206 protein-coding genes, 2 pseudogenes, 1 riboswitch and 1 other annotated feature (2 of these 210 cut by a window edge) are annotated in these 230,686 nt (G+C 45.4%); of the genes and pseudogenes, 120 read left to right on the forward strand and 88 right to left on the reverse strand.

Annotated features, from left to right (window positions below; genetic code table 11):
* The 8 genes from sctU to vscN all read right to left on the reverse strand — a co-directional run.
* Positions 1-581, reverse strand: partial view of a type III secretion system export apparatus subunit SctU gene (sctU, locus tag J4N44_RS05590; RefSeq protein ID WP_005450246.1) — the 5' portion only. Its footprint begins 472 nt before the window's first position; 581 of the gene's 1,053 nt are visible here — the first part of the coding sequence; it begins with the start codon at positions 579-581; the stop codon falls past the left edge of the window.
* Between the two features lie 122 nt (positions 582-703).
* Entirely contained in the window at positions 704-1,486 is a 783-nt protein-coding gene (sctT, locus tag J4N44_RS05595) for a type III secretion system export apparatus subunit SctT (protein ID WP_045488063.1), read from the reverse strand.
* Entirely contained in the window at positions 1,483-1,749 is a 267-nt protein-coding gene (gene vscS, locus J4N44_RS05600; protein WP_005441784.1) for a SctS family type III secretion system export apparatus subunit VscS, read from the reverse strand. Before vscS ends, sctT begins: the two co-directional genes overlap by 4 nt.
* A gap of 13 nt (positions 1,750-1,762) precedes the next feature.
* Positions 1,763-2,413 carry a SctR family type III secretion system export apparatus subunit VscR gene (gene vscR, locus J4N44_RS05605; protein WP_005426130.1) on the reverse strand — a complete coding sequence of 217 codons (651 nt, stop codon included), beginning with the start codon at positions 2,411-2,413 and terminating at the stop codon, positions 1,763-1,765.
* Positions 2,410-3,375: a type III secretion system cytoplasmic ring protein SctQ gene (gene sctQ / locus J4N44_RS05610; RefSeq protein ID WP_252044931.1), complete on the reverse strand. Its 966-nt coding sequence runs from the start codon at positions 3,373-3,375 to the stop codon at positions 2,410-2,412. Before sctQ ends, vscR begins: the two co-directional genes overlap by 4 nt.
* Positions 3,372-4,847 carry a type III secretion system needle length determinant gene (locus J4N44_RS05615; protein WP_252044932.1) on the reverse strand — a complete coding sequence of 492 codons (1,476 nt, stop codon included), beginning with the start codon at positions 4,845-4,847 and terminating at the stop codon, positions 3,372-3,374. The genes sctQ and J4N44_RS05615 overlap by 4 nt, the downstream gene beginning before the upstream one ends.
* Before the next feature lie 9 nt (positions 4,848-4,856).
* Positions 4,857-5,318: a type III secretion protein gene (locus J4N44_RS05620; RefSeq protein ID WP_005441793.1), complete on the reverse strand. Its 462-nt coding sequence runs from the start codon at positions 5,316-5,318 to the stop codon at positions 4,857-4,859.
* Complete coding sequence (gene vscN / locus J4N44_RS05625; RefSeq protein ID WP_017188262.1) at positions 5,315-6,637, reverse strand: SctN family type III secretion system ATPase VscN; 1,323 nt, start codon at positions 6,635-6,637, stop codon at positions 5,315-5,317. Before vscN ends, J4N44_RS05620 begins: the two co-directional genes overlap by 4 nt.
* Before the next feature lie 187 nt (positions 6,638-6,824).
* On the opposite strand from vscN, the gene sctW reads away from it, so the two are divergent.
* The 12 genes from sctW to vopD are packed head-to-tail and all read left to right on the forward strand — an operon-like array spanning position 6,825 to position 16,767.
* Positions 6,825-7,718: a type III secretion system gatekeeper subunit SctW gene (gene sctW / locus J4N44_RS05630; RefSeq protein WP_005441804.1), complete on the forward strand. Its 894-nt coding sequence runs from the start codon at positions 6,825-6,827 to the stop codon at positions 7,716-7,718.
* Positions 7,699-7,983 carry a TyeA family type III secretion system gatekeeper subunit gene (locus J4N44_RS05635; RefSeq protein WP_005441806.1) on the forward strand — a complete coding sequence of 95 codons (285 nt, stop codon included), beginning with the start codon at positions 7,699-7,701 and terminating at the stop codon, positions 7,981-7,983. Before sctW ends, J4N44_RS05635 begins: the two co-directional genes overlap by 20 nt.
* Complete coding sequence (gene sycN / locus J4N44_RS05640) at positions 7,970-8,344, forward strand: type III secretion chaperone SycN (RefSeq protein WP_005441809.1); 375 nt, start codon at positions 7,970-7,972, stop codon at positions 8,342-8,344. Before J4N44_RS05635 ends, sycN begins: the two co-directional genes overlap by 14 nt.
* Positions 8,341-8,718, forward strand: a complete 378-nt coding sequence (vscX, locus tag J4N44_RS05645) for a type III secretion system protein VscX (RefSeq protein ID WP_005441811.1) — start codon at positions 8,341-8,343, stop codon at positions 8,716-8,718. Before sycN ends, vscX begins: the two co-directional genes overlap by 4 nt.
* Positions 8,719-8,723: 5 nt before the next feature.
* The gene (gene vscY, locus J4N44_RS05650; RefSeq protein WP_005441813.1) at positions 8,724-9,062 is read left to right on the forward strand and encodes a type III secretion system chaperone VscY; all 339 of its coding nucleotides are present in this window, start codon (positions 8,724-8,726) and stop codon (positions 9,060-9,062) included.
* A complete protein-coding gene (gene vcrD, locus J4N44_RS05655) occupies positions 9,046-11,172 on the forward strand; it encodes a SctV family type III secretion system export apparatus subunit VcrD (RefSeq protein WP_102970155.1) in 2,127 nt (708 codons plus the stop codon). Before vscY ends, vcrD begins: the two co-directional genes overlap by 17 nt.
* Positions 11,172-11,585, forward strand: coding sequence for an LcrR family type III secretion system chaperone (locus J4N44_RS05660; RefSeq protein ID WP_005441817.1), 414 nt, complete (start codon positions 11,172-11,174; stop codon positions 11,583-11,585). The genes vcrD and J4N44_RS05660 overlap by 1 nt, the downstream gene beginning before the upstream one ends.
* Positions 11,586-11,645: 60 nt before the next feature.
* Positions 11,646-11,936, forward strand: a complete 291-nt coding sequence (locus tag J4N44_RS05665) for an LcrG family type III secretion system chaperone (RefSeq protein WP_005441819.1) — start codon at positions 11,646-11,648, stop codon at positions 11,934-11,936.
* A 10-nt stretch (positions 11,937-11,946) separates the two neighbouring features.
* A complete protein-coding gene (locus tag J4N44_RS05670; protein ID WP_252044933.1) occupies positions 11,947-14,037 on the forward strand; it encodes a virulence-associated V antigen in 2,091 nt (696 codons plus the stop codon).
* A gap of 12 nt (positions 14,038-14,049) precedes the next feature.
* A complete protein-coding gene (gene vcrH / locus J4N44_RS05675; RefSeq protein ID WP_005450229.1) occupies positions 14,050-14,541 on the forward strand; it encodes a SycD/LcrH family type III secretion system chaperone VcrH in 492 nt (163 codons plus the stop codon).
* Between the two features lie 3 nt (positions 14,542-14,544).
* On the forward strand, positions 14,545-15,744 hold the full coding sequence (gene vopB, locus J4N44_RS05680) for a type III secretion system translocon subunit VopB (RefSeq protein ID WP_009698249.1): 1,200 nt from the start codon (positions 14,545-14,547) through the stop codon (positions 15,742-15,744).
* A 9-nt stretch (positions 15,745-15,753) separates the two neighbouring features.
* A complete protein-coding gene (vopD, locus tag J4N44_RS05685) occupies positions 15,754-16,767 on the forward strand; it encodes a type III secretion system translocon subunit VopD (RefSeq protein WP_005450225.1) in 1,014 nt (337 codons plus the stop codon).
* Positions 16,768-16,861: 94 nt separating this feature from the next.
* Here vopD and J4N44_RS05690 read toward each other — a convergent pair whose 3' ends face one another.
* Positions 16,862-17,038: a hypothetical protein gene (locus J4N44_RS05690; RefSeq protein WP_192875297.1), complete on the reverse strand. Its 177-nt coding sequence runs from the start codon at positions 17,036-17,038 to the stop codon at positions 16,862-16,864.
* 312 nt (positions 17,039-17,350) lie between these two features.
* Between J4N44_RS05690 and J4N44_RS05695 the strand changes: the two genes are divergently transcribed.
* From J4N44_RS05695 to J4N44_RS05705, 3 genes are all read left to right on the forward strand, one after another.
* Positions 17,351-17,707: a MerR family transcriptional regulator gene (locus J4N44_RS05695; RefSeq protein WP_038898134.1), complete on the forward strand. Its 357-nt coding sequence runs from the start codon at positions 17,351-17,353 to the stop codon at positions 17,705-17,707.
* Positions 17,708-17,765: 58 nt separating this feature from the next.
* The gene (locus J4N44_RS05700; protein ID WP_009698247.1) at positions 17,766-18,149 is read left to right on the forward strand and encodes a carboxymuconolactone decarboxylase family protein; all 384 of its coding nucleotides are present in this window, start codon (positions 17,766-17,768) and stop codon (positions 18,147-18,149) included.
* A gap of 455 nt (positions 18,150-18,604) precedes the next feature.
* Positions 18,605-19,978: a carbohydrate porin gene (locus J4N44_RS05705; protein ID WP_050940956.1), complete on the forward strand. Its 1,374-nt coding sequence runs from the start codon at positions 18,605-18,607 to the stop codon at positions 19,976-19,978.
* A gap of 63 nt (positions 19,979-20,041) precedes the next feature.
* Here J4N44_RS05705 and J4N44_RS05710 read toward each other — a convergent pair whose 3' ends face one another.
* Positions 20,042-21,028 carry a LacI family DNA-binding transcriptional regulator gene (locus J4N44_RS05710; RefSeq protein WP_074050282.1) on the reverse strand — a complete coding sequence of 329 codons (987 nt, stop codon included), beginning with the start codon at positions 21,026-21,028 and terminating at the stop codon, positions 20,042-20,044.
* Between the two features lie 235 nt (positions 21,029-21,263).
* On the opposite strand from J4N44_RS05710, the gene J4N44_RS05715 reads away from it, so the two are divergent.
* The 4 genes from J4N44_RS05715 (at position 21,264) to J4N44_RS05730 (ending at position 25,767) form a co-directional block, all read left to right on the forward strand.
* Positions 21,264-22,703: a sucrose-specific PTS transporter subunit IIBC gene (locus J4N44_RS05715; RefSeq protein ID WP_252044934.1), complete on the forward strand. Its 1,440-nt coding sequence runs from the start codon at positions 21,264-21,266 to the stop codon at positions 22,701-22,703.
* 165 nt (positions 22,704-22,868) lie between these two features.
* Positions 22,869-23,792 carry a fructokinase gene (cscK, locus tag J4N44_RS05720; RefSeq protein WP_252044935.1) on the forward strand — a complete coding sequence of 308 codons (924 nt, stop codon included), beginning with the start codon at positions 22,869-22,871 and terminating at the stop codon, positions 23,790-23,792.
* A gap of 31 nt (positions 23,793-23,823) precedes the next feature.
* Positions 23,824-25,278, forward strand: a complete 1,455-nt coding sequence (locus J4N44_RS05725) for a sucrose-6-phosphate hydrolase (protein WP_252044936.1) — start codon at positions 23,824-23,826, stop codon at positions 25,276-25,278.
* 153 nt (positions 25,279-25,431) lie between these two features.
* A complete protein-coding gene (locus tag J4N44_RS05730; RefSeq protein WP_005450215.1) occupies positions 25,432-25,767 on the forward strand; it encodes a zinc ribbon domain-containing protein YjdM in 336 nt (111 codons plus the stop codon).
* Positions 25,768-25,847: 80 nt separating this feature from the next.
* Here J4N44_RS05730 and J4N44_RS05735 read toward each other — a convergent pair whose 3' ends face one another.
* From J4N44_RS05735 to J4N44_RS05745, 3 genes are all read right to left on the reverse strand, one after another.
* Complete coding sequence (locus J4N44_RS05735) at positions 25,848-26,684, reverse strand: heme/hemin ABC transporter substrate-binding protein (RefSeq protein WP_045488092.1); 837 nt, start codon at positions 26,682-26,684, stop codon at positions 25,848-25,850.
* 93 nt (positions 26,685-26,777) lie between these two features.
* Positions 26,778-29,033, reverse strand: coding sequence for a TonB-dependent hemoglobin/transferrin/lactoferrin family receptor (locus J4N44_RS05740; protein WP_252044937.1), 2,256 nt, complete (start codon positions 29,031-29,033; stop codon positions 26,778-26,780).
* 201 nt (positions 29,034-29,234) lie between these two features.
* Positions 29,235-29,915, reverse strand: a complete 681-nt coding sequence (locus J4N44_RS05745) for a Crp/Fnr family transcriptional regulator (protein WP_252044938.1) — start codon at positions 29,913-29,915, stop codon at positions 29,235-29,237.
* Between the two features lie 212 nt (positions 29,916-30,127).
* Between J4N44_RS05745 and J4N44_RS05750 the strand changes: the two genes are divergently transcribed.
* On the forward strand, positions 30,128-30,934 hold the full coding sequence (locus J4N44_RS05750; RefSeq protein ID WP_017819102.1) for a class I SAM-dependent methyltransferase: 807 nt from the start codon (positions 30,128-30,130) through the stop codon (positions 30,932-30,934).
* A 3-nt stretch (positions 30,935-30,937) separates the two neighbouring features.
* Positions 30,938-31,261 (forward strand): cupin domain-containing protein, encoded by a 324-nt coding sequence (locus J4N44_RS05755; RefSeq protein WP_009698239.1) that lies wholly within the window; start codon positions 30,938-30,940, stop codon positions 31,259-31,261.
* 80 nt (positions 31,262-31,341) lie between these two features.
* Here J4N44_RS05755 and J4N44_RS05760 read toward each other — a convergent pair whose 3' ends face one another.
* Complete coding sequence (locus tag J4N44_RS05760) at positions 31,342-32,211, reverse strand: nickel/cobalt transporter (RefSeq protein WP_252044939.1); 870 nt, start codon at positions 32,209-32,211, stop codon at positions 31,342-31,344.
* On the reverse strand, positions 32,211-32,768 hold the full coding sequence (locus tag J4N44_RS05765; protein WP_252044940.1) for a DUF1007 family protein: 558 nt from the start codon (positions 32,766-32,768) through the stop codon (positions 32,211-32,213). Before J4N44_RS05765 ends, J4N44_RS05760 begins: the two co-directional genes overlap by 1 nt.
* Before the next feature lie 414 nt (positions 32,769-33,182).
* On the opposite strand from J4N44_RS05765, the gene J4N44_RS05770 reads away from it, so the two are divergent.
* The 6 genes from J4N44_RS05770 to J4N44_RS05795 all read left to right on the forward strand — a co-directional run bounded on the left by J4N44_RS05770 (position 33,183) and on the right by J4N44_RS05795 (position 40,463).
* Positions 33,183-34,487, forward strand: coding sequence for an MATE family efflux transporter (locus J4N44_RS05770; protein ID WP_110415581.1), 1,305 nt, complete (start codon positions 33,183-33,185; stop codon positions 34,485-34,487).
* 429 nt (positions 34,488-34,916) lie between these two features.
* On the forward strand, positions 34,917-35,678 hold the full coding sequence (locus J4N44_RS05775; RefSeq protein ID WP_252044941.1) for an ATP-binding cassette domain-containing protein: 762 nt from the start codon (positions 34,917-34,919) through the stop codon (positions 35,676-35,678).
* A 20-nt stretch (positions 35,679-35,698) separates the two neighbouring features.
* The gene (locus J4N44_RS05780) at positions 35,699-36,547 is read left to right on the forward strand and encodes an ABC transporter ATP-binding protein (protein WP_252044942.1); all 849 of its coding nucleotides are present in this window, start codon (positions 35,699-35,701) and stop codon (positions 36,545-36,547) included.
* The gene (locus J4N44_RS05785; RefSeq protein WP_252044943.1) at positions 36,537-38,051 is read left to right on the forward strand and encodes an ABC transporter substrate-binding protein; all 1,515 of its coding nucleotides are present in this window, start codon (positions 36,537-36,539) and stop codon (positions 38,049-38,051) included. The genes J4N44_RS05780 and J4N44_RS05785 overlap by 11 nt, the downstream gene beginning before the upstream one ends.
* A 4-nt stretch (positions 38,052-38,055) precedes the next feature.
* Positions 38,056-39,807, forward strand: a complete 1,752-nt coding sequence (locus J4N44_RS05790; RefSeq protein ID WP_394610905.1) for an ABC transporter permease subunit — start codon at positions 38,056-38,058, stop codon at positions 39,805-39,807.
* Between the two features lie 164 nt (positions 39,808-39,971).
* Entirely contained in the window at positions 39,972-40,463 is a 492-nt protein-coding gene (locus tag J4N44_RS05795) for a hypothetical protein (RefSeq protein ID WP_252044945.1), read from the forward strand.
* A 45-nt stretch (positions 40,464-40,508) separates the two neighbouring features.
* Here J4N44_RS05795 and J4N44_RS05800 read toward each other — a convergent pair whose 3' ends face one another.
* The 5 genes from J4N44_RS05800 to J4N44_RS05820 form a co-directional block, all read right to left on the reverse strand.
* Positions 40,509-43,259, reverse strand: a complete 2,751-nt coding sequence (locus tag J4N44_RS05800; RefSeq protein WP_252044946.1) for a cation-translocating P-type ATPase — start codon at positions 43,257-43,259, stop codon at positions 40,509-40,511.
* Positions 43,260-43,327: 68 nt separating this feature from the next.
* Positions 43,328-44,158, reverse strand: a complete 831-nt coding sequence (locus J4N44_RS05805; protein WP_252044947.1) for a magnesium transporter — start codon at positions 44,156-44,158, stop codon at positions 43,328-43,330.
* Positions 44,159-44,168: 10 nt separating this feature from the next.
* Positions 44,169-44,498, reverse strand: a complete 330-nt coding sequence (locus J4N44_RS05810; protein WP_005437032.1) for an SMR family transporter — start codon at positions 44,496-44,498, stop codon at positions 44,169-44,171.
* Positions 44,499-44,516: 18 nt separating this feature from the next.
* Positions 44,517-44,891: an SMR family transporter gene (locus J4N44_RS05815; RefSeq protein ID WP_009707055.1), complete on the reverse strand. Its 375-nt coding sequence runs from the start codon at positions 44,889-44,891 to the stop codon at positions 44,517-44,519.
* A 330-nt stretch (positions 44,892-45,221) separates the two neighbouring features.
* Positions 45,222-45,884, reverse strand: a complete 663-nt coding sequence (locus J4N44_RS05820; protein ID WP_252044948.1) for a Crp/Fnr family transcriptional regulator — start codon at positions 45,882-45,884, stop codon at positions 45,222-45,224.
* A gap of 219 nt (positions 45,885-46,103) precedes the next feature.
* On the opposite strand from J4N44_RS05820, the gene J4N44_RS05825 reads away from it, so the two are divergent.
* The 3 genes from J4N44_RS05825 to J4N44_RS05835 all read left to right on the forward strand — a co-directional run bounded on the left by J4N44_RS05825 (position 46,104) and on the right by J4N44_RS05835 (position 49,637).
* The gene (locus J4N44_RS05825) at positions 46,104-47,189 is read left to right on the forward strand and encodes a baeRF10 domain-containing protein (RefSeq protein WP_252044949.1); all 1,086 of its coding nucleotides are present in this window, start codon (positions 46,104-46,106) and stop codon (positions 47,187-47,189) included.
* A 132-nt stretch (positions 47,190-47,321) separates the two neighbouring features.
* Complete coding sequence (locus tag J4N44_RS05830; RefSeq protein ID WP_252044950.1) at positions 47,322-47,732, forward strand: hypothetical protein; 411 nt, start codon at positions 47,322-47,324, stop codon at positions 47,730-47,732.
* A 267-nt stretch (positions 47,733-47,999) separates the two neighbouring features.
* Positions 48,000-49,637, forward strand: coding sequence for a methyl-accepting chemotaxis protein (locus tag J4N44_RS05835; protein ID WP_252044951.1), 1,638 nt, complete (start codon positions 48,000-48,002; stop codon positions 49,635-49,637).
* A 406-nt stretch (positions 49,638-50,043) separates the two neighbouring features.
* Here the strand turns inward: J4N44_RS05835 and J4N44_RS05840 are convergent, their stop codons facing one another.
* Both J4N44_RS05840 and J4N44_RS05845 read right to left on the reverse strand, forming a co-directional pair.
* Positions 50,044-50,466 carry a hypothetical protein gene (locus tag J4N44_RS05840; RefSeq protein WP_252044952.1) on the reverse strand — a complete coding sequence of 141 codons (423 nt, stop codon included), beginning with the start codon at positions 50,464-50,466 and terminating at the stop codon, positions 50,044-50,046.
* Positions 50,420-51,046, reverse strand: coding sequence for a winged helix-turn-helix domain-containing protein (locus J4N44_RS05845; RefSeq protein ID WP_252044953.1), 627 nt, complete (start codon positions 51,044-51,046; stop codon positions 50,420-50,422). The genes J4N44_RS05840 and J4N44_RS05845 overlap by 47 nt, the downstream gene beginning before the upstream one ends.
* A 498-nt stretch (positions 51,047-51,544) precedes the next feature.
* Here J4N44_RS05845 and J4N44_RS05850 point away from each other — a divergent pair, with 498 nt between their 5' ends.
* The 3 genes from J4N44_RS05850 (at position 51,545) to J4N44_RS05860 (ending at position 57,146) form a co-directional block, all read left to right on the forward strand.
* Positions 51,545-52,681: an efflux RND transporter periplasmic adaptor subunit gene (locus J4N44_RS05850; RefSeq protein ID WP_252044954.1), complete on the forward strand. Its 1,137-nt coding sequence runs from the start codon at positions 51,545-51,547 to the stop codon at positions 52,679-52,681.
* Positions 52,682-52,683: 2 nt separating this feature from the next.
* Positions 52,684-55,845, forward strand: coding sequence for an efflux RND transporter permease subunit (locus tag J4N44_RS05855; protein ID WP_114321762.1), 3,162 nt, complete (start codon positions 52,684-52,686; stop codon positions 55,843-55,845).
* 848 nt (positions 55,846-56,693) lie between these two features.
* Positions 56,694-57,146 carry a MarR family winged helix-turn-helix transcriptional regulator gene (locus J4N44_RS05860; RefSeq protein ID WP_005446725.1) on the forward strand — a complete coding sequence of 151 codons (453 nt, stop codon included), beginning with the start codon at positions 56,694-56,696 and terminating at the stop codon, positions 57,144-57,146.
* A 28-nt stretch (positions 57,147-57,174) separates the two neighbouring features.
* Here J4N44_RS05860 and J4N44_RS05865 read toward each other — a convergent pair whose 3' ends face one another.
* Positions 57,175-57,921 (reverse strand): FadR/GntR family transcriptional regulator, encoded by a 747-nt coding sequence (locus J4N44_RS05865; protein WP_009700450.1) that lies wholly within the window; start codon positions 57,919-57,921, stop codon positions 57,175-57,177.
* Positions 57,922-58,438: 517 nt separating this feature from the next.
* Between J4N44_RS05865 and J4N44_RS05870 the strand changes: the two genes are divergently transcribed.
* The 3 genes from J4N44_RS05870 to J4N44_RS05880 all read left to right on the forward strand — a co-directional run bounded on the left by J4N44_RS05870 (position 58,439) and on the right by J4N44_RS05880 (position 61,935).
* Positions 58,439-59,686 (forward strand): allantoate amidohydrolase, encoded by a 1,248-nt coding sequence (locus tag J4N44_RS05870; RefSeq protein ID WP_038875687.1) that lies wholly within the window; start codon positions 58,439-58,441, stop codon positions 59,684-59,686.
* Positions 59,687-59,819: 133 nt separating this feature from the next.
* Entirely contained in the window at positions 59,820-61,211 is a 1,392-nt protein-coding gene (locus tag J4N44_RS05875; protein ID WP_252044955.1) for a YfcC family protein, read from the forward strand.
* A 22-nt stretch (positions 61,212-61,233) separates the two neighbouring features.
* Positions 61,234-61,935, forward strand: a complete 702-nt coding sequence (locus J4N44_RS05880; RefSeq protein WP_252044956.1) for a DUF1028 domain-containing protein — start codon at positions 61,234-61,236, stop codon at positions 61,933-61,935.
* A gap of 64 nt (positions 61,936-61,999) precedes the next feature.
* Here J4N44_RS05880 and J4N44_RS05885 read toward each other — a convergent pair whose 3' ends face one another.
* The 5 genes from J4N44_RS05885 to J4N44_RS05905 form a co-directional block, all read right to left on the reverse strand.
* Entirely contained in the window at positions 62,000-62,809 is an 810-nt protein-coding gene (locus tag J4N44_RS05885; RefSeq protein ID WP_050923204.1) for a fumarylacetoacetate hydrolase family protein, read from the reverse strand.
* Between the two features lie 87 nt (positions 62,810-62,896).
* On the reverse strand, positions 62,897-63,853 hold the full coding sequence (locus J4N44_RS05890; protein ID WP_009698219.1) for an AEC family transporter: 957 nt from the start codon (positions 63,851-63,853) through the stop codon (positions 62,897-62,899).
* A 179-nt stretch (positions 63,854-64,032) separates the two neighbouring features.
* Positions 64,033-65,649, reverse strand: coding sequence for a polysaccharide lyase 6 family protein (locus tag J4N44_RS05895; protein WP_252044957.1), 1,617 nt, complete (start codon positions 65,647-65,649; stop codon positions 64,033-64,035).
* A gap of 58 nt (positions 65,650-65,707) precedes the next feature.
* A complete protein-coding gene (locus tag J4N44_RS05900; protein ID WP_009698217.1) occupies positions 65,708-67,495 on the reverse strand; it encodes a sodium:solute symporter family transporter in 1,788 nt (595 codons plus the stop codon).
* Positions 67,496-67,909: 414 nt separating this feature from the next.
* A complete protein-coding gene (locus tag J4N44_RS05905) occupies positions 67,910-69,691 on the reverse strand; it encodes a sodium:solute symporter family transporter (protein WP_009698216.1) in 1,782 nt (593 codons plus the stop codon).
* 1,413 nt (positions 69,692-71,104) lie between these two features.
* On the opposite strand from J4N44_RS05905, the gene J4N44_RS05910 reads away from it, so the two are divergent.
* Positions 71,105-72,364, forward strand: a complete 1,260-nt coding sequence (locus tag J4N44_RS05910) for an alginate lyase family protein (RefSeq protein WP_187992378.1) — start codon at positions 71,105-71,107, stop codon at positions 72,362-72,364.
* A 69-nt stretch (positions 72,365-72,433) separates the two neighbouring features.
* The gene (locus J4N44_RS05915) at positions 72,434-73,150 is read left to right on the forward strand and encodes an oligogalacturonate-specific porin KdgM family protein (RefSeq protein WP_029789095.1); all 717 of its coding nucleotides are present in this window, start codon (positions 72,434-72,436) and stop codon (positions 73,148-73,150) included.
* A gap of 185 nt (positions 73,151-73,335) precedes the next feature.
* On the opposite strand, the pseudogene J4N44_RS05920 reads toward J4N44_RS05915, so the two are convergent.
* The 4 genes and pseudogenes from J4N44_RS05920 to J4N44_RS05935 form a co-directional block, all read right to left on the reverse strand.
* A pseudogene (locus tag J4N44_RS05920) lies at positions 73,336-73,446 on the reverse strand (DMT family transporter); the annotation flags it as partial.
* An 18-nt stretch (positions 73,447-73,464) separates the two neighbouring features.
* Entirely contained in the window at positions 73,465-74,181 is a 717-nt protein-coding gene (locus J4N44_RS05925) for a 3'-5' exonuclease (RefSeq protein WP_047513402.1), read from the reverse strand.
* Positions 74,181-76,043: a putative nucleotidyltransferase substrate binding domain-containing protein gene (locus tag J4N44_RS05930; protein WP_005450858.1), complete on the reverse strand. Its 1,863-nt coding sequence runs from the start codon at positions 76,041-76,043 to the stop codon at positions 74,181-74,183. The genes J4N44_RS05925 and J4N44_RS05930 overlap by 1 nt, the downstream gene beginning before the upstream one ends.
* Before the next feature lie 177 nt (positions 76,044-76,220).
* Positions 76,221-76,940: a FadR/GntR family transcriptional regulator gene (locus tag J4N44_RS05935; RefSeq protein WP_005450857.1), complete on the reverse strand. Its 720-nt coding sequence runs from the start codon at positions 76,938-76,940 to the stop codon at positions 76,221-76,223.
* A gap of 368 nt (positions 76,941-77,308) precedes the next feature.
* Between J4N44_RS05935 and J4N44_RS05940 the strand changes: the two genes are divergently transcribed.
* From J4N44_RS05940 to J4N44_RS05950, 3 genes are all read left to right on the forward strand, one after another.
* Positions 77,309-78,085 carry an SDR family NAD(P)-dependent oxidoreductase gene (locus J4N44_RS05940; protein ID WP_005450856.1) on the forward strand — a complete coding sequence of 259 codons (777 nt, stop codon included), beginning with the start codon at positions 77,309-77,311 and terminating at the stop codon, positions 78,083-78,085.
* Positions 78,086-78,204: 119 nt separating this feature from the next.
* On the forward strand, positions 78,205-78,921 hold the full coding sequence (locus J4N44_RS05945) for a FadR/GntR family transcriptional regulator (protein ID WP_005450855.1): 717 nt from the start codon (positions 78,205-78,207) through the stop codon (positions 78,919-78,921).
* A gap of 187 nt (positions 78,922-79,108) precedes the next feature.
* Positions 79,109-80,398 (forward strand): MATE family efflux transporter, encoded by a 1,290-nt coding sequence (locus J4N44_RS05950; RefSeq protein WP_017188222.1) that lies wholly within the window; start codon positions 79,109-79,111, stop codon positions 80,396-80,398.
* Between the two features lie 475 nt (positions 80,399-80,873).
* Here the strand turns inward: J4N44_RS05950 and J4N44_RS05955 are convergent, their stop codons facing one another.
* Together J4N44_RS05955 and J4N44_RS05960 are read right to left on the reverse strand one after the other, a co-directional pair.
* Positions 80,874-83,039: a heparinase II/III domain-containing protein gene (locus J4N44_RS05955; RefSeq protein WP_047513413.1), complete on the reverse strand. Its 2,166-nt coding sequence runs from the start codon at positions 83,037-83,039 to the stop codon at positions 80,874-80,876.
* Between the two features lie 2 nt (positions 83,040-83,041).
* Positions 83,042-85,207, reverse strand: a complete 2,166-nt coding sequence (locus tag J4N44_RS05960; protein WP_252044958.1) for a heparinase II/III domain-containing protein — start codon at positions 85,205-85,207, stop codon at positions 83,042-83,044.
* Positions 85,208-85,628: 421 nt separating this feature from the next.
* Here J4N44_RS05960 and J4N44_RS05965 point away from each other — a divergent pair, with 421 nt between their 5' ends.
* The 4 genes from J4N44_RS05965 (at position 85,629) to J4N44_RS05980 (ending at position 90,008) form a co-directional block, all read left to right on the forward strand.
* Positions 85,629-85,964: a cupin domain-containing protein gene (locus J4N44_RS05965; RefSeq protein ID WP_005450851.1), complete on the forward strand. Its 336-nt coding sequence runs from the start codon at positions 85,629-85,631 to the stop codon at positions 85,962-85,964.
* 34 nt (positions 85,965-85,998) lie between these two features.
* Positions 85,999-86,931, forward strand: coding sequence for a 2-dehydro-3-deoxygluconokinase (gene kdgK, locus J4N44_RS05970; RefSeq protein WP_252044959.1), 933 nt, complete (start codon positions 85,999-86,001; stop codon positions 86,929-86,931).
* A 78-nt stretch (positions 86,932-87,009) separates the two neighbouring features.
* Positions 87,010-87,633, forward strand: a complete 624-nt coding sequence (locus J4N44_RS05975) for a bifunctional 4-hydroxy-2-oxoglutarate aldolase/2-dehydro-3-deoxy-phosphogluconate aldolase (RefSeq protein ID WP_005388506.1) — start codon at positions 87,010-87,012, stop codon at positions 87,631-87,633.
* 617 nt (positions 87,634-88,250) lie between these two features.
* Positions 88,251-90,008, forward strand: coding sequence for a sodium:solute symporter family transporter (locus tag J4N44_RS05980; RefSeq protein ID WP_005450846.1), 1,758 nt, complete (start codon positions 88,251-88,253; stop codon positions 90,006-90,008).
* 177 nt (positions 90,009-90,185) lie between these two features.
* Here the strand turns inward: J4N44_RS05980 and J4N44_RS05985 are convergent.
* From J4N44_RS05985 to katG, 3 genes and pseudogenes are all read right to left on the reverse strand, one after another.
* Positions 90,186-90,340: pseudogene (locus J4N44_RS05985) on the reverse strand (alpha/beta hydrolase); the annotation flags it as partial.
* 610 nt (positions 90,341-90,950) lie between these two features.
* Complete coding sequence (locus J4N44_RS05990) at positions 90,951-91,829, reverse strand: NAD(P)-dependent oxidoreductase (protein WP_017819133.1); 879 nt, start codon at positions 91,827-91,829, stop codon at positions 90,951-90,953.
* 428 nt (positions 91,830-92,257) lie between these two features.
* Positions 92,258-94,438, reverse strand: coding sequence for a catalase/peroxidase HPI (gene katG / locus J4N44_RS05995; protein ID WP_252044960.1), 2,181 nt, complete (start codon positions 94,436-94,438; stop codon positions 92,258-92,260).
* A 796-nt stretch (positions 94,439-95,234) separates the two neighbouring features.
* Here katG and trpS point away from each other — a divergent pair.
* Together trpS and J4N44_RS06005 are read left to right on the forward strand one after the other, a co-directional pair.
* On the forward strand, positions 95,235-96,257 hold the full coding sequence (gene trpS, locus J4N44_RS06000) for a tryptophan--tRNA ligase (protein WP_252044961.1): 1,023 nt from the start codon (positions 95,235-95,237) through the stop codon (positions 96,255-96,257).
* Between the two features lie 194 nt (positions 96,258-96,451).
* Complete coding sequence (locus tag J4N44_RS06005; RefSeq protein ID WP_009699822.1) at positions 96,452-97,006, forward strand: hypothetical protein; 555 nt, start codon at positions 96,452-96,454, stop codon at positions 97,004-97,006.
* A gap of 185 nt (positions 97,007-97,191) precedes the next feature.
* Here the strand turns inward: J4N44_RS06005 and J4N44_RS06010 are convergent, their stop codons facing one another.
* Positions 97,192-98,151 carry a chromosome partitioning protein ParA gene (locus tag J4N44_RS06010; protein WP_252044962.1) on the reverse strand — a complete coding sequence of 320 codons (960 nt, stop codon included), beginning with the start codon at positions 98,149-98,151 and terminating at the stop codon, positions 97,192-97,194.
* Positions 98,148-99,476, reverse strand: coding sequence for a sphingomyelin phosphodiesterase (locus J4N44_RS06015; RefSeq protein ID WP_005450833.1), 1,329 nt, complete (start codon positions 99,474-99,476; stop codon positions 98,148-98,150). Before J4N44_RS06015 ends, J4N44_RS06010 begins: the two co-directional genes overlap by 4 nt.
* A 508-nt stretch (positions 99,477-99,984) precedes the next feature.
* On the opposite strand from J4N44_RS06015, the gene J4N44_RS06020 reads away from it, so the two are divergent.
* The 4 genes from J4N44_RS06020 (at position 99,985) to J4N44_RS06035 (ending at position 106,441) form a co-directional block, all read left to right on the forward strand.
* Complete coding sequence (locus tag J4N44_RS06020; protein ID WP_252044963.1) at positions 99,985-101,625, forward strand: methyl-accepting chemotaxis protein; 1,641 nt, start codon at positions 99,985-99,987, stop codon at positions 101,623-101,625.
* Between the two features lie 209 nt (positions 101,626-101,834).
* The gene (locus J4N44_RS06025; protein WP_252044964.1) at positions 101,835-104,273 is read left to right on the forward strand and encodes a M9 family metallopeptidase; all 2,439 of its coding nucleotides are present in this window, start codon (positions 101,835-101,837) and stop codon (positions 104,271-104,273) included.
* 443 nt (positions 104,274-104,716) lie between these two features.
* Entirely contained in the window at positions 104,717-104,968 is a 252-nt protein-coding gene (locus J4N44_RS06030) for a hypothetical protein (protein WP_005450822.1), read from the forward strand.
* Between the two features lie 444 nt (positions 104,969-105,412).
* Positions 105,413-106,441 (forward strand): metal-dependent hydrolase, encoded by a 1,029-nt coding sequence (locus J4N44_RS06035; protein WP_252044965.1) that lies wholly within the window; start codon positions 105,413-105,415, stop codon positions 106,439-106,441.
* 213 nt (positions 106,442-106,654) lie between these two features.
* Here the strand turns inward: J4N44_RS06035 and miaE are convergent, their stop codons facing one another.
* Positions 106,655-107,434 carry a tRNA isopentenyl-2-thiomethyl-A-37 hydroxylase MiaE gene (gene miaE / locus J4N44_RS06040; RefSeq protein WP_252045086.1) on the reverse strand — a complete coding sequence of 260 codons (780 nt, stop codon included), beginning with the start codon at positions 107,432-107,434 and terminating at the stop codon, positions 106,655-106,657.
* Between the two features lie 126 nt (positions 107,435-107,560).
* Positions 107,561-108,325, reverse strand: coding sequence for a hypothetical protein (locus J4N44_RS06045; protein ID WP_005450816.1), 765 nt, complete (start codon positions 108,323-108,325; stop codon positions 107,561-107,563).
* Positions 108,326-108,664: 339 nt separating this feature from the next.
* On the opposite strand from J4N44_RS06045, the gene cysB reads away from it, so the two are divergent.
* On the forward strand, positions 108,665-109,639 hold the full coding sequence (gene cysB, locus J4N44_RS06050) for an HTH-type transcriptional regulator CysB (RefSeq protein ID WP_252044966.1): 975 nt from the start codon (positions 108,665-108,667) through the stop codon (positions 109,637-109,639).
* A 53-nt stretch (positions 109,640-109,692) separates the two neighbouring features.
* The gene (locus J4N44_RS06055; protein ID WP_047513481.1) at positions 109,693-110,889 is read left to right on the forward strand and encodes a methyltransferase; all 1,197 of its coding nucleotides are present in this window, start codon (positions 109,693-109,695) and stop codon (positions 110,887-110,889) included.
* Between the two features lie 93 nt (positions 110,890-110,982).
* Here the strand turns inward: J4N44_RS06055 and ald are convergent, their stop codons facing one another.
* Positions 110,983-112,107, reverse strand: a complete 1,125-nt coding sequence (gene ald, locus J4N44_RS06060; RefSeq protein ID WP_005450810.1) for an alanine dehydrogenase — start codon at positions 112,105-112,107, stop codon at positions 110,983-110,985.
* A gap of 156 nt (positions 112,108-112,263) precedes the next feature.
* On the opposite strand from ald, the gene lrp reads away from it, so the two are divergent.
* The 8 genes from lrp to J4N44_RS06100 all read left to right on the forward strand — a co-directional run bounded on the left by lrp (position 112,264) and on the right by J4N44_RS06100 (position 121,406).
* Positions 112,264-112,758, forward strand: a complete 495-nt coding sequence (gene lrp, locus J4N44_RS06065) for a leucine-responsive transcriptional regulator Lrp (RefSeq protein WP_005437169.1) — start codon at positions 112,264-112,266, stop codon at positions 112,756-112,758.
* A 152-nt stretch (positions 112,759-112,910) separates the two neighbouring features.
* Positions 112,911-116,186 carry a DNA translocase FtsK gene (locus J4N44_RS06070; protein WP_050939567.1) on the forward strand — a complete coding sequence of 1,092 codons (3,276 nt, stop codon included), beginning with the start codon at positions 112,911-112,913 and terminating at the stop codon, positions 116,184-116,186.
* Between the two features lie 61 nt (positions 116,187-116,247).
* On the forward strand, positions 116,248-116,874 hold the full coding sequence (gene lolA / locus J4N44_RS06075; RefSeq protein ID WP_009699192.1) for an outer membrane lipoprotein periplasmic chaperone LolA: 627 nt from the start codon (positions 116,248-116,250) through the stop codon (positions 116,872-116,874).
* Positions 116,875-118,230: a replication-associated recombination protein A gene (locus J4N44_RS06080; RefSeq protein WP_029789115.1), complete on the forward strand. Its 1,356-nt coding sequence runs from the start codon at positions 116,875-116,877 to the stop codon at positions 118,228-118,230.
* 92 nt (positions 118,231-118,322) lie between these two features.
* A complete protein-coding gene (gene serS, locus J4N44_RS06085; RefSeq protein ID WP_005450806.1) occupies positions 118,323-119,630 on the forward strand; it encodes a serine--tRNA ligase in 1,308 nt (435 codons plus the stop codon).
* A 364-nt stretch (positions 119,631-119,994) separates the two neighbouring features.
* Positions 119,995-120,567 carry an ATPase gene (locus tag J4N44_RS06090; protein WP_252044967.1) on the forward strand — a complete coding sequence of 191 codons (573 nt, stop codon included), beginning with the start codon at positions 119,995-119,997 and terminating at the stop codon, positions 120,565-120,567.
* Entirely contained in the window at positions 120,561-121,001 is a 441-nt protein-coding gene (locus J4N44_RS06095) for a hypothetical protein (RefSeq protein ID WP_047513490.1), read from the forward strand. Before J4N44_RS06090 ends, J4N44_RS06095 begins: the two co-directional genes overlap by 7 nt.
* A 138-nt stretch (positions 121,002-121,139) precedes the next feature.
* Positions 121,140-121,406, forward strand: a complete 267-nt coding sequence (locus tag J4N44_RS06100; RefSeq protein WP_005450802.1) for a DksA/TraR family C4-type zinc finger protein — start codon at positions 121,140-121,142, stop codon at positions 121,404-121,406.
* Positions 121,407-121,504: 98 nt separating this feature from the next.
* On the opposite strand, the gene bioA is transcribed toward J4N44_RS06100, so the two are convergent.
* Positions 121,505-122,782, reverse strand: coding sequence for an adenosylmethionine--8-amino-7-oxononanoate transaminase (bioA, locus tag J4N44_RS06105; RefSeq protein WP_252044968.1), 1,278 nt, complete (start codon positions 122,780-122,782; stop codon positions 121,505-121,507).
* Positions 122,783-122,912: 130 nt separating this feature from the next.
* On the opposite strand from bioA, the gene bioB reads away from it, so the two are divergent.
* From bioB to bioD, 4 genes are read left to right on the forward strand one after another with little or no spacing between them, the layout of a single operon-like run.
* Positions 122,913-123,965, forward strand: a complete 1,053-nt coding sequence (gene bioB / locus J4N44_RS06110; RefSeq protein ID WP_005450797.1) for a biotin synthase BioB — start codon at positions 122,913-122,915, stop codon at positions 123,963-123,965.
* Positions 123,952-125,103, forward strand: coding sequence for an 8-amino-7-oxononanoate synthase (bioF, locus tag J4N44_RS06115; RefSeq protein WP_193222905.1), 1,152 nt, complete (start codon positions 123,952-123,954; stop codon positions 125,101-125,103). The genes bioB and bioF overlap by 14 nt, the downstream gene beginning before the upstream one ends.
* Positions 125,103-125,924 carry a malonyl-ACP O-methyltransferase BioC gene (bioC, locus tag J4N44_RS06120; protein ID WP_152163534.1) on the forward strand — a complete coding sequence of 274 codons (822 nt, stop codon included), beginning with the start codon at positions 125,103-125,105 and terminating at the stop codon, positions 125,922-125,924. The genes bioF and bioC overlap by 1 nt, the downstream gene beginning before the upstream one ends.
* A complete protein-coding gene (bioD, locus tag J4N44_RS06125; protein ID WP_045488185.1) occupies positions 125,921-126,604 on the forward strand; it encodes a dethiobiotin synthase in 684 nt (227 codons plus the stop codon). Before bioC ends, bioD begins: the two co-directional genes overlap by 4 nt.
* 94 nt (positions 126,605-126,698) lie before the next feature.
* On the opposite strand, the gene J4N44_RS06130 is transcribed toward bioD, so the two are convergent.
* Complete coding sequence (locus J4N44_RS06130; protein WP_005450789.1) at positions 126,699-126,866, reverse strand: hypothetical protein; 168 nt, start codon at positions 126,864-126,866, stop codon at positions 126,699-126,701.
* A 637-nt stretch (positions 126,867-127,503) separates the two neighbouring features.
* Between J4N44_RS06130 and htpX the strand changes: the two genes are divergently transcribed.
* The 9 genes from htpX (at position 127,504) to J4N44_RS06175 (ending at position 134,744) form a co-directional block, all read left to right on the forward strand.
* Positions 127,504-128,373 (forward strand): protease HtpX, encoded by an 870-nt coding sequence (htpX, locus tag J4N44_RS06135; RefSeq protein WP_252044969.1) that lies wholly within the window; start codon positions 127,504-127,506, stop codon positions 128,371-128,373.
* A 228-nt stretch (positions 128,374-128,601) separates the two neighbouring features.
* Positions 128,602-129,021, forward strand: coding sequence for a nuclear transport factor 2 family protein (locus J4N44_RS06140; RefSeq protein WP_005450787.1), 420 nt, complete (start codon positions 128,602-128,604; stop codon positions 129,019-129,021).
* Positions 129,018-129,743 carry an SDR family oxidoreductase gene (locus J4N44_RS06145; protein WP_017819149.1) on the forward strand — a complete coding sequence of 242 codons (726 nt, stop codon included), beginning with the start codon at positions 129,018-129,020 and terminating at the stop codon, positions 129,741-129,743. Before J4N44_RS06140 ends, J4N44_RS06145 begins: the two co-directional genes overlap by 4 nt.
* 12 nt (positions 129,744-129,755) lie before the next feature.
* The gene (locus J4N44_RS06150) at positions 129,756-131,066 is read left to right on the forward strand and encodes an NAD(P)/FAD-dependent oxidoreductase (RefSeq protein WP_152163533.1); all 1,311 of its coding nucleotides are present in this window, start codon (positions 129,756-129,758) and stop codon (positions 131,064-131,066) included.
* Between the two features lies 1 nt (position 131,067).
* Positions 131,068-131,889 (forward strand): DUF1365 domain-containing protein, encoded by an 822-nt coding sequence (locus J4N44_RS06155; RefSeq protein ID WP_252044970.1) that lies wholly within the window; start codon positions 131,068-131,070, stop codon positions 131,887-131,889.
* On the forward strand, positions 131,883-133,139 hold the full coding sequence (locus J4N44_RS06160) for an SAM-dependent methyltransferase (RefSeq protein ID WP_038897435.1): 1,257 nt from the start codon (positions 131,883-131,885) through the stop codon (positions 133,137-133,139). Before J4N44_RS06155 ends, J4N44_RS06160 begins: the two co-directional genes overlap by 7 nt.
* Positions 133,140-133,145: 6 nt before the next feature.
* Positions 133,146-133,658, forward strand: coding sequence for a DUF2878 domain-containing protein (locus tag J4N44_RS06165; RefSeq protein WP_050903429.1), 513 nt, complete (start codon positions 133,146-133,148; stop codon positions 133,656-133,658).
* Positions 133,618-134,211, forward strand: a complete 594-nt coding sequence (locus J4N44_RS06170; protein WP_252044971.1) for a chalcone isomerase family protein — start codon at positions 133,618-133,620, stop codon at positions 134,209-134,211. The genes J4N44_RS06165 and J4N44_RS06170 overlap by 41 nt, the downstream gene beginning before the upstream one ends.
* Before the next feature lie 14 nt (positions 134,212-134,225).
* Positions 134,226-134,744 (forward strand): DUF3833 domain-containing protein, encoded by a 519-nt coding sequence (locus J4N44_RS06175; RefSeq protein WP_252045087.1) that lies wholly within the window; start codon positions 134,226-134,228, stop codon positions 134,742-134,744.
* Between the two features lie 186 nt (positions 134,745-134,930).
* On the opposite strand, the gene purB is transcribed toward J4N44_RS06175, so the two are convergent.
* The 3 genes from purB to mnmA form a co-directional block, all read right to left on the reverse strand.
* The gene (gene purB, locus J4N44_RS06180; RefSeq protein ID WP_152163532.1) at positions 134,931-136,301 is read right to left on the reverse strand and encodes an adenylosuccinate lyase; all 1,371 of its coding nucleotides are present in this window, start codon (positions 136,299-136,301) and stop codon (positions 134,931-134,933) included.
* 153 nt (positions 136,302-136,454) lie between these two features.
* Positions 136,455-137,072, reverse strand: a complete 618-nt coding sequence (gene hflD, locus J4N44_RS06185; protein ID WP_017819156.1) for a high frequency lysogenization protein HflD — start codon at positions 137,070-137,072, stop codon at positions 136,455-136,457.
* Between the two features lie 10 nt (positions 137,073-137,082).
* Entirely contained in the window at positions 137,083-138,207 is a 1,125-nt protein-coding gene (gene mnmA, locus J4N44_RS06190) for a tRNA 2-thiouridine(34) synthase MnmA (protein WP_049536224.1), read from the reverse strand.
* Positions 138,208-138,397: 190 nt separating this feature from the next.
* Between mnmA and J4N44_RS06195 the strand changes: the two genes are divergently transcribed.
* Both J4N44_RS06195 and J4N44_RS06200 read left to right on the forward strand, forming a co-directional pair.
* The gene (locus tag J4N44_RS06195; RefSeq protein WP_005450775.1) at positions 138,398-138,667 is read left to right on the forward strand and encodes a hypothetical protein; all 270 of its coding nucleotides are present in this window, start codon (positions 138,398-138,400) and stop codon (positions 138,665-138,667) included.
* Between the two features lie 117 nt (positions 138,668-138,784).
* Positions 138,785-140,089, forward strand: a complete 1,305-nt coding sequence (locus J4N44_RS06200; protein WP_005450773.1) for an inosine/guanosine kinase — start codon at positions 138,785-138,787, stop codon at positions 140,087-140,089.
* A gap of 136 nt (positions 140,090-140,225) precedes the next feature.
* On the opposite strand, the gene J4N44_RS06205 is transcribed toward J4N44_RS06200, so the two are convergent.
* Positions 140,226-140,633 (reverse strand): H-NS family histone-like protein, encoded by a 408-nt coding sequence (locus tag J4N44_RS06205; protein ID WP_005450770.1) that lies wholly within the window; start codon positions 140,631-140,633, stop codon positions 140,226-140,228.
* 600 nt (positions 140,634-141,233) lie between these two features.
* Positions 141,234-141,415, forward strand: a riboswitch (Lysine riboswitch).
* A 109-nt stretch (positions 141,416-141,524) separates the two neighbouring features.
* Here J4N44_RS06205 and tet(35) point away from each other — a divergent pair.
* The gene (gene tet(35) / locus J4N44_RS06210; protein WP_047513512.1) at positions 141,525-143,126 is read left to right on the forward strand and encodes a tetracycline efflux Na+/H+ antiporter family transporter Tet(35); all 1,602 of its coding nucleotides are present in this window, start codon (positions 141,525-141,527) and stop codon (positions 143,124-143,126) included.
* Between the two features lie 279 nt (positions 143,127-143,405).
* On the opposite strand, the gene J4N44_RS06215 is transcribed toward tet(35), so the two are convergent.
* On the reverse strand, positions 143,406-144,362 hold the full coding sequence (locus J4N44_RS06215; protein WP_252045088.1) for a sigma-54 interaction domain-containing protein: 957 nt from the start codon (positions 144,360-144,362) through the stop codon (positions 143,406-143,408).
* 363 nt (positions 144,363-144,725) lie between these two features.
* Positions 144,726-144,864, forward strand: a sequence feature (His leader region).
* Between the two features lie 53 nt (positions 144,865-144,917).
* On the opposite strand from J4N44_RS06215, the gene hisG reads away from it, so the two are divergent.
* The 8 genes from hisG to hisIE all read left to right on the forward strand — a co-directional run bounded on the left by hisG (position 144,918) and on the right by hisIE (position 152,088).
* Positions 144,918-145,814, forward strand: coding sequence for an ATP phosphoribosyltransferase (gene hisG / locus J4N44_RS06220; RefSeq protein WP_005450765.1), 897 nt, complete (start codon positions 144,918-144,920; stop codon positions 145,812-145,814).
* A gap of 5 nt (positions 145,815-145,819) precedes the next feature.
* Positions 145,820-147,112, forward strand: coding sequence for a histidinol dehydrogenase (gene hisD / locus J4N44_RS06225; protein ID WP_009699819.1), 1,293 nt, complete (start codon positions 145,820-145,822; stop codon positions 147,110-147,112).
* Between the two features lie 12 nt (positions 147,113-147,124).
* Positions 147,125-148,165, forward strand: coding sequence for a histidinol-phosphate transaminase (gene hisC / locus J4N44_RS06230; protein WP_017188198.1), 1,041 nt, complete (start codon positions 147,125-147,127; stop codon positions 148,163-148,165).
* 71 nt (positions 148,166-148,236) lie between these two features.
* The gene (gene hisB / locus J4N44_RS06235) at positions 148,237-149,310 is read left to right on the forward strand and encodes a bifunctional histidinol-phosphatase/imidazoleglycerol-phosphate dehydratase HisB (protein ID WP_252044972.1); all 1,074 of its coding nucleotides are present in this window, start codon (positions 148,237-148,239) and stop codon (positions 149,308-149,310) included.
* A 26-nt stretch (positions 149,311-149,336) separates the two neighbouring features.
* Complete coding sequence (gene hisH, locus J4N44_RS06240; RefSeq protein ID WP_017819522.1) at positions 149,337-149,951, forward strand: imidazole glycerol phosphate synthase subunit HisH; 615 nt, start codon at positions 149,337-149,339, stop codon at positions 149,949-149,951.
* A gap of 12 nt (positions 149,952-149,963) precedes the next feature.
* Positions 149,964-150,701, forward strand: a complete 738-nt coding sequence (gene hisA / locus J4N44_RS06245; protein ID WP_009698177.1) for a 1-(5-phosphoribosyl)-5-[(5-phosphoribosylamino)methylideneamino]imidazole-4-carboxamide isomerase — start codon at positions 149,964-149,966, stop codon at positions 150,699-150,701.
* Positions 150,683-151,456, forward strand: a complete 774-nt coding sequence (gene hisF / locus J4N44_RS06250) for an imidazole glycerol phosphate synthase subunit HisF (RefSeq protein ID WP_029789477.1) — start codon at positions 150,683-150,685, stop codon at positions 151,454-151,456. Before hisA ends, hisF begins: the two co-directional genes overlap by 19 nt.
* Positions 151,453-152,088, forward strand: a complete 636-nt coding sequence (gene hisIE, locus J4N44_RS06255) for a bifunctional phosphoribosyl-AMP cyclohydrolase/phosphoribosyl-ATP diphosphatase HisIE (protein WP_005450749.1) — start codon at positions 151,453-151,455, stop codon at positions 152,086-152,088. Before hisF ends, hisIE begins: the two co-directional genes overlap by 4 nt.
* A 280-nt stretch (positions 152,089-152,368) precedes the next feature.
* On the opposite strand, the gene J4N44_RS06260 is transcribed toward hisIE, so the two are convergent.
* The 4 genes from J4N44_RS06260 to J4N44_RS06275 form a co-directional block, all read right to left on the reverse strand.
* Positions 152,369-152,881 (reverse strand): YchJ family protein, encoded by a 513-nt coding sequence (locus J4N44_RS06260; protein WP_252044973.1) that lies wholly within the window; start codon positions 152,879-152,881, stop codon positions 152,369-152,371.
* A 137-nt stretch (positions 152,882-153,018) separates the two neighbouring features.
* Positions 153,019-154,233 carry an EAL and HDOD domain-containing protein gene (locus J4N44_RS06265; protein ID WP_009698175.1) on the reverse strand — a complete coding sequence of 405 codons (1,215 nt, stop codon included), beginning with the start codon at positions 154,231-154,233 and terminating at the stop codon, positions 153,019-153,021.
* Positions 154,234-154,332: 99 nt separating this feature from the next.
* Positions 154,333-155,070 carry a UDP-2,3-diacylglucosamine diphosphatase gene (gene lpxH, locus J4N44_RS06270; RefSeq protein ID WP_026000110.1) on the reverse strand — a complete coding sequence of 246 codons (738 nt, stop codon included), beginning with the start codon at positions 155,068-155,070 and terminating at the stop codon, positions 154,333-154,335.
* 60 nt (positions 155,071-155,130) lie between these two features.
* Complete coding sequence (locus tag J4N44_RS06275; protein WP_005437228.1) at positions 155,131-155,625, reverse strand: peptidylprolyl isomerase; 495 nt, start codon at positions 155,623-155,625, stop codon at positions 155,131-155,133.
* 204 nt (positions 155,626-155,829) lie between these two features.
* Here J4N44_RS06275 and cysS point away from each other — a divergent pair, with 204 nt between their 5' ends.
* The gene (gene cysS / locus J4N44_RS06280) at positions 155,830-157,212 is read left to right on the forward strand and encodes a cysteine--tRNA ligase (RefSeq protein WP_005437232.1); all 1,383 of its coding nucleotides are present in this window, start codon (positions 155,830-155,832) and stop codon (positions 157,210-157,212) included.
* An 84-nt stretch (positions 157,213-157,296) separates the two neighbouring features.
* Positions 157,297-157,875 carry a thymidine kinase gene (locus J4N44_RS06285; protein WP_005450744.1) on the forward strand — a complete coding sequence of 193 codons (579 nt, stop codon included), beginning with the start codon at positions 157,297-157,299 and terminating at the stop codon, positions 157,873-157,875.
* Between the two features lie 85 nt (positions 157,876-157,960).
* Here J4N44_RS06285 and J4N44_RS06290 read toward each other — a convergent pair whose 3' ends face one another.
* Genes J4N44_RS06290 through J4N44_RS06300 form a run of 3 tightly spaced genes read right to left on the reverse strand, consistent with a single transcriptional unit; the run spans position 157,961 to position 160,325 of the window.
* Positions 157,961-158,599, reverse strand: coding sequence for a YdcF family protein (locus J4N44_RS06290; protein ID WP_053051021.1), 639 nt, complete (start codon positions 158,597-158,599; stop codon positions 157,961-157,963).
* The gene (locus J4N44_RS06295) at positions 158,596-159,423 is read right to left on the reverse strand and encodes an NAD(P)H-binding protein (protein ID WP_053051022.1); all 828 of its coding nucleotides are present in this window, start codon (positions 159,421-159,423) and stop codon (positions 158,596-158,598) included. The genes J4N44_RS06290 and J4N44_RS06295 overlap by 4 nt, the downstream gene beginning before the upstream one ends.
* 29 nt (positions 159,424-159,452) lie before the next feature.
* Positions 159,453-160,325 carry a LysR family transcriptional regulator gene (locus J4N44_RS06300; protein ID WP_005450739.1) on the reverse strand — a complete coding sequence of 291 codons (873 nt, stop codon included), beginning with the start codon at positions 160,323-160,325 and terminating at the stop codon, positions 159,453-159,455.
* Positions 160,326-160,414: 89 nt separating this feature from the next.
* Here J4N44_RS06300 and J4N44_RS06305 point away from each other — a divergent pair, with 89 nt between their 5' ends.
* Positions 160,415-160,837 carry a PACE efflux transporter gene (locus tag J4N44_RS06305; RefSeq protein ID WP_005450737.1) on the forward strand — a complete coding sequence of 141 codons (423 nt, stop codon included), beginning with the start codon at positions 160,415-160,417 and terminating at the stop codon, positions 160,835-160,837.
* Positions 160,838-160,924: 87 nt separating this feature from the next.
* On the opposite strand, the gene J4N44_RS06310 is transcribed toward J4N44_RS06305, so the two are convergent.
* Positions 160,925-161,161, reverse strand: a complete 237-nt coding sequence (locus J4N44_RS06310) for a TIGR02647 family protein (protein ID WP_005430269.1) — start codon at positions 161,159-161,161, stop codon at positions 160,925-160,927.
* A gap of 299 nt (positions 161,162-161,460) precedes the next feature.
* Here J4N44_RS06310 and focA point away from each other — a divergent pair, with 299 nt between their 5' ends.
* Entirely contained in the window at positions 161,461-162,321 is an 861-nt protein-coding gene (gene focA / locus J4N44_RS06315; protein ID WP_005450735.1) for a formate transporter FocA, read from the forward strand.
* Positions 162,322-162,384: 63 nt separating this feature from the next.
* Here focA and J4N44_RS06320 read toward each other — a convergent pair whose 3' ends face one another.
* Positions 162,385-162,522, reverse strand: a complete 138-nt coding sequence (locus J4N44_RS06320) for a hypothetical protein (RefSeq protein ID WP_005450732.1) — start codon at positions 162,520-162,522, stop codon at positions 162,385-162,387.
* A 249-nt stretch (positions 162,523-162,771) separates the two neighbouring features.
* Positions 162,772-163,572, reverse strand: a complete 801-nt coding sequence (locus J4N44_RS06325; protein ID WP_005450730.1) for an ABC transporter permease — start codon at positions 163,570-163,572, stop codon at positions 162,772-162,774.
* A gap of 464 nt (positions 163,573-164,036) precedes the next feature.
* On the opposite strand from J4N44_RS06325, the gene torE reads away from it, so the two are divergent.
* The 10 genes from torE (at position 164,037) to J4N44_RS06375 (ending at position 175,488) form a co-directional block, all read left to right on the forward strand.
* Entirely contained in the window at positions 164,037-164,216 is a 180-nt protein-coding gene (torE, locus tag J4N44_RS06330) for a trimethylamine N-oxide reductase system protein TorE (RefSeq protein WP_005450728.1), read from the forward strand.
* Positions 164,217-164,266: 50 nt separating this feature from the next.
* Positions 164,267-165,451, forward strand: coding sequence for a pentaheme c-type cytochrome TorC (gene torC / locus J4N44_RS06335; RefSeq protein ID WP_005450726.1), 1,185 nt, complete (start codon positions 164,267-164,269; stop codon positions 165,449-165,451).
* Positions 165,452-165,476: 25 nt separating this feature from the next.
* Positions 165,477-167,939 (forward strand): trimethylamine-N-oxide reductase TorA, encoded by a 2,463-nt coding sequence (torA, locus tag J4N44_RS06340; RefSeq protein WP_005450724.1) that lies wholly within the window; start codon positions 165,477-165,479, stop codon positions 167,937-167,939.
* A gap of 198 nt (positions 167,940-168,137) precedes the next feature.
* Positions 168,138-169,880 (forward strand): glycoside hydrolase family 36 protein, encoded by a 1,743-nt coding sequence (locus tag J4N44_RS06345; RefSeq protein WP_252044974.1) that lies wholly within the window; start codon positions 168,138-168,140, stop codon positions 169,878-169,880.
* A 148-nt stretch (positions 169,881-170,028) separates the two neighbouring features.
* Positions 170,029-170,937 (forward strand): metal ABC transporter substrate-binding protein, encoded by a 909-nt coding sequence (locus tag J4N44_RS06350; RefSeq protein WP_005450720.1) that lies wholly within the window; start codon positions 170,029-170,031, stop codon positions 170,935-170,937.
* Positions 170,937-171,791, forward strand: a complete 855-nt coding sequence (locus J4N44_RS06355; RefSeq protein ID WP_005450718.1) for a manganese/iron ABC transporter ATP-binding protein — start codon at positions 170,937-170,939, stop codon at positions 171,789-171,791. Before J4N44_RS06350 ends, J4N44_RS06355 begins: the two co-directional genes overlap by 1 nt.
* 13 nt (positions 171,792-171,804) lie before the next feature.
* Entirely contained in the window at positions 171,805-172,713 is a 909-nt protein-coding gene (locus J4N44_RS06360) for a metal ABC transporter permease (RefSeq protein ID WP_239923820.1), read from the forward strand.
* Positions 172,706-173,560, forward strand: a complete 855-nt coding sequence (locus J4N44_RS06365; RefSeq protein WP_005450714.1) for a metal ABC transporter permease — start codon at positions 172,706-172,708, stop codon at positions 173,558-173,560. Before J4N44_RS06360 ends, J4N44_RS06365 begins: the two co-directional genes overlap by 8 nt.
* Before the next feature lie 557 nt (positions 173,561-174,117).
* Positions 174,118-175,023: a manganese-dependent inorganic pyrophosphatase gene (locus J4N44_RS06370; protein WP_005450712.1), complete on the forward strand. Its 906-nt coding sequence runs from the start codon at positions 174,118-174,120 to the stop codon at positions 175,021-175,023.
* Between the two features lie 75 nt (positions 175,024-175,098).
* The gene (locus J4N44_RS06375) at positions 175,099-175,488 is read left to right on the forward strand and encodes a DUF2750 domain-containing protein (protein WP_005437260.1); all 390 of its coding nucleotides are present in this window, start codon (positions 175,099-175,101) and stop codon (positions 175,486-175,488) included.
* A 103-nt stretch (positions 175,489-175,591) separates the two neighbouring features.
* On the opposite strand, the gene J4N44_RS06380 is transcribed toward J4N44_RS06375, so the two are convergent.
* From J4N44_RS06380 to pspF, 6 genes are all read right to left on the reverse strand, one after another.
* On the reverse strand, positions 175,592-176,374 hold the full coding sequence (locus tag J4N44_RS06380) for a peptide ABC transporter ATP-binding protein (protein WP_005450710.1): 783 nt from the start codon (positions 176,372-176,374) through the stop codon (positions 175,592-175,594).
* Positions 176,371-177,366 (reverse strand): peptide ABC transporter ATP-binding protein, encoded by a 996-nt coding sequence (locus J4N44_RS06385; RefSeq protein WP_005450708.1) that lies wholly within the window; start codon positions 177,364-177,366, stop codon positions 176,371-176,373. The genes J4N44_RS06380 and J4N44_RS06385 overlap by 4 nt, the downstream gene beginning before the upstream one ends.
* Positions 177,366-178,253, reverse strand: a complete 888-nt coding sequence (locus tag J4N44_RS06390; protein WP_005450707.1) for an ABC transporter permease subunit — start codon at positions 178,251-178,253, stop codon at positions 177,366-177,368. The genes J4N44_RS06385 and J4N44_RS06390 overlap by 1 nt, the downstream gene beginning before the upstream one ends.
* Complete coding sequence (locus J4N44_RS06395; protein ID WP_005450705.1) at positions 178,240-179,202, reverse strand: ABC transporter permease; 963 nt, start codon at positions 179,200-179,202, stop codon at positions 178,240-178,242. The genes J4N44_RS06390 and J4N44_RS06395 overlap by 14 nt, the downstream gene beginning before the upstream one ends.
* Positions 179,202-180,821, reverse strand: coding sequence for an ABC transporter substrate-binding protein SapA (gene sapA, locus J4N44_RS06400; RefSeq protein WP_252044975.1), 1,620 nt, complete (start codon positions 180,819-180,821; stop codon positions 179,202-179,204). Before sapA ends, J4N44_RS06395 begins: the two co-directional genes overlap by 1 nt.
* 477 nt (positions 180,822-181,298) lie before the next feature.
* Positions 181,299-182,309, reverse strand: coding sequence for a phage shock protein operon transcriptional activator (pspF, locus tag J4N44_RS06405; RefSeq protein ID WP_009698165.1), 1,011 nt, complete (start codon positions 182,307-182,309; stop codon positions 181,299-181,301).
* A gap of 233 nt (positions 182,310-182,542) precedes the next feature.
* Between pspF and pspA the strand changes: the two genes are divergently transcribed.
* The 7 genes from pspA to J4N44_RS06440 all read left to right on the forward strand — a co-directional run bounded on the left by pspA (position 182,543) and on the right by J4N44_RS06440 (position 189,853).
* On the forward strand, positions 182,543-183,214 hold the full coding sequence (gene pspA / locus J4N44_RS06410; protein ID WP_005450697.1) for a phage shock protein PspA: 672 nt from the start codon (positions 182,543-182,545) through the stop codon (positions 183,212-183,214).
* Between the two features lie 14 nt (positions 183,215-183,228).
* Positions 183,229-183,462: an envelope stress response membrane protein PspB gene (gene pspB / locus J4N44_RS06415; RefSeq protein ID WP_005450695.1), complete on the forward strand. Its 234-nt coding sequence runs from the start codon at positions 183,229-183,231 to the stop codon at positions 183,460-183,462.
* A complete protein-coding gene (gene pspC, locus J4N44_RS06420) occupies positions 183,455-183,844 on the forward strand; it encodes an envelope stress response membrane protein PspC (protein WP_005450693.1) in 390 nt (129 codons plus the stop codon). Before pspB ends, pspC begins: the two co-directional genes overlap by 8 nt.
* Before the next feature lie 156 nt (positions 183,845-184,000).
* Entirely contained in the window at positions 184,001-185,032 is a 1,032-nt protein-coding gene (locus J4N44_RS06425) for an efflux RND transporter periplasmic adaptor subunit (protein WP_005450692.1), read from the forward strand.
* A 1-nt stretch (position 185,033) separates the two neighbouring features.
* Positions 185,034-186,119 (forward strand): efflux RND transporter periplasmic adaptor subunit, encoded by a 1,086-nt coding sequence (locus tag J4N44_RS06430; RefSeq protein ID WP_252044976.1) that lies wholly within the window; start codon positions 185,034-185,036, stop codon positions 186,117-186,119.
* On the forward strand, positions 186,116-189,223 hold the full coding sequence (vmeI, locus tag J4N44_RS06435; protein WP_252044977.1) for an efflux RND transporter permease subunit VmeI: 3,108 nt from the start codon (positions 186,116-186,118) through the stop codon (positions 189,221-189,223). The genes J4N44_RS06430 and vmeI overlap by 4 nt, the downstream gene beginning before the upstream one ends.
* A 69-nt stretch (positions 189,224-189,292) precedes the next feature.
* Entirely contained in the window at positions 189,293-189,853 is a 561-nt protein-coding gene (locus tag J4N44_RS06440; protein WP_005450686.1) for a DNA-3-methyladenine glycosylase I, read from the forward strand.
* Here the strand turns inward: J4N44_RS06440 and J4N44_RS06445 are convergent.
* From J4N44_RS06445 to cls, 4 genes are all read right to left on the reverse strand, one after another.
* Positions 189,850-190,710, reverse strand: a complete 861-nt coding sequence (locus J4N44_RS06445) for a lipase secretion chaperone (protein ID WP_252044978.1) — start codon at positions 190,708-190,710, stop codon at positions 189,850-189,852. The genes J4N44_RS06440 and J4N44_RS06445 overlap by 4 nt on opposite strands.
* 13 nt (positions 190,711-190,723) lie before the next feature.
* Positions 190,724-191,626: an esterase/lipase family protein gene (locus J4N44_RS06450; RefSeq protein ID WP_009698161.1), complete on the reverse strand. Its 903-nt coding sequence runs from the start codon at positions 191,624-191,626 to the stop codon at positions 190,724-190,726.
* 280 nt (positions 191,627-191,906) lie between these two features.
* Positions 191,907-193,112, reverse strand: a complete 1,206-nt coding sequence (locus tag J4N44_RS06455; RefSeq protein ID WP_005450676.1) for a cystathionine beta-lyase — start codon at positions 193,110-193,112, stop codon at positions 191,907-191,909.
* Positions 193,113-193,569: 457 nt separating this feature from the next.
* Positions 193,570-195,027 carry a cardiolipin synthase gene (gene cls, locus J4N44_RS06460; protein ID WP_005450675.1) on the reverse strand — a complete coding sequence of 486 codons (1,458 nt, stop codon included), beginning with the start codon at positions 195,025-195,027 and terminating at the stop codon, positions 193,570-193,572.
* A 372-nt stretch (positions 195,028-195,399) separates the two neighbouring features.
* Here cls and J4N44_RS06465 point away from each other — a divergent pair, with 372 nt between their 5' ends.
* From J4N44_RS06465 to J4N44_RS06480, 4 genes are all read left to right on the forward strand, one after another.
* Positions 195,400-196,827 carry a sodium-dependent transporter gene (locus tag J4N44_RS06465; protein WP_005450673.1) on the forward strand — a complete coding sequence of 476 codons (1,428 nt, stop codon included), beginning with the start codon at positions 195,400-195,402 and terminating at the stop codon, positions 196,825-196,827.
* 261 nt (positions 196,828-197,088) lie between these two features.
* Positions 197,089-198,702 carry a methyl-accepting chemotaxis protein gene (locus J4N44_RS06470; RefSeq protein ID WP_026000108.1) on the forward strand — a complete coding sequence of 538 codons (1,614 nt, stop codon included), beginning with the start codon at positions 197,089-197,091 and terminating at the stop codon, positions 198,700-198,702.
* A 49-nt stretch (positions 198,703-198,751) separates the two neighbouring features.
* Positions 198,752-199,444 carry a TIGR01621 family pseudouridine synthase gene (locus J4N44_RS06475; RefSeq protein ID WP_252044979.1) on the forward strand — a complete coding sequence of 231 codons (693 nt, stop codon included), beginning with the start codon at positions 198,752-198,754 and terminating at the stop codon, positions 199,442-199,444.
* Positions 199,445-199,475: 31 nt separating this feature from the next.
* Positions 199,476-200,408, forward strand: coding sequence for a class I SAM-dependent methyltransferase (locus J4N44_RS06480; protein ID WP_005450667.1), 933 nt, complete (start codon positions 199,476-199,478; stop codon positions 200,406-200,408).
* Between the two features lie 140 nt (positions 200,409-200,548).
* Here the strand turns inward: J4N44_RS06480 and J4N44_RS06485 are convergent, their stop codons facing one another.
* From J4N44_RS06485 to norR, 3 genes are all read right to left on the reverse strand, one after another.
* Positions 200,549-201,592, reverse strand: coding sequence for an FAD-binding oxidoreductase (locus J4N44_RS06485; protein ID WP_252044980.1), 1,044 nt, complete (start codon positions 201,590-201,592; stop codon positions 200,549-200,551).
* Positions 201,593-201,668: 76 nt separating this feature from the next.
* On the reverse strand, positions 201,669-203,330 hold the full coding sequence (gene hcp, locus J4N44_RS06490; protein ID WP_252044981.1) for a hydroxylamine reductase: 1,662 nt from the start codon (positions 203,328-203,330) through the stop codon (positions 201,669-201,671).
* Positions 203,331-203,892: 562 nt separating this feature from the next.
* Positions 203,893-205,422: a nitric oxide reductase transcriptional regulator NorR gene (gene norR / locus J4N44_RS06495; protein ID WP_005450661.1), complete on the reverse strand. Its 1,530-nt coding sequence runs from the start codon at positions 205,420-205,422 to the stop codon at positions 203,893-203,895.
* Positions 205,423-205,692: 270 nt separating this feature from the next.
* On the opposite strand from norR, the gene J4N44_RS06500 reads away from it, so the two are divergent.
* Complete coding sequence (locus J4N44_RS06500; protein WP_017188183.1) at positions 205,693-205,845, forward strand: hypothetical protein; 153 nt, start codon at positions 205,693-205,695, stop codon at positions 205,843-205,845.
* A 69-nt stretch (positions 205,846-205,914) separates the two neighbouring features.
* Here J4N44_RS06500 and J4N44_RS06505 read toward each other — a convergent pair whose 3' ends face one another.
* The 8 genes from J4N44_RS06505 to J4N44_RS06540 all read right to left on the reverse strand — a co-directional run bounded on the left by J4N44_RS06505 (position 205,915) and on the right by J4N44_RS06540 (position 214,643).
* Complete coding sequence (locus J4N44_RS06505; protein WP_005450653.1) at positions 205,915-206,523, reverse strand: CDP-alcohol phosphatidyltransferase family protein; 609 nt, start codon at positions 206,521-206,523, stop codon at positions 205,915-205,917.
* Positions 206,516-207,163: an ATP-binding cassette domain-containing protein gene (locus J4N44_RS06510; RefSeq protein ID WP_005450651.1), complete on the reverse strand. Its 648-nt coding sequence runs from the start codon at positions 207,161-207,163 to the stop codon at positions 206,516-206,518. The genes J4N44_RS06505 and J4N44_RS06510 overlap by 8 nt, the downstream gene beginning before the upstream one ends.
* Complete coding sequence (locus J4N44_RS06515) at positions 207,129-208,838, reverse strand: ABC transporter permease (RefSeq protein ID WP_252044982.1); 1,710 nt, start codon at positions 208,836-208,838, stop codon at positions 207,129-207,131. Before J4N44_RS06515 ends, J4N44_RS06510 begins: the two co-directional genes overlap by 35 nt.
* Before the next feature lie 9 nt (positions 208,839-208,847).
* Positions 208,848-210,005, reverse strand: coding sequence for an ABC transporter substrate-binding protein (locus J4N44_RS06520; RefSeq protein WP_252044983.1), 1,158 nt, complete (start codon positions 210,003-210,005; stop codon positions 208,848-208,850).
* A gap of 336 nt (positions 210,006-210,341) precedes the next feature.
* Positions 210,342-211,019 (reverse strand): TVP38/TMEM64 family protein, encoded by a 678-nt coding sequence (locus J4N44_RS06525; RefSeq protein WP_005450645.1) that lies wholly within the window; start codon positions 211,017-211,019, stop codon positions 210,342-210,344.
* 55 nt (positions 211,020-211,074) lie between these two features.
* The gene (locus tag J4N44_RS06530) at positions 211,075-211,845 is read right to left on the reverse strand and encodes a heterodisulfide reductase-related iron-sulfur binding cluster (RefSeq protein ID WP_252044984.1); all 771 of its coding nucleotides are present in this window, start codon (positions 211,843-211,845) and stop codon (positions 211,075-211,077) included.
* Entirely contained in the window at positions 211,842-213,638 is a 1,797-nt protein-coding gene (locus J4N44_RS06535) for an FAD-dependent oxidoreductase (RefSeq protein WP_005450642.1), read from the reverse strand. Before J4N44_RS06535 ends, J4N44_RS06530 begins: the two co-directional genes overlap by 4 nt.
* A 21-nt stretch (positions 213,639-213,659) precedes the next feature.
* A complete protein-coding gene (locus tag J4N44_RS06540; RefSeq protein WP_045388404.1) occupies positions 213,660-214,643 on the reverse strand; it encodes a sulfurtransferase in 984 nt (327 codons plus the stop codon).
* A 301-nt stretch (positions 214,644-214,944) separates the two neighbouring features.
* On the opposite strand from J4N44_RS06540, the gene J4N44_RS06545 reads away from it, so the two are divergent.
* The 4 genes from J4N44_RS06545 (at position 214,945) to J4N44_RS06560 (ending at position 219,970) form a co-directional block, all read left to right on the forward strand.
* Complete coding sequence (locus J4N44_RS06545) at positions 214,945-216,750, forward strand: sensor histidine kinase (protein WP_252044985.1); 1,806 nt, start codon at positions 214,945-214,947, stop codon at positions 216,748-216,750.
* Positions 216,740-217,336 (forward strand): response regulator transcription factor, encoded by a 597-nt coding sequence (locus tag J4N44_RS06550; protein WP_009698147.1) that lies wholly within the window; start codon positions 216,740-216,742, stop codon positions 217,334-217,336. Before J4N44_RS06545 ends, J4N44_RS06550 begins: the two co-directional genes overlap by 11 nt.
* Positions 217,337-217,488: 152 nt before the next feature.
* A complete protein-coding gene (locus tag J4N44_RS06555) occupies positions 217,489-218,157 on the forward strand; it encodes a hypothetical protein (protein WP_252044986.1) in 669 nt (222 codons plus the stop codon).
* Positions 218,158-218,479: 322 nt separating this feature from the next.
* Positions 218,480-219,970 (forward strand): SulP family inorganic anion transporter, encoded by a 1,491-nt coding sequence (locus J4N44_RS06560; protein ID WP_252044987.1) that lies wholly within the window; start codon positions 218,480-218,482, stop codon positions 219,968-219,970.
* A gap of 77 nt (positions 219,971-220,047) precedes the next feature.
* Here the strand turns inward: J4N44_RS06560 and J4N44_RS06565 are convergent, their stop codons facing one another.
* A complete protein-coding gene (locus tag J4N44_RS06565; protein WP_005450631.1) occupies positions 220,048-220,491 on the reverse strand; it encodes an META domain-containing protein in 444 nt (147 codons plus the stop codon).
* Between the two features lie 220 nt (positions 220,492-220,711).
* Between J4N44_RS06565 and J4N44_RS06570 the strand changes: the two genes are divergently transcribed.
* Positions 220,712-220,960: a DUF1289 domain-containing protein gene (locus J4N44_RS06570; RefSeq protein ID WP_005450629.1), complete on the forward strand. Its 249-nt coding sequence runs from the start codon at positions 220,712-220,714 to the stop codon at positions 220,958-220,960.
* A gap of 117 nt (positions 220,961-221,077) precedes the next feature.
* On the opposite strand, the gene J4N44_RS06575 is transcribed toward J4N44_RS06570, so the two are convergent.
* Both J4N44_RS06575 and ushA read right to left on the reverse strand, forming a co-directional pair.
* Positions 221,078-221,299 carry a hypothetical protein gene (locus J4N44_RS06575; RefSeq protein ID WP_005450627.1) on the reverse strand — a complete coding sequence of 74 codons (222 nt, stop codon included), beginning with the start codon at positions 221,297-221,299 and terminating at the stop codon, positions 221,078-221,080.
* Positions 221,300-221,744: 445 nt separating this feature from the next.
* Positions 221,745-223,460: a bifunctional UDP-sugar hydrolase/5'-nucleotidase UshA gene (ushA, locus tag J4N44_RS06580; protein WP_222325598.1), complete on the reverse strand. Its 1,716-nt coding sequence runs from the start codon at positions 223,458-223,460 to the stop codon at positions 221,745-221,747.
* Between the two features lie 349 nt (positions 223,461-223,809).
* Between ushA and J4N44_RS06585 the strand changes: the two genes are divergently transcribed.
* Positions 223,810-224,514, forward strand: coding sequence for a GNAT family N-acetyltransferase (locus J4N44_RS06585; protein WP_009698143.1), 705 nt, complete (start codon positions 223,810-223,812; stop codon positions 224,512-224,514).
* Between the two features lie 15 nt (positions 224,515-224,529).
* On the forward strand, positions 224,530-225,045 hold the full coding sequence (locus J4N44_RS06590; RefSeq protein ID WP_005450623.1) for a GNAT family N-acetyltransferase: 516 nt from the start codon (positions 224,530-224,532) through the stop codon (positions 225,043-225,045).
* 224 nt (positions 225,046-225,269) lie between these two features.
* On the opposite strand, the gene rplY is transcribed toward J4N44_RS06590, so the two are convergent.
* A complete protein-coding gene (rplY, locus tag J4N44_RS06595) occupies positions 225,270-225,548 on the reverse strand; it encodes a 50S ribosomal protein L25 (protein WP_005450622.1) in 279 nt (92 codons plus the stop codon).
* A 422-nt stretch (positions 225,549-225,970) separates the two neighbouring features.
* On the opposite strand from rplY, the gene J4N44_RS06600 reads away from it, so the two are divergent.
* Together J4N44_RS06600 and J4N44_RS06605 are read left to right on the forward strand one after the other, a co-directional pair.
* Positions 225,971-226,705, forward strand: a complete 735-nt coding sequence (locus J4N44_RS06600) for a glycosyltransferase family 2 protein (protein ID WP_005450620.1) — start codon at positions 225,971-225,973, stop codon at positions 226,703-226,705.
* 14 nt (positions 226,706-226,719) lie between these two features.
* Positions 226,720-228,015 carry an LssY C-terminal domain-containing protein gene (locus tag J4N44_RS06605; RefSeq protein WP_009698140.1) on the forward strand — a complete coding sequence of 432 codons (1,296 nt, stop codon included), beginning with the start codon at positions 226,720-226,722 and terminating at the stop codon, positions 228,013-228,015.
* A 109-nt stretch (positions 228,016-228,124) separates the two neighbouring features.
* Here the strand turns inward: J4N44_RS06605 and J4N44_RS06610 are convergent, their stop codons facing one another.
* The 4 genes from J4N44_RS06610 to radD all read right to left on the reverse strand — a co-directional run.
* Positions 228,125-229,474, reverse strand: a complete 1,350-nt coding sequence (locus tag J4N44_RS06610) for an ATP-binding protein (RefSeq protein ID WP_017819499.1) — start codon at positions 229,472-229,474, stop codon at positions 228,125-228,127.
* Positions 229,464-230,123, reverse strand: a complete 660-nt coding sequence (locus tag J4N44_RS06615) for a response regulator transcription factor (RefSeq protein ID WP_005442273.1) — start codon at positions 230,121-230,123, stop codon at positions 229,464-229,466. Before J4N44_RS06615 ends, J4N44_RS06610 begins: the two co-directional genes overlap by 11 nt.
* Before the next feature lie 31 nt (positions 230,124-230,154).
* Positions 230,155-230,574 carry a PepSY domain-containing protein gene (locus tag J4N44_RS06620; protein ID WP_005450617.1) on the reverse strand — a complete coding sequence of 140 codons (420 nt, stop codon included), beginning with the start codon at positions 230,572-230,574 and terminating at the stop codon, positions 230,155-230,157.
* A gap of 77 nt (positions 230,575-230,651) precedes the next feature.
* Positions 230,652-230,686, reverse strand: the 3' end of a protein-coding gene (gene radD, locus J4N44_RS06625) for a DNA repair helicase RadD (RefSeq protein ID WP_009698138.1). 1,717 nt of this gene lie beyond the right edge of the window; 35 of the gene's 1,752 nt are visible here — the last part of the coding sequence; the start codon falls outside the window, past its right edge; it ends in the stop codon at positions 230,652-230,654.

A 230,686-nucleotide genomic window follows, 5' to 3' on the forward strand; every position in this document is an offset into this window, starting at 1 on the left:
CCAACTGCCGAAATGATCATTAATTGTTTGATTAGCACGCCAGTGATGGTCGGTACACACTCTAATCCACAGGTAGGAATTTGCAGTAAAGTGTTTAAGTTACCTTTTAACGTTACCCAAATAATGCATGAAAGCAGCGAAACTTTAAGGATCGACTTAATAAACTCAATAATGCTCTTTAACGAGAAAATTCGCTTAGCCCCTTCGACAGGGTTGATCTTCTTGATATCTGGTTTGACAGATTCGCCACTAAACAGAAAGCCGAACTGACCCATGTTCGCCATGATGGCAATGAGAGCGGCGACTAAGATGATCGGCGCGAGCAGATAAACCATTTCTTTGGCAATGGCGATTGCTACATCGAGAAGAGCATCTTGAAAGCCCTGATACGCCAGCTCACTTGGCAATAAAAGCAGGGCGGAGATATGCGACATATAGTAATCGGCAAACGCAAATAGCACGGTGATCAAAGCCAGAATCAACGCCGATGAAACGATTTCCTGACTCTTTGCAACTTGCCCTTTTTGACGGGCATCCCGGAGTTTTTTCGGGGTGGGGAGTTCTGTTTTTTCTCCGCTCATTACTGGGCCTGTTTATCTTTCGTAGTTAAATTTAGTTCAATCTAAAAGCGTTTTAATCATCGGAGAGACGGAAGCTAGTGAACAGTCACCTATTCGCCTCTCTCCACTGTGTTCTTATGCGATCACCAAATGGTATTGAGCTGCTCTCTGAACAGTACAATTTCAGAGAAAAGTGCTTGAAAGTGATTCATCATCAACGCCAGGTACACAATCAACAACACACTGGCGATGGCACTTTTGATTGGCATTGCCAAGAAGAAAACGTTCAGCTGTGGTGCAAAACGGCTGATCAATGCCAGACCAAATTCGGCAAGGAACATCGCCAATACTAAAGGCGCAGACATCAATACCCCAAGCCACATTAATTGTTCGAACTGGGCATAGAAAAAGTGTACCCACTCTTCCGTTACGGACGGGAAAAAGCTGATGACGGGCCATGAAGCGTAGCTGTTAAATAGCGCGTAAATAAAAGCGACAAAGCCACCGCCCGAGAAGAACAAGGTGATTAGAGTTTGAGTCAACAGTACTGCGGTTGGCGTCGATTGTGAGCCGAGGGTAGGGTTGAACATACTCGCCATTGCTGCGCCTCGTTGGTTATCCACGAGAAAGCCTGCCGCCTCGATTGCCCAAAAAGGGATCGCCGCAACAAAGCCAATCAGCAGACCTAACAGTACCTCTTTGCCCAAGATGATCATCAACCAGATCCCATCCGTTTCTGTGGGCAAATCCTGCTGGTTAATCATCGGAAAAATAAACAACGCAAGGGAGCACAAGACACCATTTCTCACCATGGTGCCGCCAAGAGTTTGCTTGTTTAAGATGGGCAGAAATATAAAGCAAGCCATTAACCTAGGAAGCGTTAAGCTGTATAGGAACAACGCTTGGTGCAAATCATCGTAACTCATCGTATTTGCGGGATTTTATCCAAAGCTAATGTTGCAAAGGCATGCAGTTCTGCGCCTAGCCACTGTGTGGTGACGAACAAGGTAATGATGACGGCGATCAGTTTAACGACAAAACCCAACGTCTGTTCCTGTACTTGAGTTAACGCCTGAATGAGCGAGACCAAAGTACCAACCAGCGCCGCAACGACAATCGGTGGCAACGACAAGAACAGAACAAGCGTCAAAGCTTGAGTGGTAAAGTGGATTATTTCAGCCGGATTCATGCTTCTCTCCTTACTATCCGTAACTGAGTACTAAGCCATGAGTCAGCTTGGTCCAACCGTCTAGCAATACAAACAGCAGCAGTTTGAACGGTAGCGAGATCGTCATCGGCGATACCATCATCATGCCCATTGCCAATAGGATGTTGGACACGATCAGGTCGATTGCGATGAAAGGTAGGTACAACAAGAAACCAATCTCAAACGCCCTAGTCAACTCGCTTACCGTAAAGGCGGGGAGCAACAACAATAAGCTGTCTGATTCCAAACGATCGACGTACTTTTGTGGCCACAATGTTCTTGCCGCATCGGTGAAAAATACCGATTCGGTTTCACGAATGTGCTTCTTCAAAAACTCGCGATACGGTTGCAATCCGCTCTCAATCAGTCCTTCGATACTCTCGGAATCTTCTAGGGATATTTCATGCTGCGTCACGTAGTCATAGGTTTCAAAACCCACTGGTGCCATGATGAAGATCGACAGAATGATCGCCAATCCATAGAGCGCCATGTTAGGTGGTATTTGTTGTACACCCAGTGCGTTTCGCAATAGGGAAAACACCACAGCCAACTTAACGAAAGAAGTCGCCATCATTGCAATGAAAGGAATCAAAGCAAGTAGGGCGAGTGTAACGATGAGGTTCAGTTCATCAGGTAACTGGATCATGCTGGCTCCTGACTACCGCCAAACAGTTCAAGTACACGCACACCTAGGCGTTCATTGATGTTCACCAATTCGCACTCACCAATGATTTTGCCATTTGCTCGCATTGTCACTGGGTTAGAAATTGGTTGGTTAAGTTCAAAGGTAAAACCAGGTTGCAGAGTGTTAAGTTGCTCTAAAGTAATGGTCTGCTGACCAACATCAAACGTGAGTTCAATTGGCAGTTGCTGGTGATCGGTAAGTGCTTCAGATCTATTGATATCGTTCATATTGGTTTCTTTTTCTAGGATATGGAGTGTGGTTTCGTCGAGTTGGCATCGCCAAAGGTTTTGATTGGATACCTGAAAGAGCACTTGATGTTGTGCGATGTAGCAATCATCGAAGAACACCACATCGCCCAGTTCCAATTGTTCAAATTGACCGAGTGCTAAACGTGTTTTGCCAAAGCTCAGCCAGAACGGCAGCGCAATGTTTTGGCTTAGGTAAGACGGTGCTTGTGGCAAGGCGTCAATCAGCACATCTCGACCTTCATTTACCCATAGGCTAAGAGAGGCTTCATCACGGTTGATGGTAAGCATCAACACATTCTCTTGCTGAGCTTGCTGTTCATGAGCTTGCAATTTACTCAACACTGGCAGTTGCCCAAACAGACGCTTAATGACATCGGTGTAGGGCTCAATCTGACTGCTGAGTAGCGCCATTTGCAATGAGTTTGGCAGCGATTCAAATGCCGTTGAGTCAAGCATGCCATGTAGCCACTGTTGTAGCTGCGCACCACAAAAATCGATTTGAATCGTTTGTCCGCCAATGAGTAGCGTTAAACGGTAGCCCGAAAATTCAGGCTTTTGTCCAAGCGTGACCGACAGGCTGTTGCTCTGGCTATCTTGAAAGTGACATTGCTTCGCACACAGTTGGTTGCTTAGTGCGATGCTCGATGCGTCGACCTTGGGAAAATCAAGTATCATCGTTCGTCCTCAGGTTTCCATTCATCATAAATACTGCGTTGTTGTCGCGAGCGTTGTTGATCTTGTTGTTGGTTCATTTGTTCGCTGACCGAGATTCGAATTGGTTGGTCGATACCCAAGCGTTGCAAGCGCTCAACCAATTCTTGTTTAGCGTTTTGATTGATCAGTGACAGGGCATGCTCTTGCTTGATCAGGACGCTGTAACCAGAACTGTCATGTTTAATCGAGATCTCGCCACCTTTTAACTGACCTTCATTGAGAAGCAGTCGGACTTCCTTCTCGTTCGCACTTGGCAAAGACACATAGATCTTGTCAACCAACTTGCTGATCAGCTCGTTCACATCTCTTGCCGAACTTTGTGGTGCTTGTGCCTCCATACTCTTGAGGATCACATCACCTTGGGTGGTCGGCTGGCTTATATTCGACGCCGAGAACAGTTTGGTGTCGGCTTCAGGCGTCGAATGATGTAAATCAATGTGCTTCGAGTGTTTTAGCTTCTCTTCAAACGCTGACAACGCAGCTTTCGCTTCTGCATTAGTTTGCGCGTTACTTAAAGTGCCTGCTTCTTTTGTTGTCGTATCTGGCTTTTGTCGCTGACCATTTAATACGTTTTGCACGGCGGTAGCAGCTTTGCCATCAAGCTGGATTGGCGTTGGTTGACTATTCAAGTCTTTTTGGAAACTGCCAATAATGGCTTTAGGATCGTGATACAGACCATCAAGAGATGCGGTTGAGCCTGCTGAATCAGCTTGGTTATCACGAGTCGTTTTTTCTTTTGTTGCTGAGGAACCGACGGATTGGTTTTTCACAATGATTTCCTCTTGCTGCTGTGCATGTTTACCTGCCATATTACTCAGAGGCGCTTTTTCAGATAGAGATTGAGCAGCGTCTTTATCGTTGTTTTCGGCAGGAGATTTGTCCTTACTTGGGCGCTCTGTTATCCCTGTATTGTGCAAGCTGTTCTCATGCTTTATGCGTTCTTTATCGCCAATAGCTTGCTCGACTAACGAGTTAGGCTTAACGGGTTTTGTGATATCTGATTCCGCTTCTGTCGCGGTCTTTGGCTGTTCTACAGCATCGCTGTTCGAAGCGTTTTTTGAAGCTTGATGATTTGTGCCTAGCGTAGAGTCTTTTTCTAACGGAGAAAGATTGGCTTTAGCAGCATGTTTCGCACTGTCTGAACTGTCAGCACCGTTTGTATTGCCAGCTTTGTCCGTTTTTTCAGAAGAAGCTTGGTCTTTGGCTCTTTCTTGCTCAGGCTGAGCTTTAGGCTTCAGGGGCTCGAACTTATCTAAACTCAATGCCGCTTTGTACAAACGAGTTGTCTCTTGACTATGCTCCGCTTCTGACGGCATTGGCTTAAGAGCGTTGTTAAAGCGAGACTCAAGTTCTTCAGAGATGTTGCTTGCTGGACTCTGTTGACCTTGTTGTGAGAATTCTGTTGTGTTTGGGTGATCGTGTTTGACTCGCATCTTTACCTTCTATGAAACAACGACGCTACGAAACTCTTCCTGTTCGAGCTCTTCTTGGTACTGCACTTGACGCATTTGTTCAGCAATTTCTTGTTCGTTTAGCTGAATGAATTTTTCTTTTGTTTTATGAGCGGCAAGGGCTTCTTGTTTTCTTTCTTTAAGCCGTTGGTTTTCTTGTTCTAATGCTTTTTTTGCCTCTGCGGCACGTTGTTTTAAATCTGCTTCTCTCTCCCTTAATAGCGCGATTTCTTGGCGTAATATTTCAAGCTCTTTTAGTACCACCGTTTTCTGCTTCGCTTTGGCAAACCGTCGCTCTTCTTCCTCTTTTCGCCATTGGTGATAATCGACCACGGACTGCTCGGCTTTTCGCAATAAAGAAAGCGCACTATTGACTCGATACTCTTGCTGCTGAACGGCACTGTCTGCTCGATCAGCTCGAATCTTTTTTATCTCTAGTAACTGCTCGATCATAAGCCCGCCAGTCCTCGTAACTGAGTCACGGTTTCGTCGAGTTCACTTGGTTCGTGTGTGCCTTGGCGCAAAAATGCTCGGATATCATCACCTTGTGCAATCGCCATATCCGCGCGGCTGTCAGCACCATGTTGGTATTCACCAATTTTGATCAGCAGTTCCACTTCTTCATATTTCGCCAACATTTCACGCATATGAGCTGCCGACGCTTGATGAGTTTTGTCCACGATTTGGTTCATCACACGGCTCGCGGAGCGAAGTACATCGATAGCTGGGTAGTGGTTCATCGCTGCCAGTTTGCGAGAAAGAATGATGTGACCATCCAGTATCGAGCGGGTCTCATCGGCAACTGGCTCTGTCATATCGTCACCTTCTACAAGTACGGTATACAGCGCGGTAATGGAACCTTTGTCTGATTGACCCGCACGTTCCATCAGTTTTGGTAGTGCAGCGAAAACAGAAGGTGGATAGCCTCGTCGTGTTGGTGGTTCACCAGCAGCCAAGCCAATCTCACGCTGAGCTCGGGCAAAGCGCGTCACTGAATCCATAAGCAGCAAGACACGTTTACCTTGGTCTCGGAAGTACTCCGCGATAGAGGTCGCGACAAACGCTGCTTTGGCACGTTCCATTGCTGGTCTGTCGGAGGTCGCAACAACCAATACTGACCTTGCCATGCCTTCTTCACCAAGGTCGTGCTCGATAAATTCTCTTACCTCACGCCCCCTCTCACCGATAAGGGCGAGGACCGTTACATCAACATCGGCAGAACGAATAAGTTTTGCGAGTAGGGTACTTTTACCACCGCCCGCTGCCGCAAAAATACCCATCCTTTGCCCTTCGCCACAGGTGAGCAATCCGTCTATCGAACGAACCCCCATGGAAATAGGTTTCTCGATCAGTTTTCTCTGCATCGGCGGCGGCGCGTCTCTGTAAACCGGATACCAAGCACTCGGCTCTTTGCTTTGGGTGCCATCAAACGGACGACCCAGACCATCCAGAATCTTCCCTAACAGGTGATCGCCAACACCCACTTCGTGCATCTTCCCAAGCGGGCTTACTTCGGTATTGGAGGAAATACCAAACATGTTGCCAAGTGGGGTGAGTAACGCGTGATGTTGTTGAAAGCCAACCACTTCCGCTAGTAGTGACAAGGTTTGATCCGGATTACGCAACTCACAAAGTTCACCGACACGTACACCTGGCACCACGGCTTTGATGATGGTGCCGGTAACTTGAGTAACTCGACCGCGGATTTGGATCAAACGTGTCTGTTTGATTGCAGATTGTTGGGTTTCGGTGATGTATGAGAAGTCGTTCAATTTAGGAAAACATGCGCAATAACTGATGCTGAGAGAATAAAAAGGATGGTGCAGTATTTATAGTGACTATTGGTCGGGAGTTTTTAGAAAACTTAAAACGCCCTAAAAAAACACGTCTGATTTTGACAGCCCGTTGCAAATGCAATTCTTATAATTCGCTCATATTGTACGAAAGGAGTGCAAGTGAATGAGTATTATCAATAATCAAATTACAACGGGTAACAAGTTTGACACGCCAATTCGAAGCGGTCTTGAGTCTTCACGTTCTGGGGAGTCAATTGGTGGCAACTATCGAGGCGAAACTGTCCGTGTACACAATGCTACTCAATCACTGTTTGACGCGATGGAAGAGCTGACGTCATTAGGCTCAGAAAAAGCGGAAAAAGATCTGACCAAACGCAAAGTGAAAGATGGCGGTATTCGCGTTAATGAAGCCCACGAGTTGGTTTCTGATTACCTAAGAAAAGTGCCTGATCTTGAGAAGAACCAAAAGATCAAAGACCTTGCTGCCAAAATGGCAAGTGGCAACTTATCAACAATTGCCCAGTTACAAGCGTACCTTAATGGTTTTTCTGAAGAGAAAAGCCACCAGTACCTTGCATTAAAAGCGGTCAAAAAGTTTCTTGGCGCTAACCCAGAAAGTAAGAACCTACTGGCGCTGATCGACCAAGCCCTTCTGAACTTTGAACAAAACCCAGATTCGTGGTCTCAAATTGATACTGAAATTCGCGTATCCAGTTTTGCTGACGAATACAGCCAAGAACAAGGCTTCAGCAGTTTGCACCAACTGCGTGGTTTCTATCGCGACACCGTACATAGCTACCAAGGTTTAGGCTCAGCATACAAGGATGTGGTTGAGCGCTTTGGTGAAAAAGAGGTGTCTACGGCGGTCGACTTTATGTTGCAAGGCATGAGTGCTGATTTAAGCGTTCAAGGTAGCAATATCGACTCAGTTAAGTTGCAGCTTTTGATGTCAGATATGCAAAAGCTTAAAACGCTGAACACCCTTCAAGACCAAGTTGGCAATCTCTATCAGATGTTTAAACCTCAGCAGGCAAGCCATGGCTTATCAAGTTACTGATTTGATGTCAGATGTCATTGCTTTGGTTGAGCAGCGCTGGGTGGGCAGTGAAGAGATCTGGAACTTAGCGAATGCCATGGAATTGGAATCCACCGAGCGAAAAATTAGCTTTTTCAGAGAGCTGCATAAACTGGTTCGGCATATCCCAATTGATGTGTTTAACGATGAAGAACAGCGACAAAACCTAATACAAGCCGTGCAAAAAGCGCTTGATGAAGCGATTGATTTAGAAGAAGAGGAAATGTGGGACGATGAATTGGATTGATGCGTCAGTGGATGATTTTTGCCGAGGAATGGGGCTTGACGCTGTGGATTTCTCGTCAGCAGGACGTGTTCAGTTGAGCTTTGAACAGAGCGGTACTTTGCACCTTGAGAAGCATCAGGACTGTTTGTTTCTTATGTTGGCGAAAGCGCTGCCGTGGCATCAATCTAATGAGCCGATCAAGAAGGCACTGAGCTTTTGCCATGCAGGGCAAGGTTGGCCATTTACCATTAAAACTGGCTTGCTCGATGAACAGACGCTGGTTTTCTCTGCGCAAATTGAAGGTGATGAAGTGACATTGCCAACCATCGAACAAGCATTCGCGCTCTTGGTTCGCTTACACAATGATGTGGCGAATTCATGAGTAGAATTAGTACGTTAAACGTTGGTATTGAAGGCTTTACTCATGTCTCTCTTGAGCAAGTTGAAAACGATTTCCCACAACGCTTTCAACTGTTGCCTGATGGTCAAGCCATCGCGACGCACTTAGAGAAACTGTATGAGCTTCGCCCATCTGAGCAGTACTTGATGTCGCTCGCCAAGCCAAAGCTTACCCATTCAGAGCTACTTCGCCCAGACAAGTATCGTCAGCAGTTTGATACGACTCAGCAGCGACTTCAGGAATTGGCACAGCAAAACGGTTCCCATGCGCTTTCCCAAGCGGTGGAAACGCTGCAAAACACGCAATTAGACCAACGTTATCTCACCATGGCGTTGAATCTACTGATTCAGGTTTAAGCCCCATGTTGCAAACAAAAGATGTGGAGCTATTGCTTATCCACGCAGCACTCCAAGTTCAATATCAAAAGCCCGAACAGGCGATCACGTTGCTGGATGCGTTGTTGGAAATCGAACCAGAGCATCAAGAAGCTCGCCAAACACTGGCGGTGGCATGCCTGAATTCTGGTCGTTACACACGTTCAATCGAGCTGTGCGAAAGCTTATTGGAAGCAAACAACTCAAATAAAGCGGGCTTATGGTTTTGTCTCAGCCAAGCGCGCTGGAAACAAAATGATGTTGAGGGGGCACGCCGTGCTCATCGACGTTATCTGAAATCTCTAAATAGTGAATCAAATGAATAAGTTGATCGATATTCTAAACAAAGTTGGACAACGCAAAGACATCATGCTCGCCGTGATGCTATTGGCGATCGTCTTTATGATGATTTTGCCTTTACCGACGGCATTGGTGGATGTACTAATCGGTACCAACATGAGTATAGCGGTCGTCCTTTTGATGCTTGCTATCTACATTACCTCACCGCTGGAATTCTCTGCATTCCCGGCGGTTCTTTTGATTACAACGCTGTTTCGCTTGTCACTTTCTATTACGACAACGCGACTTATCCTTCTGCAAGGCGACGCCGGTCAGATCGTTTATACCTTCGGTAACTTCGTAGTTGGCGGTAACTTGGTCGTGGGTATCGTGGTGTTCCTGATCATCACCATCGTTCAGTTTATGGTGATCACCAAAGGTTCTGAAAGGGTTGCGGAAGTCAGTGCTCGATTCTCCCTTGATGCGATGCCGGGTAAGCAAATGAGTATCGACGGCGATATGCGTGCTGGGGTGATCGACGTTCATGAGGCGCGTCATCGTCGTTCATTGATCGAAAAAGAAAGCCAAATGTACGGTTCGATGGACGGTGCAATGAAGTTCGTAAAAGGGGACTCCATTGCCGGTCTGGTGATCATCGTGGTGAACATTCTGGGCGGTGTGACCATTGGTGTGACTCAAAAGGGCATGTCAGCGTCTGAAGCGCTTGAACTGTTTGCTATTTTGACCGTCGGTGATGGCCTGGTATCGCAGATTCCGGCTCTGTTTATCGCTATTACGGCCGGTATTATCGTTACACGTGTTTCAAATGAAGATTCCTCTGACCTAGGTTCAGATATCGGTGGTCAGGTTACCGCGCAACCAAGAGCTTTATTGATTGGTGGTGTCCTATTGGTGCTGTTTGCACTCATTCCAGGCTTCCCGAAAATCACTTTCCTTGTGCTTGCCGTTGTTGTAGGCGGTGGTGGTTTCTTCTTGTTCTATCAACAGAGAAAGCAAAGCGAATCTGACAGTTCTGACCTACCTAGTTTTGTCGCTCAAGGGGCGGGCTCGCCAGCTGCCAAACCGAATAAACCAACCCCTTCTCGCAACAGCAAAGGCAAATTGGGTGAACAAGAAGAGTTTGCGATGACAGTACCGCTGCTCATCGACTTGGATTCTCGCTTACAAGAGAGCCTAGAAGCTGTGGCATTAAATGATGAACTCGCACGAGTCAGACGCGCGCTGTACCTCGATCTAGGTGTGCCATTCCCGGGCATTCACTTGCGATTTAATGAAGGGATGAGCAATGGTGAATACCTGATTCAATTGCAAGAAGTACCAGTTGCTCGCGGTCGAATTGAAAGCGAAAAATTGCTGGTGACAGAGGGCAATGAGCAGATCGATTTACTGGGTGTGCCTTACGAAAGCGATGACGACTTTCTGCCGGGCATTTCGAGTATTTGGGTTGACCACAGTCACCGAGAAAAACTGCAAAACAGCCATGTGGGCTTTTTGACTCCCGACCGCATTCTGACTTACCACCTGTCTCACGTACTGAAAGAGTACGCGCAAGACTTTATCGGTATTCAAGAGACCCGTTACTTGCTTGAACAAATGGAAGGCAGCTACTCCGAATTAGTGAAAGAAGCGCAACGTATTGTGCCTCTACAAAAGATGACGGAAATCCTGCAACGCCTCGTTTCTGAAGATATTTCTATTCGTAACTTACGTGTGATCTTAGAAGCAATGGTTGAGTGGGGACAAAAAGAGAAAGACGTGGTTCAACTGACGGAATACATCCGTTCCAGCTTGAAACGCTACATCTGTTACAAGTATGCCAGCGGTCAAAACATGCTGCCTGCGTATCTGTTGGATCAGAGCTTGGAAGATACGATCCGTAACGGTATTCGCCAGACTTCAGCGGGCAGCTACTTAGCGCTTGACCCTTCTGTGACTCAACAGTTTGTCAGCGACGTTAAGCAAACCATCGGTGATTTGAGCCGCATGCCAAATAAACCTGTGCTGGTGGTGTCGATGGATGTGCGTCGTTACGTACGTAAATTGATTGAATCTGAATACTACGAACTGCCAGTGTTGTCGTTCCAAGAACTGACGCAGCAAATCAATATTCAACCGCTGGGAAGGGTAGGAATGTAATGGCGTGTGAACTCGCTCAGTCTTTAATGGCGTCAGGAATCGAAGTGACGCCTTACTTTTGGCAGAAAAGCACCATCTTGCTCGGGCAACGATACGAGTGCGACGGTATGGAACTGGTATTCCGAGTAGAAGAAGGTGAAATCATCATCGTACTGCTGCGAAGAATAAGCCCTAATCAAGGTTTGAGCAATCCTTTCTCTGCACTGTTTTTGCTCGCAGAACACGCGATCCGGTTGTACCCACTTGATTGGAGCATTCGCGGCAACGTTGACGTATTGCGAGGCAGCAATATGAGTAGCCAAAGATTAGCGCAGTTCTATTTAAGAGCTTGTGGGGCGAGCCACGATGAACAAGAAGATTGGTACTTCTTGCGCCTCAGTGATTACCGCCCACTTAAAAAGAGAAAAAAGTAAAAACTCTCGACTGTTACTGACAGCATCCAAGAGATGCTTCGCTTTAAGATAGGTATCAAGATGAAGCAACCCTTTACCGAAACCATTGAAAAATCAGAACTTGCTATCCGTAATGCGGAAGATAGAACTGATGTCTTCAATGAATTACTTGAAGGATTAGGCGTTGGTCCAGTAGCAGGCAATATTCTGCTCGATGGGTTAAATGCTTCGCCCCAATTGATGAAACAAGCAGAGCATGAACTGCTTGAAGAAGTACAACGCCGCAGACAACAACAGCATCAAGTGCAAGCCACGAGTACCAAAGGCTCTAGGCGCAAGCGACCAACAATGATGCGTGGCATGGTGATCTAGAGGTTTCTAAATGACGGATATGACAACCATGAACTCTGTATCTGGAGTTCTAAATACAGCAACGAATCGTGACTCTCAAGCCTCTTTCCAGCAGCGTTTGGTAGAGACCCTTTCTCCAATTCTAGGCGATTCCGATGCAGCTCAATTAGAGTCTTTGATTCGCCAATTACCAATGGTAGTTGGGCGCACCGAACAAGAAAGTTTGGACCTATATGCAGATTCATTACGCACGCTGCTAGAAAAGCAAGCCGCCTTTACGGGGACTGCTGCCGCTGAGACTGCTGCGCATTGGATGCAGTCACTGCAACACCAAGCGGTGAATGGTCAGATTGCGCCTCAAGACGTAGTGACTGGCGTAAACAACACGCTCGCGCATCAATTCCAGTCTTGGTTCGATAAGCAATTAAAAGATACGGTCGACAGCTCGCTTCCAACAGATTTTATCAATGAGTTTCGTTTAGGCAGCCAAAGCACCCAAGCGCAGCAAATTGCAGCCCTAGATGCGAGCGCGCTTACAGCCGCGACAGCAGAGATCAGCAAATTTGTAGACGCTCTTGCGCAGCAAATGAGCTCTAGCGAAGTCCGTGATAGTGCGATTTCATTTTTGCGCAATGCCTTTCGTAATCTAGGCTCGGTAGATATCAACGGGCTCAAGAACTCGGACTACTTGCTAACGCAAGAAAGCTTTAGTGCAGCGGTTACAGCTCAACTGGTTACTTCTTTGGACAGCGTAGGCATCACGTTAAGTAACAGTGATGCTAAGGCTTTGGCAGATAAGATTGCTTGGATTCCAGGTATGTCCAAGCAAGAGCTTACCGGTGCATTAAATGACCTAGCAAAACAAGTGAAAGGTCAGTACGAAAACGAATACGGGGCAGGACAGGTTGGTCAACTGCAAAACGTGCTTAATGCCGTGGTAGCAAACCTCAAGAACTCCCCAAATGCGATAACACTTTCGAGTTTGTTTTCTAGCATTGCGGTAAGCCTTGTGAACAAGCAAGTCGATACTTTTTACGGTAACCTCCATAAGGTACAGAAATACCAAGCGACGCAAGATCAGGTTGATCTAATCAAACAAAATACTGCACGAGACATAAACCTGCTATTTGAGAAGATTGTTGCCAGAAAAGACATTGGTACTGATTTCATTACGCGTCATCAAAAAATGATGGAGAACCTTAGCAAGTTAAATACGCGCTTGAGCAAAATCTCAGAAGAAGAAAAGAAGATAACCACAGGAGCTGACGGGAAAGAGCACGCTGATGTTAAAGCGGAACACTCTCTGACTGCTCGCGATTTACTGTCTGTGATTGAATCCAGCATTGGTGATCGCTTTGATGAGCGTGTGCTGTTTGCCTTAAACGAGCGTCGCGTTAACCGACTTGAAAAACGAGATCAGCAAAAAGAGGAACTTCAGTCTTATACAGCAAGGCTAAAAATCTTTGGTGAAGTACAGTCTCAGATACATATCAAGCAAAGTGGAAGCGGTACTTACGGTGAAGGTTATAACCCTGAAAGTTATAAATTTGACCACACCAGTTTTAACTACAGTACTCCAGAGGAATTTCAGAAGTCACCTGAGTTTAAACATCTAAGTGACGTTTTTCGTAGCAGTAGAGGTTTGGAGCAACCTGGACCAGGCAAGGATGTGTTTTTAGATCGACGATATATCGATTTTGATGCAATAAGCAGAGACAACGTTGATCTGAATAGTGTCGTCAAGTTTCAATTTGGATCAATTTCTCAATTTGTTTTTACTAAAGAAAATGTTGAGAAATACATCAAACCAGAATTCCGAGACCCTTCCGGTGGAATTAAACCTTCAACTGAAGACGTACTATCGGTTACGCACCGTATGTTTTTGAAGTATGAGGGAATTGATGCAAAAGATGAGAATTATCAAAATGGCGAGAAATCCAAAAAATTGTCTGATTTCTCTAGTTCTGTCAGTGATAAATCCAAGTTGCTTAACGATGAAGTGCAAATCAAAACCACTGAGCTGAACGACACCAGTTCTCAATACAACTCTACCGTTGAAGCTATGAACAAGTTTGTTCAGAAGTACCACAGTATTTTACAAGAAATCCTACGAGCGATTTAAGGATAAACAACCATGACTACACAAAACGCGGCAACTGACCCATCTCAAATGCAAGCAGAGGAACTACTTTCGTTTCTAGAGGATGGGGGTACGTTAAAAATGCTGCACGACGTATCGGCAGATACTATCGAGCACATTTATGCGGTTGGATACAACTTTTTCCAATCAGGCAAGGTAGAGCAAGCCGCTAAGGTTTTCCAACTACTTAGCATGCTTGATCATTACCAAGCGCGCTTTTTCATTGGTTTGGGAGCCGCTCGTCAGGAACTGGGTGAGTACCTGCAGGCGATTGATGCCTACAGCTACGCTGCGCTTGTGGATATTAATGATCCACGCCCACCTTTCCACTCTGCAGAATGTCACCTTAAGCTTGAGCAATTGACAGAAGCAGAGAGTGGGTTTTACAGCGCGAAGGAGATGTCTGCCGGGAAATCAGAGTATGCAGACTTGCATCAACGAGCAGACATCATGTTAGAAGCGGTGAGAAACAAAAGGAGTAACTAGAATATGAATTCTATTGCACTTGACCGCACTCAGAGTCAGGTATACACACCTGATTCTGGCCAAACTACGTTAGACAAGGTAACGAAGACCGCATCTCATGCGTCACCTTCTGTAACCGTTGAAAACGTAAAAGGTAAAGATGCTGAAGCATTGAACACTGGTAAAGTTAAAGTTCAGCTTGATGCACCTAATGCCGCAGTAAGCGATAAGGTTAATGAACTTACGCTGAAAGCCATGGCTCAGCTACAAAAAATCGTAGACTCGATTGCCAAGGTTTTGCATGCGGTTGCCGACAATACGGGCTCGCTAGCAGTGAGAATCATCGCAGGTTCTGCGGATGATTTTGAAGTAGAGCTGGCTGCAATCACAGACAAACTGAAGAGCGCTCAAAACGAGCTTAAAATTCAGGAAGTGAAAGTAGCGAAAGCGAAGCACGAGCAAGAAATGGCAGAAAACCAAGAGAAGATCAAAGAGTCTGAAGCTGCGGCAAAAGAAGCTCAGAAGTCAGGCTTAGCCTCTAAGATCTTCGGTTGGATCAGTGCTGTTGTCTCTATTGTCGTTGGTGCCATCATGGTGGCTACTGGTGTTGGTGCGGCAGCAGGCGCATTAATGATTGCCGGCGGCGTGATGGGCGCGGTTAGCATGGTTCTACAAGAGCCAGCTGTACAAGACGCGATGAAAGAGGCTGGCATTAATGTCGATGCTCTCAACAAGGTCGTGATGGCTCTAGAGATTGCCGTAGCAGTTATCGGGGCAATCGTCACCTTTGGCGGCGCCGCTGCAGGTGGTATCGCGAAATTGGCGGCGAAGAGTGCAGGTAAGATTGCACAGAAAGTCACTGATATTGCGACCAAAGCAGCAGCGAACATGGCGAAGATCGCAGATATGGGCTCTAAAGCTGCGACTACGACTGCGAAAGCAATCCGTTTTGGTGCAGAAACCGTCGACCTTGCTGTCAATGTTGGTAAGGGGACCACTGATGCGGTTCATGCGTCTAATAACGCGAAAGTTACTAATATCCAATCGGATATCACTGACTTGCGAGCGAAGATGACCCTTAGCCAAGCGGTTATCGACAAGCTTAAAGAAGAGATCGCTAAGCTGATGGAAGACTTCCAAGAGCTGATGAGTGTCATCATGCAGATGATTCAGGCGAAAGGCGAAACGATGCAAGCGGTGATGAGCCGTCCAGCGACGGTTTAAGGAGCGTTTATGTTAGATAAAATTGGCAATACTGGACGTGCAGATCTTTACGGTTTGGGCGAGCTAGGTAAAACCACTAAGGCTGAAAAAGCGCCTGAGACAAAAACGGAAGCTGCGGCAATCCGTGGTAACAGCGAGGCAGCAGTATCAGGTCCTAAACATTACCAATTGGATGGTCCAAAAGCACCTGCAATCGGCGATCAAGCTCGAGTAGTTGAAAAGCTGATGAGCGCATTGGCGCCAACTGTGAATCTGCTGATGCAGACAACAGAAAAAGCCCTAAACGGTGAGCAGGTCATTAAATCTCCATCGGACGCAATTTCACAATCACTGTCTCTGCTTACGCTGCTTTATCAAGTGTCTAAGCTAAGCCGTGAGCAGCAAGTACTGCAACGTGAAATTGCTGTTGAAGCAAACGTAGCAAGCCTTAAGAGCCAAGCACAAGAGCTTAACAACTCAGCCAAAGCGATGATCGCAATGGCGGTTATCTCTGGTGTTATGGCGGGTGTTACTGCAATCATGGGCGCAGTTGGCTCAATGAAAGCAGGTAAGAAGATCAAACAAGAAGCCGCTGGTAACAAAGCATTTAAGGGACAACAAGCGAACTTAGATGCCAAAATGGCTGAGATCAAAAACACCAAAGGTTTTGAAGGCGCGAAAGCAAAACGTGGGGAAATGCACCGCGAAGCAAATATGATTCGTACCGATATGGATCATATCAAAGCGGATACCACGGCTTACGGACGTAAGTTTGATAAGCAAATGGGCAACAACCAAGCGACGAACTCAGTCATTCAAGCTCTGACTCAAATGGCAAACTCTGCGTCAAACGTAGAGCAAACCAAAGCTCAGGCTCGTAGTAAAGAAGACGAAGTTCTAGCGACACGCGCACAAGCATCTAAACAGAAAGCAGACGAAAACGTCGGCTTCCAAGAAGGGTTGCTAAAAGAGTTGCGTGAACTGTTCCGCTCAATTGCTGATAGCCAAAACCAAGCATGGCGTGCATCTATCCCAACGGTTTAAACCATAACGGATAAGATCACATAAAGAGTTAAGGCGCTGTATATACAGCGCCTTTTTTGTGTGGATCGCAATGGTATAAGCCGTAAAAGCCAGACTATTCTTTTGGTTTTGAAACGCTTTGCTTCCAGTAGTAGCTGAACGCAATGACGCTCTCTACGGTTAAGATTGAAAACAGCTTCATGTTGTCCGATAGCGGTAGAAGTAGAATACAGACCAGTGCGGTAACGCTAGCGGTCAAACAAATTGATAGCCGATGCTTTTGACGTTCCATGTCGAGTCCTACGGTATGGTTTTCAATGTCTTGTTACTTGGCGTTTTCATCAAGAAGGTTGAGTTTAGGCTACCTAATTTGTTGGATCATCGCTTCTTTCTATATGATTAAAGCTATTGAAAATTTGAGTGCCTTTATAGCACAGGTGCTTTGAAGGGCGAGTTGTCTTGGTTCGTATGCTTCGTTAACGATTTTTGATTTAGAACCACTAGATCTTCAAATTGTTGCCTCGCCTTTAAACCAAGTCATTCTTGCTGAACCTAGCACCTTGAGATTACTTGGGTATACAGCAATTTAAGTAGGGAAATGAGCATGAACATGAGTGAGTTTTCGAAGCGTGTTGAACTGTCGCCTCATACACTCAGATATTATGAAAAAATTGGTTTATTGAAGAATATTCAAAGATCCCCCAGTGGACATAGGATGTATACCGCCAAAGACTTGTCTTGGATCGAGTTCGTCAAACGTTTGAAAGACACCGCGATGCCGCTTGAAGAGATCCTTAAGTACGCAGATTTACGTGAAGTAGGCGAGAGCACGATTGAAGAGCGTCAGGTATTGCTAGAGAAACATCAAGAAAAACTGACTGAATACCTAGAGTTACAGAAGCAACACCTTGCAGCGCTAGAAGCAAAAATAGATTTGTATAAGCAAGGAAAAGTTCGTTGACTTAGAGTTAACTCTAACTTGTAGAGTGTTCCTAGATTCATACAAAAGGAGCATCAACATGTCATCGTCACGCTTTGATCAAGGATTAAAACTGCTTTCAGACATCGATGGTGAGGCAGGGCATAACGTTATTGATAGTCTGCAAGATATCTGTCCGGACTTAGCCAAGTTCACCATTGAATACCCGTTCGGAGATATTTACTCGCGACCTGCACTGGATATCAAATCGCGTGAAATCGCGACGGTTGCGGCATTAACAGCATTGGGGCACTGTCAGCCGCAGTTAAAAGTACACTTAAATGCAGCATTGAATGTTGGGTGTACAGCAGAAGAGATAAAAGAAGTCTTACTGCAAATGTCGGTTTATGCAGGTTTTCCTGCGGCATTAAACGGAATGTTTGCGTTTAAGGAGGTCCTCGCTGAACGGAGTGATCTGAATTAATAGGGAGCACGCAGGTCGTAGCATCAAACCGCACTCAAGGTCTTGAAAAGGTAATACAACAAAGCCAGAGCGTCGACTCTGGCTTTTTCTTAACTCATCTCTAATCTACTAAGAAGGCGAGGACAACATGGGATGATCTTCTTATCTCTGCTTGGTCACCGCTATACCAATTCTTCGTTTATATAGCTTCAATCAATGGAATGTGCGCTGGTTAATGATTTTTATGTAAATAATGCCCCTGGACGTGATACAGCTAACAAAATCATTTTTGTTCGGTAACGTTCCCGAAAAGTTTGTATATTATCGCCCCATTGATACAAGTGGTAGAGACGCTCTGAGTCTGAGCGCTCTGAAATTCAGACTTTAGATGGGTATTTAAAGTCACCATAAGTTTGCAATTTTACTTGGGAACGTTTGCAAATAACCTAAGTATAAATTTACGTGAGACTATGGAAATGAAACTACACACTTTGACGATGGCAGTAGCGCTTGGGCTGGTTACAGCACCTGCATTCGCAACAACAGATGTTGACGCTCTTGAAAAGCGAATTAATGAATTAGAACAGAGACTTGAACAGACAGAAAAAGTATCCACAGAAGCAAATGAGAAAGCCTCAAGCTTTGAGTTTCATGGCTACGCTCGTTCCGGGCTGCTCATTAATGATGATCTGAATGGTGCAGTGGGTACTGGTCCTTACATGACGGCAGCTGGTGCTATTGGCGCGCCAATTGGACGATTAGGGGTTGAGGATGATCATTATGTGGAAGCAAACCTTATTCACAAACGCTTTGCAGATGATGGCTCCAGCGCATTGTTCCGAATTATGTTGGCAGATAGTACGGAAACCAATAACGAATGGACAGCGAGTGAGAGTCAATTAAACGTTCGTCAGGTATATGCTGAGCTAAACAAGTTGAGCATGTTCTCTGAATCAAGTGCGTTTGCTGACGCAACGTTTTGGGCAGGTAAACGATTTGACCGTGATAACTTTGACATTCACTTCTTTGACTCGGATATCGTTTTCCTATCTGGTACTGGTGCTGGCGTGTATGACGTCCAAATGAGCGATTCGTGGAAAGCAAACTTCTCGATCTATGGTCGTGATTTTGGTGAGATTGATAGCTCGTCAACTGATGTTGAAAACTATATCGCGACAATGAACAACCGTTTTGGTAATTGGCAATTGATGCTGAGCGGCATGACGTCTGCTGATAACAATGATCGCGTAGAAGGTGCAGCAGACAAAGGTTTACATGCGATGTTTGCCTACCATGGCGATAACTTCTTTGGCATGAGTGAAGGCTTCTCTAAAACTGGTATTTTGATGGGTGATGGACTGGGTGCAGAACTTAAAGGCATTGGTTCAAACGGTGATTTGCTAGAAGACGCAAAAGCCGTACGTTTGTTCAGTTATGGTGTAACACGCATCGGCGACAACTGGCGTGTAGCACCTGCGTTGCTAGCAGAACATAGCCAAGATCGCTTTGCTAAAAGTGATGAATTTACTTGGGCATCGTTCAACATCCGCTTAGCACAAGAGTTTACACAAAACTTTGAGATGGTTTATGAAGGCTCATACCAATACATGGACCTAGACAATGCGATTGATAAAGCAAGTGGCAGTTTTTACAAAGCGACAATTGCACCAACGCTTAAGATGTCTACCGCAGCAGGTTTCTTTGACCGTCCGGAGCTACGTTTTGCTGTTAGCTACGTTGATTGGAGCGAAGACTTGAATGGCTACTCGATTAGCCAGGATGCGGGCGCTGCAACGATGGGTGATGGTGGTGAAGTTCTGTTTGCACTGCAAATGGAAACTTGGTTCTAAAGGGATCTAACCGACAAAGAGTAATAAGAAAAGCACCAACTGATTTCAGTTGGTGCTTTTTCATTAACAGGACTGACGCTCAATTGTTTTGAAGGTTAGTACCATCTTACTCATTTCAAAACTTCTGTTGGCAATTCTATCTAGTAACAGTTTCGCACCATTTTCCCCTGCTTTATCAAATGCATAGTTAAATGTTGATAAGCTTGGGGTGCACACTGATGCGAGCTCATCATCACCAACTCCTAGCACTAAAACGTCTTTACCCGGTGTTAACCCGAGCTCTTGAATCGCTCTCATCGCACCGATAGCAATACGGTCTGTTGCACAGAACAAGCCATCTAGCTTAGGGTTCTTTGTTAAGTGTTGTTTTGCCAATGAATAGCCAGAATCGATTGTAAAGTCACCACGAGCATGGAAGGCGAGCTCAAAACCATGGTGTTGTAGTGCTTGAACAAACCCTTCAGAGCGTTGCTTATCTACCGCGATATCGTCACCTTGCACACCAATAAAACCCATGGTTTGGCAACCTTTTGCAACCAGTCTATTTCCCGCTTCAAACCCTACTCGTGCGTCATCATGAATGATGCTTGGAATATTAAACATGGAACCATCTTGACCGACGAGCACAACTGGGACAGCTGAGTTTTGAATTGCTTTTACCAGCTTGGAATCGAGGTGGGTGGCGTAAAGAATGATCCCTTCAACCCGTTTTTGGTTAAAGATCTGAATGTATTCCAGTTCTTTTTCGTGGGCTTGGTGAGTGCTAGCAAGTAAGACGTGTTTCCCAGCTTTTTCAAGGACATCGGTTAATCCATCGACACCTTGGGATGTGGCATGAGAGGAAACCCGAGGAACAATGACACCAACCAGATTGGTCTTTTGAGATTTTAGATCTTTAGCGACTTGGTTCGGCACATAGCCACACTCCGCTACTGCTTGGCGGACCTTCTGTTTTGTCGCTTCTTTTACGCCATACTCATCGTTTATAACCCGTGACACTGTTGATTTTGATACGCCAGCCAGACGGGCGACATCATGCAGACTCGCCATTGTTCCTATCCATTCTGTTTTTCGTTTTTGGGATTGTTTGCAAAGAGAAGATGAAAAGCTCTTTGATAAGTAGCGATTCTAACCTCCTATACTGCTCTTAGGGAGAGAATTTGACGATCATTCTCACATTCTCTCTGCTTTATCTTTGATCATTTGGTCTTATTGAGCAAAAATCCGTTTTGCAAACGTTCCCGAAAATTTCGCAAGCTCAGATAATAATCCAATGGGGTATGAAATGAATTATCCGGCAGTAGCAAAAGAGTTGTTAACTCTATTAGGTGGTAAAAGCAACATCACCGCACTTGCGCATTGTGCGACACGCTTACGCCTTGCCGTTGCAGATGAGCAAAAAATAGATGAACAAGCGATTGATAGCCTTGAAGGGGTAAAAGGGCAGTTCAAAGTTGCGGGTCAGTACCAAATCATTTTTGGATCAGGCATCGTAAACCAAGTTTATGCAGAAATGGCGAAGTTGACGGGGATGAGTGAAATGTCCACCAACGACGTTGCGTCTGCTGGCGCAGAGAAACAAAACATCGTTCAGCGCGCGGTGAAAGGGTTGTCTGATATTTTCGTTCCAATCATTCCCGCAATCGTCGCTGGCGGTTTGTTGATGGGTATCTATAACCTATTGACTGCCCAAGGCTTGTTTATTGATGGCAAATCTTTGATTGATGCCAACCCAGGACTGACAGACTTGGCGAACATGATCAACACGTTTGCGAACGCTCCGTTTGTTTACCTACCTATTCTGCTGGCATTTTCAGCCAGTAAGAAGTTTGGCGGCAACCCTTATTTAGGGGCGGCGCTAGGTATGTTGATGGTCCACCCAGAATTACTTAACGGGTGGGGCTTCGGGGGGGCTGCGGTATCTGGCAACATTCCGGTTTGGAATATTCTTGGCTTTGAAATTCAAAAAGTGGGCTACCAAGGTTCGGTGTTACCGGTTTTGGTATCGGCATTCATTCTTGCGAAGGTTGAGTTAGGTCTGCGCAAGGTCATTCCTTCTGTTTTAGATAACCTCTTAACGCCGCTACTTGCGATTTTCATTACGGGCTTATTGACGTTTACTGTCGTCGGTCCATTCACGCGTGATATCGGTTTCCTATTGGGTGATGGTCTGAACTGGCTATACAACACAGCTGGCTTTGTTGGTGGTGCGGTATTTGGTCTTATCTATGCTCCGTTTGTTATTACCGGTATGCATCACAGCTTTATTGCGATTGAAACGCAACTTCTTGCGGACATTGCAACGACTGGCGGCACCTTTATCTTTCCTATTGCGGCAATGTCTAACGTTTCTCAAGGTGCTGCAGCGTTGGCGGTGGGCGTGATGAGTAAAGATAAGAAGATGAAAGGTATTGCGATTCCATCGGGTGTCACGGGTTTGCTGGGTATTACAGAACCAGCCATGTTTGGTGTTAACTTAAAACTACGTTACCCATTTATTGCGGCAGTTTGCGCTGCGGCGTTATCAAGTGCGTTCATCACAATGTTCAATGTGAAAGCTCAGGCATTGGGGGCGGCTGGTCTTCCAGGCATCATTTCCATCACGCCGGATAAGATTGGTTACTACATCGCGGGTATGGTGAGCGCGTTCTTGACCGCATTTGTTCTCACCATTGTTCTTGGTATGCGTGACCGCGCTAAAGTCAGTAAAAAAGCAACGGCTTAATCTGAACTCCTTAAGGGTGGAGTCCCCCAAAATCCACTTCTTTTCCTAAATGTTTGGGGTGCTAGCCAAGCACTAATGGCTTGGCTAGCCTTTTTCAATTTTTACTTGGTAGTGAAGGTGTTCAACACGTTGGACTATCAGGGCTTTAATTTTAAGGTAAGCAAGATGAATCAAGTGTGGGTAACTGGTGATGCTGTTGTCGATCTAATACCGGAATCTGAGACTTCTTTACTCAAATGTCCCGGTGGTGCACCAGCGAATGTCGCCGTAGCAATTGCTCGTCTATCTGGTAAGAGTGCGTTTTTTGGACGTGTGGGTGATGACCCATTTGGTCGCTTTATGAAATCAACTCTGGATCAAGAGGGCGTGTGCACGGAGTTTCTCGTTAAAGATCCTGAGCAAAGAACATCAACAGTGGTGGTGGATTTAGACGATCAAGGTGAGCGCAGCTTTACGTTTATGGTAAAACCGAGCGCTGATCAGTTTATGTCTGTTGAAGACATCCCAAACTTTAAGCAAGGTGACTGGCTGCATGTTTGCTCGATTTCACTGGCAAATGAGCCAAGTCGAAGCAGCACATTTGAGGCGATTAAAAGAGCAAAAGCCGCTGGTGGTTTCATTAGCTTTGACCCTAACTTGCGTGATGAAGTGTGGCAAGATCAATCAGAAATCCAAGCTGTCGTGATGAAGGCTGTAGCGATGGCTGATGTGGTTAAGTTCTCTGAAGAGGAGCTTTTGTTCTTAACTGACTCAACATCGATGGCACAAGGTTTACAACAAATAGCCGCTTTGAATATTGCTTTGGTCTTAGTGACACAAGGTGCGAAAGGTGTTTGGCGCGTCTTTGAAAGTCAGAGTGAACTGATCGCAGGTCAAGTCGTTAGTCCGATTGATACCACAGGTGCGGGTGATGCTTTTGTCGGAGGGCTACTGGCATGTCTGTCTCAACATGAGGATTGGAAAAATCATCCTGTTGTTAGCTCTGCGATTCAATGGGCAAATGGCTGTGGTGCATTAGCGACGACGCAAAAAGGCGCAATGACCGCGCTTCCAACCCAGACAGAATTGCTGCAATTTATTGGGCAATGATCTTCAGATCCAATTTCAGTTGAGAAAAATTATGAGCTTAGACAACCGTTGGACTGTAGAGCAAAGATATCGCCGACTTGAGCAAATCCCTCAGTGTGATATCGAAGAAATGACACTTTTACGTCAGCAAGATAAAGGCTTTCCTAGTTTTCATATCGCCCCTAGATTTGGGCTGTTAAATGACCCAAATGGGTTGTGCTATTTCAATGGTGAGCACCACATCTTTTACCAGTGGACGCCTGTGGGACCAGTCCATGGAATGAAGTATTGGTACCACCTTTCTACTAAAGACTTCATCCATTTTAAAGATCATGGCGTGGGTCTTCATCCTGACCAAGACTACGATTCACATGGTGTCTATTCGGGCGGTGCTTTGGTGGAAAACAACAAGGCTTTGCTGTTTTTTACTGGCAACAAGCGTGACCAAAACTGGAATCGAATCCCAACACAGTGTTTTGCCACCATGGATTCAGACGGCAACATTGAAAAGCACGGTGTGGTCATTGAGAACGAACATTACACGGAGCACTTTCGTGATCCAAAAGTTTGGAAGAAAGGCGACGACTATTTGATGGTGGTGGGTGCTCAAACCAAAACTGAACATGGTTCAATGGTGCTCTATCAAAGCAAAGATTTGAAAACGTGGCAGCATAAAGGTTCTATCAAGACCAAGTTTTCTGACCTTGGGTACATGTGGGAGTGCCCTGATTTCTTTGAGATTAATGGTCAATCGGTGATGCTGTTTTCTCCACAGGGCGTGAGCAGTAGTAATCCTTATGATTTTAAAAACATCTATTCTGTCGCGTATATCGTGGGTGATCAGTTGAACCTAGAGTCGATGACTTTAGAAAACCACCAAGATATTTTGCAGCCAGATTATGGGTTTGATTTCTACGCCCCACAAACCTATTTAGATGAGAATGGGCGTCGCATTCTTATTGCATGGATAGGGTTGCCAGAAATCGACACACCATCGGTCACATACCAGTGGGCAGGAATGTTGTCTCTTCCTAGAGAACTAGCGTTGACAGATGGTTTTCTTGTTCAAACTCCGCTCCCTGAGCTGAAAAGTTTAAGAAAAGAAGAGGTGGTCTTTGCACAATCCCATACACTTGAAAGCACCAGTTGTTTGATCCAATTAGACCTTGAGGGTGATGGCTTTGAACTTGAGCTGAGTAACCTCAAGGGTGACAACATCGTCTTTAGTGCGACAGAGCATGAGTTTATGCTGGACCGTCGTCACATGTCGCAATTGTACGCAGAAGAATTTGGTGGCATTCGAAAAGCACCAAGATTGGACGCTAAGCAGACGATTGAGATGTATATCGACCATTCTGTCATCGAGATTTTCATTAATGGTGGCAAACACACGATGACCAGTCGTTTCTTTATTGATGACCTCAATACGGTAACGTTGAGAGGGTTGGAGCAAGCAAGGCTTTTCCCTTTGAAATGTATTACAGGCTTGTTTGAATCGTCTATATAGTTCGGCGCATCGAACGGCGTTGTCCTCGGGTAAGAGATGACGCCGTTTTCAATCAGCTTTGTTTTTCGATATATACGATAGTTTGCAAATAGGCTCGATAAGGTGAGCAATTACCATTACCATATTGGCAAATTCATTAGCTCGTGATTATTTATGTCTTTACCTCCTTGCCCAAACTGTAACTCAGAATACGTTTATCCAGATCAAGACCACTTAGTTTGCCCTGAATGTGCACACGAGTGGAACCCGACTCAGGCAGCAGAAGAAGACGCCGTAAACGTGAAAGATGCCAACGGCACTTTGCTGCAGGAAGGTGATAAGGTCACGTTAGCCAAAGATCTAAAAGTAAAAGGCAGCTCATTGGTGCTGAAGATCGGCACCAAAGCTGTGATTCGTCGTATTAAAGACGGCAAAGATCATCAACTAGATTGTAAAGTCGATGGCGCTGGCGAGATGATGGTGACGGCGCAGTTTGTGAAGAAGGCGTAATACCTGCACTTAGATATCGCTTTCAGAAGCAACAAAAACAGCTCATTAGGAGCTGTTTTTTGTTTTTAAGCAAAGCTTGATTATTGAGGGCAAAACGTTTGATTGAGCTCTTTTGCTACCTCGATACTTGCTAGCCCAAATCCACCCAATAATGCGCCACTTGGTACGACAAGGATATTTTTGTTGATGCCGGCTGGCGTTGATTTTAGAACCGGCAACTTGTCCAGAATCTTATCCGCACTCTGATACATATCCCACGCTCTTTGACTCACTAAAATGTAGTCGGGTTGCATCTCTAACATCGCTTCCATACTGGTTGAGCGATAGCCTTTAAAGTGTGCTTGTGCAGGATTAATCGCCCCTGCGAGAGTAATGATGGTGTCGATTGCCGTATCAGCGCCACCGACGCGTGTTGCACCAGAGCGGTCAAGCATAAAGAAAATAGCTTTTGGCTTGGTTTGGCATTGTTTGTGTTCTAGTTTCTCAATTTCTGATGTCACGCTTTGTTTTAGCTGCTTGGCTTCAGTAGGATGCCCCATGACTGCTGCCAGAGTGTCTATCCGAGACAGCAGTTGAGGAACGTGTTGCCCTGAAGGGATTGTCACCACTTCGACACCACTTTTGGCAATTTGTTTGATGGCAGTTTGTGGTCCCATTTCATCAGTGCCGATCAAGTGGGTAGGGTGCATTGCCATTACTCCCTCAGCAGAGAGACGAACATGTAAGCCTAGCTGCGCGATGTCTTCATCGCCTTCAATCAAATGTCTACTGGTAAAATCTGCACCGACTAGCTTATCTTGCGCGCCTAATGCATAAATGATTTCTGTCACCCCAAAGCCTGCGCTGATCATGCGATCTTCAGCATGCAAGGGCATTGTGACCAAAGAAGCGAGTGCCAAACATAAGAGTTTTTTCATGTATTTCACCTTACATACCATGAACAAATACGGGTATGTTTGATAAATCAAAGCCCCTCCGTAGATGAAGGGGCTAAATAATATAAATGTGCTTTAGAAAACGTATTTCGCGTTCACGCCGAAGTTGATACCTGGCGAAGTTAACGAGTCTGAATTTGCAACGGACGTTGGTGTTAACCCTTTCACACGGCTGTAGCTCCAGTATTTCTTATCAAATACGTTAAATACACCACCTCGAATGGTTAGGTTCTTGATTGGTTGCGCATAGGCGGTAACATCAACGATGCCGTAGCCTGGTGCTGACAAGTTATCTTTATTGCTCCAATCGCTGCCATCTTTGCTAGCAACGGCCGTTAAGGTGGTTTCCCAGCCGTACAGTGCATTGGCTTGGTCGAAGCCAAGACCCAATACCCCGCTCAGTGGTGCGACACTGTCTATGGCTTTTCCTGAGTCTTTATCCTCACCTTCGGACCATGCACCACTGACACGTAAGTAAGTGCCATTTGGTACAGGCATTAATGCTCCGAGCTGCAGGGCACTTGAGAATTCCACACCGTAGATTTTCGCGTTGTCGATGTTCTCGTTTTTGCTGTACATGTATCGAGTACCTTGGTGCACTTCAGTCCAAGATGTTGAGTTAATGAAGTCACTGTAATCGTTGTAGTACGCTGCTAATTCCCAGTTCAACGCTTGGTAGTTCTGGCGAACACCCAGTTCAATAGAATCACTGGATTCGGGCTTCAAATCAGGGTTTGCAAGCACTACAACATGCATTCCAGGGACGGGATTACGCTCAAAGCTGTAGTAAAGCTCTTCTGGTGTTGGTGCTTTAAAACCACGCGCGTATTTAGCGAAGGCGCTGGTGGTATCGGTAAAGTGGAACACGCCCCCCAATTGTCCCGTGATTGCATCTGTATCGAGATCTTTGTATTCACCTAGGTTGCCGTTGATATTGCGATGATCTTTGGTTGGTCGGTATTGGAACATGTCGTAGCGAAGACCAGTGGTTACAATCAAGCGGTCATTCATAAGATACATTTGATCTTGCGCGAAAAGCCCAGCTTTGCGTACGTCAGTTTTTGGTGGCATTTCAACAACGCCACTGGTGTCTTTCCCTTTATTATCCGTGTCACGAGTTTCGAGCTTGAACTCGCTGTCGATTAAGGTTGCTCCGTAAATAAAGTCGTGATTTGTGTTTCCTAGCACGAACGATTTATCGAGCTGCACATCCAGCTGGAGCGATGTATCCTTCGCGTTACGTTGTCTGGTTCGATCGGTGCTGGTAAAAGGTGGGAAAGCGCTTGTCAGTGTGTCTTTTGTGGTGTTTTTCGCTTCCGAAATCTGCCAGTTTGCTTGCCAAGTTAAGCGATCAAAAGCGGCGTATTGAGCATTCCAAGTGTGCTCAATGCCAACGCGACCTCTGCGCTGAGTGTCCTCGAAATGATAGTTAGAATATTTATTGAAGCCACTAGAGCTGCCTTCTAGAGAACGACTTTTCCCATCCGAGTCTTGTTCGAAGTACTGCCCAGTAAACACGAAATGATGCTTTTCACTGGCTTGAAGTTCTAACTTAGACAAAATGTTGTTTGATGTATAGTTCATCGGATCGGCTTTACCGCGACCTTCGCCAGTGATATCAGCCCCATCGCCATGCGTTTCCAGTTCGTCACCATCGCGGTGAGTAAAGATAATCATCCCTTTAAGGTCTTCATTAAACTGGCGAGCCGCGTTTACGGTTGCTTTGTAACTGCCGTCGCGAGATTGATACCCTGCGTCGACACTCGCATGACCTTCTTCGCCTTGGAGGAGATCATCAGCGGATTTTGTTCTCATCAAAACGCTGCCGCCGAGTGCACCACTGCCGTACAAACTTGAAGACGAACCTTTGTTAACTTCAATGGCGGTGAGCGTATCAACTTCGACTTGCCCTTGACCTTTGCCAAGAACATTCATCACAGTTCCGCTGACTCCTGAACCGTAAGCGACGGGTTGTTCTACGCCATCGACTAGAACTTTAACCCGGCTTCCGTCCATTCCTCGGACATTGAAATCTGACGCCCCAAAACGTGAGTTGCCATTCATGCTGACGCCCGGTATGTAACGTAGGCTTTCTTCGATATTGTTTGCCATCTGCTTTTCAATATCTTCTGAGCTGACAACCGCCACACTACCTGCGACGTCAGAAATAGACTGTTCCATACGAGACGCAACGACGACAACGGTTTCCATTTTTTGTGTGTTTGCGGTGGGCTTTTGTTGTTCGGCATCACTAGATGCATAGGTGAGAGGGGCAATAAGCGTTGGCAGCAATAATGTAAAAGGTGCCACCCTTGGCTTTAAAAGAGACATACTGCATTTCCTTAGAAAAATCGCACTAAAAATAAAAGCTCTTAGCGCTTCAAGTGGGAATGGTTATCATTATTGTCGCAGTATGATGAACAAGATTTGCTCACCCAGATTTGATCTTTATCAATTAATAATGCATCTCATTTACATCTTTTGGGTGGTGGTGGAATGTTCAAGTCGGCAAACACCGCTGATTGCTGCCTCTCAACCTCGCTGGAATATTTCTGGAGCTAACTCCACGGCTTCGCACATGGCGGGAATATCTAGCAGCGTGATATGACTGTCGCACTCAGTAATAAAACCATCGTTTTTCAGTTTTTTGAACGTTCTAGAAAGCGTCTCTGGCGTCATTCCTAGCTGTGTTGCGAGCAGCTTTTTTGTCACGGGTAATGTGATTTTCCCTTCGCTTCTCGATTGAGCACGATAGAAGTCAGCCAATTTCATCACCAGTCTTTGGTTCGCGTTTACTTGCGTCAAAATGTTCACGGTATCCATCAGCTGGTGGATGCGATTGGTCATGTAGTTCATGACTTTTAATGAAGTCTGCGGAGACTGAGTAAACACCGTTAACACATCTTGGTAGTAGAACACAGATAACTCCGTGTCCTGATCGACACGGGCACTCATCGGATAGGTTCTTGGGGACATAAACATCGCCATTTCCGCAATCATTTCTCCCGCCATAAACACTCTAAACAGCTTTTCGTCGCCGTTTGGCATCAAACGAAACAGCGAGACTTTTCCTTTCTCTACCAAATACATATTTTCCGCAGGCTCCCCACGTTCAAACAGTTGATGCCCTGCATCGCAATGCAAAGGCGAGCGTTTTGAGAAGAGTTGCGTTTTTTCTTCTTCGTTCAGGAGCGAAACAATAGAGCCGGGCACGCTGTTTTCCTTAGCTTGATAATTATCAAGCAACAAATTCGGACTTGGGGGATAAGATACAAATAATAATCATTATTGATTGGTGTGCCAACTTATCCAGCCTGAGAAAGGAGAACAGTTATGGACGGTATTAGCCACGTATTTCGATGGGTTGCCTTGTGCGGTCTGGTCGTTCTTTTTGTTCCCGTCGCCATCTTTGCTTAGGAGTCATTATGTCTAAACGATTAGCGATGCCCAATGAAGGGCGAGAAGTGACAAAAACACCGGGACACTGGGTACTCGCTCAACTGGGTAAGAAAGTGCTGCGTCCTGGTGGCAAAGAGCTAACACAAAAAATGCTGCAAGGGTTGGCAATTACCCGTGATGACCGCGTTGTCGAATTCGCGCCTGGTATGGGTTATACGGCACGTTTGTGCTTGGAAAAATCCCCTGCAAGCTACACCGCTATCGAACAAAATGAGCAGGCAGCCGAGATTGTTCGCTCTTACTTACAGGGTTCAAACCAACGTTGTCATGTCGGGAATGCACAAGAGACAGGGTTAGAGCCAGAATGCGCTTCTGTGGTTTATGGCGAAGCAATGCTGACGATGCAATCCGATGCGCGTAAAAACGAAATTATTGCTGAGGCTGCTCGAATCCTCGCGACTCATGGGCGTTACGGTATCCATGAATTGTGCATTACGCCAGATACTATCGATGAAGACAAAAAGCGCGCGATTCAAAGAGAAGTTTCCGAGACCATTCAACACCCCGCCAAACCGATCACACCCGCAGAGTGGAAAGCTCTGATGGAAGAGAATGGCTTTGTCGTTGAATTTGAAGCCGTTGCTCCAATGCATTTACTCGAACCAAAACGCGTTATCGCCGATGAAGGCTTGAGTGGGTTCTTAAAAATCGTGAAAAACGTACTGACTAAACCGCAAGCGAGACAGCGTGTGTTAGGCATGCGTAAGATTTTCCGCAAACACGAAAAGAACCTATCTGCAATAACGCTTGTCGCAAGAAAGAAGGAAAGCTAAATCATGTTTGAATACACCTTATATGAAGATCTCGCCAGCGAAGTAGATATCCCCAAAGCAGGTATCACAAGTTGTCCTGTGTACAAAAGTGAGCGTTTGCGAGGTGTTATCTTCGGGTTCGCCGAGGGTGAAGAAATGAGCGAACATACTGCAGCAGTACCAGCGATTGCACAAATACTCGAAGGAGAATGTACGTTCACATTAGAAGAAGAGGCGAAGGAACTAAAAGCTGGCGCTTGGCTACTAATGGACGCGCATTTGCCTCACAGCATTATCGCAAAAACGCCATTGAAGCTGATGCTGTACCTGTTGCGCGAGCCTAAGTAACACGCAGTATTGAAATACAAACCAATGTAAATTTAGCACCAATCAAGTATTGGGGCTTTTGCGTTTATTGCTGCCGGTACTTATCTGACGAAGTTCTGCAATCCTGCCACGCTGGCAAAGTTATAGAGAATAAAACCCGATGCCACCATAGTAACTGCCAAAACAAGGTTAAGCGTATCGCTCAAGTTGGCATTAGGTTTGGCGTTGTGGTTTTTCATTTGGCGTTGAATCGTTAAAGCGTTGAACACCAATATAGAGTTGGTCATTGCTGTTCCTAAAGCCATCACGAATGTCGCGATCATGCCCCACATTAAGCTGCCTAGCATGTTAGAGAGAAACAGAACTAACACTGCACCAGTGCAAGGGCGAAAGCCAATAAGCAGTAGTGCTTTCCATGAAATATTGCCGTTAGACTCTGCGGAATCATCATCTTCTTGAGAGGGTGTTTGTTTGATGCGGCGTTTAACCACAGACGCAAACTCTTTCAACGCCAATAAGATAATAAACACCGCACAACCTTGCGTTAGCAGACGAACATTATCGGAAAGGCTGAAAGCAAACTGCTCTGCAATCTTGGCGGTAATGACGAAAAGAATGCACGCGCTCGCCGCTTGCAGGGCGGCAATAATCGCGACCAAAACAAGCGCTTGTCGACGACGGTAGCCATGAATCAGGCTCATTGACGTCACTGCCGTTTTACCGTGTCCAGGCGCAACCGAATGCAACAAACCATACAGAAAGCTAAACCCTAACAAGTACCAACCGTACAACAGTTGCCCTTGGCTGATGAGCATCAGGTATTTACTGAGCGAGTTTACCGTGTCACGTTGAAGCCGAATCAACTGCATCCAATAAGCAGGGAAGTGATTCCAAATATGCAGAGTAATGGCTAATAGCATTACGCTAAACACAGCGAACAGAGCGCGTTTGAAGACTGGCGAGTTTCCCATTAGTTCTCCTCCGGCTCACAGGTTAAGAGGGCTTTTTGGGTAAATAGCTGACCGAGTTCGTTATCTGGATCTGCATCAACAGAGAGTGACATCGCGTAAGTCACTTGCTCTGGTGTTGGGTTTGGTTCAACCACGTCGATATGACAACGATCAGCGTAAGGCTCATTGATGGTGATGGCATGCTTGTGCTCCCAACTCATATCTACGAAGTAGCTTGGGTCAAAGATAAGCAGACGTAGATCTGGCGTGTAGATACTGGTGGGTTTAGCGAGTTCAAGATTGAACTTCAATGTTGCTTTTGCGCCATTCATCTCGATAGACCCTTCTTCCACCATCTTGTAGCGAATCGGTTTATCGTCGGCATAAAAGTAGGTGAAGTAATGGCTTGATAGAAGGTTGTAAATCACCTGACTAGAGAGTGTCGAAAGCACTTCATCTCGATTTTCGTCGGTGAGTTTCTCTCCCGCGAGCATGTAAGCCGTCGTCATGGCGTCAAACTCCCAGTTCATTGAGAGCGATTGAATCTTATCTTCTTTGATATTGATTTTGGTTTCCATTGTCACCCAAGAATGAGGGTGGGCGTGGACAAAACAAGAAAACAGCAGCGAGAAACCAGTAAGAGTTAGGCGTAATCTAGAAAGAAAAAACGATCCAAAAATGGACATCCGATTACCTATGATTAAAATGATGCGAAATTGCCGATTGTTATAACATAACATTAATGGCATTTGAACATTGTTCATTACTGTTAGTGTGGTTATTTATCGACGATTTATCCGTTTACCTGTTGAGATGCATAGGGTGGCAATAAAGCCGATGGGTTAACTATTTTATTGATTTTCGTTCTCATTCTTTTTCCCATTTTGTGGTTAACTTGAGCCCATTAAACAAATAGAATGCAGTTCGGTGGCAAGATGACTTAAACCGACTCTTCACGCGTTCTGCACTTTTCTAACCAACTTTTTCAAATCATGAATCTGACTCATAAAGACTATTTTAAAATCGCATTTCCTTTCATTGTTTCTACGGTTACCCAACCATTATTGGGGGCGGTGGACACCGCGGTGATCGGTAAACTTGGTGTGGCTGAGATGATTGGTGGTGTGGCGATCGGCACCGTCATCATGAATACCTTGTATTGGCTATTTGGCTTTTTCCGCGTCAGTACTACCGGGCAAAGTGCAATTGCATTAGGTAAAAATAGCCCAGAAGATCAAGCGAGCAGCTTATTCCGTCCTTTCGTGCTTTCGCTCTGCCTTGGCTTGATTTTCATTGCGTTGCAGTCCGTGATTTGGATGGGGGCAGAGCTGATTATCTCCCCTGATGCCGTCGTGGCAGAAAACGCGAAGATTTACTTCGATATCATGATCTTTGGTGCGCCGTTTGTACTGCTGAACTACACCGTGATTGGTTGGTTGATGGGGCAGGCGAAAGCCAAAGAAACCTTGTTCACGCAAGTATTCGGTAACGTGCTGAACATCGTGCTGGATATCGTCTTTGTGCTGTACTTCGATATGGGCATTGCAGGTGTTGCGGTAGCGACACTTATCGCACAAATCTCGACGTTTGTTATTGGTGCGGTGCTGGTGTTGAAAACCTGTCGTTTCCCGCTGTTTGATTACATTCAGACCGCAAAAATGACGCGTAAAGATCTCAAAGTTATCGCGTCTTCCAATATGGATCTGCTGCTTCGTACGGTGTGTCTATTGGTGTTCTTCAACATGATGGCACGTGTAGGCTCTCAGCTAGGTTCTGATGTGCTCGCTGCGAACGCAATCTTGATGCAAGTAACCTTCATTGTCAGCTACATGTTCGACGGTGTGGCGAATGCGTCGAGCGTCTTTGCAGGTAAAGCGGTAGGGCAGAAGAATCCGACATTGCTTGATAACGTGATTAAACTAAACACGCAATGGACCGCGGCGTTCGTTGTTGCATTGACCTTGCTGTTGGTGCTGTTCAAACACCAAGTGGTGACGTTGTTTACCACTTTGCCAAACCTTGTTGCGCTGTACCTAGACATGAGCCCTTGGTTATTGGCATTCCCGTTGGTTGCTGGTTTTGGTCTTACGTTTTACGGCATCTTTACCGGCACAGGGACAACGCGACCAGTGCGCAACTCTACCTTCCTAACCATGGTGTTGTTCTTAGTGACGCAATTTATTGCGGTGCAATATTGGGGCAATCACGGTTTGTGGCTGGCATTCACTTTGTTCTACGTTGGGCGCTTTGTCTTCTTGTTCCCATACCTCGATCAAGTCAAACAAAAGTGTCAGTAATTCACGCTGTTATACCCAAGTAACCTCGAGATGCTTAGTTCAGCGAAAATGCCTTGGCTTGCAGACGCGGCGACGATTTGAAGATCTAGTGGCTCTAAATCAATAATCGTCAACAAAGTATGCGGGTCAAGGCAATTCGCCCTTTGGGAGTGAGTCACTGAAGCAACTTCTGCGTCAAACAACTTGGAAAGAGCTCGCTATTCCGCTGCGTCGTTTTCCTTGAATTTGAATCAGTGACTCACTCTGAATCCAGCATCTTGAGGTCACTTGGGTATAGATTATTTCGATTTTTTATCGCAAGGGCGGAGCCATCTGCCCTTGCTGATAAAAGCGTGAAAAAGGTGATGAAATAACCCCTCTGAGTTGTTTTCTTGCTCAGACCTGCGTGATACTATCGTTATGTTATATTGTTACATTTAGTTTGATGTCGTGATTTCTCAACCAATATTCTCCGTTAATAATCTCAGCCTTACAGACTCAGAACGCACACTCTTCAAAGACATTTCTTTTGAGCTGTTTCAAGGTGAAGTTCTTGCCATTATGGGGCCTTCCGGCATTGGTAAATCCATGTTGTCGAAAGCCGTCGCAGGTTTTTTGCCGTCTGATATTTGGGTAGACGGAAGTATCCAGCTTAACAGCTGTGAAGTCGCACAAACTGCCATGCTGCAACGTAGTCAATCTCAGCGTCCTGCGGTCATTTTCCAAGATGCACTTAAAGCACTGAATCCATTGGCGTCTGTCGAACAACAACTGTGTTTGGCATTGACGGGCAACAAAACGCGCTTGTCTTCAGCAAACCGAGAAACGGTGATGACCTTGTTGTCTCAACTCGGATTTGCGGATCCAAAAGCAGCCTTAGCGCAGCATCCAAGCCAGCTATCTGGTGGTCAGCGCCAGCGTATTTGTATTGCCATTGCGTTGCTTGGTAGTGCCAACTTGATCATCGCGGATGAGCCCACCAGTGCGCTCGACCCAATCACCGAAGCGGAGATCCTTGAGTTGTTCCGCAGCAGTGTTCAGCAACGCAGCATCAGTGGTTTGTTGATCACGCACGATCTCTCTGCGGCTTTGGCGTGTGACAAAGTCTTGGTGATTGCGGACAACACCATGGTGGCTTATGGCGCACCATGGCAAGCCATTCAGCAAAGTTCGCATCCTTTCTGCCAACAACTTGCGCAACTGCTGCCTTAACCTCATCTCTGGAGCCTATTTTGACTAAGCACAACTTGAGCGGGCACACGCAGCCTAAATCGGCGGAAGTTCGCTTTGAGCAAGCCAGTGTTCACTATTACTCCAAACCAAGTTGGTTAGGGGGCAAACCGTTTAAAGCGCTCGAACAATTGGATCTTGCCATCGACACAAAGAACATTGCGATTGTTGGTCCTTCTGGTGCGGGTAAATCGACCTTGATTGAACTTCTGTTTGGTCTTCGTAAACCCACATCTGGTGAAGTGTATGTGTGTGGTTATCCGTTATCGCGCAGCTCGGCTAAGCAGCGCCAAGAGTTGTGTCAGCACATTCAATTAATTCCGCAAGAGCCGCAAGCGAGCTTGAATCCTTATTACACCGTTCGCCAGATCTTACTGGAGCCGCTAAGCAACATTGGTTTAACGCAAGAGCTTAACGAGAAGGTGGAGAAGGTCTTAGCGGATGTCGGTTTGAATCTCACATTGTTGGATCGTAGCCCGCAGCAATTATCAGTTGGGCAAGCCCAACGCGTGGCTATCGCTAGAGCTTTGATTGTCGAGCCTTGTGTGTTGGTTGCCGATGAGCCAACCAGCAGCCTAGATCCCGTCAGTCGTAAACAGATTCTTGACCTGTTGGCAGGCATTCAAAAAAGTCGTCAGATGCGCCTGATTTTGGTGACGCATGACCTCGATGCGGCACAAACCCTATGCGATGAAATCCTAGTGTTAGACAAAGGACGTGTTGTCGAGCACGGCACGGCACAAAACGTGACAAATAACCCATCGCACTTGATCACGAGAGCCTTGATGAGCGCTCAACACAAAAGTAATGAATTCACAAAAACCATTGGAGAGGTTTCTTATGCACCTTAGTACTCCCAAGTTAGCTTTGTCGCTGGCTTTAAGCGCACTGCTGACGGGTTGTTTTGACTCTGGCAAAAGCAAGCCAGAAGCGGAAAAAGCAGCTGCACCGCAAGCAACGGAAATTCGCGTTGCCATGATGCAACCACCACGCACAGGTTTGTCACCACTTTCAGATGACGCGTTCAAACTGTCACGTTGGAGCACAGCAGAAACGCTAGTGAACCTCAACGATCAGTCGGTAGCAGAGCCAATGCTGGCAACAGAGTGGGAACAAGTTGATCCGATGACGTGGCAATTTACGGTACGTAAGGGCGTGAAATTCCACGATGGTTCTGACCTTGATGCAAACGCGGTTGTGAACTCTCTACAAAAAGCATTAGATGCCGCACCAAAACCACGCATTTTGGATGGTATCGAATGGCAAGTTCGCGCATTGGACGACTTCACTGTTGAAATCAAAACGACCTTTAACGATCCATTGTTGCCAAGCCGTCTATCTAGCCCACAGTTAGCGATCCTTTCTGGTGCTGCATACCAAGAAAACGGTCGTGTTGTGCCAATCAATGCGGGTACGGGTCCATTCGTTCTGACAGAAATCAACGGGACAACCAGCGCAAAACTGAAGCGTTTTGACGGTTACTGGGGTGAAAAAGCAAAAGTAGACAGTATCTTTGCTGAATACGTACCAAATGGCTTTGCTCGTGCTGCAGCGCTGCGTACCGGTGAGGCGGATGTAGTTGAAGCCGTTCCTGTATCGCAAATCGCGATGATGGAATCTTCACAGCTGCACGAAGTCGCAATGCCGCGTACCAACACGCTTTACCTAAACAACAAATCAGATGTGTTTAGCCAGTTCGGTTTGCGTAAAGCAGCAGCTCAAGCGGTTAACCGTGAGCAAATCATCAAAACGGTTTACGAGAACCACGCCGATTCAGCGAAAGGTCTGTTAGGTCCAGCATTGGCATGGGCTCAACCAATTCGTGATGCGAACCCTCGTATGGAAACCATGGAAATGCGCCACGCGAACGGTGAGAAGATCACCATCGGTACATTTACCGACCGAGCTGAGTTGCCAGAAGTGGCGGTGCTGCTAAAGCAACAACTTGAAGCGGCTGGCTTTGTGGTTGAACTAGACGTTCGTGAATATGCACAAATCGAAAACGATGCACTAGCAGGTAAGTTCGATGCGTTCTTGTTGTCACGTGCAACAGTGTTGGATTCTGGTGACCCAGTGGCGTACATGCAAAGTGACTTTAGCTGCAAAGGTTCTTACAACCTAGGTCAGTTCTGCTCTGAAGAAGTGGACGCAGCATTGAAACACGCTGATCGTCAGCCGTTGGGTGAGAAACGCCAACAAGCGATCATCGAAGCAGAAAGCAAAATCCTTGAGCAATACGCTGTGATTCCACTGCTTCACGAGCGTGTAATCCAAGGTGAGAGTGACCGCGTGAAGAACGCACAACGTGACCCACGTGAGCGTCGCCTGATCGACCAGTTTACTGAGGTGAACTAACTCGATGTCGTCTGTTGCCAACATGCGCTCTCGTTGGAGCGCTTGTATGCCTGAATGGTTTACGCGTTTTTTGTCGCGCTTCCTGTCACTCGGGGTAGTGGTTGTGCTGGTGGGTTTGATGCCGGATATTGCCGGTATCGACCCAAGCCAATCAATCCTCCGTGCCCGTGCGGGTGCTCAACAATTGCTGACGGCAGAAGCTCTGCAAGCCATTCGAGAAGATCTTCAACTTGACCGCAGCGCTGCTGAGCGACTGTGGGATTGGTTGACGCTTGCCATGCAAGGTGACTTAGGTGTCTCTTGGGTGAGCGGGGCATCCGTCATGGAGAGCGTTCAACAAACCGCAAAAACGTCACTATTACTGATGCTTACAGCGCTAGGCATGGCATTTGTAATGTGTATGGCGAGTGTGCTTTACACTGTGCGTCGTTGGCAACAGAATCGTTTAGACAAGCATCATGACACGCTCAGTTCGGTGTTGGTTTCATTGCCTGAATACGTGATTGCTTCGTTGCTGATCATGGTGTTTTCCATCTGGTTGGGTTGGTTCCCACCTTATGGTTGGCAAGGCGTGCAAAACCTCTGGCTACCCAGTTTGGCAATGGCATTACCTGCTGCTGGTTTGTTTGGGCGCTTGCTCAATGACAGCCTCAAGCGTGTATTAGATGAGCCTTGGGTGATCACTTGGCTATCGGCGAACGTCAGTAAGTTTCAAATCTTACGCTTTGCCTTGTGGCGTGCCGTTAGTAACTTGATTCCTCAAATCGCAATGACGGTGATTGGTTTGACCGGCGGCGCGGTTGCTGTGGAGCAAGTGTTCTCCATTCCGGGTATCGGACGACTAATCTTAGGCGCAGCGAAGTCACAAGATCTGCCGATGCTGCAAGGTGGCTTGTTGGTGTTGCTGGTGTTCTCGATGTTGATCAGCAGTGCGAGCATCTTATTGCAACGCTGGTTACTCGGGCACAGTGTCACAAGTGGCAAGCTGATCAGTAGTCACAGTACGTTCCGTTTTACCCAAAACACCACCAAACGCATCGTCAGTGCGACAATCTTTGCGTTGCTGATTGGTTGTGCGGGATGGGCGTTAATGCGCGATCCTTACACCATCCAATTTACCCGCCTTGAATCGCCAAGCTTAGCTGCCCCGTTTGGTGCCGATGCGGTCGGGCGAGATCTGCTTGCTCGCGTTGGTGGCGGTATGATGTCGACAATCAAAATGGGCATCATCGCAACGTTCCTAAGTTTAGTGATTGGTTTGTTGCTCGGCTTCGTGACTCGTTATAGCCAAGGCTTAATTGAGATCACCAAAGGTGTGCCATACATTGTGGCGGGTCTGCTGATTGCTGGTCTAACGGGAATGAACCCAAACAGTGCCTTGATTGCGATTGTTATGGTGTCATGGGCACCATTAGCAGCGCACTGTGCGAGCTTGTTGATGGAAGCCAAAGCGCAGCCTTACACGCATCTTGCGCCCATTTGGGGAACCAGTCAGTGGCGAGTACTCCGTTACTACTTGTTGCCTTATGTGCTGCCGCCATTGATTCGTCACGCGTTTCTACGTTTGCCATACATTACGCTCAGCCTGACGTCTCTGAGCTTTATCGGACTTGGCGTTAAACCGCCAGAACCTGAATGGGGCTTATTGATTGCGGAAAACTTGCCTTACATCGAGCGCTCACCATTAGGTGTCTTGCTGCCAATCTCAGGCTTAGTTTTGATGGCAATTGCAATCAACTTGTTGTTCGACGATTAAACCGGACTCATGAACTTTCCAACAGCCTCAATAGCGATATTGAGGCTGTTTTCTTTCTGTTTCATTATTCGCCATTGTGCGTCCCAAAAGCCAAGCACGCATTTGCGCTCTGGCGTGCCATTCTTAAGCTGACTTTCTCGGTTTTTATCTTGATAGGAGAGGGCATGAAGGAATACGCGCCGCAGTACAACAAGAAAGAAAAGATCATCAGAGTCGCAATCGCTGGCGTATTTTGCTTTCTAGCTGGTGTGTTGTTTAAGCTTGAGGGAGAGCCTCTGCTGCAAGCAGTCGCCGAAGCGCCGGAATGTTATGAAGTGTTCGGTATGCAGGGATTAGAACTTCTGGTTCACATACTGTTCTTTTGGATGCCACTGTCCGTGTTTTTACTTTCTGCGGTATTGATGTTGCCACTCGGTGTTCGTGGATTAATCGAAGGTCAGTTCCCACCAAAAGGCGTCAAAGTATTCAGACCCACAGCGATTCAACGCGGCAAACTTGGCACGCTTAAATCCCTTGTTCATCTGTTGTTCCCCTTATTGTGCTTTGGTTTTGTCGTGTGGGGTAATGGTCAAATCGAACCCATGATGGAGATGCTTAATGGCGAAGATATGAACGTGACTTGCCAAAACGGAAAAAGAGGGGACAAGCCCCTCTAAGACAATTTATGTGGATGGTTTAAGGTCAACGTCTTTTGTTCATGATTACAGAACCTTAGTTTTGGTAAGCTCTTTGATGGCAGACAGTACCGCGGTTGGTAGTGCTGCAACGCCTAAAATCATGGCAAGGTGCCTAAGCTCAATCGCCTCGGTGCTAAAAATCAGCTGACCTAAGTGGGTGTAAATCACCCCTAATGACAGAGTTGCCGATGTGGCGATGGCTCCTAGCAGGTACTTGTTAGTAAAAGGATTTACTCGATACAGAGACGTGAACGTTCGGCTATCAAACAAGTGCCACAATTGACCAAAAATCAAAGTAAGAAACGCTACGCTCTGTGCGTATTGGGCACTGAAACCATGACTCAAAGCCATTAAGAAAGCGCCAAAACTCACCCCGCCTAATGCTAAACCACGAATCACGATTCGGGTTCCTAAACCATCGGAGAAGAATCCTTGGTCACGCTTACGTGGCTTTCGCTCCATCAGGTCTTTTTCTTTTGGTTCACCCCCTAATGCTAGGGCAGGCAAACCATCCGATACCAAGTTCACCCAAAGAATCATCAGCGGCGTCAGCGGCAGAATAGCTTCTGGTCCCATCACTAAGAACGCAAACAGAATCACCGAGACTTCTGCTACGTTTGCGGTTAGCGCTTGGCGGATAAACTTACGCAGGTTATCGAATATCTGACGACCTTGGCGCACCGCTCGGACGATGGTGCTGAAGTTGTCATCCAGCAAGATCAGATCGCCAGAATCTTTGGCGACAGAGGTTCCCGTAATACCCATAGCGACACCGATATCGGCGCTTCTAAGTGCTGGTGCGTCATTGACACCGTCTCCGGTCATGGCGGCAATTTCGTTGTTTCTTTGTAGCGCTTGGACGATGCGCAGTTTGTGCTCTGGTGTTACTCGGGCAAACACTGCGGTTTCTTCACAGGCATATTCTAAGGTTTGCTCGCTCATATTATCGAGCTCAGTACCCGTGACCACACGTTTGTATTGTCCATTGATAATACCGATGTCTTTGGCAATCGCCGCCGCCGTTGCTGCGTGATCTCCGGTAATCATTACAGTGCGAATGCCAGCGTTGTAACACTCTTTTACCGCTGAGCGGACTTCTGGACGAGGCGGATCCATGATGCCAAATACCGCCAGCATACTAAGGTCGTTTTCCAGTTCGCTCACATCTGCGTCAAGCTCAGTTTCGTCCAATCGACGGCAACCGACCGCCATAGTACGTAAGGCTTGTTTGGCAAAGCTTTCAATCGCGCCATCAAAACGCTTACTGAGATCTTTGCCGATACACTGGGAGAGTTCATTGAATCGGTTTGGCTGCTCTTCCATCGGCACCAATCCACCTTCAACCATATAGTTGCTCGACTTCTTCAACATAAAGTCGGGCGCTCCAGCCACGGCTAAAAAGTGCTGTCCGCTTGGATCTTGGATAATCACCGAAGACATCTTGCGCTCAGAATCAAACGGGAAGCGTTTTAGAATCTGATAACCTTGTTTCTCTAGATTCTTTGGCGTAATTCCAAGCTTTGCGGCTGCCACTAATAACGCTCCCTCCGTTGGGCTGCCTCGTACACTCCATGCGTCTTCGACAAAGGCGAGCTCAGACTCATTCGACATCGCCGCAACGATCAATCCCATCTTCATTGCAGAGCTTTCTAGAGCATGTACTCCGTGACTCTGAGGGACAAACTTACCTTTCGGTTGGAAGCCGTTTCCGGTCACTTCCCAGTAACGCCCAAAACTGTCATACGCTTGCATCACCTGCATTTGATTTTGGGTTAATGTCCCTGTCTTATCGGAGCAAATGACAGTTGTTGAGCCCAAGGTTTCGATTGCCGAGAGTTGCTTTACCAAGGCGTTGTTCTTTGCCATTTTGGTTGAGCCCATGGTCAGCACAATGGTGAGCACGGTAGGCAAGCCTTCTGGAATGGCTGCAACAGAGAGCGAGATGCCCGTGGTAAGGATGTCCAGCCAATCCATGCCGTAGGCAAAACCAATCGCGCAGATGACGGCAACTACACCCAAACCGATAAACAACAAGGCTTTTGCTAATGTATCCATACGCACTTGCATCGGCGTTTTTGTGGTTTCAGTTTGTGTCATCATGTGCGCAATACGACCGACTTCCGTCTGCATGCCCGTGTTGGTGACGATCCCTAAACCTGAGCCAGTCGTGACGATGGTCGTCATAAAGCCCATATTAATTTGGTCACCTAAACTGACTTGCTTGTTGTGGATTGCACTGACTTGCTTTGTCACAGGTTCTGATTCACCAGTGAGTGCCGCTTCATCGATCGACAGGCGGTTTGCTTCGACAATGCGCACATCGGCAGGAAGAATGTCACCTGTGCTGATTTTAATCACGTCACCAGGCACTAAGGTTCGCGCTGGAACATGTATCCATTTGTTGTCACGCAGAACATCCGCTTCTGGTGCTGCCATATCGCGCAGTGCTTCCATGCCTTTCTGGGCTTTGTATTCCTGCCAAAAAGAGATGCCGGTATTAATTACAATGATGGTGCTAATCGCAATGGCGTCAATGAGATGCCCGGTAAACCAAGACACCAAAGCGCCCACCAATAAGATGTAGATCAAAGGGTTTTTGTATTGCTCAAAATAGAGTTGCCAAGCCGATTTCGACTTGTGCGTCGCCAGTGCGTTGTCACCATACTTATTGAGGCGTTGTTGATGTTCTGTATGAGAAAGTCCGGCATTGGTATCAGTAGCCAAATGCTGCTCTATCTCTGACGTTGATTGCTTAAACCAAGGTTTTATAGTCATAAAAATTACTCCAAATTTCCTTCCGGTGGAGTGGTGAATGAGTGAGTTTGTGTTGTTTTCTGATGTGATCAGAACAAGATGAAATTAACGATGTTGAAATAAATCCAGATGCCCGAGATATCGACGAGAGACGCCAAAACCGGACTCACCAAGATGGCTGGGTCGAGCTTTAGCGCACGCGCCACAATGGGCAGTAAGCCGCCTAATACCGTCGATATCGTGACTTGAATAAACAGTGCAATGGCAACGGCAGTGGCGATCAGTGACAACCCAAACCCTTCCGAAGAAGCGGCGGGCGTAAACAGGGCTATTCGACCGACAATCACCAGAGCCAGAATCCCTGCGAGTAAGAGTGCAACGCGGCTTTCTTTCCACAGTACAGCGCGCCATTGGCAGTTTTTAATCTCTCCAGTGGCTAATGCTCTCACCACCAAAGTCGCAGCTTGAGAGCCTGTGTTACCACCAGCAGCTGCGATCACTGGCATGTAGATCGCAAGCAAAACTAGCTGGCTGAGTAAGTCTTCGTAGCTGGCGATGATAAAGCCCGAAAAAATGCCGAAGATGGCGAGTAACACAATCCATCCCACGCGTTGCTTAACGTGTTCCAACACACCAGTTGAGAGATAGTCGTCAGCGGGCTCTGCTTCCGAATGAACAAAGCCCAACTGAAATGAAAGATGGCTAGCGGCTTTGTCGAAGCCATATTTTTCCATCTTTACAATCCAATATTGCACGTAACCTAAAGGGCAGTAGGAGAGCAAATCGACGACCTCATCGGTATTGGTATGAGCAAGCCAATGGATTTTTTCTGCTTCACTTAGCGCGTAAAACTTAGCCAAATGCGGTTGCTGATGCTCGCCAAGGTTGATTGGCTTACCGGACTCGCTGACAGTAATCATGGTGTCGTCACTAAGCGGTTTTCATGATGATCACCGAAGCAATCACCGTAAAAATGCCGACCCAACCAATTGGTTTGAGTTTTTGTTTAAACAAGAACCAACCACCGAGTGCGGTTCCTAAAATACCGATGGCTCCCCAACTGGCGTAGGCAATGGCGAGGTCGATTTCTTTCACGGCTTGCGCCAGTAAAGTGAATGCAGCGAGCACAAGTACAATGGCAGAAATACCCCAGCCTTTGTGTTCAAAGCCGCGTGATTTAGTCAAAGACATGTTCGCCGCGATATCGAGCAGTGCCGCTAAAACGACGTAACCGAAAGAGACGGTGAGAAAAGCGTTCATGGTTATACTCCAAGGCAATTAGTGAGGTTGAATTAGCATTGCGTGCTCGTCTTTCTTACTTGGCTGGTGGTGCTCTTCACCGAGTGTGACTAGTACCACTCCGACAACCACAAGCGCGAGACCAAACAGCTCTTGTGCATTGAGCTGAGAATCGAAATAGAACATGGATACGATGGTGATTAAGGCAATGCCAAGTCCTTCCCAGCAGGCGTAAGCCACGCCAATGGAAATCTTTTTCGCTGCGAGAGAGAGGAAGTAATAAGAGAGCGAAATAAGAACATACATACCGACATAACCGGCGTAGCCTTCATTGCTGCCTGCGACATTCATGAGGCTAGTGCCCGCAACTTCAGCGATGATAGCGAGTAATAAAAATAGTCGTGCTAATAACATGATTTAAAAACCTGAAAATAAAGAGTCGTTAAACAAGTCCATGTTTATTGCCACATCACTGTGAAGAAATATTCGAAGCAATATTTATTGTCTCGAACGGTATTTATGGTGGCATAGACAATTTAAAACCTGATGCACTGAGAGTGCATTTGGCGTGATAAATATGTTGTGGAGAATGTAAGTGTTTATTTCTGTGTAGGAATTAGACGTAAAGTGACATGGCAGAAAATAGAAATAAAACCAAAAAGAGAAGATGATAGAAAACAAAAAAGACGGCTGATATAAGCCGTCTTTTTATAATTAGGTTGAGAAAGGGTCGGTTGAGAAAGGTTAAAAGACCATGCCATCCGTGATGGAGGAGAAAGGCTCTGTTGAGTTAAACGTAACTCTGGCTTTACTGTTGGTGATCGCGCCTTGCTCCTCCCAGTAGTCGAGCGTCTTACTGACGGTGTTACGAGACATACCCAGCATGCCTGCGAGGTCTTCTACCGAGATTGGGATGGAACGTTTATTCGTGACGCGGTAGAGGCTATCTAGTGCCAAGCCGACTTTGCGATTGGAGTTTCTCTCGTGACTAATGAAGAGGATGCGGGAGGTAAATAAGAGCTTCTGTGAAAGGTGTTGTGCCGTTAACTTATTAAACTCTAGGCTGTTTTCGTACAGTTCTAACACTGTACTTATCGGCAGCACAAGGGCGGTCATGGTCTCTTGGATGTGGTAGCGCCCATACAATTTGGTTTGATTCAAAATTGCAGATTCACTGTACATAAAGCCTGGCGGAATAAAACCCGCAAAGCGTTCTGCACCATCAAAGTTCTGTCGGTAAACGCTGATTAGCCCACTAAACACAAACAGAAAGTTTTCTAACTCCTGTCCCTGTACCTCAAGAACTTCTCCTGCTTCGATGGTTTGAACTTCTCCAGCTTCAAGCAGCTGTGTTGCGAACTCTTCAGAAAGACCGAACAAATCTATGAGTGATTGTTTGGGTGTCATCGTTATTTAACCAAGCGCTATTAATCAACCACTTAGATCTTAGCCAGACAAAACAGGCTTTGCAAACCGATTATTTTTCCTCAAATGCACTCTGAGTGCATTAGGCTAATTGGTATTTTTGTTAGCTTAATAATTAACTTATGAACAGTGTTCATTTAATCATCATTGATTGAATGGAAATAATTCATTCGAGATTCGATTAATAATTAAAGGTTAGTTATGAAAAATACGATTAACGATATTTTTGAAGTGTTGCGATGTTACTTATTATTGCATGAAGACAATCGTTCAAAAATTCTCAGCTTATACATTAATACTGACAGTAAAAATCCAGCCAACCATCGTGAGCGCCCGGCTTGGCAGATCGAAGTGAGCAATCAACTGGCCGCATTACGTGAAGAGCACGGTGATGAAGGTATTCGACATATTGATTCCACACTCACATGGAAAGAAGTGGAACAACGATTGGTCAACAAAGTTCTGGAAATGCGCCCGACAGGACGTTCTTTGGTGATCTTTACTGATTTGCTCGACGACATCCTGATCGAGTTGCCAATGCCTGTCGAAACAAAAGCGTACTTTGGTCAACCTCAGGTAAAGCACTTACTCTCTCAGCTCCATCGATACGGCAAATATCTCGTTATCCTTTTCTCTGAAACGGAGCACCGAGTGGTTTCCATAGACGTTCCGACGAGTTTGGGAGAGGGCACTATGGAATCGAGTATTGAATCGGGTGTATTCCTTCGCCCTGGTGGAAGAAAGTCGCGAACTCAAGCCTCGGAGCGTCGAAACTTGGATTCTGAACGTCGTGTTATTCGCGAAGCGGCGAACGAAATCAATCGCTACTTTATGGGTGACCCAACGTTTGATCGCATTGTGTTCGGCGGCAACCTAAAAATCGCCCATCGCGTAAAGGGTGCGCTGCATCATACAGTTTCTGAAAAGTTGGTTTCTATCGAACCGATTCCTTTTGATGCTACCACAGAGCAGCTAGAACGCACGGTTAAACTGCTGGCGGATGAATACGAAGAGTTGCATGACAATACATTGGTATTGGAACTACTGATTCGTCGAGATACCTGTGGTCGCGGCGTAGCGGGCTTGGCAAATGTACTAGAAGCACTGGAAAACGGACAGGTAAGAAAAGTCTTTTTGCCTTACCCCATTCAATCGGATGCGTTCGACCTCATCCTCGTCGAAGCTTTGATGGCTAATGTTGAGGTTGAGTTGGTGCATGGAAAAGCGGCGGAGACACTGAATGAACTCGGTGGTGTTGGCGCATTGCTTTATTACATCATTCATTAATTCGTTTATAAGATAAAAGGCAGCACTTCACCCTAATGATTCCTCGAACATTGATCGCTGATCACTGATCGCTTGATTGCTCATTGGACACCCCCAAAGAAGTGTTGCCACTCTCTACTTTCCAATATCACTATGAATACCGTTACCTCTACAAATGACATCGTTGACGATGTGTATCCTTTGTTTGATCTGAATGAAGATGAAATGTCAGCGCTCGTCGCCTTATATACGCTTGAGAAAACTGAAGGCACAGCCGCGTATGCTGTCGATGAACAAATTGGTGTTTGGCTGTCCGATCTCAAGTTCGATTTGAACCAACAGCTGCATAACGATCTAGGTATCTACACCATTGAGTGGCAAGTTCTGGAGCAACTCAAAGCAAAACGATTCGTTACTCATGAACGCTTACCCAACACAAAAATCGATTGGCTGAAGGATGGCGTATGCCTGTACCGTCTGTGTCCGAACGCAAAACAAATGGTTGGCGCATGGCTAACAGTCTGCCAAGTCGAAATGCCGCTGTTGGTTCACTTCAATATCTAGTGAGCAAAATCGACTCTGCCTGAATACGCGGTTTTAATTTATCTAAGCCTCATCCTGAGGCTTTTGTTTTTTGGCACAAAGAAGGTTTCAGTTTGTGATCTTGCTTCCTAGAAAAATCGTCCAATAAATCAGTTATTTGTTGAATCTAAAATATTAGTCGAAAAGACAAAAATAATTAGAGGACGTTGAACTGTATAAGCAATTTTATACGCCTTTTGTTTGATAAACTCGGTGGTGAATTGAACAATAAAACAAAGGTATCTATTCATGTTCGACAACCTTTCCATCAAGCAGAAGATAGTTCTCCCGCTGTCTTTGATGATTGTATTACTGACGGTAAGTTCAGTATTGAATGTTCTCACCATGTGGAAACAGACCGAGCTTAGTGACACGCTCAACGATCAAGTCATTCCAAGCTTATTCACTCTCGAAGATGCGTATCGCGACCTGTATCAAGCGACTTCTGCGATTCAAGGTTTGGCGTTGGCACAGACTCAAGCAGAAATCGACCACCACTTGTTTGAATACAAAGACAACGCCTACAAAGCTTTGCCACGTATGAAGAAAGTCATGTCACTGTCCGATGCGGGGGTAATGCCTCGCAGTCATGGTAGCGAGGTGCAGAAGCTAGTATCAACAGGTGAGAGATGGCTGCAAAGCTATGAAACCATGATCAGCAAGCCACAATCGCAGTGGGTAAGTTATTACGAGTCAAACAAAGCGGAATTTGAACACCAATTTGGTGCGGTACGTGAACAACTAAATGTGGTGAAAGATGCGATTGAAGCAAAACAAAAGATGCTAAAAACGGATATCGCAGCAGCGGCGCTCCGTGCAGAACTTATTCTTGAAGCAGGCATCGCAATCGTAATTATTGCAGCGCTTGGTATGGTGGTATTACTGCTAAAAACTGTTGTGAAGCCAATCAACGACATCAAAGAAGCAATGGTGCAAATTGCGTCTGGAGAAGGGGATTTGAGCCAACGTATTAGCATCAACTCGCAAGATGAAATTGGTCAACTTGCCGGTGGCTTCAACCAGTTCGTGACTAAAATTCAAGCGACAGTGTCACAAGTCGTCGAAAGCGCAAACACATTGCGTCAGGAAATGAACAACCTGAATTCGTTGACCTCAACCATTGCAGATTCAACAGTTCACCAACAACGTGATAGCGAAGCTGTTGCCGCAGCAGTTCATGAAATGCAAGTGACCAGTCGCAACGTGAGCGACAGCGCAACAGAAGCTGCTTTGGCAAGCCAAACAGCGAACGAAGAGTTGTCGAATACCAATGTGATTTTGGAGCAAACAGTCGCAGCGATTCGTGATCTTGCGGGTGAGATTGAAAGTGCAAGCCAAGTTATCAATACACTAGATAATGACGTAAGCAACATTGCTTCGGTATTGGATGTTATCCGTGGCATTGCAGAACAGACCAACTTGTTGGCATTGAACGCGGCGATTGAAGCGGCGCGTGCTGGTGAGCAAGGTCGTGGTTTTGCTGTTGTGGCAGATGAAGTGCGTTCCTTAGCCAGCCGTACGCAAAAGAGCACGGGCGAGATCCAAGCCATGATTGAGAAGCTGCAAGCAGGCGCTGCTCAGGCGGTGGAAGTGATGCAGGGCAGTAAAACCAGCAGCGAAGACACCATTCAATCGGCAGGTTTGGCGACAGAATCTTTGGCTGAAATCCTTAACGCGATCGCACGTATGAACGAGATGAACACGCACATTGCGACAGCAGCAGGTCAACAAAGCTCAGTAAGTGATGAAGTGAACAGCAACGTTCAAGGTATCGCAGACAGCAGCACGTCGATTGTTGATGTGGTGAGCCAAGCGCAACAGTCACTGTCTATGCTGTCAGAACAGACGCAACAGTTAGACAAGCAAGTCAGTCAGTTCCGCGTTTAATCAAGTGGAAGATTAGGTAACTCAAAGCCCCTTTAGTTTGGGGCTTTTTTGTCTTTAGGTGTTTGAATCCACACCATTATGCGGGGGGCGGGAACTCTCTATTCATCATTGAAACTGGTGTCTGGCGATGTGCATTTCTCGCTTTCTTCCTACGAGCCACCGACATCGGAACTAAATATTTATCGTAAGGTCATGACTAAACGAGACTTCCGTTTATTAATGAGTAGAAGTTGTGGATTATTGAATAAGGTGTGGGGCATAGTGCGCCGATATTTGATTCCCAGAAGTATGTTCCGCACGTGATGGCGTTTCTTAACAAACACTTTCCTGTTGTTTCGAAATAAAAGAAAACCGAGCTGAAATTATTCAGCTCGGTTTTTATGCTCTAACAGCGATTGTAATCTTCTCAGTATAAGCAGCGGAATGTCATATTTTTTAAGGTTCGTTTTGCCTTACCAAAGAAAACCAGACTGCATTGATCATCCAGATAGAAAACACGATTGTGGCGTATGGTCACCGGCTCTTCATAGCCCAATACGATGTACTCGTTTCCCTTAGACTTTGAATATTCGTACTTATAGTCCATTGCCTGAAACTTTGTTTCCGCGGCATCAATAGCAGAGTAATGAAGACGGCTCTCAAGGTAGTCCTTATAGAGTAGAGTATAGGTCGTCCACCTGTATTGCATTGCTTCTACTTTGCCAAACAGTTGTACTTTTGAGTGGTGTGCAGTGAACAAGAGAATGCCGTTGAACACAACTAATGCTATCAATACTTTGAATTTACGGGCATTGAAGTAAAAGCTGATCTTTGTGATAAATGCATTCATGGTTGTTAATTGTCACTATCGTTTTTCCGTCATCGGAACGTTTTATTTCTGGGTAAGCTTTGGCTTTTAGTACCTGCTCAAAGTCGTGCTTGTAATAAAGAGCATTCCCGGTTTCCCAAAGGTTAAAGAGGGTGACTAACAGCATTACTATAAAAAGCGCATTCCATAGTTTTGTGTTTTGCTTGCTGACGGGTTTGAGATCGCACTCTTCTGGCTTGGTCATTGGCTGTGAAACTGGCTCTTCTGGAGCAAATTCAAAACTGAGGGAATAACCAACCCCAGGGGTATTAACCAGAATAGTTTTATCGTTGTCTTCAAGTGTTCGTCGAGTGCGATTAATCAGTTGAGGCAAACTCTCTTGTGAGATGTGCTCATAGCCCCAAACCTGCTGAATAATCTCTTTATTACTAATCGTGTTTGGATACGCATCAACAAGGCAATTTAATAACGCTTTTTGCTTATTAGTTAGCTTAACCGTCTCTTGTTCTTCTGTTTTGCCATTCAAAGGAGATGGCTGTAAATAGTGAGTCGTCCTGTCCCAAAGGTAATTCCCTAATACTAAAGAGTTATTGTTACTCATAACCAACGTGTTTCGTATGTTAGGGTGTGTAGGGGGAGCGAATTATAGGGATTTAAAAAAGGAAATCAATGGTTATATTTGAAAGATAATTACACAAAGCGAAGCGTAAATGTTCAGCTTATGATTCAATGTTAATCAGTTGTAAATGAAATTCAATGCCATTTTGTTATCATTTCAGTTTATGCTCTGCTTATATTAATTTCTCTCCAATATGATTTTTTGTTGACTTTCTTTGTCACGAATTCTCTGGTTTTGTCTACTCTTTTCTCCTGTTTTTCTTAAGAAAAATCCAATTTCAATTGCTCACAGAAAATTTATTTTTCCAATAGAAAAGCGCTCAAATTGAGAGATCAATAACAGCTTTAGAACAAACATTTTTGTCTATCGTAAAGAGCGGTAAATTTTGTTGTATGTACAACATTGAGTAATTATCATCCCGACTAATATTTGCTGACTTTTTATTGAGTCACGTTTTTTAGTTAGGAAGAGAGAATTTTCATGACACGTAGAACCACGCTATCGCTCTTGATTGCGTCGAGCCTATTATTGGTCGGGTGTGAACAGAGCCAAGAAGGACAAGCGCAAGGTGGTCCAGCGCCGACACCAGAAGTGACGGTATTGACGGTAGAACCTGTTCGCCAAGCGCTAACAGTAGAACTGCCAGGCCGCAGCCGAGCGTTTAAAGAAGCAGAAGTTCGCCCACAGGTAACGGGTATTATTTCTGAGCGCAATTTTGAAGAGGGTGGTGTGGTTGAGAAAGGTCAATCGCTTTACCAGATCGACGATTCTACGTTCCAAGCAGACCTATTAAGTGCAGAAGCGGAATTGATCCGTGCTCAAGCTTCGGAAGAATCGACGTACTCAACAGTTCGTCGTTACCGCGCGTTGATTACGAAGAAATCGATCAGCCAACAAGATCTCGATGAAGCAGAAGCGGCGTTCAAAGAAGCGAAAGCGCAAGTGTTGGTAGCTAAAGCGAAGATCAACACAGCGAAGATCAATCTTTCTTACGCACAAGTGAAAGCGCCAATCAGCGGTGTGATCAGCAAGTCTAACGTAACGGCGGGTGCGCTAGTAACGGCAAACCAAGCGGCGACGCTAACGACTATCCAACAGCTAGACCCAATCAATGTTGATATCGTGCAATCTTCTGCTCAGCTACTCCGTTTGAAAGCAGCGATGTCACAAGGTCACTTGCAAAAAGACGAATCCGCTCAAGTAACACTAACGCTTGAAGACGGTTCGACGTATGCGCATAAAGGTATTATGAAGTTTACCGAAGTGAATGTAGATGAAAGTACTGGCAGCGTAACGCTACGTGCAGAATTCGCGAACCCAGATGGCTTATTGCTACCGGGTATGTTTGTGCGCGCAACGGTAACAGTAGGTGTGGACCCAGTGGCGATTCTTATCCCGCAGAACACAGTTACGCGTGACGCAACGGGCAAAGCCTCAGTAATGACAGTGGGTGCGGACAACAAGGTAACAATAACTCCGGTAACAACGGCGGAGTCTATTGGTAACCAGTGGCGTATTACTGACGGTCTGAAAGTGGGTGATAAAGTCATCACAACCGGTCTACAGATGATCCAACCGGGTAGTCCAGTAACTATTCAATCAGGTGAGCAGGCTTAATCATGGCACGATTCTTTATCGATCGTCCGGTATTTGCTTGGGTACTTGCGATTCTGACTATGTTGGCGGGCGTAATGTCTTTGTTCAACTTGCCAGTTTCTCAATATCCAACGATTTCACCGACCACGATCTCAATCAGTGCTCGTTACCCTGGTGCTTCTGCGAAAACCGTAGAAGACTCAGTAACTCAGGTTATCGAGCAAAACATGACGGGTCTGGACTACCTGCGTTACCTAAACTCAAGCAGTGATGCGTTTGGTAATGCCACCATCACGCTGACGTTTGATAGCGAAGCCGATCCAGATATCGCGCAAGTTCAGGTGCAGAATAAACTGCAATTGGCGATGACGTCGCTTCCGATGGAAGTACAAAGCCAAGGTATCGTTGTAAATAAATCTAACACCTCATTCTTGATGGTTGTGGCAGTTTACTCAGAAGACCCGGACTTTACAGAAAACGACATCGGTGACTTTGTTGTTACCAATATTCAAGATCCGATCAGCCGTGTAACGGGCGTAGGTCAAGTGCAAGCGTTTGGTTCTCAATACGCAATGCGTGTTTGGCTAGACCCATTCAAACTGACTCAGTTCAACCTTACTGCAATCGACGTCGCGAACGCTATTCGTGAACAGAACGCACAGGTTTCTTCTGGTCAGTTGGGTGCAGCGCCTGCTCAAAAAGGTCAGTTGCTTAACGCGACCATTTCTTCAGCAAGCCGTTTAACCAGCGTGGCTGAATTCAGAAACATCATTCTGAAATCAGAAGCGAACGGTTCGAACGTTTACCTTAAAGACGTGGCGCGTGTTGAGCGCGGCGCAGAAAGCTACGACATCAAAGGTCAGTACAACGGTTTCCCAGCGGCAGGTCTTGGTATCTCGCTTGGTACTGGTGCGAACGCGCTAGAAACGGCAGAAGCAGTAAAAGAACGTCTTGGTCAGCTAAGTGCGACTTTCCCTGATGGCTTGAAGATCGCTTACCCGTTTGAGACAACGCCATTCGTTGATGCGTCGATCAAAGAGGTAATCAAGACACTGCTTGAAGCGATCGTGTTGGTATTCTTGATCATGTACCTGTTCTTGCAGAACTTCCGTGCGACGATCATCCCAACGATTGCGGTTCCGGTGGTATTGCTGGGTACGTTTGCGATCCTTTACGCGACAGGCTTTAGTGTTAACACCTTAACCATGTTTGCGATGGTTCTGGCAATCGGCTTGCTGGTGGATGATGCGATCGTTGTGGTAGAGAACGTGGAACGTGTAATGCACGAAGACGGTCTCGATCCAAAAGAAGCAACGAAGAAGTCAATGGGGCAGATCACCGGCGCACTAGTGGGTGTTGGTTTGACGCTGTCTGCGGTATTCGTACCGATGGCGTTCATGTCTGGCTCAACTGGTGTTATCTACCGTCAGTTCTCTATCACCATCGTAGCGGCGATGACGCTATCGGTGTTGGTTGCGATCATTCTTACTCCGGCACTTTGTGCGAGCTTACTGAAGAAAGGCGATGCAGAATTTTCGGATAAGAAAGGCTTTTTCGGCTGGTTCAACCGTAAGTTTGATGCGGCAACGGCGGGTTACGAAGCGGGCGTAGCGAAAATGCTAAAACGCACCGGTCGTATGCTGTTGGTATTCACGGCAATGAGTGCGGGCGCAGGTTGGTTGTTCATGAACCTTCCGACATCGTTTCTACCGGATGAAGACCAAGGTACCGTGTTCTCAATGGCAATTTTGCCACCGAACTCGACTCAAGAGCAGACTGAAAAGACACTAGAAAAAGTCCGTAACTACTTCCTTGAAGAAGAGAAAGACAATGTTAAATCTGTCTTCTCGGTTGCGGGCTTCAGCTTCGCAGGTCAAGGTCAGAACATGGGTATGGCGTTTATCGGTCTGAAAGATTGGTCAGAGCGTGAAGCACCAGGTTCGGATGCGGCTTCGCTAACAGGTCGTGCGATGGGGTACTTCTCAACGATTAAAGAAGCAATGGTGTTTGCATTTGCGCCACCTGCGATTCAAGAGTTGGGTAACGCGACCGGTTTCGACTTCTACCTACAAGACTCAACCGGTAACGGTCATGAAGCGCTTGTAGCGGCTCAATACCAAATCCTAGGTATGGCAGCACAAAACCCGAAATTGGTGGGGGTGCGTCCAAACGGTCAGGCAGATGCGCCGATGTACCAAGTGCATATCGACCACGTAAAATTGCGTGCGCTAGATGTGAGCATCAATGATGTAAACCAAATCCTCGCTTCGGCATGGGGTGGTGCGTACATCAACGATTACATCGACCGCGGACGCGTGAAGAAGGTAATGGTACAGAGTGACGCAGAACACCGCATGCAGCCGAAAGACTTCGACTCATGGTACGTGCGTAACTCACAGGGTGAAATGGTGCCATTCTCGGCATTCGCAACGGGCGAGTGGACTTACGGTTCTCCGCTATTGCAACGCTTTAACGGTCTACCTGCGATGAACATCCAAGGCGGCGCGGCTCCGGGCGTAAGTACTGGTGAAGCGATGGCAGAAATCGAAGCCATGGTAGAAAAACTGCCTCCTGGCTTTACGGTGAACTGGAACGGTATCTCTTACGAGGAACGTCTATCAGGTAACCAAGCGCCAATGCTTTACGCGCTGTCGATTCTGGTTGTCTTCCTTGTACTAGCAGCACTGTACGAGAGCTGGTCAGTACCATTCGCGGTTGTACTTGTAGTGCCTCTGGGTGTGCTAGGTGCGGTACTTGCGGTCATGACTCGCGGCATGGATAACGACGTATTCTTCCAAGTTAGTTTGTTGACCACTGTTGGTCTGGCAACGAAGAACGCGATTCTTATCGTTGAATTTGCGAAGGAATACTACGAGAAAGGCGCGGGCTTGATTGAAGCAACGCTGCACGCGGTACGTGTTCGTCTCCGTCCTATCATCATGACCTCGCTTGCGTTTGGACTGGGTGTAGTGCCGCTAGCGATCAGTGCGGGCGTAGGCTCTGCGGGTCAGAACGCGGTAGGCACGGGCGTACTTGGCGGTATGGTAAGTGCGACCTTGCTTGGTATCTTCTTCGTGCCTGTGTTCTTCGTTGTGGTTGAGCGTTTGTTCGACCGCCGTGCAAGAAAAGAAGCACAAAAAGAGCAAGTGGAATCTACTTCACAGCCAACGGCAAGCCAAGAGTAGGACTTAGCGCTAAAGACTAAGTTATACTATTGCTAATAAGTACAAGAAAAGGGCGCTTCGGCGTCCTTTATTTTTGGATTCAATTGGATAGTTTGGGTTTGAGGTTTAATTTTTACGTCATTCTGAACAGCGAGGGACGAGCGTGATTCATAATCTGCTCACCGAGTGCTGTGGCTTGATGAGAAATATTGAGCCAGAGCGTACGGCAATTAGATTCCTGATCTCGCTTAGGTTCGTCGGAATGACGGGGTGTTGCTCTCTCGGTTATGTTTCTCGTCATTCTGAATAGCGAGGGACGAGCGTGATTCAGAATTTGCTCACCGAGAGCCGTAGCTTGACGTGGAATATTGAGTGAGAGCGTGTGGCAATTAGATTCCTGATCTCGCTTAGGCTCGTCGGAATGACGGGATGTTGCTCTCTCGGTTGTGTTTCTCGTCATTCTGGACAGCGAGGGACGAGCGTGATTCAGAACCTGCTCACCGAAAGCTGTGGCTTGATGAGAAATATTGAGCCAAGAGCGTGTGGGAGTTAGATTCCTGATCTCGCCTAGGCTCGTCGGAATGACGGGGGTGTTGCTCTCTCGGTTATGTTTCTCGTCATTCTGGACAGCGAGGTACGAGCGTGATTCAGAATCTGCTCACCGAGAGCTGTGGCTTGATGTGAAATATTGAGTGAGAGCGTGTGGCAATTAGATTCTTGATCTCGCGTAGGCTCGTCGGAATGACGGGGTGTTGCTCTCTCGGTTATGTTTCTCGTCATTCCCGAAAGCGCGAAGGAGCGCAGTCGGGAATCTCTTGCAAACACCAGACTATCCAATTGAAAACAAAGCCGAAAGTAGAACAGGCAATATGAAAGATCAGAAGATTTCTCCGATATCCGTGTTGGATCAAAGCCCAATGTTTGTGTGTGGTGTGATGCACCGAACATTCCGTAATCGTGCACAAGCAGAGCTATCGCGTCAGAACTTGATGACGTTGGAAATGGCGAGTGCCTTGGCCGCGTTGGAAGAGTTTCAACCGATGAGTCAGCAAGAATTGGCGGATGCGGTACTAACAGAGCGAAGTGTCGCAAAACGCATGGTGGACAACTTAGAAAAGCGTGGCTTTGTACAAGTCTCTAAGAGCGAAACCAATCAGAGATTAAAGATTCTAACACTCACAAAAGAAGGGGTAGAAGCGGTACGCAAAGTGCACCGCATCATGACTAACCTCAAGCAAGATTTCTTCTCTTGTCTGACGGAAGAAGAATCCGATGAATTCTTCCGTTTGGTGCGTAAAATGACCTTAGCCAATCACGCTTAATTCAGCATTTCAAACGATGGCGAGCCAATTAGCTTTCTGTGAGAAAACGGTTCGCCACTTCAGCTTCTTGTTTCTTCATCAATTGATGCGCGGTCAGCATGTGTTGTTCCATCACTTGCTTGGCTTTTGATGCGTCACTTTTACGCAATGCTTCAACCAGTGCACGTTGGCTTTGCACACCCGTTTGCCACAGCTTGTGGTTGCCCGGTTCATACAGTTTGCGATAAATCGTTAGCTCGGTAAGCATTTGCGCAGTAAAGCGAACCACAAACTTCAGCAGCTCGTTACCAGAATAGCTCGCTAAGAGGCTGTGAAACTCAATCGATGCAATGTGGTGTTCGCGCTCTTGATACACATCTTCCGGTGGCGTCTGGTACTTATCGATCTGCTGATCGAGACGAGCAAGTTGCTCATCGGTCAATGTGCCCGCCAATGATGCTGCGATCTCTGGTTCCAGAGATAAGCGGATCTGGTACAGATCAGAAATTGAAACGTCTTTGAAGAACAGGTAGTTACTCAGTAGTGCCTGAGCTTTGTTCTCACTCATTTCGCTAACAAACACACCGCCTTTTGGCCCAGTCTTGGTCGAGAGAATACCTTGAGCCTCTAAGATACGCATGCTTTCACGTACTGTGCTTTTTGACGCATCAAAAGTTTCCATCACGTCGGTTTCGCTTGGGAGACGATCGCCGGGTTGTAAAGCTTGATCGACAATCCATGCTTTGATCGATTCGGCTAATTGTTGAGTTCTACGTCCTTTTGCGCTGCTTGCCACATTATCCTCGCTGGTTTTTCTCGCGGTATCTAGGGTCTGTTTATCTTTCGTGGTTAAATTTTGTTCGAGCTAAAATCGTTTTAGGCGACGCAAGGAGTGTGCCGCCTAGTCACTCTAAGCAAATACTCCATAACAAAGCATAAAACGATTTTGCGGGGGCGCCTAGCCCGAACCCTTTGGGCAGCGTTTGTTGGCCATTTCTACTTCGTTATCGACTTCTCATGTAGGCTAACTACACATCAAAGTCTCTGCCTTGTATAAACACCCAACAATTCGCTGCAAAAATCAGCACGAAAGGTTAACAGACCCTATTGGATTCTGAAGGAAATTCAAAGGATGTCACCTGTTTTCTACGTTTCTTTTTTTGGAAAAAGTACGGGTTGTTGATTATGAAACCATCCGATTATCGATCGAATCACTCTCACAAAAAAGTCTATTTATCATGATAAATGTCTTTCATTTGATATTTATCATGATAAATTAAAAATGAACATGGTTAGAAAAAGAGCGATTCAAGATGGAAAAATTTGTAGAAACTGCCAGCCTAGCGTGGGAGTGGTTGGAAGATATTGCTCAATGCAGCCAAACCCAAGACCCAGATAGCGAAGGTGTTACTCGCTTATGTGCCAGTGAAGAGCACGCAAAAGCGAATGAAAAACTACGTGAGTGGATGCTGCTGTCTGGTATGGAAGTGCGCATGGACAATGCTGCAAATCTTATTGGTCGCTATCACAGCCCAAATCCAAATGCCCAGACGCTGATTTTTGGCTCTCACCAAGACACGGTGCCAAATGGTGGTAAATACGATGGCATCTTGGGTGTGATTCTACCAGTTGCGTTGATTCACTATTTTCATCAACAGAAATTCGAATTCCCATTCAATATTGATGTGATTGCCTTTAGCGATGAAGAGGGAACTCGATTCCAATCGACACTACTTGGCTCAAAAGCGATATCTGGGACGTTTGACCCAAGTGTGCTGGATGCGCGAGATGCCCACGGTGTGACCATGCGTGAAGCGTTAACGTCGTTTGGTTGTCATCCAGATCAGATCGAAAAAGACGCTTACGACAAAGAAAAGGTGTTGGGCTTTGTGGAACTGCATATTGAGCAAGGGCCACAGCTTGAACAAGCGAACTTGCCAGTCGGTGTGGTTACTGCCATCACTGGGATTGAGCGTCATACTTTGTCGATTGTTGGCAAAGCCGGACACGCAGGCACCGTGCCAATGGACATGCGTCAAGATGCGCTAGTTGGGGCAGCTCAGGTCATTCATATGTTTGACCAACTGTGCAAACGTGAAGACGACCTAGTGGGCGTCGTAGGTAAAATCGCCAACTTCCCAAATGGTGTGAATGTGATTCCTCAGCAGACGGACATCACTATCGAACTGCGCTCTCCAAATGATGCCTCTCGCATTGCCGCACGAAAAGAAATGCTGGAGAACATTCAAACCTTGATGGCGCAGTACAACCTCGCGTATCACCACGAACAAACTTATGAGCAAGCTGCTGTCACCTGTTCTGATTCACTTTCTTCGGCACTTACTCAAGCGATCGCGCTATCCAATATTGACACCAAACATCTGTTCAGTGGCGCGGGTCATGATGGTCTGGCTGTGTGTGAGCTGACGGATATTGCGATGTTGTTTATGCGTTGTACGGGAGGGGTTAGCCATCATCCTGATGAAGCTATTTTGCAACAAGACCTAGTAGCAGCTGTCGAGGTTCTGAACCATTTCTGCATGCTGATGAAACACCAATAAAAGCGAAATAACACAAGAGAGGGTGGGGATTCATCCTCTTTTTTACTTTCAAAACCAAGACTTGGTTTTAGCTTGTGAACGTGAAGGCTCATACCAATGGGTTTTCATTCCTATACTAAGGAGAGATTTTGTTATGGATATGACAAAAAAGATGGAGACAACAGAGAAGAAGGCTTGGTACAAGAGTATGCCGGACCCAATGGTCCTGATCTTTATGATTTTGGTGGCAACGTATCTACTGACTTTTGTTGTGCCTGCCGGGGAGTTCTCACGTGTTGTGGTGGACGGTCGTACTACCGTTGTCCCTAACTCATTTGCTTATCTGAGTGATGTACCTGCGGTGCATTTCTTTGACATTTTTGTCGCGATTCCGAAAGGTTTGATCAGCGCGGCACCTTACCTGTTCATCGTATTTATTGCTGGTGGTTTGTTCCACATCTTGCAACGCACTGGTGCGCTTGAGAACGCGATTGGTGTGGCGGTAAACAAAGCCGGCGTGAAGAACCGTAATCTGATCATCACAATCGGCACCTTTATCTACGGTTTCTTTGGTGTGGCGGTAGGCTTTGAGAACAACATCGCACTCGTTCCGGTTGCGGTTCTGATTTCTGCTGCGGTTGGTTACTCCAGCCTTGTCGGTACGGTAATGGCAGTGGGCGGTATCGGTGTAGGCTTTGCACTGTCACCAATCAACCCTTATACCGTAGGTGTGGCTCAAGGTATTGCTGAACTGCCTACTTTCTCGGGCGCTTGGTTGCGTGCAGCGATGGTAATTTCCTCTCTTGCATTGCTGTCTTACTACATCTGTACTCGTGTGGCGAAGATGGAGTTTAAAGAGCCAGATTCAGCAGAAGGCTTAAGCAAAGATTTATCGGAATACCACCTAGAGAAGAAAGACAAACTGACGCTAGGCGTATTCCTAGCTGGTCTTGGTGTGATGCTTTACGGCGTATTTGCTAACGGTTGGTACATCAACGAGATCGCAGGTCTGTTCTTATTAATGGCAATTGTGATCGGTGCGGTGAACGGTTTAGGTGCGAATGGCATCGTGAAGCAAATGATGGAAGGTGCATCGGGCGTAACCGCAGGTGCATTGGTGATTGGTGTTGCGGCGTCGATTCAAATCATTCTCGACCAGGCGCAAATCATCGATACCATCGTTAACGCGCTAAGCTCACTTATCCAAGATATGCCGATTGCTATCTCTGCGATTGTCGCAAGTGTGGTGCAAGGTGTGATCAACCTATTTGTGCCATCGGGTTCTGGTCAAGCGATGGTGACCATGCCGATCCTAATTCCTGTTGCAGATCTTACTGGCATGAGCCGCCAGCTTATGATCACTGCATTCCAAGTAGGTGATGGTCTTACCAACCTTATTGTACCGACTTCTGGTGGTACGCTAGCCATGTTGGCGCTGGGGCGCGTCTCTTACGAGCAGTGGCTAAAGGCAATTATGCCATTCATGGTATTTGTTTACGCCTTGTGTTGGTTGGCGCTGTTTATTGGACAAATGGTCGGCTACTAACGTCTTTTTATATCGAGAATCTATGACGATTTCACTTATTCATGTTAATCCTGAAACGGGATTATCGGCTTCCATCACAGCCACTGGCGGCGTTGCAGTTGGTGGTTATGTGAACCACAGTTGGCGTGGAATTGGCGCCTGTGCAACTCAAGGTTTGTTTACCAATCCTTGGTATGCAGACAATGCCAAGCGATGGTTATCTCAAGGACTGTCTTGTCATGAGGCGATTGACCGTTTGAAAGAAGGTGATGCGGAATTCGCCAAGCGCCAATGTATGGTAATGGACAAACATGGTCATACCGCGTTTATAAACGGCGAAGAGAACATCGCGTACGTCGGCTCTCTAGCACTTCAAGATTTGGCGGTTGCCGGAAACATGCTTGAAAGTGATGCGGTTATTGAGGCGTTTGCAGATTCGTTCCTAGCTCAGACTGTGAGCAATGCCGAGCAAGTGAGAGCTGGGGGCAAACCGCAATATCGTGATAACTATGAGGCAACGCTAGCGGAAGTGCTTATTTCTGCATTAGAAGCCGCATTGGAAGCGGGAGGGGATAAGCGCGGTACCTATTCTGCCTCTCTTCGTATAGAAAGTTATACTCATGCGCCGATCGATATTCGTGTCGATTGGTCTGATGACAGCTTGATGGAAGACATGAGAAGGGTACTGAGCCGAGTACGAGCGCCGAGCTTTCAAGAGTTTCTTAATGGCGTGCCGAATCAGTAAGAGGATTCATGTCGCGCAAAATAAAAAGCCGAACAGTGACTGCTGTTCGGCTTTTTTGTATTGGTTAAAACATAATTTTGTTTTCAACTTTAACGATGCCATTGAGTGAAACAGAAACGACATCGTTATCTTTCACCTCCACAGTGTGGGTTGGTAAGTCGATGTAAATTAAATCGCCCGGTTTGAGTGTGAAATACTGACTGAGTTCACTCACGATTTCTGCTGGAGAATAGGTCATTTCAGCAAAGGCGTCATTGTTAATGGCTTTACCGTTGATTTGCGAAGAAACATGAATCTGGGTGAAATCGAGTCCGCGAACAATCTCATTCGCAATTGGGGCAAAACCGTCTGCGCTTTTTGCTCTTAGCGAATGGGCATCATGCTGCAGCCAGTTTGTTTCCGTAAGATCGCCCCCAACGGTGAGTCCAAATATAGCGGCTGACGCTTGCTTAGTATCGATGTTCTTACTTTGCTTTCCTATCACGACCACGAGGGAGCTTGAATACTCGATGTTATCGGCATCAGATGGCACTTGGATTGGAGCGCCGGTAGAAATTAACGCTGAAGGCAGTTTAAAGAAAAACTGATAATCACTTTTCTTCGCCTTATCTGCTTGTTTTTTCGCTTGAACGATGAACACTTTTTCTGGCTTAGTCGGAAGCAGCAGACTGACATCATCAACGGAAACTTGACGAGGTGAGAGTGATGAATCGGAGAAAATATCCCCCTTAAGAGGATAGATTGAGTCTTCTACTAACTTGCCGTAACTGATTTTCCCGAGGTGCTGATAGCGAACATAAGTCGTTGAAGCTGCATTTGCCGTTAGGCTGACCACACTTAAACACACGCCCAAACATAATGCGATGAGTTTCATTATAGAAATCCTTATTTTTTAGCGCATTATATCGGTTAATTGCTGGGAAGCGTATGCCGATCTCTCCTACTTGGGGTTATGTCCCGATTAAATTAGGTTGTAACTCTTAAGAATGACGATACCCAATGTACAGGTAATTGTTGAGAGTACGGTCGTTAAAGCGATGATGTTTGCCGCTAAGACAGAATTACCTCCCATAGAGCGTGCCATGACATAACTTGCCGCCGCAACGGGAGAAGCGTTCATAAAGAACAAAATGCCAAGCTCAATCCCTCGAAAGCCAACTAAATATGCACCTGTGGTAATCACGATAGGGGCGACGACCAGTTTGTAGCTGCTGGCAAACCAAGACGGCCCTTTCTCTTTCTTCATCAAACTTAAATCGAGTGAGCCACCGGTACACAAGAGGGCGAGGGGAAGCGTCATCTTCGATAGGTAGTTACCAGCATCAATCGCTACATCTGGAACAGGAATCGACAGAAGGTAGAACACCATGCCAGAGACGATCGCGATGATCAGCGGGTTGCGCGTTAAGGTTCTCACCATCATTTTGGCGGCTTGAGATCCAGACGTTGCGCCTTTTGGAGACAAACAAATGACCGCTTGTACGTTATAGATAAAGGTGGTTACCGCAACATAAAGTGCAGCCAGCGCCACACCTTGTGAACCGTAAGCATTCGCCACATACGCAATGCCGATGATGCCCGTATTGGCGCGAAAGCCACCTTGGATTAAAACGCCTTGATCGGGTGACGATTTGAAGAACAGCTTGACGGAAACATAGGTGAAAATGAAAAACGCGATGCTGGCAACAATACCGTAATTGACGAAGCCGCTAGCCGCGGAGAAATCGTGCTCGGAGACGACGATACTTAAGAACAACATCGCAGGCAGCGTGACCTGAAACACCAGTTTAGAGCCGATTTCGATAAAGTTGTCGTTGATAAGTCCTATGCGTTTGAAGACAACGCCCAAAACCAGCATTAAGCAGATGGGACCAGTGATCGATAACGAGAATTGCAACTGATGTAAAACAGCATCCATGAGTGTATCCGCAGCAAAAGAAAAGAGTTTTATAATTGTCATACAATTAAACCACAACTCAATCTTGGGAGACAGTAGGGTGGTGAAATTTTCTTCAGTTATTGTGGGGTTACTGGTGAAAGGAGAGGGAAACCAGTCTGGCTTGTATCACCAGACTGGAAGCAAACTCTAAAGCAGAATTACTTTTGGGTATTTGCAAGGAGGTAATCAGGACCAGCTGTTTCTGCCGTTACTACAGACAGCTTGCTCGTATCCGCACCAACGCCTTGGTATTGGGTAAAGCCTTTTGCTTGCTCGCTCTTCGGCAGTTCTACTGAGTAAGAAGCGATTTGCTCTGCGTTAGTCACCGTGCCAACGTACACTTCGTTGTTGTAGGTAGGATTGACCAGCGGTAACTCTTCTGTCGCACGTACACTGACGAATTGCTTTTGCTGATGGTTATCAACCACGTTGCTATCGAAGTGAACATCTACGCCAGCGAAAATGTTTTTCACTTCACTGTTGTTGAACAGGCTCACACGGTGCGTTTGGTTGCCGTAGACAATGCCCCATTCCGTATCTACAAGGGTGTTGTTACGAATGGTGATGTTCTTTGGTGTCCATTGCTTGTTGAGCTCTTTGCCTTTCACTGCTTGGTCGAGCTTCTCGCCGTTTGCCACATCAATGATGCCCGTATTGATTACGATGCCGCCACGTAGATCCGCATTGCCTTCAATTTTGCCATCACGACCACGCGTGCCAGTGATGTAGTTGTTCTCGATCACGTGGTCTTCATCGTAAACACGCATACCGCCAGTAAGCAGTTTTTCGTTACCTAGAATCACGTTGTCTTTCACTACGTTCGCTTTACCGTGACGAAGAGAAATCAGAGACGCACTTTCAAAGATAGTATTGCCAGAGATTTCATTGCCACCTGACTTAATCGAAATCAGCTCGCGTTCACCATCCATATCAATCAGCAGGTTATTGGTGAACTTAGAGTTTGACGCCCATTGAGACGATTTTGAATCGCCGATTCGAATTGCTTCCCAGCTGTTACCGTTGTAACGAATCGCATCTTTGATGTCGAATTCATTGAACTGATTTGGCTTTTGGTCCAAGAAAATGTTGTTAGCAATAAGGTGGTTATCTGGTATGTCGTCTTTTTGTACGCCAATTAACGTGCCGCGCTTTTGCTTACCTTCAAAACGGTTATTGATCACCTTGCCATCTTTACCCCAAAGTGAAACCCACAAGTATTTCGGGTATTCCGAGCGACGTTCGTCCGGTTGGTATTCGTAAGCGTGGTTGAAGTAGTAGAACGTAGAGTTTTGTAAAGTGTTGTTGTTACCCATCATACGCACACCACCGAAACGTTCAGCAGGACCGCCTTTGGTAAACACCAAACCGTCGACAGTGATGTTGTTACCTTCAAGACGAAGCTGAGCCAAACCCGTTAGCCAAACACTGCCAGGTTGCTCCGCCTTGATGGTAATGTCGTTGGCTTTTACCGTGACGATATCAAGATCCGCGTATTTACCCGCAGGAATCGTAATTATTGTACCGTCTGCGGCATTCTCCATTTGTTGTTTCAATGCTTGCACGGTGTCTGCGGATTGCGCTTGAAGTGCGCTGCCATCCACTGTGTTTAAGCGATCCGTAGCAAGCAAGTAATCGCGAGTGATGTCATTCACTGCGGTTTCAACAACAGCGGGAGCCGCAGCTTCCGTGGTTTGAGAAGGTGAAGTGTTACAACCTACTAGGGTTAGGGCAGAAATGGACGTGGCAACCACGCCAGCAAGCATTGTTTTTTTCATAATGTATCTCTTTGTAGAAGCACAAAAAGCGGTTGAATACTCAACCGCTTGTTTCTCGTTATGAGTTCTCCGTTATCGGAGCCCCCTCAGAAGCGCGCTCTGCGTTGCCATCGACTGCTCTCATCAGCGCCACGCCGATGCCAAGAACAATCACACCACAGAACACGAAAATCATGCGTCCCCAGAATGGGTTAGGCAGTAAGAACATCGCCATCACACCCACACCAGACACGGCAATCAACGAACCCAACATTTGGCGTTGTTTGTTATCCAGTTTTTTCTGTTCCGTTGAATCAGAAACCAACGGTGTTGCTAAGTTATTGAAGAAGCGGTCAACGTCTTGTTGGCGTTTCTCTTCAAGCGGTTTGTAGAACAGTGTCGACAGAGCAAAGAAGCCTGCGGTAAACACCAAGTGACCAATCAAACCAACCGCAACTTTTAGATCTGACCATTCACGACCTGTTAGAGGTTTAAGATCAAACCAGTTTTGAATCATTTCCGGTGTGATGACAAAACCAACCGTGTAAGACACGATGCCACCTACCACCAAAGTGCCCCAGCCAGCCCAATCCGGTGTTCTCTTGATGAAGAAGCCACAGAACGCTGGAATTGTCATTGGGAAACCAATCAACGCGCCAACGTACATCATGGTGTCGAACAGGCTCAGACCTTTTAACGAGTTGATGAACAGGGCAATCAAGATGATCGCGATGCCGAAGAAGGTAGAGGTGATTTTCGATACGATCATCAGCTCTTTTTCTGTCGCGTTCGGGCGTAGAATCGGCAAGTAGAAGTTCATCACGAAGATGCCTGAGTTACGGTTCAAACCTGAGTCCATTGACGACATCGTCGCTGCAAACATCGCTGAAATCAGCAGACCAACCATGCCAGCCGGCATGTATTGCTCAACAAAGTACAAGTAAGCAAAATCACCTGCTTTAGAGCCCGCTTCTGGGTAATGCGCTGATAGGTCAACACCTTGGCTTGCAATGAACCAAGAAGGGGTAAACCAAATCAATACGCCCACCGTCATTAGTACACACGCTAGTAGTGCAGCTTTCTTCGCGTTCTTAGAGTCTTTTGCCGCTAGGTAACGGTGACAGTTCAACATGTTGTTGTTGATAGAGAACTGCTTTAAGAAAATGAACACTGCCCAGATACCAAAAATACTGAGGTAGTTCAGGTTGTTACCCGTTACGAAAGACCCGTTTTCTTGAACAGGGAAGTTCGCAATGATTTCTGTAATACCGCCACCTTTTACTACCGCAACCACAGCACACGTCACTGTTACTGCCATGATGATGACCATCTGCATAAAGTCAGATGCGATAACCGCCCAAGAGCCGCCCGTTACGGACATCATCAGTACCACTAAACCCGTGATCCAAATGGTGGTTGTCATATCGAAGCCGAAAATGCCCGATGCGATGATCGCCAAACCATTCAACCAGATACCCGCAGAAATCACGCTGCTTGGCATGCCAGACCAAGTGAATACTTGCTCATTAAAGCGACCAAAGCGCATGCGAATCGCATCAATTGGCGTGATAACGCGCAGCTGGCGGAATTTCGGTGCGAAGTACAGGTAGTTCATCAAGTAACCGAACGCATTCGCTAAGAAGATAGTCGCTACAGCGAAGCCATCGGTGTACGCTTTACCGGCCGCACCAGTAAATGTCCAAGCACTGAACTGGGTCATAAACGCCGTTGCGCCTACCATCCACCACAGCATGTTGCCGCCCCCGCGGAAGTAGTCACTGGTGGTGCTTGTAAATGTTCTAAACATCCAGCCTATCGCAATGAGGAATAGGAAATAGATGCCAACAATCAGGGTATTGAGTTCCATTTTTCGACCTTCTCATAGTCATTGATTTCTGCCAGATATATTATCCGTTCGATTATTTATTTGTACTACAATAATTCAATTGTGTGATGAGGTGATTAATACTGGAAATCTGCTTGACCCAGTACATTCTTCTGCTTCTATCTACACGAACTGATGGTTGTGAACTTAAAGTCTATTATTCAATAACTTATGATGAGTTTTGTCAGTATGGAACCCCGTTAATTACATTCGCTTATCGTTTCAACAAGAAACTTTGGTTATACATTTTGCTTATTTTGTATGATTATTTCTTTGTTAAATTCGCTGGTTATTTAATGTCTCAACCGCAACGGACTTAACAAAAAAGTAAACAAATAGACCTGAGTGATAAGGGAAGAATGAAGCGGCTGTGTACAACCGCTTCATAAGGTAGATTTAGCTTTCGGTTACCGCTTGTTGGGTTTGAGTACCGTTGTCGTCAACCGCTTTAACAAGTAGTAGACCAACACCACCAACAATGGCACCACACAAGATGAAGACTAAGCGTCCCCACATTGGGTTTGGCAGTAGCGCCATCAACATTACGCCTACACCAGCGACTGCGATGAGTTTGCCAAGCATTTGACGTTGCTTGTTATCAAGAACTTTCTGTTCTGCAGATTCAGCAACAAGTGGTGTTGATAGGTTGTCGAAGAACTTATCCACGTCTGCTTGACGTTTCTCACTCAGAGGCTTGTAGAACAGCGTTGATAGAGCGAAGAAGCCACCCGTTAGCGTAATGTGGCCAACTAGACCAATCGCGACTTTAACGTCTGACCATTCACGGCCAGTAAGCTGCTCAAGACCGAATGCTGAAGAAACCATGTCAGCAGTGATAACGAAACCAACAACGTAAGAGACAAGACCACCGACAATCAGCGTGCCCCAACCAGCCCAGTCTGGCGTTTTCTTAATAAAGAAGCCTAGGAATGCAGGAATTGTCATTGGGAAGCCGATCAAGGCACCAACGTACATCATGGTGTCGAACAGGCTCAGGCCTTTTAGTGAGTTGATGAACTGCGCAACTAGGATGATGGCAATACCAAATACCGTTGACGTAATTTTCGATACCGTTACCAGCTCTTTCTCTGATGCTTGGCCACGGCGAATCACTGGTTCGTAGAAGTTCTTAACGAAGATACCAGAGTTGCGGTTTAGACCTGAGTCCATTGAAGACATGGTCGCTGCAAACATTGCTGCTACGAGAAGGCCAACCATACCCGCTGGCATGTACTCTTGTACGAAGTAAAGGTAAGCGAAGTCGCCTGCTTTGCTGCCTGCATCTGGGTAAGCCGCTGATAGGTCTACGCCTTGACCCGCAATGTACCAAGAAGGCATGAACCAAATGAATACACCGCCTAGCATTAGAACACACGCTAGCAATGCCGCTTTCTTCGCGTTTTTCGAGTCTTTTGCTGCAAGGTAGCGGTAAGAGTTCAACATGTTGTTGGTAATAGAGAACTGCTTAACAAAGATGAAGAACGCCCAAATGCTAAAGATGCTTAGGTAGTTCAGGTTGTTACCAGAGACGAAAGAACCACCTTCTGCGACAGGGAAGTTACTGATGACTTCAGTAATGCCGCCGCCTTGAACGATCGCAACAACTGCACAAGTTACCGTTACCGCCATGATGATCACCATCTGCATGAAGTCAGACGCGATAACTGCCCAAGAGCCACCCGTCACTGACATCATCAGTACCACCAAACCGGTAATCCAGATGGTTGCTGTCATATCAAAGCCGAAAATACCAGAAGCGATGATCGCCAGTGCATTCAACCAAACACCAGCAGATACCACACTGTTTGGCATGGAAGACCAAGTAAAGACTTGTTCGTTCGTGGTGCCGAAACGCATACGAATCGCTTCAATTACCGTTACTACACGTAGCTGGCGGAACTTTGGTGCGAAATACGCAAAGTTCATGAAGTAACCGAATGCGTTTGCTAGGAAGATAACCGCAACCGCGAAACCATCGTTATAAGCTTTACCAGCAGCACCAGTAAACGTCCATGCAGAGAACTGCGTCATGAAGGCCGTTGCACCAACCATCCACCAAAGCATGTTGCCGCCGCCTCGGAAATAGTCACTAGTCGTATTGGTAAACGTTCTGAACATCCAACCTATTGCAATTAAGAATAGAAAGTAGATGCCTACAATAAGGGTATTGAGTTCCATCTTTAGACCTTTTGATCGTTATTTAATGTCTTGAGGCAATATTAACTATCAGTTTGCCTATTTGTAGTACAATAACTCAAAAGCGTGACGAATGATCCGGAATGGGTCATTTGAATAATCATACAAGTGATCATGATCGGATATTGACATTGCACTCAAAAGGGGAAGGGTGCACCAAGTCAATATCACGACAAGTTATCAATGCCTTTGGCGTGCACTCGATTGGTTCAATGGCGTTTATAGCCTTAGTTAATAAGGGTTATAACGGCGTAAGAAGGTGTGAAGTATTGTCAGATTTGTATGACTATTGCAGATAAAAAAACGCCCACGACATGCCTGTAATGCGTGGGCGAAAAACGGTATTGATACCGTCTGAGCCAAGGGCTCTGTTGGATTGCAATAGAACAGTGAAACGAGGTTCTGGATGTAGCTGAAAGATACTCGAGGGGTATATCTCTCATCGCTGCTAAGCACGTTACGCTGTAAGATCTTCGACAATCATTGCAAAGTTCAACAAAGCTAGGCTCTGTAAAGTGTTGTTATGATATGGGAGCAACTATACCAATCGACACAAGTCATCATCCTCGTCTGATCGATCTCGGCGCTTTACTTATGCCGATTGGTATTAAACATTTCCCACTTAAGTAACTACTCCTAAAAACGCAATTAGTCATAACCAATTAAGCGTTTTCCTTGGCTTGTTACCTATTGATAGCGAAAACAGGCTGTTGATTTGTCTCTATAAGTGTCTGTTACAAAAGACAAACCGCTACAGCCATTTAAGTCCAATGAGAACTACAACCGTTGGAAGTAACAATAAGCTGCTTAGAACCATCAAGACTTGAGCAACAGCGAGTAGGGATGACAAAACAGCATTCTTCAATGTCGAAAGTTTCACTGGTCGCATCCATCTTGTTCGCTATACTTTGCTTCTATTTGCTATTTCTTCTACTTACTTAATTCTTCTATCCACTTATGTCTCAGCCTGACATAAGTGACCTCTGCTTATATAGCCTCGGCCTTTCTCATTTCGTCTCTATAACCAAGCGATGCTTAACCTGTTATTGGACTCTATGTAGAAAAGGAAAGAGCGAAAAAGTGCGCGTCAATAGCAATTTGATGTTCTGTGTCCCAAAAACTTGAAATGATTATATTGTATGACAAATAAAAATGAACTCATTTGGTGCAAAAATATGCGGTAGAGCACATTTTTAGCCTAAATATTAAGACAATTAATGAGCCGTAAATATCGGTAATATATTTAATATCAATAAGTTAATGTCAACTTTGGTGGTTGTAACAAAGTTTGATAGCGTGGATAAATCATACAATTAGATCTAATTCACAGAACGCTCAACATCGGCTGGGTACTATATTTGTAGTATTTTAACTCAAGATATAAGGCCGATAATAATGAAACCCCTACGACCTCTACATCTAGCAACCTGCCTCAGCACCATTCTTTTCAGTGCTAACACTCTTGCTGCAGACTTTGTGTTTCTTGATGAAGCAACGCTTGAACAAAATCGCGCTGTTTTACAGTCAGATAAAGCGAGCGATTCAATGAAAGACGCGTACGATCGTCTGATTGAAGAAGCAGAACTGGCAATGAAAGATGGCCCGTTCACGGTTACCGCGAAAGGCATGACTCCACCAAGCGGTAGCAAAAACGATTACATGAGTATCAGCCCTTACTGGTGGCCAGATGAATCCAAAGAAGATGGTCTTCCTTGGGTCCGCCATGATGGCAAAACTAACCCTGCTTCGAAAACGGCGGAAACAGATTCTAAACGCATAGGTCATTTCACGCGCTCTGTTCGTGCACTTGCATTGGCTTATTACTTCAGTCAAGACGAGAAATACGCAAACCAAGGTATTGAGTATGTTCGCACTTGGTTTATGAATGACGAAACCAAGATGAACCCGAACGTGAATTACGGGCAGGGTGTTCCTGGACGAGCAGAAGGACGTCGTGGCGGCATCATTGATACACGTACGCTGGCAGATCGCATGCTGGATTCCATTGCCATCCTATCGCTTTCTCCAGCTTGGACGGATAAAGACGAACAGCAAATCACACAATGGTACGGCGAGTACTTAGATTGGTTGATTGTTGATGACTTATCAGGTGGTCCGAAAGGCGAAGCGGCAGCGGCGAACAACCACGGCACTTGGTATGACTTCCAAGTCGCGAGTATTGCTTACTTCTTAGGTAATGAGCCTCTAGCAAAACAGATGGTTCAAAAGGGCAAGATGCGTGTAGACACTCAGTTTGAAAAAGACGGTTCTCAACCTCATGAAATCGAACGCACTCGTGCTTACCACTACCACTACTTCAGCTTAGATCCATTGGTCGGCATCGCTCAAATCGGTGACAAAGTGGGCATCGACCTCTGGCACTACCAAAACAAGAAAGGTGGCTCGTTAGCACAAGGCATTCAGCTAATGGCGACTTATCAAGATCCAGCGTCTGACTGGCCATACACCGCAAAAGACAATCCACGCCGAGTAGAACGCATGACACCAATTTACCTAAAAGCAGGTGTGGCGATGGAGAAACCTGAATGGGTGAAACTGGCAACAGAAACCGACTTTAGCCGATTCACAGTGAAGAAGAATTTGGCAGAAGTTTGGGCTCAGCGCGATATCGAATTGCTTTACCCAAAACAATAAAACCCTAGAAGGGCGGCGTGTAATGCGTCGCCACTTTGAAAAACTATTTATCTACAGTGGAACACTACTATGACATCTAAAAAACAAATTGCTTTAGCGATCGCGACCACCCTTTTTGCAGGCAGTATTTCAGCCGCATCACTAGACTTCCGTGAAGAATACAAACACGATTCAGAACAATGGGCAGGTCGTATTAAGATCAGTGGTAGCACTGGCAATCATTACTACGGCGTTGAAATGAAGCACACAGGCAACCTAAGTGAACTTCAGCGCGGTGACAGTGAGTTTGAATATGGTTACCACTTCAAATTGGATGACCACTGGCGTATTACTACTTCGATGCCAATTACGTTTGGTGACGAAGCCGTGACATACAAACCTCAGGTTCGCGTTCAATACAAATTCGATTCTGGTATCACAACGAAGCTTCGCTACCGCCACGAATTCCGCAACTACGCATCGGGTAAAACTTCAACGGGCTTAGATGGTCAGCAACATGACTCACTAAACGCAGGCAAGATCACAGGTAATATCGATTACAACTGGAACGCATGGCAATTTGGCTTTGAAGCGAACTACAAAGAAGATTTCTTCAGTGATGAGTGGAAGCTTGGCAACCGTGACGGTAAATACGAGTGGGATTACAACCTAAAAGTGGGTTACAAAGAGAAAGGTTGGGATTGGCGTCCATACGTTGAGTTCGGTAACGTTCAGTGTAACAGCTCTTGTGATGACAGCTCATCGCGCCAGCTACGTAGCCGTGTTGGTGTCACGTACAGCTTCTAATCCAAGCGAATACAAATTTAGAGTCTTTCCAATAGCCCGCCCCGAAGCGGGCTATTTTTGTATGGCTTTCGCATGATTACAGTACAAAAGCATATCAACATGAACCTAAAAACGTCCGCATGATCTATGTTTAATCCACTTTGATTGGTAACTTGTCGGATTTACTGGCGAATAAAGACATATTAAAAAGTGGGGACTTCGCCATTGAGCATTTTGAGTGACACGTTCGAAAGAGACGCAACCAAGTTCGCCGTCACCAAAAGGAAGCCGGCGCTAGATACGTCAGATTTTTTCATATTCGAATGTATAGTGAGCTAGAGACTCAATCGATAAAGGGTACCGATGGTAGTTTTCCCTTGAGGTGTAATTCGAGTTTTTTGTGCCAACAACAACTCTGCTGTCGCGACCGCATCCGCTAACGCATTATGTCCGTTGTACTCAGGCAAGCCATAACGAGCGCGAGTGCCTGATAGGGTGACATCAATTTCGTCACGAGGATTGATTGCTTTCTGTAAGTGTTTTTCAATGCACATAGTGTCGAGCCAAACCAAGGGCGGCTCGCTGAGTTTAAACACGCGCTGAAGATACTGATTGATGAACTGAGTTTCGACGACACAAGCGTGAGCGACTAAAATCTTGCCTTTGGCTGCGCAGAAGAATGCACGCATTGCATCATGGATAGAAACACCTTCAGACAACATTTGCGGCGTAATATGGTTGATCACGGCTGTTTCTGGCTTGATTTGTGAATCGCTATTAATGTACATGTGCTGACTGGTGGCAAGATCTACTTTGCCATGAACAATGTCGACCCAGCCGATTGATAAAATCAAATCTTCTTCGCTGTCTAATCCTGTCGTTTCCAAATCCAATACAATATAGCTGGCATCCTGAGCGAATTGCGTGGCGTCCAAATATGGCGTTTGAACCAACGCTTTGATGTGCTCTGGCATTGTTGTTTGCTTCGCGTATTGCTCACGCTTTCGATTCAGGCGTGAGCAAGGATGAAAGTGGTCTAAGATACGCTTCATTAACGGCTCCCAAAGCGCACTTTCGCGGCTTCTTGCAAATCTGCAATAATACGGAAGGCGTCTTTCAGGTGTTGGCGTTCAAAGCTACCGAACGTGTTTGGGTCGATGTGGTTATTTGGCTCTTCACCGCGTTTAAGCGCCTCTAACTGATGACCAAAACGGAACGACAAGATGAACTGGTACGCGTTCAGGATGTTCTTGTACGCATCTTCACTCAATACACCCGCTTCATTGGCGGCTTTGAAACGCTCGTCGGTCGCGGTTAAATCACACTCAACTGCTAAACCGTAAATGCGCGCCAAATCAATGATTAGGTTGATGGCGTACTTTTTCACGTCTAGCGTCTTCTTATTCTCGCCGGATTTCTCCAAGACTAAACTGTTGAAGATGCCAAGCGGAGGGTTCGTGTTTACCGCATCATTCACCAGCATGGAAAGGAATTCACGGTTACTGCGAATGTTGGTGTGCAGTTCATCTCGCAAGATACTTTCGTAATCTTTATTGCCATAAAGGGTACGAATTTCCAAGAACACACTGATGTTCAGTAAGCGTTCGTACTCTGGGTTGGCAACCCATTTCTTGTAGTACTTCTTCCAGACACTCAAAGGTTGGCACCACTTTGGCGTTGCGGCCATAAATTTGCCAGGACACAAAGGATAATCACAACTCGCAAGGCCGTTACTGACGATCATAGCAAGATGCTTGAAGTAAATTCGGTCATTCTCCGTCGCGTGGTCAGCAAGGACAATCGCACTGTCTTGATCCGACAGCATGTGGACTTCGTTGCGAGCGTGCGAACCTGCCACAATCCATGAGAACTTACATGGTGGAGGTCCAAGTTTATCAATCGCGATTTGAATCAAGCGGCGCGTGTAAGCGTCCATGATCATCGTCATCACTTTACCGATGACTTCCGGTGAAACGTGCCCATCAACCAGAGCTTCAAAGATAGCTTGGCGCTCTGGTGTGAAGCTCGACAGTGATTTTACGCTGCCCGCATATTTGATTTTTTCGATTAAGAAGATCGCTTGTACGCGGTGATTTTGTACAAGGTGCGTCGTAGTAAGAACACCTACGACCTTATTGCTCTCGACCAGCGGCAGATTGCGGATATTGTGTTGCATCATCATAGATGCAGCGTGTAAAACTAGGTCATCCGGTTTGATGGTCTGTGGATCGTGCGTCATGACCTCTGAAATAGGGCTGTCGGTACTTACCCCTTGCGCGATAACACGCTTGGTCATATCGCGGTCGGTAATTAAACCGACGATTTTGTCATTCTCATAAACCACGGCACAAGGCGAGCACTTAGTTAGCATTTCGTTGGCAACGGCTTGAATCGACTGGTCGGCTGTCACTACAGCAACGCGACCACTGGCGACTTCACCAACTCGGCGAATGAACAAACCTTTCTCTTTGTTGGACCAAACGACATCCAGTGCTGATTTCAAACGAACCTGTGCCTGTGAAGCAAAATGCTCCGCACACTCAGGGTGCGCTTCAAACAATTTTTTGAGAGCAGAATTAGGAATTACGTACACCAGCGAGTTCTCAATAGCGATGGCTCGATAGCCCTTATTGCTGTCTATTTGGCTACCAAGAAAAGTAAAACCGAAAATGTCTTCAGGACCCAGTTTCGCGCGCAGCACACCATCAGACTTTCTTTGTTCCATGGAGCCTGTGCGGATGATATAGAGTGATTTCTCTTGCCCAGTCACGCATTGGTCAATGACTTCACCTTTGCCAAGGTAAGTAATCTGCACGTGCGATGCGAGTTCACGCAAAGCCGGTTTTGGAATTTTGTCGAATGGGTCGATTTGCCCAATAAATTGCAAGATGTTTGGCAGCAGAGATTCAGTCATAACACGGCACATTAGATAATTTTATTTGTATTATTATATATCCAAAATCATGCAAAGTGTCATTGATTAGGAAAATTTTTGTGAAGGTCGAAGGGATTCTGAGAGGATAAGAAGGAAAGAGTAGACAAAAAAGCACGCGCTAGGGCGTGCTTTTTAATGTCAGATCTAGAAAGTGCTTTAGTTGACTGCGGTCAGGCGGTGCTTTGAATCGAGTAGGTGGTTTGCCGAAGCTTGGCGAGCCTTATCCGGGTTACCTGCCATGATTGCATCGTAAATTTGGCGGTGTTCTTTGATACATGTGCTACCTTCTTCCGAAGAGTGGGCAATGAAGTTCACGAACATGGTCGTCAGAATATTGCCAAACGGGAGGTAGAAATCGTTACCTGTCGCATTGAAGATTAGGCTGTGGAAACGGGTATCGACTTCCATCCAACGTGCTTGGTCAAATTCTTCGGCTTCTGCCACTTCAACCATTTGTTGGAAAGTTTCCGATAATTCAATTCGTTGCTCTGCTGTCGCGTGGATAGCTGCGAGTGCACAGGCTTCCGGTTCGATAGCTCGGCGTAAACCTAGGAACTGACTACAGAATTGGTCAGTGTCAGCAAGTCCGTCCATCCATTCAATTAATTGAGGATCCAAAAAGTTCCAGTAAGCGCGGTTGATAACACGCGTACCAACTTTAGGACGAGACTCTAACAGACCCTTCGACGTCAGCAATTTTACTGCTTCACGTAATGCGGTGCGGCTAATGCCAAATTGCTCACAAAGAACCATTTCACCGGGTAGGATAGAACCTTGAGGGAGCTTACCAGACAAAATGCCACGAGCGATTTCACGTGCAACTTGCACATGAAGGCTTCGCTTCGAGCCTGAGATAGAATGAAATTCGCCAGACATAATCTTCACTTAATTGCTAAATATGTATTATTTAAGCCGTACTATAGCACTCCTACATCCCTGTACCAAGCGGATGTTAACGTAATATAAGAGGGGTCACAGAACCTTTCTTTGCAGCAGGCACAATCAATGTTTGCGTTGACTTCAGCCTATTCTCTCAATCGTTTTGAACGCTATCAACTTGTTAAATTATTCATACAAATAAGAGCTCAAAAATCCAGCACACTGTGACCAGAAGCACAATTGCGGTTCAAAAATGACGAATTTTGCCAGTTCTCACTCAATTGATAGTAAATACGCTTGCAGGAGAAAGATCTTATTGTATGATTTATTTGTTCGGCACGAATAACTAACATAGGTAAACCGTAATGTTTAACGATTTGAAAGGTAAACGCGTACTTATCACTGGCTCTACAGCAGGTATGGGCTTAGCGGCTGCACGCGTGTTTGCAAAATACGGCGCAAAAATCGGCATCAACAGTCATCAAGCTGGTCCGGATGCCGATGCTGCGGTAACCGAGCTTACCGCACTTGGTGGTGATGTGAAGTTTTTCCAAGCGAATCTTATGGTGACCGCTGATTGCGAAAAACTGGTTAAGGAGTTCACTGATCATTTCGGTGGCATGGACGTGCTAATCAACAACGCTGGTGGTCTTGGCGGTCGTGAAAACCTAGAAAACATTGATGATGAGTTTTACAACCGTGTAATGGATCTGAACGCACGTTCAGCGTTAATGACAACCAAATATTCAATCCCACACCTACGTACGTCGGCTGCAGAATCTGGTGAAACTGCTTGTGTGATTAGTACTGGTTCTATCGCTGCTCGCGAAGGTGGTGGTGTTGGTGCAGGTATCTACGCAGCATCAAAAGCGTGGTTGCATGACATTCACCGTAACTGGGTGAAAGAGTTCACTAAAGACAATATCCGTTTCAACATCGTTTCACCGGGCACAATCGACACAGCATTCCACGATGGTAAGTCTGATGAGTTGAAAGCGGCGATCGCAAATGGCATTCCAATGGGACGCTTTGGTCGAATCGACGAAGTTGCACCAACATTTGCTTTCTTCGCTTCACATGCATGTGCGGGTTACATCACTGGTCAAGTTCTGGATGTAAATGGTGGTCAAATGGCGCCATAAGCGCTGACCCATTTCGTTTCAGACGAATACACTGACCTCAAAAAGCCAGCTTCGTCTGGCTTTTTTTGATCATTTATTGAGTGCCAAAGCACTGGAAACATAATTATAAGGAGCGTCAAATGGCAAAATTTTCTCTTGTGGAAGATTCACACCGCAAGATTCATGTGCAAGTTGCCAGACAAATCGCCCGCAAAATACTGTCAGGTGAGCTAAATCAAAATGAAAGGCTACCGAATGAAATGGAACTCTGTGACGCATTTGGGGTGAGTCGTACGGCATTGCGCGAATCAACCAAACTGCTTTCAGCAAAAGGGTTGATCGAGTCTAAGCCAAAAGTAGGGACAACAGTTCGTGCGCGTAATAATTGGCATTTTCTCGATCCACAACTCTTGGAATGGATTCAAGATTTAGAAGATACCGAGCCGTTTCTGGCTCAGTTTTTGGGGCTACGTAAAGCGATTGAGCCTGAGGCATGTGCCTTGGCTGCAAGTAACGCAACGGCAGAGCAAAGAAAGGAATTGTCGGTCATTTTTCAGCGTATGACCATGGCAGCCAGTCGCTATGACTATGACGATTGGACGGTCAACGACCACCTGTTTCACCAGACAATTTTCTTGTCCACGGGTAACCAATTCTATATTCCGTTTGGCAATATTCTCTCGACCATCTTTAAGCTGTTTATCGATCATTCAGCTGAAGGTGGTCGATTCTGCATTGAAGAGCATCGTGAAATTTATGACGCCATCATGGCGGGCAATGGCGATCAAGCTCGGTTAGCGTCGCACACTTTGCTGAATGACGAAAACCAAAAACTGTCCCAGGTCGTTAACGGTTGATGAATCAACATATGTTTGGCTTTGCCCCATGAATATGAAAAGGGGGGCAGAGCCAAGGTTTTAATGACAACCGCTTGTTGTGTTTGCGGTTCTCTGTGACAACTTTGAAAGGTCTAGCATGTCTTCCCAACCCTATATAAGAAAAAATCTGTCCCTCGCTTGGCCTCTGGCCTTGAACGCACTGTTAATGCAGTCGATGTTAATGATCGACACCTTCCTAGTATCACCGCTCGGTGAAGTTTCTCTTGCTGCCATGGGTATTGCTACCACTATCGTCTCCTTTGTTTTAGGTATACAAATGGCGTTGGCGAACGGTTCACAGTTGGTACTTAGCCGTGCGGTCGGATCTGGGCAACATTTGTCGCTCAACAAAGGCTTCTGGGCGGGCTTAATTATCAACGTTTTGGTCGCGGTCTTGTTTTGGACATTAATTACCGCCTTCGACAAAGCGCTGATCAGTAAGTTAACCGATAATGTCGCCCTTTATGCAGAGACTGAACGCTACCTTGCTGTTGCTAAGTTCATCATTATTTTCAACGCAATTACTCAAGTGATGATCGCTTTGTTTAATGCACTTGGTCGAACCAAAGTGCCGTTTAAAGGTTACTTGATTGAGTTGCCAGTGAACATGGCAATGTCTTATGTGCTGATTCACGGATTAGCAGGCTTTGAGGGGATTGGTGTGCAAGGTGCAGCGGCAGGCAGCTTAATCGCGATCACCATTCGACTGTCGTATTTGACTCTCTGTATCAAGTTAGATGACTCCATTGTCTTGTCGACTAAAAATCTGGATGCTTCACTGAAGAGAAACACACTCAATCACTTTAAAGAGATTTTCCCTGTTGCAGCAAACGTGACCATGCTGCAAACCGGTGCGACCATTTACATGTTGCTGTACTCGCAGCTTACCTTGAACGCCTACGTAGCTATGACCATTGTGATGCCTTGGATTAAAGCAGGTACACAGTTCATCACCGCTTGGGCACACTCGTCGGCGATTACGATCAGTCAAGCTATCGGGTCACGACAAATGGATGAGTTACGTAAGAACGTTGATATCAGCATCGATATGGCAGTGATGATCTCATTTGTGTCCGCTGCCTTCTTTCTTGCGTTGAGTTTCGTTCTTCCAGATTTGTATCCAGATTTGGACCCGACTACATACGTTGCACTTGCTTCTATTGCCCCGCTGTACATTTTGTTGCCAATTGTGCGTGGCTATAACACGGTGCATGGGCATGTTTTACGTGCATTAGGTAAGACAACGGAAGTATTCAAGATTAACTTCACTGGTCAGTGGATAGTGTCTATCCCGTTATGTGCGTTGATCATTCTGCATTGGGACCTTTCTTTTTTCTGGGCGTTCGCCGTCATGCCATTTGAGGAGATAGTAAAAGCGCTACCATTTAGGCATTTGGCGCGTAAATCCCTTAATGAGTTTGATTTAAAGAAAGCAGAAAAGCTTATGTATGATTAATAAGTAAGTTGTCATCCGATTAAAAGCCCTCAACGACGAGGGCTTTTTTATGCCAGTTGCTTGCTCACTATGGAAGGGAGACAACCGATGAGAGGGGCTTTCAGCACCGATTTCTGCGGCTAAGGTACTTAGTGAAAGGGGCGTTTTGAGTGATAGGTCAGATTCAAGAGAGAGCAAGAAGCCCTCGCTTTGAAAAGCCCGAAACATTGGTCAAGTTGGTGGAGTTTTGTTCTCTAAGTTAAAGCTAAACCGCAAGTAACCTGATAGCTAATGATTAATTTCAACTATCCCTAATCAGCAGAGTCCTGTGGTTAGGTGCTTTTTGTGCCTTCAATAAAACACGTACAAACGATTTGTTTTGATAAAACTGAGAGAGACTTAGTGATTTGAATTGAACGAAAAAAAGCCGAACATGACGTCCGGCTTTGAATTAGTTCCCGATTTTTTACATTAATTTTTAGTGGCTATCTAAAGATTAAATTTGTGCGAATGCGCCTTCCCAAGTGTAAGCCACACCGTCGAATTCAACGCGATGTGCAGCGTTTTGCTTGTCTTCATCTAAGTTGCAAATAGCGAACAGATAAGCGTTGCCTGTTGTGGTTTGCAGACGAATCACAGTACCCACTTCGTTGTTGCCAACGACGGTTACTGACTCAACTAGGCCACGAGCGCCAACCGATGCTTCGATAGACTCGTTGAAGTAACCGTGTGTTTCTAGCACTGAGGCAAACACGTGGTTCTGACCTGATTGACGTAGGATAAGTGCTGGTTCGCTCTTCAAGTTGAAGTCTGGATCATTTGCGCCTGTGCGGGTGAAGAACACTTTGCTGCCGTTAGTTGCGCTTGTGATTAGCGAGTAGTAGCTGTTGTCGTGCAACCAGCTTACCAGTGAACTGCCTTCGACTTGACCAGAACCGATGTTCCATAGGTGCTGGTAGCCGTTGTCTTCGCCCATTGGACGCAGCGTGCTTTCTACATCGTATTCAAAATCCGTACGGATGATTTGACCAGAGTAGTGCACTGGCAGGTCGTATTGGTGTTCTTGATCTGCTTCGATGCGGTAAACATCAATCACAAGCGGTTTTTCGAATTCTGGCAACTCAGCAAGAATGATGCTGCGCTGCATGTCTACGCCGTTGTAATAACCAGAGATGCGACCGCTCATGCCTTGCAGTTTTTCGTCATCAGCTTTGAAGAAGTGCTTAGAACCGAACTTGGTTTCTGCTAGCGCTGTGTCGAAGTTGTTTTGTGTCTTTTGGTCAACCGTTACTGTGTTGTGTGCGACCGTCTGCTTACAGTAAGACTTGTTCTCTGGGATGTAACGACCGCCAAATTTAGGCTCAACGTTTACCCAGCGACCAAAGCCGTAATCGTGCAGCACTTCATGACCGCGGTTAAACACGCTCAGGTGTAAACCATCGTAGTGACCGTGGTCTAGCGCTGAGTGGTACTGATGATCGGAGCCGTGTTGACCAAACCAGATAAGCGCCATTGTGTCGTCGTCTTGCTCGTCACGGTGACGAAGAATGCTTACGCCGCCTTTTTCGCCCTCTGGACCATCAGTCACGAAGAGGCTACCCCAGTTGAACGGTTTGATGTTATCTGCGGCTGCAACTGCGTCAGACAATGTTTTACCTGAGATATGAACCCAAACGTCTTGCTGGTGGTCTGCCATGCCAAGTAGCGTTTCAGACTGCTCGTAACGGTGGAAGCACACTGACGTAGCCATGATTACGCCTTCATCGTTAATCGAAATCGTCTTCGATGAATCGTTCAGTGCTGGCAAAGTACCATCTGGGAATGCCGTCTTAAATACGGCATAAGACGTGGTCTTGATTACCGAGTCGTTGAACTCGTAAATACCAAGCTCAGGCTGACGACGTTCAATCGCTTCTGCAAATAGGTAGATTGGACGCAGCGAGAAACGGTGGTAGTAAGGACCTTCCATGTAGTAGCCGTCTGGCGAGAACAGTTGGTCTAACTGAGCTAGGAAGCCGCCGCTGACCTTGTCCAGTTTCAAGCCGTAAAGCGCTTTGTCTACTGCATCTTGATCGTTAATTGCGTAACCACAGATACCGACTGCTGCTACAGCCCACAGACCGTGGTTGTGTACGATGTCGAAGTCGTGACCGTAAGTGACTACGAACAGCTCAATCATTTGTTTGAACAGATCGTTTTCAATCAATGTTTTTTGCTCTTCTTCCAATGTGTGGTAAATGCAGCTGTACGCACAAGACGCGTATAGCATCCACATGTTCTCGTTCAGAGTTTGGTGGAAGATCTTACCCGGAGGGTTAGAGTCACGGCTGGTGTTGCTCTCTAGCGTCGGGTATACCTTCGCGTAAGCCGTTAGCATGTCCACGATGTAATCGCGGTATTTCTGTTCGCCAGTGATAAGGAATAGGCGACCCGCTAGATCAATGTGGATGTAGTTTTGCTTGTGGCGGTTATGCTCGTAACCGCCGCCTTCGCCGTGACCTGGAACTTCAATACCTACCTCTGCCATGTAAGCGTCAGTTTGTTTGATGTCACGTGCTAGTGCATTTCCTAATAGGCTATCCGTGCCAAGTGCTTTGCTTAGTTCTGCCGCTTCTTCAAAGTTCATTAATAGCGGTTGGTAAGACTGGGTTTGGTAGCTCATTATTATTTCTCCTGCCCGAATGCGTTCACTTCTAGAGAGTAGAAGCCATTCCAGCTGTAGGTTTTACCGTTCATTTCTACTTGGTGTGGGGTTTGGTCGTCAGCGCCTAGAACATTGCTGATCATCACAGTAACCAGTGATTTTTCAGTCGTGATTTCTACGATGCTGCCAACGGCGTTGTAACCCACGACGCGGATATCTTTCACCTGACCACGTGCATTCACCGATTGCTCAAACTCTTCATTGAAGTAGCCGTGTGTTTCTAGCACAGAAGCAAATAGCGTCGATTCGCCCTTGCTGCGCAGAATGAATGCCGGTTCGCTACGTAGGTTAAAGCTTGGGTCATTGGCGCCAGTGCGAGTGAAGATCACTTCATTATCGCCGTTCTGTTTCGCGCTGCTGCTTGTGCCTAACCAAGTGTAGTAGGTGTTGTTTTGTAGCCAGCTAACTAGCGCCATATCTTGCACTTTGCCACTTGCTACTTTCCAAAGGTGTTGGTAACCGAAGTCATCGCCAAGCGTGTTCAGTTCACCAAAGCTTTGGTAATCGAAGTTAGTACGTACGATTTGACCATCGTATTGATGAGAGTAGTCGTACTGATGCTCGCCTTCACCTTCGATGCGGTAAAGGTCTAGCAATAGCGGTGCTTCAAGCTCATCTAGGTTAAGCATGAACACACTGCGCTGCATGTCTGTGTTCGGGTAGTGGTCGTTCGCAAACGCGCTCATACCGTTGATTTCAGTGCCTTCCACTTTGAAGAAGTGAGGCAAACCGTGCACTGAATCAGCGCGGTCTACATCGAAACCATTCTGACATTGCTCATCAATCGTTACCGCGTTATGCGCGATAGTTTGACGTGCGTACGATTTGTTTTCGTCTAGGTAACGACCGCCGAATTTAAGCTCAACGTTTACCCAGCGACAGAAGCCGTATTCACGCAGCACTTCTTGACCACGGTTGAAGAAGGTAATGCCAAGCGTATCGAAGTTACCATGTCCCATGCCGTGTTGACCGTAGTTCATCACAAGCTGTGACACATCACCGGTTTTATCCTGCATACGGATAAAGCCTTGTGCACCGTTGTTGCCAGTTGGACCTTCGTTAAGTTCCACACTTGGCCAGAAAGGCATGCCGATTTCACGGTCTGCGATTGCTTTATCGTAAGCTTGAGAAAGCTCTAGACCGCATGGGTGCATCCAAACGGCGTTTTGAATCTTCGCCATGCCTAGAATGTTGTCATCCAAGCCGTAGTGCTTGCTGTAAACGCTCACTGCAACTTGAACACCCATATCGGTAATGCTCATGGTACGAGATGCGTCGTTTAGGGCTGGGAACTCACCATTCGGGTAAGCTGTTGCCAGCATCGCCTGTACTGTGTTGCCAATCACTTTGTCTTTGTAGTTGTAGATGTCTACTTCAGGCATGTGACGGTGTACCACTTCTGCAAATACACAAGTTGGACGAATCGCATAACGATGGTAGTACGGACCTTCCATGTAGTAACCAGAAGGTGCGAACAGTTGTGAGATTTGCGCTAAGAAACCGCCAGTATCATCACGGTCTTGACCATACACAGACATCTCTAGATATTCAGGTTTGCCAATAGCTAGACCACAAATACCAACAGCCGCCACTGCCCAGATACCGTGGTTGTGAATACGGTCGAAATCGTGCGCGTATTTCACGGTGAACATGTCTAGCATTGGTTCGAAAATGCGCTCAACAACCGCAGTGCGCTCTTCTTCTGTCATCACTGATGCCACGCAAGAGTAGGCAAGACTAGTAAACATTAACCAACAGTGTTCATTAAGGATCTGGTGGAAAAGACGACCTGTAGGGTTAGTGTTTTTCTGTACGTGGAAATCAAAGGTGAGGTACTTCTCTGCGTAAATAGCGAGAAGATCTTTAACGAACTGCGCGTACTTTTCTTCTTGAGTGATCAAGAACAAACGACCCGCTAAGTTCATGTAGGTATAGTTTTGTTTGTGGCGGTTGTGCTCGTAGCCACCCGCTTCGCCGTGACCTGGGACGTCTAGAGGCAGACGCATGAAGGCTTCAAGTTCCTTGCGATTCGCTTCAATGGATTTGCCCATCAAGCTCGGCTTTCCGACTTCCTTTCTTAGTAGTTCGACTTCTGCTTCAGTCAACAAAATCGGTTGTGTAGTCATTTCTTTACCACCCTCAGATGAAGTGTGTTGTTTTCTTAAACTTTCTATAAAGTAATACAATATTAAGTTTGGGTGTAGTTTTTGTGGCAAAAAGGGAGAGTGAAATCACGTGATTTTAGTTAACTTATTGATTTTCAATGCGGTGGAAATCCTTTGTGTGGCTGATATTTCTACGTTATCAATCGTTAAGTGGAATGCTTTAGGTCTCTCCATTTGATGGATATCACATATTTTTAGATATATTGTATGACAATTAAAATGAATCGGATATGCTCTTTACCAATTCGACAGCAGACCCTTTCGTTTCGTGTTTCACTTTTATCAACATGACGGTTTTTTAAGAGAACCTTCTTGTAAAAGCATGGCTAAGAATGAAGTGCAGTAGGGTTCGCTTTAATAGAGACTTTTTAGGAGTATGACGATGAATTCTTTCTTTGTATTAGATGAGAACCCGTGGGAAGAGTTAGGCGGCGGTATCAAGCGTAAAATTGTTGCTTACACAGATGATCTGATGGCTGTTCACCTATGTTTTGACAAAGGTGCGATTGGTGCCCCACATACGCATGAGATTCACGATCAAATCGGTTACGTAGTACGTGGCAGCTTTGAAGCAGAAATCGAAGGCGAAAAGAAAGTACTGAAAGAGGGTGACGCGTACTTTGCTCGTAAGCACATGATGCATGGTGCGGTTGCACTAGAGCAAGACAGCATTCTTCTGGATATCTTCAACCCAGCTCGTGAAGACTTCTTAAAGTAACGTATAGCGCAACCTCAGTTGCTAAGGTGACAGTATGAAATCATTAAATATCGCGATCATTGGCGAATGTATGGTTGAGCTACAGAAAAAGGAAGGTCAGTTGCGTCAGTCATTCGGTGGTGACACGTTGAATACCGCTCTTTACTTATCCCGTTTGACGAAAGCTCACGATATCAAAACTAGCTATGTAACTGCCCTGGGTAATGATCCTTTTAGCCAAGAAATGCTTTCAGCATGGCAAGAAGAGGGCATTGATACCAGCTTAGTGTTGACTGTTAATGGTAAACAGCCGGGTATTTACTACATCGAAACGGATGAGACAGGCGAGCGTTACTTCCACTATTGGCGTAATGAAGCAGCAGCAAAGTTTTTGTTTGAACAGAACGAATCTTCGGCACTAGTCGACACGCTTTATTCTTATGATGCGGTTTACCTGAGTGGCATTACATTAGCGATTCTTACTGAAGAAGGTAAGACGCAGTTGTTTGCATTCCTCGAACGCTTTAAAGCACAAGGCGGCCAGGTTATTTTCGATAATAACTACCGTCCTAAATTGTGGGAAAGCCGAGAGAATGCCATGTCTTGGTACTTTAAGATTCTTAAGTTTACCGATATTGCTCTACTCACATTTGAAGATGAGCAAATGCTGTATGGTGATGAGCACCTAGAGCAATGTATTGAAAGAACCTCTGCACTGGGCGTAGATGAAATCATCATCAAACGTGGCAGCAAAGATTGTTTAGTTGTGGCGAATGGTGAAGCGCAATACGTGGCACCAAACAAAGTCGATAGCGTGATTGATACGACGGCAGCAGGTGACTCTTTCAGTGCAGGCTTTTTGGCGAAGCGTTTGACTGGTGGTAATGCGGCTGAATCGGCTTACTCTGGTCATTGTATGGCTGGTGAGGTTATTCAGCACAAAGGTGCCATCATTCCACGTGAAGTGATGCCCGATCTTCCTTTGTAATTCTTTTGCGGAGTGTTGAATAATCGGCGCTCCGCAGTGATTTATTGAACTCAAGTTAACGACGATGAGTACACTCTTATGACGACATTAAACGAACAATTAGCAAACCTAAAAGTAATTCCTGTTATTGCCATCAACAAAGCAGAAGATGCGATTCCTCTAGGTCGCACTTTGGTTGAAAACGGTATGCCTTGCGCTGAAATCACGTTCCGCACAGAGTGTGCTGCAGAAGCGATTCGTGCTATGCGTGCTGAGTTCCCAGAAATGTTGATTGGTGCGGGTACAATCTTAACTAATGAACAAGTTGACCAAGCGATTGAAGCCGGTGTGGACTTTATTGTTAGCCCAGGCTTTAACCCTCGTACGGTTCAATACTGCCTAGACAAGGGCGTAGCTATTGTACCTGGCGTAAACAATCCAAGCCTTGTTGAGCAAGCGATGGAAATGGGTCTGCGTACACTTAAGTTCTTCCCTGCTGAGCCATCTGGCGGTGTTGGTATGCTTAAAGCACTAACGGCAGTTTACCCAGTAAAATTCATGCCAACAGGTGGTGTGAGCCTAGGTAACGTAGATGAGTACTTGTCTATTCCTTCAGTGCTGGCATGTGGCGGTACTTGGATGGTTCCAACCAAACTTATCGATGAAGGCAAGTGGGATGAACTAGGTACATTGGTTCGTGACGCAGTCGCTCACGTAGCATAAGTGTCGTAGCGCCCCGGTAGAATTAGCGAAAAGAATGCAAAGCGAGCCTTAGTGCTCGCTTTTTTGTGTTTGAAAGAGGCGAGATAAAGGAACCAGAAAAGAGATTTCCTACTCAGTCGTCCTCCTTCTAGAAAATGACGGGCAGGAGCAGGGGTAAAGCCGAGAGGAGAAGCATGAGGTTTGAGATCTGGGAGTGGTAATGCGTAGAACCTCCTCAGCGTCATTCTCGAGAGCGACGAAGGAGCGAGTCGGGAATCTCAATTTTTGTATTCATCTATAATCGCGCTTGCGATCCAGTTCATCTGAAACATCTCATTACGTTTCCTACAAATAAATGCCACGCATTTTTGATCTTCAGACAAAGCACAAGAAAGAAAAATATTCCATACTTTAATGGATTTCTAATATATTATTTGTATTACAATATAATGCAATGGCTTACGTGGTGATTATTCCTTTAAATCCCAAATAACCAAGAAAATAAAGGCTTTTAGTGTGTTTTCTTCGTCGAATAACTTATGCTTTAGATCACAATTAAAGCTTATTGTAGTACAAATAAAAATATGAACGGAGTAATCTAGGCAGTAGAAAATGATCAAACTCGAAAGGCTGAAAAAATGACTATTGATACTTTTGTTGTTCTTGCCTACTTCTTCTTCCTAGTTGCCATTGGTTGGATGTTCCGTAAGTTCACGACGTCGACCAGTGACTACTTCCGAGGGGGCGGTAAGATGTTATGGTGGATGGTAGGTGCTACCGCCTTCATGACGCAATTTTCAGCATGGACGTTTACAGGTGCCGCAGGACGCGCGTTCAACGACGGTTTCGTTGTTGTAATCCTATTCTTAGCCAACGCATTTGGCTACTTCTTGAACTACCTTTACTTTGCTCCAAAGTTCCGCCAGCTACGTGTAGTAACGGCAATCGAAGCAATTCGTCAGCGTTTTGGTAAAACGTCAGAGCAGTTCTTCACTTGGGCTGGCATGCCAGACAGCTTGATCTCAGCTGGTATCTGGTTGAATGGTCTCGCAATCTTCGTGGCTGCGGTGTTCAATATTCCGATGGAAGCGACCATTATCGTAACTGGTTTGGTTCTGATGTTGATGGCGGTAACGGGCGGCTCTTGGGCGGTTGTTGCTTCTGACTTCATGCAGATGCTGGTTATCATGGCGGTAACCATTACTTGTGCGGTGGCGGCTTACTTCCACGGCGGCGGTATTGGTAACATCGTGTCGAACTTCCACGGCGACTTCATGCTGGGTAATAACCTGAACTACATCAGTATCTTTGTCCTTTGGGTGGTGTTCATCTTTGTTAAGCAGTTCGGTGTAATGAACAACAGCATCAACGCTTACCGCTACCTATGTGCAAAAGACAGTGAGAATGCGCGTAAAGCTGCAGGTCTTGCATGTGTGTTGATGATTGTTGGTCCTATCATTTGGTTCCTACCTCCTTGGTACGTAGCGGCATTTATGCCTGACTTCGCAGAGCAGTACGGCTCAGTAGGTGGTGATGCAGCTTACTTAGCGTTCGTACAAAACGTAATGCCGGCGGGTATGGTGGGTCTTCTGATGTCAGCAATGTTTGCGGCGACCATGTCTTCAATGGACTCTGGTCTAAACCGTAACGCAGGTATCTTTGTGATGAACTTCTACAGCCCTATTGTACGCCCGCAAGCGTCACAGAAAGAGCTGGTTATCGTGAGTAAAGTGACGACCATTATGATGGGCTTCATCATCATCGGTATTGGTTTGTTTATTAACTCACTACGTCACCTGAGCTTGTTTGATATCGTACTAAACGTAGGTGCGTTGATTGGTTTCCCAATGTTGATTCCTGTGTTACTTGGTATGTGGATTCGTAAGACGCCAGACTGGGCTGGTTGGGCAACACTCGTTGTAGGTGGCTTTGTTTCTTACATCTTCGGTATCTCTCTACAAGCACAAGATGTTGAGCACCTATTCGGACTAGAACAAGCTCTAACAGCACGTGAGTGGGCTGACCTTAAAGTTGGCTTGAGCTTAGCGGCGCACGTTGTCTTCACTGGTGGTTTCTTCTTACTAACAACACGCTTCTACAAAGGCTTGACGCCTGAGCGTGAAAAAGAAGTGGACCAATTGTTCGAGAACTGGAACACACCGCTTGTAGCTGATAGTGAAGAGCAACAAAACCTAGATACAAAACAGCGTGGCATGCTTGGTAAGCTTATTAGCGTAGCAGGCTTCGGTATCCTAGCGATGGCTCTGATTCCAAACGAGCCAACAGGTCGACTGCTGTTCATCTTGTGTGGTGCGATTGTTCTCTCGGTTGGTGTTCTGTTGGTGAACGCGGCGCGAGGACCTAAAAGCCCAAAGTTAGCTAACGCGAAAAGCTAACCGCAATTAACAAACTCTCTATGAAAAATCCCACGGTCAATACGGTGGGATTTTTTTGTTTATGGTGTCATTAATTGAGCCACAAACGATCTTTATCATTCCAATTAACTTGCAGTGAACGATTCTGAAAGTGTGCCATGACGGATGTTTGCGCTGCTTTGAAAACGCTGCAGTAGAGCGCGTTGCTAAACCATTCAGTCCAGAGAATGACAAAAAGCCATGAATAACACCCAGATAACGCTTGCAGTATGCTCCCACGCCTTGAGCTGTAGTCATCGATAATCATCACGCCGTGGGTCATGTTCTGCGGTGATAATGGTTGTTCTGGGTAGTTCACCGATGGTTTGTAACGAAGGGCAAAGCTTCCCATTAAATTGGAATTCTTCAACTAGTACTCAGAAGCCAGTCTCAAGAGAATCGGTCACTCTTTAACTGTAAAAAGAAAATATCCGCGGAATAATGTACAAACATAATGTCATGTCTATACCCAAGTAACCTCGTGATGCTTGATTTAGTGAGAATGACTGGGTTCAGCGAGAATGACTTGGTTTGTAGACGTGGCGGTGATTTAAAGGTTTCGTAGAGTTCAATCAATAATCGCCAACAAAGTATACAAGCCAACCCCATTAACATTTACCAAGAATATCCGTTGGGGGCGTGTCATGAACTCGGTTTTTTATTAAACCAATGGCGGTGTCAAACCATTTGGACAAACCTTGCTATCGCACGGCGTTATTCTCCTTGCTTACTTTTGGTAAAAAGGGAATCGATGGCAACATTCTGAATCCTGCATCTTGAAGCTGCTTGAGTACATATACAGTTTGAACGTAGGGTGTGGATCTCAAAGAGGGAGAAGGAGTGAATTTAAGAGGAGAAAAGAAAGCACAAAAAAAGCCTTGCTACGGGGTTAGCAAGGCTTTGGAAGCGCAGTTGAGTATAGTATTAACCTTCTAGCTCTGCGAAGTAATCAAAGATCACTGGTACGTCGTTTTGACCAAGACCTTGGTCCACTGCAGCTTGTAGGCTCTTAGAAGTCCCTTCTGCGATAAGAGACTCAGTGCCTAGGTCTTTTACCATCTCTAAGAAGTAACCAAGGTCTTTGTTTGCGTTCGCAATAGAGAAACCAAGCTTTTCTTCGCCATCTACAGCGTAGAACTTACAGAACTGCATGAATGGTGAGTTTGATGGACCAGCAGACATGATGTCGAATAGTTGTTGACCATCAACGCCAGCACGTTTAGCAACCGCAAATGCCTGAGACATGGTCGCTACTGTTGTCATACCCATGAAGTTGTTTACTAGCTTAGTCACATGACCAGAACCTAGCGCACCAAGGTGGAATACGTTCTCACCTTGATCGTCCAGTACAGGCTTCACCTTGTTGAATGTTTCGATGTCACCTGCAGCCATGATGTTCAAAAGACCATCTTTTGCGTGAGCAGGCGTACGACCTAGAGGCGCATCGATCATACCTGCGCCTTTAGCTGCAAGGTCTGCACCGATCTTACGAGTAGAAGCAGGGATAGACGTACCGAAGTCAATCAGTGTCGCACCTTCTTTAATACCCGCTAGGATACCTTCTTCACCATAAACGATTTTCTCAACAACTTCAGATGTTGTTAGACATAGCATCACGATGTCACTTGCTTCAGCCAGTGCTTTAGGTGAGCTTGCTTCTTTTGCGCCGCGAGCAACACATGCTGCTACTGCGTCTTTATTCAGATCCATTACGTTTAGTTCGTAACCACGGTTTTGAAGGTTCTCAACCATGTTTCCACCCATCAGACCAAGGCCGATGAAACCAATGACAGGTTTTGTCATATCAAACTCCAAATATCGTATTGTATGATTATATGCTTTTATCTTAATTCCTCATTTTGAATTTGCAATCGGAAAATGAGACGAAAGGCGATTTGCCACTGGTTTTTGACAAAAATGAGAGGTTGGTTAGCCTATTGGTACGATTTTTATTGGCTTTGAGTGATTTTTATGTCTTCGGAATGAGGTCACGAAAACGAGAAGGTATAAGCAAAAAATGGGTATTTGATTGAGATACGTTTGCCTTCTGAATATGGTTAATTGTATGACAATATCGAGCGGTTAATCTTCAGTAAAAGAATCTAAGCCAAAGAGAGGAGAGAACGAGGAAGTATGGATAGAGAAACCAGAAATAAAAGAAAGGTAAGAAAGAGAAGAGCCATAATGTTTGGCTCTTCTCTCAATGGTTAAAGCTTGATTAAGTTAGGCGATTAAAGGTCAAAGCGGTCGTTGTTCATTACTTTTACCCACGCAGCAACAAAATCGTGCACAAACTTCTCTTTGTTGTCGTCTTGTGCGTAAACCTCGGCATAAGAGCGGAGCACGGAGTTTGAACCGAACACCAAGTCAACACGTGATGCTGTCCATCTTGTTTGACCAGAAGCTCGCTCGCGGATTTCGTATTCGTTATCACTGGTTGGATGCCAGGTGTAGCTCATATCAGTGAGGTTTACGAAGAAGTCATTCGTTAACGCGCCGACATTATCAGTGAACACACCATGCGCAGCGCCGCCGTAGTTGGTACCAAGCACGCGCATGCCACCAACTAATACGGTCATTTCGACTGCGGTTAGTTGCATCAATTGGCTTCTTTCAAGCAATAGTTCTTCTGCCGTCACAACGTAATCTGATTTTAGCCAGTTACGGAATCCATCATGGATTGGCTCGAGTACATCGAAGGATTCGGCATCAGTCATTGCATCGGTTGAGTCACCACGACCTTGGCTAAATGGCACAGAAATATTCATGCCCGCATTCGATGCTGCTTTCTCAATACCCACTCCGCCAGCAAGCACAATCAAATCCGCCATGCTGATAGGGGAGTTGTGGGTGGTGCGAATTGAATCGAGCGTGTTGAGCACTTTCTGCAATCTTTCCGGTTCGTTACCTACCCAATCTTTTTGCGGTGCAAGGCGGATACGCGCACCGTTTGCTCCGCCTCGGCGGTCTGAACCACGGAATGTTCGCGCGCTGTCCCATGCGGTTGAGACTAATTCTGCGATACTTAGCTCGCTGTTAAGAATCGCCATCTTGAGTGCATCGATATTGTCTTCAGATAAGTGATAAGACACCGGTGGTACCGGATCTTGCCAAATCAAATCCTCGGCTGGCACATCAGGGCCGAGATAACGAGATTTAGGTCCTAAATCGCGGTGAGTCAGTTTAAACCAAGCTCGAGCAAAGCAATCCTCAAAGTACTTAGGGTCGTCGCGGAAACGCTCGGCGATTTTGCGGTACTCTGGGTCAAACTTCAGTGCCATATCCGCATCGGTCATCATCGGATTGCGGCGGATGCTTGGGTCTTCCACATCCACAGGCATGTCTTCTTCTTTGATGTTGATTGGTTCCCATTGCTCTGCGCCTGCTGGGCTCTTCGTTACCCACCAGTCGTAGGTGAACAACAAATGGAAGTAGCCGTTATCCCACTTGGTTGGGTTGGTTGTCCATGCGCCTTCGATGCCACTAGTGACGGTATCACGTCCTATGCCACGAGAAGTTTTATTTAGCCAACCGAAACCTTGGTCTTCAATTTCAGCGCCTTCAGGTTCAGGACCAAGTAACGAAGCGTCGCCGTTGCCGTGTGCTTTACCAACAGTGTGACCACCGGCTGTTAATGCAACGGTTTCTTCATCGTTCATTGCCATACGGGCAAATGTTACACGCATGTCGTGTGCGGTTTTGATGGGATCGGGTTTACCGTCGACTCCTTCTGGGTTTACGTAAATCAGGCCCATCATCACTGCTGCAAGCGGATTCTCGAGATCACGTTCGCCAGAGTATCGGTTGTTTTCACCGCCACTTGGTTGCAGCCACTCTTTTTCTGCGCCCCAATAAATGTCTTTTTCTGGATGCCAAATGTCTTCTCGACCGCCGGCAAAACCGAACGTCTTGAAGCCCATTGACTCATAAGCCATGTTGCCAGCAAGAATCATTAAATCCGCCCAGGATAGCTTGTTACCGTATTTTCTTTTGATCGGCCATAAAAGGCGACGGGCTTTGTCGAGGTTGCCGTTATCTGGCCAACTGTTGAGGGGAGCAAAACGCTGATTACCTCGACTTGCACCACCACGACCATCGGCAATTCGATACGTACCTGCAGAGTGCCACGCCATCCGAATCATCAAACCACCGTAATGACCCCAATCCGCTGGCCACCAATCTTGGCTATCGGTCATCAGATCTTTCAGGTCTTTTTTGACTTCCTCTAAGTCAAGAGAGTTAAAGGCATCAGCGTAGTTGAAGTCTGCGCCCATTGGGTCAGTTTTGTGATCGTGTTGATGTAGGATATCGAGGTTGAGGGTTTTCGGCCACCAATTGAACTCTGTGGCTTGTTGGTTGGTATTCGCTCCATGCATGACAGGACATTTGGAGTGATTGTTGTTGTCGCTCATCTTTTGCTCCCTAACTGGGGTTAGTGTCCTGAAAGTTTAGTTATTGGTTAGCTATTTCGCCCTCATGGTTTGGTTATATTTTTCAAGGTTTTGGTCAAAAGATGATCGGTGTCATTCTTCTTTTGATAAACAGTATTTGATGCTAAATAACTCAAATTCTTATCCATTAAACATCTAAATAAAAGCATCCTAAAAGAAGTATCTAAACGTGATTTTTCAAAATACGTACCTTTGTAATCCATGTCGGATTTCATTGAACTTGTTCTAAGGCCATCACATTTCTAGGGCTAAGTGGTTTAAGTTTGTGCCAAAAGTCGTAACGCTGTGTGCAACAGAGTGAGCTGAGGGTTATTCGCAGTATTGGCTCACCGAAAAGGATTGATTACTGTCCCATTGATTACGAGTACTGAGCCGAGCGATAGCTCACGTAAATTGAGAGTCGAGAAACAAAGGATGAGAAGTAAACAGAACAAAGCGGTATTACTCGCGTTTGTGTCAGGGAGTGTATTTGGCGCGGCGCTCGTTATCGCTATGTATATTCAAATTTGATGCGTGTATGGCAAAGCCACCAAAATTGAAAAATCAAATTGTGCAAGGAGTAGGGTTGTTTTCAGCTCTGCTCCTTGTTAGTTTTAAAAACATGAAAACGACATTTACTCCTTCATCAAACTTCTTCTGGTGGCGCTCTAATTAGAGCGGCGCGGAATCTTTACATTCTTACGCTGCTGGACGGTAGCTGAGAATGTCATGTCTTTTTTATCTCCAGTAGCGATCTATTTTTCTTTGGAGATAAGTTATGAACACCCCACACGGTACTCAAGAACGCGAAATCATTTTAACTGGTGATCGAGCTACAGGTCCTTTGCATCTGGGTCATTACGTTGGTTCACTACAACAACGTGTTGCTCTACAAACTCAACATGAGCAAACCATTTTGGTTGCTGACATGCAGGGCTTAACCGATAACGCGCATAATCCCTCTAAGGTCTCGTCTAACATTTTAAATGTGGTCGCGGATTACCTTGCCGTCGGGATTGACCCAACCCAAACTACCATTTGTTTGCAGTCTCAAGTCCCGGCTCTTGCCGAGTTGACAATGTACTACAGTAACTTGGTTTCTATCGCGCGCTTGGAGCGTAACCCGACGGTGAAAAATGAAATTCAAAGCAAAGGGTTTGAGCGTTCCATTCCGGCTGGGTTTCTGACGTACCCAATTTCTCAAGCCGCGGACATCACAGGTTTTCGCGCGACTCTCGTGCCTGTCGGAGATGACCAATTACCGATGCTAGAACAGACCAATGAGATCGTTAGAAAGATAAATCACCTTGGCGGAAAAGCCATCTTGAAAGAGTGTCGTCCATTGCTCAGTGACGCACCACGCTTGCCAAGCACTGACGGTAAAAACAAGATGTCAAAAAGCATGGGCAATGCAATCAACCTTGGAGCAACAGAGAAAGAAATCTCTGCGGCAGTGAAATCGATGTACACCGACCCAAACCACCTACGCATTGAAGACCCAGGTCAGGTTGAAGGAAATATCGTATTCACATACCTTGATGCGTTTCATACCGACAAAGATTATGTAGAAGAACTCAAAATACTTTATCGCCGTGGTGGATTAGGCGATGGAACAACCAAGAAAGTATTGGAAGAGTGTCTGCAAGAGATGCTTCGTCCTATTCGAGAAAAACGCGCCATGTTCCTTGATGACAAAGCACAGCTTATCGACATCCTAAAACAAGGCAGTCAGCTTTCCCGTGAGAAAACCGAGCAAGTGTTGTTTGATGTGAAAGGGGTGTTTGGTTTGAATCTGTTCTGAGACGACCATCGAATACCTACCTCGCTAAACGAATTCAATTTGGGCTTCGGTGACAGATGATTTCGTTATAGGCACAACGTTTTTCATGGCGTTGTGCCTTTTTCTTATCTCATTTTTTGTTGAATTTTATTGATAATAATTCTCATTACATTATTTTAATGGTCTCAAATACAAATACTGTTGCGGAGACCAACATGGAACACACGGATATTACTCAACTGCTTATTCCAAAAAGTGATTGGGCGGCGCCTGATCTCTTTCTCTATGAAGGTGAAGATAAACTTCGTCTGAGTTTAGAAGGGGCGATTCAATTTAGTGGATTAAATAGCATTGGTGGTGTGGTACTGGGCTTTAGAATGATCCAGTATGCAGTGCAATTAGCGGCGGGTGATCAGTCTTTGCAACGTGATGGCATCAGTGTGTATACCGCTTTTCCGGGGCGTGGTGCACAAGATGCATTTGAGTACACGTGCCGTGCGTTACGTGATAAGCGTTATTGTTGCGATACGACGTTGCATCACCCAGCGGCGCAGACAGGGCAACGAGGTCAGTTCTTATTTACGATTCGTTTGAATGAACAGTCTATGGTGATGACACCAGCAAATGGTTTACCAAGGAAGAGCTATTTTGAAGCAGATCGTCACTCGCAAGACAGCCGAGAAGCAGCACTGAAATGGCGTGATGAGAAGATTAATTTTGCGAACACGCTTCTAAGTTTGCCACCAGAAGAGTGCTTGCGCGTGCTGTAACTCTTGAGTTGTACCAACAGAATGAATAACAAAAGGTCGCTTTAAGTGAGCGACCTTCTTGTATCAAGCATTCGCGGGAACCAGATTCCTAGTCGCGCCTAGGCTTGCTGGAATGACCTAGTTTAAGTTTTGAGCGAGTAGGGAATCTCTTGGTTATCCTTACTTCTTAATAAACAAGTGAGCGATTAACCCGCGAAGAACTCACGGCGAAAATCGGCTACCGCTTGTTGATAATAACGTTGCCAATCCGAGTCCGACAAACCCGCGTGACTGGTGGCTCTTTGCGTTGCTAATTTAGATTCAAGCTGTTGCAACTCGCTCTGATAATCGCGCACTTGCCGCTTTTGCTGCGCGACCTGTAGTTCACGAGCGTGTATCTCTTCACTCTCTTGCTCAGAAAGGTAAGTTTGTTGAAGCTTCTCAACCAAAGCTTTGCGCTCCGCATGGCCCATGTCTTTCGGTATCAGTTCAACAGCGCGTTCATATTTCGCTTGTTCGCTGACCAATCCCAATGCTTCTTGATTGCCTTGCCAATCTTGGACTAACTTCTCAAAGGTTTGCACATAGTCTTGAGGTGAAGTCGAATCCAACTGCTCAGCCTGCAAGCTGAAGTCATAGAGTGCAAACTCATCGGCAAAAATTACGTCTGCTAGTTCCCCCCATATCTTCCTCGCTTCTGCCTTGAGAAGTGCGATGCGAGAGGCAAGAGGCTGATGCTCATCAAACATTAAATTACCAACACTTTGTTGCCATAAGCTATTGAGCTGGTGGTAATTCGCCAGCAGAGCAAAACGTTCTTCTGCCATGTAGCTCTCTAACTCAGCAAGCTTGGATTCACAGTTATGGTCGGACATACATGAGTGCCAAAACGCTTCTATCTCATCCTTTAATACTCTGCCTTTGGCATCACTTAACCGTCCTGCAATTGCTTTGAGTGGAGAGGGGGTATCCTTCGCTTTTGGTACGATTGTTTTGTTTGCAGTTTGATTGGTTGTGGAAGACGTAGATGCAGCGACTTGGGGATTCGTCGCACTCTCCAATACGGAAGAAAACGGCAGAAAGCTCTCGTTCTTTTCGCCTTTGCTTGAGAACCAAATCGTGCCCGCCACAACGGCGGACACAGTAACTAACGCAATACGCTTCATGGTTTGATCACAGCGCTAACAGGGAAGTGATCCGACAGATTGTAATGCTTCCACAAACTCTCCGCTGTTGAGCGTGGAATGTCGACACGGTTATCGTTAAACGACTTCACGCCATATTCATTACTCACCATTACATAATCTAGATATTCCACATTTTCACCCCCGGATAGGGCTTCTCCGGCAAAGTTGTTGATGCGAGGATCAAACGTCGAAGCGGTATAACCAGAGTATTGCGGTTCTATCGCGCTTAGGTTGGCGATCATTTGCTGGTAATCGCCAGGGAACTTCAATTTGTTCACATTGAAATCGCCGCTGTAAACCACCGTTTCATTACTCGGAATATTGAGAGATTGCGCCATTGTGCGCATTTGCTTGAACTGACGCTGTCGGTATTCGCGTGCAGTATCAGTATCGAAAGAGGCTGTATGCGTAGCGAATACGTGATATGCCTGACCACCTTTAATGATCTCTGCGTAATTCACTCCTTTGTCTGCGAAGCAATCTGTTCCGGAGCAATCTGGGAAGACGTATTGAGCCTGATTAACGATAGGGTAACGGCTCACAATGATCACGCCACCGTCGTAAATGTTGAAGCCATCTTTATCCAGCATCTTAGTTTGGTAAGGATATTCTTTGGCGAGTTCGCGTAAGAAAGCATCGCGACCACTGGCAAACACTTCTTGCAGTGCTAACACGTCATAACCTTTGACATAATCGGGAATGAGTTCAAAACGATCACCAATATGTGAAGCAATCGCAGGCAGCGCCCAAATGTTATAAGTCATCAACTTGAGATTTTGTTCATCAGTATCGACGACTTCATCGATTTTGTTTGGAGTAATGGTGTAGTACAAATCGTCATAGCGAGCAGTGCTTGCGGATTTAAAAGCCAATTCAGAAGGGCGAGACCCAAAGGCACTAGTGCTAGAACGGTGAATATTACGATCATCTTTCAGCGTTAAATCCACATCTGCTGCAGATAAACCGTACTCAATGGTCGAGTTGTACCAATGACCTTCCATGACTTGGTTAAGCGTAACGCTTTCACCTTGTGGGTTAGACACCACAGTCTCGAAGCGATAATTCTGACCAGACTTAACACCTTCCCAGCGGTTAAAGCTGAGTACGGATTTGGTTTCCCAAGGACCAAGCACTTGCACATGTTGCTGCCATTCCTCTCCGTATTTCAGTAAATCGCTGCCTTCGTGCTTCACTTGAATGGTTAACGGTTGGTCCGAGTTATTAGTGAGGTATACGTCCGTATCTGCCAAGCTTGGTAATGCCACTAAACCGCTTAGCAAAAGACTCCACTGCGTAAATTTCATCTTGTTTATCCATAAGTTGTGTTAGAGCAATAATTCTTATTTATAAATATGACTAGCACGTTAAATATGGATGACAGATTATCTTTTGACCGAATTTGTTGATGAGTTGTGATCCAGATTCCAAGTGGAAATTGGAAAATATGAGGAGACCGAATCAGACATTTATTAAGCACTTGTTAAACAACAGTTATTCCTTGTATTTATTGTTCGATGGTACCTATCGCTTTTATTGATGCAACCGATTAGACGTTGACAGGTTAGGTTGTAATAATCCCGCAAACCATTCTGTTTCGCATAATAAAGTATTGAACTTAACCTTCTGATTCCACTGCTTATTCAAACTCAAATATGTGATCGGGATAGCGTATAGAACATGCCTGTGATGAATTCTCATTTAGTTTGGAATTTTTGTCAGAACAACAAGGTCTGTTCTCTTTCGCACAAAATTAAAATGAGAGGTAACCAGCGAAGTTGCCTCACTTATCTCGTTTGCTATCAGGAGAACGAAATGCAGTCCCTTGCTCAGTTAAAAGTGAGAACCCGTTTGGCGCTTGGCTTCGGTACATTAGTGGCGCTTATGGCGATACTTACGGTTGTCGGAATTCAGAAAGTTAACTTTATTGATATGACCTTATCTGAGGTTACGGATGTCAACTCTGTGAAGCAGCGCTATGCCATTAACTATCGAGGTAGTGTTCATGACCGTGCGATTGCAATTAGAGATGTTGCAATGGCGCGAAATGTGGAAGAAATGCGCGCCTTTGAAGAGGAAATCAAACGTCTGGAAGCGTTTTATCGCGAGTCTGAACAACAGATGCAAAGCATGATGGCAAGTGATGTTCCTTTTACCGCTAAAGAACGCGAGATATTGCAACGTATCGATGACATCCAAGCGAAAACACTTCCTCTCGTTCAAGAAGTTATCGCTAAAAAAGAAAACGGCAAACCGGTCACGGATTTACTTTTGGAGCAAGTCCGCCCTAACTTTGCGATGTGGCTAAAGGTGATCAACGAGTTTATTGATTACCAAGAAACGTTGAACCAGAAATTGACGCCAGTAGCGCGAGAGCAAGCAAGTGGCTTCCAAAGCTTAATGCTTGCTCTAAGTGGAATTGCTTTGCTGATTTCAATCTTAGTTGGTTTTGTTATTGAGCGTAGCTTCCGACGCTCTCTAGGTGGCGAGCCATTTGAGGCACAACGCGCGATTCAAACAATGGCAGAAGGTGAGTTAACCCAAGATCATAGTGACAGCGCACAAGGCAGCATTTTGCATTCTCTGTCTTTGATGTCAGAAAAGCTCAGCTCGATTGTCAGCAATATTCGTGGCGCTTCTGAGCAATTAGCAGAGCAAGTCGAAGAAGTCTCTCGTGGTTCTCGCTCGGTATTTGATACCGCTCAACAGCAAGCGTCTCTTACGGATCAAATGGCGATCAGATTAGAAACCATGCATGCGAGTATCGATGAGATAGCCAAGATCGTAAATTTATCGGAGCAAAACTCAGTCAACACATCAGAGAATGCTCGTGATGGTCGCGAACGCATTGCTGCTGTGGCAGAACAAATGTTATCCGTTACTGCAGCCGTAAATGGCACAGTAGGGCAGGTGAAGGCACTTGAGACAAAAACGCGTGAAATTGGTGGCATCGTGAATATGATCAGTGACATCTCTGAGCAAACTAACTTGTTGGCACTTAATGCTGCAATTGAAGCTGCGCGGGCGGGTGAATCTGGACGCGGTTTTGCAGTCGTTGCTGATGAGGTAAGAAACCTCGCTAAGCGTACGGGGGAAGCCACTACTCAGATTGAGAAGATGCTGAAAGAGGTTCAAGCCCAGACGGTCGCAAGTGTGAACGCGATGGAAAGCACGCAACCACAAGTGGAAAGTTGTCAAAGGAACACAGAAGAGGCGACGCATTTATTGGTTAGCATTGAGAAACAAGCGCAGGACTCCCTTGATCGAGTGCGTGATATTGTGACGGCCACAGAAGAGCAAGTTCAAGTTGTGAGTGAGCTTGTCGTGGCGATGGATCAGATTTCCAGCATGTCGAAAGAATCGGTTGACTCGATGAAAAACAATGACGTCGCAAGCCAGAATCTGAACGCACTTTCTAATAAGCTCAAACAAGAAGTGGCTTATTTTAAAGTTTAAAATCTGATTGCGAACTGTAAAAAAGCTCAGTGAGGATTCTTGCTGAGCTTTTTTATTTGAATTCATAAGTTTATCAATGTTTTGTAAAACGTTTTCGTTTAAATATTTCTGAACTAACTTCATAAAAAGTTATGCTATCAATTGCACTTAATTGTGCAAGGGGAATATAAATCACCGCTCAAACATATAACTAATTAATGAGTGTTGTTATGTCTCATACCCGTCTATTCCCACGTCATCGCTTGGCGCTAGCTTGCATGCTTGCCAGTGTTTCCAGTTTCTCATTTGCCCAAGAACAATGTGATGTTGCTGATCTTCAGCATGCGGTTGATCTTGCTTCCGCAGTGTCTGCTGCCGACTATCACTGTTACAGCTCTTGGTTTTCTGCTCCTGCTGACTCGCTAAATGATATTTACACCGAAGCGAGCTTGAGTCGCATTCAAACTGTATTAAATCAAGAAATTACTCGTTATCGAGGTGACGCCGAGCAAGCGCGTAAGTTAGAAAACTTGGGTGAATTTGTGCGTGCTGCTTACTATGTGCGCTATAACGCGCAGCAACCGAATTTCTCTCAAGCTCTGAGCCAACGCTTTGCGCAGTCAATAAATGCGTTTCTTGCTAACCCACACGCGCTTGATCAAGGTCGCGAACAAGTGGGGGCGATGAAGAGTTTGACCTTAATGGTCGACAACGTAAGACAATTACCGTTGACCATGGATGCTCAGCTCACTGCTCTTCGTCACTTTAATCGCGAGACGGCAAAAGATACGCAGTGGGTGGCTGGGCTGAACAATCTATTCCGTGCCATGGCAGGGCATGCGTCGAAGGATGATTTTTATCGTTACATGGCAAGTCACACACAGCACATCGATACCTTAGCTGCCTTTGCTCGTGATAACGCTTGGGCGCTTGATACTGATGCTAGCTTCCTCGTATACAACGCGATACGTGAAACTGGTCGTTTGCTAGCAAGTCCGGATAAAGTGACTAAAGAAAAAGCACTACGTGTAATGCAGCAAGTGATGGTGCAAAACCCGTTGGGTAGCAAACACGACAAACTTTGGTTAGCGGCAGTTGAGATGATGAGCTATTACGCGCCGGAAGGGTTGAATGGTCTCGATTTAGACCAAGCAAAACATGATTTAGCTGCGCGTGTTTTACCGAATCGTCATGAGTGTGATGGTCCTGCAATTATTCGCTCACAAGATCTGACCCAAGCTCAGGCGATAGAAGCATGTGACGTGCTTTCTGCCAAAGAAGCGGACTTTCACCAAGTTGCGAATACCGGGAATCAGCCAGTGGCAGATGACCATAACGAACGGGTAGAAGTGGCGGTGTTTGCTAATAATGGCAGCTATGTAGATTATTCATCTTTCTTATTTGGTAACACAACTGATAATGGTGGACAGTACCTAGAAGGTAACCCATCAGAAGCCGGCAATGTGGCGCGCTTTGTCGCTTATCGTTACGCCAATGGTGATGAGCTTTCTATTCTCAATCTAGAGCATGAGTACACCCATTATCTGGATGCGAGATTCAACCAATACGGTTCGTTTAGCGATAACTTGGCACATGGCTATGTTGTTTGGTGGTTAGAAGGTTTCGCTGAATACATGCATTACAAACAAGGCTATGACGCAGCGATTGGTTTGATTGACAATGGAAAGATGAGTTTGTCGGATGTGTTTGCAACCACTTACTCTCATGATTCCAACCGTATTTATCGCTGGGGTTACCTAGCCGTGCGTTTTATGTTGGAAGAGTACCCTCAGGAAGTGGACACTCTGCTGGCGCTTTCGCGTGCTGGTAAGTTTAAGCAATGGGCGCAGCAAGTGCAGGTATTAGGTCAGCAATACAACGGCGAGTTTGACCGCTGGTTAGATTCTGTTGCTAACCAACCAGAGCAGCCAGACCCAAATCCAGATACCAAGCCAGACGAGCCGACAGACCCTTCTGATCAAGTCACGGCGCTAGCGACCAACCAAAGCGTGGTAATTAGTGGGGAAGCATACAGTGAGCAATTGTTCTATGTTGACGTTCCAGAGAAGAGCACACACTTTGAAGTCGCGTTGCAAGGTGAGAATCAAGGTGATGCAGACCTTTACATGAGCTTTGAGAAAGAAGCGCATTACTACGATTTTGAATTCAGCCAGTACGCAGATGGTAGTAATGAGGTAGTCACCTTTGAGACCGAACCTTCTGGCTACATTAAACCTGGTCGATACTACATCAGCATTGCTGGTCGTACTGAATTTAATGCTGTGACTCTGGTTGCGACGTTAGAGACAGAAACACAAACACCCCCAACACAAGAACAAGATGATTTGGCGCCTGTAGTGTTGGAATCTGGCCAGGCAAAGACCTTAACCGTGCATCAACAACGTTACGCTGCGGTATATGTTCCGCAAGGCGTAAAAGAAGTTCGCGTATGGTTAAGTGACAAAAACAACAATGACGAAAATGGCAATGTTGACCTCTACGCTAGCCAAGCGTACTGGCCGACGGTAGAACAGCACGAATATGCATCAAACTACTGGGGCAGCAATGAATATCTGCAAATTCCAGTTACCGAAGCTGGTTACTTGCATTTCTCATTAAATGCTAAGCAGCAAGGGGATGATGTCGAGATGCTGGTATATTTTTACTGAACTATACCCAAGTAACCTTGAGATGCTAGGTTCAATGAGAATGACTTGGTTTGTAGACGCGGTGGCGATTTAGCGATCTAGTCACTTTAAATTAAGCCAAAGCCGGACGTAGGTGTCCGGCTTTTTCGTATCAAGATTCTGAGCTTCTATATTTCTTCGGCAGAGTAGGTGAGTGGTTCTGCGATGTACGTTTACTTTGTCTGCTTCTCTTACTATCGATATCTCTTTATATCCTCTACGAGCAGCTGACATTGCTTGTCTAGCTATATCGATTGTCTAGTTATGATGATTAAAAACAATCATTTAAACCAATGTGCGGTAAATCATGTTTTGCTATTTTATGACGTGATGCTGCAATAAAGTTGTCATGTTTGGGCTATAAGTTGTGCGACTTAAATGAGCGAGCTAAATGGCTCAACACTCAACCTGAAGATTAGAGAATCATGGTAAAAGCTGTAAACCCAACGGATGAAATCATCATTAAGTTGCTTCAACACCAAGGCTGTATCAAAAGCGAAGCAGAAGTTCTTTTAAAGAAAGAGGTCTACCGTCTCCAGCCAGACGAAATTGAGAAAGTGAAAAACTATGCTCAGCATTTCGGTATCGATGCGAAAGAAAAACTCATTGATGAGATCTTGGAGCTTCGAAGAGAAACGCTGTTAAAGAAGATTGCCAGCACTGAGGTGCCGAACTAGCCCAAGGTGATGCTCAATCCTGTCTCGACATTTGATCGACTTCTATACCCAAGTAACCTCGAGATGCTCGGTTCAGCGAGAATGACTGGGTTTGTAGACGCGGCGGCGATTTAAAGGTCTAGCGGGTCTAAATCAAGAATCGACAACAAAGTATACAAGCCCAGTCAACTCGCCCTTTGGGAGCGTGTCATTGACCCGATTGCTGCGTCAAACAACTTGGAAAGAGCGGGCTATTACGCTACGTTGTTTTCCTTGCTTGCTTTCGGTAAAAACAGAGAATCAATGACAACGCTCTGAATCCTGCATCTTGAAGTCACTTGGGTATATTGTGTAAAAGTAAGTAAATAAGAGAGTGAAATAAGGCGAGTTGTTTGACTCCTATCGGAATGCGTTTTAGTTTTCGGCTTAATCAATCTTTGTCATGAATAGGTTTAGATAGCCAGTATGGACTCAATTACTCAAGCAGCATTAGGGGCAACGGTTGCAGGTGCAATAGCCGGCAAACGCTGCAATGCGAAAGTGTTATTAACGGGCGCAGCGCTCGGAACCTTGCCTGACCTAGATGTGATCCTTGATTATGGTGATGCAGTCCAAAATACGATTAAGCACCGTGGATTCTCTCACTCTTTACTTGTTTTACCTCCTTTCGCGTTGCTGATTTCTTGGCTGTACTGTCGATGGAGACCAGACACATTCTGGACGTTGTCTCGAGTATTTTTTCTGACTGTGAGTGTTTTGGTTACGCACACTTTATTGGATGCGATGACAACCTACGGCACCCAGTTAATATGGCCTTTTGAGTGCTATTTTGAGCTACGGAACGTCTTCATCATTGACCCGCTTTACACCTTACCTCTACTGGTCGCAATTGGTGTCGCTCTGTTTTCTAAATCGCGTGGTGGACAGTGGTGCCAAGCGGTTGTGGTGGTCTCGACACTTTATCTGGGGTGGGGTTACGTTTCACAGCAGATCATTGCTTCCCGAGTGGAGCAAAACTTAATGACGCAGAGCCTACCAAATCAACAGGTGCTGATTACACCGACACCATTTAATACTCTGCTTTGGCGTGTGGTCGTGATGGATGATGGTAAATATTGGGAAGGATTGGCATCAGTTTTCGACAATAGCGAACGCATTGATTTTGTCTCACATCCTCTAGGCAGTTGGCCACTAGAGGACAAACCGGATACGTTAAAAGGGCTTCAGGCGTTTTCACACAACTACCTTAACTACCGTGTAGAGAATGATGCATTGATTGTGACTGATTTACGATTAGGTATGTCTAACAACCTTTCCTTTGAGTTTGTTTTCGCCGAGAAGAGCCAAAGCGGGGAATGGCAGTTGTTGGAATCGACACAACGTTACCCAAGTGAGCGAAGCTTAGATCTGTTAGGGCAGCTGTGGGAAAGGCTGAAAGGTGATCAAACCATTGATGCGAATTTACAACGTATGGAGCTGAACGCACGTTCTTAGTTGGCGAGTAAAAGAGCTCCCCAACTCGCTCGTCCCTCACTGTGAGGATGACGACGTTAGAATTGCTAACGCAACATAATGTCATTCCCAAACGCGACGAAAGGGCGCAGTCAGGAATGTCTATGGAACACTGAGTTACAGCAAGTGCCGAACCAGATACAGAAAAGCCGGATGTGATGTCCGGCTTTTTGCTATTTACTTCAGGTTCGCAACTTAAGCTGCTAGTACAGGCACACCACTGTGAAACTTAAAATCGTCGTCTGGAGTTGAAATCAGCTCGGCTTCGATACGACCAAACTCTGCCACACGCTCGCTAATATCTTTACCCGCGATTTGCTCTGCCAGAATCAAATAATCCTGATAATGACGCGCCTCTGAACGCAGCAGAGAAACATAGAACTTGGCAATATCTTCATCCATATGCGGAGCCAGTTTAGCGAAACGCTCACACGAACGCGCTTCGATGTAAGCACCGATGATGAGCTTATCAATCAAGGTTTCTGGTTCATGCGTTTTCATGTGTGAAATTAAGGTTTTTGCGTAGCGGCTTGCTGGAATGTTCTGGTACTCAATGCCACGGCTTTCCATGATTTCGAGCACTTGGTAGAAGTGGTGCAACTCTTCTTTGATCAGCAGAACCATCTTATCGATCAGATCCTGACTGTATGGTGAATCAGACTTAGCGATGATGGCTTTAGAAATATTGCTCTTACCTTTTAGTGTCTCTAATGACCCCGTTTTACGGTAAGCGAAATCTTCGTAGGGTTTAAACCAGTCGAGCAGGGCGCGTGAACTTGCTTTGTCTACGGCGTATTTACGGATCAAGAACATCGCAGACTGACCCGCTTTCAGCTCACACAGTAGATGGTCTAATAAAATGGTTTGAAGGTTTTCCGGCTTCTTTGCTTCTTCAACCCACTCATCTGGGGTGCTGCACTGCAAGAATTGGTTAATTGGAGCAAGAAGATCCTGATAGGCGTCGAGATTCATCATTTTAATTTTTAGCACTTTACATTCAAATTTGGGTTATCCAGCCTGTGTCATTTTCAGAGTAATAAGACACAAAAAAGGCTGCAAACGCAGCCTTTAATCGGATAGGGCGGAAAGCTTGTGGAGAGTTTACCACTTTTTCTTTTCACCGAAGAGCGCATCCATATCGCTGTCACGCTCTTTATCGGCAATTTGCTGCATTTCTGCGTCGTTCTTGTCCTGGCGTTTCTTATCAAGATCACCAAGCATTTCTTCAAGCTTTTGTTTTGCTTGAACTGAATAAGCATCATTTTTTGTGCTCAGAGCATCAATACCTTTGCGAAGCAATTGCAGAGCGGTACCAGGCTGACCACGAGCAATCGAATCGTTTGCACGCTTAATGACGTTTTCGATGTTAATACGAATCTGCATGGTTTCCAGACGCGCGTTTTCAGTCACATAAGTTTGTGTATCGAGTCGGCCTTTGTTGTGCTCGTTACGAACGGTGTCACGCAGGCGTTTTACCAGTTTCAGCATCAAGATAGCTTGCTTGTCGCTGCTTGGCATTTTAAACGTCGTGCTTTCGCCGCTTTGATTGCTCTCATTCAGTTGGGCAATCTGCTGTTTCATGTTCTCGACGCGCTGAACAAGTTGTTTGTTCTTCGGATCGAGGTCACGCATGCTTTCAAGCGCATCAAGAATGCGATTATTAAGACATAACAGTAAGTCCTTGCTAAAAGGAATATGATGAGCGTGTCCAATCAGCTCTTCTGTACCGTCAATCAGTGCCACGTAGCGAGCAGACTCTTGTCTTTTCGCTGTCTCTACTTTGACCTTGTACTGCAACATGATGTTATAGCCAAGGATCAGTACCAGTAGGATGACTACCAAAGCGATTATTAAACCAGTATTCATATCTTTGCGTCTGCTTTTTTACTTTTGTATGGCTAGCGTTCAAGAATACATGAATCTTATCTTTCTCGGCACCCTATTTGTTTGATTATTTTGCCCCAAACACGTTTTCCGACGTAATTAAGCACGGAATGCGGTGAGCTGTAAGAAAAAGCGAATTTTTAAAATTCAACTCTATGCATATTTAATCAAGGAGTTCGATTCGCTATGAGTTTGAGCTATAAGTTAGAAATTACTGTTCATTTAGTTGCTAACACGTTATAACTAATCATTATATCTACTCGGGCGAGTAGACAAGATAAGTATGACGTTATTATCTCAATCAATGAGTAAGGGATTACGATGAAGCTGCAACAACTGAAGTACATTGTTGAGGTTGTGAACCATAATCTGAATGTTTCTGCGACGGCAGAGAGCCTATATACCTCTCAGCCTGGTATCAGTAAGCAAGTTCGTTTGCTGGAAGATGAATTGGGTATTCAGATCTTTGAACGAAGTGGTAAACACTTAACGCAGGTGACATCCGCTGGTGAAGAAATCGTGCGAATTTCTCAAGAGATTCTGGCGCGAGTTGAAAGCATTAAGGCGGTTGCTGGTGAACATACTCACCCTGAAATGGGTACGTTGAACATTTCTACCACTCACACCCAAGCACGTTACGCACTTCCTGACGTGATCAAAGGCTTTACGGCACGTTACCCGAAAGTGTCGTTGCACATGCACCAAGGTACGCCTTCGCAAATGTCTGAAGCGATTGCGAAAGGTACGGCCAATTTCGCGATTGCGACAGAAGCTCTTCACCTTTACCAAGATGCCATTATGCTGCCTTGTTACCACTGGAATCGTTCGATCGTGGTACCAAAAGAACATCCATTGGCGAAGAAAGACACGGTAAGCATTCACGATTTAGCAGCTTACCCATTGGTGACTTACGTGTTCGGCTTTACTGGTCGCTCTGAACTGGATACGGCATTTAACCGCGAAGGTTTGACGCCGCGCGTTGTGTTCACTGCGACAGATGCTGACGTGATTAAAACTTACGTTCGTATGGGCATTGGAGTCGGTGTGATTGCAAGTATGGCGGTTGATGAAGACCAAGACAGCGATTTGGTTGCGATTGACGCAAGCCACTTGTTTGGTGCGAGTACGACAAGCATCGGTTTCCGTCGCGGTACCTTCCTACGTTCTTACATGTTCGACTTTATGGAGCGTTTTGCACCGCACTTGACTCGTCCGGTAGTTGAACAAGCGATTTCTCTGAAATCGAACTCGGAAATTGAAGAGATGTTTAAAGACATCGAGCTTCCGGTTAGATAACACTTCATTGATGTTTCGATTCCCTCTACAATGCGCTCGTTGTAGGGGGAGCTATGAAAACGCAATTTCAATTTATTAATGACTGCTTAATCGAAAACCAATCTTTGTGGCGATTCGAGCCATTTAAAAGCAGCGTTCACGTATCGTTACCTTGGCAAGAGCAACACCCTCAGCTGTGCCAATGGTTAGCGTCTCTTAGTCCCTCTCAAATCGAAGAATATAAAGCGGAACCAGAACTTGCGCTAAAAGCACTCAGTCCGTTTTTGCCTGAACTTGAACAACTCGCAGAACTTACTTTTTTAGAGCCACTAGATTTAAAGGGTTTGGAACTTGTCCGTGGTTTAGATAACGGCATCCCCGGTCGTAAGTTGGAGCAAATTAGCTCGATGGGCGAAGCGGCGATTCAGCAGCATCACGGTGAAGAATGGCTAGAGTGGTGTTCAGGTAAAGGGTATTTGGGACGAATCCTGACAACGCAAACCGATCAACCTGTTACTAGTTTCGAATACCAGCAAGCGCTGTGTGATTCGGGGCAACAAGCAGCGAATGAACACCATTGGAAGATGACGTTTATTCAAGGTGATGCGTTCGATAGCAAAGCGAGAGCGGTGTTTAAACCGACGCAACACGCGGTAGCACTTCATGCCTGTGGTGATCTCCATGTTCGCTTAATGCAGTATGGAAGCGAGAATGGGATTGCTGCGATGACAATCTCACCTTGTTGTTACCATCTGATTCAGTCTGAGCAGTATCAGCCGATGTCGACGCAGGGCAGGGCTTCTTCTCTCTCATTGTCTAAGCAAGAACTGCGTATTCCGTTACAACAAACAGTAACGGGCGGAGAACGTGTGCGACGTCATCGTCAGCAGGAAATGGTGTTTCGTCTTGGGTTTGATTTGATCACACGACAAGCGTTGGGCATGGAAGAGTACCAACCAGTTCCAAGTGTGCGTAAGTCGCAGTTAAGTGAAGGATTTGAATCTTTGTGTCGTTGGGCAGCGGACCAGAAAGGTATCGATCTCTCTGACCAAATCGAATTCGAACATTTCGAAAAGTTAGGCGAGAAGCGCTTTTGGCAAATGGAGCGTTTGAGCTTGGTTCAGTTGATGTTTCAACGACCGTTGGAGATTTGGCTTGCTTTGGACAAAGCACTTTATCTTGAAGAACGTGGTTATCGTGTTAGATTGGCAGAGTTTTGCGCTAAATCAGTCACACCTCGAAACATTTTAATTTGCGCTTATAAGGTTTAGTTATTTTTTATAATTAAATGCTCTATGCAAAAAAGCCCACTTTAATGTGGGCTTTTGTAAACAAAACGTGACAATTTGTGCGTTATTTTGTCATTAGTTGAACATTGCGATAGCTTGCGCTGGTTCAACGTATTCTAGGTCAAAGCTCTCAGCAACTTCTTTGCAAGTCACTTTACCGTGGATAACGTTTAGACCTTCAAGGAAACCTTTGTCTTCAAGAAGCGCTTCACGGTAGCCTTTGTTTGCTAGCTTCACGATGTATGGAAGCGTTGCGTTGTTCAGCGCGAATGTTGAAGTACGAGCAACTGCACCTGGCATGTTTGCTACACAGTAGTGAACGACTTCGTCAACGATGTAAGTTGGGTCTGCGTGTGTTGTTGCGTGAGAAGTTTCGAAACAACCACCTTGGTCGATGGCTACGTCAACAACCGCCGCACCTGGCTTCATCTTAGCGATGTGCTCTTTTGTTACCAGTTTCGGTGCTGCTGCACCAGGGATTAGAACCGCGCCGATCACTAGGTCTGCTTCTAGAACATGCTTCTCGATAGCGTCTTCAGTAGAATAAACCACTTTAGCGCGACCTTGGAATTCTTCGTCTAGCTTACGTAGAGTATCTACGTTACGGTCTAGGATAGTTACGTCTGCACGAAGACCAACAGCCATACGAGCTGCGTTCGCGCCAACTACACCGCCGCCAACGACAACAACTTTCGCAGGCTCAACACCAGGTACGCCACCTAGTAGTAGACCGCGACCGCCGTGCGATTTTTCCAACGTTTGCGCACCTGCTTGAATAGACATCCGACCTGCCACTTCTGACATTGGTGCTAACAGTGGCAAACGACCCATATTATCTGTTACAGTCTCATACGCTATACAGACAGCTTTGCTCTTGATTAGCTCTTCAGTTTGTGGAAAATCTGGTGCTAGGTGTAAATAAGTAAATAAAATCTGCCCTTCGCGGAGCATTGCTCTCTCGACAGCTTGGGGTTCTTTTACTTTTACAATCATATCTGCTTTCGCAAACACGTCTGTAGCAGTAGGAAGAATGGATGCGCCTACAGCGATGTAATCATCGTCTGAAAAACCAATGCCGGCACCTGCATTGGTCTCAACCAAAACTTGGTGACCATGTGAGATTAGCTCTCTCACGCTAGCTGGGATCATACCCACACGGTATTCGTGGTTCTTGATTTCCTTAGGTACGCCAATGATCATCCTGTGTCCTCTTTCTAAAATGGTTGTATTAACTGTTTGTAGGGTGTTATTGTCGAATTAATATCTAGTATAGATGTTGATTTGTAATATTTGGCACCAAATATTAAAAAGTTGTAGTATATTTTTTTGCAAGGAAGTAATAAGGTGGAATAAAAAATGGCAGACAACTATAAGAAGCCGTCCAAGGAACTAGACCGTATCGACCGCAACATTCTTAATGAACTGCAGAAAGACGGTCGTATTTCGAACGTTGAACTTTCAAAACGTGTAGGACTTTCTCCAACGCCGTGTTTGGAGCGTGTGCGTCGCTTAGAGCGTCAAGGTTACATCACAGGGTACACTGCGCTATTAAATCCGCAGTTCCTCGATGCATCACTATTGGTATTCGTAGAAATTACGTTGAACCGTGGTGCACCAGATGTGTTCGAGCAGTTTAACGCAGCTGTTCAAAAACTAGACGACATCCAAGAGTGTCATCTTGTATCAGGTGATTTCGACTATCTTCTAAAGACCCGTGTATCTGATATGGGTGCTTACCGTCGACTACTAGGCGATACGTTACTACGTCTTCCTGGCGTAAATGACACTCGTACGTACGTCGTTATGGAAGAAGTGAAGCAAACTAACCAGCTTGTGATTAAAACTCGTTAAATTCTTGCAAAGAAAGCGGTAAATGCTTCCGCTTTCTCCATAGAGTAATTGGGTTTTTCTCTTTGATATGGTTAAATCAATTTACCGAGCGGCTTTGTGCCGCTCGGAATGTTTTGCTTATTCCTAATTCATTTCCATATTCAAGTTGATTTATGTTCAAAGAGAACGCAAAGAAAGTCGAAACCATTATCAAAACCAGTGAAGAGCCTCAGTCTTCACGTCTAAATGGCTTCCAACGCTTAAAAGAGTGCTGCTTTATCGTTGGCGTTCTTAGCTCGGTATTGTTGGCCGTTGCATTATTTACCTTTAGCCCAGCTGATCCGTCTTGGTCCCAAACTGCTTGGGGGGGAGAGATCAATAACGCTGGTGGCTTGTTCGGCGCTTGGTTAGCCGACACGCTATTCTTTACCTTTGGTTCCCTTGCGTACCCACTGCCATTCCTGTTGACAGCAGGAGCATGGGTGATTTGCCGTAAGCGTTCTGAAGACGATCCTATCGACCTTATGTTGTGGGGTACTCGTCTACTTGGGTTAGTTATCCTCATTCTTACCAGTTGTGGTCTTGCTGATATTAACTTTGACGACATTTGGTATTTCTCATCTGGTGGTGTCGTTGGTGACGTACTAACCAGTCTATCTTTACCTACACTGAATGTGTTGGGTACAACGCTTGTGCTTCTTTTCCTATGGGGAGCCGGCTTTACTCTGTTTACCGGTATTTCTTGGCTGAAGATTGTCGAATGGTTAGGTGACCGTGCGCTTGGCTTAGTTGCTGCTGTTACTAATAAAGCTCGTGGTACTGAACAAGAAACGCTAGAGCCTCAATTAGACGAGTTAGCTGAGGATCGAGTCGTGAGTAAGCGCGGTCAAGATGATCTTGAAGATGAACCTCTGCCGCACCTTACGGCTTATGATGTAGAAGAGCCGAAAGAAGAGGCGCCTGCACATGAATACCCGATCTACATGCCTCAATCTGCAGCGGAACAACCGAAACAGCAGTTTACGACACAACCTATAGCGCAGCCAACGCCTCAACCAGCGGTTGTGAATGCAGCGCCACTACAATCTCAAGTTCAGCATCAGGCTCAAGAGCAAGCTCAATCTCAATCAGTTGAGCCTGTTCGAGCAGTGAACACAGACAACGTGGATCCGACGGTTGAGCGTACTAAGCAACTGAATGTCACCATTGAGGAGCTAGAAGCGGCAGCGCAACAAGCTGACGACTGGGCTGATGAAACGCCACAAGTTCAAGTATCACAAGCCCAAGAGCCAGTGGTTGCACCTATTGTGGTTCAGCCTGAAGCGCAACAGTCCGTTTCTCAAGAACCAGCTCCACAGCAAGTTGATCATCAACAAGCGCTACAAGAACCGTTTGTGGCACCTGAACCAACTGTCTTTGAACAGGTCGAGAATGAGCCAAGCTACGATGAGTATGCTCAGTTTGAAGCAGATCAGGCTCAACAGACCCAAGTTGTTCAAGAACAAGCATTGGTTCACGCGCCAATCGAACAGCCAACTACAGAGCAATCTTTACACGAAGAGCCTGTAATTAACGCTGCAGCTTTGGATAACATTGCAGAACAAACAGAGCCAAGCCAGCACATCGAGCCAACGATTTCGAACTTTGATGTCTTGGATGAAGAAGATGATTACCAAGCGCAGCAACCTGTACAGCAAGCTCAGCCTACACATGTTGAGCCGCAACAACCTGCTTCTCAGCCTGTACAACCGCAGGCTGTACAAGAACAACCTATGCAGCACCAAGCTGCGCCTCAGCCGGTAGCACCAGCGCCTCAAGATGTCGAGGTAGAAGAGGTTCAAGAAGGTGACCAAGACGTAGCGGCGTTCCAAAACTTGGTTTCGAGCGCTCAAGCGAAAGTGGCTGCTCAGCAAAACCCATTCTTGGTACAGCAAGAGCAAAACTTGCCAGTACCAGCAGAGCCATTGCCAACGCTAGAATTGCTTTACCACCCAGAGAAACGCGACAACTTTATCGACCGTGACGCTTTGGAGGAGGTGGCTCGTTTGGTTGAAACCAAACTTGCAGATTACAAGATTAAAGCTGATGTAGTCGGTATTTACCCAGGTCCTGTTATTACTCGATTCGAGCTTGATTTGGCTCCAGGCGTAAAAGTGAGCCGTATTTCAGGTTTGTCTATGGACTTGGCTCGTGCATTGTCAGCAATGGCAGTACGTGTTGTCGAAGTTATTCCTGGCAAACCGTATGTGGGTCTAGAGTTGCCTAATATGAGCCGCCAAACCGTGTTCCTGTCTGATGTAATCAACAGTCCTCAATTTGAACAAGCAACCTCGCCGACAACAGTCGTTCTTGGTCAAGATATTGCTGGTGAAGCGGTTATTGCTGATATTGCGAAGATGCCTCACGTGTTAGTTGCGGGTACGACTGGTTCTGGTAAGTCGGTGGGTGTGAACGTCATGATCTTGAGTATGCTGTATAAAGCATCGCCTGAAGATCTGCGTTTCATCATGATCGACCCGAAAATGTTGGAACTTTCAATCTACGAAGGTATCCCTCATCTTCTTTCTGAAGTTGTAACGGACATGAAAGACGCGTCTAACGCGCTACGTTGGTGTGTAGGCGAGATGGAACGTCGTTATAAACTGATGTCTGCATTGGGCGTCCGTAATGTCAAAGGCTTCAACGAGAAGTTGAAGATGGCAGCAGAAGCGGGTCATCCAATTCATGACCCATTCTGGCAAGAAGGCGACAGCATGGACACTGAGCCACCGTTGCTAGAGAAACTGCCTTACATCGTTGTGGTTGTCGACGAATTTGCCGACCTAATGATGGTGGTAGGTAAGAAGGTTGAAGAACTGATTGCTCGTTTGGCACAGAAAGCGCGTGCAGCTGGTATTCACTTGATCCTTGCGACGCAGCGCCCATCGGTTGACGTTATTACCGGTCTGATTAAAGCGAACATTCCAACGCGTGTGGCATTTACAGTATCTACTAAGACTGACTCGCGCACGATTCTTGACCAAGGCGGTGCAGAATCACTACTCGGTATGGGTGACATGCTTTACCTACCTCCGGGTTCAAGCCATACAATCCGTGTTCACGGTGCGTTTGCGTCGGATGATGATGTTCACGCTGTTGTGAACAACTGGAAAGCGCGTGGTAAGCCTAATTACATCGACGAAATCATCAGTGGTGACCAAGGTCCAGAAAGTCTGCTTCCGGGTGAACAGATGGAATCGGATGAAGAAGTGGACCCATTGTTCGATCAAGTCGTAGAGCATGTGGTTCAATCTCGTCGTGGGTCGGTTTCTGGCGTACAACGTCGATTCAAGATTGGTTACAACCGAGCGGCTCGAATTGTTGAGCAGCTTGAAGCGCAAGGCATCGTAAGTGCTCCGGGTCATAACGGTAACCGTGAAGTACTGGCTCCTGCGCCACCAAAAGATTAATGAACTTGTGTTACTCACCTCAGTCCAACTGAGGTGAGTGGTTCTAACAATAGGTATCTGAATGAAAAAACTATTTTCGGCGAAACTTTTCTCTGCGCTTGTTTTAAGCTTTTCTCTCTTCTCTACTGCACATGCCGCGTCTCCTAAAGATGAATTAAACAAACGCCTGTCTATGAATGATGGCTTCAGTGCGGATTTCTCACAGCAAGTAATCAGCCCAGAAGGTGAAACAGTCATGGAAGGGGAAGGTACGGTTGAAATTGCTCGTCCAAGCCTGTTTCGCTGGAGCACGACATTCCCTGACGAAAACTTGCTGGTCTCTGATGGTAAAACACTGTGGTACTACAGCCCATTCATTGAACAAGTCAGCATCTACTGGCAAGAACAAGCAACAGAGCAAACGCCATTTGTTTTGCTAACGCGTAACCGCGCAAGTGATTGGGATAACTACAAGATTTCTCAAAAGGGTGACGAGTTCACCCTCATTCCTACCGCAGTAGACTCCACACAAGGTCAATTCCAGATTAATATTGATGCAAAAGGTGTGGTGAAAGGCTTTAACGTAGTTGAGCAAGATGGTCAGAAGGGGCTGTTCAGCTTTAGCAACGTGAAGCTTGGCAAACCAAAAGCAGACAGATTCACCTTCACAATCCCAGATGGCGTGGAAGTGGATGATCAAAGGAATTAATTGGTAGTGAGCAATTACACATTAGATTTCTCGGGGGACGAAGATTTTCGTCCCCTTGCTGCTCGTATGAGACCGGAAACGATCGAACAATACATCGGACAGCAGCACATTTTAGGTCCTGGTAAGCCTTTACGTCGCGCGCTAGAGGCGGGTCATATTCACTCGATGATCTTGTGGGGACCACCAGGCACTGGCAAAACGACATTAGCGGAAGTGGCTGCAAACTATGCCAACGCAGAAGTAGAGCGTGTGTCTGCGGTGACGTCTGGTGTGAAAGAAATCCGTGCTGCAATCGAGAAAGCGCGTGAGAATAAAATGGCGGGTCGCCGTACCATCTTGTTTGTGGATGAGGTGCACCGCTTCAATAAATCTCAACAGGATGCGTTTTTACCTCATATTGAAGATGGAACCGTTACTTTTATCGGCGCGACCACAGAAAATCCATCGTTTGAGCTAAACAACGCATTGCTGTCACGTGCACGTGTGTACAAGCTGACTTCTTTAGATAAAGAAGAAATTTCATTAGCGTTGAACCAAGCCATTAGCGATAAAGAGCGTGGGTTGGGGAATACACCAGCACATTTCGCCGATAACGTATTAGATCGCTTAGCTGAACTGGTAAACGGTGATGCTCGCATGTCCCTCAATTACCTTGAGCTGCTCTATGATATGGCTGAGGATAATGCGCAGGGCGAAAAAGAGATCACTCTGAAGTTACTTGCGGAAGTAGCAGGAGAAAAGGTCTCTCGCTTTGATAACAAAGGCGACATTTGGTACGACTTAATCTCTGCGGTCCACAAATCCATTCGTGGCTCAAACCCTGATGCTGCGCTCTATTGGGCTGCGCGTATGATGGCTGCGGGTTGTGACCCTTTGTACATCGCACGCCGCCTGCTGGCTATTGCCTCTGAAGACGTAGGCAACGCAGATCCTCGCGCAATGCAAGTAGCCTTATCTGCTTGGGACTGTTTTACCCGTGTTGGTCCGGCAGAAGGTGAACGTGCGATTGCACAGGCGATCGTTTACTTAGCGTGCGCACCAAAAAGTAATGCCGTCTATGTGGCGTGGAAGCAAGCGCTCACAGATGCTCATAACTTGCCTGAATATGAAGTGCCGCATCACCTTCGAAATGCGCCAACGAGTTTGATGAAAGACATGGGTTACGGTGCAGAATATCGTTATGCTCACGATGAGCCAGGAGCCTATGCCGCAGGTGAACAATATTTGCCGCCTGAGATGGGTGATCGTAAGTACTATCAGCCGACAAATCGTGGTCTAGAGACCAAAATCGGCGAAAAGTTAGATTACTTGGCTACTTTAGACGCAAATAGCCCACAAAAGCGCTATGAAAAGTAGGCGTTTTTGGATACATTTATTGCGTAAATTTTTTTAACGCGTACGCCTTGGAAAGTGCGCGTGATTTCACAACAAAAAGCATAGGATTAACAATGCTGGATTCTAAATTACTTCGTACAGAGCTGGATGAAACAGCTGCTAAACTGGCGCGTCGTGGCTTTAAGCTAGACGTAGAGACTATTCGTAAACTTGAAGAACAACGTAAGTCCATTCAAGTAGAAGTTGAAAATTTACAATCCACGCGTAACTCCATCTCCAAACAAATCGGCCAAAAAATGGCGGCTGGTGACAAAGAAGGCGCAGAAGAGATCAAGAAACAAATCGGTACACTAGGTAGCGATCTTGATGCCAAGAAAGTTGAACTTGAGCAAGTAATGGCTCAGCTAGACGAATTCACGCTTTCTGTACCAAATATCCCAGCAGATGAAGTGCCAGATGGCAAAGATGAGAACGATAACGTAGAAATCTCTCGTTGGGGTGAGCCAAAATCTTACGACTTCGAACTGAAAGATCACGTTGACCTAGGCGAAATGGGTGACGGTCTAGACTTCGCAAGTGCAGTTAAGATCACTGGCGCACGTTTCATCGTGATGAAAGGTCAATTTGCTCGTTTACACCGTGCAATCGCTCAGTTCATGCTGGATCTTCACACAGAAGAACACGGCTACACTGAAATGTACGTACCTTACCTAGTAAACTCTGACAGCCTATTCGGTACCGGTCAGCTTCCTAAATTTGGTAAAGATCTTTTCCACACTGAGCCGCTAGTAGAAAAAGTAAACGACGAAGAACCACGTAAACTGTCTCTAATCCCTACTGCAGAAGTGCCAGTAACGAACCTAGTTCGTGACACGATTTCTGACGAAGCGGATCTACCACTTAAGATGACGGCTCACACACCATGTTTCCGTTCTGAAGCCGGTTCTTACGGTCGTGATACTCGTGGTCTGATTCGTATGCACCAGTTCGACAAAGTTGAGCTAGTACAAATCACTAAACCAGAAGATTCAATGAACGCGCTAGAAGAGCTAACAGGTCATGCTGAGAAAGTTCTACAGCTTCTTGAACTTCCTTACCGTAAAGTGGTTCTGTGTACAGGTGACATGGGCTTCGGTGCTCGTAAAACTTACGACCTAGAAGTGTGGGTTCCTGCTCAAGAAACTTACCGCGAAATCTCTTCATGTTCTAACATGTGGGACTTCCAAGCTCGTCGTATGCAAGCGCGTTTCCGTCGTAAAGGCGAGAAGAAACCTGAGCTTGTACACACGCTAAATGGTTCTGGTCTAGCGGTTGGTCGTACCATGGTTGCTATCCTAGAAAACAACCAAGAAGCAGACGGTCGCATTGCAATTCCAACAGTACTTCAGAAGTACATGGCAGGCGCAACGCACATCGGTTAATTCATTAACCACTAGAACATCAAAACCCAGCCTGAGTGCTGGGTTTTTTGTTATCTGCGCCGAGTGAAAATACTCAGCTTTGTAACTCATACCATTAAGAATGTAGGGTCCGCCCAGAATCTAGCATTGCGAGATAAATGATATTTTTCTAAGCGATTTCCAACGTGACAAGCTAAAGAGCTTTCACCCATTGATATTAAATGTTATGCCAAACCCTCACCTTTCATTGCTCGTTACTTTTGCTCTTACTTTGACAGTTAACAATGGTGTTATCGCAAGTGAACGGATACAGCCTCAATACCTAGACAGTAAGCGAGCCAATCTCTTTTTCGCGCGAGAAATAGCGCAACCTTCCAAAGAAAATATGCAACTTCGTAACTTGCTCGATTGGGGCTATGAACTTGAATTGAGACGTGCGTCTGATGAAGAAAAATTGGTATCTAATTGCCATGACTTAGCAACTGCATATGTTATGGGTTTTACTGCAGCAAAAGCTTATGAATACGGCGCGTTTAAAGCGTATTTAACGCAGTGCCAAACTTGGAGCGAGATAGCAAAGCTCATTGCCTCTGAACGCTCATTTATATCGGACTTTAAGCTAGATGATAGCTTTCCTAAATTTGCGCCAAGTGTACTTGCTTTTGTTATTTCTGACGAAAGTGCAGAGAAAGCAAAGACACTATCAACGTGGGATGAGGCAGACTATATCCAAAGAACTCAGGTCATCAGTGAAGTAAAAGCAGAGTACTTCGACGCGACCGATGGTTTTCAAGTCATTACTGTTGTGGCAAAAGGGGATTACAACGCTGACGGCATCGAAGATATGGTTGTTAAAAAAGAGAATAGTGTACTCAGTGGCTCTTATTCATCTTCACATGGATATGTATTAACCCGCATGTCTGAGCAAGCGCTATTTACTGTGTTGGCTGAATGGTAATGAAACGATTGGTGGTCCTTTGGGGGGGCGGTGTTGCTATGATGAGCACATTTGCTATCGCTGACATCTTGCCTAGAAAGGTCTTTGAATGTTCAGTAAACCAAACTATGAACTTTAGTATTTTTATAGAGCAAGGCAAAGGCGAGCTTATCTTTAATAAGTCCATTGCAAATAAAAGCCCAGTTTTACAGCAGATAAAACATCGAGATTATCGTGTCGAACATTATCATCGAGCGTTAGTAGATGAGAAGTCATTAGAATTTAGTATTGGTGAACGTGACATATTAATCAGTGAGTACTTTAGCGAGGAGTTTAATGAGGTGGAGAAAGTACTCAGTATTACTTTAAGACAGTCTGGTCAAACTCAGTATTTTGAGTGTGAGGAAGGAAGTACGAGTAACCTGACATCACTTTTCCAAAAGACGTCCGACTAATTAATTCAGTACAAGATTATTACCAAAGCGTAATAGTGTTTTCGAATTTACCCTAATTATCTTGTTATTTGTAATCGATATAATCATCCACCTTACCACGGTAAGTAGATTTTCTCATTCAAGTAACGAGGAGGGCTTATGGCCGTAGGGTGGGCAAATGACGATAGTGTCAGCCAACAGATTCAACATACCATCGACGATGAAATTTCCCGTGTTCGAGGCAATATTAAGCAGGGAGAAAGCGCCCACTATTGTGATGAGTGCGGAGATGAAATTCCAGAAGCGCGTCGAACAGCAATGAAAGGCGTTCGTCTTTGTATCGAATGCCAGTCAACGATCGAATTGGTGTCGCAACGCCAAGCACTGTTCAATCGACGAGCGAGTAAAGACAGTCAACTTCGATAGCTTTCCTTGAGTCAATGACAAGAAAACGGTTTGAGTAGCAATTCAAACCGTTCTTATTTGTCTCTTTGTCACAGTGTCCTGCGTTAACCGAGAACGAATTAAGCGAAGCAATCTTCGCGTTGCAAAGCAGCATCAATCGCATTAACCAACTTTTCAATTTCGTCTGGTTTGCTGATAAACGGTGGCATCATATAAATCAGTTTGCCAAATGGACGAATCCAAACACCGTGCTCAACAAAGAGAGCTTGGATGGTTTCCATATTTACTGGGCGATGCGTTTCCACAACGCCAATAGCACCTAGCCAACGGGTGCTTTTCACCAAGTCGTATGTTTCAAGTTTTGGCAGCAGCTCGGAAAACAGCGTTTCAATTTGTTGGGTTTGTTGCTGCCAATTACCTTGCTCAACCAACTCCAAACTTGCGGTGGCAACAGCACAGGCGAGTGGGTTGCCCATAAAGGTTGGGCCGTGCATAAAACACCCAGCATCACCGCCACAAACGGTATCTGCGACGTGTTTGCTAGCTAGGGTCGCTGAGAGGGTCATGTAGCCTCCAGTGAGCGCTTTACCGACACACAGAATGTCTGGTTGAATATCTGCATGTTCGCAGGCAAACAATTTGCCAGTGCGTCCAAACCCAGTTGCGATCTCATCTGCAATCAATAACAAGCCGTATTTGTCGCAAAGCTTACGCACACCTCTGAGAAATTCTGGATGGTAGATGCGCATTCCACCTGCGCCTTGAACAATAGGTTCTAGGATCACCGCAGCAAGTTCTTGATGGTGCGTCTCTATCTTTTGCTCGAAGTCAGTAAGGTCTTCTGATTTCCATTCATCCCAATAACCACAAGTTGGTGACTCCGCAAAGATATGTTCAGGCAAAAAGCCTCTGTAGAGAGAATGCATTGAGTTGTCAGGATCGGTAACCGACATTGCCGCAAAAGTATCGCCGTGATAACCGTGTCGTAAAGTGAGAAACTTTGGTCGGCGTTCGCCCCTGGCATGCCAATATTGCAGTGCCATCTTCAAGCTCACTTCTACGGCAACGGAGCCAGAATCAGCAAGAAAGACATGTTCAAGGTTACTTGGTGCGAGGGACAGCAGTTTCTTACACAAATTGATTGCTGGTTGATGGGTAATCCCGCCAAACATCACATGAGAGACCTGCTCGATTTGCTGGTGAGCTGCTTGATTTAAGTGCGGATGATTATAACCGTGGATTGTCGACCACCAAGAAGACATCCCGTCTATAAGCTCAGTGCCATCTTCCAATTTAATACGCACGCCATTTGCTGATGCAACTGGGTAGCAGGTCAGAGGTGTCAACGTCGAAGTATAAGGATGCCAGATATGCTGGCGGTCGAAGGCGAGATCCATGTGCTATTCCAATAATAATTGAGTTTAAAAAATAACCAAATGTAAACTTTGTTGTTTTATGTTGTGTTGACAGTTTATCGAGACTCAGTAGACTGTCAACACAACAAAAAAAGTGATTAAAGGAATACACGTGGAAGTTCGTCATAACTGGACGCATGCTGAAGTGCGCGATCTCATGGAAAAACCATTCATGGATCTCCTATTCGAAGCGCAGCTTGTTCATCGTCAATATCAACAAACCAACCATGTTCAAGTAAGCACGCTTTTGTCGATTAAGACAGGTGCTTGTCCAGAAGATTGTAAGTACTGTCCTCAGAGTGCTCGCTACACCACAGACATTGAAAAAGAACGTTTGATGGAAGTTGAGCGTGTGCTCGACGCTGCACAAAAAGCGAAAAACGCTGGCTCGACCCGCTTCTGTATGGGGGCTGCGTGGAAAAACCCGAAAGAGCGCGACATGCCACATTTGACCGATATGATCAAAGGTGTGAAAGACATGGGGTTAGAAACCTGTATGACGTTAGGTATGTTAACGCCAGATCAAGCTAAGCAATTGGCTACTGCAGGTCTGGATTACTACAACCATAACCTCGATACCTCACCTGAGTTCTATGGCAACATCATTACCACACGTACTTACCAAGACCGCTTAGACACGCTTTCTCACGTTCGTGATGCAGGTATGAAAATTTGTTCTGGCGGTATCATTGGTATGGGTGAAAGTGCACATGACCGAGCAGGTTTGTTGGTTGAATTGGCTAACTTGCCAGTGCATCCTGAAAGTGTACCAATCAACATGCTAGTAAAGGTGAAGGGCACACCACTCGAAGAAGTTGATGACGTTGAACCGTTCGATTTTATTCGTTTGATCGCCATTGCCAGAATCATGATGCCTCAATCCGCAGTCCGTTTATCGGCTGGTCGTGAAAACATGAACGAACAAATGCAAACGCTTTGCTTTATGGCCGGCGCTAACTCTGTTTTTTATGGCTGCAAGCTTCTAACTACACCAAACCCTTCTGAAGACAAAGACATGATGTTGTTTAAGAAGCTTGGCATTAACAGCCAAGAGGTGTCTCAAAAACCTGATGAAATCGAAGAAAACGAGCTACTCGATCGCGTCGTAGAGCGCGTTGCTGCTCGCCCGACAAAAGACGATCTTTTCTACGATGCCAGCGTTTAAATCTCGTATCGAATCCGCTCTTGCTGAGCGTAAAACGCGAGGGCTGAGTCGTTCCATGAATGTGGTGTTTGCTGGTAACCAATCAATTTTGGAGCACGAAGGCAGACGTTACATCAATTTCTCAAGTAATGATTATTTGGGCTTGGCAAATGACCAAGCACTTGTCCGTGCTTGGCAGCAAGGCTTGAGCGTATATGGCAGTGGCAGCGGTGCTTCTCCAATGGTTACGGGGTTTAGTGCGGCGCATGGCAATTTAGAGGCTGCGCTAACTGAATGGCTGGGCTACGAGAGGGCAATCCTATTTGGCTCTGGTTTCAGTGCTAACCAAGCGCTGCTGTTTACTCTGCTAGAAAAATCAGACGTATTGCTCCAAGACCGTTTGAACCATGCCTCTTTGATGGAGGCTGGTGTGTTGTCACCAGCTAAAATGAAGCGCTTCAAACATAACGATATCGAGCACCTTTCATCACTCATAAGCGCTGAAGATAACAATCTTGTGGTTACCGAAGGGGTGTTCAGCATGGACGGTGACTGTGCCCCACTTGCTGATATCGCTGATGTCACCAGTAATCATGATGCATGGCTTGCTGTAGACGACGCTCATGGTATCGGTGTTCTCGGGGAATCTGGCGGTGGCTCATGTGAATTGGCGGCGGTTAAGCCCGAGATATTGATCGTGACCTTCGGCAAAGCATTTGGAATGTCTGGTGCAGCCATTTTATGTGATCGCGCAACGGGGGATTTTTTAACTCAATTTGCTCGTCACCATGTGTATTCTACGGCGATACCTCCAGCACAAGCCTATGCGCTGACGCATGCTGTCTCGATGATTCAAGAGCAATCGTGGCGGCGTGAAAAACTGACAGAATTGGGGGAAGTGTATAGAGACAATCTCAGTGATCTTGACGGTTTTGTTGAGACTCAAACATCGATTAAGCCGTTTTTGATTGGTGAATCTGATTTGGCTTTGCAAGTTGCAGGTGCTTGTCGTCAGAACGGTATTTGGGTGACGGCTATTCGTCCTCCGACGGTACCGAAAGGGACGTCTCGTCTTCGAATTACGCTTACTGCTAATCACACTAATGAACAAGTTAAAACGCTTTCAATGGCATTGAAGCAAGCATTAGGAGCGCTGTAATGGATAATGCAACTTCCGCTTTAGCACAAATGGTCGCATTAGAGAGCTTTCACCAAGATAAGGATGCGATTGCCTCTTCATTTGGTAAAGCTGCAGAAACATACGATAAACATGCAGCGTTTCAACGTGACGTTGGGCATCGGTTACTTAATAAGCTCCCTACAAATTTAACCGGCAAGCGTGTGTTAGATTTAGGATGTGGCACTGGCTACTTTTCTCAGCTTCTTCAGCAGCGGGGCGCAGAAGTAGTGTGCGGTGACATTTCTCAAGCCATGTTAGATAAAGCAAAGCAACGTTGTGGTTCTGAATGCATGCATTATCAGTTGGCTGATGCTGAAAACTTGCCTTTTGATGATGAAAGCTTCGACTACGTGTTTTCTAGTTTGGCTTTACAATGGTGTACAGATTTGAGTTACCCATTAAGAGAAATACGTCGTGTCTTAAAAGTGGGGGGAAGCGGGTGTTTCTCTACGCTAGTCGATGGCTCGCTTTGTGAGTTGCGTGAGGCTTGGTCAAAAATTGATACATATCAACACGTGAATAACTTTATTACCCACAATCAGGTAAAAATTGCGTTAGCGCAATCTTGGTGCCACAACCATCATCTAGACTTGACCCCCATCACAGTTTGGTACGATTCAGCGTTTTCTGTCATGCGTGATCTCAAAGGCATTGGTGCAAATCACGTAAGCGGGCGCTCACATGGTCTGACGAGCCGTCGCACTTTGTTGCAGGTTGAGCGCGCGTACCAAGCATTTAGAAACGATCAAGGTCTTCTACCTGCAAGTTATCAGGTTTGTTTTGGAGTCATAGTTAAATGATTGATGCATTTTTTATTGCTGGTACGGATACTGATGTAGGAAAAACGGTAGCGTCTAAAGCTATTTTGCAAGCACTTGGTGCAAAAGGGCTTAACACCATTGGTTACAAGCCAGTGGCAGCAGGAAGCGACAAGACGGCGGAAGGTTGGCGTAACTCGGATGCATTGCATCTGCAGAAAGCGGCGACACTCGATATCGCATACGACGATGTAAACCCATACGCTTTGGAATTACCTGCTTCTCCTCACATCGCCGCTAAACATGAACATGTAGAAATTAAATACGAAGTACTGAGCGAGAAATTGGCTCAACACAAAGAGCAATCTGACATTGTTCTAGTGGAAGGAGCTGGTGGCTGGCGTGTGCCTGTGTCTGATACAGACAGCTTGTCGACTTGGGTACAGCAAGAGCAGTTACCTGTCGTATTGGTTGTAGGTATTAAGCTGGGTTGTTTGAGCCATGCATTGCTCACCGCTGAAATCATCAAAGCTGATGGTTTAAATCTAGTCGGCTGGGTGGCAAATCGCGTGAATCCGGGCACAGAGCATTATGCAGAAATCATCGATATGTTGGAAGAACGTCTAGACGCGCCAAAACTCGGTGAGATCCCGTACATCCCAAGTGCTAAACGTAAAGAGTTAGGCAAATACATCAACGTTGAACCGTTGCTGAGCGTATAAGTAATAAGGTTTTAGTTAAAACCAAAAGGGCTGCGAAATGCAGCCCTTTTTTCGTGTAAACCTTTGTGTCTAATCGTAAGATTCGACGTTCAGTTTATTTCTCTTGGCTAAGCCCCATCAACGCCTGTTGTGTTTCTGCAACGCGCTTTGACATTTGAGCATCGGTTGAAATACCTAGTTGTTGCTTTGCCTCATCCTCTGAGATACCCAGGTGACAACAAAGTAGATCGATAGCCATTTGATAGTCGTTAGTTTCTACCATGATTTTTCCCTCAAGACATGGAAGTTTGGAGCTGCTTAATTGTCCTAAAAGCTAACCCCGTTTCGTTCATCTAACCCGAATCTAGCACGTACAGATAGTCGCACAATAAGACCAAAGTCTATACTCGGTCTAAAGTGCTGATTTAAGAGTGTAAAAAGGTGTGTATACCCAAGTGACTTCAAGATGCAGGATTCAGAGCGTTGTCATTGATTCGAGTTCAAGGAAAACAACACCGCGTAATAGCCAGCTCTTTCCAAGTTGTTTGACGCAGAAATCGAGGCAATGACACGCTCCCGAAGGGCGAGTTGTCTTGGCTTGTATACTTTGTTGCCGATTCTTGATTTAGAGTGACTAGATCTTTAAATCGTCGCCGCGTCTACAAACCAAGTCATTCTCGCTGAACCTAGCATCTCGAGGTTACTTGGGTATATTATTTCAGTCTCGAAAACAAATGTTGCAATTTATTGCTTAACCTTGTTTTTATCGCGGATAGACTATATCTATAACGCAACGGAGCACGAAACTAAGCGGAATCAGCTTTTCAAGCGTTCTGTTACTTATAAAAACCTGTTCCATATAATAATCCGTTTAAAAAACATCTGTTTTAAAAAACGATAAGCTTCCTCGGAGAAAAGTAATGAAGCGAATTATGTTATTCCTAGCAACTAACCTAGCTGTTGTGCTAGTGCTTAGTGTTGTTCTGAATATTGTTTACGCTGTAACTGGAATGCAACCAGGCAGTCTATCTGGTCTACTTGTGATGGCTGCTGTATTTGGTTTTGGTGGCGCATTTATTTCGTTAATGATGTCTAAGGGCATGGCACTGCGTTCTGTGGGTGGCATGGTCATCGAAAGTCCTCGTAACGAAACAGAGCATTGGCTTCTTGAAACGGTTGGACGTCAAGCTCAGCAAGCTGGCATTGGTATGCCAACTGTTGCAATTTATGACTCTGCGGACATCAACGCATTCGCAACGGGTGCAAAACGCGACGATTCATTGGTTGCAGTTTCTACCGGTCTGCTACACAACATGACCCGTGATGAAGCAGAAGCGGTATTGGCGCACGAAGTTAGCCACATCGCTAATGGTGACATGGTAACGATGACGCTAATGCAAGGCGTGGTGAATACGTTTGTTATCTTCCTATCTCGCTTTATCGCAAATATTATTGCTTCTAACGATGATGAGGAAGGTCAAGGTACCAACATGATGGTTTACTTTGGTGTATCTATGGTACTTGAACTGGTATTCGGGTTCCTAGCAAGTTTCTTAACCATGTGGTACAGCCGCCATCGTGAATTCCACGCAGACGCAGGGGCTGCTCAATTAGTCGGTAAAGAGAAGATGATCGCAGCACTAGAGCGCTTGAAGATGAGCCACGAATCTCAACTAGATGGCACTATGATGGCATTTGGTATTAACGGTAAGCGCTCGATGACAGAACTTCTAATGAGCCACCCACCGTTAGATAAACGTATTGCAGCGCTACGTAGCCAACAATACTAATCACGTTGTAAGCTAACAGTTCAACTTACTGCTAGTTAAAATTTTGAAAAGGCTTGGTTTTTTAACCAAGCCTTTTTTTGTGTCTGTTGATCTCTGCTGTACTTCATCACGTATCACTGTTCAGAAACAAAGTTATACAAAAATATTTTTGTACAACTTTTCATGATTAGTCTATCTTGTACATATGATATTTTTGTACAACTTTTGATGTGGTATAGGAGCAAAGGAATGGACATTCAGTCAGTTGGCAACATATATCAGAAGTTGAGTAAAGCAAACTTGCATTTGCTTGAAGGGGTTTACCACCGAGATGTGGTGTTTGAAGATGCAGCCCATCGATTAGAAGGGTGGCCTGCACTTTCCGATTACTTTCAGTCCTTATACACCAATGTCATTCGCTGTGACTTCGTTATCCATGACCATCAACAAGTCGGAGAAACTGGGTTTCTCACTTGGACGATGGATTTACAACATCCTAAGCTTCAAAAGGGTGCGCCGATATCTGTAAATGGTGTATCCCACCTTAAGTTTTGTGAAGGGCAAGTCATTTACCATCGTGATTATTTTGATTTGGGCGAAATGCTCTACGAGAACCTACCGCTCCTAGGTTCTGTCGTCAAAACCATTAAACAGAGGTTAGGGCAATGAGTGGCTCAGTACTTATCACCGGGGCAACTTCAGGCATTGGTAAACAGCTCGCCTTGGATTATGCCAATGAAGGTTGGAAAGTGATTGCATGTGGTCGTAACGAAGCTGTATTGGCTGAGCTAGAAAAAGGTTCAACCAACATGTCGACTTTACGCTTCGACGTGACTCAGTACGACGAAACAATTCAAGCTCTCTCTCAACTGCCGTTTATCCCTGAAACTTGGATTTTCAATGCCGGTGACTGTGAATACATGGATGATGGCATTGTTGATGCGCAACTCATGGCGCGTGTTATGAACGTTAACGTCGTTGGTGTGGCCAATTGTGTCGAAGCGTGTCAGGGGCAATTTGAACGTGGGCATCGCGTAGTAATTGTCGGGTCAATCGCGTCAGAGGTCGCATTGCCTCGTGCTGAAGCCTACGGCGCTTCAAAAGCAGCCGTCAGTTACTTTGCACGTACGCTAGCCGTCGATTTGAAGAAGAAAGGTATCAAAGTGGTGACGGTGTTCCCTGGCTTTGTCGAAACGCCACTTACTGACAAAAACACGTTTGACATGCCGATGATTGTTTCTGTCAATCAGGCTTCAGCTGCGATTCGAAAACAGTTGGATGCCAACAAAAGCCATATTTATTTCCCGGCGAGATTCACCGGTGTTCTGCGTTTTATCTCGTTGCTTCCGTATAGCTGGCAAGCTCGGCTTACCTCAAAACTCGCATCATAAGAAGGAAGAATCATGAATACGGCAGGAAGAAAAAAAATCGCCATCGTAGGTACAGGGATATCTGGTCTCACATGTGGCTATTACTTACATAAAGAACATGACGTGACGTTGTTTGAAGCGAATGATTACGTTGGTGGTCATACGGCGACTGTTGATGTCAGTCTTGATGGTAAAGAGTATGCAATCGACACTGGGTTTATCGTATACAACGATCGTACATACCCAAACTTCATAGAAATGATGGATGAGATTGGCGTTGAAGGCATTCCTACTCAGATGAGCTTCAGCGTCAGAAACGATGGTAATGGATTGGAGTACAACGGACACACTGTAACGACATTGTTTGCTCAAAAACGAAATTGGGCAAATCCAAAGTTCTATCGTTTTATTTTTGAAATCCTTCGCTTCAACAAACTGGCTAAAAGCTTTGCCAATGAACAGTTAACTAATAACCAGACGTTGGGAGCGTTTCTGGATGAGCACAAATTCAGTGCTTTCTTTACCGACAACTACATCTTGCCGATGGGCGCTGCAATTTGGTCGTCGACACTAGCGGATATGCGTGCATTCCCGCTTATGTTTTTCTTACGCTTCTTCCTCAACCACGGTTTGTTGGATATTACAAATCGCCCACAATGGTACGTGGTTAAAGGTGGCTCTCGCTCTTACATTACGCCTCTAACGAAAGGCTATGCCAATGATATTCGTCTAAACAGCCCTGTAGAGAAAGTTATCCGAACCGAAAATGGCGTAGGTGTTCAGGTTCATGGAGAAACACATTGGTTTGATGACGTTATCTTCGCTTGTCACAGTGATCAAACAATGAGAATGCTAGGAGATATCAGCCAAACCGAGCAGGAAATTCTAGGAGATATGACCTATCAAGCAAACGAGGTTGTACTGCATACGGACACCCGTTTACTCCCAAAACGTAAGGCAGCGTGGGCGTCATGGAATTATCTGCTAGAAGGCAGTGAAGATGAGCAGCAACGACTTCCTTCGCTTACTTACAACATGAATATCCTTCAGCATGTCCAGTCTGAGCATACTTTCTGTGTCACTTTGAACAGTACGGAACAAATCGACCCAAGCAAAATCCTACGCTCATTCACTTATCATCACCCTGTATTTACGACGGAGTCTATCGCTGCGCAGCAACGTAAAGACGAAGTTCAAGGTATACAAGGCACATGGTTCTGCGGTGCTTATTGGTACAACGGTTTCCATGAAGATGGTGTCCGTAGCGCACTCGATGTTGTTCAAGGGCTAGAAGAAAAGTACCGCGAGCAAAATGTGGTTCCTTTTGAAAAAGGCGCGGCATGATATGGATAGTCAGATGAACAGCAGATTATTTATAGGTAACGTCCGTCACCGTCGCTTTACGCCTATAAAGCATGAGTTGAATTACTCACTATTTATGCCAGCCATCGACGTGGACGAGCTCGAAGCGTTAGAGAAAAAAGTATGGGGCTTTGGTTCGCGATGGTGGCATTGGGCACGTTTTAAGCGCAGTGATTATATCGGTGGTAAAGGGTGCGTAAAATCTGCGGTTCAAGACAAACTGGAAGCGCTAGCTGGTGTTCGTTTGACCGGTAAAGTGATAGCGGTTTGTCACTTACGTTATCTAGGGCTCTATTTCAGTCCGGTCAATTTCTACTACGTTTATAACAAAGAAGGGGAATGGAAGTACCTTCTCGCAGAGGTGAGCAACACACCTTGGAATGAACGTCATTATTATGCGGTAGCAGCGGACGAGCAAGATGAAGAGTTTGGGTGGGAGCAGAACAAAGCATTTCATGTTTCTCCTTTCAACCCAATCGACCAACTGTACCGATGGAAAATCAAACCTTTAACAGACAAGCTGAATATTCATTTGGAATGCCGTAAAGGCGAAAAACATTTTGATGCGACTATGGCTATGAAAGCCAAGCCCTTTTCAAGTAATGCCTTGTTGAAATGCTTGATCGTTACGCCGATTCAAACGGTAAAAGTAATGGTTGGTATTTATTGGCACGCACTGAAATTGTGGATTAAAGGCGCACCTTTTTACTCACATCCAAAATACGCTCAATCCAGTAAGGGCGAAGCAAACCATGTGGGTGAAGACAAGAAAAATAATAAGCATAAGGAGAACTCTGCATGTTAAATACAACTTCTATCGCAATGCCGCGTGAATTAACAACAACGCAAAAAGCGGCCCGCGGAGTTCTTTTCCAGTGTCTGCAAAAGATGGAGATTGGATGCTTAACGGTCATTGAGAGCTTCAAGACAGAAACGACTGAGCGTAGCGAGCGTTTTTCGACGCCCAATGGTGAGCATAACGGAGAACCCGTTGCTGCAACTATTGAAGTTAAGCATCCGGGGTTCTACTCCCGAATTCTACAGGGCGGCAGTATCGCTGCGGGTGAAGCCTATATGGATGGGTGGTGGGATAGTCCAGATCTGACAGCATTGATGAAGCTAATGGCGCTTAACATGCGAGCGCTGGATAAGCTTGAAGAGCAGGGCAGCTGGATAACGAGGCTGTTATATAAGGTCAGTCATTGGACCAATCGCAATTCGCAAGAAAATTCGCGCAAAAACATTCACGCTCATTACGATTTAGGCAACAATTTGTATGAAGCATTTCTTGATACGAATATGCTGTACTCGTCGGCCCTGTACAACCAAGTGGATGACTCATTAGAGCAGGCGCAAATCAATAAGATGGAACGCCTGTGTCAACAACTTGAGCTTAAACCTAGCGACCATGTCATTGAAATTGGTACCGGTTGGGGCGCAATGGCGATTTATATGGCTGAGCAGTATGGCTGTCGAGTGACCACGACAACCATTTCTGAAGAACAGTATGCCTACGCAGAACAGAAGATAAATGAGCGTGGTTTGACCGACAAAATTACCTTGCTCAAAGAAGATTACCGAAACTTAACGGGGTCTTATGACAAGCTTGTTTCTATTGAGATGATAGAAGCCGTGGGTAAGCAATTTTTACCTTCTTATATCAAGAAGTGTGAGTCCCTGCTAAAGCCGGGTGGTTTGATGGCTATCCAAGCGATTACTATTGCCGATCAGCGTTACGATTACTACAGCAACAATGTCGACTTCATTCAGAAGTACATTTTCCCCGGCGGCTTTTTACCTTCGGTAACGTCACTCACCCAAGCAACAACTAAACACAGTGACTTGGTGACGCGAGACTTGTTTGATATTGGGTTGGATTACGCCAAGACGCTTAACGAATGGCACCACCGCTTTAATCAATCAGAGCATGACGTGCGTGCGTTTGGTTACGATGATCGCTTTGTACGTATGTGGCGATACTATCTAAGTTACTGTGAAGGTGGGTTTCTAGCTCGCACGATCAGTGCGGTTCATATGACGTTTCAGCGCCCGTAGTTCGTCATGAAAGTGTTTTTAGCGTCAACTTGGTTCCAACTATGCTGGTTTTTAGCTGTGCTTGGAACCTATCAGTGGCAGTCGCTGACCTTAATACTTACATTGCTGACCATAGTACATTGTTGGAGAGTGGAGCCCTCCGCTCTCAAACGTATCGCAATGGTTGTCTTTGTGGGTTTGGTGCTAGACACACTCAATAAGCAATTTTCTGTCTTTATATTTCCGACCACGTGGTTACCCTTATGGCTTACATGTTTGTGGGTTCTGTTCTCTTGGTACGCTTATCAACTTAAGTCAATTTTGTACCGTTTCCCCAAAATTTACGTATCAATAGTAGGTGGTCTCGGAGGCACAGCCAGCTACTTTGCCGGTTGTAAGCTTGAGGCTGTCGAGTTTGGTTTCAGCGTTAGCGCGACACTAGCGATTTTGTTCGTTGAATGGTGTTTGATGATGCTATTGATACTCAAGGTGTACGGAAATGAAAAGTTGGAAGATAAATTGGAAACGGAAACTGACTAGCAGTGTAATAGTCGCCTCCCTATTCTGTGCGGTGCCTTTGCAAGCGCAAAGTGTGACGAGTACAAACGGAGTAACAAATAGCGATTGGCAGCAATGGCAAACTGTCGGCGAAGCGCAGCTCACTTGGTTCGTGTTTGATATCTATAAATCTCGCTTAAAAGCGCCTGAGGGCATATATATGGTGTCCGGTGATATTTCTCCCCATCCATTTGCTCTCGAGATTAACTATCAGCGCGATATCAGTAGAGACCAGCTACTTGATGTGACCGACGAACAATGGCAAAAGCTGGGTTTTACTCAGGCTTATCGCCAGCAGTGGATTTCTGAATTGAACACTATGTTTCCTGACATCAAGAAAGGCGATGAGCTTACCTACCTTACCGATGGTAAAAATGGTCAACTGATTTATCGTCAAGCAGGCAGTAAACCTTACCAGACGGTTGGTTATGTGAATGATGAGCGCCTCAATGATGCCTTTCTTGCAATTTGGTTATCACCACAGACGGAATTCCCAAAACTTCGTAAACAACTGATCGGGCAGGTGAGGCAGTGAAAATAATAAAACGAATGATCAAAACATCGGTTGTCGCTGCTGCAACGTTACTCGGCGCATGTTCAGCTGACATAGATAATTACCAGGTGTCCTCACCGGCTTTTGATCTATTTGGCTACTTTGAAGGCGATGTCAAAGCGTGGGGGATGGTTCAAGATTACACCGAGAAGCAAACTCGCCGCTTTGAAGTCGATATTGTTGGAACGGTTGAAGGCAATGAGTTGACGCTGGTGGAAGACTTTGTCTTTGACGATGGTGAACTTGACCAGCGAATCTGGGTCATTACCAAACTAGCAGACGGTACTTATCAGGGGAAAGCGGATGATATTATTGGTGTCGCTACGGGCAAAGAGGTAGGAAACGCTCTGCAATGGCAGTACGATTTTGAGCTAAAAATGGATGATTCAACTATCACGGTTTCATTTGATGACTGGCTCTACCGCCAAGACGAAATGCACGTGTTTAATCTCACTAAGATCAAGAAGTTTGGGATCGAAGTAGGGACGATTACTCTGTTTTTTCAGAGGCAATAAAATTGCTGGTAATGCTGGTCTTCGAGATTCGAGATTCGAGATTCGAGATTCGAGAACGCTTCGCTTCATGAATAGAGCCTTATCCATTATTCCGAATCACTGCGCTGCATAGGGTGCAGTTCGTTCCCCCTAAAATAAAGAAAGGGTTGACGCTTTCACGTCAACCCTCTTTATTATTCGATTCTCTTACAGCTTGTCTGTCAACTCAATTGCTTGACCGATGTAGTTCGCTGGTGTCATCTCTTTAAGTCGCGCTTTCTCGTGCTCAGGAAGCTCAAGACCGTCGATGAAGTTACGCATTGCTTCACCATCTACACGCTTACCACGAGTCAGTTCTTTTAGTTTCTCGTAAGGCTTCTCGATGCCGTAACGACGCATTACTGTTTGTACTGGTTCTGCCAGTACTTCCCAGTTCTTGTCTAGTTCAGCAAGAAGTGCTTCGCGGTTTACTTCTAGCTTGCTGATGCCTTTAAGCGTAGAAGTGTAAGCGATAATTGCGTAGCCAACACCAACACCAAGGTTACGTAGAACTGTTGAGTCAGTTAGGTCACGTTGCCAACGAGAGATAGGTAGTTTCTGTGCTAGGTGACCGAATACAGCGTTCGCAAGACCTAGGTTACCTTCTGAGTTTTCAAAGTCGATTGGGTTAACTTTGTGAGGCATTGTTGAAGAGCCAATCTCACCAGCAATGGTTTTTTGCTTGAAGTGACCTAGTGCGATGTAACCCCAAACGTCACGGTCGAAGTCAATCAGGATAGTGTTGAAACGAGCGATAGCGTCGAACAGTTCAGCGATGTAATCGTGCGGTTCGATCTGAGTTGTGTAAGGGTTCCAAGTTACGCCTAGAGACTCTGTGATGAACTCTTCAGAGAACTTGTGCCAATCTAGCTCTGGGTAAGCAGAAAGGTGTGCGTTGTAGTTACCTACTGCACCGTTGATTTTCGCTAGGATCTCAACGTTTTCGATTTGCTTGAATTGACGCTCCATACGGTACGCCACGTTTGCCATTTCTTTACCCATTGTTGATGGAGAAGCTGGCTGACCGTGTGTACGAGATAGAAGAGGAATGTCGCGGTATTCCACTGCTAGCGCTTTGATAGCGTCGATTAGGTTACGCATTTCTGGAAGAATCACGTTCTCACGCGCTTCTTTAAGCATAAGAGCGTGTGAAGTGTTGTTGATGTCTTCAGAAGTACATGCAAAGTGGAAGAACTCGTTTACTGCGTGCAGTTCAGGAACGTCTGCTACTTTCTCTTTTAGGAAGTACTCAACCGCTTTAACGTCGTGGTTAGTTGTACGCTCGATCTCTTTGATTCGGCGTGCATCTTCTTCAGAGAAGTTTGCAGCAAGGTCGTCTAGGAATTGGTTTGCTTCTGCGCTAAACGCTGGCACTTCTGCAATTTCAGCAGTAGCAGCAAGCTTTTGTAGCCAGCGGATTTCAACGATAGTACGGTACTTTAGTAGACCGTATTCACTGAAAATTTCGCGTAACGCAATTGTCTTGCTTCCGTAACGGCCGTCTACTGGTGAAACAGCAGTCAATGCTGACAGTTCCATGATGTTCTCCTGAATTGGGTTTCTAAATTTCGTGAGCTTTATACCAATAACTGTGGCAATTGTCACGAATATTGCGCAAACGTTTGCGCGAGATTTGTTTTGGTCGAAAAAAATGAGCTCGCGATAAACGCGAGCTGCTTACTTGATACCTTATTACATTCGAGCAAGAAGGATTTGTGCTTGCTCTACCATCTTCTTGCGTCCGAAGATCAGGTGGCGACGTTTACCGCCAACTTGACGCCAGAGTACTGCGCTACGAATACCCGATAACAACAACGCACGAACTTTGTGCTGGTTAGCGGTTTGTTGCAGTACAGATGGAGTACCAGTTACTTGAATACGAGGACCAATAGGGCTGACTACATCCAAGTAAATGCTCGCTAGGTTGCTGATCATTTGATCATCTAGCAATTCAAAATGTTCCGTTTGACGCTGAGCCATTTGAATGCGGTCACCAAGTTGTGACATTGCATCGTTACGACTCGATAGCTTGCGCTCTAATGCCATTAGGCTGATGATGTAGCGAGTGACTTCACTTCCAGATGGGGTGCTATCAATCCCTTTCACCAAGCATTCAAGACCCAGCTTAAGGTCGGCTTCGCGACCGAAAACACCGATGGTGTTGGCTGGGCTAGTATTCAAAATGGCGTTAATTGACGTTTCAAAGGCATCTTGATCACAATGTCCGTCTCTCGCTACCTGTTGAACCAAAGCAACAGCTTGGCAGATACCTGCAAAAGCGATAGTACGGTCATAAAGTGTATTCGCCACGTAACGACTCCTAAGCTTGAGAATATTTAATGCGTTGCTCGATGATGCCGCCACCAAGGCACACGTCATCTTTATAGAACACGGCTGATTGACCTGGCGTTACAGCAATTTGTGGCTCGTCAAAGATCACTTTAATGTTTTCATCATCGATAGGGATGATTGTACAAGGAATATCTTCCTGACGGTAACGAGTTTTCACTGTGCACTTCATAACATCGCGAATTGGCTCACGATCTACCCAGTGAAGTTGTGATGCAAGTAGACCTTCTGATTTCAGCATTGGGTGGTCTTTACCTTGAACCGCAATCAAAACGTTACGTTCTAGATCTTTCTCACCAACAAACCATGGGTCTTCGTTACCGCCACCGCCTTTACGACCACCGATATGAAGACCTTTGCGTTGACCTAATGTGTGGTACATCAAACCTTGATGCTGACCGATCACTTCGCCTTCTGGCGTTTCGATATTACCCGGTTGAGCAGGAAGGTAACGACCTAGGAATTCCGTAAACTTACGTTCACCGATGAAACAGATACCGGTAGAATCTTTCTTCTTCGCTGTGATCAGGTCTTGCTCTTCTGCGATACGGCGCACTTCTGGCTTCTCTAAATCACCAACAGGGAATAGGCTACGTGCAATCTGCTCGTGGCTTAATGTGTATAGGAAGTAGCTCTGGTCTTTGTTGCCATCTAGACCACGTAGCATTTGTGGTTTTTCACCGTTTTCAGGGAAAGAACGACGCACATAGTGACCCATTGCGATGTAATCTGCATCAAGCACTTCATCCGCAAATTCTAGAAATGCTTTGAATTTGATTTCTTTGTTACAAAGAATGTCTGGGTTTGGTGTACGACCTGCTTTGTATTCCGCAAGGAAGTATTCAAATACATTATCCCAGTATTCAGCAGCAAAGTTGATAGTGTGTAGGTGGATGCCTAGCTTGTCACATACTGCCTGCGCATCAGCAAGATCTTCTGCTGCTGTACAATATTCTTCGTTGTCATCTTCTTCCCAGTTCTTCATGAACAGGCCTTCTACTTGGTAGCCTTGTTGCTTTAGAAGATACGCAGAAACAGATGAATCAACGCCGCCGGACATACCGACGATGACTTTCTTTTGGCTGTTATCAGACATTACTAAACACCACTAAAATTAACGGGACGCAGATTCTACCAGAATCCACTGACCGGTGACAGATCCGAGATCGAAATCACACTTCGATTTTGGCTTAAATTTATCCAAATGCGAACGTGAGTATTAAATTCGATAAGTATAGAAGGGTTATATATGGCATAGTTGGCAAAAATCCAAGAGGAAAAATCAAATGACTGAAGAAAACCAATTTATGCAAGAAGCTGAGTTGATTGAAATTGTTGAAAATCAACTTGAAGATGGTAATCCACTTAAGGTGAAAGAAACGCTGATGCGTCTAATGATGACAGGCACACCACGTGAAGATGCGGTGGCGATGATGGCGTGTGCTATGTCTATTGAGATTTTTGACGTAATGAAGAACGGTGGGGAGTTCGACCTTAAGCGTTACAGTGAACACCTCGAACAACTGCCAGATCTTGGTTTCATGGAAGGCGAATAGGGCGATTGAAAGAAAAAAGCGGACTGCAAACGTTTGCTATAATTGCCTTTATTGCTGCTTTAATGACGGCGGTATAGAATCCGTTCTCCTTTTCATCCCCTTACTCAGACTAACAATATGAAATTTCCTGGACAACGCAAATCGAAGCACTATTTTCCTGTTCATGCTCGTGACCCATTGGTGAGCCAAGCACAAGAAAGCAAAAAGATGACGCGCACTCACATCATCGGCATTGACCAAACGCTGGTTGATATTGAAGCGAAAGTTACAACGGATGTGATTGAAAAGTACGGTTTGAGTAAAGGACACTCGTTGGTAATTGATGACGCGACTGCAGAAGCGCTATACCAACAGCTAAAAGAAGAATGCTTAATTACCAATGAGTATGCTGGTGGCACAATTGGTAACACGCTACACAACTATTCTGTGTTAGCGGATGACCGTTCAACGCTTTTGGGTGTAATGAGTCAGGACATCAAAATTGGTAGCTACGGTTACCGCTACCTATGTAACACTTCTAGCCGTATGGACCTGAACTACCTACAAGGTGTTGAAGGTGCCATCGGTCGCTGTTTCGCTCTGATTACAGAAGATGGTGAACGTACTTTCGCAATCAGTGAAGGTCAAATGAACCAACTTCACCCAGACAACATCCCTGAGAAAATCTTCAAGAGCGCGTCTGCGTTAGTACTGACTGCTTACCTAGTTCGTTGTAAAGAAGGCGACCCAATGCCGGAAGCAACGATGCGTGCAATTGAATACGCGAAGAAACATGATGTTCCTGTGGTACTAACACTAGGAACTAAATTTGTTATTCAAGATGACCCAACATTCTGGCAAGAATTTATTCGTGACAATGTATCCGTTGTTGCAATGAATGAAGACGAAGCGGAAGCGCTGACGGGCGAATCTGATCCGCTAGCGGCGTCGGATAAGACGCTTGAGTGGGCTGACCTTGTGCTATGTACAGCAGGTCCTGTTGGTCTATTTATGGCGGGTTATACAGAAGAAAGCGCGAAGCGTGAAACGTCGTTGCCGCTGCTTCCTGGTTCTATTGCCGAATTCAACCGTTTTGAATTTAGCCGACCTGCAAAGAAAGACTCATGTGAAAATGCAATCAAAGTATATTCACATATCTCCCCATACATGGGTGGCCCAGAAAAAATTAAAAATACTAATGGCGCAGGTGATGCAGCATTGTCAGCAGTACTTCACGATATGGCTGCAAATAAATACCACAAAGAAAATGTGCCTAACTCTAGCAAGCACAGCAATGAGTATTTAACTTACTCTTCGTTCTCTCAAGTTTGTAAATACGCAAACCGCGCGAGTTACGAAGTGTTAGTGCAGCATTCACCACGTCTTTCTCGTGGTCTTCCTGAGCGCGAAGATAGTTTAGAAGAAGCATACTGGGAACGTTAATAGATTCTGTTGAATTAACCAACTTCTCACATACGCAAAAAATGGCGCATTCAAAATGCGCCATTTTTGTATCTATTTACAGACAAATAAAAAAGGCTCCCATAGGGAACCTTTTTAAAATTTCATAAATCTATTCTTAGATTAGGAAATCATCTAGAGATTTACCTGCATCTAGTTGCTCTTGGATTGCAGAAGGTGTACGACCTTGACCTGTCCAAGTTTTCTCTTCACCGCTTACGTCAGTGTATTTGTATTTAGCAGGGCGAGGAGCACGTTTAGTTTTTGCTTTAGTTTTTGTTTCACCAGCAAGTGCACTAATTAGCGCTTCAACATCGATACCGTCTTGAGCGATTTGCTCAGCGATAGCAGCCAGTTTAGCTTCTTGCTCAGCTTGTGCTGCGCGGTCTGCTTCTTCTGCTTCTTGACGCTCTTGAACAACGATAGTTAGTTTATCTAGAGCTTCTTCCAATTGTTCTAGAGTCAGCTCACGAGAAAATGCACGAAGGCTACGGATATTTAGAAGTGTTTTAGTCAGCTCTGACATGACGATTCCTATTAATAGGTTAAAAGATTCTACATCGCTTATCGATAAGATAAATTAAATGTGAATCTAGAAATAAACATAGAGTCCTTATATTTAACTTTATCTTTCTGATATGTGCAAATGCTAATTCATGATTTAGATTAAATTTCTTTAGTTTTTTCGGGTTCTAACAATATTAATTAATCAATTTGAAATTTAATTAGCCACTTCAGACAATTTTTACTTAATAGATACGGTCTTTTTCTCGATCGCTATCATGTTTATTTATAGCTTGAATTAAATTTCCCTTTTTCTGACAGAAAAGGATTAGATGGCAAATGCTATCACTGTCATATTTCATTCATTTATTGTTGCACGTAAAACTATGGCGTATTTAATAGTAGTAATAAAGTTTCATAATGGACAAGGTTGAAGTGATTGCAGTTGCGCAATGTATGATTTGGTCACATTTCATTTATAAATCGAAATCGCGATTATTTATTCATTTAATTTAGTTTGATGTGTTGCAATGGGAGGCTTCATAGGTACAATGACAACCACCTGATGCAATATTGCAGATAAATTGTTGTTAATTTGTACGATTAGCGGTTAATTGTTTGTTATTGCCGTAGAGGTGCAGTCTCGAAGAGTAGCTATTATTGGGGTGATGCCAATGAATAATAGTGGAAGGCGAAGATTGCCGAAGTAAGTGGGTCTATCGAAACCACTTGCTGGGGTTGTCTCTGAAAGGAACAACACTGCCATAGTATATTTACATTAAACTATGGAGCGCTACTGTAGGGTTGGGTGAAGTGTTCGCTTCCCTGTCGCTAAGTTCAACATGAGCACGTACCGTATGCTACGTGACTTGTCTGCAGTAGATCTCTAGCCAAACTTTGGTTTTTGAAGATCATGAATTTAATAGATTTTGCACATTCTCCTGTTTCGTTATTACCGCCTATTGTCGCGCTGACGCTGGCGATTCTAACTCGACGTGTTTTAGTTTCTCTTGGTGTTGGTATCGTGCTGGGTGCGGTACTTCTTAACGATTGGTCTATCGGTAATACGGTAGGTTATGTAAGTTCTCAAGTTTCTTCTGTCTTTATTGAAGACGGTGGTATCAATACTTGGAACATGAGTATTGTTGGCTTCCTTATTCTTTTAGGTATGACAACAGCGTTGTTAACACTTTCTGGTGGTACTCGTGCTTTCGCTGAATGGGCGCAAACACGCGTAAAAAGTAAACGTGGCTCTAAACTTCTTGCAGCTTTCCTTGGCGTATTCATTTTTGTCGACGATTACTTTAACAGTCTTGCTGTTGGTGCGATCTCTCGTCCAGTAACTGACCGCTTTTACGTCTCTCGCGCTAAGCTAGCGTACATCTTAGACTCCACAGCAGCACCTATGTGTGTGATCATGCCAGCATCAAGCTGGGGTGCATACATCATTACTATTATCGGTGGTATCTTGGTGTCACATGGCATCACAGAATATTCTGCACTAGGCGCTTATGTTCGCCTTATCCCAATGAACTTCTACGCTGTGTTTGCTTTGCTAATGGTATTCGCAGTGGCATGGTTTGGTTTGGATATTGGTAAGATGCGTGATCACGAAATCGCGGCGTCTCAAGGCCGTGGTTTCGATAAAGATAAAGAAAATGATACTCAAGAAGCGCATGAGCTAAATGAAGAGCTAGATATCCGTGAAAGTGAGAAGGGTAAGGTTTCTGACCTAGTTCTTCCAATCGTTACGCTTATTGTGGCAACGATTGCTTCAATGCTTTACACCGGTGGTCAAGCACTAGCAGCAGATGGCAAAGAATTTGCTTTGTTAGGTGCGTTTGAGAATACTGATGTTGGTACTTCTCTAATTTACGGTAGCTTACTTGGTCTTGCTGTCGCGCTATTTACGGTGCTGAAGCAAGGTTTACCAATGGTTGAGATTGCACGTACGCTTTGGATTGGTGCTAAATCAATGTTTGGTGCAATCCTAATCCTAGTGTTTGCTTGGACTATCGGTTCTGTTATCGGTGACATGAAGACAGGTTCTTACCTATCTACAATGGCACAAGGCAACATCAACCCACACTGGCTGCCAGTTATCCTATTCTTGCTGTCTGGTCTAATGGCGTTCTCGACAGGTACTTCATGGGGTACGTTCGGTATCATGCTACCAATCGCGGGCGATATGGCTGGCGCAACAGATGTAGCGCTTATGCTACCAATGCTAAGTGCGGTTCTTGCTGGTGCGGTATTCGGTGACCACTGTTCTCCAATCTCAGATACGACTATCTTGTCATCGACTGGTGCACGTTGTAACCATATCGATCACGTATCAACTCAGTTACCTTATGCATTATCAGTCGCGCTTGTTTCATGCGTTGGCTTTATTGCTCTTGGTATGACGGCTTCAATTGCGTTCTCTTTCATCGCAGCATCGATTACATTCGTTATCGTTTGTGCGATTTTGTCATGGCTTTCAAAGTCAAAAATGGCATCTTGTCAAAACGCGTAAGTTGCTTTTATACAAGCTTATAAAGAGGAAGCTCCGCTATTTCTAGCGGAGCTTTTTTTATACGCGATTTATGGTGAGGGGGGCAAATCGCGTTTTTGGGGATATTTTGTCTAGAAGACTGATATGAATAAGGCAAATAGCATGCCGAACTCAACTTGTTGAATTGTATGTTTTTTTATTTTAAGGAATGGACGCCATTGTCTAACTGATTGATAAACAAGAATTCACCTGTTACACAGTGTTACGTTACAGTTTATCAAGGCTCGAAGTTCAACGGGATCAGACGGGTAGGTTATATTTTTTAATTAAGCGATAGAGTGTGGTTCTGGAGATCCCCAAATGTCTCGCAGCGGCACTCATGTTGTGCTTGTTGTCTTCAATCGTTTTTAGTAGATAATCCAAATCTATTTGTTCGACAGAAGGAAGAAGTTGCCTCTCACTGGTATCTAAACCGAGATCTGCAACATGTAGAGTGTTGTTTTCGCACATAACAATCGCTCTTTGGATCACATTACGAAGCTCTCTTACGTTTCCGGGCCACTTGTGCTTCATTAGCTTGTTTCTAACTTCTGTTGATAGCCCTTGAGACCTTTTATTGGTAAGAGAACTCAAGAAGTATTCTGATAATGTCAGGATGTCTTTGCCACGCTTCCGTAGGGGGGGAATAGTAAGTGGCAGAATATTGAGTCTGTAGAACAGATCCTCGCGAAACGTTCCCTGTATTACTTCATTTTTTAGATCTACGTGACTTGCTGCTATCACACGGCAGTCTACGTCGATGATATTGTCTGCACCCACTTTATGTATTTGCTTACTCTCAAGGAAATGGAGTAAATGTATTTGTAATTCTGGCGGCATATCGCCAATCTCATCGAGAAATAGGGTGCCTCGATTTGCTTTCTGAATAAATCCAATCCTATCGGAGATAGCTCCTGTAAATGCGCCTTTTTCATGACCAAAAAGCTCAGATGCAATCAGTCCACTCGGAATTGCTCCACAATTTACTTCGACAAATGGGAATGAATGCCTGTTGGACAGCTCATGGATGATACGAGCACACATTCCTTTTCCGACCCCTGTTTCACCTTGAATAAGCACCTCAGCGTCGCATCGTGCGTATTTTTTGAGCTTGTTACGAAGTTCATTGATGCACGCACTGTTCCCTATTAAAGGAACCAATGGATCTGCATCTGCCGAATGTCGTTTTAACGTAGTGTCGATTTTTTGCACTTTGATGACTCTTTACTTTTATGCCCCAAAGGAAAGTTTAGTAATGAATGATGTCTCAAATTTGAATCAAGTGTTTCGTTATTGAGACTTTTGTTGCTTGTCGTATTGATGGAATTTTAAACGTTTGTTTTTGCGAGATTTGAGGCTACTAGTTTTTTTATAACAAATTGGTGGCATAAATGAGCTGAATTTGTGTTTCTTTGATGATTGAAATGAAAATAAAGAATAATAATATCAATTGGTTAGTAAAAACATTAGGAAAAGTGCAAATTCGTTGTTGAAAAAAAATTAATCCTTCGTTAGTGTGGTCATTAACGAAGCAACATAATCGAGCCTTAAAATAAGTATGCGTAATTTTGTAATGAACATTCATCACCATCATCACCCAGCCTAGTCTTTCGGGAGATGCACGCATACCCGGGAGATAGGAAACTCCCGGAGGTGAAAATCAAAGTGAAAACAGATTTCAAACCCTCGGGAGACCAACATCTCTCGAGGGTTTTTTAGTTTTACTGGTTTATAAAATATTTTAATTACCGAATCTGGCACAGGGATAAAGCAATGCAAACACAACGCTTAAGAATTGCAATTCAGAAAAAAGGTCGTCTAAGCAAAGAGAGCCAAGCTCTACTTAAAAAATGTGGCGTGAAGTTCAATGTAATGGGTGAGCGCTTAGTTGTTCATTCTGAAAATATGCCAATTGATTTGCTTTTGGTTCGTGACGACGATATTCCAGGTCTAATTATGGATGGCGTGGTTGACTTGGGCTTTATTGGTGAAAACGAATTAGAAGAAGTTCGTCTTGATCGCAAAGCACTGGGTGAACCGTCTGAATTTGTTCAACTTCGTCGACTTGATTTTGGTGGTTGCCGTTTATCTATCGCGATTGATAAAGACGAAGAGTACAACGGTCCTCAAGACTTAGCTGGAAAACGTATCGCTACAACTTACCCGCAACTGTTAAAAGCTTATATGGATGAAGCGGGTGTTCCATTCTCAACATGTATGTTGACAGGCTCAGTAGAAGTTGCTCCTCGCGCTGGTCTTGCTGATGCCATCGCTGACTTGGTCTCTACAGGTGCAACACTGGAAGCGAACGGTCTTAAAGAAGCTGAAATTATCTTCAAATCAAAAGCGACACTGATTCAACGTACTGGCGAATTCGATGCAGACAAAGTGGCGCTAATCGAAAAACTTCTTACCCGCATGCAAGGCGTACAGCAAGCGAAAGAGTCTAAGTACATCATGTTACACGCACCTGCAGAGAAGCTAGACCAAATCAAAGCTCTACTTCCTGGTGCTGAAGACCCAACGGTATTACCTCTATCTGCTGACAAGCAAAAAGTTGCGGTTCACTTGGTAAGTACTGAAAACCTGTTCTGGGAAACCATGGAACAGCTAAAAGAACTGGGTGCCAGCTCAATTCTAGTACTACCAATTGAAAAAATGATGGAGTAATCGCAATGAGAACAGTCGTATGGCAATCGCTAAGTGAAACGCAGCAAGACTCAATCCTAGAACGTCCTGCAATTACAGAAGGTGCGAATATCACTGCCGCGGTTTCTGAAGTAATCGCAAAAGTTCGCAAAGAAGGCGATGCTGCACTATTGGAGCTAACTGAGAAGTTTGACCGAGTGCAGCCGGAATCTATCCGTGTATCAACTCAAGAAATCGATGAGGCATCAGCGCGTCTTTCTGAAAAAATGAAGAACGCACTGGAGCAAGCGTATGAAAACATTGCTAAGTTTCACAAAGCGCAGAAGCCGCAGCCAATCAAAGTAGAAACTCAACCGGGTGTAGTTTGTGAACAGGTAACGCGCCCAATTCAAAAAGTGGGTTTGTACATTCCCGGTGGCAGTGCGCCATTGCCATCGACTGTTTTGATGCTTGGGGTTCCTGCAAAAATTGCAGGCTGTCGTAAAGTGGTGCTTTGTTCTCCACCCCCAATTGCTGACGAGATCCTTTATGTAGCAAAACTGTGTGGCATTGATGAAGTGTACAATGTCGGCGGTGGTCAAGCCGTCGCAGCAATGGCTTACGGAACAGAAACCGTATCTAAAGTTGATAAGATCTTTGGTCCAGGTAACGCTTACGTGACAGAAGCAAAACGTCAGGTAAGTAATGATTTCCGTGGTGCAGCGATTGATATGCCAGCGGGCCCATCAGAAGTGCTAGTGATTGCTGATGAAACGGCAGACCCAGATTTCATTGCAGCGGATTTGTTAAGCCAAGCAGAGCACGGTCCTGACTCTCAAGTGGTTCTTGTGACTCCTTCTCCTGTGCTTGCAGATCAAGTGACGGATGCTGTTCAACGTCAGCTTAAAGAGTTGTCTCGTGCGGACATTGCCGAGCAAGCATTAGCTTCAAGTTTGATTATTATTGCTGAGTCTCTGACTCAATCGGTTTCAATCTCAAATTACTACGGTCCTGAGCACTTAATTGTTCAGACGAAGAACCCACGCGAGCTTCTGCCTCTATTAGACAACGCAGGTTCTATTTTCCTTGGTGATTGGTCGCCTGAATCAGCAGGTGACTACGCATCTGGTACTAACCACGTTCTTCCTACTTACGGTTACACACGTACTTATTCAAGCTTAGGCTTGGCGGACTTCTCTAAGCGTATGACGATTCAAGAGCTATCTGCTGATGGTCTAAAGAACCTTGCCCCTACAGTAGTCACTATGGCTGAAGCAGAAGGCTTAGATGCACACAAACGTGCGGTGACTATCCGTGTAGAAAAATTGGCAGCGAAGTAAGAGGATATTGAGATGGAAAAGCTAGCGCGTAAACAAGTCCAAAAACTTACCCCTTATTTATCGGCTCGCCGAATTGGCGGTACTGGTGACGTATGGCTAAATGCCAACGAATCACCATTTAACAATGAATACAAAACAGACTTTGCTCGTCTTAATCGTTACAGCGAATGCCAACCGAAAGAACTGATTTCCGCTTACGCGGCGTATGCGGGTGTGAAACCAGAACAAACGCTGACTTCTCGCGGTGCAGATGAAGGCATTGAGCTACTGATTCGTGCTTTCTGTGAGCCGGGTGAAGATGCGATTCTTTACTGTCCACCGACTTACGGTATGTACGCTATCAGTGCCGAAACCATCGGTGTTGAGCGCAAAACCGTACCACTGACGTCAGATTGGCAACTAGACCTTGCAGGCATCGAAGCCAATCTGGATAACGTGAAACTGGTTTTCGTATGTTCGCCAAACAACCCAACAGGTAACTTGGTTAAGCGTGAAGACATTGTGTCTCTGCTTGAGATGACAAAAGACCGAGCAATCGTTGTAATGGATGAAGCGTACATTGATTTTTGTCCAGAAGCGTCAACGGTAGATTTGCTGGCGCAATATCCGAACCTAGCAATTCTGCGTACTCTGTCGAAAGCTTTCGCGCTTGCTGGTCTGCGTTGTGGATTTACGCTTGCGAACGAAGAGTTGATTAATGTACTTCTTAAAGTTATCGCACCATATCCAGTACCAGTTCCAGTGGCAGAAATTGCTACTCAAGCGCTGTCTGAAGCAGGTCTAGCGCGAGCGAAGTTTCAAGTTCTCGACCTGAATGCAAACCGAGCTTACTTACAAGTTGGTTTGTCAATGATTCCGGGATTGGAAGTCTTTGAAGGATGGGGGAATTACCTATTGGTGAAGTTCCCAGATGGTGATGATCTTTTCAAAGCCGCTTGGGATACGGGCATTATTTTACGTAACTCACCAATCGAGAACTGTGTACGTATCAGTGTGGGTAACCGCGACGAGTGCGAAAAAACACTCGGATTTATCAGAAACTACTACTCATAAGTAGAAAAAGTATTTATCGCTCTCGCTCAATAGCGGGAGCGCCAAAAAGATATAGCAATAAGGAAGTTCGAGTGAGCAAACAACAAAAAATCCTTTTTATAGACCGTGATGGTACCTTAATTGTTGAGCCGCCGGTTGATTTTCAAGTAGACCGTTTAGATAAGCTAAAACTAGAGCCATTTGTTATCCCAAGCCTGTTGTCGTTGCAGGATGCCGGATACCGCCTAGTGATGGTAACGAACCAAGATGGTCTAGGTACCGACAGCTACCCACAAGCAGACTTTGATGCTCCACACAACATGATGATGGAGATCTTTGAGTCTCAAGGTGTGAAGTTTGACGACGTGCTGATTTGTCCTCACTTTGATGAAGATAACTGCTCTTGCCGTAAGCCTAAATTGGGCTTGATAAAAGAGTATCTACAAGGTGGCAAAGTTGATTTTCAAAACTCTGTTGTGATTGGTGATCGTCAAACCGATCTTCAACTTGCAGAAAACATGGCAATTCGTGGTATTCAATACAACCCAGAAACCTTGGGTTGGAAACAGATCCTGAAAGATCTGACGGTGAAAGCTCGTGTTGCTGAAGTGATTCGTACCACGAAAGAAACGGACATCAAAGTTGCGGTTAACCTTGATGAGCAAGGCGGTAATGACATCTCAACGGGTCTTGGTTTCTTCGACCACATGTTGGATCAAATTGCGACGCACGGTGGATTCCAAATGGTGTGCAAAGTGGAAGGAGACCTTCACATCGATGATCACCACACAGTAGAAGATACCGCTCTTGCCTTGGGTCAGGCGTTGAAAGAAGCGCTGGGTGACAAGCGTGGTATTGGTCGCTTTGGTTTCAGCCTGCCAATGGATGAGTGTTTAGCACAATGTGCGCTAGACCTATCAGGTCGTCCCTACCTTAAGTTCGACGCGCAGTTTAGCCGTGAGCAAGTGGGTGATCTTTCAACAGAGATGGTGGTTCACTTCTTCCGTTCTCTGACTGACACTCTAGCGTGTACGCTGCACCTGTCTTCTGCGGGCAATAATGACCACCACATCATTGAAAGCTTGTTTAAAGCGTTTGGTCGTACTTTACGTCAAGCAATCAAAGTAGAAGGCACTGAGCTACCAAGTAGTAAAGGCGTGCTTTAAGGCTCACGTTAGCAAGGAGAAAAACAGTGACAGAACAGAAAGTTGTCATTATCGATACTGGCTGTGCCAACGTTTCTTCGGTGAAGTTTGCCATTGAACGCCTAGGTTATGACGTAACTATTTCAAAAGATCCACAAGTTGTATTGGCAGCTGACAAGTTATTTCTACCGGGAGTGGGGACTGCCAGTGAAGCGATGAAGAACCTAGAAGAGCGCGATCTTATCAGCTTGGTAAAACAGGTAGAAAAGCCATTGCTAGGTATCTGTTTAGGCATGCAACTATTGGGCAAAGTGTCTCAAGAGAAAGGGCAGAAAGCAGATGAGTTGGTTGAGTGTCTTGGACTTTGTGATGGCGAAGTGAAGTTGCTACAAACCGGCGATTTACCGCTGCCGCATATGGGGTGGAACACAGTGTCTGCAAAAGCAGGTAACCCATTGTTCAAAGGCATTGAAGAAGGTGAGTACTTCTACTTTGTACACAGCTTTGCAATGCCTGTCGGGGAGTACACGATTGCTGAGTGTGAATACGGCAACCCGTTCACAGCAGCAGTACAAAGCGGTAACTACTACGGTGTGCAATTCCACCCTGAGCGTTCTTCAAAAGCGGGCGCGAAGCTTATTCAAAACTTCTTAGAATTATAAAAGGGATTTAGTGTGATTATTCCAGCTCTTGATTTAATTGAAGGACAGGTGGTTCGCCTTTATCAAGGTGATTACGGTCAAGTTACCGAGTACAAAGTCGACCCAGCAGAGCAGTTTAATTTGTACCACCAAGCAGGTGCTAACTGGCTACACTTAGTGGATTTAACTGGCGCGAAAGACACGACAGCACGTCAACTTGATTTGATTGCAAAGCTATTAGCAAGTACGCCAGCGAACATCCAAATTGGTGGTGGAGTGCGTACAGAGCAGGACGTGATTGATCTGTTAGAAGCCGGTGCGCAGCGCGTTGTCGTTGGTTCTACAGCGGTAAAACAGCCAGAGCTTGTGAAAGGTTGGATGGAAAAATACGGTGCAGAGAAAATCGTTCTCGCGCTAGACATCAACATCGATCAAGACGGCACGCGTAAGGTAGCGATCTCTGGTTGGCAAGAAGATTCAGGCGTGACTATCGAAGCTTTGGTCAACGATTATCTGACGGTAGGTCTACAGCATGTGCTTTGCACGGACATTTCTCGTGACGGTACGCTAGAAGGTTCAAACGTTGAGCTTTACGTCGACTTATGTAAACAGTACCCGCAAGTGCAGTTCCAATCTTCAGGTGGCATCGGTTCATTAGCGGATATCGAAGCACTAAAAGGCAGCGGTGTTGCTGGCGTGATTGTTGGTCGTGCATTGTTAGATGGTAAGTTCACAGCAGAGGAGGCGTTTGCATGTTGGCAAAGCGAATAATTCCATGTCTTGATGTTCGTGATGGACAAGTGGTGAAGGGCGTCCAGTTTCGCAACCACGAAATTATTGGTGACATCGTTCCTCTGGCGCAGCGTTATGCTGAAGAAGGCGCTGACGAGCTTGTGTTCTACGATATTACCGCTTCAAGTGATGGTCGTGTCGTCGATAAAAGTTGGGTCGCTCGCGTCGCAGAAGTGATTGATATCCCGTTCTGTGTGGCTGGTGGTATTAAATCAGCAGAAGACGCGGCGCGCATTCTTGAGTTTGGTGCAGATAAGGTATCGATTAACTCTCCTGCTTTGGCAAACCCTCAGTTGATTACTGACCTTGCTGATAAGTTTGGTGTGCAATGTATCGTCGTTGGTATCGATTCATACTACGACAAAGAGACGGGCAAGTATCAGGTTTACCAGTTTACTGGTGATGAAGAACGCACCAAAGCGACCCAATGGGAAACGCGTGATTGGGTACGAGAAGTACAAAAACGCGGCGCTGGTGAAATCGTACTGAACATGATGAACCAAGACGGCGTGCGTAACGGCTACGATATTGAACAACTTAATATGGTGCGTGAAGTGTGTAACGTGCCATTGATTGCATCGGGTGGTGCAGGTGCCATGGAGCATTTCGCAGAAGCCTACCAAAAAGCAAATGTGGATGGTGCGCTTGCCGCATCGGTATTCCACAAGCAAGTCATCAATATTGGTGAACTAAAGCAGTATTTGAAACAACAAGGCATTGAGGTACGACTATGAGTGTGAAAGCCGCCGAAGTAAGTTCGCTAGCTGAGCGAATCAACTGGGAAAAGGTGGATGGTCTGGTACCTGCCATCGTACAAGATTTCCAATCAAGCCAAGTGCTGATGATGGGTTACATGAACCAAGATGCGTTGGCAAAAACGGGCGAAACAGGTCAAGTGACGTTTTTCTCTCGTACCAAGCAACGTCTTTGGACGAAAGGTGAAACCTCTGGCAACGTATTGCAATTGGTGAACATTCAGCTCGATTGCGACAACGATACGCTACTGGTGAAAGTGAATCCCATTGGTCCTACGTGTCACTTGGGTAACACAACTTGCTGGGATGTGGACCCTCAAGAGGAGTCACAAATGGTGTGGCTTCATCAACTTGAGCAGCTATTGGCTGCCCGCAAGAGTGCCGACCCAGATTCCTCTTATACTGCCAGTCTTTATGCCCGTGGCACCAAGCGTATTTCGCAAAAAGTGGGCGAAGAAGGCGTTGAAGTCGCGCTTGCGGCGACGTCGGGCGATAAGGCGGAGTTAGTGTGTGAATCAGCAGACTTGATTTACCACTTGCTGGTATTGCTTCAAGACCAAGGTCTATCGATGAATGACGTGGTGAATAAACTGAAAGAGCGTCATAAATAAGCCTGCTATAGATAAATGAAAGCCCCTATGACTCGGGAGTCTAGGGGCTTATTTAATTTAGTGTTCTTGGTTCGGGGTAAAACCCGGCAACAGTGCGAGTGGCGACTGGATTCTGAATCACGCTCGTCTCTCGCTGTTCAGAATGACGGTATATTTTCTAATGGTGCTTGCACTAGAGTTATCTACTTCAAACAGGTACATATATTCACTTCATTTCGACAAGCCTAAGCGATGTCAAGAATCCAATTAAATCGAGTTTAATAAGCTAGGTATGGATGCTTTACCCACAACACTTCTTAAATTTCTTACCACTTCCACAGATACAAGGGTCATTGCGACCTACTTTTAGGCTACTTACTGGCTGGCTTAAGCGTGGATCTTGTTCTAGTTCGTCTTCTGGCTCTTCAGGAAATGTGCCGTCAATGTAGTACCAAAGCCCGTCTTCTTTTACAAAGCGAGAACGCTCTGTCATGCAGTAGCGTTTGCCGTCTTCATTAAAGTACGCATTGAACTCAACAAAACCTTCATTCTTGTTGCTACTCGCTTCAGTTTTGACTACCTCAAGCTTGCACCAATCGCTATCGATGGACTGGGCAATGCCTTCACGTTGATCTTCTGCGTTACAGCTTGGGTGATATGTTTTTACCACGTAATCCACTAGACCCAACACATGTGCACTATAGCGAGAACGCATCAACTGCTCTGGAGTGATGACGTCAGCATGGTTATTGTGGGCGATTTCACAACACTGTGAGTAGGTGCGGTTAGACCCGCAAGGACAAGAAGAAGCCATAAAATGAAATCTCGATTAATAAAGCGGTAAAACAAACAACCTTATACACCCAACTTATTCTCGCTGAACGTAGCATCGCGAGGTTACTTGGGCATATCAGTGAGGCTGGAGGTATTCTTTTGGGGCATTATAGCGATTTAGGGCGTTTGAGACAGCAGTTCTTGGGCCCACGCAGTGGATTGACTGAACGCCTTCGCTAATTGTGGTTCATTCAGTTTGAGCGCGTTACAGTACTTTTCCGTCGTTTCCCAATCGGCTTTCTCGTAAGCAATGATCATTGAAAGTAGGTAGCCTAATACACCTTTTCGACTGGTGAGTGCTTGTTTGATTTCCTCATCGACTGGAATGTCGCTGATTACATCGGATAGTGGCTGATCGAGTAGTGAGTCCAGCAGTGAAAACATACCTGTCAGGAATGCTTGCCCCGGATCATACTTGGTTTTCATCTGGCTCAACAAAATCTCACACATACGTGCGCGTTGAATCGCTAACGAATAGAGAGAGTCAGGTTTATCCTCGTGCACTGAGGCAATCGCCACAAGAGAAATAAAGCGTCTTAAGCGCTCTTCACCAAGGTAAACCAGAGCTTGACGGAAAGACTTAATCTTAGTTGTGAGCGTGTAACCTGAGTTTACGTAAGTCAACAGCTTATAAGACAAAGTCACATCAATAGAAAACAGACGTTCTACCTCATTGAAATCGATAGGTTTATCTGCAATTTCTTTGCACAGTTGTATAACCGTCAAAAACGCTGGGTTGAGGCGTTTCTTCTGAATCATCTCTGGCTTACTGAAAAAGTATCCTTGGAAGTAGTTAAAACCAGCATCCATCGCTTGCTCAAACTCTTCATAGGTTTCGACTTTTTCTGCTAAGAAGTCGATACCAAAATGTCCGAGAGAACGAATATAGATTGCAGCTTTGTCTATAGGCACCAAACGGATATCAAACTTAATGATAGCGACGTATGGTAAGAAGCGCTTCCAAGCCTTGGTCGGAACGAAGTCATCTAATGCGACACGATAACCAGATGCGTGCAGATGTTTTATCGCATGAAGTAGCTCATCTGTCGGTTCGCAATCTTCCAGCACCTCTACAACTAACGACTCATTAGGAAATAGAGTAGGAACTAGGTTGACTAAGCTTTGGTATGGAAAATTAACAAAGCCAAGTTTATCACCTAGTGTGCTGTAGTGAGTCGTCAAGAAGTGATCAGACAAAAGTCGGCTAGTCGCCATTTCTGGTTCTACTTCTGGAAAGGTGTTTTTCGGACCGTCACGAAAGAGAAGCTCGTACCCAATGGTACGCTTTTCTCTGTCTAGTATCGGTTGACGAGCTACGTATGAATACTTCAATGCGGTACTTTGTTCTGTTTAACTTAGTATTACGATGATAGCGATTTTTTGTAAAATTTCTATGCTTTACGCGTCAATCTTCTACACGCTCGACAAGCTTTACTTCAATTCTGTGTCAAACGGTCGTGTTTGTAAGTCAAAACCGTCAGAATTTACTTGTAAAACTGAGCCTTGGGTATACCAATCACCTAAAACGATGCGGGTGTTTTTAGCACCATTAAGTTCAAAAAAATGTGTATTTGGACGATGTGTATGACCGTGAATCATCAAGTTGACGCAGTTTTGAGACATAACACGTTCAACTTCGCCTTGGTTTACATCCATGATATCGAGAGACTTGGTTTTTTTATCATCTCGAATGTCTGATTGAACCTTGGTGACAATTCTTTTCTTAACGAACCAAGGAATTCGATTAAACAACCATTGAAGCCATGGTTTATGAACGGTTTTACGAAACTCTTGGTATTTCACATCATCAATGCAAAGTGTATCGCCATGTAAGATAACGGCTTTTTGACCATAGAGGTCAATCGTACAAACGTCGTCGAGCAACGTCATACCGGTTTCTTTGCAAAAGCGTTTACCTAGGAGGAAGTCTCGGTTGCCTTGGATGAAGAAAACAGGGACACCAGAATCCGTCAGCGCTTTAAATTCAGCGCGGATCTGGTCTGCGAAAGGGGTGTTATCATCGTCACCAATCCAAAACTCGAACAAATCACCGAGCACATACAAAGTATCTGCATGGATCGCCTCTGTACGCATGAACGTAACAAAGCACTCCGTGATGTCCGGACGTGATGGGGTGAGATGAAGATCAGATATAAATAATGTCGTCATAGAAATAAGGGGAGGCGAAGCCTCCCCACAAACTTATCTCTTGGTGGCAATTTTAAAGAATTACTCTTCGATTGTAGTACCAGTGATCATTACATCTTCTAGAGGTACGTCTTGGTGCATGCCGTAAGAACCAGTGCTAACGCCTTTGATCTTGTTTACGATGTCCATGCCTTCGATTACTTCACCGAATACACAGTAACCCCAACCATCTAGGCTTTCGCTACGGAAATCTAGGAACGTGTTGTTGTTTACGTTGATGAAGAACTGAGAGCTTGCTGAATGCGGCTCCATAGTACGAGCCATAGCAAGTGTACCCACTTTGTTGCTAAGACCGTTGTTTGCTTCGTTTTTGATAGGTGCACGTGTAGCTTTTTCACGTAGACCAGACTCCATACCACCACCTTGGATCATGAAGCCGTCAATAACACGGTGGAAAAGAGTGTTGTCATAGAAACCGTCGCGGCAGTACTGAAGGAAGTTTGCGCTTGTCTCTGGCGCTTTCTCTTCGTTTAGTTGAATCTTGATGTCACCAAAATTAGTGTGAAGGGTGATCATGCTACTTTCCTTTACTGTGTTGTATTGAAACTGCGATTCTAGCCTAAGTTATTACGCTTTAAAAACTCAGGAAGAACAAATTCATAGTTTTGTGCTTGAAGTTTAGCCGATTATCGTTTTATCGGTTAATTGCTATTACCTAATAAGGTCTGAGTTGTTATACTCGGCGTTCTTGTTATTCATTCACAATCATAGATAGAGATCATGTTAAAGATATATAACACACTCACAAGACAGAAAGAGGAATTCAAACCAATTACAGCCGGCAAAGTTGGCATGTATGTCTGTGGAGTTACCATCTACGATCTCTGTCATATTGGTCACGGTCGTACTTTCGTTTCTTTTGATGTTGTTTCTCGTTACCTACGTTACCTTGGTTACGATCTAACGTTTGTACGCAACATCACTGATATCGACGACAAAATCATCAAACGCGCGGCAGAAAACGGCGAGTCTTGTGATTCACTCACTGAACGTTTGATCGGTGAAATGCACGCTGACTTTGATGCACTAAACATGAAACGTCCTGACGTTGAGCCTCGTGCGACTCAGTTCATTGCTGAAATCATCGAATTGGTTGAAAAGCTAATCGAGCGTGGTTTCGCTTACGTTGCAGACAATGGCGACGTAATGTTTGAAGTAGGTAAGTTCAACGAATACGGCAAGCTGTCTAAGCAAGACCTTGATCAGCTTCAAGCTGGTGCTCGTGTCGATATCGAAACAGCAAAACGTAGCCCGCTAGACTTCGTACTTTGGAAGATGTCTAAACCGGGAGAACCAACATGGGAATCACCATGGGGTCCAGGTCGTCCAGGTTGGCACATTGAGTGTTCTGCTATGAACTCGTCAATCCTAGGCAACCACTTCGACATTCATGGCGGCGGTTCTGATCTTCAGTTCCCACACCACGAGAACGAAATCGCGCAATCATGCTGTGCACACGACACTCAGTACGTGAACACATGGATGCACAGCGGCATGGTAATGGTAGACCGTGAGAAGATGTCTAAGTCTTTAGGTAACTTCTTCACTATCCGCGATGTTCTAGGTCACTACGATGCTGAGACCGTTCGTTACTTCCTAATGTCTGGTCACTACCGTAGCCAGCTAAACTACAGCGAAGATAACCTAAACCAAGCACGCGCGTCTCTTGAGCGTCTATACACATCTCTACGTGGTCTGGATCTAAATGCTGCGCCAGCGGGTGGTGAAGAATACGTAACTCGCTTTACAGCAGCGATGAACGATGACTTCAACACACCAGAAGCTTACTCAGTACTGTTTGACATGGCGCGTGAAGTAAACCGTCTGAAGACAGAAAACCTAGAGAAAGCGAGCGAGCTAGGTGCGCTAATGCGTGAACTGGCTGACGTGATCGGTATTCTTCACCAAGATCCAGAAGCATTCTTAAAAGGTGATGCAGGCGACGACGATGAAGTGGCTGAAATCGAAGCACTAATTAAGCTACGTAACGATTCTCGTGCAGCAAAAGATTGGGCTAACGCAGATATGGCTCGTGACAAGCTGACGGAAATGGGCATTGTTCTGGAAGATGGTCCAGAAGGCACAACGTGGCGACGTAAGTAATTGAATCTTTTAAAAGGGCTGATGATTCAGCCCTTTTCTTTACAAGCTTTTATAAATTCTAAACTTTAACGAAGGTAGTGCTCTGTGGCTCAGATGTATTTCTATTACTCGGCAATGAACGCGGGTAAATCGACAACTCTTCTTCAATCTTCATTTAACTACCAAGAACGTGGCATGACGCCTGTGATTTTCACAGCAGCGTTAGATGATCGCTACGGCGTAGGTAAGGTGAGCTCTCGTATTGGTTTGCAATCAGACGCGCATTTGTTCCGTCCAGATACCAACCTTTACCAAGAGATCGCGGCACTGCATGAAGTTGAAAAACGTCACTGTATCCTAATTGATGAGTGTCAGTTTTTGTCGAAAGAACAGGTTTACCAACTAACAGAAGTGGTTGATAAGCTGCATATTCCTGTACTCTGCTATGGTCTTCGTACCGATTTTCTAGGCGAACTTTTTGAAGGTAGCAAGTACCTGCTATCTTGGGCAGACAAGTTGGTGGAACTCAAAACGATTTGTCACTGTGGTCGTAAGGCAAACATGGTTATCCGTACTGATGAGCACGGTGTTGCAATCAAAGAAGGTGATCAAGTCGCAATCGGTGGTAACGATCGTTACGTATCCGTTTGTCGCCAGCATTATAAAGAAGCACTTGGTAAGTAAGCCAGTCTAGATAAGAGTTAGATAAGAAAAAGCCACCGAATTCGGTGGCTTTTTACTGTCTAGCTGTTGGTCCGTAAGTGAAGGATTACGCGAGACCAAACTCAAACTTTTCTCGAAGTGCTTGATAAGAAGACTCAACGTGGGCAGGAATCTCTTGTTTTGTTTGAAAGCCTTTCTCTGGGTAGGTTTTCACACGAGAAAAATCTTCCATGAGCGCTTCAAGCACCATCATTAGTGGCATTTCTTCGTTGATATATTCAAAGAAAGGGTGCGCTGTGGACGTGACTTGAAGCTGTGAATAAGGCGATTGCCACTGTTTTTCAAAGGTTGCAATGGCGCGTCTTTCCATAAATGGCTTTTGAACCAAAATCAGAGAGTCACAGCTAATCCCTTTTTCTTTCAATAACAGCTCAGTGAAGCGAACGTTCTCACCACTGTTACTCGACTTTGTTTCGAGCAATATTGCTTCGCTCGGTACACCTGCAAGCTTGGCGATATCTGCAAAAGTCTCAGCTTCACTTCTCTCAAATAAACCATCCGTAAAACGCCCTTCGCCACCAGAAAATACAATGAGTGGCGCAAATTCTTGATGGTAAAGCTTAGCGGCGTGTTCGGCTACGCGTAAGTCATTACTGCACATTACAAATAGGCAGTCAGCAGGCTTTAGCTTATGCTTGAGTTGCATGTACTCCCACAAGGTTTCAATGTGTTGATAGAGTTTCATAGTGCGTCCAGCGTTGAGGTGAATTGGAACTGGTAACCAAGCGAGATAAGTTTGTCTGCAAGGATTCGCTTATCGGCGGTTTCGGTGACTGGCGGAAGGGCAATGTCTAAATCACTTTGCGTAATGGCAGCTTGATAAAACTCAGCTTTGCTGACGGTATTTGGCGTGGTCGCATTAACTACCTCATTTTCAATTTGATTGAGCGCGAAAGCCGTTGCCGCAACAGCATCGTTTTGATGCACCATATTCGCTGGCGCTTTGCGACTGACCTGTTTTAATCGCAACGCAAAGCGAGACGGGTGTCGGTCGGCACCAATCAAACCACTACAGCGAACGATAGCGTAGTCAATACCGGAGTCCATCACGTATTGCTCGGCTTGCAGCATAATACGTGCATTATCAGAGAAATGCGGATTGTCTTGCGCTAAAGCGAATGTGGCGTCTTCCTCTCTCATATCGACGGGCAAATTTGGATAGACCGTCGTTGAACTGACCATCAAAAGCTTTTCCACACCACTTACTTTTGCGGCTTCAACTAATCGTTGCCATTGCTGTGCGTATTCTTGTCCGTTTCCTTTGCGAAAACCTGGAGGAAACGATCCGACAATGCGTTCTATTTGTTCTTGTTTGATCAGTTCGACAATTTTCTGTTGAGCTCTTGGCTCGCTAAGGTCAAGTTGAGCCGTTCGTACGGAAGTGATTGGAAGTTCATCTAGCCTAGATTGGCTACGACGGGTAACCGTAACATGGTGTCCTTGGTCAGCTAAAGTTTGTGCAAGTGGCGCTCCTAGCCAGCCTGCGCCTACGATCAATATATTTGCCATCTGTATGTTCCTACGGTATGCCCTGATGACTACTCAAACAGGGTTTGTAACTCTAATCTGGCTTGTTGATGCAGGGGATCGGAATGCCATTTCTGATGTTGTATCAAATCAATGTTGACTTGCCATGCCAGTTTTGTGAATTCTTCGCCAAGTTTCACTAAGGTATTTGGTGCGTAAGACACCAAATGTTCAGGAAGAAAGCACCAGCCAAATCCCTTGTTCGCCAGTTCTAATAATATGTAGTAATCATCAGCGTACCAGATATCTGGGCTAAACGCCTGATTAAGACCGCTCACGTCTTCATTCTTTGAACGGATTACCAGTTGACGATGTTGCTTTAGCTCGTCGATGTTTCGGATTGGCTGTATTGCTAAAGGGTGTTGTGATGAAACAAACACATCAAAACCAATATGCCCTAGGTTAGATAAATCAACATTCTTAGGCATTTGTAAGTCACTTAAGATGATGCCCGTTGTCGCACGTTCTGATTTAATTAGTTCAATAATGTCAGGGCTGGATGCGGTCAAGCATTCCACCTGTAGACTTGGGAACTTTTTTTCTAAATTTTTCAATGCAATCGGGAGGCGGGTGAGCGGAATCCCTTCGTCAACAGCAAGGACAAGCTTGGTTGCAGGGCTGGAAAAAAGTTGAGACGCTTTATTATTCAGTCGGTCAAGTTGGCTAAGCGTTGCAAGTGCGTAAGGCATTAACTCATGACCTTTCTCCGTCAGTTTTGGATAACGACCAGTTCGATCAAAAAGGTCCACGCCGCAATCAAGTTCCATGTTCATGATGTGCTGACTGATCACCGATTGTGCTCGTCCAAGCTTACGGGCTGCTGCGGAGAAAGAACCTGCTTCTGATGTAGTGGCGAAAGCTTGTAGTTGTTCAATAGTAAACATATCGTTTTAACCGATGGTATCTAACTTTTACTTATCTTAATGATAGATAAAATGCCAGTCATTGAGTAGAACTATTTAGGTAAAACATCATGACTCGTAACGAACGTATCTTTCACGCTGTACTATTTGAAATGATTGCATTGGCGATCATTATTCCTGCTGCTTCTTTAATAACAGGGAAGGGATCCAGTGACTTAGCAGTGGTGGGTATTGGTCTGAGTCTTTACACCGTAGTTTGGAACTACATTTATAACTTGTACTTTGACAAGTGGTTTGGTCCAAACCGTGAAGAGCGCAGTCTAGCGATGCGCATTGGTCACACTTTGGGGTTTGAAGGTGGATTAATCTTCTTGTCTATTCCGGTGATCGCGTGGTTTTTGGAAATCACTCTGCTACAGGCATTAGCGTTAGAAGCGGGCTTCTTAATTTTCTTCTTATTTTATGCAACGGGCTTTAACTGGGCGTATGATAAAATTCAACCATTTGGAAAAATGAGAAAGCTCATTGCTTAATATAGTGAGTCTAGATAAATTTAATTATCAAAAAAGCCACCGTTGCGGTGGCTTTTTTAATTCCGATACTGGTTTATTTAAATATCGTTATTCAGCAGAAAGGACTCGAAGAATTTTATCTGCGTGTTCTGCAACTTCGATACCTTCGTCAGTTAGATAACCGCCATCAGGTTGTGTACATAGTTGTTTTTCGTACAGACGAGCAACGGCTGCCTGCATTTCTTCAGAAGCTTCTTTGTGGACTTTGATGCCTGTTGCTGCGCTGCTTAAATCGAATTGAAGAAGTAGGTTCAGTTCGGCGATATGGTCAGCTGAATATTTCATAGGTAATTCCTTCGTACTTTTTTATCCAAGCTAGTCTGAAAACTAAGGTTGAGCAATAGAAAACCCTTAGAAATGTTAAGTGTAGCGCTATAGCTCTGATATAACGCGGAAATTTTATTCTACGGTAAACATTTGACCCAAATATTAATAATGGTTAGGACAATAACTCATAGTTGAATTTTATCGATTACTCTCTCAACAACAACAAATTTGGTAAACATGAAAAATAGCCCTTGAAAAAGTCTGGAAATGGAGCGATTATCCGCGCCTCGTTAATTGTTTCTAAATGTTACACTTCCATGAACTTCAATCAGTTTGACTCATTATTACCACCTCAGGCTGCTGAACGTGCCGCCGAAGTAGGTGTTGGCAAAGCAACTAAAGCTCCAATGAAATCTTTCCTGTTGGCAATTTCAGCAGGTCTTCACATTGGTATCGCTTTTATTTTTTATACAACCGTAACCACAGGTGCTGGTGATCTTCCATGGGGCATTACACGTCTTATTGGTGGTTTGGCATTCAGTCTTGGTCTGATCTTAGTGGTAGTAACCGGCGGCGAGCTTTTTACTAGCTCAGTTCTTACGCTGGTGGCACGTGCAAGCGGCAAGATTTCATGGAAAGCCTTAATGAAAAACTGGCTGGTTGTGTACTTCGGTAACATGGTTGGTGCGGTTTTGCTTGTTGTGTGTATGCTGATCACCAAACAGTACATGTTCGACGGTGGTCAAGTGGGCTTGAATGCGATGGCCATTTCGCAGCACAAACTGCATCATGGCTTTTTCCAAGCTGTCGCGCTGGGCATTATGTGTAACGTTTTGGTATGTATCGCAGTTTGGATGACGTTCAGTGGTCGCACATTGACTGATAAAATCGCCGTAATGATCTTGCCGGTAGCTATGTTCGTTTCTGCTGGCTTTGAGCACTGTATCGCTAACATGTTCCAAGTACCAATGGCGATCGGTATTAAATACTTCGCACCTGAATCGTTTTGGCAAATGACAGGTGCAAACATTGCAGATTACGCGGATCTAAACATGATGGGATTCTTAGTGAACAACCTAATCCCTGTGACAATCGGTAATATCATCGGTGGTGGTGTCTTCGTTGGCATGTGGTATTGGATGATTTATCTACGTGATGAAGACAAGCATCTGAAATAACTTTTAAAAAAGGCAAGCTAAATGGCTTGCCTTTCTTTTATCTAAACTTCGCTCAACCGATGTTTAAACCAATTCTTCGTTGATGCCATATTCGTTTGGAATCCAATGAGACGTCATTTCTACCGGTTCCTGAGTCAGCCAATCAACGGGCGAATCTGACTGCAACTCATCGAAGTTTTCTCGTACGGCTAACCTATCCATGGTGCTCTCCCTATGTCGTTTAATTGCACTTTAGAAGAGTAAGATGACGGTTCAATGACCAATCAGTGACCATTAAATTTCGCAGTGTACAGTGGTCTCAAAGTTGCGCTTATGTTTCTGGTTGCTTATGGGTTTTCGGGGTTTATCCACATTTTCTGTGGATAACCTGTCTCAAAGATCGTGAGTATCTTTTTTGATCGAGAAAAATTCATAAAATGAGACGCTTATGTGATGACGAAGTGACCGGTTTTATGTTTTTTCCTTGTTGATAAACTTCACTTTAATACGTCCTTCTTTGGTTTGTACACAACTTAGTGTCATCTCTAAAGTGATCGCTACAGACACACTGAGCATGACAAAAATCGCCAGCATAATAACCAATTGATACTTGATGGCGACCATCGGGCTAGCACCACCTAAGATCTGACCTGTCATCATACCAGGGAGCGTCACCAAGCCTGTTGTCGCCATAGAAGCAAGAATTGGCGCAAGGGATTTGCGAAGGGCTTCTTGAAGAAAAGGGAAGGAGGCATACCTAGGAGCGGCTCCCAATGAGATGGCTGCCTCGTACTCTGACTTGCGTTGTTCGAAAGCGGTGAATAAGTTCTGCAACGCGACAATATTGCTGCTTAAGCTATTGCCTAACAGCATGCCTGCTAACGGAATCATGTATTGGGCATTGTAGAATGGTTCTGGCTTTACGAGACCTAAAGTGATAGCGGCAAGAAGAGGGACTAGACTGCAAGACAAGCCAGTAATCAGTGGGAGCATGAGTGGTTTCTTCGGAAGATTAGCTTTGCCCACAATTGAGCTTGCTCCGACGACAACCATAATGGATAACCACAGTAAATTTACGAGTAAGCTATTTAGCTTAAAAAGGTATTCCAGATACACACCAACCAAAATGAGTTGCACTGTCATTCGCGCAACACTCATCGCTGTATCTTTCGCAATTCCTAATTTATAGCGAGCATTGATGGTGAGTGGAACAATAAGAATCAAACTAAAAAGTGCAAGCTCAAACCAATTTATATCGACAACTTGATTCATAAACCTTCTCCCAAAATCAATGCTTTGATTCTAACGAAGTGGCATAGGTTTATGAATTGCTAAGCTCTGTTTTTTCGCAATCTCATCGACAAAATGATCGCTAAGACTTCGTGAAGTTTTCTTAACATAAAGATCACAAAGTATTGTCTTTAGTCGAAAAAATAGCGATTTAGTAGCACGAAAAAATCCATAAAAATGTAAACAAAGTTAATCTCATGTTGTATTCTTAACATGTTTGCAAAAGACTTATTTTTTCACATCTATTAATATTCTTTCACAAAGAATATCAATCAAACACATCTCTGGATGAGCTCAAAAAAGTGTTGGATAACAAGGGCTGGAGCGTCAGATTTGATTGAACCTTACTATTAGTATGGTCTAACATTTTCCAATAGAGATTGTAAAAAACTTAAGCTTGGTAACGCAGGCTTTTCAATAACACTAGATACAAAATAGGCAAATGTATGAGTGATGTTAACAAAATTGAGAGTGGTGAAAAACGCTCCCTGGAGTGGAAGTCTTTCCTCTTCATTGCAGTTGTTCTCTTCCCAATTCTGAGTGTGGCTTTCGTAGGTGGCTACGGATTTATCGTTTGGGCACTACAAGTGTTCTTCTTTGGTCCTCCAGGCGCACACGGCATGTAAGCCAGTGAGCTCACAACCACACTTTTGAAAAGATTTTAAGAGAGCAAATAATGAAATCATTAATCATTAAACTGTGGCGTACGATGACGCGCCCGGCAGTTCATATCAGCCTTGGCGTGCTGACTATGGGCGGTTTCATCGCTGGTGTTATTTTCTGGGGTGGTTTTAACACCGCACTAGAAGCAACCAACACAGAAGAATTCTGTATTAGCTGTCACACTATGCGTGACAACGTATACGTTGAACTGCAAGACACGGTTCACTGGAAAAACCACTCTGGTGTTCGTGCTACATGTCCTGACTGTCACGTTCCACACAACTGGACAGATAAGATCGCTCGTAAAATGCAAGCATCTAAAGAAGTATTTGCACAAGTATTTGGCAACTACGACGAACCGGGTGTTTTCGAAGAGCGCCGTATCGAACTTGCTAAACACGAATGGGATCGTTTCTCTGCAAACAAATCTCTAGAGTGTAAAAACTGTCACAACTACGATTCTATGGACTTCGAGCAAATGTCTCCAACGGCTCGTATCCAAATGAAACAAGCAGCTGAGAAAGACCAAAGCTGTGTTGACTGTCACAAAGGTATCGCACACAACCTGCCAGCAGGTATGGACAGCATTGGTGGTATCGTTGGTGACCTTGAAGGTATGACTTCAAACACTGACTACGGTGTAGGTCAACAACTTGTAAGTGTTCGTCACCTACCAATCTACTTCGACGATAAAGGTGCTAAAGAAGCAGGTCTTCTAAACCCTGCATCGACTGTTAAAGTTCTTGAAGAGAAAGGCGACTACGTTGAAGTTGAAATCGATGGCTGGCGTAAAGCGAAAGGCTTCGGTCGTGTAATTCAAGAAGACTTCGGTAAGAACATCGCAGTAGCATCACTACTAAAAGAAGCATCAACAGACGCTAACGTTGTGACTGCTGGTGAGAAGAAAGTTGATGAGCTAACAGGTCTTCCTTGGGAGAAAGTAGCTGCGAAAGTATGGATCAAGAAAGAATCTATGCTGAACGACATCAACCCTGTATGGGAAAAATCAAAAGAAGCTTACAAAACTAACTGTTCTGTATGTCACACACAACCTGCTGAAGCGCACTTCGATGCGAACACATGGCCAGGTATGTTCGATGGTATGCTAGCGTTCGTTAACCTAGATACAGACAGTGAAGCACTGATCTTGAAGTACCTACAGAAGCACTCTTCAGATTATGCTGAAGGTCACCACTAATAAGCGTCGGATTGGAGTAAATTAAATGGCTATTACACGAAGAAGTTTTCTTAAAGGTGTAGCAACCACAAGTGCAGCGTCAGTTATCGGTCCAAGCTTATTGGCTTCAGCATCTGCAAACGCAGCTGAGACTACTGGTACTTGGAAAGTAACAGGTTCACACTGGGGCGCGTTCCGCGCCCACATCTACGCGGGTAAAGTTCAAGAGATCAAACCGCTAGAACTAGACCAGAACCCAACAGAAATGTTGAACGGCATCAAGGGCATCATCTACAGCCCATCACGTGTTCGTTACCCAATGGTTCGTCTAGATTGGCTGAAGAAGCACAAATACAGCGCTGAGACGCGCGGTAACAACCGTTTCATCCGTGTAACTTGGGATGAAGCTCTAGACCTGTTCTACCGTGAGCTAGAACGTGTTCAGAAAGAATACGGACCATGGGCTCTACACGCAGGTCAAACTGGTTGGAACCAAACTGGTGCGTTCAACAACTGTACGGCACACATGCAACGTGCTGTAGGTATGCACGGTAACTTCATCACTAAAGTAGGTGACTACTCGACTGGTGCAGGTCAAACCATCATGCCTTACGTACTTGGTTCAACAGAAGTTTATGCACAAGGTACGTCTTGGTCTGAAATTCTAGAGAACTCAGACAACATCATTCTTTGGGCAAATGACCCAGTGAAAAACCTGCAAGTAGGTTGGAACTGTGAAACGCATGAATCTTTCAACTACCTAGCGCAGTTGAAGGAAAAAGTAGCGAAAGGCGAGATCAATGTTCTTTCTGTAGACCCAGTTAAGAACAAGACTCAACGTTACCTAGAGAACGATCACCTATACATTAACCCGCTAACAGACGTAGCATTCATGCTTGCTGTTGCGCACGTACTGTACAACGAAGACCTATACGACAAGAAGTTTATTGAAACTTACTGTCTAGGTTTCGAAGACTTCATCAAGTACGTTCAAGGTGAAACGAAAGATAAAGTTGTTAAGACACCTGAGTGGGCTGCTCCTATCTGTGGCGTGAAAGCGGACAAGATTCGTGAATTCGCACGCATGCTAGTGAACGGTCGTACACAAATCCTTATGGGTTGGTGTATCCAACGTCAAGAGCACGGTGAGCAACCATACTGGGCAGCAGCAGTAGTTGCAGCAATGGTTGGTCAAATTGGTCTGCCTGGCGGTGGTATCTCTTACGGTCACCACTACTCAAGTATCGGTGTACCTTCAACTGGTTTCGCGGGTCCTGGTGGTTTCCCTCGTAACCTAGATACTGGTATGAAGCCGAAGTGGGACAACAACGACTTTAACGGTTACAGCCGTACCATCCCTGTTGCTCGTTGGATCGACTGTCTGCTAGAACCAGGCAAAGAGATCAACTACAACGGTGGTAAAGTTAAACTTCCAGACTTCAAGATGATGGTGATCTCGGGTTGTAACCCATGGCACCACCACCAAGATCGTAACCGCATGAAGCAAGCGTTCCAGAAGCTACAAACAGTAGTAACGGTTGAGTTCGCTTGGACTGCAACGTGTCGTTTCTCTGATATCGTGCTTCCAGCATGTACTCAGTGGGAACGTAACGACATCGACGTGTACGGTTCTTACTCGAACAAAGGTCTGATTGCTATGCATCGTCTAGTGGACCCATTGTTCCAATCTAAGCCAGACTTCCAAATCATGAGTGAACTGACTCAACGCTTTGGTCGTCGCGACGAGTACACTCGTGGCATGAGCGAGATGGAATGGATCCGCAGCCTGTACAACGATTGTAAGAAAGCGAACGACGGTAAGTTCGAAATGCCAGAATTTGATGAGTTCTGGGAGAAGAGCGTACTAGACTTCGGTCAAGGTAAGCCTTGGGTTCGTCACGCTGACTTCCGTCAAGATCCAGAAATCAACCCACTGGGTACACCTTCTGGTTTCATCGAGATCACTTCTCGTAAGATCGGTCGTTACGGTTACGAACACTGTCAAGAACACCCTATGTGGTTCGAGAAATCAGAACGTTCACACGGTGGTCCTGGCTCTGACAAACACCCGTACTGGCTACAGTCTTGCCACCCAGACAAGCGTCTGCACTCTCAGATGTGTGAATCTGAGGACTTCCGTGCAACTTACGCTGTTCAAGGTCGTGAGCCTGTATACATCAACCCGGCTGATGCAAAAGCGAAAGGCATCAAAGACGGTGACTTGGTACGCGTATTTAACGATCGTGGTCAGCTTCTTGCTGGTGCTGTACTTACTGACAGCTACCCACGTGGTGTTATCCGTATCGAAGAAGGTGCGTGGTACGGTCCTCTAAACGAGAAAGTAGGTGCAATCTGTACTTACGGTGACCCTAACACTCTAACTCAAGATATCGGTTCTTCTGAGCTAGCACAGGCGACTTCTGCGAATACATGTATCGTAAACTTCGAGAAGTTCACTGGTAAAGTTCCACCAGTTACTTCATTCGGTGGTCCAATCGAAGTTGCTTAATCAGAGCACTAAGCTTTAAATAAAATACCAGCCTTCGGGCTGGTATTTTTTTGACCAAATTTCAGTGAGCATTCTCTCAATACCGAGTTTGGGCTTGCTCAAGAGCAACAGATTCGTGACGTCGATAACGAATTGAGCAGCAGAAGCGGAGGATAATGAGCCAAACTAAACAATAATAATCAAGTGAGTAGATTTTCTATGGCTCAGACCATTCAATTGGCCAATCATACTGAGATCTCAGTAAGTGATAACGATCTTCAATTCGAAATCGTCGGCAACCAAATTCACTTTTCTTTTGCCGGGATACACAATAAAACCTTTACTGACCGTGAAGTCTTGTTTCAAATGCCTTTTCTCTATGAGCAAGGCGCAACCGTTATCGGTGATGGCTTCCAAATGTTGGCACAGACCAGCGGTACCATTTCTCAACCTATCGACATTGGTCGTTGCCCCGATAACAACAATTCCTACCGTATTTACCCTGAGAGCGCACCAAAGCGTTACTACAACTATTTAGTTGTAGAAGACTCTGCAGGTTACACCTTATTTGGTTTCACTACTTGCCGTCGCTTTGCTGGTTACTTTGAGGTGAAGCAACATGGTGAACATTGGGTACTTTCAGCAGCAATCGATGGTGAAAGAACGCAAGTTGCAGACTGGGAACATAACCATCTTGAATCGGTTGTTGTGTTACGTGGGAGTTCGTTATCTGAGCTGTATCAAGAATACAGTGAGATGATTGCAGAACATCACCCTGCACGTAACGGAGTAATGCAAGACGCTCCGGTTGGTTGGTGCTCTTGGTATGCCTACTACGCGGACGTGACCGAAGGCAACATTTTGGAAAACGTGGAATGTATGCAAGACAACCTGGCTGAGCTCGAATGGGTACTGCTAGATGATGGCTACCAAGCATTTATGGGAGATTGGCTAACGCCTTCAGATAAGTTCTCTGGTGGTGTAAAAGAGCTGATTCATAACATTCGTGCAAAAGGTAAAAAACCAGCCATTTGGATGGCACCATTCATTGCCCAGCCAGAATCAGAAATCTTCAAAAAGCATCCCGATTGGTTTGTGCGTCACGAAGACGGAGAGCTTCTGAAAGCTGAAGATGTCACCTATGGTGGTTGGCGTTGTACACCTTGGTACATTCTCGATACTTCAAACCCTGAAGTCCAAGATCACTTAACTCACGTCGTATCTGTCATGCGCGAAGAGTGGGGTGTTGAGCTATTCAAATTAGACGCAAACTATTGGGGCACTTTAAAAGGTAAGCGCAGTCAATCGGGCGTAACCGGTGTAGAAGCCTACCGTATGGGTATGGAAGCGATCGCTAAAGGGGCAGGAGATGCATGGCTATTGGGTTGTAACGCACCAATGTGGCCTTCTTTGGGCTTAGTCGATGCCATGCGTGTGTCTGACGATGTAGAGCGCCATAGTCATCGCTTTGAGCAAATTGCCAAAGAGACCTTCTTCCGCAGTTGGCAGCATCGCAAGTTATGGCAAATCGACCCAGATTGCGCAACGTTCACTTCATTACCTAACCAAGCAGCCTCGCGTGAAGATTATCAATTCCATCGTAACGTGCTGCTAGCGTGTGGCGGTCTACTACTTTCCGGTGACCCTCTACCAGAAATCACCCCATTTGCGAGTAAGACGCTAGCGAAACTGATGCTGCGTCAACGCCGTAATCAAGAATCGGCTAAGTTTACCGCATTAGGTTTGAACCATGCTTTTCTGCCACTAACATCTAAGAATGATCTGCACTGTTTGTTTAACTACGCGAACGATGATGCGACAGAATTTACGCTTACCGCAGACCAACCAACAGATTGGTATGATTACTGGACCGGGGAGAAGCTCAATCAAGAGCCATGTCAGTTATTGCTAGTCAGCTTAGATAAAGGGTTAAATGCTAAGGCTGTCGTGACAGCAATGTAATTGGAAAAGTGAGCCAATCTCGTCCTTTTCAGAAATAAAGGCTAAAATTACTGTAAATGATAACTATTATCATTTACAGTAATGCTAATGAAAGGTAGAATCCTTCTATCTTTTCAAAGTAACTATTTGCCTTCTGGAGAAAACAGGGATGAGATTAAAAATTGGCTCTTTTGCCAAACCTGCGGTTGTACTTTTGTCTATGATGTCACTTGGATTAAGCACGGCAGCAATGGCAGCCGAGAAATTTAAAGTAGTGACAACTTTCACCATTATCGCGGATATGGCTCAAAACGTAGCTGGTGATGCGGCTGTTGTTGAGTCGATTACTAAACCTGACGCTGAGATTCACAACTATCAAGCGACCCCTGGTGATATTCGACGCGCTCAAGGCGCGGATCTTATTCTGTACAATGGTTTGAACCTAGAACTGTGGTTCAAAAAGTTCTTCAAAAATCTTCATGATGTGCCAAGTGTGATTGTGACCGAGGGTGTGCAGCCGATGAGCATCGCTCAAGGTCCTTACAGTGGCAAACCTAATCCCCATGCTTGGATGTCTCCAAGTGATGCTCTGATATACGTCGATAATATTCGTGATGCACTCGTGAAATACGACAGTGTTAATGCAAAGACTTACCAAAAGAATGCTGAAGCATACAAAAAGCAGATCATGGATATGGTTCAGCCTATTCGTGAAAAAGTGGCTCAAATCCCAGAAGACAAACGTTGGTTGGTAACAAGTGAAGGGGCATTCAGCTATTTGGCTCGAGACTTCGGTCTTAAAGAACTCTACCTATGGCCAATCAATGCAGACTCGCAAGGTACGCCACAACAAGTTAAACGCGTTATTGATGAAGTTCGTGCAAATCAGATCTCTGCGGTATTCAGTGAAAGCACGGTATCGGCAAAGCCAGCACAGCAGGTTGCGCGTGAAACAGGGGCTAAATATGCAGGTGTCTTGTACGTGGATTCATTGAGCAGTAAAAACGGTCCAGTGCCAACCTTCTTAGACTTACTGAAAGTGACTTCAAACACAATCGCAGAGGGTCTAGAACAGTAATGGCAGGAATTAAAGTATCAGACATTAGTGTCACTTATCGCAACGGTCATACCGCGCTATATGATGCAAGTTTTTCTCTTCCAAAAGGATCAATTACGGCTCTTGTTGGTGTGAATGGCAGCGGTAAGTCGACGTTATTCAAATCCATTATGGGGTTTGTACCGGTTAGCCAAGGATCGGTTGAGATCCTTGGTATGCCGGCAAAAAAAGCTCTAAAACAGAATGTTGTCGCGTACGTACCGCAAAGCGAAGAAATCGATTGGAACTTTCCTGTTCTGGTTGAAGATGTTGTCATGATGGGGCGCTATGGTCATATGGGATTACTCCGCATTCCAAAGCAAACCGATCATGACATGGTGACGGCTGCACTTGATCGCGTGAACATGACCGCGTTTAGAAAACGCCAAATAGGTGAACTTTCTGGCGGACAAAAGAAACGTGTTTTTCTTGCGCGCGCATTGGCGCAAGAGAGTGACGTTATTTTGTTGGATGAACCTTTTACTGGTGTCGACGTTCAAACGGAAGAACAAATCATGGCGTTGCTGCGTGACTTACGTGATGAGGGCAAAGTCATGCTGGTATCCACGCACAATTTAGGTAGTGTGCCAGATTTTTGTGACCGCACCGTATTGATCAATCGAACTGTGCTTGCTTCCGGGATGACTAGCGAAATCTTCACTCCCGAAAACCTCGAACTTGCGTTTGGTGGCGTCCTTCGACACTTCATCCTTGGCGGTAAAGATCTTCATGAAGATGATGATGAGCGTAAGTTGACAGTATTGTCTGACCACGAACGTCCAGTTGTTATGTATGGTGAGCAGCAAGCTGTTCCGGTTTCGCGTCCAGACAAGTAAGGAGTTCATTTTTATGGATTATTTACTCGAACCTTTTGACTATGGCTACATGGTGAATGCCATGTGGGTGAGTGCATTGATTGGCGGTGTCTGCGGCTTTCTGTCGACTTACCTAATGTTGAAAGGCTGGTCACTCATTGGTGATGCACTTTCTCACTCGATCGTTCCTGGGGTTGCTGGTGCATATATGCTCGGCTTACCTTTTGCCTTTGGCGCGTTTTTGTCTGGTGGTCTTGCTGCCGCTGGAATGTTGTTCTTGAGCCAAAGAAGCAAATTAAAAGAAGATGCCATCATTGGTTTGATATTTACGTCTTTTTTTGGTCTGGGGTTATTTTTAGTTTCACTTTTCCCTGCCGCGGTGAATATTCAAACTATTGTATTAGGTAATGTGCTCGCCATCACGCCGACCGATACATTCCAGTTAGTTATTATTGGTGGTATCTCGCTTGCCGTTATGCTCGTCAAATGGAAAGACCTAATGGTGGTCTTTTTCGATGAGAACCATGCCAAGAGTGTCGGACTGAACCCGACCCGATTGAAAGTGTTGTTTTTTACGCTTCTAAGTGCATGTACTGTCGCAGCGTTGCAGACCGTTGGTGCTTTTTTGGTTATTGCGATGGTTGTTATTCCAGGGGCTACAGCGTATTTAATGACTGACCGATTTTCACGCGTGATTGTTTACGCTGTTGCAATTGGGTCTCTAAGTTCATTCGTTGGTGCCTACGTCAGTTACTACATTGATGGCGCGACTGGCGGGATCATCGTTTTACTGCAAACAGCTTGTTTCTTGATGGCATTTGTTTTCGCACCTAAGCATGGTCAAATTGCGATTAGACGTAAAAGCAAACAACAAATCGCAAAAAAGAATCGTGAATCAGCGTCTTCAATGCCTATGATGAATAAGGAGCACAAAAATGCTTGATACACTCCTTATGCCTTTTACCTTCACATTCATGCAGCAAGCATTCTTGATTGTTTTGCTTGTTTCAATTCCAACGGCTTTATTGTCTTGCTTCCTTGTATTGAAAGGTTGGTCGTTGATGGGGGACGCCATCGCGCACTCGATTCTTCCTGGTGTGGTGATTGCCTATATCCTTGCTATCCCTTACACCGTTGGCGCGTTTGCTGCGGGTATATTTTGTGCGCTTTCAACAGGCTACTTAAAAGAAAATAGCCGTATCAAAGAAGACACCATTATGGGCGTAGTCTTTTCTGCCATGTTCGCGCTTGGTCTCGTATTGATGACCAAAATCGAAGTAGGCGTCCACCTAGATCATATCTTGTTTGGTGATGCACTAGGTGTGAGTTGGGCGGACATCATTGAAGCCGCAATCGTCGCTTTACTTGTTGTGCTTTTTGCGGTGTTCAAAGGAAAAGATTTGTTAGTTTTCGTATTTGATTACCAACACGCGCAAGCAATTGGTCTGCCTGTTAAGTTTCTCCATTATGGTTTGCTTTCGTTACTATCGTTAGCCATTGTCGCTGCACTTAAGGCTGTTGGGATGATCTTAGTTATCGCGATGCTGATTGCTCCCGGGGCAACTGCATTCTTACTAACGCGCCGTTTCCACAGCATGGTGTTGCTTGCCTTATGTATGTCACTGCTGAGTGCTTTTCTTGGTGTGTACTTGAGCTTTTTCATTGACAGTGCACCAGCGCCTACCATCATTCTCATCATGACGCTGAAGTTTATTATTGTCTTCTGCTACACCAGTTATAAAAATAGGAAAGTGGAGTTTAAATCTGGCGACACGATAGAACAGTTTTAAACCAGACTTTTTATCAAAGCCCAAGTATTGAATTGCTTGGGCTTTTTTCGTTGTCACTACTATACCCAAGTAACCTCGAGATGCTAGGTTCAGCGAGACTGACTTGGTTTGTAGACGCGGCGGCGATTTAAAGGTTTAGTGGGTCTAAATCAAGAATCGGCAACAAAGTATACAAGCCAAGGCCCTTATATTTGCAAAGAGCGCCCTTTGGGACGTGTCTTTGACTCGCTTTTTTAGTCAAACAAATGGCTGCGTCAAACAACTTGGAAAGAGCTGGTTATTACACTGCGTTGTTTTCCTTGCTCTCGAATCAATGACAACGCTCTGAATCCTGCATCTTGAAGTCACTTGGGTATAAACGACCTCTATTGAATGAATCCTGTGTGTTGTGCTTGTCGGGTGAATTTATTGAGTCTTTTTTACGTTTTGAAATTAGGACAAAAGCAAAATTTCAGGTAAAGTAACCGCCTTTGTGAGCAAACTCGCTTCCTTGGTGCAATTCGTTACGTAATTCACCCCGTTAGGAAGCCATCAAATTGACTTGAATAGGAAGAGACATGATTCTAGTTGTAGGTCATAAGAACCCAGACAGTGACAGTATTTGTAGTGCACTAGTTGCAACTGAACTTCTAAAGGCGCGTGGTGTTGAAGCAATGCCAATTCGTCAGGGCGAAATTAACCGTGAAACTCAGCACATCTTAGAAGTAGCTGGCGCAGAAGTTCCTGAGCTACGTACTTCAGTTGCGGGTGAAACAGTTTGGCTAGTAGATTACTCAGATCTAGCGCAAGCACCAGACGACATCGCTGAAGCTGAAATCGCGGGTATCGTTGACCACCACCGTCTAGGTGATGTGATGACAGTAAACCCAATGGAAGCATGGATCTGGCCTGTTGGTTGTACTAACACAGTACTATTCAACATGTTCAAGATTGAAGGTCACGAGATCACACCTCAAATCGCTAAGCTAATGATGTCAGCTATTCTATCTGACACTGTTGGTTTTGCTTCTCCAACTTGTACTCAAAAAGACAAAGACGCTGTTGCTGAACTAGCGGCAATCGCAGACGTGCAAGATGTTGACGCATTCACTAAAGATCTTCTAATTGCTAAGACAAACATCGAAGGTCTATCTGCTGCTGAGCTTGTTGAAAAAGACCTGAAAGGTTACCCATTCAACGGTCGTGACGTAGTTGTAGGTCAGGTTGAGCTTGCAACTCTTGAGCAAGTGGATGGCATGATCGATGCGCTAGAAGCTGATCTAGAGGCGCGTTGTGCAAACGACAACCTAGCATTCGCGGCAGTGATGCTAACAGACATCACTACTGCTCAAACTCGTCTTCTATACAAAGGTGAGTGGGCTGAGAAGCTTGTTAAGCATGAGAAAGATGGCATGCTAATGATGGAAAACACGCTAAGCCGTAAGAAGCAAGGTTGGCCTTGGCTTCAAACTGAGCTTGCGTAATTTCATTGTTACCAGTTTATACTTTAGATGCCCGCCCTTCGGTGGGCATTTTTCTATGGGAAATAGGAGACGACTATGTCTGAAGCATTAACCCAAGAGCAGATGGACACCATTAACCGCTACAATGAAGAGCAGCGTTTGAAATACTGCGTAAAAGAAATCGTAGCGAACCGCAAAGTGTGGATTCTGAAAGACGAACACGGTTGTGTCATGCTAAACACAGAAGATGACGATTGTGTACCAGTTTGGCCAAACGAAGAGTTTGCACAGCAATGGGCAACGGGTGACTGGGAAGAATGTGAGCCGGAAGCTATTTCATTGAACAAGTGGCACAGTCGCTGGACGTCCGGTTTAGAAGACGATGAGCTCTCTGTCGTGGTTTTCCCAAACCAGAATGAAGAAGGTGTTGTTCTTTTTCCTGACGAATTTGATTTTGAACTGCGCAAACAAGAAAGCCGTCGCTAATTGGGTCGAGTCGCGTCTTGATATCCAGTAATACTAAAAAGCCTGCGTTGATGCAGGCTTTGTTATTTTTGTCAGTAATTTACGATTTTCTGAGAGACAAGGATTAGTGGCTTGGCGCTTTGTAAAAGTGGCTCTCGACCAATCGTTGAGTAATAGCGTGCTCTGGATTAGTAAGCACTTGGTTAGTTTCACCAAACTCCACAACTTCGCCTTCGTGCATCACCATCACTTTGTCGGTAATGTGTTTTACGATCCCAATATGCTGAGATACATAAACAAAGGACAGTCCCATCTCTTCTTGCAGTTCTAAGAAGAGGTTGATGATCTGAGAGCGCATCGCCATGTCGAGACCATTGAGTGCTTCGTCAGCCACAATGATCGAAGGCTGAAGGATCAATGCACGAGCAAGGCACACGCGTTGTTTCTGACCTGCTGCGAGCATTTGAGGGTAGAAGTACGCATGTTCCGGCAGCAGACCAACTCGAAGTAAGGTTTCTTTCACACGCTTCATACGTGCATCTGGCGGCATGTTCGTGTTTCGCTTTAACGGACCTTCCAAAATTCGACCTATCTGAATTCGTGGGTTCAAAGAGGTGTTTGGGTCTTGGAAAATCATGCGAATCAGCTTACAGCGCGTCGAGTAATCTTTGTGTTCGAGACGTTCACCGTTCACTCGAATCTCACCGGAACTCGGCTCAACAACGCCAGCTAACATACGTGCTAGCGTCGATTTGCCTGAACCATTTTGTCCGATAAAGCCGATAGTTTGCCCCGGCTCTAAGCTGAAGCTGACGGGCTTTACTGCTTCTTTGACTGTGCGTTTGAACAGACCTGAACGCGTAACAAACTGTTTCGATAGGTTATCGACTTCAAGCAACGCACTCATGAATGTTTCTCCGTGTTCAATGGGAAGTGACAGTTAAATTTATGGTTCTTAATTCGTTTGGTATGCGGAATTTCGACACATTGTCTTTGTGCATAAGGACAACGAGGTCCTAAACGGCAACCAATCGGTAAGTGCTGCAACGGAGGGATTGAGCCTGGCAGTGATTGCAGTTTCTGCTTATGAGGAATCCAATCATTGAAATCGGGCATCGCTTTTAGCAGCGCAGCAGTATAAGGGTGTTTAGGTGCTTCGATGAGTTTATCGGTATCTGCTGATTCCACTGATTGACCACAGTACATTACGGTAATGCGATTTGCCCATTGTGTAATGGTCGTCAAGTCGTGCCCGATCAACACAATGGTGGTGTTGTTGAGTTGGTTCATACGACTCAACAAACGCAAGATTTGCGATTGTGTAATTGGGTCAAGGTCGTTTGTCGGTTCGTCGGCAATCAAGATTTTTGGCTTAGTTGCAATAGCCATTGCGATCATGACTTTTTGACATTCACCATCGGTTAGCTCGTACGGGTAACTGCCCATTAAGCGTTTATGATCTTTGATACCCACTTTATGGAGTAGGGCGATGGCCTGTTTTTTACGCCACTTAAAGCGTTCCCACCATTTACCTTCAAAAGAGCGAGACGGGATCGATTCTATCAACTGACGTCCTACTTCTTCTGAGGGATCCAGACACGTTGAAGGCTCTTGGAATATCATGGCGATGTCTCGCGCAATCACTCTTCGGCGTTCTTTTGGCGTCAGTTGAAGCAGGTCAATATTGCCAAGACGCATTCGGTCTGCGGTCACTTTCCAGTTGTCTTTACAAACGCCTACAATGGCTTTGGCCACCAAGCTTTTGCCCGAGCCTGATTCGCCTACTAAACCACGGATTTCCCCTTCATTCAGGGTAATACTCATGCGGTCTACGGCTTTCACCAAACCTGAGGGCGTTTCAATTTCAATGGTTAAATGTCGAATATCTAATAACGGCATTATTCGATCCCCGCATTGAGAGCTTGGCGTACACCTTCACCCACTAAGTTTAGAACAACCACGGTAAACATAATGGTGAGACCTGGTAGTGTTACTGTCCATGGCGCAATGTAAATGAGCTCAACAGAGTCACCTAGAATTGCTCCCCATTCAGTACTTGGTGCTTGAGCGCCTAAGCCGAGGAAACCAAGCGCAGTGATATCTAGAATAGCAACTGACAGTGCAAGGGTAATTTCAGCGGCGATAACCGTTAATACGTTAGGTAGAATGGAGTTCCACAGCAGATAAAAATCGTTCGCACCATCCAGACGTGCTGCCATGATGTAATCTTTTTCAACCTCGGTATGCACGGCAATATAGACCGAACGGATAAAACGTGGGATCAGAGCTAAGCAGATGGCCAGAAGAATATTGAACTCACCAAAGCCTAAGAATGCCACGAAAATGATCGCAAGCAGTAGTGATGGAATAGACATCACAGTGTCGAGCAAGTGGTTTAAGGTACTGGAGAGCAGGCCTTTAGTCATGCCCGCTAAAACACCAATGAAACAACCGATCAACGCTGCTATCGCCGTAATTGCAACTGCAGCACCGAACGTCAGTTGAGAGCCCATAATAAGGCGCGAAAGAATGTCACGACCTAAATCGTCAGTCCCCAGGAAGTAATCAACCGTGCCAGCTGGTGCCCATGATGGCGGCACAAGCAATTCGCCAGATTGAGCTTGAGGATCATAAGGGGCAATTAAAGGTGCAAAAATGGTGATCAGCACAATGAAGATCAAGCACCACAAGCCAAACATTGCCAAGCTGTTCGCGCGGTAGCTACGCCAGAATCGTTCGAACTGAGTCGGAATGCGCTCTTCCTGATAGACGTTATTTGTTAGCATACCATTCCTTTCTCACCAGAGGGTTGATCATGGCACCAATCAAATCCGAAAGGATGTTGGCAGTTAAAACAAGGGTCGCCAGAACCATGACACCAGCTTGAATTGACGCATAGTCTTGATTCGAAAGAGCGTCCAACAACCAGCGCCCAATGCCTGGCCAGTTGAAGATAGACTCAGTAATGATAGCTAACGTAATCATGCTTGAAAGCTGAACCCCAACCTTTGGAATGATGGGTGGAATCGCATTGCGTAATACGTGTTGTGTCACGATCTCACGGTTTGATAAACCTTTGATTCGCGCCGCACGGATGTAGTTTTGGCTCATCACTTCTGCCACTGATGCACGCATCAAACCGATGACCTGTGTGGTCGGCGTTAGAGCCAGAACCAAACAAGGAAGAACCATATGCTCAATAACGCTTTGTAGCGCATGAGCTCGGTATTCACCTTTTGCCATAAATGCATCGATAATGGCGAAGCCTGTCACATGGTCAATTTCGTAAAGAAGATCATAGCGTCCCGCGACAGGGAAGACATGATATTGAAGTGAAAAGACCATAATCAACATCAGCGCAACCCAGAAAATTGGGGCGGAATAACCAGACATAGAAACGAACGAGATGCTGGTATCTAACCATTTGCCTTGTTTCATGCCCGCTATTGTACCGAGTGGAATACCGATCAGCAGTGACACAACAAAGGCGAAAAAGCACAGCTCTAGCGTTGCAGGGAACACGACCGCTAACTCTTCATAGATTGGGTTGCCATTTTTGCTGATACCGAAATTGAGCTGAGACAACTCAACTAGGTAGCTTTGCCAGCCCGACCAAAACTCTACATTTGCCCAATGAGATGTTGGATCTAAACGCAAGAGTGAAAAGCCCACCAAAGTGAGAATCATCAAAGTGATGACAAATAGATTAAGACGTCTTACGGCGTACCAAAACATTAATGAATTCTCTCAACTCTATCAAAAGGTTGCGCATTGAAAGGGCTCGATTTAAAACCTTTCAGCGATTTATCGTGAACACGGAACTGAACGCCGTGAGCTAATGGGATAACTGGAAACTCTTCATTCAGAATATTCTGCGCTTGGCGGTATAGGTTCAAGCGGTAACGCTGCTGCTGTGTCTCTAATGCGAGATCGAGCAGGAAGTCAAAATCATCGTTACACCACATTGAAACGTTTAAACCCACCCGCTCAGATTCACAAGAAAGCAGCGGACGGAAGAAGTTGTCAGGATCGCCAGTATCACCAATCCAGCCAGTTAAGAGCAAATCAACATCGTTGATGGTTTCGAGCTGTGTGCGCTCAAAGCGATCATCGGTCAGTAGGCGTAACTCAACACCGATATCGGCAAAGTTAGCTTGGATAAGTTCTGCGGTTTTACGCGGGCTAGGGTTGAAAGCGCGAGGCTCTAATGGGACCCACATCGTCAGTTGCAGACCTTTCTCGTAACCTGCTTCTCGAAGTAGGGCTAAAGCATAATTACGGTCATAACGTATTTTCACGCTGTCTTTTTGGTAAGCCCAAGAGTTTGGTGGAAGCAGTGTATAAGCTTGAGTCCCCGTACCGTAATAAACCGAGTCAAGAATGTTCTGGCGGTTGATCGCCAGATTCAAGGCTTGGCGAACTCGAGCATCGCGCAGAGCAGGGTGCTCAGTATTAATCGCAATAAAGGACACGTTGTTAGCAGGTGTTGCGGTTAATTCCAGCTCTTCTGTTTCTTGGATGATCGGGATTTGGCTAGAGATCGGTGAAGCCAAGACATCGCACTCATTTCTCAGTAGCTTAGCGAGTGTGCCCGTACCACGGTGGGAAATATCGAATACGACTTGCTCCATTTTTGCCGGCGATTTCCAGTATTTAGGATGGCGCTCTAAACGAATCAAGTCGTTCACTTGATACTCTTTTAGTTGATATGGACCGGTACCGATAGGCAGCATATCAATTTGTGCTTTCTCATCCTTTGCTGCTAACTGCTGACCATATTCTGCAGAGAGAAGCACAGCATGGCTGGTGGCAATGTTTGCCAAAAAAGCAAAGTTAGGTTGAGTCAGAACAAATTTAACCGTGTGGTCATCCAGCGCAATCACATCTTTAACTAGGTTTTGGAAATCTAAACCTGCAAACCATGGATAAAAACCACCACCGACGTCGTGAAACGAATGGTCTACATCAATGATTCGCTTAAAGCTAAATACCACGTCTTGCGCGTTGAATGGTCGAGTTGGTGTAAACCATGAAGTCTTTTGGAACTGAACACCACGTTTAAGATTAAACGTATATTCGGTGCCTTCTTCATTCACCGACCAGCTCTCAGCAAGGTTCGCGATGGGTTGATGAGATTTAGGATCGAGCGTGAGCAGCGTGTCATAAAGCTGAGGACTTAATGCTTCGGCTGTAATGCCGCTGTCAATTAGCTGAGGGTTGAATGTGGTTGGCTTACCTTGCCCACAAAACACAAAGCCATTCTCTCGAATATCATTGTGATCGATTTCGTCACCACAGGCGGTGAGTAAGCTAATACCAATTAGGCTCAGCGATAGTCTTATAAAAGCATTCATAATATGAAATGGTCATTGGACTTTGCTTGCTCCCAGCGCGTTATAGCACCGAGTATGACAAGCGAAAATGATCTCGCTAATTTATCACTTTTGCCAACTCGCTCCAAACATAAAATCGTTGAGCTGCAGGGTGTTAGATCAAATTACCGTATCATTTCTGGTCGTTGACCTGTTTTGCCTCTTGAAATTGCTCACAACGTACGTGCAATAGCGCCTTTCGCACCGCGGTTCGTTTTATCATTATATACCCAAGTCAACTCGCCCTTCGAGAGCGTGTCATTGACCCGGCTGCTGTGTCAAACCCCTAGGAAAGAGCCGATTATTACCCAGCGTTGTCTTCCTTGCTTACTTTCATTAAACAGGGAACCAGAGACAACGCTCTGAATCCTGCATCTTGAAGTCACTTGGGTATAATGATCAATTGATAGAGTGAGACATCGCTAGAGAGCAATGATAGTTAACTTGGTGCAAGGACGTTTATCCTTGACCAACTAAGCCATATTTTCTCACCATGCCTCTTAGTTGATGGTAGCTCAGACCTAACAGCTCTGCGGCTTGACGCTGGTTAAACTTGGCTTCTTCCAACGCACGGTTGAGCAATTCAATATCTTGGTCTTCTTGCCACTGCTTGTAATCCAACGGGAAGTGTATTTCTGCTTTTTGTGCGGCTTGTGTTGTTTCTGGTTCTTCTTGACTCGCAGAGTGACCCAATGCGTTCTCCCAACCCGTTTCAAATGGGTTAAAGATCAAGTGTTCAATCGGATCTGAGTTCAATCCATGACGGTATATGGCACGCTCAATGACATTCTTAAGTTCACGTACGTTACCTGGCCATTCGTAGTCTAGGAGCGATTGCTGCGCTTGCTCCGTAAAACCGACGAAGTATTCAAGTTGGAGTTCACGACACATTTTGATCGCGTAATGCTCGGCAAGAGAGAGAATGTCTTCTTTTCTTTCACGTAAAGGAGGAAGCATGATGACGTCAAACGCCAAGCGATCGAGTAAATCCGCTCGGAAATCGCCTTGTTCCGCCAACTTTGGTAAGTCTGCATTGGTTGCACACACCAAACGTACATCGGCGTTTAATGCAGTATGCCCACCAACGCGCTCGTATTCCCCATATTCAATCACACGCAAAAGTTTTTCTTGAACGAGGAGAGGAGCGGTCGCCAATTCATCGAGAAATAGTGTGCCACCCTCTGCGCGTTCAAAACGTCCTTTGTGCTTGCCTTTAGAGCCAGTAAATGAGCCGGACTCATGACCAAAAAGCTCAGAATCAATCAAACCTTCGCTTAATGTCGCACAGTTTAGGGAAAGCAGTGGTTTATCCCAACGCTTTGATAAATAGTGTAAACGTTGCGCGATGAGTTCTTTACCTGTGCCTCGTTCTCCAATTATGAGGACAGGGCGCTCAATTGGCGCAAGTTGTGATACTTTATCTAATACGGCGAGAAAAGCAGGCGATTCACCGATGAGGTTTTGCTTCATAAAATCCTTCTTATTTTCTATCTTGCCATGATTTACAGTATTGGAGTTGGTGAAATTTACCAACAGTTGGTAAAAACCATCATAGCATAACGGTATGCAACAACAACAAAATGCTTAACTTGCTGTTTATTAAGGGAAATAAAAGTTGGCACGCTACTTGTAATATCTAAATGGAGACACAAGGTGAATAACCGCCTTGTCGAGTTTTAATAGGAAAAAAGAGGAGTTCCGTTATGGGTATTTTTTCTCGTTTTGCAGATATCGTTAACTCAAACATCAGTGCATTGCTAGACAAGGCGGAAGATCCTGAAAAAATGATCCGTCTTATCATCCAAGAAATGGAAGACACACTTGTAGAAGTGCGTACTAACTCGGCTAAAGCGATTGCAGATAAAAAAGAGTTGGCTCGCAAAGTCGAAGCTCTAGAAGAGCAAATCACTGAGTGGGGGCAAAAAGCAAGCCTAGCTTTAGTGAAAGAGCGTGAAGATTTGGCTCGCGCAGCTCTGATTGAAAAGCAAAAGTTAGAGCAAGTCATTAAAGGTCTTCATACTGAGCAAACGTTGGTTGAAGAAACCATCGAGAAGCTAACCGGTGAAATCGGTAAACTAGAAAACAAAATTGCTGAAACGCGCGCTAAGCAACAAGCATTGGCAATTCGCAACCAAACGGCATCTAACCGTCGTGATGTTCAAAAACAACTGCATGCAGGTCGCACAAACGAAGCGATGGCAAAGTTCGAACAGTACTCTCGTAAAATTGACGAGATGGAAGCAGAAGCAGATCTTTACGCAAAAACTGGCAACGCAAAATCTTTAGACCAAGAGTTTGCCGAGCTACAAGCACAAGATGAAATCGAAAAAGAGTTGGCAAAACTGAAAGAACAGATGTCATCAAACAATAAATAAGAAAGGAGCCATTTATGTCGACATTTTTTATTACTGGACCATTGATTGTCTTTTTAATCTTTGTCGCTCCACTATGGCTCTTCTTACACTATCGCAGCAAACGCAAAGCAGATAGTGCACTGTCGAGCCAAGATCTAGAGCGTCTTCAGGTGCTGTCTGAGAAAGCGGAAGCGATGCAGTCTCGAGTTGATACATTGGAGCGTATCCTAGATGCAGAATCCCCAACGTGGAGACGCAAGTATGAGTAAACGAGAACTGTATCGTGACCCTGTAAACGGTAAAATCTCCGGCGTGTGTGCCGGAGTGGCAAACTACTTTGGTGCAGAAGTTTGGTTGATTCGTATCGTTGTGATTTCCGCAGCCTTGCTTGGTGGTACTTTCCTTGTCTTGTTGGCATACATTGCGATGACCTTCATGTTAGAAAAGCAGCCAATGACTTATACCGAAAACATTAAGTCGCAACAGGAACATACATTGAAGAGCAAACCGTGGCAAAAAGGGCAAAGCCCAGATCAGTTGCTCAGTGTGCTAGAAAACGACTTCAGTCGTCTTGATAATAAGATTCGAAGTATGGAAGCGTATGTCACCTCTGATGCCTATCGCGTAAACAGAGAATTTAATAAGCTCTGATAATTAATTATGAATGTATTGATAAAGCAGACCTCGGTCTGCTTTATTTTTGTCTCAAATAGCTCATTTTAAAGAAAAATTAGATTCAGATGCTCTAGAAGAATGTCATAAATTCATCTACCTTAAAAAGAATGGATGTTAAATGGATGAATTCACATGAGAAAAGCGCTCATTCCAATCGCTGTCATGACGGTTCTTTCGGGGTGTGGTAAAGAGCTGCCACCAGTCCCTGAACCCGAATCTCGGCCCGCCAAACTCTTCACTGTTTCTGTAGGCAATGCTCAGTTTGAAAGACATTTTCCTGCCACTACAGAAGCTGGTGATCGAGCAGTACTCGCATTTCGTGTCCCTGGTTTGCTTCAATCGATAGAAGTAAACGCAGGTCAAATGGTCAATAAAGGCGATGTGCTTGCCGTGCTCAACCCCGATGAGTATTCACTACTCGAAAAACAAGCCCGTGCAAACTACACCCTTGCTGACGTTCAATACGAGCGTTCGAAAAAGCTTCGTAAAGAACAAGTGGTCTCGGAACAAGATTTTGATGCAGCAAAAGCCAATCACAACTCGGCCAAAGCCCAGTGGAATCAGGCAAAAGCAAACCTAAGATACACCAAACTTGTTGCCCCTTATGACGGCACGATTTCTTATCTCCCAGCAGAAAACCATGAGTATGTGGCGGCAAAAGAAGGCGTCATGAATATTCAGACTAACCAAGTGATGAAGGTACTGTTCCAACTGCCTGATCACTTGTTAAGTAAATTTACTCAAGGTGCAAATGCGTACGCCTCCATGACGTTTGATGCATTCCCAGAGCGTTCTTTCGAGTTAACCTTCCAAGAAATTGATACTGAAGCAGACCCTAAAACTGGTAGTTACAAAGTCACCATGGTAATGGAACGACCAGAAGGGGTGGGGATATTGCCGGGTATGTCCGGTAACGTGCATTTAGTTTCTGAAAATGCAGGTGCTACCCGAATTCCAAGCTCCGCGATATTTACTGAAGATGGCAAAACCTGTGTTTGGCGTGTCAATGACCAAGGTATTGTTGAGAAAGTGTCTGTCGCGTTAAACGATAAGCAGCAAATCGAGGAAGGACTGCAAGATGGTGATCAAATCATTATCTCTGGCGTGAACGTGATCGAACCGGGTATTAAGGTTCGAGAATGGGTTAAGGAGCGAGGGCTGTAACATGAAAGGAATCTTAGCTTTAACGACGCTTTGCTCTACGGTATTGCTCGCTGGTTGTGGTGACAAAGGACCTGAAAGAGAACTAGAAACACCTCGTGTGAGAGTCGCTTCTCTGGAAGGAAAGCGAGTCGATGATAATCTTTATTTCCCTGCTATTGCCAATGCGGCTGACCGTTCGCATTTGAGTTTCCGTGTTGCGGGTGAGGTGAGCCGAGTGCTGGTGAAAGAGGGTGATAAAGTCATTAAAGGCGATGTCATTGCCACACTGGATCCTACGGATTATCAGCTTGATGTTGATAATGCTTCGGCACGTTTTTCCGTCGTCGATAGCCAGTATCGTCGCTCTGCACCTTTGGTGAAAAAAGGTTTATTAGCGAAATCTCAATTCGATGAGATTGCAGCACAACGTCAAATCGCACTGGCTGAATTGGAGTTAGCCAAACTTCGACTGTCTTTTACTCAACTTAAAGCGCCTGTTGACGGCATCATCTCACGCGTCAACGTTGACCAGTTTGAAAATATTCAAGTTGGGCAGTACATCGTGAACATTCATAGTGTTAATCGTGTTGAAGTGCTGATCCAACTTCCGGATCGCCTCTATGTCAAACAGCCGCCGACGTCGGAAAATCTTGCCAAAATTGATGCGGTGGTTCGTGTACCAAGTGGTAATGAATACAAAGCCCACATCAAAGAATTCACGACCGAACCAGATCCAGATACTGGCACATTTACCGTCACCTTATCACTGCCTATGCCAGAGCAAGAGTACATTCTTGACGGTATGGCTGTTGATGTGACGTCTAAAGATGAGAATGTTGGCTTGGAATTGAATGTTGGTATCAATGTTCCGATCGAAGCGATTTTCAATGCTGATGGCGATGATTTAAGCCGAGAAAACAAATTTGTTTGGGTGCTAAATGACGACAATACCGTCACTCGCAAGCAAGTACGAGCGGGCAAAGCATCAAAAACATCGGTTCAAATTCTTGATGGTCTAGAGCTTGATGACAAAGTCGTTGTCGCAGGTGTGGCTCGATTGAGAGAAGGCATGAAAGTGGAAGTGGTTAAGCAGGAGGCAACTCAATGAGTGAACAAAATAACGTTGCGCCTCAACAAGATGATGAAAACGTAACGGGTATTGCGGCGTATTTCATTAGAAACCGCGTAATCAGTTGGATGGTGTCGCTGATCTTCTTGATTGGTGGTGTTGCGGCGTTCTTTGGATTAGGGCGTCTTGAAGATCCAGCCTTTACTATTAAAGACGCAATGGTAGTGACCTCTTATCCGGGGGCAACGCCACAACAAGTGGAAGAAGAAGTTACTTATCCGATAGAGAAAGCGATTCAGCAATTAACCTACGTGGATGAAGTGAACTCCATTTCCAGTCGTGGTCTATCTCAAATTACAGTGACCATGAAAAACAACTATGGTCCGGATGATTTACCACAGATTTGGGATGAACTACGTCGTAAGGTTAATGACCTAAAAGGTACGTTACCACCGGGTGTCAATGACCCATCGGTGATTGATGACTTCGGCGATGTATACGGGATTTTGCTTGCGGTAACTGGTGACGGATACAGTTATAAAGAGTTGCTCGATTACGTTGATTATTTAAGGCGTGAACTTGAACTGGTTGATGGGGTAAGTAAGGTCTCGGTATCTGGTCAACAGCAAGAGCAAGTGTTCATCGAAATCTCGATGAAAAAGCTAAGCAGTTTGGGGCTATCTCCGACAACCGTTTTTAACTTACTTTCGACCCAAAACGTAGTTTCTGATGCAGGTGCGATCCGTATCGGTGATGAGTACATTCGTATTCAACCTACCGGTGAGTTTCAAAGCGTAGATGAGCTAGGTGACTTATTGATCACCGAGTCTGGTGCACAAGGTCTGATTTTCTTAAAAGACGTTGCCGAAATTAAGCGAGGTTATGTAGAAGTTCCAACCAACATCATTAACTACAATGGTGAGTTGGCGCTGAACTTGGGGATTTCATTTGCTCAGGGTGTCAATGTTGTTGAAGTTGGCAAGGCATTTGATCGTCGAGTTGCAGAACTGAAGTACCAACAGCCAGTAGGCGTTCAAATTTCAGAAATCTACAATCAGCCAAAAGAAGTAGATAAGTCGGTGAGTGGCTTCGTTATCAGTTTGGCTCAAGCCGTTGGTATCGTAATCATCGTTCTATTGTTCTTTATGGGTTTACGCTCCGGTCTGCTTATTGGTCTGATCTTGCTACTGACTGTACTAGGTACCTTCATTTTTATGAAGTACTTAGCCATCGATTTACAACGTATCTCTCTTGGGGCATTGGTTATTGCTCTGGGTATGCTGGTGGATAACGCCATCGTCGTCGTGGAAGGGATACTCATCGGGACTCAAAAAGGGCGAACGAGACTTCAAGCTGCGACGGATATCGTCACGCAAACCAAATGGCCGCTTTTAGGCGCGACGGTTATCGCTGTTACTGCTTTTGCGCCAATCGGTCTATCAGAAGACTCGACAGGTGAGTACTGTGGTACCTTGTTTACCGTACTGCTTATCTCGTTAATGCTGAGCTGGTTTACCGCTATTTCGTTGACGCCTTTCTTCGCTGATATTTTCTTCAAAGGTCAGAAAATTAAGAGTGGTGAAGGCGAAGACAATGACCCATACAATGGCATCATCTTCGTTATGTATAAGAAGTTCTTAAGCTTCTGTATGCGCCGAGCATGGTTTACTGTTGTTGTCTTGGTGGCAGGTCTAGCGGCGAGTGTTTACGGCTTCACCTATGTGAAACAAGCCTTCTTCCCATCTTCAACCACCCCTATTTTCCAGTTGGATGTTTGGTTGCCAGAGGGTACGGATATTCGAGCTACGAATGATACGCTGAAAGAACTGGAAGGCTGGCTTGCTGAGCAAGATCACGTTGAACATATTACTACCACCGCAGGTAAGGGTTTGCAGCGCTTCATGCTGACTTATGCCCCAGAGAAAAGCTACGCGGCTTATGGTGAGATCACTACGCGTGTCGAGAACTACGAAGCGTTAGCACCACTTATGGAGCGCTTTAGAGAGCACATCAAATCCAACTACCCAGAAATCAATTACAAATTGAAGCAAATTGAATTGGGTCCTGGTGGCGGTGCGAAGATTGAAGCGCGCATTATTGGTTCTGACCCAACGGTGCTGCGTACTATTGCTGCACAAGTGATGGATGTGATGTACGCCGACCCGGGAGCAACGAACATTCGTCACGATTGGCGTGAACGTACACAAGTGCTTGAGCCTCAGTTTAATGAAAGCCAAGCTCGTCGTTACGGCATTACTAAATCGGATGTGGATGATTTCTTATCGATGTCCTTCTCTGGTATGAATATTGGTTTATACCGCGATGGTACAACTCTGATGCCGATTGTTGCGCGTCTTCCGGAAGATGAGCGTATCGACATTCGTAACATCGAAGGCATGAAAATTTGGAGCCCAGCGCAGAGTGAATTTATTCCTCTACAACAAGTAACTATGGGTTACGACATGCGTTGGGAAGACCCAATCATTGTGCGTAAGAACCGTAAGCGCATGCTAACGGTAATGGCAGATCCAGATATCCTAGGTGAAGAGACAGCGGCAACATTGCAAGCACGTCTACAGCCGCAGATTGAAGCGATCCAAATGCCACCAGGTTACTCACTAGAGTGGGGTGGTGAGTATGAGTCATCAGGTGATGCAAAAGCGTCGTTGTTTACCACGATGCCTATGGGTTACTTGTTTATGTTCTTGATCACCATCTTCTTGTTTAACTCAATCAAAGAGCCTCTTATTGTTTGGTTAACAGTACCTTTGGCATTAATTGGTGTGACAACCGGTCTATTGGTGTTGAATACGCCGTTTGGCTTTATGGCATTACTGGGTTTCTTGAGTCTGTCGGGGATGGTACTGAAAAATGGTATCGTACTGCTTGATCAGATTGAGATTGAAATGAAGTCGGGTAAAGAAGCGTACGACGCAGTGGTGGATGCCGCAGTAAGTCGTGTGCGTCCAGTATGCATGGCTGCAATCACAACCATTCTAGGTATGATTCCTCTACTACCGGATATCTTCTTTAAACCAATGGCTGTAACCATCATGTTTGGTTTAGGTTTTGCGACCGTACTGACACTAATTGTCGTGCCAGTGTTGTATCGTCTATTCCACAAGGTGGCAGTGCCGAAGTAACGACTTAGTTTAAGTAACGTTCTAGAGCGCCTCTGGCTAACGTCAGGGGCGTTTTTATAAGGATTAAATATGGAACAGAATACGTGTGCATGGGCGATGAACCATCCACTTGAACGCGAATATCACGATACTGAATGGGGTGTGCCTGTACACGACGATACGGTATTGTTCGAATTCATCACGCTAGAAGGTGCGCAAGCCGGCTTAAGCTGGATTACGATTTTGAAAAAGCGTGAAGGTTATCGAGAAGCGTTTGAAAACTATGACTTAGATAAGCTGATTCAACGCGATGAAGTGCGTACCGAATTCATCGTTGAAAACTTCGACGTGGTTAAGCATCGCGGCAAAATTAATTCGGTATTCAGCAATGCTAAAGCGGCAAAGCAACTGATAGAAGAATACGGAAGCCTTTCCGCGGCGCTATGGCAATTTGTTGATGGCAAACCAATCGTGAATCACTGGACAGACATGAGCCAAGTGCCAGTATCGACAGAACAATCCAAAGCGATGAGCAAATTCCTTAAAAAGAAAGGCTTTAAGTTTGTGGGCGAGACGATTTGCTACGCCTTCATGCAAGCGGTCGGCATGGTTGATGACCACATTGTTGGTTGCCCTAAAAAACTGAATTAGTTTTTAGATTTACTATCATGAATCCTTTCCAAAGCTTCTATGCGACGCCATTGGTTTTGCTCGAAGCTTTGTTCTCTTAATCCGGCGATTTCTGTTTTCTTTTCTTCTTCGCCGAGGAAATCATTGTTGATGATCTCCGCACGTTTCTCTAAATAATCGTTGAGTGATGCGTTAAACGAGGCTCGTTGTTCATCCAGAGCTTGTAGTCGTTCCGCGCCTTCTTCACCCACCAAATCAACACGAGCCAAATACTTCTCCTGTGCAGACATTTCCGAGGTCTGACTTAGTTCAATCACTAGCGCGTTGTTGCGCTCACTTTGTTGAATGTACTTAGGTTGAGAGGCGAGGTTTTCTTCAAGCATTTGTTGTTGAGAATCAGCGTCTAATTCGGTTTCTCGAATGGCGAGTTTATCTATTGCTAACTGGCGTAAGCGATTTTCTTCATCGAAAAGTTGAGCAATTTGTTCGTCAGTAAAAAACGCGCTTTGCATCACTAAGATTGCGTCATTTAGCTGCTTCAGTTCGTTTAATGACAACGAATTTCCTTCGAACGGTTCTAGCTTGGATAACGCTTCTTTGTAGACTAGGTAAGTTTCGAACAGTTCTGCGCTGATACCCAGTGAATCTAGTTGTGATTCACCAGTTTTTACGTTGGCTTTGATTTCTTCAAGGCTTTGTTCTCCTAGACCGCTCAGAGTGTATTCAAAGAAGTCTTTTTGAGAAGAGAGATCAATACTGGTGTCCTGTTGTGACTGAGCTTTTATAAGTTGTGAGGGTGGGGACGATGGAAACAGATAAGCCGCTCCTACACCAATGAGTGATATGATGAATAAGGTGATGAGAGCGACTTTCTTCATAATGGCTTCCTTCTTATAGACCTTGTTGTTTTAGGCGGTTTGCATGTTGGCGATACAATGTGACTGGATCCGTTTCGAACAAATGATGGATACCTAGCAGCCCGTTGATTTCATCCAGATGATTCATCTTGTAATCATCACGAATCACTTTCCCCAAGTGAGTGCTGCACGTGCCCACGAGACCATCATTTGGACTATCAAACGCCAAACCTAAAACCACCATTGCGCCGTCTGTTGGATCAAACAGGTTGGTAAAGTTGGAAGAGCCAGTCCATGAGTAGTAATGCACACCGTTAGACGCCAATAGGTCTCCATCTCCACATTCACTGGTTGGAATGCCTTCGGGGTAATGCTGGTTGAACGCCAAAGAACCTTCGGTGGTTAGTGCCGCTAAGGAAGCTAGTGGGTCTTGGTCGAGATCAGTGCCACCGGAAAGTAGATTAATGAGAGTCACCAGCCCTTCTGCTAGCTTCACCGCGACACCTTCACTGATGGAGCCTTCAGGAACCGTTCCACGCACAATATCAGCTACTTTTGATCCTTTGTTCACCCCTCCAATACTGGTAACGGACGCCACTAAATCTGGGCGTACAGAAGCAACATAACGTGTTGTTGGTCCACCATGGCTGTGCCCAATCAAATTGACCTTTTCCGCGCCTGTAGCAGCAAGCAACGTTTCTACTTGAGCCAAGAGCTGCTCTCCACGTGCTTCACTGCTGTTGGTTGCGGAGACTTGAGCGACATAAACCGTCGCGCCATCTTTCGTTAGAGCATGTGGGATGCCATAGAAGTAATCGACTCCGGCAAGGGAATCAAAACCAAATAAACCATGGACAAGTACGATGGGGTATTTGGTTTCTGTGTAACCACTGGCGTTGGCAGATGCAAAAGGTAGGGTGCTTAAAACGAAAAGCATTGTTGTTATGAATCTGAGTTTCAAAACTATCTCCTTGTGGTATGACCTCTTATGAGTTTTATAAAATAGGAGATAAGTTTTGCGGTTGAGAAGTTCGTTTGTGGCACATTGTTTTAATCTGTGATTACTCAAAAGAAAATCAACAGATTCAATTAACATTGGATTGATGAATATTAGAATGTTAGTTAATTCTAATTAAGACAATGAGTTAGTAACTCTATAATGAGAGGTAAAAAAATAGCCTCGCAGTACGAGGCTATTTAATAATTGTTCTGAATGCTTATAAAGAGGCTTCTTTTTCTAGCACTAATGCATTGTATCGAGCAAAGCCAGCTTCAAGATCGGCGATTAAGTCTTCTACATCTTCTAAACCAATGTGTAGACGTACCAATGTACCTTCGAAATTTGGATTCGCCACTGTGCGCAAGCTATTAAAGCTCTTTGGCTCGTTAGCTAAAATCAAACTCTCAAACCCACCCCATGAATAACCCATGCTGAAGTGCTTCATACCATCCAACAATGCTGTGGTGGCTTTCGGGTACGAGCTTTTCAACACGAATGAGAACAGACCGTTACCACCAGTAAAATCGCGTTTATAGAATTCGTGACCCGGACAACTCTCTAGAGCAGGGTGACGAACGTGGTCAACTTCAGGACGAGCTGCTAACCATTGCGCGACTTTTAGACTGTTTTCCGCGTGTTGGCGTAAGCGTACATCAAGTGTGCGAATACCACGCAGACCTAGATATGCATCATCAGGAGAAACACATTGACCCATTAGGTAGCTCTGCTCGCGTAGCTGATCCCAGTACTTCTCAGACGCAACCGCCGTACCCAGCATTACATCTGAGTGACCAACAATGTATTTGGTTGCTGCTTGGATAGAGATATCCACGCCGTGCTCGAATGGTGAGAAGTTCACCCCCGCGCCCCATGTGTTATCCAACATTACAATGATGTCTTGTTCGTGTGCAATGCTTGCTAGGGTAGGGACATCCATCACTTCCATGGTAATGGAACCAGGAGACTCAAGGAAAAGCACTTTAGTATTCGGCTGAATAAGGTCACGAATGCCTGCGCCGATCATAGGATCGAAGTAAGTTGTCTCTACACCCATCTTCTTCATGATGGTGTCACAGAAATCGCGAGTAGGTTCGTAGCAGGTATCCACCATTAAGATATGGTCGCCCGTTTCGACAAAAGACAAGATGGCATTAGAAATCGCCGCCGTGCCACATGGGTAAAGGGCACACCCTGCGCCGCCTTCGACCTCTACCATGGCATCTTGAAAGGCAAAGTGTGTGTTTGTACCACGGCGTCCGTAAAACAGGGTTTTATTCGTACGATTGATCATCGCTTGGTTTTTTTCTGCGACGGTATCAAACACTATAGTAGAAGCGCGCTGCACTGGTGGGTTTACCACGCCATTTGTCCACTTCTTATCACGACCTGCGGTAACGAGTTTGGTCTTTTTGCCTTCTGACATAAAAATTCCCTGTCTAAATTACGATTTTCAATATTTAAAACATGGACCAAGGGTGGTTTGCAAGGGAAAAGTAGAAATGAAACGACTCGTCAGAGCATAGAGCGAAAAACAGTGAGAAAGTGCAACAGATAAAGAAAACCGACAGCATAGAACTGTCGGTTTTGTAGAGATTTATTAGCTTTATACCCAAGTGACTTCAAGATGCAGGATTCAGAGCGTAGTCATTGATTCGAGGTCAAGGAAAACAACGCAGCGTAATAGCCAGCTCTTTCCAAGTTGTTTGACGCAGAAGTCGAGTCAATGACACGCTCCCAAAGGGCGAGTTGTCTTGGTTTGTATACTTTGTTGTCGATTCTTGATTTAGACCCACTAGACCTTTAAATCGCCGCCGCGTCTACAAACCAAGTCATTCTCGCTGAACCTAGCATCTCGAGGTTACTTGGGTATAACTCATTTGTTATAGCAATGGGTTAAATAGATAGAAAACACGTTCCAAGAAACGAGAGAAGATACTGCGCTTCTCCCATTCTTCTTTATCAACAGTGTGTGATTGTTGGATGTAGGTGTCCTGCAGCCACGACATTTGCTTGGTGAACTCTTCGTCATCTACTGCCAGAGTTACCTCAAAGTTGAGCCACAAGCTGCGCATATCCATGTTTACCGTGCCGACCAGACAGAATTGATCATCAATCACCACCGATTTAGTGTGCAATAAACCGCCATAGAACTCGTAGATTTTCACACCAGCAGCCATCAACTCACTGTAGAAAGCTCGCGATGCCCATTGCACCATCATGGAATCGTTTTTGTGCGGGATGATCAGCTCAACATCGATGCCACGTTGTGCGGTCATTTTTAATGTTTCGAGTAAATCAGAGCTTGGTACGAAGTAAGGCGTGGTGATCCTCACCGAGCGATTCGCTTGGTTGATCGCCAAAGTCAGTACTTGGTAAATCAAGTACTCCGGCATCCCCGGACCAGATGGAACCACCTGAATTGGATGTTGAAACTCATCGCTGTTGTCAATGCGGCACTCTGGGTGTTTAGGTAACTGACGTTCACCTGTTTCTACTTCCCAATCCCAGCAGTGAATGGCACTTAGCACGTTGACCGTAGGACCGGTAATTCGCACCATGATGTCAATCCACTGACCAACACCACTGCTTTGTTTAAAGAAAGCAGGGTCGACCAAGTTCATTGAGCCTGTATAAGCAATTTCGTCATCAATCACGATGATCTTACGATGCTGACGCAAGTCCAAACGGCGCAGGAAGATACGCCACATTTTAACTTCCAATGCTTGTACTACATCGATGCCCGCATCCTTCATCATCTTATACCAATGACTGCGGAAGAAACGCGGACTACCAGCAGAGTCAAGAAGCAGTTTTACGTCTACGCCACGTTTTGCCGCTTGAATCAGTGCAGAAGCGACTGAATCGGCTAAGCCTCCTGGGTGCCAAATGTAGAACACCATTCGAATGCTGTGCTGTGCGTTTTCGATATCTTCAATGATGGAATGAAGGATCTCATCCGGTGATTGCTGAAGTGAAAGTGTGTTACCACTTAATGCAGGAAGACCCAAACGGTTGTTACATAGCTCATCAATGCGATAGATATGACGCCCCATTGCTTCTGGAACATGTGCGTTACAATCATTTAACTGAGTGAACCATTGTTGGAACGGTGTGAACATCACTTTAGCCCGTTCTGCACGTTTTCGACCAAGGTTAAGCTCACCAAATAAGAAATAACAGGCAACACCAAGCACTGGCAGGATGTAGATGATCATCAGCCATGCAAGAGAGACGCTAACAGCGCGACGTTTTAATACGACACGAATAGTAACACCAGCCACTAGGAACCAATAAAGCCCAATGCTAGCTAGGGTGAGAAAGTGATAGAACTTGTCCATATACGCCAAAAGTAATAAGCCCAACATGGATATTAAGCGGAAATGACGTAACGGGAAACTATTTTCATACCAACACGGTTAGGTGATTTTATGTTGTGAAATAGATTTTATAACGGGGTAATGTGTTACTAAGGTGTGAAAAGTTGGATGAAACTTTAACTTTTGCGCAAAAAAGCAGCATTTAGCGTGAACAATGATACATTTGCGCGATAAATGTGCTATTCGGGGTTCCAATTTTAAAGTTAAACTGCTTTACTTGCCATACATAGAGCGTCACACAAACATCTTATAAAGTGTACATTAATATTTACACGAACATATTCTAGACGCCTATCTCTATGCAAACACAACAAAACATTTTGGAGAAAAAGCGTGGCTACAAATACAGCAGCACCACGTGATACGTGGGGGTCTAAACTAGGCTTCGTAATGGCAGCAGCGGGTTCCGCTGTCGGTTTAGGCAATATATGGAAATTCCCTTACACAGCTGGTGAGAGCGGCGGCGGTGCGTTCGTTGCAATTTACCTTTTGTTTGTTATTTTTATCGGCTTTAGCGTCATGCTTACTGAGTTCGCTATTGGTCGTAAGACAGGTCTTTCAGCAGTAGGTGCTTTCAAATCGACTGATCGTCGTTGGACATTTACGGGTGTTATCGGCGTACTGAGTGGTCTATTGATCATGGGTTTCTACCCTGTAGTAGGTGGCTGGGCGTTAGCGTACATCTTTAAAGTAGGCGGTGGTCTACTAAGTGCTCCTGAAGCAATTGGTGACAGCTTCGGCGGCTTCATTTCTGATCCAGTTCAACCGCTAATGTGGATGGGTGTTTACCTGTTCCTAAACATCGTTATCGTAATGAAAGGTATTTCTGGCGGTATCGAGAAAGCGGGTAAAATCCTAATGCCTCTTCTATTCCTTATCCTGATCGTTGTATCAGTGAAAGGTCTGATGCTACCGGGCGCAATGGCAGGTCTTGAGTTCCTGTTCATGCCAGACTTCTCAAAAGTAGACAGCAATGTCGTTCTAGCGGCGCTAGGTCAGGCATTCTTCTCTCTAAGTCTAGGTATGGGTTGTATGATGACATACGGTTCTTACCTGAAGAAGAAAGAGAACCTAGTTCAAACAACCGGTATGGTTACGGCAATGGACACAGGTGTTGCAATCCTAGCGGGTGTAGCAATGTTCCCTGCAATGTTCGCATTTGGTATGGAGCCAGCAGCAGGTCCAGGTCTAGTCTTCGTAGTTGTACCTCAACTGTTTGCTGAAATGGGCGGCGTAATTGGTCTTCTATTTGCTCTGATGTTCTTCATTGGTCTTACTGTTGCGGCACTGACGTCTTCTGTATCTCTACTAGAGGTAGTTGTTTCTTACCTAATCGATGAGAAAGGTCTGAAGCGTTCAACAGCAGTACTGTCTGCGAGCGTCGTAATGGCAACACTATGTGTGTTCGCGTCGCTGTCACTTGGTGGTGTTGGTCCAACTCTATTCGGTACGGGCGCATTTGATATCTTCGACCTACTAACAGATAAGATCTTCCTAGCGGTCGGCGGTATGTTGGTATGTATCTTTGCAGGCTGGCGTCTAAACCGTGCTGACCTTGAAAAAGAGATCACTAACGATGGTAAAGTTTCTTTCCCTCTATTTGGTCTATGGTACAACCTAGTTAAATACGTAATCCCAGTCGCTATCGCAATCGTAGCTTTCATGGGCATCAAGTCTGGTTTCGACAGCGGTAAAGGCGAAATCATGCTACTTGGTATTGGTATCATTGCCCTCGCAGGTATCTTTTCTAAGAAGCTATAAGCGAGAAGTATTCAGCTAAATTCAAAAACTAATAAACGGGAGTCTTCACAGGCTCCCGTTTTTTATATTCATTATTTATAGGATTGAGTGAATTCATATTAATAATGGGTATTAATTGTGAGACGACTCGCAAAGAGAGCTGGATCACAAAAATAAGTGTTAAAGTTGCAGTTGAACGTTCCGATAAGCCTTACAAAGCATGTGTAAATATGTGGATGAACTAAGTTAGAAAATAGAAGACAAGGGTAAGGTAGGTTATTAGTGACAATGTCTGTTCGTAAAAAACTGTACGCGAGTTTTGGTGCAATCTTAGCGATCATGCTGGTGATGATTGGAATTATCACATTAGAAGTATTGAACTCGCACGAAGTGGCTGACGAGGTAAGAACGGACGATGTTCCTGAAACTGTTCAGTACTTAATTTTGATCGATGAAGCTGGTGATGTTTATCGTGATGCATTAGGTAGCATCGTAGGTGTATCGGGTGCTCAGGCGGAGTACCAAGTAAATAAACAAGAATTTGCAGCAGCGATTGCTGAAGTCAAACTTTTGGAAACGGTTGGTGGCGAAGATTACCGTAATGTTGAAAAAGTTGAACGTTACATGAGTAATTTCACTCGTGACTTTGAGTCGCAAATTTTGACTAATCTTGGTCTAGAAAACGTTGAAGAGAACGTGGCGCGCCTTCGCTCTCTTTATGACGCTAACCTAGCGCCGATTGAATCTATCCTTGATGCGGCATCAACGGATGGTCGCCAAAGTACCAGTGAAGCGCTACTGGACCTTTCGGATTCGTTTAATAGCATTGAACTGACGATTTATGTGCTTGGTTCGATTGCGCTGATTGCAACAGCCGTTATTGCGTACTTGTTGTCCAACTCAATTACTCACCGTTTGAGTAAGCTCGATGAGTTAGCGCAACGTGTCGCTGAAGGCGATTTAACGGTAGAACCGATTGAAGATAAATCGGGTGACGAGTTGGCTAACCTAGCGACTTCTCTAAATAAGATGCAAGCATCATTGACTAGCCTTATTGGTTCGATTTCGCTCGTATCGGAAGAAGTGAAATCGGTTACCGGCGAGCTGTCAGTTGTGAGCCAAGATATTGTGTCGGGTGCAAGTAGCCAATCTGATAAAGCAAACCTGATTGCGACTGCGGCAGAAGAGTTGAGCTTGACCATTTCTCAAGTTGCAGAGCAAGGTGCTGCGACGTTTGAAGAAGCACGCAAGTCGGAATCAACCGCTGAACAAGGTCGCACCGTGATTGTTGAGATGGTGGAGAGTATTCAACAGGTATCACAGCAAATGTCGGATATGTCGGTGCAAATGAACAGCCTAGGTTCTCATGGCGAGAAAATCGGCGCGGTTATCAAAGTGATTGAAGACATTGCCGAGCAGACGAACCTGTTGGCATTGAACGCGGCAATCGAAGCGGCACGTGCAGGTGAGTTTGGTCGTGGCTTTGCTGTGGTTGCCGATGAAGTACGCGCTCTGGCTGAACGCACAACGAAGGCAACACAAGAGGTCGGTGAGATCATCCAAGCGATTCAAGTCGGCACTCAAGAGGCAGTGACTTACACGGAAGATGGCTGTCGTTTGGTTGAAATTGGCGTGAGTCAAAGCTCGGGAGCGGTGAACTCACTGGAAGAAATCGTTTCTGGTGCGGCTCATGTTCAAAGCATGGTTAACTCAATCGCGACAGCAGCGGAAGAGCAAACCGCAGTGACGAAAGAGATTGCTGCTGACATTACATCGATCAGCGACATCTCAAACCGTTCATTACAATTAGCGAATGACAGCTCGCAAAGCGTAGAAGGTCTGAACCGTAAAGTTCAAGAATTGGAAGCGCTGGTGGGTAAGTTTAAGCTCGCCTAATTGCTTAGAATCGGTATACTTCTGGCTCCAAACGTGGAGCCAGTTTTTTATGTTCGACATTCTACACACCCATCCAGATTTTCTGATCATCAATAAACATCCCAACGTCTCAGTACATAAAGACGATGGTGAAACTATGTTGCTGCAAGAAGTAGCGAAACAAAGTGGTGATGAGCAGTTGTATCTTATTCACCGCCTCGACAAAATGACGTCTGGAATTTTGCTTTTGGGTCGCAACGCAAAAGCAGCAAGCGCGTTGTCGCAAGCATTTGCAGATCGTGAAGTCGAGAAGTTCTATCTTGCGATTGGTTCGAAAAAGCCTAAGAAGAAGCAAGGGCTGGTAGTGGGGGACATGGAACGCTCTCGTCGTTCTTCATGGAAACTGGTCAACAGCAAAACGAATCCAGCGATTACCCAATTCTTTTCTCTCGCTGCAGAGCCGGGAGAGCGCCTGTTTTTATGCAAGCCGCATACTGGCAAAACACACCAAATTCGTGTGGCATTAAAATCCGTTGGTTCGGGTATTGTTGGTGATCCTATTTATAATGCAGGTAATGACGCTGACCGTGGTTACTTGCATGCATTTTCATTGTGTTTCCCGTATCAAGATGAAGCACACTGCTTTGTTTGCGATCCACGCGAGCATAAAGCGCTTGGCAGTAAATGGCACAATGAAATTGTATCCCAAGGTATCGACACTTGGCTTTCTCCGTGGGAACTGAACTGGCCTACGATCAAATAACCATTACAAAGAAAACGAATAAGAGAATTCGATGCAAGCATCACAACTTCCGCTGTTTTTCCAGCATCTAGAAGCGGAGCTAACACAAGCTCCCAATGAAATCCGCCGACTGTTTCACGGTCGCGGTCGCCGCTTCGAAGGTTTAGAGCAAATCACATGTGATTGGTTACAAGGTCAGTTGATCATTAACCTATTTAAAGAAGTCGATGAGACGTTTGTTTCTGAATTAAAAGCTGGATTAAATACGCTTTCTGAATCTGCTCTGTGGGCAGAGAAACAGGGTCGCACTATCGTGATTCAACACCGTTATGCTGACGGCGCACCTTCAGAAATTCTGTTGGGTGAGCTAGATGCTCGACCTGTGGTTGAAGAAAGTGGCTTGAAGTACCAGCTAGATATCGGTCGTAACCAGAACTTCGGTTTGTTCCTTGATATGCGCTACGGTCGTGATTGGGTTCGTGAAAATGCCAAGTACAAAAATGTACTTAACCTGTTCGCTTATACTTGCGGCTTTTCTGTGGCGGCTATTGCTGGTGGTGCCGATAAAGTCGTAAACGTGGATATGGCAAAAGCGTCGCTTTCGAAAGGTCGTGAGAACCATAAACTGAATGGTCATAACATCAACCAAGTGAGCTTTATGGGGCACGACATCTTTAAGTCGTGGGGGAAGATCAAGAAGTCAGGTCAGTACGATATGATCATCATCGATCCACCATCATTCCAAAAAGGCAGCTTCGCGTTAACGAAAGACTACAAAAAGATTCTACGCCGTTTGCCAGATTTGCTAGCAGAAGGTGGGCAAGTTCTCGCGTGTGTAAACTCGCCATCGGTGACCAGCGATTTCTTGATTGAAAGCATGAAGGAAGAAGCGCCTGAGCTGACATTCCGAGAGCGTTTGGACAATCCACCAGAGTTTATGGATGTAGATAGCGAAGCCGCACTGAAGGTTCTGCTGTTTAGCTGAGTTTAAAGCGAGGTTCCCAGCTCAGTCGTTTCTCCTTATAGAGAATTTCTATCAAATGCTTCGCGTCTTGGTAGAATTACAGTCTTCGATAAACAAAAAGCGCCGAGTACGGCGCTTTTTTAATGTTTGTATCAACCGCTTTAACCAATCTGAACTTCGAGGTCGGATTCAATCGTCGAAGAACAGGCGAGTACATAACCTTGTTCAATTTCTTCCGGTGTTAATGTTTCAAGGCTGGTTGAAGAAACACTGCCTTTGCGAACCTTACACTTACAAGAGCCACAAATGCCACTTCGACAAGCGACGATCAACGGTAACCCTGCGCCTTCCAACACATCAGCAAGGACTTGACCTTTTTGTGCATCAATCGTTTGAGCAAAGTCGGGGACTGACACACTTGCCGTTTCATCTGACACTTCAGCTTCTTCACTTGCTGCTGGTGTAAAGCTTTCTTGGAAGAAGTTAGCCATATCAAAACCAAGCTCGGTCAAATAACCTTGAACATCGAGCATGAACTGGTTTGGACCACATAGATAAACCGTGCGCTGATTAAAATCTGGGACCAAATCCTGAAGCCATTCCTTACTGAGTCGACCTTCAGGGTACTGTGTCTCACCGCGATTTTTTAGTAACAGCTTCAAGTTAAAATCTGGGTAAACCGAGTGGTAAGTCTCTAGCAAATCAAAGTAAATCGTTTCTGGTTGAGAGCGAGCGATATGCAGAAATTCGATATCCACTTCTTGATCATTGCTCAGCCATTGTTTTGTCATCGCGAATACGGGAGTGATGCCGCATCCAGCACTGATCAGCAGGGCTTTCTTTTTACCTTCTAGCGTGATTGGTGGATGGTCAATGCAGTTGAAATCACCCGTTGGTGGAAGAGCTTGAACTGTATCTCCAATCAACAGTTTATCGATGATGTAGTTTGATACCTTCCCGCCGTCGACGCGTTTAATGGTCAGTTGTAAGCAATCATCGCCGGAAAGGGAACTGAGTGAATAGGCTCGGAATTCCATCTTGCCATCGATTTCAATGCCAAGATTTATGAACTGACCCGCTTTAAATTCAAACAAAAGCGATTCAGATAAGTCTGCCAGCTTGAGGCTCACTGCATCGGCAGTCTCGTGATATTTATCTACACAGCGTAAGGTGACAGGTTGACTGCCTTGCCATTCAAAAAACATAACAATCTCTTTGGTTGTCGAGTACTCAATAGATAAAAGCGCCCCCAATTAAGGAGGCGCGTGATAAGCAAGGTGATTACGCTGCTAGGATAGTTTTAAGGTCATCTTGAACATTACCAATGCTGCGCATATCGAACTTCTCTTGGATAATTGCAATCAGGTTTGGCGTCAAGAATGCAGGCGCTGTTGGACCTGTGTAGATGCCTTTCACGCCTAGTGCGAATAGCGTAAGTAGGATCACAATCGCTTTTTGCTCGAACCAAGAAAGAACAAGCGTAAGAGGAAGCTCGTTGATGTCGCAGTCGAATTCTTTCGCAAGGGCTAATGCCAGCTGAATTGCTGAGTATGCATCGTTACATTGACCCACATCCAATAGGCGAGGGATGCCATTAATGTCGCCAAATGTATTCTTGTTAAAGCGGTATTTACCACAAGCCAGCGTTAGGATTAGCGTATCTTCTGGTGCTTCTGCAGTGAAGTCTGTGTAGTAGCTACGTTCTGCTTTGTCGCCATCACAACCACCTACTAGGAAGAAGTGTTTGATGTTGCCTTGTTTCACTTGGTCGATAACCGCAGGAGCCGCGTTCATCAGTGCGTTACGTCCAAAACCAACCGTGATGTTGTGCTCGATTTCGTCGTGTTGGAAGCCTTCTTGTGCCAATGCACACTCGACTACTTGGCTAAAATCATCACCTTCTAGGTGAGCGACACCGGGCCAACCTACAATGCTACGAGTGAATAGACGGTCTGCGTACTGACCCACGTTCGGGTTCAATAGGCAGTTTGAGGTCATCACAATCGCGCCAGGGAAGTTGGCGAATTCTTTCTGTTGGTTCTGCCACGCGCTGCCGTAGTTACCTACTAGATGAGGGTATTTCTTCAGCTCTGGGTAGCCGTGTGCAGGCAGCATCTCACCGTTAGTGTATACGTTAATGCCTTTGCCTTCGGTCTGTTGCAAGATTTTTTCTAGGTCGTGAAGGTCATGACCAGAAACAAGAATACATTTGCCTTTGACTGGCTTAACGTTAACGGTTGTTGGCTCTGGGTGACCGAACGTTGCTGTTTCACCGTGATCCAGCATTTCCATCACTTTGTAGTTCATAAGACCAATACGCATTGAGCAATCTAACAGTTCGCCTAGATTTTCAGGGTCAGTACCTAACCAGGCCATGATTTCGTGGTATTCGGCGAAGATGTCATTGTTGGTTTGCTCAAGTACGCGTGCGTGTTCCATGTACGCAGCTGCACCTTTTAGACCGTATAAGCAAAGCAGACGTAGACCGATAACGTCTTCGTGTAACCGGTCTTTACCGCGGTTTACCGCAACTTGAGGAGCAAACGCCAAAATTTCCTCTGCGCTGTTTGGCAACTCGAAGTTCGCTACATCAGGAATGTTCACTAGCACTTCATCTGTAAGAGCTGCTGCTGTCATCGCTTGGTCTTTTAGCAGCGCTTTGTAAGTGGCTGCTTGAGAAGTCAGTTCAAGGATACGTTCTGGGTCAAAGTTTACGTTGGTCAACGTAGAGAAGAATGCTCTTGGAGCCCACTGGTTGATTTCATCATTGATGATATTGAATTCAAGCGCGCGTGCTGCCCAAAAAGAAACCCCTTGCAAAGTGTAAACCAACACGTCTTGTAGATCGGATACCTCTGAAGTTTTGCCACACATACCTTGTGCGAAAGAACAGCCTTTTACAGCCGGGGTTTGGATTGTCTGTTCACATTGAATACAGAACATATTGGGTTCTCCAGTGATTGTAGTAATAGTCGTTTTGTTTTCTCCAATAGAGCAGAATGCGTGCCAATAATTATCTCTTTGATTTTTAATGGCTTTATGTGTTTTTGAGTATGTCGCTGATGTGATTTTTACAACGTAACTGATGTGTAAATAACAACGGTGTATTTGAATTGGTGGTAAAAGCGACGCGCGAGAAACGTTTTAATGGGCGATAGTAAAAGTGCTTGTTAAACAGGAGATAAGTTATTGCGGTTTTGTGAAGGCAAGAGATTCCCGATTGCGCTCCTTCGTCGCTGTCAGGAATGACGCAATAAGGCAACTGAAACCTTGATGAGTTTAAAGAGTTACAAGAAAGCTGAGACTTGAGCGGTTTAATTATTACGAATGAGGAAGAGTAAGTGAAATACGAGAAACCAGATAGGACAGTTAGCCCATGTACATTGGTGTTGGGTGTCATTCCGGACGAGCCAGAGTGAGTTATCCGGAATCTCTTTGTTTACTATCGATATGTTTGCTATCGATAAAAGTAAATCGTTGTTTCATAAGGGCGAAGCGGGAGCCTCTATTTATTTATGCCGAGCTTTTTACCCATGCGATATAAGTTGCCTCGATCCATTTGTAAAAACTCCGCTGCTTTTGCCCAAACACCGCCAGATTGGCTCAATGCGTGCTCAATCAAGTCATGTTGATAACGCTCCACCAACTCGCGCATCGGCTGGCTCTCTCTAGGCAAGTAATGTGATGTGCTTTTTACATCATCTAACGCGAGTGAAGTGTCAAAGTGATTGAGCATGATGGTGCTATCGCCTTGCTGAATGGCATGTAATGCCGCTCGCGTTAAGGTATGCTCAAGCTCTCGAACATTACCGTACCAAGGCAGAGACTCTAATTGAGTCAGTACCTTAGGGTGAACATGAAGGTTTGGTGCGTTAAATTGCTGGCGCACTTTTTCCAGTAAGTATCCCGCAAGAACTGGAATGTCGCCGTCACGCGCGCGCAGTGGTGGTACTTTGATGGGAAACACGTTCAATCGATGGAACAAATCAGCGCGGAATGTGCCAGTTTCCACTTCTTTTTCTAACTGTCGGTTAGTGGCTGCGATGATGCGTACGTTCACCATCAAATGCTGATCGCTGCCCACACGTTGCAGCTCGCCTTGCTGAATAACGCGTAGTAGTTTTGCTTGTAAAACCAAAGGCAATTCACCCACTTCATCTAGGAAGATTGTGCCGCCATCAGCTAGCTCGAACTTACCTGCACGGTGACTATTGGCTCCGGTGAAAGCTCCCTTCACATGACCAAATAGTTCGCTCTCCGCCAGCCCCTCGGGTAGAGCGGCACAGTTCACGTAGATCATCGGCTTATCGTTGCGATGAGATTGAGCGTGAACTGAATGAGCGACAAGTTCTTTACCTGTACCGGTTTCTCCAGATACCAATACCGCGTAATCCGATTGTGCAACGGTTGCTATATTATTTCGTAACTGATTGATCTGTGGACTTAAGCCAACCATGTCACCATGTTGTGATCGCGCTTGTTGAATCAGGGTTTGTGTAACGCTTTTTTGCTTTTGGTTTTGTGCTTTGAGGGCTTTTAATTGTGCAATGTTGCGCAGTGTTGCCGCCGTTAGTGCCGCGAAGGTTTCGATAGCTACTGGGTCGATATGATCAAACGCGCCAACCGCAAGTGCATCCATGGTTAATGCCCCGACAAGTTGCCCTTCAACATATAAGCTAAAACCCATACAGTCATGGACATCAATGCATTGGTCTTCGGTCAATAATGTCCCGTCAAATGGGTCGGGCAGGGCACAGTCGGCATCGAAGCGAACAGGCTCACGGCTGTGGATAATGGCGTCTAAGCGCGGATGGGCTTTAGGAAAATAACGGCGACCGAGTACTGAGTTTGACAAGCCTTTTACTGCAACCGGCGTTAGAAAGCCATCCTCATCGAATATGAACAAGCAACTCGCATCACAAGGGAAGACTTGTGCGACCCCATCAATCAGGTTTTGGTATTGCTGCTCATGAGAGCGATTTGAGCTCAAATTGAGTGCGATATTGAGGAGTACATGGTCAACAGTAGGAGTCATAACAAGCCCAGAGTTATCTTGAATGGGCTCATGCTAGCAACTTGATGTCATTTGAACATCGAAAGGTGAAATAGATTGATGTTCCATTGACGACGATCAAGTGACACGCCAGAACTGTGATACAAATAAATGCAACTGGTTGAGTTTAATGAATTGAAAGCAATGATCGCTCCACTTCTAAGGAACATATCCTAAATTGGAACTTCAGCATTGACCTCAAGTTAACTTGAGCTTCTATCCTCGATTTGAAAAACGTCAGGAGGGTAGGTTATGCAAAACGATTACATTAAAGAACTAGCGGTGAAGAGCTATCAAGAAGAGCGACAAAAAGAGTATTTTCGAGCTAAGCAGCAGAAGTGGCATGTGCCGAGTTTTGTCTCTGGGATTGTGGTGACGCTGGTGGTGAGTGGGATGCTTTATTGAGGGAAGATTGAAAAGAGATTCCCGGTTGCATTCCTTCGTAGCAATCAGGAATCTCCCTTTAAGTTTTGTTTACGGTTTCAGCGTATGAAACCCAGAGTAAATACGCGTAAACGTGGTAAACCAACACGCCGCACCAAAGATATACGCAATAACGGCAAAATGTTGTGGGAACAAACAGAACAACACGAAACAACCAATGGTCTCGGTGCCTTCTGTTAGACCGCTCATGTAGTACAGAGATTTGTGTTTGTAGACAGGGTTATCGATACCGCGTTTACCTGCCATGATCGCGAAAGCTAAGAAGCTGCTCCCCGTGCCAATAAACGAGAAGATCAAGAATGCGCCCGCGACGGCGTTTTGTTCTGGATTTGCCAACACAAAACCAAATGGAATCAAAGAATAGAACAAGAAGTCCAAGCTAATATCGAGAAAGCCTCCGGCATCGGTAATGCCTTGGATTCTTGCCAACGCACCATCTAATCCATCACAAATTCGGTTCAGCAGGATAAACGCTAATGCGAGTGTGTATTGCTCTGCCATCAATGCTGGTAGGGCAAAGCAACCAAGGGCAAAACCGAACAGTGTGGTTTGGTTAGCCGTCACGCCACATTTGTCGATCAGCTTTGCGCTTTGTGCCAGTGGCCACTTAATGATTTTGATGCTTAGGCTATCAAGCATGACTTGTCTCCCACGGCCAGTTTAGGCAACGACTGCCTGCAGGGATATCGTCTTCATCGTGCGTCACCATCAACGCTGGGATATTAGCGAGTTGAAGCTGTTCCACGACCCAGTTACGAAACTGCACGCGCAAATCTTTATCGAGTTTGCTGTATGGTTCGTCGAGTAGGGCAACTTTTGGTTTCGCCAACAACATACGAGTCAGAGCGATACGGGCGCGCTGACCACCTGATATTTGATCTGGGAAAGATTCCGCGAGCTTGGTTAACGAGATGTGTTTCAATGCTTGCATCGCACGTTCTTTACGCTCAGCCCCTTTGATTGAATCAGGCAGAGCGAAGGCAAGGTTTTCCCATACGGTGAGGTGCGGAAAGAGCAAATCGTCTTGGAACAAAATACCTACCTGACGCTTATGCGCAGGCAAAGCATCCAACTTTTCATTATCGAGAGTGATTGAGCCTGAATAGTCGAACTCGGAAGATAGGTGACCAGCAATGGCATCCAATAAAGTGGATTTGCCACAGCCGCTAGGACCCATCAGGGTAACAATTTCACCTTTCTCTACCGTCATATTGAAGGCAGAGAAAAGCGTGTCGCCATTGGTTTTATGGATGGCGAGGTTTTCGAGACAGAGACTCATTCGGTAGTAAACCTTTAATAGACAACCGGCGATACTTAACGTGTAAGCGGCTAAGTAAAATCGCAAAAGAGAAGAACATTAACGGCAAGAGAGCTTGCCAAATTGCGTAAATCGCAGTGACACGACGGTCAAAGCCACTTGATAGGGCGACCGCTTCTGTTGTTATTGTGCTGATGCGACCAGCTCCCAGCACGAGTGTTGGTAGGTACTGCGCTAAGCTGACACTAATGCCAACTGCCCAAGCAAAAGCAATCGCAGGCAAAAGAATGGGCAGTTTGACTTTTAACCAAGCCTGCATCGGTGATTTACCAAGGCTTAAGGCGACACGAGTCAAATCATTGTCGAAGCTGCGCCATGGACCGTCGAGTGATAGGTAAACAAACGGGAAAGCAAAGAAGACGTGTGCCCAACATACCCAGAACAAGTACGCGCTGCTGTCGAGGTACAGCGTGACGACTTGCATTCCAAACAAAACGGAAAGCTGCGGAATCAACATTGGCACGGCAATGATGTACCCTGGGACTTGCCAGCGGTAACGCAGTCGGTATTCGTGAGCAATCAGAGCAAGTACCAGAGCAATTGATGCGCTGATCACCGCAATCAACATGCTTTGCTCTAGCGTGCCAAGAATGCTTTGCCACTCGTATTCCCAAAAACGTAAGCTGTAACGGCTTGGTAATAAGTCAGGGAAACGCCAACGTTGTGCAAAGCTCCACACCACCATCAACGGCACCATCAACAGTGCGATTAGAGCAATCATAGAGAACAAGGTTTTTCCCGGTAAGCGGAAACCGCTACGACCGGAGTATTGCCAGCGTTTAAAGCCTTTAGTAACGCTCCACTCTACGAGTCGAGCAAAGCCAATCAATAGGCTCGCAATCGCAAACAACACAACTGCACCCGCCGCCGCTCTTGGTAGGAGGGATAAATCAGGATCGTTAAACCACTGCCATACCAATACTGCAAAGGTAGGAGGGTTGGTTGGACCGATAATTAGCGCGACATCGACAACGGATAAGCTGTAAGCCAGCACGGCTAGCATTGGGAAGCGCAGTTTTGCTAACCATTGTGGGAAAACGCATTTCCACCAAGCTTGAGCCGAGCTATACCCCATCGAATGACTGACTTTTTCTATCTTCTCGACCTTCAATTGTTGAAGAATCGGAATACTCATCAACAAAAGGAACGGGACTTCTTTGACGGCAAGCATGATGATCAAACCCAGTGCGTGTGGGTCTTTGATCAGCAACGCTAAGTCATTCACCGTTTGCGCATTTGGATCGTAACCAAACATTTGGTTGAGTACGCGAACGCCCATACCTGTTGGTGCAAATAGGAAAGCAAAACCAATGGCGAATGCCACGTGTGGCATGGCAAGAAGCGGAGAAAGACTGACTTCGATTTTACGCCAGAATTTACTTCCCCAAGAAGCTTGCAGAATCGCAAACGTCATCAAACAAGCAAGGTAGCTACTGAAAATGGCAGAGTAGAACGTTAGACCAATAGATGTCCACACGCCTTCCCAGTCAAACACAGCATCAAAGCCATCAAGTGAAAAATGATGTAAGCCGATAGGGGGAACATAGCCGAGCGCAGAGACCACCACCCCGAGTAGACCCGGGATGGTTGGTAATATACAAACTGCGATAATAACTAGATACAGCGCTCTTAACATGGGTGATTATTAATTCCCGTAGCGTTTCAACCATTCTTTTTCTAGTGCGGCTTGCCAGCTTGGATGTGGCTCTGCAATAGACTTGAATTGTTGAGTATTTTTAGCCGTACCAGTCAGGTATTGGCTGCTTAGCACTGAAGGATCACCCCAGATGTTGATATCACCTTTACGAGATTGCGCTTCAGGACTTAATAAAAAGTTTATAGCAACTTGAGCCCCTGCACTGGCGTTTGCGTTCCAAGGGATAGCTAAGAAGTGAATGTTAGAAAGTGCACCCGCATCCATCGCATACGCTTTGGTGCTATCTGCAAGGTTGCCGCTAGATTGTGCTGAATAAACCGCATTTGGGTTAAAAGTGACGGCTAAGTCAATCTGACCATCATCTAGTAGTTGTACCGTTTCCGCTGTGCCACCCGGAAACTGCTTACCGCCACGCCATGCGACTTTGTGAAATTCATCTAGGTAAGCCCATAGAGGTTGCGTGATAGTTTTGAATGATTCGTCTGTCACTGGCTTTTGCAGTGCAGGATCGTTATTGCTCAGTTCGATCAGTAGAGATTTGATGAAACTGGTGCCATGAAACTCCGGTGGGCGAGGGTATGTCAGACGATTTGGAAACGCTTTTGCGTAGCTCAGCATTTCAGCATATGAGCTTGGCGGGTTGTGCAGGGTATCTTCATCGTAGATAAACACCAATTGACCTACGCCCCAAGGCGCTTCTAGACCATCTGTTGGTTCAGAGAAATCGACATCAACAGGCAGGGTTTTATCGACATACTGCCAGCTTGGTAAACCTTCAACGAAAGGACCAAACAACAGTTGGTTGTCTTTCATCGATTTAAAGTTTTCGCCATTAATCCAAACCATATCAACACTGCCACCGCTGTTTTTCCCTGCGGCTTTTTCAGCAATAAGACGAGTGGTGGTTTCAGAAATATCGGTGACCTTGACGTGGTTAAGTGTCACGTTGTAGCGAGATTTAAGCTCTTTGCCTGCCCATTGGATGTAGCGGTTAATTTCTTGGCTACCACCCCAAGCATGAAAATAAACGGTCTGACCGTCGGCTTGCTGTTCTATTTTTTGCCATTCTTCAGCGGTCGAAGATGCAAAAGAGGAGGTCGCGAATGTGGTGGCTAAAATGCCAATGGTGCTAAGTAGCTTTTTCATACGTAATCCGTGTTTCTTTATCTTTGTTTTCATTTTTGGAGCTTTATATTCCCATGAGGTACAAACGGCTGTTTTGGTACTCTGAATTGGGGATAAACCACGCTGGAAGCTCCGTTCCCTCTAGATGGATAGTAATCTATCTTGCTCTATTATCAACGCGAATTTGATAATAGATTCAGAGAATTACTCGCCTTGTGAGGTGATACCAATCCACGTCAGTTTTTGGTCTTAAAAGTCACCAATTTAAGGACAAAGTGTGAGCAAATCAGTAGCAATGAAAATAGTGCGACTCTCGATAAGTCGCACTATTTTGGCTTCAATAATGGATAGACCGGATTACTTCGCTAATTCTTCCATGTTGATGCCTTTTTTCTTTGCGATGTATTTTGGAATCAAAGACATGCCAAACAGCACAAGACCCGCAACCGCAAATTTTACCAACAACATTGCAGACACACCGTTTGTTGCGATGTCACCAGCCATGTAAGCAAAAATGAAAGCACCTGGCGCCATGGTCAACAGAGAAACCAGAGCGTAAGTGCCAAGGTTTAGGCTGGTTAGACCGTAAGCGTAGTTTTGTAGGCTGAATGGGAATACAGGCACAAGACGAGTCAGAATCAAGAAGCTGGTGCCGTTTGCTGCTACACCGTCATCGATTTTCTTGAATATTGGGTTGTCGCCAAACTTCTTCATGATGGTGTTACGCAGTAGGAAGCGCGCCACGATAAAGGCTGCTACTGCACCAAGCGTTGCAGAAAAGAGCGCCAATACGCCACCTTTGATAGGACCAAATACGATACCTGCCACAATGGTAAATGCGCTGCCCGGTAGTAGGAAAACACACGCAAATACGAATGCTGCTACGAATACGGCGTAACCCCACACACCAAAGCTTGCGATCCAATCTTGTAGGCTCTTGATGTCAGTGATGATTTCAAGAATGCCAGTTTGTTTTGCCGCGAACAGAGCGAGAGCTACAACAGCGACGATAAGAGCGATTTTTACGAGTTTCATAAGTTCAACTTCACTTAAACCTAATAATTAAAAAGAGATAGCGACACAGAGACAGTTACACTGACATACACTTGATCAGGCCCGCTTTTGACTTGTAGCGGTTGAACCAAGCTTTTACAGGGCTTGCAAGTACGTTTACTGGCGGCTCATCACCTTGCATGATCACAGGACCGAACATTAGATCCAGAATGTGCCAAGACTTTCTACCAACACCCATCATGGATGCACGACATGCCGAGCAATAAACCACTACGTAGTCGGTTTCAAACTCTTCAACACGGCGCTTAATTACGCGCGTTGCCACATCTGGGTTTGCAGGTACAACCATGCCGCCGAAGCCACAGCAGCGGGTGTTTTCTCGTGTGTGTTCTGGCTCAGAGGTTTTGTAACCAAGTTCGTTTAATATCCAACGGATACCGTCTTGCAGCTCTTTCTCGTAGCGAGTTGAACAAGAGTCGTGAATGGTAAACACCACGTCGCTGTTTTTGGCTTTGCCGCGCAGTTCTTCCGGTAAACCAATTTCAGGAAGTAGCTTCCACAAAGACACTGGTTTTTGTGTGCCACCAGATTTTTTGATCATGCCGTAGCAGCTTTGACACGCCACAATCACTTCTTGTGCGTCTAGCTTATCAAAATCAGCCTGTAGCTGACCGTAACGCTCTTTAAACTTCTCCGTTTGACCGATAGCTGCAGTCGGTTTGCCACAGCATTTTTGGACTGCGCCCATGTCTGGAAATACTTGCTTTAGGTAGCTAGCAATGGCAGCTACACCTTCAGGTGAATAGGATGGCAAGCTGCATCCTGGCATAAATACTTTATTACTCATTTTGTCGATACCGCTCGTTTTGCCATAGTGAAGATTTTTGAGAAGCCAAGCTTCTGGTGCATGTTGATCGCTTTATGACCCGGCATTGGAGATTCACCGTTGTTTGCCTTAACAAAGTCAGCACGTGCCCCTAGGAACATCTCTTTCATTGGGAAGTCTTTCGGACACACGATGGTGCATTGGTCACACGCGTTGCATGAGTAAGCCATCAGTGGATCCATCGACTTGTTGTTCACAAAGTCGGAGAAAATGGTTTTTGGACAGTCGCTGAAGTCATTCATCATGATGCACTCGGTCATACATAGCTTGCAGCTGCATTGCAGGCAGCGAGAAGCTTCTAGTTTGATTTGCGCTTCAGTAAAGCCTAAATCCACTTGTGCAAAATCCTGCTTACGCTCTTCAGCGTCACGCAATTCACCGTGTAGGCGAGGGGTATCTACCGTACCTTTTGGTAGTGGTACGTCTAGACGAGATGAGTAGCTGTATTCTTGCTCGAAGTCGCGGTCTTCAGTTAGTGGACGAGTCGTTAGGAAGCGTTCAACGCTCATTGCTGCTTTACGACCTAATGCCATCGCTTCAATTACGATGTTCCCGCCACACGCATCACCAGCTACGAATACGTCTTCTAGACTAGATGCTAGTGTTTGTTTATCGACAACGTAACGGCCACCGCGAGTTTGCTCTAGTGCACCGTCAGTAATATCTGCCACGATTTGACCCGTAGCGAAAACAACGGTATCCACAGAGATAGTTTTGCTTTCTTCGCTGTACTGAGGTGCAAAGTTGCCTTGCTCATCAAAGATCGACAGCACTTTCTTGATAGTAATGCCTGTTACTTTGCCGCTCTCGTGCTCGATAGCGACAGGTCCCCAACCCGCATGGAATTCAACGCCTTCTTCTAGTGACTCATCGATTTCGATTTGGCTTGCAGGCAGGTTCTCAAGGCTCTCAAGTGAACATTGGTAAACTTCACTTGCGCCGATACGCCATGAAGAGCGTGCGCAGTCCATCGCTACGTCACCACCGCCGATAACCATTACGCGCTTACCTGCTCGTGGGAATTGGCGAGTTTCAGAAATCTCTTTTAGGTATTCAACCGCAGAGAACACGCCATCGTTGTCATGACCCGGCAGAGGGATGATCGAACCTACGTGCGCACCATGTGCAAGTACCACCGCATCATGCTCGTTGCGTAGTGTTTCGAAACTGATGTCTTTGCCGATCTCAACGCCAAACTGAGTTTTGATTCCCAGCATCGCTAAGTAGCTGTATTCGAAATCGATAACATCGCGTGGCAGGCGGTATTCAGGGATACCAACACGCATCATACCGCCGTAAACGTCCAGCTTTTCATAGATGGTGACTTCATGACCCTGACGACGTAGTTCGATTGCCGCTTGAGCGCCAGCAGGACCTGCACCTACGATCGCGATGTGCTTGTTAGTTAGGGGGGCAATGTTTAGATCCCAGTGATCTTGGTTATCCATTTTCTCTGCGACGAAACGTTTAATCCCAGCTACGCTGATTGGCTGACCAAACTCAGAATTACGGCGACAAGACGCTTCACACGGATGTGCGCAGATGCGACCTAGTGTTTGAGGAAGGAATAGTTTGCTACGGATCAGATCCAGAGCACCTTGAAAATCACCTTCACCCGCCATGCGAACGTATTGCTTTACGTCTGTGTGCATTGGGCACGCGGTTTGACATGCCGGATCGGCATCACCCATACAGCCATCGACAATCATTTGAGCGGTGTCGAATAGCTTTTGACTAAAAATTACATTGTTCATTAACTGCTATTTCCGTGTTGATTAGCTCTTGCCGTTGATAACGTTCACTTCAGGGTTTTTCTGCTCATAGTGAGCATGGCTGTACTCGATCCATGAACCGTCATAGTTGTAGACGCCTTCTGCGCCAAGTACTTCAGTAAGAATCATGGTGGTGTGGGCAGAACGAACACCGGATTGGCAATAAGCGATCACTTTTTTGCCTTTGATGATGTCGCCATAAAGAGCTTGCAGTTCTTGTGCAGATTTCAGCGTTGTGTCTTCGTTTAACGCTTTGGTCCAGTTAATGTGAACACTGCTTGGGATAGTACCCGGACCGTACGCACCAGAAACCGCAACGTCGCCGTTGAACTCGTCGTTGCCGCGAGTATCTAGGATCACCCAATCAGGGTTGTTTTGCGCTGCGATAACCATATCCAGTGTCGCTAGCGTGTTGTTGTCTTGTTTTGTGTTCGGTGCTTTGTATTCAACTGCGGCAACGCTTGGGTTTGCAGAGCCAGTTGGGTAACCAGAGCCCATCCAAGCGTTCAAGCCACCGTCTAGGTAACGAACGTCTTGATGACCAAGGTTATGGATTTGCCAGTAAAGGCGAGCGGCATCGTGGTGAGAGCCTGCTGCGTAAACCACGATTGTGCTGTCAGCTGTTGCGCCGAAGCTGCCCAGAATGGTCTCCATTTCTTCGGTGTTATTGCTCATACCACCGAAGTCGTATTGACCATCAGCCGCCGAGTAATCGTTACGCCACATAGTGTAAGAGCCAGAAATAGGACTATCTGGTTTGATAGGGTTTAGCGCACCGATCACAACCACATCTTTGTCGCCGTCCATCAGCGACTTAAGTTGTTGTGCCGAAATGAAGTGCTCAGGATGAGCATATTCTGCGAATTTCTGCTCTTGAGCAGCGGCATCCACAATCACAGCCTCAGCTGAGAACATCGTATTGTAAGCTGAGTAGCCAACCGCTGTGACAGCTGCTAACACACCCAACGCAATCGTCGATTTTTTCATGAGTTGCTTCCATATTTTAATTTAAAGTTTTGCTGCCGAATCCTTGATGTTTCGACAGATAGAATGCTTTTGATGGGGCAGTGCTGACATGAACGTTTCTTAATCATTTTTGGTGTTCATGGCTTAAAAAAAGCAGAAATGCGCTCTACCCCTTTATGGGTAAGGTATTCTGAGGAAATCGTTTAAATGACGATATTGTGGTTTCCCACAATAATGATGTGGGATTGATCTAAAGCAACAAAGTAGAAGGGGGAAGTGGTGCTAAAATGTGCCACAACCGAGTTTTGGTAGTATTTCGTAAGTGATTGATAATTATTCTCAAAAGTTAATTCTTTTCATTTTTGCTCTCTCCTTTTTCTTTACCTCTTTTGCCTCTGCTAATGATCAAGAAGTACCGAGAAAAGACTACGATGTTGGCGTTTTAGCGCTGCGTGGACACGCACATGCTCGTGAAGCGTGGCAACCAACTTTGGATTGGTTGGAGACTCAGAATCCTGGCTATCAATTCAACCTACATACTTACGATTTCGACCAACTTGAAGATGCATTTTTGCACGGTTGGCTTGACTTCATTCTGACTAGTCCAGGGCAGGCGACTAAGTTGGCACGTGAATACCCAATCAACTGGTTAGCAACGCAAAAAACTGCCTATAGCAACTTACCAAATAAGTCGATTGCTTCGGTGGTAGTGGTGCGTGAAGAGTCGCCTTATAAAACGCTGCGTGACATCAATAAAGCTAATGTCGCGGCGGTATCGGAAAAAGCCTTTGGCGGCTTTCTCGCGCTGCGTTATGAGCTCGATAAGCTCGGCTATTTCAATTCCTCTTTCTTCGAAAAAATTCATTTTACTGGTCCACCAACTGACCAGTTGATTTTGGACGTGATCAAGAACGATCTCGATGTCGCGATCGTCCCTGCATGTACTCTGGAGAACATGGCGAAGGAGGGGCGTATTCAACTGCACAGCTTGCGTGTATTGAATGAGAAGCGCCCTGCTGATTCTGTTTGTGCGGTGAGCACACCACTGTATCCAAACTGGACCATGGCTATGACAGAGCGAGCGCCGACGGATGTGGGGCAAATGGTGGCGCAAACCCTTTTCGCAATGCCAGAAGATCATCCAGCAGCCGTTGCGGCGAACAACGTTGGCTGGATGTTGCCTGCGCCGAGCATCAACGTTGATAAAGTCTACAAGCACTTAGACATGCATCCGTTGCAAAAGTCTTGGGGACAAAAAGCACAAGAATGGCTGCATAAGAACCAAGCGATCGCAATGGCGTCGTTACTGACTTTGCTGCTATTGACGGGATATCACTTCTGGTTGGAATGGAAGTTTCAACGTAGTCGTGAAACGTTAAAAACCACCATGAACGACTTACGCCGTAAGAGCTCAATGTTGGAGCATGCCCAACGTATCACCATTGTCGGTGAACTTGGTAGCAGTATTGCGCATGAAATTAATCAACCATTGGCAGCAATCAAAAACTACAGTCAAGGGGTGAAAATGCGCATGGAACATGGCGCGACTGCCGAAGAAATGGCGCCAATCCTCGATAAAATCCAACAACAGGTGACTTCTGCAAGCGACATCATTCAGCGCCTTCGTAGCTTGATAAACAAAACACCGATTGAAAAAAACTGGGTGGATCTACCTTGTTTGATTGAAGAAGCGATGAAGCTGGTGGATTACGAATTCCAACGTCATCGAATCCAACTTGGTGTGCTTTACTCTGGTGAGCCGCAAAAAGTCTTTGCAGATGTGACAGGTTTGCAGCAGGTCATTCTCAATGTTTTAAATAACGCCAAAGATGCGTGTTTGAGCCATTCGCCGAAACGTAGAGATTTGTACGTGGATCTGCACGTGAGCTTCTGTGATGAGATGGTCATCATTGACGTGACGGACAACGGCATTGGAATTGAAGAAGAAAGTACGCCATTGGACCAAGCTTTCTACACCACGAAGGAAAATGGATTAGGGCTAGGTCTGGCAATATGTCGTGATGTACTCGATGCGCACCAAGGCAGCATGCAATTTAGGTCCATAGAGCCCACTGGGTGTCAGGTGACCATTGTTTTACCGTATCAGGAGGCTTGTTATGAGTCGTAACCTTTGTCCACTCTACATCGTTGATGATGAAGAGCCAGTATTAGAATCCATGGCGTTTATGTTGGAAAGTTATGGTTACGAGGTTGAAGCTTTTTCTAGTGGGATAGATTTTCTCAACAACGCTGAATTGTCGGCTCCGGGTTGTGTTTTGCTTGATAGCCGTATGCCCGAGATGCGGGGACAAGATGTCCATCATGTAATGAATGAGAAATTCAGCCCGATCAGCGTGATTTACCTAACTGGTCATGGCGACATACCTATGGCTGTCGATGCACTAAAGGATGGCGCATTAGATTTCTTTCAAAAGCCTGTTGATGGAAACGCGCTTGTGGTTGCAGTGGATAATGCTATGGCACAGTCATTAAAAAACGGTGAAAAGCTGAGTGCGAAACAGGTATTACAGAATCTCACCAAGCGCGAGAAAGAAGTGCTTGGATTGGTAGTCAAGGGGATGAAAAACCAAGAGATGGCCGATTCGTTGTGTGTTTCTCTAAGAACAATTGAGGTACATCGCTCTAATGTGATGAAAAAACTTGAAGCAGAAAGCCTTGCAGTATTGATTCGCAAAGTCGGGCATTTGATCTAATTGATTTATGTTTTTGGGGGCAACGAACTGAGCTATTTAGGTCGAATTAATCACTGTAACCTAATGATATTTTGGGAAAGGTTTGCTCAACCGGTATCAGGAAGATAACATCAGTACCCAAAATGAATCTTAATCTTGGCTAGAACCTAACTATGTTTGTCGATACCGTTAAAAGTGCCTTTGCTTCACTAAACACGCATAAACAAGCGATTGCGAAAGCGACCGCTTTACCGATTCTCTTTTCTGTTATTCTTGATCTCCTTTTAGGTGCAAGTGAAGGCGATGTTGCTGCTATCTTCGTACAAATCTTGATGGCGCTATTGTCTGCGATCGTCGCGATTAACGTGCACAGTATTATCCTTAAAGGTCCTCAATCGGTCCCTCAGTGGGGGCGTTTCACCCTTGGCAAGATCGAAATGTGGTTCATCGGTCATTACTTGGTGATGACAGTTGCAGTAGTCGCCGTTGCCGCCATCTTTGCGATGATTAACGTTGCGCTTGCCGCAATTGTACTGTTCGCACTTGGTGTGATCTGTTGTCGATTGGTGTTGGTGTTTCCCGCCATTGCTATTGGTAAAGGTGTGTCATTCCCTTATGCATGGAACTTAACCAAAGGGTACACGTGGTACATGATGGGTGTGGTGATCTTGGTACCGCTTCTGTGTGGTATCGCAATATCACCTCTGGCGTATTTACAACTGCCAATCCTAATGAGTTTATTAAGCTTCCTAGTGACCATCATCGGGATTGCTATTTTGTCTAAAGCGTACGAGCAATTAAGTGGTTTTGATGGACAATCTTATTCTCAGCAGTCATTTTGAAGTCACTTAAGTAGATGTTATGAATGAAGAAGCGCCTCCTTTTAGAGGCGCTTTTTTATGGTTACTTGTAGGCAAATTTACTTGGTTTTGTAAGAATTTATTACAAATTGCATTTTTAAAGTGATATAAAGCACACCTTCGATGAGGCTGGTTTTGTTTTTGACTGGCCCATATCGAGAAAAACCGTGACGTTTCAATTGACGAATAAGGAAGGTGCTTTTTGCTCATTAGTCCGCCCTAGAACGATCTCTCAGATGCGTTTGCATCACTCCCTTCACCGTGCGCAATGCACCAACTAAGGCAATACGTTTATGAGAGATTTATGTTTAAATTTACAAAAGATACTTGGTTTAACAACGTTAAAGGAGATTGTTTATCAGGAGTTGTTGTAGCACTGGCACTTATTCCAGAAGCTATTGCATTCTCTATCATCGCAGGACTCGACCCCAAAGTGGGTTTGTATGCCTCGTTTTCCATCTGTGTCGTGATTGCGTTTACTGGCTCAAGGTCCGGAATGATTTCCGCGGCAACCGGAGCTATGGCGCTATTGATGACCACCTTAGTTAAAGATTATGGTCTGCAATATTTGCTCGCCGCGTCGTTTTTCGCTGGTGTACTGCAGTTATTGATTGGCTACTTAAGGCTAGGGGATTTAATGCGTTTTGTGTCTAAATCCATTATGACTGGATTTGTAAATGCGTTGGCAATTTTAATCTTTTTGGCGCAACTGCCTGAACTGACCAACGTTTCTTGGTCCGTTTATGCATTGACCGTTTTAGGACTAGCCATCATCTATTTGTTTCCATATGTGTCGAAAATCGGAAAAATGCTACCGTCCCCTTTGGTATGCATTATCACGGTGACAGTGGTTGCGTTGATGTTTGATATCGATATTCGTACTGTTGGCGATATGGGGCAGCTACCCGATTCGCTTCCCGTATTCATGATTCCCGATATTCCCTTCAACATTGAAACACTCCAAATCATTTTCCCTTATTCATTAGCTCTCGCCATTGTCGGTGTCCTTGAATCACTGATGACCGCATCTATCGTCGATGAGTTGACGGATACAGAGAGTGAGAAAAACGACGAGTGCAAAGGACAGGGGATTGCGAATATGGTCGCATCGCTGTTTGGCGGTATGGCAGGATGCGCAATGATTGGTCAGTCGATGATCAATATCCAGTCTGGCGGTCGAACACGTTTATCGACGCTTTGTTCCGGTGTGTTTTTGCTGATCATGGTGGTATTTTTGGGGGATTACCTCAAACAAATCCCAATGGCGGCGCTCGTTGCAGTGATGATCATGGTTGCGATAAGTACTTTCTCGTGGCACTCCATTGCAGAAATGCGTAAACACAGTTTATCGACAAACCTTATCATGCTATCGACGGTGATTTCGGTTGTTGCCACCCACAATCTTGCTATTGGTGTGCTGGTGGGCGTTTTATTAGCGTGTGTCTTTTATGTGAATCAGAGCCGGACTTTAATGAAGGTTTCGGATGAAGTCATTGTTGATAACGACCATACGATTCACAAAGTTCATGGGCAAATCTTTTTCGCTTCCGCCTATAGTTTCACTGATATGTTTGATTTTGATAATGCGACGCGATACATCACAATTGATTTATCCGATGCGCATTTTTGGGATATCACAGCAATATCAGCTTTGGATAAAGCCATCATTAAGTTTCGTAAAGGCGGCTCTATTGTTGCTGTAACCGGAATGAATGAAGCAACCTTGGATATGATAGATCGCCACGCGGTTTATGATGATCCTGAAAAGCTGGCTAAGCAAGGTATGGGGCATTAGAAACAAAAAAAGCAGCCAAAGGGCTGCTTTTTTAGAGATTCTTTCAGAGACTTATTGTCTCAGAAACAAATGTGGGATTAGTTTACCCAGTCACGCAGTGTGAACGTTAGTTCGTGATCTGCGTTTTTCAGCACTAGGCCATCGTTAGTCAGAGTAATGTCGCTCCAATCAGAAAGCGTTTCAGACATTACTTTTTCAATCTTCATTTGGTCTTCCATACACATCTTCATGGTCATGCCCATTTTCTCGATGCGTAGTTGGTTATCTTTTAGTTCAGCTTGACCGAAGAAGTTGTTACAACCTGCATTACCGTTCGCAGTTAGGTTTTCACCAATTTCTAAGCGAGGTGCTTGGCGTTCTTCTGCTGCGATGTTTTTGCCATCGATTTGAACCAGCTGCCAGTTGTGGTGCTGTAGATCTTGAGCCGTAATTTCTTTCACATTGTCACCGTTGCTAGCGCATGCAGTCATTAGAACTGGAAGTGAGATTGCTGCTACTAACGTTTTTAGGCTAAGCTTCATTTTATTGACTCCGTTTTTAGAAAACGTGGTAAGTATAGGTAATAAAACAGTGTTTTTGTCAGCATACGGTTATGGTTTCGTATGTTTTTAAACACGGCGTATTTTATAACAGAGATCCCATTCCAGGTACTAAAATTCAGCGAAAACTTCGAAATTTCTTACAGTTATTCGACTATAAGTGAATCGGGTCTTGATGAGATAACCAAAGAACGGGTTGAGCATGGAGCAACTGGAGTTTTTTACCGTCCCAAGTCCTTGTGTCGGAGTGTGCACTTCTGACGAAAAGGGCTATTGCAAGGGATGCATGCGTAAACGAGAAGAGCGGTTTAATTGGCTGAGTTTTACTCCTGCACAACAGTTGCACGTGATTAAGCTGTGTCGTCAGAGGTACAGAAGAAAGGTGCTAGCAGGGAAGGGGAAAGCAGAACTGCCTCAAGATGACTCATCCCCGCAACAGGATTTGTTTTAGTGTTGTTTACGCTTTATTACTTATGACTAACTATTCCCGGCCCAGTCTGAACTACTTATCCATAAGAGCCGGGAAGCTCCTATCCATTTTCGTGCTCAAAGTGATGAGCACTTGGCGTTACTTTAAAGACCATTGGTCGCTTACCCAGCCTCCTGCTTGTTCGTCGAAGTGACTACCGGCAAAGCGGTGATTTTGTTCCACGTCTAATTTACTGGTGGGTAATTCATCCATCATTTGATGAATGTATCTTGCCATTGGATCAGTACATGCTTCACGCTCTCTGCGAGTGACCACTTCTTTAATTATCTGCAGTCTATAGCTGTTGCTGGCTCGTTTCATTTTTGACCTCCAGAACTCGATGGCAGCAGTTTGAACACATTGGCGTTCAGATCGCTGCTCATTGGCGGGAGCGTAGAAGCCCATCGCCTTCGTTTGAAGTCTGAGAGACAAATTGTTTGAGAGCAGTGTTTGTAACGCCATTCGCATCTTTCTCAGAATCATTGACTGTGTGAATAAAAGTTAATTGCTCAAACACAGTTGATGAATCTTCATATTCGAAAGACCTTATCAAACATAGAAGCCCTACACATGGTCGTCAACAACGTAAATGAACATTTTTTGAACGATTTGTGAAGGTGGCGTTTTATCAGAGATTTAGCGCAAATAAAAAAACCGGAGCCACTTGGGCTCCGGTTGGTCTTAGAGTCAGTCTGACACGCCTTATCTCAGTTGTTATGCAACCGAATGGCTGTCAATGTCTAAGTGTAGACAAGAATGAAGTAAATTAGCTACCTGAAGCAGGACAGCCTTTCACTGATTGGCCGTTGCTCAAGTACTCAATGTTACCCAAGTTCTTATCGAAATCTGCCGCAGAAATCTGAGGGTTATTAACGAAGAACTCACGCAGTATAGCTGCATCTGTTTGCTGGGTTGATTTAACATCGATGATTGGGTAATTATCGCCACCCGCTGCACTAAAGCTAATTACAGAGAAAGTGTACTCAGCTTTTGGATCAAAGCCTTTACCGTTGATGTCTGTAATCGTTACGTCTTTCGCATCACAGTTAACTGATAGCGTGATGTTGTCTAGTTGAGCGTATGCACCAGAGCCAGCAGATTTTGTTGCTACAACGTCTAGGTAAGCTTTAACCTCTTCACCAGTCATGGTTGCTTTTGTTACAAAGTTACCAAAAGGTTGAACTGTTAGAACATCGCGGTAAGTGACATCACCTTTCTGGATAGAATCACGTACACCGCCTGAGTTCATTACACCAAAGTCAGCATTCACTAGCTTGTTCGTGCGGTATGCTTTACCCAGTAGGTGACCAAGGTTAGTTTGTTGTGAACGGACAACATTACGGTCGCCTTCAAGCTTGCCGTCTGTGTTTGAGATTACTTCGTCCAGCAAATCTTGACCTTGTTGTTGGTATGGTAGAAGCAGCGCTTTTACTGTTGCATCAGGTTTAATTTGGTTTTGAATGAATTGGTAATCACCATTTTCATCTTTCGCTTTTAGGTTTACTGGAATCAGTGCGTAGTTCGCTAGGTGAAGCTTGCCATCGTAGTATTCGAAATCTGCACGACCTACGTATTTACCCCACTCATGCGCTTGCATGATGTAAGTGCCATTTTGCTGATCTGGTGTACACTCATCACCTGGTTTGAAGTCCGCGTAGTTGTTCGTACCTGGCTCCATACATACTGGGTTTTGCGAGTGACCGCCGATGATAGCGTCTAGTTCACCTTCTTTTAGAGAACGTGCTAGTTGAACATCACCAGGCGCTTCGCTACCACTTTGACCATTTTGGTAGTGACCCATATGTGTTGTTGCGAATACTAGGTCGACTTTCTCGTTAGCTTCGATCTCGCCCAGCACTTTTTGGATTTCAACTTGAGGATCCTGGAAGTAGATGTCTTTTACGTTGTCTGGGTTTACAAGTTTTGCTGTATCTTCAGTAGTAAGACCGATAACCGCAATTTTCAGACCGTTAATCGTGAAGACTTTATAAGGAGCGAAGTAACGTTCATCAGTTACTTTTCCGTCCGCATCTTTTTTGTAGATGTTTGCTGCTAGCATTGGGAAATCAGCTAGCTCAGCTTGCATATCTAGAACATCTAGAGCGTTATCAAATTCGTGGTTACCCACAGCCATTGCGTCGTAACCCAGAAGGTTCATACCTACGAAGTCTGGCACAGCGTTCTGCATGTCTGACTCTGGTACACCTGTGTTGATGTCACCACCAGACAGTAGGATAGACTCGCCACCATTTGCTGCTACTTCAGCACGAATAGACTCAATCAGTGTTTTACGTGCAGCCATGCCGTACTCACCTTTGCTGTTTTCCCAGAAACGACCGTGGTTATCGTTTGTGTGAAGAACAGTGAACTTAGTACATGAATCTGCAGTGTCACAAGTGACTGGAGAGTTGTCGCTGTCTGAGCCACATCCTGCTAGCGCAGCGCCGACTGAAAGTACCAAAAGGGATTTGTAAAACTTCATAAGGGATCCTTTCTTTGTGATTTTGATTTTATTACGGCGTGAAATATACGGAAATAATGTGAAACTTTAGTGATCTATATCTTATTTACAGTTTTGTTGAATACAGGAAATAACAGGGCTGCAAACCGCGTCGACAAATAAACAGAAACCGTATTTAGAAAGGATTTAATGTTTTTACTAATTAAATTTGTGAGTCGCTTAATTGATTTCAATTTTCTAATGTGAATCAATACGCATTTTGGTGAGATATGGAGCAAACTTTGGTGATTATTTTGCCAGATTAATGTCTTCTTACTCTCTACGAAACAAATAGTTAAGATTTTTCTGTACGCTGTGTTGAGGAGTAAGGATGCTCAAAAAAACAACCGCACTTGCCGCGGAAATCGATTGCTCATGGCAAAAGCAGTTCAGTGTGAGCTGTAATTTGTACAATGGCTATTCTTATGACCCTCATTATTGGCAAAAGTTCTCCGATCTTTGCGCTGTATTTTTATATCAATCAGACGCCGTTACGTTTATATCTTGTCCCCCTAAATTATGGGAACGAATTAAACATTTTCAGCCAAGTGAGCTGGAGAGAAAACTCAATAATAAACAAATGTTCTGTGAATATGATGATGTCGACTACTATTTATTTAATGACGACAACGTCAACAAAGACGATGGGATAATTCCTCTCTCGATCGAGTCTGATCTCGAATTACTTGAATCTTTTGTCAGCCGAATGAGCGAAGAAGATATCCTTAAAGCGGACTTTGACCTCGATAGCCATTTTTTTTACGGCATATTTGACAAAAATGAGCTGGTAGCTGTGCTTGCTTCTTATTGTTATAAAGGGAAAGAGCCGTTTGAGTCTTTATCCATATTGGTTTCTCCTGAAGCAAGAGGAAAAGGGTATGGAAAACGCCTGCTCAGTCATTTAATCAATGAAGTGAAGTCGAGGCAGCGCAAAATTAGGTATCGAGTAAATAGTGAAAATACGCCTTCAATAAGGCTCTGCCAGTCTTTGGGGTTTGAAGCGTACAGTCGTCAAAGAGTGTTTACTCCGGAGTAATGAGAAAGGCAAGCAATGGGATATACAGTTAGAAATGCAGTGAGAGATGAAGCGGATCAGATCGCCAAAATACACGTTGATTCATGGCAAGTCGCTTACCGAGGATTAATGCCGCAGAGTTACATTGACCAATTTACTCGAGAACGTCGAGAGCGCATGTGGACGCGAGTAATGACGGAGCAACTGGCCAATCTCATTGTTGTTGAGAAACAGAAAGAGATCGTGGGCTTTCTAAGTTATGAACTGCCTGATCACACCAGCGAAGACAAGACGGCAACGGTTACTTGTTGCTATGTTTCGCCTTTATACTTCGGGCAGGGCGCTGGCAGTGCTCTGATTGATGAATTAGAAACTCGTTTACTCTCGACACCAGTGATGCAAATTAGCCTTAAGGCGTTAGACACCAATAAACAAGGGCTTAATTTCTATAAGAAGTGTGGCTTTGTGCGATCTGGAGAGGAAGAGTCGGAGGTTATCGATGATATGACGCTCAACGACGTGACGCTGGTGAAGTACATAGCACGAACATAACTTACTGGTGAGAGTGTTTAATGCGGTGTTTGCAGAAAAGCACTATCGGTAATGAAAAGAGAATTGAGAAAAGAGTAGGGGAGATTTACTTCTGTTCTAAATAGTAAAACCCCGGAGGTGGTAAGTCTCCGGGGTTTTGAAATTTTTTAGATGTCTCGGTTGGTAAGTCCGATAATCTTTATGCAAAAGGTTTGGATTTTATCCGTTAATTCCTTGGTAGGGAATTAGATACGGATGAAGTCCATGTGCTCAACTTTTGGCTTGTAAGCGTGACGTTGAACGTCTTGTGGCTTAACTTTAACTTCAGCGCCGTCGATCACTAGAACGATACCTTCGTAGAACTCAGGCTTGTCCATTTGGTTAACGATGTCGTCGTGGTTAAGAACGATAGCAACTGCTGCTTCTTCACCGCCGTATACAACTGCAGGGAATTTGCCAGCGTGACGTAGGCGGCGGCTCGCACCTTTACCTAGTTCAGTACGTACTACTGCTTCGAATTTCATAGTATTTACTCTCAAATTAGTAAAAAATAAAACTTTACAAACACAATGCGACCTTGTGTTCGTAGTAAAGCTTGAAACAGGAACTGTTCAAGCGAGCGCGGATACTATCATCCTGCTCTACATTCAGCAACCAAAATTGTACCTAAATCACCAAAAAGCCAGTAATTCTTCGTCAAGAAGAGTGTCTGTTTTGTGGTGTCGGCAAAACTTTGTCCGCATTGCGTTGATTTTAACCTATTTGGCTTTTTGTCAGTACGTTTTTATTTGCCTAGGACTCAATCCTCTTTCCAAGTTAATTCATTCATTAACGACATCTGTTATTCACAAAATGAACGCAAAATGAATGTTGACCTCAGTAACCGTTAAGTCAGTCGGTTCTATTCTCCATCGTACATAAACGGACAACCTCAATGGAGCACATTATGAATCCTATCAGTATCGTGATTATTACCCTCAATGAAGAAAAACGTATTGGTCGACTACTTGAAGACTTAACCAAACAAACTCACCAGAACTTTGAAGTGATCGTGGTGGATTCGAACAGCGAAGATTCGACACGTGAAGTTGCACAAGCTTACGAAAGCTCATTGCCAGAACTGACAGTGCACCGCATGGATACGCGTGGTGTCAGCCTAGGACGTAATACAGGTGCAGAACTGGCGAAGTATGAACGTATTCTTTTCTTAGATGCGGACGTGCGCTTACCAAGTGATTTTCTGAGCCGTGCAATGAGTAAGCTTGAGGATGCGAAGTTGGAAGTTGCTGGTGTTTACATGGGCTCAAAAAATCTGCCAATGGCACATAAGTTGGGTTATGGCATGTTTAACGCGGGATTGTTTATTACTCAGTACACATTCCCAACGGCGGTAGGTGCTTGTATTTTCTCTACCAAACGCGCACACAAAGAGATCAACGGCTTTGATGAGTCTATTACACTTTGCGAAGATTGTGATTACGTAAAACGCGCTTCTAAAACATGGCGTTTCCGCTTCTTACCGATGACGTTTGAATTCGATCCGCGCCGCCTTGAGCAAGACGGCTTCTTTAAGATGGGCATGACCTATTTCAAAGCCAATGTACGTCGATTCTTCTTTGGCGAGATGCGTAACAACGAAATGGAATACAAATTCGGTCACTACAAAGATCAACATTCGTAATCGTCGGAGGCTGCATGCTGGAAGCAATCAGTCTGTTTTTCGGAGCATTTCTGGATGCGACGATTGGACCTAATCTCTTTGTCCCGGGCGAGCCGTTTTTGCTCGCTGCGGGCTATCAATTGCACCAAGGTGTGATTTGGGGCGTTGTCGCCGTTTTGTTGGGCGGTTGGGTTGGCGATCAACTCAGTTACTTTATTGGTAAGCGTTCTGGCTCTAAAGCACAGAAGAAGCTGATTCGTTGGCAAGCCAAGACAAGGCGTCCAATCGCTCGTTGTCGTTTGTTGATGAAAAAACGCGGCAATGCCATTTTGATCTTTGCACGCTTACTCGGACCTGTTGCTTGGGTCGTGCCATTTATGGCGGGTACTGCGAATGTTAGTTGGAAGCGTTTTACTGTCTGTTCATCAATTGGATTGATACTTGGTGTTGGGCAATTTGTCGTTGCTGGGTATTTGCTTGCTGCGGGTCTTAACACATGGATTCCACTTGATTCCATAAAGTTCATCCTTGTTGAGCATAAGCTTCTTATTGCCTCAGTACTCATCGCTTCTGTATTCGCTCTTGTGGCTTGGAAGAAAAACTGGTCACGTAAATGGACCAAATCCCTAACGGCTTTAGTGTTATGTTTAGTTGCTGCGAATTATGGACACTTTTTCTATCTAGCAGATGACAATATTGAACAACCCGGCGTTACTGAAAATCAATCGATAGTCCTTAATGATATCGGCTTTAAGGTTTATCCGGGGCGCTCGAATGTGTTTGACGCTCAGGCAGTCAACTTGGTGTACGTCGGAGAATCCCCGCGAAGCCTAATGCAAGAGCTCGGCTGGTTAGAGAATCAAACCTTTTCAAGAAACGACATTGAATTGGCAGACTATGTGAGCTTATTGAAGCAGAAGCTGCCGCCCGTTTCTGATTTGTTTTGGAATGGCAAGCCACAGTCGATGGCATTCCAAGAGCCCGGAAGTTTGTTAAAACGCTCTCATGTTCGCTGGTGGCAAGCAGGGTTAGAATCAAAGTCTGGTCAACCGATTTGGGTCGGAGCGATTAGTTACGATGACGGTCTCAAGTTGGCGCATTACTCGGGTATTGTGACGGTGTTGCATCGAATAGATCCTAATGTGGACAGCGAAAGAGACCGTCTAGCGAATCAAATTGAAGTCAGTCATTTAGCGCTAGTCGGAGAGTTACATTCGTTAGCGCAACCTGTCGCAATGGATAGTAAGCACGACTATTATTCGGATGGGAATGTGCTGTTGATTAGTGAACCATCGCTAGCATTAAACTTACCCAATCAAAGCGCTATTTAGATATACCCAAGCATCTTGAGGTTACTTGGGTATATAAAAATGGCACCTAGCGAATAAATCGATAAGTGCCATTTTAATGTAATACTGTGAGTGACTGATGTAAGCTGACTTAAGCGCGGCTCTTTTGCAGAATCAAGGTGGCTTTTAACCCTCCCATTTTACTCTCTGATAATTCAAGTTGACCGCGGTAACTGTGCGCCATTTCACTGACAATGTTTAAACCTAAACCGGATCCTGGCGTTGTTTCATCCAGACGGTAGCCACGCTTTATTACTTGGCATAATTGCTCAGGAGGAATACCCGGACCATCGTCTTCAACAATGATATGAATGTTGTCTTTATCTAACGTTGAATGAACACGAATGATGCTGTTCGCCCATTTGTAGCCATTTTCCAGTAAGTTTCCCGCCATTTCATCCAGATCGGTTTTCTCTACGGCGACGTTCAATTCAGAATCAAGCTCGTTAATCAGTGTGACGTCACGATGTGCGTAGACCTTGTCAAACGCCATGGATATGGCATCAACGCGCTCTGAAGGGTTCGATTTCACCGAAAGAATGTTCATTGAACCAGCCATACGAGCGCGACCTAAGTGGTAATCGATGTGTTGTTGGATCTGTGCGATTGGCGCGTTCAAGCGTTCTTGTTCTTCAGGCGTGAAGTTTTGTACTTCGTTTTTTAAAACCGAAAGTGGTGTTTTCAGCGCGTGAGATAAGTTTCCTGCATGATTGCGTGCACGTTCAAGTAGCTCTTGATAGTGAAAGAGCAGGGCATTAAGATCAGAAATCAAAGGTGAGATTTCTTTCGGGTACTCTTCTTCCAAGCCTTTCTTGTTGCCTGATTTCAGTTCGGCTAACTCTCTTTGCAGCTTGGTTAGCGGGCTCAATGACCAGGCGATTTGCAGCAAGATAACCGCAAGAACACCAGCAAAGAGCAATCCTAAAATGATCCAGAGCTGTCCAGTTAAAGACTGAATCGTGCCTTCAATTGGATCTTCGTCAATGCCAATGATGACATCAATAGGACCATCGTAGTCCGGTAGATAAAGGGTCTTTTTCAACGTGATAAGTTTTTCATCACGTGCGCCAAAGGCGTCTTTATCCAATCCTTTGTACTCAATTTTCTTATCCCATAGTGAACGCGAACGTTCTAGGCTTGTGTCCGTTGATGCGCTCCAGTAAAGACCACTGTATGGACGATTAAATCTTGGGTCGGAAAGTTGAGTAGGAAGGGTGAGTTGACCTTTACTGTCGACTTCGAGCTGGGCGGCAATCTCGTCCATGTAGACATTCAATTGGGAGCGAGTGTCGTCCACCATATAGCTGTAAACTTGGGTGGGGATCGTGACGCCCGCCGCGAGGATCATCGCTGTGAGCCAAACGACCGCCGCTAGCACTAAGCGGCTTTTGATGCTCAGCCGCTTAAGAATGTGCATGGGAAGTTTGCTTCTATTCCGCATTCAATTGATACCCTAAACCGCGGACGGTTTTGATGATTTTTGGGGCGATCTTCTTGCGAATACGACCGATGAACACTTCGATGGTGTTTGAGTCACGGTCGAAGTCTTGCTTGTAGATGTGTTCTACCAACTCGGTACGAGAGATGACTTTTTCTGGGTTGTGCATGAAGTACGCGACCACTTTATATTCTAACGCGGTTAAGCTTACGGCTTGCCCTTGCCACAGCACTTTTGATGAGCGCGTATCTAAGCTTAAATCACCAATCTGCATGACAGGTGAGGCGTTACCTGAAGCACGGCGTAATTGAGCGCGAAGGCGAGCCGTTAGCTCAACCATTTCAAATGGCTTGGTTAGATAATCGTCGGCTCCGGCATTCAAACCCTCAACACGTTGAGATAATGTGTCACGGGCACTCAGAATCACCACAGGTGTATTAATGTTCTCGTCTCGAATGCCTTTCAAGACCGTCAGACCATCGAGCTTTGGCAAACCCAAGTCGAGCACAATCGCATCCCATTCTTCTGAGGTCGCACGGTAAAGCGCGTCGATACCATCTTGGGAAAGTTCTGGTACCCAGCCATTGTTTTCCAACGTTTCTAAAATCTGTTCGCCTAGGCGAGGTTCATCTTCGACAACAAGTATTTTCATATTCTTTCTTCTAATTATGTTTGGATATCGATTACTGCGGCTTAAGAGCTTTATTGAAGTTACGCCCTTTGATCTCGAGCATCTCTAGTGTGGCAGCGTCGTATTCCACTTTTATCACACTGTCATTGAACAAGATTTTCAGCTCGTAAACCCATTCGTCATCGTCTTCTTCAAGTTCAACTTTAATAATACGCCCATACAAATCATTCTCCACTGCTGCGTACATATCGGAGAATGGGCGAATGTAACCTTTTTGAACGGCACGATAGACTTCATCTTGATCTTCATCGAATTCAATTCGAGTTCCCGGTTTCTCAACGTCACGAACGATGGCATGACCATCTTTTTCATCATGATGATCATGGTGAGATGCAAAACTTGGTGCTGACAATAAAAGTGGCACTAAGCCTAGCAGCACGGGAAGTTTGCGCGGAGTGAAGGAGGTAGACATAGCAAAGCCTTTTTCAATGAGTTACGACGATTATATCGTGCTGTACATGAACAGAAAGTGAATTTGTGAGCATTCGCTTATCTTAGTTCGTCGTCAAAGATCTTATCGCGCA

The sequence above is a fragment of the Vibrio sp. SCSIO 43155 genome (assembly GCF_023716605.1).
GTDB classification, from domain to species: domain Bacteria; phylum Pseudomonadota; class Gammaproteobacteria; order Enterobacterales; family Vibrionaceae; genus Vibrio; species Vibrio harveyi.

Coding starts and splice junctions, on each gene's coding strand:
- J4N44_RS05835 (WP_252044951.1), top strand. CDS start 48,000: ATGTTCGACAACCTTTCCATCAAGCAGAAGATAGTTCTCCCGCTGTCT.
- hisD (WP_009699819.1), top strand. CDS start 145,820: ATGAGAACAGTCGTATGGCAATCGCTAAGTGAAACGCAGCAAGACTCA.
- J4N44_RS06140 (WP_005450787.1), top strand. CDS start 128,602: ATGGACATTCAGTCAGTTGGCAACATATATCAGAAGTTGAGTAAAGCA.
- J4N44_RS05840 (WP_252044952.1), bottom strand. CDS start 50,466: ATGAATGCATTTATCACAAAGATCAGCTTTTACTTCAATGCCCGTAAA.
- J4N44_RS06530 (WP_252044984.1), bottom strand. CDS start 211,845: ATGAGTAATAAAGTATTTATGCCAGGATGCAGCTTGCCATCCTATTCA.
- vscS (WP_005441784.1), bottom strand. CDS start 1,749: ATGAATCCGGCTGAAATAATCCACTTTACCACTCAAGCTTTGACGCTT.
- pspB (WP_005450695.1), top strand. CDS start 183,229: ATGTCGACATTTTTTATTACTGGACCATTGATTGTCTTTTTAATCTTT.
- J4N44_RS06585 (WP_009698143.1), top strand. CDS start 223,810: ATGCTCAAAAAAACAACCGCACTTGCCGCGGAAATCGATTGCTCATGG.
- J4N44_RS05890 (WP_009698219.1), bottom strand. CDS start 63,853: ATGGATGCTGTTTTACATCAGTTGCAATTCTCGTTATCGATCACTGGT.
- J4N44_RS05860 (WP_005446725.1), top strand. CDS start 56,694: ATGAAAGATCAGAAGATTTCTCCGATATCCGTGTTGGATCAAAGCCCA.
- cysB (WP_252044966.1), top strand. CDS start 108,665: ATGAAGCTGCAACAACTGAAGTACATTGTTGAGGTTGTGAACCATAAT.
- J4N44_RS06160 (WP_038897435.1), top strand. CDS start 131,883: ATGTTAAATACAACTTCTATCGCAATGCCGCGTGAATTAACAACAACG.
- J4N44_RS05830 (WP_252044950.1), top strand. CDS start 47,322: ATGAATACCGTTACCTCTACAAATGACATCGTTGACGATGTGTATCCT.
- J4N44_RS05900 (WP_009698217.1), bottom strand. CDS start 67,495: ATGGAACTCAATACCCTGATTGTTGGCATCTATTTCCTATTCCTCATT.
- ald (WP_005450810.1), bottom strand. CDS start 112,107: ATGATCATTGGCGTACCTAAGGAAATCAAGAACCACGAATACCGTGTG.
- J4N44_RS05620 (WP_005441793.1), bottom strand. CDS start 5,318: ATGATCGAGCAGTTACTAGAGATAAAAAAGATTCGAGCTGATCGAGCA.
- J4N44_RS06485 (WP_252044980.1), bottom strand. CDS start 201,592: ATGTTTTTTGAATGGCAAGGCAGTCAACCTGTCACCTTACGCTGTGTA.
- sapA (WP_252044975.1), bottom strand. CDS start 180,821: ATGAATGCTTTTATAAGACTATCGCTGAGCCTAATTGGTATTAGCTTA.
- J4N44_RS05785 (WP_252044943.1), top strand. CDS start 36,537: ATGCACCTTAGTACTCCCAAGTTAGCTTTGTCGCTGGCTTTAAGCGCA.
- J4N44_RS06385 (WP_005450708.1), bottom strand. CDS start 177,366: ATGCCGTTATTAGATATTCGACATTTAACCATTGAAATTGAAACGCCC.
- J4N44_RS05730 (WP_005450215.1), top strand. CDS start 25,432: ATGTCTTTACCTCCTTGCCCAAACTGTAACTCAGAATACGTTTATCCA.
- vmeI (WP_252044977.1), top strand. CDS start 186,116: ATGAGTGAACAAAATAACGTTGCGCCTCAACAAGATGATGAAAACGTA.
- J4N44_RS05750 (WP_017819102.1), top strand. CDS start 30,128: ATGTCTAAACGATTAGCGATGCCCAATGAAGGGCGAGAAGTGACAAAA.
- J4N44_RS06425 (WP_005450692.1), top strand. CDS start 184,001: ATGAGAAAAGCGCTCATTCCAATCGCTGTCATGACGGTTCTTTCGGGG.
- J4N44_RS06020 (WP_252044963.1), top strand. CDS start 99,985: ATGCAGTCCCTTGCTCAGTTAAAAGTGAGAACCCGTTTGGCGCTTGGC.
- torE (WP_005450728.1), top strand. CDS start 164,037: ATGAGTGATGTTAACAAAATTGAGAGTGGTGAAAAACGCTCCCTGGAG.
- J4N44_RS05615 (WP_252044932.1), bottom strand. CDS start 4,847: ATGCGAGTCAAACACGATCACCCAAACACAACAGAATTCTCACAACAA.
- J4N44_RS06010 (WP_252044962.1), bottom strand. CDS start 98,151: ATGAAGCGTATTGCGTTAGTTACTGTGTCCGCCGTTGTGGCGGGCACG.
- mnmA (WP_049536224.1), bottom strand. CDS start 138,207: ATGTCTGATAACAGCCAAAAGAAAGTCATCGTCGGTATGTCCGGCGGC.
- J4N44_RS05895 (WP_252044957.1), bottom strand. CDS start 65,649: ATGAAAAAAACAATGCTTGCTGGCGTGGTTGCCACGTCCATTTCTGCC.
- J4N44_RS05855 (WP_114321762.1), top strand. CDS start 52,684: ATGGCACGATTCTTTATCGATCGTCCGGTATTTGCTTGGGTACTTGCG.
- J4N44_RS06320 (WP_005450732.1), bottom strand. CDS start 162,522: ATGGATAGGTTAGCCGTACGAGAAAACTTCGATGAGTTGCAGTCAGAT.
- J4N44_RS06600 (WP_005450620.1), top strand. CDS start 225,971: ATGAATCCTATCAGTATCGTGATTATTACCCTCAATGAAGAAAAACGT.
- vscY (WP_005441813.1), top strand. CDS start 8,724: ATGTTGCAAACAAAAGATGTGGAGCTATTGCTTATCCACGCAGCACTC.
- J4N44_RS05815 (WP_009707055.1), bottom strand. CDS start 44,891: ATGTTATTAGCACGACTATTTTTATTACTCGCTATCATCGCTGAAGTT.
- J4N44_RS05695 (WP_038898134.1), top strand. CDS start 17,351: ATGAACATGAGTGAGTTTTCGAAGCGTGTTGAACTGTCGCCTCATACA.
- J4N44_RS05700 (WP_009698247.1), top strand. CDS start 17,766: ATGTCATCGTCACGCTTTGATCAAGGATTAAAACTGCTTTCAGACATC.
- cls (WP_005450675.1), bottom strand. CDS start 195,027: ATGGACAAGTTCTATCACTTTCTCACCCTAGCTAGCATTGGGCTTTAT.
- J4N44_RS05880 (WP_252044956.1), top strand. CDS start 61,234: ATGACGATTTCACTTATTCATGTTAATCCTGAAACGGGATTATCGGCT.
- J4N44_RS06500 (WP_017188183.1), top strand. CDS start 205,693: ATGCAAAACGATTACATTAAAGAACTAGCGGTGAAGAGCTATCAAGAA.
- J4N44_RS05795 (WP_252044945.1), top strand. CDS start 39,972: ATGAAGGAATACGCGCCGCAGTACAACAAGAAAGAAAAGATCATCAGA.
- bioA (WP_252044968.1), bottom strand. CDS start 122,782: ATGGATCTCGCCTTCGACCGCCAGCATATCTGGCATCCTTATACTTCG.
- J4N44_RS05800 (WP_252044946.1), bottom strand. CDS start 43,259: ATGACTATAAAACCTTGGTTTAAGCAATCAACGTCAGAGATAGAGCAG.
- J4N44_RS06505 (WP_005450653.1), bottom strand. CDS start 206,523: ATGCTTGATAGCCTAAGCATCAAAATCATTAAGTGGCCACTGGCACAA.
- J4N44_RS06590 (WP_005450623.1), top strand. CDS start 224,530: ATGGGATATACAGTTAGAAATGCAGTGAGAGATGAAGCGGATCAGATC.
- J4N44_RS05965 (WP_005450851.1), top strand. CDS start 85,629: ATGAATTCTTTCTTTGTATTAGATGAGAACCCGTGGGAAGAGTTAGGC.
- J4N44_RS06520 (WP_252044983.1), bottom strand. CDS start 210,005: ATGAAAAAGCTACTTAGCACCATTGGCATTTTAGCCACCACATTCGCG.
- J4N44_RS06365 (WP_005450714.1), top strand. CDS start 172,706: ATGCTTGATACACTCCTTATGCCTTTTACCTTCACATTCATGCAGCAA.
- bioD (WP_045488185.1), top strand. CDS start 125,921: ATGATTGATGCATTTTTTATTGCTGGTACGGATACTGATGTAGGAAAA.
- J4N44_RS06310 (WP_005430269.1), bottom strand. CDS start 161,161: ATGAAATATTCAGCTGACCATATCGCCGAACTGAACCTACTTCTTCAA.
- J4N44_RS05670 (WP_252044933.1), top strand. CDS start 11,947: ATGACGGATATGACAACCATGAACTCTGTATCTGGAGTTCTAAATACA.
- cscK (WP_252044935.1), top strand. CDS start 22,869: ATGAATCAAGTGTGGGTAACTGGTGATGCTGTTGTCGATCTAATACCG.
- sctT (WP_045488063.1), bottom strand. CDS start 1,486: ATGAGTTACGATGATTTGCACCAAGCGTTGTTCCTATACAGCTTAACG.
- J4N44_RS05915 (WP_029789095.1), top strand. CDS start 72,434: ATGACATCTAAAAAACAAATTGCTTTAGCGATCGCGACCACCCTTTTT.
- hisF (WP_029789477.1), top strand. CDS start 150,683: ATGTTGGCAAAGCGAATAATTCCATGTCTTGATGTTCGTGATGGACAA.
- J4N44_RS06510 (WP_005450651.1), bottom strand. CDS start 207,163: ATGAGTCTCTGTCTCGAAAACCTCGCCATCCATAAAACCAATGGCGAC.
- pspA (WP_005450697.1), top strand. CDS start 182,543: ATGGGTATTTTTTCTCGTTTTGCAGATATCGTTAACTCAAACATCAGT.
- J4N44_RS06070 (WP_050939567.1), top strand. CDS start 112,911: ATGTTCAAAGAGAACGCAAAGAAAGTCGAAACCATTATCAAAACCAGT.
- J4N44_RS06300 (WP_005450739.1), bottom strand. CDS start 160,325: ATGTTTACTATTGAACAACTACAAGCTTTCGCCACTACATCAGAAGCA.
- J4N44_RS06090 (WP_252044967.1), top strand. CDS start 119,995: ATGCAACTTCGTAACTTGCTCGATTGGGGCTATGAACTTGAATTGAGA.
- sctW (WP_005441804.1), top strand. CDS start 6,825: ATGAGTATTATCAATAATCAAATTACAACGGGTAACAAGTTTGACACG.
- J4N44_RS05955 (WP_047513413.1), bottom strand. CDS start 83,039: ATGAGCTACCAAACCCAGTCTTACCAACCGCTATTAATGAACTTTGAA.
- J4N44_RS05980 (WP_005450846.1), top strand. CDS start 88,251: ATGACTATTGATACTTTTGTTGTTCTTGCCTACTTCTTCTTCCTAGTT.
- J4N44_RS06570 (WP_005450629.1), top strand. CDS start 220,712: ATGGAGCAACTGGAGTTTTTTACCGTCCCAAGTCCTTGTGTCGGAGTG.
- trpS (WP_252044961.1), top strand. CDS start 95,235: ATGAACACCCCACACGGTACTCAAGAACGCGAAATCATTTTAACTGGT.
- J4N44_RS06355 (WP_005450718.1), top strand. CDS start 170,937: ATGGCAGGAATTAAAGTATCAGACATTAGTGTCACTTATCGCAACGGT.
- sycN (WP_005441809.1), top strand. CDS start 7,970: ATGAATTGGATTGATGCGTCAGTGGATGATTTTTGCCGAGGAATGGGG.
- J4N44_RS05870 (WP_038875687.1), top strand. CDS start 58,439: ATGGAAAAATTTGTAGAAACTGCCAGCCTAGCGTGGGAGTGGTTGGAA.
- J4N44_RS05975 (WP_005388506.1), top strand. CDS start 87,010: ATGACGACATTAAACGAACAATTAGCAAACCTAAAAGTAATTCCTGTT.
- J4N44_RS06535 (WP_005450642.1), bottom strand. CDS start 213,638: ATGAACAATGTAATTTTTAGTCAAAAGCTATTCGACACCGCTCAAATG.
- J4N44_RS06145 (WP_017819149.1), top strand. CDS start 129,018: ATGAGTGGCTCAGTACTTATCACCGGGGCAACTTCAGGCATTGGTAAA.
- J4N44_RS06430 (WP_252044976.1), top strand. CDS start 185,034: ATGAAAGGAATCTTAGCTTTAACGACGCTTTGCTCTACGGTATTGCTC.
- J4N44_RS05635 (WP_005441806.1), top strand. CDS start 7,699: ATGGCTTATCAAGTTACTGATTTGATGTCAGATGTCATTGCTTTGGTT.
- J4N44_RS06475 (WP_252044979.1), top strand. CDS start 198,752: ATGTTCGACATTCTACACACCCATCCAGATTTTCTGATCATCAATAAA.
- J4N44_RS06345 (WP_252044974.1), top strand. CDS start 168,138: ATGGCTCAGACCATTCAATTGGCCAATCATACTGAGATCTCAGTAAGT.
- J4N44_RS05850 (WP_252044954.1), top strand. CDS start 51,545: ATGACACGTAGAACCACGCTATCGCTCTTGATTGCGTCGAGCCTATTA.
- J4N44_RS06175 (WP_252045087.1), top strand. CDS start 134,226: ATGATCAAAACATCGGTTGTCGCTGCTGCAACGTTACTCGGCGCATGT.
- J4N44_RS05930 (WP_005450858.1), bottom strand. CDS start 76,043: ATGACTGAATCTCTGCTGCCAAACATCTTGCAATTTATTGGGCAAATC.
- J4N44_RS06165 (WP_050903429.1), top strand. CDS start 133,146: ATGAAAGTGTTTTTAGCGTCAACTTGGTTCCAACTATGCTGGTTTTTA.
- J4N44_RS05845 (WP_252044953.1), bottom strand. CDS start 51,046: ATGAGTAACAATAACTCTTTAGTATTAGGGAATTACCTTTGGGACAGG.
- norR (WP_005450661.1), bottom strand. CDS start 205,422: ATGACTCCTACTGTTGACCATGTACTCCTCAATATCGCACTCAATTTG.
- J4N44_RS05810 (WP_005437032.1), bottom strand. CDS start 44,498: ATGAACGCTTTTCTCACCGTCTCTTTCGGTTACGTCGTTTTAGCGGCA.
- J4N44_RS05740 (WP_252044937.1), bottom strand. CDS start 29,033: ATGTCTCTTTTAAAGCCAAGGGTGGCACCTTTTACATTATTGCTGCCA.
- J4N44_RS05885 (WP_050923204.1), bottom strand. CDS start 62,809: ATGAAACTCATCGCATTATGTTTGGGCGTGTGTTTAAGTGTGGTCAGC.
- J4N44_RS06375 (WP_005437260.1), top strand. CDS start 175,099: ATGTCTGAAGCATTAACCCAAGAGCAGATGGACACCATTAACCGCTAC.
- J4N44_RS06295 (WP_053051022.1), bottom strand. CDS start 159,423: ATGGCAAATATATTGATCGTAGGCGCAGGCTGGCTAGGAGCGCCACTT.
- J4N44_RS05805 (WP_252044947.1), bottom strand. CDS start 44,158: ATGATTACTGTCAGCGAGTCCGGTAAGCCAATCAACCTTGGCGAGCAT.
- J4N44_RS05770 (WP_110415581.1), top strand. CDS start 33,183: ATGAATCTGACTCATAAAGACTATTTTAAAATCGCATTTCCTTTCATT.
- J4N44_RS05905 (WP_009698216.1), bottom strand. CDS start 69,691: ATGGAACTCAATACCCTTATTGTAGGCATCTACTTTCTATTCTTAATT.
- J4N44_RS06205 (WP_005450770.1), bottom strand. CDS start 140,633: ATGTCAGAGCTGACTAAAACACTTCTAAATATCCGTAGCCTTCGTGCA.
- J4N44_RS06170 (WP_252044971.1), top strand. CDS start 133,618: ATGAAAAGTTGGAAGATAAATTGGAAACGGAAACTGACTAGCAGTGTA.
- J4N44_RS06540 (WP_045388404.1), bottom strand. CDS start 214,643: ATGAAAAAATCGACGATTGCGTTGGGTGTGTTAGCAGCTGTCACAGCG.
- J4N44_RS06025 (WP_252044964.1), top strand. CDS start 101,835: ATGTCTCATACCCGTCTATTCCCACGTCATCGCTTGGCGCTAGCTTGC.
- J4N44_RS06390 (WP_005450707.1), bottom strand. CDS start 178,253: ATGCTAACAAATAACGTCTATCAGGAAGAGCGCATTCCGACTCAGTTC.
- J4N44_RS05940 (WP_005450856.1), top strand. CDS start 77,309: ATGTTTAACGATTTGAAAGGTAAACGCGTACTTATCACTGGCTCTACA.
- J4N44_RS06325 (WP_005450730.1), bottom strand. CDS start 163,572: ATGAATCAAGTTGTCGATATAAATTGGTTTGAGCTTGCACTTTTTAGT.
- J4N44_RS06100 (WP_005450802.1), top strand. CDS start 121,140: ATGGCCGTAGGGTGGGCAAATGACGATAGTGTCAGCCAACAGATTCAA.
- miaE (WP_252045086.1), bottom strand. CDS start 107,434: ATGATGAATCTCGACGCCTATCAGGATCTTCTTGCTCCAATTAACCAA.
- J4N44_RS06380 (WP_005450710.1), bottom strand. CDS start 176,374: ATGAGTGCGTTGCTTGAAGTCGATAACCTATCGAAACAGTTTGTTACG.
- lrp (WP_005437169.1), top strand. CDS start 112,264: ATGGCAGACAACTATAAGAAGCCGTCCAAGGAACTAGACCGTATCGAC.
- katG (WP_252044960.1), bottom strand. CDS start 94,438: ATGAGCGACAACAACAATCACTCCAAATGTCCTGTCATGCATGGAGCG.
- vscX (WP_005441811.1), top strand. CDS start 8,341: ATGAGTAGAATTAGTACGTTAAACGTTGGTATTGAAGGCTTTACTCAT.
- vscR (WP_005426130.1), bottom strand. CDS start 2,413: ATGATCCAGTTACCTGATGAACTGAACCTCATCGTTACACTCGCCCTA.
- vopD (WP_005450225.1), top strand. CDS start 15,754: ATGTTAGATAAAATTGGCAATACTGGACGTGCAGATCTTTACGGTTTG.
- J4N44_RS05665 (WP_005441819.1), top strand. CDS start 11,646: ATGAAGCAACCCTTTACCGAAACCATTGAAAAATCAGAACTTGCTATC.
- J4N44_RS06565 (WP_005450631.1), bottom strand. CDS start 220,491: ATGAAGCTTAGCCTAAAAACGTTAGTAGCAGCAATCTCACTTCCAGTT.
- htpX (WP_252044969.1), top strand. CDS start 127,504: ATGAAGCGAATTATGTTATTCCTAGCAACTAACCTAGCTGTTGTGCTA.
- lpxH (WP_026000110.1), bottom strand. CDS start 155,070: ATGACGACATTATTTATATCTGATCTTCATCTCACCCCATCACGTCCG.
- J4N44_RS06030 (WP_005450822.1), top strand. CDS start 104,717: ATGGTAAAAGCTGTAAACCCAACGGATGAAATCATCATTAAGTTGCTT.
- hisG (WP_005450765.1), top strand. CDS start 144,918: ATGCAAACACAACGCTTAAGAATTGCAATTCAGAAAAAAGGTCGTCTA.
- J4N44_RS06525 (WP_005450645.1), bottom strand. CDS start 211,019: ATGAAACTCGTAAAAATCGCTCTTATCGTCGCTGTTGTAGCTCTCGCT.
- J4N44_RS06095 (WP_047513490.1), top strand. CDS start 120,561: ATGGTAATGAAACGATTGGTGGTCCTTTGGGGGGGCGGTGTTGCTATG.
- J4N44_RS06615 (WP_005442273.1), bottom strand. CDS start 230,123: ATGAAAATACTTGTTGTCGAAGATGAACCTCGCCTAGGCGAACAGATT.
- J4N44_RS06445 (WP_252044978.1), bottom strand. CDS start 190,710: ATGAAGAAAGTCGCTCTCATCACCTTATTCATCATATCACTCATTGGT.
- J4N44_RS06450 (WP_009698161.1), bottom strand. CDS start 191,626: ATGCTTTTCGTTTTAAGCACCCTACCTTTTGCATCTGCCAACGCCAGT.
- J4N44_RS06045 (WP_005450816.1), bottom strand. CDS start 108,325: ATGAATACTGGTTTAATAATCGCTTTGGTAGTCATCCTACTGGTACTG.
- J4N44_RS06555 (WP_252044986.1), top strand. CDS start 217,489: ATGTTTGTCGATACCGTTAAAAGTGCCTTTGCTTCACTAAACACGCAT.
- torC (WP_005450726.1), top strand. CDS start 164,267: ATGAAATCATTAATCATTAAACTGTGGCGTACGATGACGCGCCCGGCA.
- J4N44_RS05990 (WP_017819133.1), bottom strand. CDS start 91,829: ATGACAAAACCTGTCATTGGTTTCATCGGCCTTGGTCTGATGGGTGGA.
- J4N44_RS05825 (WP_252044949.1), top strand. CDS start 46,104: ATGAAAAATACGATTAACGATATTTTTGAAGTGTTGCGATGTTACTTA.
- J4N44_RS05960 (WP_252044958.1), bottom strand. CDS start 85,207: ATGACTACACAACCGATTTTGTTGACTGAAGCAGAAGTCGAACTACTA.
- hisC (WP_017188198.1), top strand. CDS start 147,125: ATGGAAAAGCTAGCGCGTAAACAAGTCCAAAAACTTACCCCTTATTTA.
- J4N44_RS06035 (WP_252044965.1), top strand. CDS start 105,413: ATGGACTCAATTACTCAAGCAGCATTAGGGGCAACGGTTGCAGGTGCA.
- J4N44_RS05790 (WP_394610905.1), top strand. CDS start 38,056: ATGTCGTCTGTTGCCAACATGCGCTCTCGTTGGAGCGCTTGTATGCCT.
- J4N44_RS06370 (WP_005450712.1), top strand. CDS start 174,118: ATGATTCTAGTTGTAGGTCATAAGAACCCAGACAGTGACAGTATTTGT.
- lolA (WP_009699192.1), top strand. CDS start 116,248: ATGAAAAAACTATTTTCGGCGAAACTTTTCTCTGCGCTTGTTTTAAGC.
- cysS (WP_005437232.1), top strand. CDS start 155,830: ATGTTAAAGATATATAACACACTCACAAGACAGAAAGAGGAATTCAAA.
- J4N44_RS06005 (WP_009699822.1), top strand. CDS start 96,452: ATGGAACACACGGATATTACTCAACTGCTTATTCCAAAAAGTGATTGG.
- J4N44_RS05755 (WP_009698239.1), top strand. CDS start 30,938: ATGTTTGAATACACCTTATATGAAGATCTCGCCAGCGAAGTAGATATC.
- vcrH (WP_005450229.1), top strand. CDS start 14,050: ATGACTACACAAAACGCGGCAACTGACCCATCTCAAATGCAAGCAGAG.
- J4N44_RS06610 (WP_017819499.1), bottom strand. CDS start 229,474: ATGCGGAATAGAAGCAAACTTCCCATGCACATTCTTAAGCGGCTGAGC.
- J4N44_RS05925 (WP_047513402.1), bottom strand. CDS start 74,181: ATGAAGCGTATCTTAGACCACTTTCATCCTTGCTCACGCCTGAATCGA.
- J4N44_RS06550 (WP_009698147.1), top strand. CDS start 216,740: ATGAGTCGTAACCTTTGTCCACTCTACATCGTTGATGATGAAGAGCCA.
- J4N44_RS06395 (WP_005450705.1), bottom strand. CDS start 179,202: ATGTTTTGGTACGCCGTAAGACGTCTTAATCTATTTGTCATCACTTTG.
- purB (WP_152163532.1), bottom strand. CDS start 136,301: ATGGAACTGTCAGCATTGACTGCTGTTTCACCAGTAGACGGCCGTTAC.
- J4N44_RS06350 (WP_005450720.1), top strand. CDS start 170,029: ATGAGATTAAAAATTGGCTCTTTTGCCAAACCTGCGGTTGTACTTTTG.
- J4N44_RS05725 (WP_252044936.1), top strand. CDS start 23,824: ATGAGCTTAGACAACCGTTGGACTGTAGAGCAAAGATATCGCCGACTT.
- hcp (WP_252044981.1), bottom strand. CDS start 203,330: ATGTTCTGTATTCAATGTGAACAGACAATCCAAACCCCGGCTGTAAAA.
- bioC (WP_152163534.1), top strand. CDS start 125,103: ATGGATAATGCAACTTCCGCTTTAGCACAAATGGTCGCATTAGAGAGC.
- J4N44_RS06455 (WP_005450676.1), bottom strand. CDS start 193,112: ATGTCAGAAGGCAAAAAGACCAAACTCGTTACCGCAGGTCGTGATAAG.
- J4N44_RS06195 (WP_005450775.1), top strand. CDS start 138,398: ATGACTGAAGAAAACCAATTTATGCAAGAAGCTGAGTTGATTGAAATT.
- serS (WP_005450806.1), top strand. CDS start 118,323: ATGCTGGATTCTAAATTACTTCGTACAGAGCTGGATGAAACAGCTGCT.
- J4N44_RS05705 (WP_050940956.1), top strand. CDS start 18,605: ATGAAACTACACACTTTGACGATGGCAGTAGCGCTTGGGCTGGTTACA.
- sctQ (WP_252044931.1), bottom strand. CDS start 3,375: ATGATACTTGATTTTCCCAAGGTCGACGCATCGAGCATCGCACTAAGC.
- J4N44_RS05690 (WP_192875297.1), bottom strand. CDS start 17,038: ATGGAACGTCAAAAGCATCGGCTATCAATTTGTTTGACCGCTAGCGTT.
- J4N44_RS06560 (WP_252044987.1), top strand. CDS start 218,480: ATGTTTAAATTTACAAAAGATACTTGGTTTAACAACGTTAAAGGAGAT.
- J4N44_RS05715 (WP_252044934.1), top strand. CDS start 21,264: ATGAATTATCCGGCAGTAGCAAAAGAGTTGTTAACTCTATTAGGTGGT.
- kdgK (WP_252044959.1), top strand. CDS start 85,999: ATGAAATCATTAAATATCGCGATCATTGGCGAATGTATGGTTGAGCTA.
- pspC (WP_005450693.1), top strand. CDS start 183,455: ATGAGTAAACGAGAACTGTATCGTGACCCTGTAAACGGTAAAATCTCC.
- J4N44_RS06200 (WP_005450773.1), top strand. CDS start 138,785: ATGAAATTTCCTGGACAACGCAAATCGAAGCACTATTTTCCTGTTCAT.
- J4N44_RS06155 (WP_252044970.1), top strand. CDS start 131,068: ATGGATAGTCAGATGAACAGCAGATTATTTATAGGTAACGTCCGTCAC.
- J4N44_RS06260 (WP_252044973.1), bottom strand. CDS start 152,881: ATGGCTTCTTCTTGTCCTTGCGGGTCTAACCGCACCTACTCACAGTGT.
- focA (WP_005450735.1), top strand. CDS start 161,461: ATGAACTTCAATCAGTTTGACTCATTATTACCACCTCAGGCTGCTGAA.
- J4N44_RS05765 (WP_252044940.1), bottom strand. CDS start 32,768: ATGGAAACCAAAATCAATATCAAAGAAGATAAGATTCAATCGCTCTCA.
- J4N44_RS05875 (WP_252044955.1), top strand. CDS start 59,820: ATGGATATGACAAAAAAGATGGAGACAACAGAGAAGAAGGCTTGGTAC.
- J4N44_RS05710 (WP_074050282.1), bottom strand. CDS start 21,028: ATGGCGAGTCTGCATGATGTCGCCCGTCTGGCTGGCGTATCAAAATCA.
- J4N44_RS06360 (WP_239923820.1), top strand. CDS start 171,805: ATGGATTATTTACTCGAACCTTTTGACTATGGCTACATGGTGAATGCC.
- pspF (WP_009698165.1), bottom strand. CDS start 182,309: ATGAAGCAAAACCTCATCGGTGAATCGCCTGCTTTTCTCGCCGTATTA.
- J4N44_RS05950 (WP_017188222.1), top strand. CDS start 79,109: ATGCAGTCGATGTTAATGATCGACACCTTCCTAGTATCACCGCTCGGT.
- bioF (WP_193222905.1), top strand. CDS start 123,952: ATGCCAGCGTTTAAATCTCGTATCGAATCCGCTCTTGCTGAGCGTAAA.
- ushA (WP_222325598.1), bottom strand. CDS start 223,460: ATGAAGTTTTACAAATCCCTTTTGGTACTTTCAGTCGGCGCTGCGCTA.
- J4N44_RS06480 (WP_005450667.1), top strand. CDS start 199,476: ATGCAAGCATCACAACTTCCGCTGTTTTTCCAGCATCTAGAAGCGGAG.
- J4N44_RS06290 (WP_053051021.1), bottom strand. CDS start 158,599: ATGAAACTCTATCAACACATTGAAACCTTGTGGGAGTACATGCAACTC.
- J4N44_RS05660 (WP_005441817.1), top strand. CDS start 11,172: ATGGCGTGTGAACTCGCTCAGTCTTTAATGGCGTCAGGAATCGAAGTG.
- J4N44_RS05735 (WP_045488092.1), bottom strand. CDS start 26,684: ATGAAAAAACTCTTATGTTTGGCACTCGCTTCTTTGGTCACAATGCCC.
- vopB (WP_009698249.1), top strand. CDS start 14,545: ATGAATTCTATTGCACTTGACCGCACTCAGAGTCAGGTATACACACCT.
- J4N44_RS06055 (WP_047513481.1), top strand. CDS start 109,693: ATGAAAACGCAATTTCAATTTATTAATGACTGCTTAATCGAAAACCAA.
- J4N44_RS06275 (WP_005437228.1), bottom strand. CDS start 155,625: ATGATCACCCTTCACACTAATTTTGGTGACATCAAGATTCAACTAAAC.
- hisIE (WP_005450749.1), top strand. CDS start 151,453: ATGAGTGTGAAAGCCGCCGAAGTAAGTTCGCTAGCTGAGCGAATCAAC.
- J4N44_RS06305 (WP_005450737.1), top strand. CDS start 160,415: ATGACTCGTAACGAACGTATCTTTCACGCTGTACTATTTGAAATGATT.
- J4N44_RS06620 (WP_005450617.1), bottom strand. CDS start 230,574: ATGTCTACCTCCTTCACTCCGCGCAAACTTCCCGTGCTGCTAGGCTTA.
- torA (WP_005450724.1), top strand. CDS start 165,477: ATGGCTATTACACGAAGAAGTTTTCTTAAAGGTGTAGCAACCACAAGT.
- J4N44_RS06575 (WP_005450627.1), bottom strand. CDS start 221,299: ATGAAACGAGCCAGCAACAGCTATAGACTGCAGATAATTAAAGAAGTG.
- J4N44_RS06015 (WP_005450833.1), bottom strand. CDS start 99,476: ATGAAATTTACGCAGTGGAGTCTTTTGCTAAGCGGTTTAGTGGCATTA.
- J4N44_RS05760 (WP_252044939.1), bottom strand. CDS start 32,211: ATGGGAAACTCGCCAGTCTTCAAACGCGCTCTGTTCGCTGTGTTTAGC.
- J4N44_RS05935 (WP_005450857.1), bottom strand. CDS start 76,940: ATGTCTGGCGAATTTCATTCTATCTCAGGCTCGAAGCGAAGCCTTCAT.
- J4N44_RS06440 (WP_005450686.1), top strand. CDS start 189,293: ATGGAACAGAATACGTGTGCATGGGCGATGAACCATCCACTTGAACGC.
- J4N44_RS06515 (WP_252044982.1), bottom strand. CDS start 208,838: ATGTTAAGAGCGCTGTATCTAGTTATTATCGCAGTTTGTATATTACCA.
- rplY (WP_005450622.1), bottom strand. CDS start 225,548: ATGAAATTCGAAGCAGTAGTACGTACTGAACTAGGTAAAGGTGCGAGC.
- J4N44_RS05910 (WP_187992378.1), top strand. CDS start 71,105: ATGAAACCCCTACGACCTCTACATCTAGCAACCTGCCTCAGCACCATT.
- J4N44_RS06605 (WP_009698140.1), top strand. CDS start 226,720: ATGCTGGAAGCAATCAGTCTGTTTTTCGGAGCATTTCTGGATGCGACG.
- J4N44_RS06150 (WP_152163533.1), top strand. CDS start 129,756: ATGAATACGGCAGGAAGAAAAAAAATCGCCATCGTAGGTACAGGGATA.
- J4N44_RS06130 (WP_005450789.1), bottom strand. CDS start 126,866: ATGGTAGAAACTAACGACTATCAAATGGCTATCGATCTACTTTGTTGT.
- J4N44_RS05820 (WP_252044948.1), bottom strand. CDS start 45,884: ATGACACCCAAACAATCACTCATAGATTTGTTCGGTCTTTCTGAAGAG.
- J4N44_RS05945 (WP_005450855.1), top strand. CDS start 78,205: ATGGCAAAATTTTCTCTTGTGGAAGATTCACACCGCAAGATTCATGTG.